The organism is Serratia sp. CY47280 (assembly GCF_052168655.1).
Taxonomy (GTDB): Bacteria; Pseudomonadota; Gammaproteobacteria; order Enterobacterales; family Enterobacteriaceae; genus Serratia; species Serratia bockelmannii.
On the sequence record NZ_JBJNMG010000002.1, the window covers coordinates 277,085 to 501,121 of the forward strand.

Consider the following 224,037-nt stretch of genomic DNA (forward strand, 5'->3'; position numbering starts at 1 on the left):
GGCGGAATTCAAGGGAAGATAAGGAAAAAACGCGGCGGGGCGCAAAGCCCGCCGCGTCATCACAGAACAAGGCCGCTGGGAATCAGTTCTTTTTCACGAACTCGGATTTCAGCTTCATCGGGCCGAAACCGTCGATTTTGCAGTCGATGTTGTGATCGCCTTCCACCAGGCGAATGTTTTTCACCTTGGTGCCGATCTTCAGCATCGAGGAGCTGCCTTTGACCTTCAGATCCTTGATCACGGTGACCGCGTCGCCGTCCGCCAGCAGGTTGCCGTTGGCGTCTTTGACGATCAGCGCGTCCTGATCTTCCGCCGGGGCGCTGTCGCTCCACTCGTGGGCGCACTCAGGGCAGATGAACAGGGCATTGTCCTGGTAGGTGTATTCGGAGTTGCACTTCGGGCAGTGTGGGAGTTGCATGTTATGTCGCCTCTTCAACAATAAAAAAATAAAAAAAGAACATCACCGGGCGCGGACGCCCGGCGGAGAAACGGTAAGGAGTAGCGCGAACGGGCGGCGATAAGGCGGCCGCCGCGGCGTCAGGGCTGGTAAATGCCGACGCCCAGCGCGTTTTCTTTGCGGGTACGGGCGATCACCGACTGCGGGGATTCATGTACGCGCAGATCCATCTGCTGTTCGGTGCGCACCACTGCGCCACGCAGGGTGTTGGTCAGCACCTCGGTAATTTCCACGTCGACAAATTGGCCGATCATGTCGGGCGTGCCTTCGAAGTTTACCACACGGTTGCACTCCGTGCGCCCGGCCAGCTCCATCACGCTTTTACGCGAGGTGCCCTCCACCAGAATGCGCTGTACGGTGCCGAGCATGCGGCGGCTGAACTGCAGCGCCTGCTGGTTGATGCGATCCTGCAGAATGTACAGCCGCTGCTTTTTCTCTTCTTCGCTGACGTCGTCGACCATGTCCGCCGCCGGCGTACCGGGGCGCGACGAATAGATGAAGCTGAAGCTGACGTCGAAGTTGACGTCGGCGATCAGGTTCATGGTCTGTTCGAAGTCGGCCTGGCTTTCGCCCGGGAAACCGACGATGAAATCGGAGCTCAGCTGGATGGCCGGCCGCGCCTTGCGCAGCTTGCGGATAATCGCCTTATACTCCAGCGCGGTGTGCGCGCGTTTCATCATGGTCAGGATGCGGTCCGAACCGCTCTGCACCGGCAGATGCAGGAAGCTGACCAGCTCCGGCGTGTCTTCGTACACCGCGATAATGTCGTCGGTGAACTCGATCGGGTGGCTGGTGGTGAAGCGAATGCGATCGATGCCGTCGATGGCCGCCACCAGGCGCAGCAGTTCGGCGAACGAGCAGATATCGCCGTCATGCGTCGCGCCGCGGTAAGCGTTGACGTTTTGGCCGAGCAGGTTGACCTCGCGCACGCCCTGCGCCGCCAGCTGGGCGATTTCGAACAGCACGTCGTCGCTCGGGCGGCTCACTTCCTCGCCGCGGGTGTAAGGCACCACGCAGAAAGTGCAGTATTTGTTGCAGCCTTCCATGATCGACACGAAGGCGGTCGGGCCTTCGGCGCGCGGCTCCGGCAGGCGGTCGAATTTTTCGATCTCCGGGAAGCTGATATCGACCACCGGGCTGCGGGTGCCCTGAACGTGATTGATCATTTCCGGCAGGCGGTGCAGGGTCTGCGGGCCGAATACCACGTCGACGCAAGGCGCGCGGCTGCGGATCAGTTCGCCTTCTTGCGAGGCCACGCAACCGCCGACACCGATGATGACAGACGGGTTCTTCTCTTTCAGCAAGCGCCAGCGCCCCAGCATGGCGAAAACTTTCTCCTGCGCTTTTTCACGGATCGAGCAGGTGTTCAGCAACAGCACGTCCGCTTCCTCGGCGTTGTCGGTCCACTCGAAGCCGTGCGTGCTGTTCAACAGGTCGGCCATTTTCGATGAATCGTACTCATTCATCTGGCAGCCCCAGGTTTTGATATGTAGTTTTTTCGTCATTGACTTGCCATTACTCAGTGCGGAGCGAAAGTTGCGTTACGCGACATGCAGGGCGCGTATTGTAATCATTTGCCGCCGTTGTGACCAGCGCGGGGGAAAATGGCACGCAACCTGAAGCCGAAGCGAAAATCCGGTACACTGCGCAAAACGCCATGTCGGGTGGGATGGCGAGCATTCACATAGAAAACATAGCCAATATGAAGACATCTCAAAATCGGTATGACGCGGTGGTGGTGGGTGGCGGCATGGTCGGCGCGGCGGCGGCCCTGGGGCTGGCGCAGGCGGGCTGGTCGGTGGCGTTGCTGGAACATCAGGCGCCGCAGGCGTTCGAGGCGCAAAGCCCGCCGGACCTGCGCATTTCCGCGATCGGCTGCACCTCGGTGGGGCTGCTGAAACAGCTCGGCACCTGGCAGGCCGTGACGGCGATGCGTACGGCGCCGTATCGCCGGCTGGAGACCTGGGAGTGGGCGTCGTCGCGCGTGGCGTTCGACGCGGTGTCCCTGGGGCTGCCCGAGCTGGGCTTTATGGTGGAAAACCGCATTCTGCAGCTGGGGCTGTGGCAACAGTTAGCGCAGTGCGCCAACCTGACGCTGCTGTGCCCCGCCAGGCTGCAATCGCTGCAGCGGGCGGACAATGCCTGGCAGCTGACGCTGGACAGCGGCGAGACGCTGCAAGCGCGGCTGGTTGTCGGTGCCGACGGGGCCAACTCGCAGGTGCGCAAGCTGGCGGCGATCGGCACCAACGGCTGGCAATATCGTCAGGCGTGCATGTTGATCACCGTCGATACCGGCGCGCCGCAGCAGGATGTGACCTGGCAGCGCTTCTTCCCGTCCGGGCCCCGCGCCTTCCTGCCGCTGTACGACAGCTGGGCGTCGCTGGTGTGGTATGACAGCCCGCAGCGCATTCGCCAACTGCAGGCGATGCCGCCGGCGCAGCTGGAGCGCGAAATCGCTACCGCTTTTCCGGCGCGACTGGGCCCGGTCAAGGTGCACGCTGCCGGATCGTTCCCGCTGACGCGGCGTCATGCGCAGCGCTACGTGCTGCCGGGGCTGGCGCTGGTGGGCGATGCGGCGCATACCATCAACCCGCTGGCCGGGCAGGGCGTCAATCTGGGGTATCGCGATGTGGATGCCTTGCTGAACGTGCTGAGCGAGGCGCGGGATCAGGGAGAGGACTGGAGCAGCGAGGCGGTACTGCTGCGTTATCAGCGTCGCCGCCGTACCGACAATCTGCTGATGCAGAGCGGCATGGATCTGTTTTATACCGCCTTCAGCAATAACCTGGCGCCGCTGAACGTCGCGCGCAATCTGGCGCTGATGGCCGCGCAGCGGGCGGGCAAGCTGAAAGAACATGCGTTGAAGTACGCGTTGGGATTGTAACCGACAGGGCTCAGCGGTGGCTGGGCCCGTTAGGATGGGCTGAACGCCAGACAGCAAAAAGCCCGCCGAAGCGGGCTTTTCTAAATATGGCTGGGGTGCCAGGATTCGAACCTGGGTATGCTGGTATCAGAAACCAGAGCCTTACCGCTTGGCGACACCCCAATTATGGTGGCTACGACGGGATTTGAACCTGTGACCCCATCATTATGAGTGATGTGCTCTAACCAGCTGAGCTACGTAGCCGATGTTACTTTTTACTTCTTTGATTTGCAAGCAGTTTGTTATGGCTGGGGTACCTGGATTCGAACCAGGGAATGCCGGTATCAAAAACCGGTGCCTTACCGCTTGGCGATACCCCACCTGCAAACAAATCTTATGTTGAAACCCCATTCCCGAAAGAATATGGCTGGGGTACCTGGATTCGAACCAGGGAATGCCGGTATCAAAAACCGGTGCCTTACCGCTTGGCGATACCCCATCAACATACTGCGCCGACGATGAAGAGAAATGGTGCGGGAGGCGAGACTTGAACTCGCACACCTTGCGGCGCCAGAACCTAAATCTGGTGCGTCTACCAATTTCGCCACTCCCGCAAATACAAAAAAGAGATGGTGGCTACGACGGGATTCGAACCTGTGACCCCATCATTATGAGTGATGTGCTCTAACCAGCTGAGCTACGTAGCCCTCTTTTTTTGCTTTGCCTTCATCGGCGTTGCGGGGCGCATTATGCGTATATGACCGATTTGCGTCAACAAGTTTTTTCCCGAAAAAGCGCCCGGAAGCGCCGTTTGTCTGGGTTGTGAACATTATGGCGATAAAATCGGCAATTCAGGCAGTTGGCGGGGGGAAAAGGCAACAAAAAGGCGGGCCAAAAGGCCCGCCCTGAGGGAAATGCCGCGCAATTATTTATAGGCGGCCTGGTGCACGCCAACGGCGCGGCCGGAAGGATCGTCCATCTTCTTGAACGATTCATCCCACTCGATGGCCTTGGCGGACGAGCAGGCGACGGACGGGCCGCCCGGTACGCATTCGGCGGCGCTCGGCAGCGGGAACAGCTCTTCGAAGATTTCGCGGTACAGGTAGCCTTCTTTCGACGTTGGCGTGTTGTACGGGAAGCGGAAACGCGCGGTTTCGAGCTGTTGATCGCTAATTTGCTGCGCAGCCACCTCTTTTAACGTGTCGATCCAGCTATAGCCGACGCCGTCGGAGAACTGCTCTTTCTGGCGCCAGGCCACGCTGGCGGGCAAATAGGACTCGAAACATTCGCGAACGATGTGTTTTTCCATTTTGCCGTTGCCGCACATTTTATCTTTCGGGTTGATGCGCATCGCCACGTCGAGGAATTTCTTGTCCAGGAACGGCACGCGGGCTTCGACGCCCCAGGCGGACATCGCCTTGTTGGCGCGCGCGCAGTCGAACATGTGCAGCGCCAGCAGTTTGCGCACGGTCTCTTCGTGGAATTCGCGGGCGTCCGGCGCCTTATGGAAGTACAGGTAGCCGCCGAACACTTCGTCCGCGCCTTCGCCGGAAAGCACCATCTTGATGCCCATCGCCTTGATTTTGCGCGACATCAGGTACATCGGCGTCGAGGCGCGAATGGTGGTGACGTCGTAGGTTTCGATGTGATAAATCACGTCGCGGATGGCGTCCAGCCCTTCCTGCACGGTGAAGTGGATCTCATGGTGCACGGTGCCCAGGTGGTTAGCCACCTCTTGCGCGGCGCGCAGATCCGGCGAGCCTTCCAGCCCGACGGCGAAGGAGTGCAGCTGCGGCCACCAGGCCTCGCTGCGTTCCTGATCCTCCACGCGGCGCGCAGCGTACTTCTTGGTGATCGCCGAGATGACCGAGGAATCCAGCCCGCCCGACAGCAGCACGCCGTAAGGCACGTCGGACATCAGGTGGCTTTTCACCGACTCTTCCAGCGCGGTGCGTAGGGCGGCGGCGTCGGTCACGTTGTCCTTGACGCTGTCGTAATCGAACCAGTCGCGGCGATAATATTCGCGGATCTCACCGTCCTGGCTCCACAGGTAGCTGCCGGCCGGGAATTCCTTGATGGTGCGGCACACCGGCACCAGCGCTTTCATTTCCGAGGCAACGTACAGGTTGCCGTGTTCGTCATGGCCCATGTATAGCGGGATGATGCCCAGGTGATCGCGGCCGATCAGGTAGGCGTCTTTTTCAGTGTCATACAGGGCAAAAGCGAACATGCCTTGCAGATCGTCGAGGAAGTCCGGTCCTTTCTCCTGATACAGCGCCAGGATTACTTCACAGTCGGAACCGGTCTGGAACGCATAGCGGTCGCTCAGCTGTTGGCGCAGCGCCTGGTGGTTGTAAATTTCGCCGTTGACCGCCAAAACGTGGGTGTGCGCAGCGTTGTACAGCGGTTGAGCGCCGTTGTTGACGTCGACGATCGACAGGCGTTCGTGGGCCAAAATGGCTTTGTCGCTGGCGTAAACGCCGGACCAATCCGGGCCGCGGTGGCGCATCAGACGTGACAGCTCCAGCGCTTTCTTACGCAGTTCAACGGGATCGGACTTCAGATCGAGCACACCGAAAATAGAACACATACAACTCTCCTAACGGGCTTTTATGACTGTGATGTTGTTTTTACTGTTATGGGCAGCATTGCCGATTTATCAGCGATAACGCGGTTTTGCTGCGCTGTGGTTATGAAAATGCGCCAAAAGCTGCGGAGGATGCAAGCGTTTTAGCCATGCGCTGAGAAATAGTTGTTTGTGTGGCTGAGATTTTTAACGGATTTTCAGTTATCGGCGTAAAAAATTGTCGATTATGCAATTTTTAGCGTGATGGCGGGATTGCCGGCCAGTTTGACCGGCAATCGATTAGCGATTAGGCGATGAGCTGCCAGAGGGTGAACGCGGCATCCGGCGTCCAGCCGGCATTGGAGGTGTGCGCCTGAATACAGGTGTATTTCTTGCCTTTATAACTCACGACGTCGCCGGCTTTGTAGCTGTGGTTGTTCTGCCATTCGGGCGCGCCCGGATCGGGCGGCGTGCCGTCGTTGGCGGTTTTGACCGCCAGCGCACTGCTCGGCAGGGAGGTATTGCCCAGGGTGTCGGTCGCGGTAACGAAGTAGCTGTACTGGGTTGCCGGCGTCAGACCGCTGTCGGCCAGCGACAGACCGGCGGTTTGGCCGATCGGGTTGCCGTTGCGGTAGACGGTGTAGCTGGCGATCGGTGAGGCGCCGGTGGCGGCGGCCCAGCTCAGTTTCAGCGAGGTGGCGCCCAGCTCGGAGACCGTCAGCGCCGTCGGCGCATTAGGCTTTCCCGGCGGCGGGGTGACGCCGCCCTGAATCAGCGGCGCATAGCGGGTTTTGAACTCCCAATTGTAGGCGACGCCGGCTTTGCTCTTGCCGTTATCCCAGTTGATTGACCAGGTCATCAGGCCCTTGATCGACAGGTTTTTGGCGTCGAGACGCGAGAAAGCGTTATACACCGCCTGTTTGTTGACCACGTAGCCGGTGGCGGCGGCATCGTTGTTGCTCGGCAGGCCGATGACGAATTTCGCCGCCGGGATCTTCGCATAGCCGCGGGTGCCGGTAACCAGGCTTTCCGTCAGGTAGTAGAGGAAGTCCTCTTTCATGGCGTCGTTATTCTGCGTGATCCAGGCATTGAGTTCATCCACCCAAATACCGTCGCCGCCCTGGTTATAATATTGCGGCGCGATAAAGTCGTAATAGCCTTCGAGGGCGTTAATATAATCCAGGTAGGTGCCGTTGGTGCGCAAATACGGGAATTCCGGCGCCATGCTGATAATAAAGTTTTTCCCCTGGGCGGCGTAATGGTCTTTTACTTTTTTCAGCGCCGCAGGCAAGACGGTTTTATTATTGGCGGCGCCGATCGCCGCCTGTTCCAGATCGATATCCAGGCCGTCGAAGCCATAGACTTCCACCAGGCGAATAATCTCGTCTTTCAGCTTGTCTTCGTCGCCGGTTTTCAGCTCGATATGCGCGTCTGCGCCGCCGAGGGAGATCAGCACCGCGCGGCCCTGGCTGTTCAGCACGCCTACCTGGCGGCGAAACTCGGCGTCGGACAGGTTGTAAGGTTTGAAGGTCGGGATGCCCTGGCCTTTCATAAAGGCGACGGCCACCACGTTGTACTCGGCGGGAATGTCGGTCAGGTTCATATTGGTGAACTGGCCTTGCTGATAGCCGTCACTGACGCCGGCGGCCCAGTTGTGCCAGAAACCCATCAGGATCTTTTTATTGGCGATAGACGGCATAATGGCCGCGTCATCGGCGGCGACGGCATTAATAATGTTATTTGTGCTCATGGTAGCCTCATTCATTAGGGGTAAGGGTTTTCCGCTCGCCGGCAATATCAGCTATTGGCGGGGCGTAAAGTTATAATGAGGATTTTTAATGCAGGCAGGCTGAAACCTTTTGCTGCCATGAACGAATTAAATTCAAACTGACGCTGAGGGAGAAGGAAATAATGGCGGCCGGGCGGCCGCCATGGCCGCATCAGAAGATAGTGATATCGGCGACGGAAGGGTAGACATAGCTCGGGCGGAACGGCATGGTTTCGATGTCGCTCAGCGTGGAGACACCGGACAGCACCAGAACGGTTTCCAGGCCGGCCTGGAAGCCCGCCAGGATGTCGGTACGCAGGTTGTCGCCGACGATCACCGTTTCTTCCGAGTGCGCCTGCATTTTGTTCAGTGCGGCGCGAATGATCCACGGGCTGGGCTTGCCGACGTAAAACGGCTTGCGGCCGGTGATCTTCTCGATGGGCGCGCACAGGGCGCCGCAGGCCGGCGAGAAGCCGTGGCCGTGGCTATCCGGATTGGTCGCGATAAAGCGCGCGCCGTTACTGACGAAGTAGGCGGCTTTGTGCATCATGTCCCAGTTGTAAGAGCGGGTTTCACCGACGATCACAAAATCCGGGTTGATGTCGGTGATGGTGAAACCGGCTTTGTACAGCTCATGGATCAGCGCACCTTCGCCGACCACATAGGCTTTTTTGCCTTCCTGCCGGCGCAGGAAGTCGGCGGTGGCCATCGCCGAGGTGTAGAACGCGCTCTCCGGCACTTCCAGCCCGGCGGCGGCGAAGCGGTTCGCCAGATCCTGCGCGGTCTGTGACGGGTAGTTGGTCAGCACCACCAGCGGCATGCCTTGTTCCTGGATGCGCGCCAGGAACAGATCGGCGCCGGGCACCGGCGTATTGTCATGCAGCAGCACGCCGTCGATATCGCATATAACGTTTTTGATTTTCATTTGTCGCTGTTTCTCATGATTACGGCAGGCAAGAGGTGACGATAACACACCTGCCAGAAGCGGCGGATCAGCTTTCCAGCAATCGCTGCAAGAGCACGCCGTTGAGCATCGCGCGTTTGGCCAGGGCGAAAGCGCCGATCGCCGAGCGATGATTGAGTTCGGAGGTCACCACCGGCAGATTTTTGCGGAAGTCCTTCAGCACCTGGGTATTGATGCAGCTCTGGATCGCCGGCAGCAGCACCTTGTCCGCTTCGGTGATCTCACCGGCGATCACCACCTTCTGCGGATTGAACAGGTTGATGGCGATGGCCACCGCCTTGCCCAGATAGCGGCCGACGTGTTCGATCACTTCGCTGGCCAGCAGATCGCCGCGGTTGGCGGCCTTGCAGATGGCGTTGATGCCGCAGTCTTCCAGCGTCAGTTTGCTCGGGTAGCCCTGGCTCAGCAACTGGCGCACGCGCTGTTCGATCGCGGCGTTGGCGGCCACGGTTTCCAGGCAGCCGAAGTTGCCGCAGTGGCAGCGTTCCCCCAGCGGATCGATCTGGATATGGCCGATCTCGCCGACGTTGCCGTTGTTGCCGAGAAAAATCTGCCCGTTGACGATGATGCCGGCGCCGGTGCCGCGGTGCAGGCGCACCAGAATCGAGTCTTTGCAGTCGCGGGTGGCGCCGAAGTAGTGCTCCGCCAGCGCCAGGCTGCGGATGTCGTGGCCGACGAAACTGGTGACGTTGAAGCGCTGCTGCAGGTTGTCCACCAGCGCCCAGTTGCTGACGCTGATGTGCGGCATATAGCGCACCACGCCCAGCGCCGGATCCACCAGGCCGGGCAGGATCACCGCGATGGCGATCAGCTCGCGCAGGCGGCGCTGGTTAGCATCGATGAATTGGGCGATGGCGGCGAACAGCGCATTCTCCAGCGTTTCCTGGGTGCGTTCCGGCAGCGGATAGTGTTCTTCGCTGAGCGATTTACCGCTCATGTCATACAGGGTGATGGTGGCGTCGTGGCGGCCGAGACGCACCGCGACGGTATGGAAATGACGGGTTTCCGACACGATGGAGATCGCGCGGCGGCCGCCGGTGGAGGCTTGCTGATCGACTTCTTTGATCAGCCCGCGCTCCAGCAACTGGCGAGTAATTTTGGTGACGCTGGCGGGAGCAAGCTGGCTGAGTTCGGCAATTTGAATGCGCGAGATCGGGCCCTGCTGGTCGATCAGGCGGTAAACTGCTGCGCCGTTAAGTTGTTTGACTAAGTCAACGTTCCCTATTTGTGCTTGTCCGCCAGTGCTCATCAATAATGTTACTCGCTGTTCATTGAATTAAACCTCGTTACCGTTAACGAGCGTTTTGGTGATCTTGAAATCACGGGTGAAGGCGGTCAGGTTAGCCACCTTGCCGGCTTCGAGGGTGCCCAGACGGTGATCGACGCCAATGGCGCGCGCCGGATACAGCGTCGCCATGCGCAGCGCTTCGTCCAGCGCGATGCCGATATGCTCGACGCTGTTTTGCACCGCTTCGATCATGGTCAGCGCGGAACCGCTCAGGGTGCCGTTCTCATCCACGCACAGCCCATCCCGATAGTATATTGTTTTACCGGCGAAAATAAATTGGTCAATATCTGCACCCGCCGGTGCGGTCGCGTCGGTGACCAAGACCAATTTATCACCTTTCAGGCGTTTGGCGTTACGGATACTCGCCCAGGCCACGTGATGGCCGTCGGCGATGATGCCGGTATAGACCTCTGGCGTATCGAATATCGCCCCCATCAGCCCCGGTTCGCGGCCGGTGATATACGGCATGGCGTTGTACAGGTGGGTGGCGAAGCTGATGCCGGCGGCGAAGCCGGTGCGCGCCTGATCGTAGGTGGCATTCGAGTGGCCGGCGGAGACCACGATGCCGGCCTCGGTCAGTTGTTTAATAACGTGCGGCTCAACCATTTCCGGTGCCAGCGTCACCTTGGTGATCACGTCGGCGTTGGCGCACAGGTAATCGATCATGTCCTGCGTTGGCTTGCGAATGAACGCCGGGTTGTGAGTGCCTTTTTTTACCGGGCTGAGGTACGGCCCCTCCAGGTGCAGGCCCAACGCCTGGTTTTGGTGCTTTTTCAGATAAGCGCGCATCACGTCGACGCTGTGCTTCATGAATTCGTCGCTGCTGGTGATCAGCGTCGGCAGATAGCTGGTGCAGCCGGATTTCTCGTTGGCGCGCTGCATGATCTCCAGCGTTTCTTCCGAGATTGCTTCCAGTGAATCGTTGAACTGGACGCCGCCGCAGCCGTTCAGCTGCACGTCAATGAGCCCGGGGGCCAGGATGGCGCCACCCAGGTCGCGCGTTTCGATGCCGGCGGGCAATTCAGCCACCGGGCAGACTCTCTCGATCAGCCCATCAGCGATAATGACTGCATGGTCATCAAGTACGTCGTGGCCGGTATAGATTCGGCCGTGGGTTAAAGCGAACATCGTAGCCCCCTGCAAAGATTAAAGACTTTTCACGCTTTCCGCTTCTAACTCGCGGAAATATTTGACGGTTTTGACTTTCAGTTCCATGGTGGCCGGTTCGTCGCACACCACCACCGCTTTGGCGTGCAGCTGCAGGCAGCTGATGGTCCACATGTGGTTGATGTTGCCTTCCACTGCGGCTTCCAGCGCCTGTGCCTTGGCATGGCCGGTCACCAGGATCATCACTTCTTCGGCATCCAGCAGCGTGCCCACGCCGACGGTCAACGCATATTTCGGCACCAGGCTGACGTCGCCGCCGAAGAAGCGCGAGTTGGCGATGCGGGTGTCTTCGGTCAGCGTTTTGATGCGGGTGCGCGAAGCCAGGGACGAAGCCGGCTCGTTGAACGCGATATGGCCGTCGATACCCACGCCGCCCATGAACAGGTTAATTTTGCCGTAAGATTTGATCTTCTCTTCGTACTGGCGGCACTCGGCGTCGACATCCGCGGCGTTGCCGTTCAGCAGGTTGATATTTTCACGAGGGATATCAACGTGGTCAAAGAAGTTGCGGTACATGAAGGTGTGGTAGCTTTCCGGGTGTTCCTGCGGCAGGCCAACGTACTCGTCCATGTTGAAAGTCACAACATGCTTAAAGCTTACTTCACCTGCTTTGTGCATCGCAATCAGATGTTTGTAGGCTTCCAGCGGCGTGCCGCCGGTAGGCAGGCCGAGGACAAACGGGCGCTCTGCGGTTGGCTTGAATGCGTTGATGCGTTGAACGATATGACGCGCGGCCCATTTGCCGACTTGTGCGGTATCTTTCAGTGGGATAAGTCTCATCTAACACCTCTTGGGATAAGTAAACTAAAGCTATACTGTACGGGCCTGCGGGAGTCCTAAGCGTAACCCAGCTTTATGATTCTCGCGTGAATCGTCCGTCCGGTTGATTTTTTGAATGATAAAATAAGTTTTGTGTGATGGCCAGCAATCTGGGAGGGAAAGACTACTTTTTGGTGATATTTATCACAAAAAAGGAGGTTTTAATTTGCGATACAAAATAAATTTTTTACACTCGGCATGAGTGATACGTGCCAAGCATTGTTTCTAAAAAGGTAGTGAGAGCTCCAAATAAACTACTAATAGGGTCCGTCCGCGGACAACATAGGGGGAAAAGGTGAACATTCTTAGTTATTTGCAAAAGGTGGGACGGGCGCTGATGGTGCCGGTCGCCACGCTGCCCGCCGCCGCCATCTTGATGGGCGTCGGGTACTGGATTGACCCTGTTGGTTGGGGCGGCGACAACGCTTTCGCTGCCTTATTGATTAAGTCTGGCTCTGCGATTATCGATCATATGGCGGTGTTGTTCGCCGTTGGTGTCGCCTACGGCATGTCCAAAGATAAGGACGGCTCTGCCGCACTGACCGGTTTCGTCGGTTTCCTGGTGCTGACGACCCTCTGTTCACCGGCCGCCGTGTCGATGATTCAGAAGATCCCGCTCGATCAGGTGCCTGCCGCGTTCGGCAAGATTGAGAACCAGTTCGTTGGTATTCTGGTGGGTATCATCTCCGCCGAAGTGTACAACCGCTTCAGCGGTGTCGAGTTGCCTAAGGCGCTGTCGTTCTTCAGCGGCCGCCGTTTGGTGCCGATCCTCATTTCCTTCCTGATGATCCTGGTCGCTTACATCCTGATGTTCGTTTGGCCGGTCGTGTTCGGCGCTCTGGTGAGCTTCGGCGAACACATCCAAAAATTGGGCTCCGTCGGCGCGGGTATCTATGCCTTCTTCAACCGCCTGCTGATCCCGGTCGGCTTGCACCACGCGCTGAACTCGGTGTTCTGGTTCGACGTGGCCGGCATCAACGATATCCCTAACTTCCTCGGCGGCCAGCAGTCGATTGACGCGGGTAAAGCGGTTGTTGGCATCACCGGCCGTTATCAGGCGGGCTTCTTCCCGATCATGATGTTCGGTCTGCCGGGCGCGGCGCTGGCCATCTATCACTGCGCGCGTCCTGAGAATAAGGCGAAGGTGCTGGGGATCATGATGGCAGGGGCATTCGCTGCCTTCTTTACCGGCATCACCGAACCGCTGGAGTTCTCCTTCATGTTCGTGGCACCGGTGCTGTACGTGATCCACGCCGTACTGACCGGTATCTCGGTGTTCATCGCCGCTAACATGCATTGGATTTCAGGCTTCGGTTTCAGCGCCGGCCTGGTGGATATGATGCTGTGGGTGCGTAACCCGCTGGCGACCCACTGGTACATGCTGATCCCGCAGGGCCTGGTGTTCTTCGTTATCTACTATGTGGTGTTCCGCTTCACCATCAACAAGTTCAACCTGATGACCCCGGGCCGCGAGCTGGCGGTTGCCGGTGACGAAACCGACGGTTATGACGTCAACGTCAACAGCAGCGCCGGTAAAGACGAGAACGAAACCACCACGCTGGCCCGTCGCTACGTCGGCGCGATCGGCGGCTCCGACAACCTGACCGGCATCGACGCCTGCATCACCCGCCTGCGTTTGAACGTGAAGGACTCTGCGCTGGTGAACGACGCATTGGCGAAACGCCTTGGTGCGTCGGGCGTTATTCGTCTGAACAAGCAGAGCGTACAAGTGATCGTCGGCACCCGTGCCGAGCTGATTGCCAGCGCAATGCGCAACGTAATTGCGGCCGGCCCGGTAGCGGCTGCGGCGGCTCCGGCGGCGGCCCCTGCCGCGGAAGTCAAACCGCAGGCGGTGCCGAACGCACCGAAAGTCGCGTTTGAAACGCTGGTGGCGCCGGTGACGGGTGAAGTCGTGGCGCTCGATCAGGTGCCGGACGAAGCTTTCGCCAGCAAGGCGGTCGGTGACGGCCTGGCGATTCGCCCGACCGACAAGATCGTGGTGGCGCCGGCGGATGGCACCGTGGTGAAAATCTTCAATACCAACCACGCGTTCTGCCTGGAAACCGACAAGGGCGCTGAGGTCGTGGTACACATGGGGATCGACACCGTCGCGCTGGAAGGCCAGGGCTTCAAACGCCTGGTGGAAGAGGGCGCGGAAGTGAAAGCCGGTCAACCGATTCTGGAACTGGATCTGGATTACCTGAACGCTAACGCGCGCTCGATGATAAGCCCGGTGGTGGTCAGCAATGCTGACGACTACGCCGGCCTGGCGGCGCTGGCCAGCGGCTCGGTGGTCGCCGGTCAGACCAAGCTGTACGAGATCCAAAAGTAAGGCCGTTTTTACCTGAGTAGTATCCGGGGCCGGTCACGCATCATGGCGGAGTTTGCCCCGACTTGGCGGGAAGAGAGCGATCTCTTCCCGCTTTTTTTATTCCGTTTCGCCCCATGGCGGTGCGCTGCGCGCCGATGGTGCAACGCGCCGCATTTTTCGTGAAACAAACGGTTGTTTCCAGACGTGGCTTGTTGGATCATAGGCGGTTATGTGTAGCGCTTTGCATTGAGGAACAGTGAAATGAGTGAGGCTGAAGCCCGCCCAACCAATTTTATCCGTCAGATCGTCGATGAAGACCTGGCGTCGGGGAAACACACGTCGGTACATACCCGCTTCCCGCCGGAGCCTAACGGCTATCTGCATATCGGCCACGCCAAGTCCATCTGCCTGAACTTCGGCATCGCCAAGGACTATCAGGGCCAGTGCAACCTGCGTTTCGATGACACCAACCCGGTGAAAGAAGACATCGAGTTCGTGGAGTCAATCAAGCACGACGTGGAGTGGCTGGGCTTTGAGTGGAGCGGCAACGTTCGTTACTCCTCAGACTATTTCGATCAGCTGCATCAGTATGCGGTTGAGCTGATCTCCAAGGGCCTGGCCTACGTCGATGAGCTGTCGCCGGAGCAGATCCGTGAATATCGCGGCACGCTGACCGCGCCGGGCAAAGACAGCCCGTACCGCTATCGCAGCGTGGAAGAGAACCTGGCGCTGTTCGAGAAGATGCGCAACGGCGAGTTTGCCGAAGGCGCCGCCTGCCTGCGCGCCAAGATCGATATGGCTTCGCCGTTTATCGTGATGCGCGACCCGGTGCTGTACCGCATCAAGTTCGCCGAACACCACCAGACCGGCAATAAATGGTGCATCTATCCGATGTACGATTTCACCCACTGCATTTCCGATGCGCTGGAAGGGATCACCCACTCGCTGTGTACTCTGGAATTCCAGGATAACCGCCGTCTGTATGACTGGGTGCTGGATAACATCACCATTCCTTGCCACCCGCGTCAGTACGAGTTTTCGCGCCTCAACCTCGAATACGCCATCATGTCGAAGCGCAAGCTGCACCAGTTGGTGGCCGAGAAGATCGTTGAGGGCTGGGACGATCCGCGTATGCCGACCGTTTCCGGTCTGCGCCGTCGCGGTTATACCGCCGCCTCTATCCGCGAGTTTTGCCTGCGCATCGGCGTGACCAAGCAAGACAACAACGTCGAGATGGTGGCGCTGGAATCCTGCATCCGTGACGATCTGAACGAGAACGCCCCGCGCGCCATGGCGGTGCTGGATCCGGTGAAAATCGTCATCGAGAACATGGGCGATGCGGTGGAAATGGTCACCATGCCTAACCACCCGAACAAACCGGAAATGGGCAGCCGCGATGTGCCGTTCAGCCGCGAAATCTATATCGATCGCGCCGACTTCCGCGAGGAAGCCAACAAGCAGTACAAGCGTCTGGTGCTGGGCAAAGAAGTGCGTCTGCGCAATGCGTACGTGATCAAGGCCGAGCGCGTCGAGAAGGACGAAGCGGGCGAGATCACCACCATCTTCTGCAGCTACGATGCGGAAACGCTGAGCAAAGATCCTGCCGACGGCCGCAAGGTGAAGGGCGTGATCCACTGGGTGTCTGCGGCGCACGCGCTGCCGGCGGAAATTCGCCTGTACGATCGCCTGTTCAGCGTGCCTAACCCGGGCGCGGCGGAGGACTTCCTCTCCACCATCAACCCGGAATCGCTGGTGATCAAGCACGGCTTCGTTGAGCCGAGCCTGGCGGCCGCACAGCCGGAGAAAGCCTACCAGTTCGAGCGTGAAGGCTACTTCTGCGCCGACAACCGTTACTCGTCGGCCGAGCATCTGGTGTTTAACCGCACCGTCGGCCTGCGTGACACCTGGGCGAAAATCGAAGGCTAATCTTATTCGCCTCGAAAATTAATGAATCGGCGCGGCTTAGGTCGCGCTTTTTTATACCTGCGATTTAGCGAATAATCTATTCCTCTCACATTTATCTGGGCTGCGTTTAATTAATCGCAGCGCGTGAGGCCATAAGTTTTCTGATATTGGCCTTACTAATCTTAATTTTCACTTATATATTCGTGATGCGAATTAATTTCATTTAGAGAGCGCTCTCAATTTTTATCGTCTGCCTGACGAATTTAGTCAGGCTGAAACCATTAATCGTCTCTGGTTGACCTTGTATCTCAATTTATTCTGATTTAATTGAATTTTTTATTCGACACCTTCCATGATCGCCGGCGTAACAAAATATCACTGATATGTGCTCCTTGTCATACTTTGACAAATCTTCCGCATTTTTCATTTGATAATTCGCGTCGCGAAAAATAGTCTGTCTGTAGCAATTAGTGCTGTGGGAATAACATCTCGTCGGCAATATTTTTTACCCGTTCGGGTTTTTTATTGGCAGTCGTGCAGGGCAGTGGTGAACACAGGCGGCTGCAACTTTTAAGTTAAGTCAAAGAGGAATTTCACTATGGGTACGCACGGTGCTCAGCGTAAAACGCTGGCGCTCGCAGTCGCGGGCGCGCTGTTGGGAACAGGGTTTGCCATGGCGCCTGAGGCGAAAGCCGCAGGGTTTATCGATGATTCCACGCTGACCGGCGGTATTTATTACTGGCAACGTGAGCGCGACCGTAAAGATCTCAATCCGGACAGCAAGGATTACAACCAATACACCACCAACCTGTCGCACTCCACCGCCAACCTGAGCCTGGATTTCGCGTCGGGCTACGCCTGGGACATGTTCGGTCTGGACGTCGGCGCCTTTACCGCCATCGAGCTGGCGGAATCCAGCGCCAGCGGCCACCCGAACGAGATCGCGTTCTCCTCTAAAAACCGTACCTACGACGAAGACTATTCCGGTGACAAAGGCGGCGTGAGCCTGTACAAAGCCGCCGCCAAATTCAAATACGGCCCGGTCTGGGCGCGCGCAGGCTATATTCAGCCGAGCGGCCAAACCCTGCTGGCGCCGCACTGGAGCTTTATGCCGGGCACCTATCAGGGGGCTGAAGCCGGCGCCAAGTTCGATTACGGCGATGCCGGCGCGTTGAGCTTCTCCTACATGTGGGCCGACAAATACAAGGCGCCGTGGCATATCGAGGTGGATGACTTCCGCCAGAACGATAAGAAAACCCGTGTCTCCTACCTGCACTCGCTGGGCGCCAAGTACGATTTCAAAAACGATTTGGTGCTGGAAGCTGCCTTCGGCCAGGCACAGGGGTATGTGAATCAATACTTCACCAAGGCGTCTTACAAATTCGATCTGCTGGGCAACCCGCTGACCACCAGTTACCAGTTCTACGGTGCGGAAGACCGCATCAGCGACAAGAACGATCCGAACAGCATCTACGACGGTCTGGCCTGGCTGCAGGCGCTGACCTTCGGTTACACCACCGGGCAGTTCAACTGGCGTCTGGAAGGCACCATGGTCAAGGCGGAAGGCAACCAGGGCTTCTTCCTGCAGCGCATGACCCCGACCTACGCTTCGTCCAACGGTCGTTTGGACGTGTGGTGGGATAACCGCTCCGACTTTAACGCCAACGGCGAGAAAGCGGTGTACGCCGGCGTGATGTATGACCTCAGCAACTGGAACCTGCCGGGCATGGCGGTCGGCGGCTCCTACGTTTACGCCTGGGACGCCAAGCCGAGCACCAACCCGATCTACGATCAGAGCCAGCGCCTGAAAGAGAGCGCCTGGAGCCTGGACGCGATGTATACCATCCAGGAAGGGCGCGCCAAGGGCACCCTGATCAAACTGCACTACACCCAGTATGACAACCACACCAACATCCCGAGCTGGGGCGGCGGTTACGGCAACATCTTCCAGGACGAGAAAGACGTCAAGTTCATGGTCATCGCGCCATTCACCATCTTCTGATGCGTTCCCCGGCCTCGCCGCCGGGGCAGTTAAGGGAATTCAACGATGAAAAAAATCATGCTGATGTTGGCGGCCGCTGCGGCCCTGAGCGCCTGCGCGCAACCCACCGCGCCGCCGGAAGACGCCAAGTTGAAGCAGGCTTACAGCGCCTGCATCAACACTGCCGAAGGCTCGCCGGAGCGTCTGCAGCCCTGTAAGGCGGTGCTGAACGTGCTGAAACAAGAGAAGCAGCACCAGCAGTTCGCCGCGCAGGAAACGGTGCGGGTGATGGATTATCAGAACTGCATTATGGCGGTGCACAGCGGTAACGGTCAGGCTTACGACGCCAAGTGCGGCAAGCTGTGGCAAGAAATTCGCGATAACAATAATTAAGAAGGATAAGAAGATGAACGCATTCAAACTGAGCGCGCTTGCCGCCTTGACGGCAACGATGGGATTCCTGGGCGGCATGGGGAGCGCCATGGCCGATCAACAGCTGGTGGATCAGCTTAGCCAGCTGAAGCTGAACGTGAAAATGCTGGATAACCGCGCCGGCGAAAACGGCGTGGATTGCGCGGCGCTGGGCGCTGACTGGGCCTCTTGCAACCGGGTGTTGTTCACCCTCAGCAACGACGGCCAGGCGATCGACGGCAAAGACTGGGTCATCTATTTCCACAGCCCGCGCCAGACCCTGCGGGTAGACAACGACCAGTTCAAGATCGCTCACCTCACCGGCGATCTGTACAAGCTGGAGCCGACTGCCAAATTCAGCGGCTTCCCGGCCGGTAAGGCGGTGGAAATCCCGGTGGTCGCCGAATATTGGCAGCTGTTCAGAAACGACTTCCTGCCGCGCTGGTATGCCACCTCCGGCGACGCTAAGCCGAAAATGCTGGCGAATACCGACACCGAAAACCTGGATCAGTTTGTGGCGCCGTTCACCGGCGATCAGTGGAAGCGCACCAAGGACGACAAAAACATTCTGATGACGCCGACCTCGCGTTTTGTCAGCAACGCCGATCTGCAGACGCTGCCTGCCGGCGCGCTGCGCGGCCAGATCGTGCCGACGCCGATGCAGGTGAAGGTTCACGCGCAGGACGTCGATCTGCGCAAAGGGGTATCGCCGGATCTGAGCACGCTGGTTAAGCCGGCGGCGGACGTCGTCAACCAGCGCTTCGCGCTGCTGGGCGTGCCGGTTCAGGCCAACGGTTACCCGATCAAAACCGACATCCAGCCGGGCAAATTTAAAGGCGCGATGGCGGTGCCGGGTGCCTATGAGCTGAACATTGGCAAGAAAGAGGCGCGGGTGATCGGCTTCGATCAGGCCGGGGTGTTCTACGGGCTGCAGTCGATCCTGTCGTTAGTGCCGAGCGACGGCAGCGGCAAGATCGCCACGCTGGACGCCAGCGACGCGCCGCGCTTCCAGTATCGCGGCATTTTCCTCGACGTGGCGCGCAACTTCCATAAGAAGGACGCGGTGCTGCGCCTGCTGGATCAGATGGCGGCCTACAAGCTCAACAAATTCCACTTCCACCTGAGCGATGACGAAGGCTGGCGCATCGAGATCCCCGGTTTGCCGGAGCTGACGGAAGTCGGCGGCCAGCGCTGCCACGATCTGAGCGAAACCACCTGCCTGCTGCCGCAGTACGGCCAGGGGCCGGACGTCTACAGCGGCTTCTTCAGCCGTCAGGACTATATCGACATCATCAAATACGCTCAGGCGCGCCAGATTGAGGTGATCCCGGAGATCGACATGCCGGCACACGCCCGCGCCGCGGTGGTCTCGATGGAAGCGCGCTACAAGAAACTGCATGCCGCCGGCAAAGAGCAGGAGGCCAACGAATTCCGCCTGGTGGATCCGACCGATACCTCCAACACCACCTCCGTGCAGTTCTTTAACCGCCAGAGCTACCTGAACCCGTGCCTGGACTCTTCCCAGCGCTTTGTCGACAAGGTGATCGGCGAGATCGCCCAGATGCATAAAGAGGCCGGCCAGCCGATCAAGACCTGGCACTTCGGCGGCGACGAAGCGAAAAACATTCGCCTGGGCGCCGGCTATACCGACAAGGCGAAACCGGAGCCGGGCAAAGGCATCATCGATCAGAGCAACGAAGATAAGCCGTGGGCCAAGTCGCAGGTTTGCCAGACGATGATCAAAGAGGGCAAGGTGGCCGACATGGAGCACCTGCCGAGCTACTTTGGCCAAGAGGTCAGCAAGTTGGTGAAAGCGCACGGCATCGACAGAATGCAGGCCTGGCAAGACGGCCTGAAAGACGCCGAGAGCGCGAAGGCGTTCGCCACCTCGCGCGTGGGCGTCAACTTCTGGGACACGTTGTACTGGGGCGGTTTCGATAGCGTCAACGACTGGGCCAACAAAGGGTATGAAGTGGTGGTCTCCAACCCGGACTACGTCTATATGGACTTCCCTTACGAGGTGAACCCGGACGAGCGCGGTTACTACTGGGGTACCCGCTTCAGCGACGAACGCAAGGTGTTCAGCTTCGCGCCGGACAACATGCCGCAGAACGCGGAAACCTCGGTTGACCGAGACGGCAACCACTTCAACGCCAAGAGCGACAAGCCGTGGCCGGGCGCCTACGGGCTGTCCGCTCAGCTGTGGAGCGAAACCCAGCGCACCGACCCGCAGATGGAATACATGATCTTCCCACGCGCGCTCTCGGTGGCAGAACGTGCCTGGCACCGCGCCGGTTGGGAGCAGGACTATCGCGCCGGCCGCGAATACAAAGGCGGGGAAACCCACTTTGTCGATACCAAGACGCTGGAGAAAGACTGGCTGCGCTTTGCCAATATCCTGGGCCAGCGTGAACTGGCCAAGCTGGACAAGGGCGGCGTCGCTTACCGTCTGCCGGTACCGGGCGCACGCGTAGCGGGCGGCAAGCTGGAGGCGAATATCGCGCTGCCGGGGTTGGGCATCGAGTACTCCACCGACGGTGGCAAGCAGTGGCAGCGCTATGATGCCAAGGCCAAGCCGGCGATCTCCGGTGAAGTGCAGGTGCGTTCGGTCAGCCCGGACGGCAAACGCTACAGCCGCGCCGAGAAGGTCTAAGCCCGGTGCAACGGCCCGCAGCCCTGGCGGCGGCCGTATAACGAAGGGGGAATGCGTTCGCCCACGCGTGTCGGCGTAGGGCGGACGTTGTAGTGAGAGTAGTACGTGGAGTCGCTGTGCCGCTGCAATTGTGATATTTCATGACATGATTTTCCCCCGGCTTGTCCGGGGATTTTTTTGTCTGCTGTACGGCGGGCATAAAAAAACCGCCTCGGTGTGAGGCGGTTTTTCATAGCCGGTCAGGGCTTACTTCTTGTCGTGCAGCGTTTCGTCTTCGCGGCAGTCACCGGTTTCACAGTGGCCGTACAGGTACAGGCTGTGGTTGGTGAGCTTGATACCGTGCTGCTTGGCGATATCACGCTGGCGCACTTCGATGGATTCGTCGCTGAATTCGATCACTTTGCCGCAGTCCAGGCAAATCAGGTGATCGTGGTGATGCTGTTGGGTCAGCTCGAACACGGACTTGCCGCCTTCGAAATTGTGACGTGTCACAATGCCCGCATCGTCAAACTGGTTCAGTACGCGATAAACCGTTGCCAGCCCGATCTCTTCGCCCATATCAATCAGTTTTTTGTACAAATCTTCCGCACTGACGTGATGGCATTCCGGATTTTGCAGTACTTCCAGGATTTTGAGTCGCGGAAGCGTGACTTTTAAGCCGGCCTTCTTCAATGCGATGTTGTTGTCGGTCATGCGAATTCAGTCCTGTTACTATGCTAATCAAGTTGAGGCGTACTCGCCTGTGGCATCGGTCGGCACAAAGAGTTAATGCGTCTCATTATAGAACCGGTTGTACTAAATGGAAACCGCCGGTTGTTAACAAAGATATAATTGCACTATTGCATGTTTTGCATGCAACGCCTTGATGGATGGGATAAACCGATATCTCAGTCTACCGTGACGGGGTGGGAAGTTACAAATCTGTAGCTTCTATCGCAGCAATCCCTGTTGCCGATGACGGCCCTGTCGGCACACTATGCACTTTACAGGGCCTTTGTTCAACCTTTCGCCAGTGCCGGGGTTTAGCCGACAATATCGGCCAGGCTCAGCTCTTCGACAATCTGTTTGACCCAAGCGTCCACGCGCTCGTTGGTCAGCTCCGGCTGACGGTCTTCGTCGATCGCCAGACCGATGAAGTGATCGTCGTCCGCCAGGCCTTTGGAGGCCTCGAAGTGGTAGCCTTTGGTCGGCCAGTGGCCCACGATGGCTGCGCCGCGCGGTTCGATGATGTCGCGGATGGTGCCCATCGCGTCACAGAAGTATTCCGCGTAGTCTTCCTGGTCGCCGCAGCCGAACAGCGCCACCAGTTTGCCGTTGAAGTCGACTTCTTCCAGCGTCGGGAAGAAATCATCCCAGTCACACTGCGCTTCACCGTAGTACCAGGTCGGGATACCCAGCAGCAGGATATCGAACCCTTCCAGGTCTTCTTTGCTGCTTTTAGCGATGTCATGCACTTCAGAGACGTCGTCGCCAAACTGTTTCTGGAGAATTTTCTGGATCATTTTGGCAATGTTTTCGGTATTGCCAGTGTCGCTGCCAAAGAAAATGCCTACAGTAGCCATATCGCGTATAACCTTTAAATTCAAGTAATTGCATTACTCGATGCCAGCACTGCCGCCGCTGACGCCGATTAAAATGATGCCATGGCAAGAGCCTTTCGCCTCCGGGGCGGGCGCCGACAGGCGCAGTCTCTTACCGGTAAATGCGTATCATGCCAGAAAGTGGCGCCGGGGTTTTATCGCATTTATGCGATGCCGGAGAATGAAGAAAAGCGGGGTCGATCCGGCGTTGTCCTTAACGCCGCGCCGCGCGTGCGGCCGAAGAGATCAATGTTCCGGCTGTTCTTCCGCCAGTTGTGCCAACAGCATCTGCTCGATGAGTTCGCTGCGGCTGATGTTGCGCTGTTCCGCCAGTTTGTTCAGGGCATCCACCGCGTCCGCGTTGATTTTCAGCTCTACGCGTCGCAATCCACGCACTTTATCGCGCCGTAACTGATTGCGCTTATTGATTCTAAGCTGTTCATCGCGGGAAAGCGGGTTGGTTTTCGGGCGCCCCGGACGGCGTTCATCTGCGAACAGATCCAGCGTCGTGCGATCCGTTTGTTCTTTTGCCATAGGTAGCGGTACTGCAAGGGAGTTTGCATCAAAAAGCGCTCGCACGCTTCCGGAGGCATCGGTTAACACACTTCGGGCCAATAAACCCTAACCCAAATTCACCTCCGAACCGGCGTTCGCGAACGCGCTGGCGCGGCGGCAAAATTATAGCGCGCCATATTACCCCAGCAGATGGAGCGGCGACAATGCCTAACTGCGGGCTAAACGCGCTAAGCCGTTATCTTTAGCGCGTTTTTTCGCCAGATTAACGTATTTTTCAGGCTTCGCCGAGGAAACGGTGGATGGCGCGCAGCACCGCTTCCGGTTTTTCGGCGTGCACCCAATGGCCGGTGCCGGCGACGACGTGTGCGCGGGCCTGCGGGAACTGGCGGGCGATGTCTGCACGGTAGCTGTCCTGCACGTACGGCGACAGGCCGCCGCGAATGAACAGGGTCGGGTGTGGCCAGGCCGGGACTTCCTGCCAGCCGGTAATGTCTGCGTAGCGTTCGATCAGTACCGGTAGGTTGAAGCGCCATTCACCGTTATGGAAGGACTTCAGCAGGAACTGGATGACGCCTTCTTCCTGCAGGTAGTCGCGCATCAGTTGGGCAGCCGCCTGGCGCTGGGTAATGCCGGCGGCGCTGACGGCCTTCAGCGCGGCGAAGATCTCGTCGTGGCGGCGGGTTTGGTAATCCACGGGCGCGACGTCGATGACGATCAGCCTGGCGATGCGCTCGGGCGCGATGGCGGTCAGTGCCATCGCCGCTTTGCCGCCCATCGAATGGCCGATGACGATCGCTTTTTCCAGCTGCAGTTCGTCGAGCAGCGCCAGCAGATCCTGCGCCATGGCGGGGTAGTTCATGTCGTCGGCGCGCGGGGAGAGGCCGTGGTTGCGCAGATCGACCTTGATCACACTGTGCTGTTTATGCAGATCGCGCGCCAGCACGCCCAGGTTGTCCAGATTGCCGAACAGCCCGTGGATCAGCAGCACCGGCAGCGCGTCTGACTCGGCGGCCAGCAGTTGATAATGTAATTTCATGGCGAAGTTCATACTGAGAGAGATTCAGATTAGGGTATCATGATTGAATCGCACGATGAATCATGCGGAATTTTCGCGGCGCGGGCTTGGCAGTGCCGGCTATAGGTATTAGTCTGCATTTGCCGTCCGGAGGCACATTGTTGTGTTCGCCCCAGCGCTTTTAACCTTATAATCCCATGGCTTGAATGCAGGATCTGGCTTCAGGTTCTAAGTAGAAAAAACAGTATTGGATAAAGATGAAAACTATTGAAGTCGACGAAGAGCTTTACCGTTATATTGCCAGCCACACGCAACACATCGGTGAAAGCGCGTCCGATATTTTACGCCGCATGTTGAAATTCACCGCCGGGCAACCGGTGCGCGCGTTGCCTGCCGCCAGTGCGTCACAGTCCGTCGAGCTGGAAAAAGCGGTGCCGGCTCAGCGTCCGCGCGATCGCGTACGCGCCGTGCGTGAACTGCTGCTGTCGGATGAATACGCCGAGCAGAACAAAGCGGTCAACCGTTTCATGCTGGTGCTGTCCACGCTGTACACCCTCGATGCCGCCGGTTTCGCCGCCGCTACCGAGGCGTTGACCGGCCGTACCCGCACCTATTTCGCCGGCGATCAGCAGACTCTGCTGGCCAACGGCACGCACACCAAGCCGAAGCATGTACCGGGCACCCCTTACTGGGTGATCACCAATACCAATACCGGCCGCAAGCGCAGCATGATCGAACACATCATGCAGGCGATGCAGTTCCCGGCGGAACTGATCGAGAAAGTTTGCGGTACCGTCTAATTTAGCGAACAGCCCGTCATGATGGCCGTGCGCGACGTATTTGCCCGGTCACCGACAGGGATGAGGGAGATATGTCGATGGCGAATAATCCACGTGCCGGGCAGCCCGCCCGCCAAAGCGATCTGATCAACGTAGCCCAGCTGACGTCGCAGTACTATGTGCTGCAACCGGAAGCCGGCAATGCCGCACATGCGGTGAAGTTTGGTACCTCCGGCCACCGCGGCAGCGCGCAGCGCCACAGCTTCAACGAAGCGCACATCCTCGCCATCGCTCAGGCGATCGCCGAAGTTCGTCATCAGCAAGGCACTACCGGCCCGTGCTACGTGGGCAAAGACACCCATGCACTGTCCGAGCCGGCCTTCATTTCCGTGCTGGAAGTGCTGACCGCCAACGGCGTCGATGTGATCGTGCAGGAAAACAACGGCTTCACGCCAACGCCGGCGGTATCGCACGCCATTCTGTGCCACAACCGCCGCGGCGGCGCTCAGGCCGACGGCATCGTCATTACGCCGTCCCATAACCCGCCGGAAGACGGCGGTATCAAATACAATCCGCCGAACGGCGGCCCGGCTGACACCAACCTGACGTCAGTGATCGAGAAGCGCGCCAACGAACTGCTGGCGCAGCAGTTGAAAGGCGTTCAGCGTCAGTCGCTGGATAAGGCCTGGAACAGCGGCCACCTGCATGCCAAAGATCTGGTGCAGCCTTATGTCGAAGGCCTGGTTGACGTGGTCGACATGCCGGCCATTCAACGCGCCGGCCTGAAGCTGGGCGTGGATCCGCTCGGCGGCTCCGGCATCGCCTATTGGCAGCGGGTGGCGGAACACTACAAGCTGGATCTGACGCTGGTGAACGACTCCATCGATCAGACCTTCCGCTTTATGCACCTGGACCATGACGGCATCATCCGCATGGACTGCTCGTCCGAGTCGGCGATGGCCGGCCTGCTGGCGCTGCGCGACAAATTCGATCTGGCGTTCGCCAACGATCCGGATTACGACCGTCACGGCATCGTCACGCCGAAGGGCCTGATGAACCCGAACCACTATCTGGCGGTAGCCATCAACTACCTGTTCCAACATCGCCCGCAGTGGGGCGCCGATGTGGCGGTAGGTAAAACGCTGGTATCCAGCGCGATGATCGACCGCGTGGTGGCTGACCTGGGGCGCAAGCTGGTGGAAGTGCCGGTCGGCTTCAAGTGGTTCGTGGACGGCCTGTTCGACGGCAGCCTGGGCTTCGGCGGCGAAGAAAGCGCTGGGGCCTCGTTCCTGCGCTTCAACGGCCAGCCGTGGTCGACCGACAAAGACGGTATCATCATGTGCCTGCTGGCGGCTGAAATCACCGCGGTAACCGGTGAGAACCCGCAGCATCATTATGACGATCTGGCCAAGCGCTTCGGCGCGCCGAGCTACAACCGCATCCAGGCGCCGGCAACCCATGCGCAGAAAGCGGCGCTGTCCAAACTGTCGCCGGAGATGGTCAAGGCCAGTACGCTGGGCGGGGATCCGATCACCGCACGTCTGACCGCGGCGCCGGGCAACGGCGCGTCGATCGGCGGCTTGAAAGTGATGACTGACAATGGTTGGTTCGCGGCCCGTCCTTCCGGTACTGAAGAGGCTTACAAGATCTACTGCGAGAGCTTCCTCGGGGCGGAACACCGCGAGAAGATTGAGCACGAAGCGGTCGAGATCGTCAGCGAAGTGCTGGCTTCCGCCAAGTAATCGCTTTTCTTGATGGATAAAAAGCGCTGTTTTTACAGCGCTTTTTTTATGCCTGTAATTTAGATATATCTTTTTTCACGGTACGTGCTTGCGCATTTAGATATATCGATCTAGATTAGCGCTATCGACGCTGTTTAGATATATCTAAACAACCTCGTATTGATGTTCACTGTTAAAGCGAGGTATCACCCTATGTTTCATCGATTAGGTTTACACCGGCATCACCACCACCATCATGAGTGCGAAGAGGGCCGCCGTCATCGCGGCGGACGCCATCACTTCGGCGGCGAAGGCGAAGCGCACGGCCGAGGTGGGCGCGGTGGCCGGGGCGGGCGTCATCGTCTGTTCGAACACGGCGATCTGCGCCTGGTGTTGCTGGCGCTGGTGGCGCGCAAGCCCAGCCACGGGTACGAATTGATCAAGGCGATCGAGGAAGCGTCATCCGGCCTGTACGTGCCGAGCCCGGGGGTGATTTACCCCACGCTGACGCTGCTGGAAGAGCAGGACTTCCTCGAACCGCTCACCACCGGCAACGGCCGCAAAAGCTACCGCATCACCGCGGCGGGCGAGGGCGAGCTGCAAAAGCATCAACAGGTGGTTGACGTCATTCTGGCGCGCCTGGCGGGCGCCGGCCGCGAGCATCATCGGCACGGCAACCTGGCGGAAGGCATCTATGACGCCATGAACCGTCTGCGCAGCCTGCTGCGCGGCAACGTGATGCGCGCCGATCTCACGCCGCAGCAGGTGGAGCGCATCAACGCCGCGTTGCTGACCGCCGTGGCGGCGATCGAAAGCGAAATGCATATTCAACCCACGCAGCAGGAGAAGAACTGATGCCCGGCCACCGTTTTAACATTACCGTTGAAGCCCTGAGCGATCGCCAGGGCAACCCCGTCGAGAAAGCACCGCTGAGTTTTGAGGTGACCAACCACGACGATATTCTCGAGATCGTCGAGCGCATTCGGGCGCGTGACGATCTGAACTTCGGCCCCGAGCAGAGCGCGGCCTTCGCCGTAGGATTGAAGCTGTTCTCCGAAGTGATGATCGAAAACCGCAAACACCCGGTGTTCGCTCCGCTGCGCGAGGCGTTTAAGGAATTTATGGTCGGATTGAAGAAGGGCCCGGCGGCGTAAAGGCGCGGCAAACCGCGCCCACCGGGGTTAAGGCATGAAGCGATAGCCGACGCCGGTTTCGGTCAGCAGGTGTTTGGGCCGGGCCGGATCGGCTTCGAGCTTCTGCCGCAGGTGGCCCATGTAGATGCGCAGATAGTGGCTGTGCTCCACGTAGTTCGGCCCCCAGACGTGGCTCAACAGCTGGCGTTGGGTGATCACTTTGCCGGCGTTGGCCAGTAGCTCCGCCAGCAGGCGAAACTCGATCGGCGTCAGATGCAGATCTTCGTCGTTGCGCAGCACCCGGCGATTCACCAGATCGACGGTGATCGCCGAAAAGCTCACCAGCGGGCTTTCCTGTTGGTTAGCTGAGTGGCGGCGCAGTGCGACCCGCACCCGCGCCAGCAGCTCGCCGATGCCGAACGGTTTGCTGAGATAGTCGTCGGCGCCGGCGTCCAGCGCGGCGATCTTGTCCTCTTCGGCGTTGCGCGCCGAGAGCACGATCACCGGAATGGCGCTCCACTGCCGCAGATCGCGGATGTAGCTCAGCCCGTCGCCGTCCGGCAAGCCCAAATCAAGAATGATCAGATCCGGTTTGCGCGTGCCGGCTTCAATCAACCCGCGCTGCAGCGTTTCACTTTCAAATACCCGCAGGCCTTCGCTCTCCAGCGCGGTGCGCACGAAGCGGCGGATCTCTTTTTCATCTTCAACAATCAGAATGTTGGTTGGCGTTATGCTCACGTTTCCTCTGCGTTGATTACAGATCGAAGGCGTCGCCGTCGATCTCGGGCGGTTTTTCCAGCGGCAGCACGAAGCGGAAGCTGGCGCCGCCGTTGGCGCCGTTTTCCGCCCAGATGCGGCCGTCATGCACTTCAATAATGGCACGACAAATCGCTAACCCCAAGCCGACGCCGGGGATCGCCGACTCTTTATTGCCGCGTGAAAACTTGTCGAAAATTAGCTGCAGCTGATCGGCGGGGATGCCGGGGCCGTTATCCCAGACCTCGACTTCCAGCCACTCGGGCAGCGTGCGGGCGCGAATGCCGATGGTGGCCTCGGCGCCGGCGTATTTATTGGCGTTTTCCAACAGGTTGGTGAACACCCGTTCCAGCAGGCTACCGTCGCAGTTGACCAGGATCTGTTCCGGCGGCAGCTCGACCTCGATCGGATGCTGGCTGAGCAGCGGCTCCAGCATGTGCAGCGAAGCGCCGACGATCTCTTCCAGCGACTGCCACTCTTTGCGCAGGCTGAAACCGCCGGACTGGAAGCGCGCCATATCCAGCAGGTTGTTCACCAGCCGGGTGGTGCTCAGCACCTGCTGGCGGATCTGGCTGGCCTGGGTGGCGTGATTGGAGCCTTCGGCCGCCAGGTCCAGCGTGAGGATTTCCGCCTGGCCGAACAGTACCGTCAGCGGCGTGCGCAGATCGTGCGACAGCGCCGCCAGCAGCGAGTTGCGCAGCTGTTCGCGTTCGGCGTCCAGCTTGGCTTCTTCGGCGCTGCGCGCCAGGTGCAGCCGTTCCAGCGCGCTGGCGATCAGCACTGCGAAGGTTTGCAGCAACCGCTGCTGTTCCGGCACCATCAGCTGGCGCAGGTTATTGGGCTCGATCGCCAACAGGCCGAAGGTCTGCTTGGGGGTATTGAGCGGTAGAAGTTGGTAAGGCACGCCGGGCAGGGTGTCGGTGCCGGCGCCGGCCGGCAAGCCTTTATCGAAACTCCAGCGCGCGATGGCTTCGTCTACCGACAGCAGCCCGCCTTCCTCGCCGACCATTTGCTGCAGCCGGCCGCCTTCCTGCGGCAGCAGCAGCACGGTTTTCGCCTGGAAGCTGCTGGAGAGGAAATGACGGCTGGTGTTGGCGATGTCGGCCACGGTCAGCGCGCGGCTCAGCCCGCGCGACATTTCGTACAGATGGCGCGCCCGCTGCTCGCGATAGCGCGCCACCCGGGCCTGATAACGCACCCCGGCGGTCAGGTTGCCGATGATGATGCCGACGGCGAGCATCACGCCGAAGGTCAGCAGATACTGCATATCGCTGACGGCGAACGACCATTCGGGCTGAACGAAGAACAGATCGAAACTGGCGACGTTGATCACCGCTGCCAGCACCGATGGCCAGCGGCCGAAGAACAGTGCGACGATCGCCACGCCGAGCAGGTAGACCATCACCAGGTTGGCCTGATCGAAGCCCGGCAGCAGCCACTGCGAGAGCAGGGTTATCAGCGCGCACAGCGCCACCGCCACCGCGCAGCCGCGCAGCTGCATGCGCCATTTCTCATTGAAGCTGCGGCCGTCGTGCTCCTTGCCTGGCGGCGGCTGTGCGGCGTCGCTCTCCAGCGCGACGATCACCAGATCGAGATCCGGGCCCAGCCGGCCGAGGCGATCGGCGAAGCTGCCGCGCAGCTTCCAGCGCTGCTCGCTGCGGCGGCCGATGATGATTTTGCCGAGGTTATGCTCGCGGGCGTAGCGCAGCACCGCACGCTCTTCGGACGGATCGGCCAGGGTAGCGGTTTCGGCACCCAGTTCCTGCGCCAGCCGCAGCGCGCGCAGAATGGCGCGGCGCTGGTTTTCCGGCAGCCGGTGCAGCTTGGGGGTTTCCACGTAGACCGCATGCCAGTGGCAGCCAAGCCGCGCCGCCAGCCGGGCGGCGATGCGCACCAGCTTTTCGTTGCCGCTGTTGTGGCCGACGCACAGCAGAATGCTGTCGCGAGTGTGCCACACTTTCTCGCGCCCCTGGGTGTCACGAAATTCGCGCATCTGGTCATCGACCCGATCGGCGGTGCGGCGCAGCGCCAGCTCGCGCAGGGCGATCAGGTTACCTTTGCGGAAGAAGTGCTCGATGGCGCGCTCGGCTTGGCCGGGAATATACACTTTGCCTTCGTGCAGCCGTCGGCGCAGATCGTCCGGCGGCAGATCGACCAGCACCACTTCGCTGGCCTCGTCAAACACGTGGTCGGGCACCGTTTCGCGCACCCGCACGCCGGTCACGCCGCCCACCACGTCGTTCAGACTTTCCAAATGTTGCACGTTGACGGTCGTCAGCACGTCGATGCCGGCGTCCAGCAGCTCTTCCACATCCTGCCAGCGTTTGGGGTGGCGCGAACCGTGGGCGTTGCTGTGCGCCAGTTCGTCCATCAGGATCAGCGCTGGGTGGCGCGCCAACGCGGCGTCGAGGTCGAATTCCTGCACCAGTCGCCCACGATGCTGGATGCGCTTTTGCGGCAGCAGCGCCAGGCCGTCGAGCAGGGCGGCGGTCTCGCTGCGGCCGTGGGTTTCCACCACGCCGACCAACACGTCCAGCCCCTGAGCGCGCAAGCGCTGGGCCTCCTGCAGCATGGCGTAGGTCTTGCCGACGCCGGCGCAGGCGCCGAAGAATACCTTCAACCGGCCGCGCGGTTTTTCATTGGCCAGCGCCAGCAGGCTGTCGGGATCGGGACGCTGCTGTTCTTCTTCGACCATGACAATTCCTTGTGTTACCAAGCAAAAAGGGGTTCGGCATGCCGAACCCTATCACTATGCTGAATACGGCGCGTTACTTCAACGCATCCAGCGCCAGGTTCAGCTTCAACACGTTCACCACCGATTCGCCCATGAAGTTGGGCGTGGCCCGATCGGTGTTGTCTTCGATCAGTTTGGCGACCTGTTCCGGCGGCAAATGACGCGCCGCCGCGACCCGCGCCAGCTGATACCGCGCCGCGGCGATCGAGATCTGCGGATCCAACCCACTGCCGGAGGCGGTCAGCAGATCGACCGGGATCGGGCCGCTCATCGCAGGATTGGCCTGGCGCAGCTGCGCTGCGCGCTCGGCGATAGCCTTATCCAGCGCCGGGTTGGTGGCCGCCAGGTTGCTGCCGGCGGAGGCCAGCGAATTATAGGCCGAATCGCCGGTGGCCGATGGGCGGCCCCAGAAATAGTCGGCGCGCGTGAAGTTCTGGCCGATCAGTGCGGAGCCGACCGCCTTGTCGCCCTGGTACAGCAGCGAACCGTTGGCCGCGCCCGAAAACAGCAGCTGCGCCAGCCCGGTGGTCAGCAGCGGATAGGCGATGCCGGTGATCAGCGTCAGCAGGATCAACATCACCAGCGCAGGTCGTAAATACGTCATGTTCATTTCCCTCAATGGTTAACCGGCGACGTGCAGCGCGACCAGGATCAGGTCGATCAGTTTGATGCCGACGAACGGCACCAGCAGGCCGCCGACCCCGTACAGCCACAGGTTGCGGCGCAGCAAGGCCGCGGCGCTCATCGGTTTGTAACTCACCCCTTTCAACGCCAGCGGGATCAGGAACACAATCACCAGGGCGTTGAAGATCACCGCCGACATGATGGCGGAGGCAGGGGAGTGCAGGTGCATCACGTTCAGCGCGTTCAGCTGCGGATAGGTGGCCGCGAACGCCGCCGGAATAATGGCGAAGTATTTGGCCACGTCGTTGGCGATGCTGAAGGTGGTCAGCGAGCCGCGCGTCATCAGCATCTGTTTGCCGATGTGTACCACTTCGATCAGCTTGGTCGGGTTGGAATCCAGATCGACCATGTTGCCCGCCTCTTTGGCGGCCTGGGTGCCGGAGTTCATCGCCACCGCCACATCGGCCTGCGCCAGCGCCGGGGCGTCGTTGGTGCCGTCGCCGGTCATCGCCACCAGACGGCCTTCCGCCTGATACTGGCGGATCAGCGCCAGCTTGGCTTCCGGCGTGGCTTCCGACAGGAAGTCGTCCACTCCGGCTTCGGCGGCGATCGCCGCCGCGGTCAGCGGGTTATCGCCGGTGATCATCACCGTTTTGATGCCCATCTTGCGCAGCTCATTGAAGCGTTCCTTGATGCCGCCCTTGACGATATCCTTCAGCGCCACCACGCCCAGCACTCGGGCGCCTTCCGCCACCACCAGCGGCGTGCCGCCGGTGCGCGCCACGCTTTCCACCAGATCGTCCACCGCCCGCGGGAAGTGCCCCTGATTGGTTTCGACGTGACGGCGAATGGCATCCACTGCGCCTTTACGGATCATGCGCTCCTGCACGTTGACGCCGCTCATGCGGGTCTGGGCGGAGAAGGGCACGAAGGTGGCGTTCAGCGCCTGCAGATCGCGTTCGCGCAGGTTGAAGCGCTGTTTGGCCAACACCACGATGCTGCGGCCTTCCGGCGTTTCGTCCGCCAGCGAGGCCAGCTGCGCGGCGTCCGCCAGCTCTTGCTCTTTCACGCCCGGCGCCGGCAGGAACTCTGAAGCCTGGCGGTTGCCCAGCGTGATGGTGCCGGTTTTATCCAGCAGAAGCACGTCCACGTCGCCGGCGGCTTCCACCGCGCGGCCGCTGGTGGCGATCACGTTGGCGCCGAGCATGCGGCTCATCCCGGCCACGCCGATGGCGGACAGCAGGCCACCGATGGTGGTGGGGATCAGGCAAACCAGCAAGGCGACCAGCACGGTGATGGTGACTACGCTGCCGCTGCCGGCTGCTTCCACGCTGTATTGCGAGAACGGGAACAGGGTGGCGGTGGCCAGGACGAACACGATGGTCAGCGCCACCAGCAGGATGGTCAGCGCGATCTCGTTCGGCGTTTTGCGGCGCTTGGCGCCTTCCACCATGGCGATCATGCGATCGAGGAAGGTTTCCCCCGGGTTGACGCTGCACTGTACCACCAGCCAGTCGGACAGCACGCGGGTGCCGCCGGTGACCGAGGAGAAGTCCCCGCCGGATTCGCGGATCACCGGGGCGGATTCGCCGGTGATGGCGCTTTCATCTACCGAGGCGCCGCCTTCCAGCACTTCGCCGTCGCACGGGACGGTATCGCCGGCTTCCACCAGTACGATATCGCCTTTGCGCAGGCTTTCGGCGGCCACTTTCTCCGTGGCGCCGTCGCGGCGCGGGCCGGCCAGCTTTTTCGCCCAGCTGGTTTTCTTGGTGCCTTTCAGGCTTTCCGCCTGGGCCTTGCTGCGGCCTTCGGCCAGCGCCTCGGCGAAGTTGGCGAACAGCACGGTGAACCACAACCACAGGGCGACGCTGCCGGTAAAGGCGGCGGCACCGTCGGTTTGGCCGGCGAGGATCGCCAGCCAGATGGCGGTGGTCAGCAGGCTGCCGATATACACCACGAACATCACCGGGTTGCGCCATTGAACGCGAGGATCCAGTTTTTTCACCGCATCGATCAGCGCGGTGCGCACCAGAGCCGGTTCAAACAGCGCGCGTTGTTTGCGAGTCATCTCTTATTCTCTCTCTGTGACGTCGGTTAGTTTGCCAACCAAAGCTGCAAATGCTCGGCCACCGGGCCTAGCGCCAGCGCCGGCACGAAGGTCAGTGCACCCACCAGCAATACGGTGCCGATCAGCAGGCCGATAAACAGCGGCCCATAGGTCGGCAGGGTGCCGTTGCCCGCCGGCTGGCGTTGTTTGGCGCTCAGCGAACCGGCGATCGCCAGCACCGGCAGGATCACCCCGAAGCGGCCGACGAACATGGCGAAGGCCAGCAGCAGGTTGTAAAACGGCGTATTGACGCTCAACCCGGCGAAGGCGCTGCCGTTGTTGTTGGCGGCGGAGGACAGGGCGTACAGCACTTCGCTGAAGCCGTGAGCGCCCGGGTTGAGGATGCCGGCGCGGCCCGCGTCGGTGCCGATGGCCAGCGCGCTGCCCAGCAACACCAGCGTCGGCGTGACCAGGATCGCCAGCGCGGTCATCTTCATGTCGTAAACGTCGATTTTCTTGCCCAGATATTCCGGGGTGCGGCCGATCATCAGGCCGGCGATAAATACCGTCAGCAGTACGAACAGCAGCATGCCGTACAGGCCGGAGCCTACGCCGCCGAACACCACTTCACCGATCTGCATCAGCCACATCGGTACCATGCCGCCCAGCGCGGTGAAGGAGTCGTGCATGGCGTTGACCGCCCCGCAGGACGCGGCGGTGGTCACCACCGAGAACAGGCTGGTGGCGAGAATGCCAAAGCGCGACTCTTTGCCTTCCATATTGATGTTGCTGTCGGCGCCCAGCGCGCTCAGGTGCGGGTTGCCCGCCAGCTCGGCGACCATCACCACCACCACCGCCACCACGAAGATCAGCGCCATCGCCCAGATCAGCGCGTGGCCCTGACGGTTTTCACCGGCCAACTGGCCGAAGGAGAAGCACAGCGCGCAGGGGATCAGGAAGATGGCCAGCATCTGCACGAAGTTGGTCAGCACGGTTGGGTTCTCGAACGGGTGCGCCGAGTTGGCGCCGAAGAAGCCGCCGCCGTTGGTGCCGAGCATCTTGATCGCTTCCTGCGAGGCCACTGGCCCCATCGGCAGCGTCTGCTGCGCACCTTCGAGCGTGGTGACGTGCAGGTAAGGCAGGAAGTTTTGCAGCGTGCCCTGGCTGACGAAGAACAGGGCGATCAGCAGCGCGATCGGCAGCAGCACATACAGCGTGATGCGGAACAGATCGGCCCAGGCGTTGCCGACGGTCTTGCCGGCGCGGCGGGTAAAGGCGCGGATCAGCGCAAAGGCCACGGCGATGCCGGTGGAGGCGGAGACGAAGTTCTGCACCGCCAGCCCGGCCATCTGGCTGAAATAGCTGAGAGCGCTTTCACCGCTGTAGGCCTGCCAGTTGGTGTTGGTGACGAAGCTGACGGCGGTGTTGAGTGCCAGATCCCAGGAGAGGCCCGGGAAGCCTTGCGGGTTGAGCGGCAGCGAGCCCTGCGTCATCAGCAGGGCGAACAGCAACGCCAGGCCGAGCAGGTTGAACGCCAGGATCGCCAGCGCGTATTGCCACCAGTTCATCTCGGTGGCGCGGATGCCGCAGGCGCGCCAGACGCCGGCTTCCACCCCGCGCAGCGCAGGCAGCGGCTCACCTTCGATCAGGCGCGCCATAAAGCCGCCCAGCGGCCGGGCCAGCAGCAGAAGCACCAGCAGGAAACTGGCGATCAGTAAAAAGGCTGAAGCCGCCATCAGAAATCCTCCGCGTTAAACAGGGCGTAGACCAGATAGGCCAACAGCAGCAGGACCAACAGCGCACCACCAATAACGCTGAAACTCACGGGACACCTCCAGAGGTGTTGTTTTTGATAGAGGCAGTGTAGGGAGCGGGGTAGAAAGAAGATGAAAAAATCGCGCGGGCGGGTGTAAAAAAAGTATAAAAATGGCTGAAATTTCAGCGGAAATTGAGCATTTCAAGCAGCAGGTTGGCGGCGAGATTGCGCCTGATGAGTGAATAAGCAAGGGCAGGGTGTGGAAGCAGGAACCGGATAATAACCACAATGTAACCCATGATTAGTTAAAAATTAACCTGACTGTAACAAAATTACGAATCGCTGCGGTGATTAGCGATTTTTTGTGCGATTTAGTGGTCGGATGAGTAGTAAACTTTCATCAAGTGCGCTAAAATTTTGCTCAGTTACCAAATTACCGATTGTTCATTTGATACGCCCACGCCGTTTTCCCTGACAAATCAACGGCAGGCGTTTTTAAGGAGGTTCGCATGTCTACGACCTATCACGCTTATTCACTGCATCGGATTCTCCTGCGCCGCAGCGCAGTGGTTATCGCGGGCATTTTGGCCCTGCCGGTGATGCTGTTCCGCAGCGATCGCGGGCGTTTTTACAGCTACCTGCACCGCGTCTGGTCAAAAACCAGCGATAAGCCGGTCTGGCTGCAGCAGGCGGAACTGGCGTCCTGCGATTTCTACTGAGTCGCTGCCGATTCACGAAAAAACCCTCGCCCTGTGGCGGGGGTTTTTTTATGCCTCTGGCCACCCCTATCAAGCGTAAGGTCGTATTTGGCAAGCCATTCTTCTACACTTTCCTCATCGGTCAACAACATGGGAGAGCGGTATGAGCGACAAGATCCCTATCGGCATCAGCGCCTGTTTACTGGGCGACGCGGTGCGTTTCGACGGTGGCCACAAGCGGCTGGCTTTTGCGGTGGAACAGTTGGCGCCCTATGTGCGCTTTGAGCCCGTTTGCCCGGAAATGGCGATCGGCCTGCCCACGCCGCGCCCGGCGCTGCGCCTGGTGAAACAGGCGCAGCCGTGGCCGGCGATGCGCTACAGCAACGACGCCGGCGTGGATCTGACCGAGGAGATGCGCAGTTTCTCCGCGCAGCGCGTGGCCGCGTTGCAGCACCTGTGCGGCTATATCGTCTGCGCCAAGTCGCCGAGCTGCGGCCTGGAACGGGTGCGGGTCTACAGCGAGAACGGCAAGGACTCGCGTAAAAACGGCGTTGGGCTGTTTACCGCTGAGCTGCTGCGTCAGATGCCGTGGCTGCCGGTGGAAGAAGATGGACGATTGCAGGATGCGGCGCTGCGGGAAAACTTTATCGAGCGAGTGTACGCGCTGTATGAGTTGAACATGCTGTGGCGTCAGGGGCTGACCCGCGGCGGGCTGATCGCGTTTCACAGCCGCTACAAGCTGTCGCTGCTGGCGCATTCGCAGCCGGCGTACCGCGAGCTGGGGCGCTTCGTCGCCGATATTCACTGTTGGGACTCGCTGGAGGCCTTCGCCGTGGAATACCGCAGCCGCCTGATGGCGCTGTTGGCGCACAAAGCGACGCGGCGCAACCACACCAACGTGTTAATGCACGTGCAGGGCTACTTCCGTCGTCAGCTTAGCGCGGCGCAGCGCCAGGAGCTGGCGCACCTGATCGATCGCTACCGGCAGGGTATGCAGCCGCTGCTGGCGCCGATCGCGCTGCTCAAGCATTACATGGCGGAATACCCCGATCGCTATCTGGCGGAACAACGCTATTTCGAACCTTACCCGGAGGCGCTGCGTTTGCGTTACGGCCATTGATTGACAAGGAGTTTTATGACCACGCATCTGGTCTGGTTGCGTAACGATCTGCGTATCACCGACAACAAAGCCCTGCACGCCGCCTGCAGCGATCCGAAAGCCCGGGTGCTGGCGGTGTTTATCGCCACACCGGAGCAGTGGCGGCAACATGAGATGGCGCCGCGGCAGGCGGCGCTGATCCACGCCAGCCTGCAGGCGGTGCAACAGGCGCTGGCGCAAAAGGGCATTGCGCTGCATTGCCATGCCTGTGCGGACTTTGCCGCGTCGATCGACTGGCTGGCGGACTATTGCGAGCGAGAGCAGGTAGATGCGCTGTTTTACAACCGCCAGTATGAACTGAATGAACGGCGCCGCGATGAGCAGTTGGAACAGCGATTGAGCGACCGGGTAACGTGCCACGGTTTTGATGACAGCCTGCTGTTGCCGCCGGGCAGCGTGCTCACCGGCGGCGGCGAGATGTACAAGGTTTATACGCCGTTTCGCAACGCCTTTATTCAGCGCCTGACCGAGTCCGACGTGAGCTGCCTGCCGGCGCCGAAGATCCGTGCCGATGGTGCGTTGCCTGCGCCTGAGGCGCCGGCGGCGTTCGATTATCCCGCGGCGGAAATTGGGGATGACTATCCCGCCGGCGAGGAGGCCGCGCTGCAGCGGCTGCGCGCCTTTTGTCGTGAGCAGGTGCAGGATTACCTTCGGCAGCGCGATCTGCCCGCCATCGCCGGCACCAGCAGCCTGTCGCCCTATCTGGCGATCGGTGCGCTGTCGCCGCGCCAGTGCTTCAACCGCCTGCGCGCCGAATGCCCGCAGCTGCTGGAAGATCGCGAGAGCGGCGCTTTCGCCTGGCTGAACGAGCTGATTTGGCGCGAGTTCTACCGTCATCTGCTGGTGGCTTATCCCGCGTTGTGCCGCTATCGGCCATTTATCGCCTGGACGGACAAGGTGCGCTGGTGCGATGACGCGGCGAAGCTGCAGGCCTGGCAGCGGGGCGAAACCGGCTATCCGATCGTCGATGCCGCCATGCGCCAACTGAATGCCACCGGCTGGATGCACAACCGGCTGCGCATGATCAGCGCCAGTTTTCTGGTGAAAGATCTGCTGATCGACTGGCGCGCCGGGGAGCGCTATTTCATGTCGCAACTGCTGGACGGGGATCTGGCGGCCAATAACGGCGGCTGGCAGTGGGCGGCGTCCACCGGCACCGACGCCGCGCCGTATTTCCGTATCTTCAATCCGACCACCCAGGGTGAACGTTTTGATCCACAAGGCACTTTTATCCGTAAATGGTTGCCGGAACTGGCGGATGTGCCCGACAATGACATCCATCATCCCCATCGCTGGGCGGAAAAGCAGCGATGCACGCTGAACTACCCGCTGCCGATCGTCGATCACAAACAAGCCCGCATGGAGACGTTGGCGGCGTTCGAGGCGGCGAAACGGGGAGAGTCTTGAGGCAACTGCAAGGAGCGACGCAATGATGAAAAAGGTGCTGGCCCTGTGCCTGAGCGGCTATTCGGCGCTGGCGATAGCCGGCTTTGACGTGGTGGCGCTGGGCGTCGACGGCGGCGTTAGCGACGGCAACCTGACCTCTTATCTGATCCGCAGCGATAATCAGCCGCAGTATGTGGCGCTGGACGCCGGCTCGCTGCTACCGGGCATCGCCAAAGGGTTGGAGAAGGGCAGTTTCCCGCAGGTGACCCCCGAGCTGGCCGCGCCTTACACGCCGCAGGGCTATGTGTTCCGGCAGTTGATCGGCAGTTACTTTATCAGCCATGGCCATCTGGACCACGTGGCGGGGCTGATCGTCGGCTCGCCCGAGGACAATAAAAAAACCGTTTACGCCCAGGCGGACACCGTGCTGACCCTGCGTAATCACTACTTCAACTGGAAGGCCTGGCCGAACTTTACCGACGCCGGCAACGGTTCGCGGCTGGGCACCTACCGGCTGCAAACGGTGCGGCCGCAGCAGCGCTTTACCCTCGGCCTGACCGGGTTGACCGGCGTGATGTACCCGCTTAGCCACGATCGCTACCCGTCGTCGATGCTGCTGATTTCCAACGGCAGCGAGTTCTTCGCCTACTTCGGTGATACCGGGCCGGATAAGGTGGAGCAATCACGCGATCTCGATACCGTCTGGCGCACGCTGGGGCCGCTTGTCGAGCAGAAAAAGCTCAAAGGTATGATTATCGAAACCTCGTACCCCAATGGGGTGGAGGATAAACATCTGTACGGCCATTTGACGCCGGCCTGGCTGCTGAAGGAGTTGAAGAACCTGACGCAGTACAGCGGCGGTGAAGGTTCGCTGAACGGTCTGCCGGTGGTGATCAGCCACATCAAGCCCAGCCTGAAGCAGGGCGAAGACACGCGCGCCGCCATTGCGCAGCAGCTGGCGCAGGGCAACGATCTGGGCGTGAAATTCATCCTGATGGCGCAGGGCGACCGGCAGACATTTTGACTATGAAGAGAGAAGAGAATGCGTAACCTCGATCTGGAACAACTGATCAATACGGAACTGAACGCCGCGGCGTTTCAGGACTACGCCCCTAACGGATTGCAGGTAGAAGGCCGCCCGCACGTGCAGCGCATCGTGACCGGCGTCACCGCCTGTCAGGCGCTGCTGGATGCCGCGGTGGCGCATCAGGCCGACGCGATTATCGTGCACCACGGCTATTTCTGGAAAAATGAGGCGCCGGCGGTGCGCGGCATGAAGCGCAATCGTCTGAAAACGCTGTTGACTCACGATATTAACCTGTACGGCTACCACCTGCCGCTGGACGCGCATCCGGTGCTGGGTAACAACGCGCAGCTGGCGCAGGCGCTGGGCATTCGGGTGATTGGCGACGTCGAGCCGCTGGTGCCACACGGCGAATTTGAACAGCCGCTGACCGGCGAGGCGCTGCAGCAGCGTATCGAAAGCCGGCTGGGGCGCGCGGTGCTGCACTGCGGCGATAACGCGCCTGAGCACATTCGCCGGGTGGCCTGGTGCACCGGCGGTGGCCAGGGCTTTATCGACAGCGCGGCGCGCTTCGGCGTCGATGCGTTCATCAGCGGTGAAGTGTCTGAGCAGACCATTCATAGCGCGCGCGAAATGGGCGTGCATTTCTTCGCCGCCGGTCACCATGCGACCGAGCGCGGTGGCGTGAAAGCGTTGGGGGACTGGCTGGCCCAGCACCACGGCTTTGATGTGACCTTTATCGATATCCCGAATCCCGCCTGATTTTTTTCTTCCCCGGATCCAGCCCGGCCTGTGTGCCGGCTGAATCCTTTTACCGCGCTATTTCCTTATTTTCCTTATGGTTGCGTTCTATTGACAGCCGGGGCCGCGTCACGCATAACTGGTGTGTTTTTCATCGCGATAATAATAAGGAGAATAAGGGTGCAACAAGCACGTTATTACCTGTTGGGTGAAAGAGCGGTAGTGCTTGAACTGTCGCCGCCGGTGACGTTACCGAGCCAGCAGCGCATCTGGGCGCTGGCGGAAAAGCTGAATCACCACCCCGACGTGCGGGAAGTGGTGCCGGGGATGAACAACCTGACGCTGTTGCTGCATACGCCGCAGGCCGACGCCGAAGCGATGCTTGCGTTGCTGCAGCAGGGCTGGGAAAGCAAAGAGCGCCTGACGCCGGAGTCGCGCCAGGTGGATATTCCGGTGGTCTACGGCGGGGAGCAAGGCCCCGATCTGGATGACGTGGCGCGCCATACCGGCATGACCCCGCGGCAGGTGGTGGAATGCCACGCGGCGGCGGCCTATGTGGTCTATTTCCTCGGTTTTCAGCCGGGCTTCTCCTATTTGGGCGGCATGCCGGAAAAATTGGCGACGCCGCGCCGCGCCGAACCGCGTCTGGCGGTGGCGGCCGGCTCCGTCGGCATCGGCGGCGGCCAGACCGGCATCTATCCGCTGGTGACACCCGGCGGCTGGCAACTGATTGGCCGCACGCCGCTGGCGTTGTTCAATCCGCATGAAATGCCGCCGACGCTGCTGCGCCCGGGCGATAGCGTGCGCTTCGTGCCGCAGAAGGAGGGCGTATGCTGATTATTCTGCGTGCCGGCATCTATACCACGGTGCAGGATTTGGGCCGCGAGGGATTCCGCCGCCTGGGCATCAGCACCGGCGGGGCGTTGGATCAACCGGCGCTGAAGATCGCCAACCTGCTGGTGGGCAACGCGCCGGAGGCCGCCGGGCTGGAGATCACGCTCGGCCAGTTCAGCGCCGAGTTTACCCACTCTGGCTGGATCGCCCTGACCGGCGCCGGCTGCGACGCGCAGCTGGACGGCAAGCCGCTGTGGACCGGCTGGCGCTACCCGGTGAAAAAGGGGCAGCGGCTGGCGCTGGGCACGCCGAAACGCGGCATGCGCAGCTACCTGGCGATCTCGGGCGGTATCGCCGTGCCGGAAATGCTGGGCTCGTGCAGCACCGACATGAAAGCCGCCTTTGGCGGCCACGAAGGCCGTAACCTGAAGGACGGCGATCGGCTGCCGCTGGGCAAATCAGCCGCTCAACCGCAACATCGCTGCGGCGTGAAACAGCTGCTGTTCACCAACCGCATCCGCGCGCTGCCGGGGCCGGAGTACGCCGAATTCAGCGAAGAGGCGCAGGATACGTTTTGGCGCACCGCCTGGCAGCTCAGCCCGCAGAGCAACCGCATGGGCTACCGCCTGCACGGCGGTACGCCGCTGGAGCGCACCACCGACCGCGAGATGCTGTCGCATGGCCTGATGCCCGGCGTGGTGCAGGTGCCGCATAACGGCCAGCCGATCGTGCTGATGGCCGATGCGCAAACCACCGGCGGTTACCCGCGTATCGCCTGCGTGATCGAAGCCGATCTCTACCACTTGGCGCAGATCCGTCTCGGCGAACCGATCCACTTCGTTCTCTGCTCACTGACGGAGGCGCAGCGCGCCAAAGCCGAGCAGGATCTCTTCCTTCGACAGATTGCCTGGGGGTTACATGATCGTTGATTTGAACGCCGATCTCGGCGAAGGCTGCGCCAACGATCAGGCGCTGTTGCAATTGGTGAGCTCGGCCAACATCGCCTGCGGCTTCCACGCCGGCGATGCGCAGACCATGCGTCAATCGGTGCGCTGGGCATTGCAGTACGGCGTGGCGATCGGCGCCCATCCGAGTTTTCCCGATCGGGAGAACTTCGGCCGCACCCGCATGCAGCTGCCGCCGGAAACGGTGTACGCGCAGGTGGTGTATCAGCTCGGGGCGCTGGCGGCGATCGCCCGCGCCGAGGGTGGGGTGATGGTACATGTTAAGCCGCACGGCATGCTGTATAACCAGGCGGCGGTTGAACCGGCGCTGGCGGAAGCGATCGCCCGGGCGGTGCAGGCGGTCGATCCGGCGCTGCGGCTGGTGGGGCTGGCCGGGAGCGAGCTGATCCGCGCCGGGGAAAAACTCGGTCTGACCACCCGGCAGGAGGTGTTCGCCGATCGCGGTTATCAGGCCGACGGCACGCTGGTGCCGCGCGGTTTGCCGGGGGCATTGATCGAGGATGACGAACAGGCGCTGGCGCAAACGCTGGAGATGGTGCGCCATCACCGGGTGCGCAGCGTGGATGGCGTCTGGGCCGCCGTTCAGGCGGAAACTGTCTGCCTGCACGGGGACGGCGAACATGCGCTGGCGTATGCGCGCAAGCTGCGGGACAGTTTTGTTCAACAGGGTATTCGCGTCAGCGCGGAGCAATAAAGCCGTAAAGCAAGACACAACATCACAAGCAAAAAACTATTAGAAAATATCGAGGGAAGACTATGGAACAGGCCGTGAATCTCTGGCCACTGATCGGCATCGCCGCCATCGTGGTCGGATTTGTATTGCGTTTCAACCCGGTGCTGGTGGTGATCGCCGCCGGCATCATCACCGGTTTGGCGGCGCTGATGCCGCTGGACGTCATTCTGGAAAAGCTCGGCGAGGGCTTTCTCAACACCCGCAACCTGCCGCTGATCCTGCTGCTGCCGCTGGCGGTGATCGGCCTGCTGGAGCGCCACGGGCTGAAAGAGCGGGCGCAGGCGTGGATCGCCAAGATCAAAAGCGCCACCGCCGGCCGTTTGCTGATCGTGTACCTGTTCGTGCGCGAGATCACCGCGGCGATGGGGCTGACCAGCCTGGGCGGGCACCCGCAAATGGTGCGGCCGCTGCTGGCGCCGATGGCGGAAGGGGCAACGGAAAACCGCTATGGCGAACTGCCGGAGCGTACGCGCCACCGCCTGCGCGCCATGTCGGCCGCGACCGACAACGTCGGGCTGTTCTTCGGTGAGGATATCTTCGTGGCCTTCGGCGCGATCATCTTCATGCATAACTTTATGCTGGAGTCCGGCGGCATTCAGACCGAGCCGCTGCATATCGCGCTGTGGGGCATTCCGACCGCCATTTTCGCTTTCCTGATCCACGCGTTCCGGCTGTATCGGATGGATAAGCAGCTGAGCGCCGAGCTGGCGCAGCTGAATCAGGCGGCGCTGCAGGCGAAGGGGGAGGCACGATGAACTTCCAGCAACAATATCTCTACTGGCTGGCCGGCGCGGTGCTGCTGATTGTGGCGGTGATGTCCTTCCGCGATCGCGCCAACCCGCGCCGCATCACCACCGGGCTGTTTTGGGGGTTGTACGGCCTGGTATTCCTGGTCGGCGACTGGACTTACCGCCTGCTGGGCGACGTACTGGGCGAGGGCAGTAACGAGAAACGCATGCTGCACATCATCGTTGGCGGGGTGGTGGTGGTGATGGCCCTGATCGCCGGCTTCGGCGGTGTGCGCCTCGGCAGCTATCATCAGCGAACGCCGCAGGAGCGCGAGACCAGCGCCAAGCGTTTGGGCAACAAGCTGTTTATCCCCGCGTTGGCGATCCCGGTCGTGACGGTGATCGGCGTGCTGCTGTTCAACAACGTGCCGGCGTTGCAAAGCGCGGTGTTCGGCAGCGGTAACCACGCGACGCTGATCACGCTGTTCTCGATGACCGTCGGCTGCCTGATTGGCCTGGCGATCGCGGTGAAAATGACCCATGAGAAGGCGTTGCAGCCGGTGCAGGAAGCGCGGCGCCTGCTGGATTCGATCGGCTGGGCGTTCATTCTGCCGCAGATCCTCGCCACGCTGGGGTTGCTGTTTACCGTCGCCGGCGTCGGCACTGCGATCTCGCATTTGACCCAGGAGTATCTGGCGGTGGATAACCGTTTTATCGCCGTGGCGGTCTACGCTATCGGTATGGCGGTGCTGACCATGGTGATGGGCAACGCCTTCGCCGCTTTCCCGATCGTCACCGCAGGCATCGGCATTCCGATCCTGGTGCTGCAACACGGCGGCAACCCGGCGGTGATGGCGGCGATCGGCATGTTCTCCGGCTATTGCGGCACGCTGATGACGCCGATGGCGGCGAACTTCAACATCGTGCCGGCGGCGCTGCTGGAGCTGCCGGACAAGAATGCGGTGATCAAGGCGCAGGTGCCGACCGGCGTGCTGCTGCTGTTAGTTAACGTGTTCCTGCTGTATTTCCTGATGTTCCTGTAGGAGTAAGGATGCAAAAAGTATTGATTACCGGCTTTGAGCCGTTTGGCGGCGAGCGCCTCAACCCCTCCTGGGAAGTGGTGAAGCAGCTCAATGATATGGAGCTGGTCGGCGCGCGCATCGTGGCGCGCCAGCTGCCGTGCGTGTTCGGCGCGGCGCTGGACGCGCTCAATGCGGCGATCGACGAGGTGCAGCCGGTGATGGTGCTGGCTATCGGCCAGGCCGGCGGCCGCACCGATATCACGATTGAGCGGGTGGCGATCAACGTCGACGACGCGCGCATTCCCGACAATCAGGGGCAGCAGCCGGTGGACGAGCCGATCGTCGCCGGCGGTCCGGCGGCCTATTTCAGCACCTTGCCGATTAAAGCGATGGTCAGTTCGATGCGCGAGGCCGGCATTCCGGCCGCCGTTTCGCAGACTGCCGGCACCTACGTGTGCAACCATGTCATGTATGGCCTGCTGCACCGTTTGAGCGGCCAGCGCGAGGTCAAGGGCGGGTTTATTCATATCCCGTACCTGCCGGAACAGGCGGCGGCGCACCCCGGTGCGCCGAGCATGGCGGCTTCGACGGTGCTGTTTGCGCTGGAGCTGGCCGTTTCCATCGCTTTGCAGGTGGAACACGACCTGAAAGTGGTGGGCGGCGCGACGCATTAATCAAGAGAATCCCCGGCGCACCGGGCTGCGCCGGGCCTACGCAAGGAGTGGTCTATGCCGGAAGGACCGGAGATTCGCCGGGCGGCGGACAAACTGGCGGCGGCTGTGATCGATCAGCCGCTGACCGCCGTCGATTTCGCTTTTCCTCAGTTGAAACACTACCGTCAGCGTCTGCTCGGCGAGCGCATCGTCGCCATCGAGCCGCGCGGCAAGGCGCTGCTGACCCATTTCTCCAATGGGCTGACGATGTACAGCCACAACCAGCTGTACGGCGTGTGGAAAGTGGCGGCGGCCGGGGAGACGCCGGAGACCAAGCGCGATCTGCGGGTGCGGCTGGAAACCGCCCGCAGCGCGATATTGCTCTACAGCGCTTCCGACATTACCGTCGGGCCGCGCGAGGAAATAGAACAACACCCGTTTTTGCAACGCATCGGCCCTGACGTGTTGGACATGTCGCTGACGGTAGACGCCGTGGCGGAGCGGTTGCTGACGCCGCGTTTTCGCCGCAGGCAGCTGAGCGGCATGCTGCTCGACCAGGCATTTCTTGCCGGATTGGGCAATTATCTGCGTGCCGAAATCCTGTGGCAGGCCGAACTGGCGCCGCAGCATAAACCGCAGGATCTGACGCCAGAGGCGCTGCGCCGTCTGGCGGAGGCGTTGCTGGCAGTGCCGCGCCTTTCCTACCAGACGCGCGGGCAGGCGGATGACAACCGGCATCACGGCGCGCTGTTTCGCTTCAAGGTATTTCATCGCAGCGGTGAGCCTTGCGAACGCTGCGGCGCGATGATTGTGCGCACCGAGCTGTCATCGCGGCCGTTTTATTGGTGCCCGGGCTGCCAGAAATAACCAAAAAAAACGCCGCCCGAAGGGGCGGCGCTGTGCGGTTTCAGCCAGGAAAGCGGCTTACTTGTTTTTCAGCTGGGATTTGAAATCACGCTCGGCATAGCCGGTGTACAGCTGACGCGGACGGGCAATTTTGATGCCTTCGTCGTGCATTTCGTTCCAGTGGGCGATCCAGCCGATGGTGCGTGCGATGGCGAAGATCACGGTGAACATGGAAGAAGGAATGCCCATCGCCTTCAGGATGATGCCTGAGTAGAAGTCGACGTTCGGGTACAGTTTCTTCTCGATGAAGTACGGGTCGTTCAGCGCGATGTGTTCCAGCTCCATCGCGACCTGCAGCAGGTTGTCGTCCTTCTTGTTCAACTCTTTCAGCACTTCGTGACAGGTTTCGCGCATCACGGTGGCGCGCGGATCGTAGTTCTTGTACACGCGGTGGCCGAAGCCCATCAGGCGGAAGGAGTCGTTCTTGTCCTTGGCGCGCTTGATGAACTCTGGAATGTGCTCGACGGTCTTGATCTCTTCCAGCATTTTCAGCGCCGCTTCGTTGGCGCCGCCGTGTGCCGGCCCCCACAGGGAGGCGATACCGGCCGCGATGCAGGCGAACGGGTTGGCGCCGGAAGAGCCGGCGGTGCGCACGGTCGAGGTAGAGGCGTTCTGCTCATGGTCGGCGTGCAGGATCAGGATGCGGTCCATGGCGCGTTCCAGCACCGGGTTCACCACGTACTCTTCGCACGGGGTGGCGAACATCATGTGCAGGAAGTTGCCGGCATAGGACAGATCGTTGCGCGGGTAAACGAACGGCTGGCCCAGGGAGTATTTGTAGCACATCGCGGCCACGGTCGGCATTTTGGACAGCAGACGGAACGCGGTGATTTCGCGGTGACGTTCGTTGTTGACGTCCAGCGCATCGTGGTAGAACGCCGCCAGCGCACCGGTCACGCCGCACAGCACTGCCATCGGGTGCGAGTCGCGACGGAAGCCACGGAACAGATGGGTGATCTGGTCGTGGATCATGGTGTGACGGGTTACGGTCGTCTTGAAGGTTTCGAACTCTTCCGGCGTTGGGGTCTCGCCGTACAGCAGGATGTAGCACACTTCCAGGTAGGAAGATTCTTTCGCCAGCTGCTCGATAGGGAAGCCGCGGTGCAGCAGCACGCCTTTGTCGCCGTCGATGAAGGTAATCTTGGATTCGCAAGAAGCGGTGGAGGTAAAGCCGGGATCAAATGTGAAATAACCTTTGGAACCCAGAGCGCGGACATCGAGGACATCAGGGCCCAGTGTCGGTGTCAATACGCCCAGTTCGATCGGAGCTTCGCTGTCGTTAATGGTTAGCGTCGCTTTCTTATCAGTCATTTACTGTCTCCTTAGCGCCTTATTTTAAAAAACCACTAACAACTGAAATACCTTAAATCTCTGCAGGTTGCCCGCAAAAAATGGTGCGGACGCTAACTCTGTGAGCGACTGCGCAACTGTGCGCGGGTAGGGTACAGAGTGCTGACCAGGCGAACGAGACGGGTGACCAGTTGTTAACGATTCAGAGTAATTCGTTATAGTCTGTTAATCTTACCTATGAGCTGTTCGAAGAGATGTGAACCTATCCCAATAATCTGTTTTTATGTGCTTTATTTGCTTTTGACGCCGGCAAACTCGAGCGGGAAACAACGTCTATTGGGATAGGTTCGCCAAATACACTGTTGCATAACTCGAACCCGGGAGGAAGTGTATCTGCTGACCCATAGCGCATCATAGGACCGTTTGTGCCCCTATATGTAATGGAAATGTTGATCTCTTGTCAAATCAGATAATTAATTTTGCACTAATTGTGAAATCCGTGATCTGAATCACTGTTCGGGGGAAATGTTATCAAAGCGGTTGTATGAGAATTGTAATCAGAATGTGATCCTCCTATACTGCCGCCAGGTCTCCGGATTACCCTGAAGTAGGAGCACCCAGCGTTATAAATGCGCGCCGTTTGAGCACAGAGGATGTTGATGTTTGAGCGCGTGACGTGTAAGGGTTTTAGGCTCTTAACGCTGTCTGATCCCCGCCCAGGCCCGGAGGAAGGAAAATAATAAGAGCTGTGTGGGCAAATACGTGAAAAAACAACGACCTGTCAACTTGGATCTGCAAACGATCCGGTTCCCCGTAACTGCGATAGCGTCTATCTTACACCGAGTCTCTGGCGTAATTACCTTCGTTGCCGTGGGTATCCTCCTCTGGCTGCTGGGCCTGTCACTCTCTTCCCAAGAGGGGTTCCTGCAGGCGGCCGCCATCATGAATAGCTTCATCGTCAAATTCATATTCTGGGGCATCCTCACGGCGCTGGCCTATCACATTTGCGGTGGCATCCGTCACTTGTTAATGGATTTTGGCTACATCGAAGAGAGTTTGGCCGCCGGTACCCGTTCCGCCCAGGTGGCGATCGGTCTGACCGTCGTGCTGTCAGTTCTGGCTGGAGTCCTCGTATGGTAAACAACGTTTCTGCATTAGGGCGCAACGGCGTGCACGATTGGCTGCTGCTGCGTGCTTCCGCGATCATCATCACCCTGTACGTCCTGTATATCCTGGGCTTTTTCGTCACGGCTCCGGAACTCACTTATGACATTTGGCGCGGTTTCTTCGCCACTTCCATTACGAAAGTGTTCACTCTGCTGACCTTGCTGTCGATTCTGGTGCACGCCTGGATCGGGCTGTGGCAGGTGCTGACGGACTACGTCAAGCCGCTGGCGGTTCGCCTGGTGTTGCAGCTGGCTGTCGTGGTCGCGTTGCTGGTCTATTTACTGTACGGAACAATCGTAGTGTGGGGTGCTTAAATGAAACTGCCAGTCAGAGAGTTTGATGCCGTCGTAATCGGCGCCGGCGGTGCGGGCATGCGTGCCGCGCTGCAAATTTCCCAAGCGGGCTCGACCTGTGCCCTGCTGTCCAAAGTTTTCCCGACCCGTTCCCATACCGTGTCTGCACAGGGCGGCATTACCGTCGCGCTGGGCAACAGCCACGAGGACAACTGGGAATGGCATATGTACGACACGGTGAAAGGGTCCGACTATATCGGTGACCAGGACGCCATCGAATATATGTGTAAAACCGGCCCGGAAGCAATTTTGGAACTGGAACACATGGGCCTGCCGTTCTCTCGTCTGGACGACGGCCGCATTTATCAGCGCCCGTTCGGCGGTCAGTCGCTGAACTTCGGCGGCGAGCAGGCGGCGCGTACCGCAGCCGCAGCCGACCGTACCGGTCACGCGCTGTTGCACACCCTGTACCAACAGAACCTGAAAAACCACACCACCATCTTCTCCGAGTGGTATGCGCTCGATCTGGTGAAAAACCAGGATGGCGCGGTGGTCGGCACCACGGCTATCTGCATCGAAACCGGTGAAGTGGTTTACTTCAAAGCCAAGGCCACCGTGCTGGCGACCGGCGGCGCAGGCCGTATTTACCAGTCCACCACCAACGCCCACATCAACACCGGCGACGGTGTCGGCATGGCGCTGCGCGCTGGCGTGCCGGTGCAGGACATGGAAATGTGGCAGTTCCACCCGACCGGCATCGCTGGCGCGGGCGTACTGGTGACTGAAGGCTGCCGCGGCGAAGGCGGTTACCTGCTGAACAAACACGGCGAGCGCTTCATGGAGCGTTATGCGCCGAATGCCAAAGATCTGGCGGGCCGCGACGTGGTTGCCCGTTCGATCATGATCGAAATCCGCGAAGGCCGCGGTTGCGACGGTCCTTGGGGCCCGCACGCCAAGCTGAAGCTGGATCACCTGGGCAAAGAGGTACTGGAATCCCGTCTGCCGGGCATTCTGGAGCTGTCCCGCACCTTCGCGCACGTCGATCCGGTGAAAGAGCCGATCCCGGTTATCCCAACCTGTCACTATATGATGGGCGGGATTCCGACCAAGGTGACCGGCCAGGCGCTGACCGTGAACGAGAAGGGCGAAGACGTGGTGATCCCGGGGCTGTTCGCCGTGGGCGAAATCGCCTGCGTATCGGTGCACGGCGCCAACCGCCTGGGCGGCAACTCGCTGCTCGACCTGGTGGTGTTCGGCCGTTCCGCCGGCATGCACCTGCAGGAATCGCTGGAAGAGCAGGGCGTGAGCCGTGACGCCAGCGACTCCGACGTGGAAGCCTCGTTGGACCGTCTGAACCGTTGGAACAACACCCGTTCCGGTGAAGACCCGGTCGAAATTCGCAAAGCGCTGCAGTCTTGCATGCAGCACAACTTCTCGGTATTCCGCGAAGGCGATGCGATGGCCAAGGGCCTGGAAGAACTGAAAGTGATCCGTGAACGTCTGAAGAACGCACGCCTGGACGATACCTCCAGCGAGTTCAACACCCAGCGCATCGAGTGCCTGGAGTTGGATAACCTGATGGAGACCGCGTATTCCACCGCTGTGTCGGCCAACTTCCGTACCGAGAGCCGTGGCGCACACAGCCGCTTCGACTACCCGGAACGCGATGACGCCAACTGGCTGTGCCATTCGCTGTATCTGCCGCAATCGGAAAGCATGACGCGTCGTGAAGTGAACATGCAACCGAAGCTGCGCCCGGCATTCCCGCCGAAAGTGCGTTCTTACTAATTGCGGAGATCGACAGATGAAACTCGAATTTTCCATTTATCGCTACAACCCGGATGTCGATGACGCGCCGCACATGCAGGATTACACCCTGGAAGCGGAAGAAGGTCGCGACATGATGCTGCTGGATGCGTTGATCCAGTTGAAAGAAAAAGACCCGACCCTGTCGTTCCGTCGCTCATGCCGTGAAGGCGTATGCGGTTCCGATGGCCTGAACATGAACGGTAAAAACGGCCTGGCGTGCATCACCCCGATTTCGTCGCTGCGCAAAGGCAACGGCAAGATCGTGATCCGTCCGCTGCCGGGCCTGCCGGTGGTGCGCGATCTGGTGGTGGATATGGGCCAGTTCTATACCCAGTATGAAAAGATCAAGCCATACCTGCTGAACGACGGCAAGAACCCGCCGGCGCGCGAGCACCTGCAGTCGCCGGACCAACGCGCCAAGCTGGACGGTCTGTACGAGTGCATCCTGTGCGCCTGCTGCTCGACCTCTTGCCCATCGTTCTGGTGGAACCCGGACAAGTTCATTGGCCCAGCCGGTCTGTTGGCGGCGTATCGCTTCCTGATCGACAGCCGTGACACGGAAACGCAAGAACGTTTAGATGATCTGGACGACGCTTTTAGTGTTTTCCGCTGCCATAGCATTATGAATTGTGTCAGTGTATGTCCTAAAGGCTTGAACCCGACGCGTGCGATCGGGCATATCAAGTCCATGCTGCTGCAACGCGGCGCATAAACGGAATGAGATGCTGCGCCGGGCTCTTTTCCGGCGCACATCCCATAGGGGAGGGAACCTCTAAAAACTGACCCGCGGCTGCGGCGCTATGCAGCCTGGTTCTTCCGCCGGTTTTTAGAGGTTCCTTGTAAGGGACCGCAAGGTCCATAACAGAACGTATCGGGCCGTCATGGCCGCAAGTACGTCGAGTGAACCGTTTTACGGCAAACCGTATTCATCACGGTAATTATGTTAACCACGGCGAAAACTAAAGCTTCAAAGCTTAAGGGATCATGATGCAGAACGGCGCAATGAAGGCCTGGCTGGATTCCTCCTATCTGGCGGGCGCGAACCAGTCTTACATAGAACAGCTCTATGAAGACTTCTTAACCGATCCGGGTTCCGTTGAAGATAGCTGGCGTTCCATTTTTCAACAGCTACCAACCGCGGGTGTCAAACCCGATCAGCTTCACTCTCAAACGCGCGACTACTTCCGCCGCCTGGCGAAAGACTCCGCGCGCTACAATACCACCATCACCGATCCGGAAACCGACGCCAAACAGGTCAAGGTACTGCAGCTGATCAACGCCTTCCGCTTCCGCGGGCATCAGCATGCCAACCTCGATCCGCTCGGCCTGTGGCAGCGCGAGCAAGTTCCTGACCTTGATCCCGCTTACCACAACCTGACCGAAGCCGATTTCCAGGAAACCTTCAACGTGGGCTCTTTCGCCATCGGCAAAGAAACCATGAAGCTGGGCGATCTGTACGCCGCGCTGAAGCAGACCTATTGCGGGTCGATCGGTGCTGAGTACATGCATATCACCAACACCGAAGAGAAACGCTGGATCCAGCAGCGCATCGAATCGGTGGTGGGGCGCGCCAGCTTTACCGCCGACGAAAAACGCCGTTTCCTGAACGAGCTGACTGCGGCGGAAGGCCTGGAACGCTACCTGGGCGCCAAATTCCCGGGCGCCAAACGCTTCTCGCTGGAAGGCGGCGACGCGTTGGTGCCGATGCTGAAAGAGATGGTGCGCCACGCCGGTAAGAACGGCACGCGCGAAGTGGTGTTGGGCATGGCCCACCGCGGCCGTCTGAACGTGCTGATCAACGTGCTGGGCAAAAAGCCGGCCGATCTGTTCGACGAATTCGCCGGTAAGCATAAAGAACACCTCGGCACCGGTGACGTGAAATATCACCAGGGCTTCTCTTCCGACGTGGAAACCGAAGGCGGCATGGTTCACCTGGCGCTGGCGTTCAACCCGTCGCACCTGGAGATCGTCAGCCCGGTGGTCATGGGCTCGGTACGTGCCCGTCGCGATCGTCTGGACGAAGCGCGCAGCAACATGGTGCTGCCGATCACCATCCACGGCGACGCCGCCATCACCGGCCAGGGCGTGGTTCAGGAAACCCTGAACATGTCTCAGGCTCGCGGTTACGAAGTGGGCGGCACCGTGCGTATCGTCATCAACAACCAGGTTGGCTTCACCACCTCCAACCCGCTGGATGCGCGCTCTACCGAATACTGCACCGACATCGCCAAAATGGTTCAGTCGCCGATCTTCCACGTTAACGCGGACGATCCGGAGGCCGTGGCCTTCGTCACCCGCCTGGCGTTGGATTTCCGTAACACCTTTAAGCGTGACGTGATGATCGATCTGGTCTGCTACCGTCGCCATGGGCACAACGAGGCCGACGAGCCGAGCGCTACCCAGCCGGTGATGTATCAGAAGATCAAGAAACACCCTACGCCGCGCAAAATCTACGCTGACGTGCTGACCGAGCAGAAAGTGGCCAGTCTGGAAGATGCCACGGAAATGGTCAACCTGTACCGCGACGCGCTCGACCGCGGCGATTGCGTGGTTGAAGAGTGGCGTCCGATGAACCTGCACTCCTTCACCTGGTCACCGTATCTGAACCATGAGTGGGACGAGGAGTACCCGAGCAAGGTTGAGATGAAGCGCCTGCAAGAGCTGGCACGTCGCATCAGCACCGTGCCGGAAGCGATTGAAATGCAGTCGCGCGTGGCGAAAATCTACGCTGACCGCGCCGAGATGGCGTCGGGCAACAAGCCGTTCGACTGGGGCGCTGCCGAAACGCTGGCTTACGCGACTATGGCGGATGAAGGCATCCCGATCCGCATCTCCGGTGAAGACGCCGGCCGCGGCACCTTCTTCCACCGTCACGCGGTGGTGCACAACCAGAAAAACGGTTCCGTCTATGTTCCGCTGGCGAATATTCACAGCGGCCAGGGCGAATTCAAGGTCTGGGACTCCGTGCTGTCTGAAGAGGCGGTGCTGGCGTTCGAATACGGCTACGCCACGGCGGAACCGCGCACGCTGACCATCTGGGAAGCGCAGTTCGGTGACTTCGCCAACGGCGCACAGGTCGTTATCGACCAGTTCATCAGCTCCGGCGAGCAAAAATGGGGCCGTATGTGCGGCCTGGTGATGCTGCTGCCGCACGGCTATGAAGGCCAGGGCCCTGAGCACTCTTCCGCGCGTCTGGAACGCTATCTGCAGCTGTGCGCAGAGCAGAACATGCAGGTGTGCGTCCCGTCTACGCCGGCGCAGGTTTACCATATGCTGCGTCGTCAGGCGCTGCGCGGTATGCGCCGTCCGCTGGTGGTGATGTCGCCGAAGTCGCTGCTGCGTCACCCGCTGGCGATTTCTTCGCTGGACGAGCTGGCCAACGGCACCTTCCTGCCGGCGATCGGCGAGATCGACGACTTGGATCCGAAAGCGGTCAAGCGCGTCGTGCTGTGCTCCGGCAAGGTCTACTACGACCTGCTGGAACAGCGTCGCAAGAACGAGCAGAAAGACGTGGCCATCGTGCGTATCGAGCAGCTGTATCCGTTCCCGCATCAGGCCGTGCAGGCCGTGCTGGAACAATACTCGCACGTGCATGATTTCGTCTGGTGTCAGGAAGAGCCGCTGAACCAGGGCGCCTGGTACTGCAGCCAACACAACTTCCGTGAAGTGGTGCCGTTCGGGGCTTCTTTACGTTACGCAGGACGTCCGGCCTCCGCCTCTCCGGCGGTGGGCTATATGTCCGTACACCAGAAGCAGCAGCAGGCTCTGGTGAACGACGCGCTGAATATTGACTAATGTTCGCTCGCTTGCTGGCCGAGGGCCGGCAAGCAGATGATAAAAAACTTAAGGGAAAGCTAAATGAGTAGCGTAGATATTCTGGTTCCTGACCTTCCTGAATCGGTTGCCGATGCGACCGTAGCCACCTGGCACAAAAAACCGGGCGACAGCGTGCAGCGTGATGAAGTCCTGGTTGAAATCGAAACCGACAAAGTGGTGTTGGAAGTGCCGGCCAGTGAAGCGGGTATTCTCGATGCTATCGTGGAAGAAGAGGGCGCGACCGTGCTGTCTCGCCAGCTGCTCGGCCGCATCCGTCCGGGCGACAGCTCCGGCAAGCCGACCGCTGAGAAGAGCCAAGAGAAAGAAGCCACGCCTGCACAGCGCGCTACCGCGAGCCTGGAAGAAGAAAGCAATGACGCGCTCAGCCCGGCGATTCGCCGCCTGATTGCTGAACACGATCTCGATGCTGGCGCCATCAAAGGCACCGGTGTGGGTGGCCGCATCACGCGTGAAGACGTGGAAGCGCACCTGGCCAAAGGCGGCGCCGCTGCCAAACCGGCCGCCGCCGCTGAAGCCGCACCGCAGCCTGTTCTGGCCGGCCGCAGCGAAAAACGCGTGCCGATGACCCGCCTGCGCAAACGCGTTGCCGAGCGTCTGCTGGAGGCGAAGAACAGCACCGCGATGCTGACCACCTTCAACGAAATCAACATGCAGCCGATCATGGACCTGCGCAAGCAGTACGGCGAAGCCTTCGAGAAGCGCCACGGCGTGCGTCTGGGCTTCATGTCCTTCTACATCAAGGCCGTGGTTGAAGCGCTGAAGCGCTTCCCGGAAGTGAACGCGTCGATCGACGGTTCCGACGTGGTTTACCACAACTACTTCGACATCAGCATCGCGGTTTCTACCCCGCGCGGCCTGGTGACGCCGGTACTGCGCGATGTAGACGCCATGAGCATGGCTGACATCGAGAAGAAAATCAAAGAGCTGGCCGTTAAGGGCCGCGACGGCAAACTGACCGTTGAAGAGCTGACCGGCGGTAACTTCACCATTACCAACGGCGGCGTATTCGGCTCCCTGATGTCTACCCCGATCATCAACCCGCCGCAGAGCGCCATCCTGGGCATGCACGCCATCAAAGATCGCCCAATGGCGGTCAATGGTCAGGTGGTGATCCAGCCGATGATGTATCTGGCGCTGTCTTATGACCACCGCCTGATCGACGGTAAAGAATCCGTCGGCTATCTGGTGACGGTCAAAGAGATGCTGGAAGATCCGGCTCGTCTGCTGCTGGACGTCTAGTAACCCTTGCCGGGCGCGGCGTGCCGCGCCCGCACTCTGTGCTATGTGGCCGGAAAACCATGCGGTTTACCGCGTAATAATGGTCCGGCTAAAAACCTTCAGAACTGAATGGATAGAACATCATGAATTTACACGAATATCAGGCAAAACAGCTGTTTGCTCGGTATGGCATGCCGGCACCAACCGGTTACGCCTGTACCACTCCGCGTGAAGCAGAAGAAGCCGCATCCAAAATCGGCTCCGGCCCGTGGGTGGTGAAATGTCAGGTTCATGCTGGCGGCCGTGGTAAAGCGGGCGGCGTTAAAGTCGTCAACAGCAAAGAAGATATCCGTGCTTTCGCGGAAGCCTGGTTGGGCAAGCGTCTGGTGACTTACCAGACTGACGCGCTGGGCCAGCCGGTTCACCAGATCCTGGTAGAAGCGGCGACCGACATCGATAAAGAGCTGTACCTGGGCGCGGTAGTGGATCGTTCTACCCGTCGCGTGGTGTTCATGGCGTCTACCGAAGGCGGCGTGGAAATCGAGAAGGTGGCGGAAGAAACCCCAGAACTGATCCACAAAATGACCATCGATCCGCTGGCGGGTCCACAGCCTTATCAGGGCCGTGAGCTGGCCTTCAAACTGGGTCTGACCGGTAAGCAAGTCAGCCAGTTCGCCAAGATCTTCATGGGCCTGGCGACGCTGTTCCTGGAGCGCGATCTGGCGATGGTTGAGATCAACCCGCTGGTGATCACCAAGCAGGGCGATCTGGTGTGCCTGGACGGCAAACTGGGCGCCGACGGTAACGCCCTGTTCCGCCAGCCGGAACTGCGTGAAATGCGTGACCCTTCGCAGGAAGACGAGCGCGAATCCCGTGCTGCTCAGTGGGAGCTGAACTACGTTGCCCTCGACGGCAACATCGGCTGCATGGTTAACGGCGCCGGTCTGGCGATGGGCACTATGGACATCGTTAAACTGCACGGCGGCGAACCGGCCAACTTCCTGGACGTTGGCGGCGGCGCGACCAAAGAGCGCGTGACCGAAGCGTTCAAAATCATCCTGTCCGATGACAAGGTGAAAGCGGTTCTGGTTAACATCTTCGGTGGTATCGTACGTTGCGATCTGATCGCCGACGGCATCATCGGCGCAGTGGCCGAAGTGGGCGTTAACGTCCCGGTCGTGGTGCGCCTGGAAGGGAACAATGCCGAACTGGGCGCCAAGAAACTGGCGGACAGCGGCCTGAATATCATTGCTGCGACCAGCCTGACTGATGCGGCTCAGCAAGTTGTTGCAGCAGTGGAGGGTAAATAATGTCCATCTTAATCGATAAAAACACCAAAGTAATTTGCCAGGGCTTCACCGGTAGCCAGGGGACTTTCCACTCCGAACAAGCTATCGCTTACGGCACCAAAATGGTTGGCGGCGTCACCCCGGGCAAAGGTGGCACTCAGCATCTGGGTCTGCCGGTGTTCAACACCGTGCGCGAAGCGGTTGAAGCGACCGGCGCGACTGCCTCGGTCATCTACGTTCCAGCGCCGTTCTGCAAAGACTCCATCCTGGAAGCGATCGATGCCGGCATCAAACTGATCATCACCATCACCGAAGGCATCCCGACCCTGGATATGCTGACCGTGAAAGTGAAGCTGGACGAAGCCGGTGTGCGCATGATCGGGCCGAACTGCCCTGGCGTGATCACCCCGGGCGAGTGCAAAATCGGCATCATGCCTGGCCACATCCACCTGCCGGGCAAAGTGGGCATCGTTTCCCGCTCCGGTACCCTGACCTATGAAGCGGTGAAACAAACCACCGATGCCGGTCTGGGCCAGTCCACCTGCGTGGGTATCGGCGGCGACCCGATCCCGGGCTCCAACTTCATCGATATCCTGAAGATGTTCCAACAGGATCCGCAGACCGAAGCGATCGTGATGATCGGTGAGATCGGCGGCAGCGCTGAAGAAGAAGCGGCAGCTTACATCAAAGAACACGTCACCAAACCGGTTGTCGGCTACATCGCCGGCGTAACCGCGCCGAAAGGCAAGCGTATGGGCCACGCGGGCGCCATCATCGCAGGCGGCAAGGGCACAGCGGACGAGAAGTTTGCTGCGCTGGAAGCGGCGGGCGTGAAAACCGTTCGCAGCCTGGCGGACATCGGCGACGCGGTAAAAGCGGTGCTGAAGCGCTAAGATCTTAGTACGAAATAATAATATCTCGACATGTTTGGCCACCCATTGGGTGGCCTTTTTTATGGGCGAAGATCAGAAATCGTTGAGTGCTTTGATCAGCGCGATCCGATCCTGCAGGCGGCGCTGTTGTACCGGATCCGCGGTAGTTTGCCGCTGTTTTTCCAGCGAGGTGAGGGCGGTGCGGTAATCGTCGGCGTTGCGGAACAGCGCGTCTTTGACGTTGATCGAGGCGACGTTGGTGTAGCGGCCATCGTCGGTGGTCGGCACTTGGATAACGCCTTCATTGAGCAACCGTTTGACGATCGCCCGCTGCGGTTCGTACCCCTCCAGGCCGACCAGCTTCCAGCGCTGCGGCGTCACGCCCTGATACTGGCCGTGTTTCACTTCCGTCAGGTAGCGCAGAGCCAGGTGGCGAATAGTGCCTTCTTCTTCACCGTATTGCGCTTTGCTGTCAAACAGCACCGGGAAGGATTGCCCCTCCAGCGCGCCGCCCTTTTGCGTCAGGTGGCCCATGCGGTAACTGTTCATGCCCAGGCGGATCGGCATGTCGTCGGTGACCGGCGTCCCGTCCGCCAGACGCAGATCGACGATGCGCGAGCCGGCGGGCTGGCGCAGATCGATGGTGTAAGTGACGCCGTCGAAGAAATCGTTGGTGGAATATTTGGACGATCGCCGCGCCGGGTTAAAGCTGTAGGTGACGTCGCCCGGCTGCAGCTGATTGAAATAGTCGGCGGACCACTCCATGTAGCGTTTAAGCGCTTTGCCGTTGAGCTGATACACGGTGATCTCGCCACCGGCGTATTGGTAGTTAAAAGCGATGTCCTTAGCTTTGATGTCGCCGACGTCCAATTTGGCGCGATCGTTGTCGATCTGCAGGGCAATCACCTGCGCCAGCGGCGCATAGTGGCGGGCGGCCTGCTGGAACAGCGCGCTGATGCCGGTATCCTGCACGTGTACCTGAGGAATGCCGCGAAACTCGTCGGCGGGCACCAGATCGCTGCCGCTCAGCTTCGCCACGACCCGGTTGGCGTTGGCGCGCAAAATGTCATGGTACGGCTGGTAGAGCGCTTGCATGGCGCTGTCCGGCGCCAGCCCTTTGATCGGGTAGGTGTAGCTGTTTTTGTCGATCAGCGTGAATTTGCCGTCGCGGCGTTCAAACTGCAGGTCGATGCGCGACAGCGCGCGGCCGTATTTATCCGGCTCGGTGATGATGACGCCGTTAACCACCGCTTTGTCGATCTTCACATGCATGTGGCCGGCGACGATCGCCGCCAGCTCCGGGTTGGCGTTGGCGATGTCGGCCACGCCGGTGCCGGGGCGCTGGTTCTCGTTGTCGATGCCCATATGCGCCACCAGCACGATCGCGTCGACCTGGCTGTCGATTTGCCTGATGACCTGTTTCACTGCTTGCACCGGATCGGTGAAGTTCAGCCCTTTGATGCGATCGGTGCCCTTGGCGAATTCCGCGGTCATCGGCGTATCCATACCGATAATGCCAATTTTCACGCCCTGGCGTTCGACGATGGTGTAGGCCGGCAGGTAAGGCTTGCCGTTGTCCCAGACGATATTGCCCGCCAGCGCCGCGCCTTTGAACTGCTTGAGCGGCGTAGCCAGTACCGGCAGGCCGAAGTCGAACTCGTGGTTACCCATCACCCAGACATCATAATTGAGCGCGTTGAGGCCCAGCATCATCGGGCTGACGGCCTCATGCTTGAAGGTTTCGACGAAATTGCCCTGAATGGTGTCGCCGGCGTCCACCAGGATCAGGTTGGGCTGCTCGGCCCGCACCTGTTTGACCTGAGTGGCTATCTGGCTCAGGCTGCCCGCCAGATTTTCCGTGTCGCTGGCGTAGTCCCAGGGCACGAAAGTGCCGTGCAGATCGGAAGTACCCAGTAAGGTGATATTTACCGTTTCGGCGGCCATGACGTTTCCCGAGAGTCCCAATACAGAGGCAAAGATGATTTTTTTCATAAGTTATTGTCACTCAATGTAATTTTAACATTAGTGGTCATTTTGCTACAAAATCGCAACCTTTACGATCCCATCGCGAGAAATAGACTAATATTGGAGAGAGATTTGTTGTTTTGTGACTGCTATCACTGTCACGGCTTATTGGAAATAAAAGGTTAATTATGTCGCATAATAAGCGCGTAATAATACAATGGCGGCTCTTTTAAATTACATTTATTTAACACAAAAATATCATTAAAAAACAATTAAACCATTGCGCAACATGACCCTAAGAAAATTACGCGAAATGTGCTGATGAATATGGAAATAAGATGCGGATAGGCTTAAATTGTCTCAGATCAAATTAGCCCGAAGTACCTCTTTCGGCTAAGATTTGACCTGTAACCAAAAGTCTAACCCACGTCACGTAAAAACCTATTTATTGTGTGGGATTGGGCGAGTATCATCCATGTTGTGATTATGGATGGTTGATCTTGTTGCATTTGTTACCCGTTGTCGGTTTTCAGTGGCGTGCTTGTCGAGGGCCCGAGGGGCTATTGGCCGAGTGTGCGGTTGAAAGCGGAGAAGCTGGATCAAATTTGTTGTGTTTAAGGGCATTCACTGCGGGGCGTTACTGGCAGCTTTGAAAGAAGCGTGCCGATAACCGCGTGTCGGAGTCTTCCTGCGAGGAGCAAGGAGTCAAGATGTTTGATATTGTCGAACTGTCGCGCTTACAGTTTGCTTTAACGGCGATGTACCATTTCTTATTTGTCCCATTAACGCTCGGTATGGCGTTCTTGCTGGCAATTATGGAAACGGTATATGTCCTGTCTGGCAAACAAATTTATAAAGACATGACCAAATTCTGGGGAAAGTTATTTGCGATTAACTTTGCTCTGGGTGTGGCCACCGGTTTGACCATGGAGTTCCAGTTCGGGACTAACTGGTCGTATTTCTCTCACTACGTCGGCGATATCTTCGGGGCCCCTCTGGCTATCGAAGGTCTGATGGCGTTCTTCCTTGAATCGACGCTGGTCGGCCTGTTCTTCTTCGGCTGGGATCGTCTGAGCAAGGTGCAGCACATGGCGGTAACCTGGTTCGTGGCTCTCGGCTCCAACCTGTCCGCGCTGTGGATCCTGGTCGCCAACGGCTGGATGCAGAACCCGATCGCTTCGGATTTCAACTTCGAAACCATGCGCATGGAGATGGTCAGCTTCTCCGAACTGGTGCTTAACCCGGTTGCGCAGGTGAAATTCGTTCACACCGTGGCTTCCGGCTACACCTGCGGCGCGATGTTCGTGCTGGGTATCAGTTCCTACTATCTGCTGAAAGGCCGCGACATCGCCTTTGCCAAGCGCTCCTTCGCCATCGCTGCCAGCTTTGGTATGGCTGCCATTCTGTCCGTTATCGTTCTGGGTGATGAATCCGGCTACGAAATGGGCGACGTGCAGAAAACCAAACTGGCCGCTATCGAAGCGGAATGGGACACTCAGCCGGCGCCGGCCTCCTTCACCCTGTTCGGCATTCCCGATCAGGACAAGATGGAAAACTCCTTCTCTATTCAGATCCCGTATGCGCTTGGCCTGATCGCCACCCGCTCCACGGACACTCAGGTCACCGGCCTGAAAGATCTGATGGCGCAGCATGAAGTGCGTATCCGCAACGGGATGAAAGCCTACCAGCTGCTGGAAGAGCTGCGCGGCGGCAATACCGATCCTGCGGTGCGTGCCGAATTCAACAAAACCAAGCAAGACCTGGGCTACGGCATGCTGCTGAAGCGCTATACCCCGAACGTCACCGACGCGACGGAAGCGCAAATCCAGCTGGCGACCAAGGACTCCATTCCGCGCGTGGCGCCGCTGTACTTCGCCTTCCGCATCATGGTGGCCTGTGGCGTGATCATGCTGTTGATCATCGGCCTGTCGTTCTGGAACGTGATCCGCGGCCGCATCGGCCAGAAAAAATGGCTGCACCGCGCGGCGCTGTACGGTTTGCCGCTGCCTTGGATCGCGATCGAGTCGGGTTGGTTCGTGGCGGAATACGGCCGTCAACCGTGGGCGATTGGTGAGGTGCTGCCGACGGCGGTCGCCAACTCTTCGCTGACCGCGGGCGACATTCTGTTCTCAATGGGGCTGATCTGCGGCTTGTACACCCTGTTCCTGGTGGCTGAATTGTACCTGATGTTTAAGTTTGCGCGTCTGGGTCCAAGCAGCCTGAAAACCGGCCGCTATCACTTTGAACAACCGACTGCCGCCGTGCAGGAAGCGCGCTAAACAGGAGTCCACGTATGTTTGACTATGAAGTACTGCGATTTATTTGGTGGGTCCTGGTTGGCGTACTGCTGATCGGCTTCGCCGTCACCGACGGTTTCGACATGGGCGTCGGCATTCTGGTGCGCATCATCGGGAAAACCGATACCGAGCGCCGGGTGATGATCAACTCCATCGCCCCGCACTGGGACGGTAACCAGGTGTGGCTGATCACCGCCGGCGGCGCGCTGTTCGCCGCCTGGCCGATGGTCTACGCAGCGGCCTTCTCCGGCTTCTACGTCGCCATGATCCTGGTGCTGGCCGCCTTGTTCTTCCGCCCGGTCGGTTTCGACTACCGCTCCAAGCTGGAGAGCAGCCGCTGGCGCAACATGTGGGACTGGGGCATCTTCATCGGCTCCTTCGTGCCTGCAGTGGTATTCGGCGTGGCGTTCGGTAACCTGCTGCAGGGCGTGCCGTTCCACATGGACGAGTACATGCGCCTGTTCTACACCGGCAACTTCTTCCAACTGCTGAACCCGTTCGGTCTGTTGGCGGGCGTGGTCAGCCTGACCATGCTGGTCACTCAGGGCGCGACCTACCTGCAAATGCGCACCACCGGCGAGATCCACCTGCGTTCACGCGCTGCGGCACAGATCGCGACGCTGATCATGGCGGTATGTTTCCTGCTGGCGGGCGTATGGCTGGTGAAAGGCATCGACGGCTTCGTTGTGACGTCGGCGTTGGACACCCTGGCGGAATCCAACCCGATGCGTAAAGAAGTGGCGCATCAGGCCGGTGCTTGGCTGATCAACTTCAACAAGTATCCGCTGCTGTGGGCCTTGCCTGCACTGGGCGTAGTGCTGCCGTTGTTCACCATCCTGTTCTCGCGTCTGGAGAAGGGCGCGCTGGCGTTCGTCACCTCGTCGTTGACCATCGCCTGCGTCATCCTCACCGCCGGGGTCACCATGTTCCCGTTCGTGATGCCGTCGAGCACTGTGCCTAACGTCAGCCTGACCATGTGGGATGCGACCTCGAGCCTGTTGACGCTGAAAGTGATGACCGTCGTGGCTGCGATCTTCGTGCCTATCGTTTTGGCGTACACCAGCTGGTCGTACTACAAAATGTTCGGTCGCCTCGACAAGAACTACATCGAAAACAACAAGCATTCGCTGTACTAAGGATAAGGAGCTAAACCATGTGGTATTTTGCCTGGATTCTCGGAACGCTTCTTGCCTGCGCCTTCGGCATTATCACGGCGCTGGCGCTTGAGCAGAGCGAAGCGACCAAAGCTCAGCAAGACGGTAAGTGATGAGCTCGTCCGTGATTGACAAGCTGTACGCTGTCACCGACAAGGGCCCGATCCGGGCCCTTTCCCTGGTGCTGGCGTTGATTTTGGCGGGGTGCGTGTTCTGGGATCCGACGCGTTTCGCCGCCAAAACCAGCTCGCTGGAGATTTGGGAAGGGCTGTTGCTGATTTGGGCGGTGTGCGCCGGGGTGATCCACGGTTTCGGATTCCGCCCGCAGCGCAGCGTCTGGCGCGCTTTTTTCGCGCCGCTTCCCGCCATTGTGATCTTGTTCGCAGGATTACTTTACGTTTCTTTATAATCTCCCCGATGTCCCCTTGTTATGGGCCCTCACGGCCCATAATTATTTTCATTCCCATCTTGTAACCCATTCCCAACCCGATCCGTCTTGCGTATAGTAGCAGCGTTAAATTGCATTGCTGGGAAGTAGAGTGAGTAATACGTTGTTTCGATGGCCGGTTCGCGTTTACTACGAGGATACCGATGCCAGTGGTGTGGTCTATCACGCCCGCTACGTCGCCTTTTTTGAAAGAGCGCGCACAGAGATGCTGCGTCAGCACAACTTTCATCAACAGCAGCTGCTCAGTGAACAAGTCGCTTTTGTCGTCCGGCGCATGACGGTGGATTATCTGGCTCCGGCTCGTCTCGACGAGCAACTGGAAGTCCAGAGTGAAATCACCTGTCTGCGCGGGGCTTCTCTCACGTTTGCTCAACGCATTGTCAATTCTGACGGGGCCCTACTGAGCCAGGCAGATGTCCTGATTGCCTGTATTGATCCACACCAAATGAAGCCAAGAGCGCTTCCTAAGTCTATTGTCGCGGAGTTTAAGCAGTGACTGACATGAACATCCTAGATTTATTCTTGAAGGCGAGCCTGCTGGTTAAGCTTATCATGTTGATTTTGATATGCTTCTCGGTAGCTTCTTGGGCGATCATCATTCAGCGCACCCGCATCCTCAATGCGGCGACGCGTGACGCCGAAGCCTTTGAAGACAAATTCTGGTCCGGTATCGAGCTTTCCCGTCTGTACCAGGAAAGTCAGGCGCGTCGCGATAGCCTGACCGGTTCCGAGCAGATCTTCCATTCCGGCTTCAAAGAGTTCGCCCGCCTGCACCGCGCCAACAACCATGCGCCGGAGTCGGTGATCGAAGGGGCGTCGCGCGCGATGCGCATTTCGATGAACCGCGAGCTGGAAACGCTGGAAACCCATATTCCATTCCTCGGCACCGTCGGTTCGATCAGCCCGTACATCGGCCTGTTCGGCACCGTGTGGGGGATCATGCATGCATTTATCGCGCTGGGCGCGGTGAAGCAAGCCACGCTGCAGATGGTGGCGCCGGGTATCGCCGAAGCGCTGATCGCCACCGCGATCGGTCTGTTCGCCGCTATCCCGGCGGTAATGGCCTACAACCGCCTCAACCAGCGCGTCAACAAGCTTGAGCAGAATTACGACAACTTTATGGAAGAGTTCACCGCTATTCTGCATCGTCAGGCCTTCTCCAGCGACAGCAAATAAGTAGGAGGTAGCATGGCGAGAGTACGTGGACGTAGTCGGCGCGAGCTGAAGTCCGAAATTAACATCGTTCCGCTGCTCGACGTGTTGCTGGTGCTGCTGCTGATCTTTATGGCAACCGCGCCAATCATCACGCAGAGCGTGGAGGTTGACCTGCCGGACGCCACCGATTCCAAAACGGTGTCCAGCGATGACAATCCGCCGGTGATCCTTGAGGTTTCCGGCGTAGGTCAATACACCCTGGTGGTGGATCACAACCGTATGGAGCTGCTGCCGCCTGAGCAAGTCGCGGCCGAAGCCAAGTCGCGTTTGGCGGCTAACCCGAAAACGGTCTTTTTGATCGGCGGTGCGAAGGAAGTCCCTTACGATGAGATTATCAAGGCATTGAATATTCTCCATCAGGCGGGCGTAGCTTCCGTGGGGCTGATGACCCAGCCGATCTGACCGTAAGGCGAACGGCAACCCGGTTCCTGCGCTGTGGCCCAGGAACCCCGTATAAGCAACACCAGTTTTTGGGAATCTATTTTGGTAAAGGCAACTGAGCAAAACGATAAGCTGAACCGCGCCGTTATTGTTTCGGTCGTTCTGCACTTCATATTGATTGCCCTGCTGATTTGGGGATCGCTGCAGGAAAAGGTCGACATGGGCGCCGGCGGTGGCGGTGATGGCACCGTGGTGGGCGCAGTGATGGTCGATCCTGGCGCGGTGGTGGAGCAATACAACCGCCAGCAGCAGCAGAGCAACGATGCGCAGCGTGCCGAGAAGCAGCGCCAGAAAAAGGCGGAGCAACAGGCCGAAGAGCTTCAGCAGAAGCAGGCGGAGCAGCAGCAGCGCCTGAAGGAGCTGGAGAAAGAGCGTTTGGCGGCGCAGGAGAAAGCTGCGCAGGACGCCAAGGCGCAGGCTGAGCAACAGCAGAAGGCAGCGGAGCAGCAGAAACAGGCCGCCGAGCAGCAAAAAGCGGCGGAAGCCGCCGCAGCCAAGGCCAAAGAGCAACAGAAGGTCGCCGAAGCCGCCGCCGCCAAGGCGAAGGCCGAAGCGGAAAAGGTCGCCAAGGCACAGGCGGACGCGCAGAAGAAAGCCGAAGCGGAAGCCAAGAAAGAAGCGGCCGCCGCTGCCGCCGCCAAGAAACAGGCGGAAGAGGCGAAGAAAGCCGCAGCTGCCGCCGCAGAGCAAAAAGCCGCAGAGGCCGCGGAGAAGAAAGCGGCCGCTGAAGCCGAGAAAAAAGCCGCAGCGGAAGCCGAGAAGAAGGCTGCCGCTGAGGCAGAGAAGAAAGCGGCCGCCGCTGAGAAAGCTGCGGCAGCCAAGAAAGCCGCTGCGGACGCCAAGAAGAAGGCCGCCGCTGAGGCTGCGAAACAATCGGATGAAGTTAGCGATCTGTTTGGCGGCCTGGCGGACGGCAAGAACGCGCCGAAGGGCGGCGGTGCCAAATCGAAAGGTGACGGTAAACCGGCCGGGCAGGGCAATGCCAAGGCGGCAGGCGCCAGCGGGGCGGATATCAATGGTTATATTGGGCAGGTTAAAAACGCGATTGAAAGCAAGTTCTATGACGCCAGTTCGTTCGCCGGAAAAACCTGTGACCTGCGTATCAAGCTGGCGCCGGACGGCCTGCTGATAAGTGTACAACCGGCGGGAGGCGATCCGGCATTGTGCCAGGCCGCGGTGTCTGCCGCCAAGTTGGCGCATATACCGAAGCCGCCGAGCGATGCCGTTTATCAGCATGTTAAGAATGCTACCCTTGAATTCAAACCTTAATAATGGTTGTTTGAGCTGAGTAAGATCACAGGGATGTACTAAGGTAACCAACAGGGATTATGTAGTTTTACGTAAGTTGGTTTGTTAAAATTCTGCTAATTTATCGCAGGCATCCCGCCTGGATAAGGGAGATGAGATGAAGCAGGCATTTCGAGTAGCGCTAGGTTTTTTAATTCTGTGGGCGTCCGTGTTGCACGCGGAAGTTCGCATTGAAATCACCCAAGGGGTCGACTCCGCTCGCCCGATTGGCGTGGTGCCGTTTAAGTGGGCGGGCCCAGGCACGCCGCCGGAAGATATCGGCAAGATTGTCGGCGCGGATCTGCGCAACAGCGGCAAATTCAACCCGATCGACGTGGCGCGCATGCCGCAGCAACCGACCTCCGCGTCTGAAGTGACGCCGGCGGCCTGGACTGCATTGGGCATCGACGCCGTGGTTGTCGGCCAGGTTCAGCCTGGCGCCGACGGCAGCTACCTGATCTCCTACCAGCTGGTGGACACCTCGGGTTCGCCGGGCACCGTATTGGCGCAGAACCAGTATAAAGTGACCAAACAGTGGTTGCGTTATTCTGCCCATACCGCCAGCGACGAAGTGTTCGAGAAGCTGACCGGCATCAAGGGCGCGTTCCGTACCCGTATCGCCTACGTCGTGCAGACCAACGGGGGGAAATTCCCGTATGAGCTGCGCGTAGCGGATTACGACGGTTACAACCAGTTCACGGTGCACCGTTCGCCTGAGCCGCTGATGTCGCCGGCCTGGTCGCCGGACGGCAGCAAACTGGCTTACGTGACCTTCGAGAGCGGCCGTTCCGCGCTGGTGGTACAGACCCTGGCTAACGGCGCTATCCGCCAGATCGCCTCGTTCCCGCGCCACAACGGTGCGCCGGCGTTCTCTCCGGACGGCAGCAGGCTGGCGTTCGCGCTGTCCAAGAGCGGCAGCCTGAACCTGTACGTGATGAACCTCGGCTCCGGCCAAATCACGCAGCTGACCGATGGTCGCAACAACAACACCGAACCGACCTGGTTCCCGGATGGCCAGTCGCTGGCGTTTACCTCCGACCAGGGCGGGCGTCCGCAGATTTATAAAATCAGCGCCAGCGGCGGTGCCGCACAGCGTCTGACGTGGGAAGGCTCTCAGAACCAGGATTCTGAAGTTAGCTCCGACGGTAAATTCCTGGTGATGGTGAGCACCAACAGTGGTGCACAACACATCGCCAAACAAGATCTTGGATCGGGCGCCGTTCAGGTTTTGACCGGCACCTTCCTGGATGAAACGCCTAGTATTGCGCCAAACGGCACCATGGTGATCTATAGCTCCACGCAAGGTATGGGCTCCGTGCTGCAGTTGGTGTCAACTGATGGGCGTTTCAAAGCGCGTCTTCCGGCAACTGATGGACAGGTCAAATTCCCTGCCTGGTCGCCGTATCTGTGATGCATGTGTAAATATGTATGGCAAACTATAAAAGGATCAAAGAAATGCAACTGAACAAAGTGCTGAAAGGGCTTCTGCTGGCACTGCCAGTTCTGGCTGTAGCAGCTTGTAGTTCTAACAAAAGCGCGAACAACGACCAATCTGGTATGGGCGCTGGCACTGGTATGGAAAACGGCAGCAGCAACCTGTCTTCCGAAGAACAAGCTCGTCTGCAGATGCAAGAACTGCAGAAGAACAACATCGTTTACTTCGGCCTGGACAAGTATGACGTTAGCTCCGAATTCGCTCAGATGCTGGACGCGCACGCTGCATTCCTGCGTAACAACCCGTCTTACAAAGTGACCGTTGAAGGCCATGCTGACGAACGCGGCACGCCGGAATACAACATCGCTCTGGGTGAGCGCCGTGCTAACGCCGTTAAAATGTACCTGCAGGGTAAAGGCGTTTCCGCTGACCAGATCTCTATCGTTTCTTACGGTAAAGAAAAACCAGCAGTACTGGGCCACGACGAAGCGGCTTATGCTAAAAACCGTCGTGCCGTTCTGGTTTACTAAGAGAATCGCATGAACAGTAACTTCAGACGTCACCTGTTGAGTCTGTCGTTACTGGTTGGCGTAGCGGCCCCCTGGGCCGCTACTGCCCAAGCGCCAATCAGTAATGTCGGCTCCGGCTCGGTCGAAGACCGCGTCACCTCGCTTGAGCGCATCAGCAATGCTCAAGGCCAGCTTTTAAACCAACTCCAGCAACAACTCTCTGATAACCAACGCGACATTGATTCTCTCCGTGGGCAAATCCAGGAAAGTCAGTATCAGTTGAATCAGGTGGTTGAACGCCAGAAGCAAATCTATCAGCAGATGGATAGCCTCAGCCAGGGCGGCGCTCAGAGCGCCTCTGCGGCCGCGGGCACTGCCGGTGGGGCAGCCGCAGGCGCATCTTCCGATGCGGGCAGCAGCGCGCCTGCAGCCGCGTCTGCAACGCCGAGCGGCGGTGATGAGAACAGCGACTACAACGCCGCTGTTTCTCTGGCGCTGGAAAAAAAACAGTATGACCAGGCGATTTCTGCCTTTCAGTCCTTCGTAAAACAGTACCCGAAGTCTACCTATCAGCCCAACGCCAATTATTGGCTGGGTCAGTTGTTCTACAACAAGGGTAAAAAAGACGACGCGGCCTACTATTTTGCGGTGGTGGTGAAGAATTACGCTAAATCACCGAAGGCGCCGGACGCCATGTACAAGGTGGGTATCATCATGCAGGAGAAAGGGCAGGCCGATAAAGCCAAAGCCGTGTTCCAACAGGTGATTAAACAATACCCAACCAGTGCGGCGGCCAAACAGGCGAAAAGTCGCGTAGGCGGTTAACAGTCAGAAAAATGAGCCCAGAAGTTAGTCGATTTGACCGATTTCTGGGCTCATTCGCGTGAAGAACAAGCAGTTGAACGCATCGGTAAAAAATTTAGGTTGCGCTGCCAAGATAAATTAGTAATATATGCCGCCGTTGCCAAGACATCTTGCAAGATGTTAAAGCGGCAGGGAAATTGGGTCGTTAGCTCAGTTGGTAGAGCAGTTGACTTTTAATCAATTGGTCGCAGGTTCGAATCCTGCACGACCCACCAATTTTGAAGCAAGAAATGAAGTGGAATCGGGAAGGATAACATCACGAAGTGATGGCCCGTCAGGGCGAGGCTAAAGGCCGAGTCATCCTGCACGACCCACCAATTTCTGAAGTAGCAGTAACCACAACAGTGGGTGATTAGCTCAGTTGGTAGAGCATCTCCTTTACACGGAGGGGGTCGGCGGTTCGAGCCCGTCATCACCCACCACTGTTATGGGTCGTTAGCTCAGTTGGTAGAGCAGTTGACTTTTAATCAATTGGTCGCAGGTTCGAATCCTGCACGACCCACCATTCTTCGCGAATGGCTGCGATAGAGAATCGTAAAGGATGAGAACCGTAAAGGTTCGAGTCTCGCGCAGCGAGACAACATCACTCCGGTGATGGCCCGCAAGGGCGAGTTATCCTGCACGACCCACCATTCTTTAAGAATGGCAGCTTCAGAATCGGTTTGATGTGGCAAGTAAAGGTCCGAGTCGAGTACCCGTCGAGTTGTCCTGAACATCCCCATCCTTGTTTTCCGCGAGTCGGTTCCAATAACCTATTCGCCATCAGCAGTAAACCACATCAGTGGGTCGTTAGCTCAGTTGGTAGAGCAGTTGACTTTTAATCAATTGGTCGCAGGTTCGAATCCTGCACGACCCACCACTTTTTGAGAGTGAAAATAGCAGTACCACAGCAGTGGGTGATTAGCTCAGTTGGTAGAGCATCTCCTTTACACGGAGGGGGTCGGCGGTTCGAGCCCGTCATCACCCACCACACTGCGGGTCGTTAGCTCAGTTGGTAGAGCAGTTGACTTTTAATCAATTGGTCGCAGGTTCGAATCCTGCACGACCCACCAATTCAGAAAAAAGCGCCTTTTGGCGCTTTTTTCGCATCTGCGCCACCTGACTCTACCTTTATCTTCTTGCTGACATAGCCTTCTGAGTCGTGCGGGTGAGATCCTGCGTTCAGGTTCGAGCATCGCGCAGCGATACGACAACGCGCAGCGTTGCCCGTAGGGTGAGGTCACAGGCCGAATCAATCCTGCACGACCCACCAATTCAGAAAAAAGCGCCTTTTGGCGCTTTTTTCGCATCTGCGCCCACCTGACTCTACCTTTATCTTCTTGCTGATATAGCCCACTGAGTCGTGCGGGTGAGATCCTGCGTTCAGGTTCGAGCATCGCGCAGCGATACGACAACGCGCAGCGTTGCCCGTAGGGTGAGGTCACAGGCCGAATCAATCCTGCACGACCCACCCATTCAGAAAAAAGCGCCTTTGGGCGCTTTTTTCGTTTCTGTAACATCCAAACCTGACCTCGTCTTCTTGCCAACATAGCCCACTGAGTCGTGCGGGTGAGATCCTGCGTTCAGGTTCGAGCATCGCGCAGCGATACGACAACGCGCAGCGTTGCCCGCAGGGTGAGGCCAAAGGCCGAATCAATCCTGCACGACCCACCCATTCAGAAAAAAAGCGCCTTTGGGCGCTTTTTTCGTATCCGCATCACCGCAATCTGAATCCGCTGCTTTCTCGTTTCAACACGACACCGACTATCATCCCGCTCTTTTCTGAACGGCTATACGTTCTCCTCAGGCTGTTAATCCGCTGTGAACTGCGCGGCTAATGCCTATGTTTTTAATCTATTAAACATTGAGTGCGCAAAATTGAAAATATCAGCGGACTTTTCGCGCGATTTTAGGTATTTTGTTTAGTATATAAAACTAAGGGCGTTGCGGTAGGCGATATTCACGCGGCAGGCGCCCAGCCTAGCATGAGATTGCAGCGATGAGTGAAATGTTTGATGTCAATGCGGCGGTGTATCCCTTCCCGCCTAAACCGGTACCGCTGGACGTAGCCGAAAAAGCCTTTTATCGCGAGAAGATCAAAACCCTGCTCAAGCAGCGCAATGCGGTGATGGTCGCCCACTATTATACCGATCCGGAAATCCAGGCGCTGGCGGAAGAAACCGGCGGCTGCGTGGCGGATTCGCTGGAAATGGCGCGCTTCGGCAGCGCGCATCCTGCTTCCACGCTATTGGTGGCCGGCGTGCGTTTCATGGGGGAAACCGCCAAAATCCTCAGCCCGGAAAAGCAGGTGCTGATGCCGACGCTGTTTGCCGAATGTTCGCTGGATCTGGGCTGCCCGGAAGAGGAGTTTCATGCGTTTTGCGACAGCCATCCCGATCGCACCGTGGTGGTCTATGCGAACACTTCGGCGGCGGTCAAAGCGCGCGCTGACTGGGTGGTGACCTCCAGCATCGCCGTCGAATTGATCGAGCATCTGGATAGCCTGGGCGAGAAGATCATCTGGGCGCCGGATCGTCATCTCGGCAGCTACGTGCAGAAGCAGACCGGCGCTGACGTGTTGTGTTGGCAAGGCGCCTGCATTGTCCATGACGAGTTCAAGACCCAGGCGCTGCGGCGCATGAAGGCGCTTTATCCGCAGGCGGCGATCCTGGTGCATCCCGAATCGCCTCAGGCGGTGGTCGAGCTGGCGGATGCGGTGGGCTCTACCAGCCAACTGATCCAGGCGGCGAAAACATTGCCGCATCAACAGCTGATTGTCGCCACCGATCGCGGTATCTTTTACAAGATGCAGCAGGCCTGCCCGGACAAAGAGTTATTCGAAGCACCGACCGCCGGAGAAGGCGCGACCTGCCGCAGCTGCGCGCATTGCCCGTGGATGGCGATGAATGGCCTGAAGGCAATTGCCGAAGGGCTGGAGCAGGGGGGCGCGCAGCATGAGATCCACGTGGACGCCGCGCTGCGTGAGAAGGCGCTGGTGCCGCTGAATCGCATGCTGGATTTCGCCGCTCAGCTTAAGATGCAGGTTAAAGGCAACGCTTAACCGTTTAAAAGGATGACCTCATGAGCTTTTTCAGTACCAGCAATATTCTGGTGCACATTCCGCTTGGTGCAGGCGGTTACGATCTGTCGTGGATCGAAGCTATCGGCACATTGTTCGGGTTGCTGTGCATCTGGTACGCCAGCAAGGAAAAAATCATCAACTACCTGTTCGGCCTGATCAACGTCACGCTGTTCGCGGTGATTTTCTTCCAGATCCAGCTGTACGCCAGCCTGCTGCTGCAGCTGTTTTTCTTCGGCGCCAATATTTACGGTTGGTATGCCTGGAGCCGCCAGACCCAGGATAATCAGGCCGAGCTGCAGATCCGCTGGCTGCCGCTGCCGAAAGCGTTGGCCTGGGTGGCGGTCTGCGTCATCGGCATCGGCCTGATGACCTTTAACATCGACCGCGTGTTCGCCTGGCTGACGCAGGTTGCGGTGGCGGTGATGCAAGGGCTGGGGCTGAACGTGCAGATGCCTGAGCTGCAGCCGGACGCGTTCCCGTTTTGGGATTCGGCGATGATGGTGCTCTCCATCGTGGCGATGATCCTGATGACGCGCAAGTACGTGGAAAACTGGCTGCTGTGGGTGGTTATTGATGTCATCAGCGTGGCGATCTTCGCCTACCAAGGGGTGTACGCGATGGCGCTGGAGTACGTCATTCTGACGCTGATCGCCCTGAACGGCTCCTGGCTGTGGATCAAGAGCGCCGGGCGCAACCATTCCAATCCGTTATCTTCCGCTCCGTAACAACGCAGAGGGCGCCGTGGTGGCGCCCTCTTGGCTTAGTGGCGATGTCCCAGATGGGAATGCGCTTCGGCATGTGAGTGTTCACTCGGCTCCGGCGCCCGGTTGATACCGCAGTCCGGCGTCTCGCAGTGCTGGTACTCCATCTGAATGGTCACGTGGCCAATTTTGTAGTGTTCCAACAGATAAGCCTGAATGCGTTGCAACAGCCCATCGTGGTCATGCGGCGGGATCACCTGCGCATGCAGCGTCATCAGCTTCTGGTCGCCAATCTGCCAGACGTGTACGTGGTGGATGTTGCGCACTTCCGGGATATTCAGGCACAGGTCTTTTTGCAGCTTGGCGATGTCGATCTCCTGCGGCGTGCCTTCCAACAGTTCGTGGAAACTCTCCTTCAGCAGTCGCCAGGCGCTGCGCAGCACCAGACAGGAGACCAGCACCGACAGGATCGGGTCAATCGGCGTCCAGCCGGTGGCAAGAATGACGATGGCGGCGACGATGGCGCCCACCGAGCCGAGCAGGTCGCCCAACACATGCAGCGCGGCCGCCCTCACGTTGATATTTTTCTCTTCGCTGCCGCGATGCAGCAGCCAGAAGGCGAACAGGTTCGCCAGCAGCCCCGCTATGGCGATGATCAGCATCGGAGTACCCATCACCGGCTGTGGTTCGAAGAAACGCCGTATCGCCTCCCACAGGATGAATACCACGATCACCAGCAGCGCCGCGGCGTTGAGGAAAGCCGCCAGGGTAGTGAGGCGCAGATAGCCGAAGGTATGGCGCGCGTTGGGCTTGCGCTGGGAAAAGTGCACCGCCATCAGCGCCACCAGCAGCGCGGCGGCATCGGTCAGCATGTGGCCGGCATCGGCTAACAGCGCCAGCGAGCCGGACAACAGGCCGCCGACCACCTCGGCCACCATAAAGACCGCGGTGACTAAAAAAGCGGTCAGTAGGCGTTTACTATTACTGTCTTTCGGCAGGTGTACGTGTGGAGTGTCCGACATTATTCATCCTTATGCATAGCGAAAGAGGGGGCGGCGGCGAGCAGAGCGTCCAGCTCCGGTTCTATCTGCGCCACTAACGCCTTTAATTTAGTATAAGCGGCGGCGGCAAGCTCGCCCCGACGTGCGGTATCCACCAACTGCTGGCACAGCTGCGCGGCTTCCGGCAGCTGCAGCATCAGCAGGCTGCCCTTGATGCGGTGCGCCGCCTGCTCCAGGCGCGGCCAGTCGTGCGCGTCGACGGCGTCTGCGAGCCGCTGCCGGTCTTGCCGCAGCGTATCGCCGAGCGTCTGCGCCAGCCGCTGCAGCATGGCGCGATCGCCACCCGCCATTTCGGCCAGCGTTTGCCGCAGGTCAGTAAGGACTGACTTTTCTTCCTGAGCCTGCGGCTGTTGAGCCAATACCTGGCCGATCGCCGCCAGTGAAATCGGTTTGGTCAGGAAGTGGTCGATCGCCACCAGCCCCGGCGGGATGCGGGTAAACTCCTGCACGTCTGCCGAGCAGAGCACGATGCGGCAAGGCGGGCGCTGCAGCCGCTGTTCGTCGCGTCGGATCAGTCTGGCCAGCGTCAGGCCGTCCGGGCGCGGCATGTTATAGTCGATAAACAGCAGATCGAACGGCTGTCGGCGCTGGGCCTTCAGCAGCGCATAGCCTTGTTCGAAGCGGGCCGGCTGTAATCCGAAGTGGCGCAGTTGGCGTTCCATCAGCAACAGATTGGTGGGATGATCGTCGATCAGCGCGGTACGTAAGGCGGAAGACGGCAGAGCAAAGGTGCGCTCTGCCGGGGCGACAGCCGGCAGCGCGCCGCTCAGCTCGACCGGTATCGCGACCTTGACACGGGTACCGACGCCCGGCTGCGAGTGCAGTTCGATGCGGCCGCCCATCTGTTCGACGATTTCTTTGCAGATCGACAGCCCCAAACCGGTGCCCTGCACCGAGATGCGTTGCGCGCCGCGTGCACGGTAAAACGGTTGGAACAGCTTGCCTATCTCATCGGCGGCGATGCCGCAGCCGCTGTCGTTCACCGTCAGATGCAATTCCCCCTGCCGCTCATCCTGCGCGTGCCAGCCGACCTCGACCTGAATGGTGCCGCGCGGCGTGAACTTTATCGCGTTGTTTATCAAGTTATTAGCCACCTGAAGTAAACGCTCACCATCAATAATCACCGCCTCCGGCAGCGCCGGATCCGCCACTACGCTCAGCGTCAACGGCCGTTCGCCGATCAGCGGCCGGTAGAGGGCGTCGATGCGCGCGACCCAGGGGCGCAGCGCCACCGGTTTCGGCGCCAGCGTCAGCGAACCGGTTTCCAGCCGAGCGTGATCCTGCAGGTCGTTGAGCAGGTTGAGCAGCGAAGAGGCCGAGCTGTATATCACCGGCAGGCCTTCCTGCGCGGGTTGGCGTTTGAGCTCCAGTTCCAGCAGGCCGAGGATGGCGTGCATCGGCGTGCGCAACTCGTGGCTGACGGTGGCGAGGAATTTGCTCTTCATGCGGTTTTCCGCTTCGGCGCGGCGGCGCGCCTGCTCGAGCTCTTCGCGTTCGCGTTTTTCACGGCGCTGCAGCATGAAACGGCGCAGCGTCAGCGCCAACAGCAGCACGGTGGCGGCGGCCAGCAGCGCCAGCAGCCAGGTAGTCTGCGGTGGCATGCGGTTATCGTTCACCGCATCGATCAGGTTGCTGCGATCGACGATCCACTCGTCGCGCAGCGATTGCAGGGTGTCCGCCGGGATCTGCATCAGGTTCTTATCGAGGATTGCCAGTAGCAGCGTCTGATCGCGACGCACGCCGAAGGCCACCGGATAGGGGATATTGTTGGCGGCGAAGGCCAGTTTGATGGCGCCGGAATAGCGCGACAGCGCCAAAAAGTTGGCGGAAATGACGTTATCCACCAGCGCATCCAACTGGCCGTTGGCCAGCGCGTCGTACATCGACTTGCTGTCGGCGAAGCTGACGGTCTGCTCCTGTTCCGGTACCAGCCCCTGCGCCAAATCGCCCTGCAGCACGCCGATGCGCTTACCGGCCAAATCGCTCCAGGTTGAGATGCCGTTGGCGTATTGGCCGATGTAAACGCCCCACAGCGAACGGTGGATCGGCATGCTGGCGCCGTAGCGCGCCTTGACGCCGCGCGCCAGCGGCAGGGCGGCGCGGAAGCTGGCCTGGCCGGACTGCACCAGCTCATCGGCCTGCTCGGCGTTGCGCGCCCACAGCGGCGCGAAACGCAGTCCGGTGTTTTGCGCGATGATGTTGAGAATGTCGATGGCGTAGCCACGCGGCTGGCCGTCGGAGCCGCGGTAGGCGAACGGGAAGTTGTTCTCGATGGCGGCGTAGTAAACCACGCGGTGGCTCGCCACCCAGTTTTTCTCCATCGCCGTCAGATCGGCATTGCCGGTGTCGAGGTAGCTGGGGATCTTTTTGCTCCAGCGGCTCTGCAGGGCATTCATCAGCTCCATCGGCGCGTCGGCGATGGCGGTGTCCAGCGTGTCTATCAGGCGCGGATCGGCGGCGGCGAACACGAAGGAGAGGTTGCCCAGGTTCTCGTTGCTTTCAATCTGATAGAGCTGGCCGAGCTGCAGCTGGTCGATGATAAAGCTGGCGCTGGCCTCGTCGGCGATAAAGTAGTCGCTGCTGCCGTTGAGCAGCGAATAGACCGCCTGCAGGTTGTTGTCGTAGCGCTGGATCTGCGATGCCACCGCCTGCAGGGCGCCGCCGGACTGCATGTCGGTCAGCGCGCCGATCGCGACGCGGGCGTTGGCGGAATTGAGCATCACCGGCCGATCGTTGCTGCGATCGCGCAATACGCGCAGATTGCTGACGTAGTAGGGCTGAGAGATCTCCAGCCCGTGCAGCGCTTCACTCTGCGGGATGCCGTACAGCAGATCGACCTTGCCGTCGTGCAGCGCCTGCTCCAGCTGCGTCAGGTCGGCGAAGCCGTAAATGGCGAAGCGGATGCCGGTCACCTGCTGAATATAGCCGAGGTAGTCGGCGTTCAGCCCATACAGATCGTCGTCCACGATGATGTTGTATGGGCTGGTGTTCTCACTGATGATGCCGACGCGCAGCGTGCGATCGCGCCAGGGATTTTTCTCGCCGACGATCAGCATGTTCTCGGGGGTATTCAGGTTGCTGACCAACTGATAGCGCACCGGCTCCGCCGCCTGCGCCAGGCCGCACCACAGGATCAGCAGCAGCAGGGCGCGGCGCATCATGGCGCCAGCTCTTTAAACACCGCCACCAGCTCCAGCAGGTTGCCGGCGCCGGTTTTACGCTGGATGTTTTTTTTGTGCGTGCTGACGGTCTTGTTGCTGATGTGCAGCCGGTCGGCGATCTGCAGGTTGGACAGCCCCTGGCTCAGCAAGCCCAGCACCTCGAGCTCCTTGGGGGTGAGCTGCCCGCCGTCCGCCGTCGGCGGCTCTTCGGCCAGCGCGGCGGCGGGGAAGCGGGTTTCACCGTCCAGCACCTGCTCGATCGCCTGCACCAACTCCGCCAGCGAGCTGCCTTTATTGACGAAACCGTCGGCGCCGGCGGCATGCGCCATGCGCGCATAGACATCGGCTTCCTGCGCGGTATAGATCAGGATTTTTTGTTGCGGATAGCGGCGGCGGATTTTTTTCAACAGCTGCAGCCCGTCGGCCTGCGGCAGGCCGATATCCAGGATCACCAGGCCAAAAGCGGCCTCGGCCAGCAGGGCCAGCGCCTGTACGTCATCCTGTGCCGCCTGCAGGTGGTAGGGACGGGATGATTTCATTAGCGCCGCTTCCAGTGCGACATGAACCACCGGGTGGTCATCAACTAATAGCAGAGAGGGCATGTTCAACTCGGGTCACTTTATATTCTGATCGCTAGCATAGCGAAAAAGGAGGCTCTGCGCTCGCCAGATGAAACAGCACAATCTGCTGTTAATTTGGCGGTTCCAGCGGTGGGGGGCAAAGGTGATTTACAGCGCCATTCTCACAGGCTAGATTGTTGGGATCTACACCGTTACGCACTGCGAAATACCCCACGATACCGAATGGAAAAGCTATGAATTACCAAAACGACGATTTACGCATTAATGATATTAAGGAACTCCTGCCGCCGGTGGCTTTGCTGGAGAAATTCCCGGCCACTGAACGCGCGGCAAAGACGGTGTCCCAGGCCCGCAGCGCAATTCACAATATCCTCCGCGGCAGCGACGATCGCCTGCTGGTGGTGATTGGCCCTTGCTCCATCCATGATACCCAAGCCGCCAAAGAGTACGCGGGGCGCCTGCTGGCGCTGCGTGAAGAACTGAGCGGCGAGCTGGAAGTGGTGATGCGCGTGTACTTCGAAAAACCGCGCACCACCGTGGGCTGGAAAGGCCTGATCAACGATCCGCAAATGGACAACAGCTTCAACATCAACGACGGCCTGCGCCTGGCGCGCAAGCTGCTGGTGGAGATCAACGACAGCGGGCTGCCGGCCGCCGGCGAATTCCTCGACATGATCACGCCGCAGTACCTGGCGGATCTGATGAGCTGGGGTGCCATCGGCGCGCGCACCACGGAATCGCAGGTGCACCGTGAACTGGCTTCCGGCCTCTCTTGCCCGGTTGGCTTCAAGAACGGCACCGACGGCACCATCAAGGTGGCGATCGACGCTATCAACGCCGCCGGCGCGCCGCACTGCTTCCTCTCGGTGACTAAATGGGGCCACTCGGCGATTGTTAACACCAGCGGCAACGGCGACTGCCACATTATCCTGCGCGGCGGCAAAGAGCCGAACTACAGCGCGGCGCACGTGAAGGACGTCAAAGCCGGTCTGAGCAAAGCCGGGCTGCCGGCGCAGGTGATGATCGACTTCAGCCATGCCAACAGCAGCAAACAGTTCAAAAAGCAGATGGACGTGAGCGCCGATGTTTGCGGGCAAATTGGCGGCGGTGAAAAAGCGATTATCGGCGTGATGATCGAAAGCCATCTGGTGGAAGGCAACCAGAGCCTCGAAAGCGGCGAACCGCTGGTTTACGGCAAGAGCGTCACCGACGGCTGCATCGGCTGGCAGGATACCGAAACCGTGCTGCGCGATCTGGCGGCGGCGGTGAAAGCGCGCCGCGGTTAATCGCGTAAAGAAGGGCTCGCCAGCGGGCCCTTTTCTATTTATCTTAAATTTTTATATCTCCTGTCAATTTAAGGCCTACAGTTAATAGGCTTATTAAATCATTAAGCGACCGTCTTCGCATTATTCCTATTTAATAAAAGAATAATTGTCACCGCTCTCGGCATTGTGCTTATATAAGACGCTTTTTTATTCCACAAACTCCGCATGACGAATAAGCGGGGAGTGGTATGACCTATTCCTTTCAGGACGAAAGAATTATGACAAGTAATACCTCGCAGCCGCTGGGGCTGCACCGGATTAAATTCCATGGGAAAGGTGGTGAGTACTTCGCTATTTGGTTAGTCAACGCGTTATTGACGGCTCTGACCCTGGGCATCTATTCCGCCTGGGCGACGGTGCGTCGTCGTCGCTATTTTTACGGCAACACGGAATTGGACGGCGATCGTTTCGATTATCATGCACAACCGCTGCAAATTCTGAAAGGGCGGCTGTTGGTGATCGGCGGCATCATCGTGTTTTATATCTTGCTGGCGATAACGCCTCTGCTGGGGCTGCTGGCTTTGCTGGTGTTGCTTGCCCTGTTGCCGTGGATCGTTATCCGCAGCTGGCGTTACAATGCGATTATGTCGAGCTATCGCGGCGTGCGTTTTAATTATGTCTGCCGCACCGGGCGCGCCTATTGGGCTTTACTGTTCTGCCCGTTATTGCTGATTATCGGGCTGTATGTCGGTCTGATCGTCTTGCTCGGCATTGGCAGCGGTCTTGGCAGCATCAACGCCATTGCTTTTATGCTGGTGCTGACGCTGATTTTGGCCGTGCCGGCATTTGCGGCGGTAAACGGCATTATTAGCGCACTGCAGCATGACTTGTACGTTAATAACCTGTTTTTCGGGAAGACACCGTTTATTGCCGAACTGAAGAAATCGGCCTTTATCAAATTTGCCTTGGTTGGCCTGCTCATATTCCTGCCGTTCATGTTGGTCGCGCTGGTGTGCATCGGTTCGTTCTTCTTTACCCTCTATCAGATGGTGTTGATGGGCATGTTGACCAATGAAGCCATTGATGTGCTGGTGCTGGACAATATCAGCAGCCTGCTGCTGATGATGGTGGTGCTGCTGATCGGCGCCCTGGTGGCCAGCAGTTACCAGGTTGTCGCCCAACGCAACTACCTGTTTAACCAGGCAAGGCTGAACGGCGACATCAAGCTGCATTCCTCAATGAAAACGATGCCGTACATGGGATTGTTGATCACCAATACCCTGATTACCCTGTTCTCGCTCGGTTTGGCGGCGCCGGTGGCGGAAGTGCGCCATGCCCGTTATCTGGCGGCTTGCACGGCGGTTGAAGGCGATTTGGCGCTGCTGAACATTACTGCGCATCAGGAAACTGCCAACAGCGCGGTGGCCGAAGAAGCGGTGCAGGCGCTGGATCTGGGCGGCAGCTTCTGAGGCGCCGATGATCCTTGAAGGCGCTTATCAATTGCCGGGGCGGGCCGCACGTGAGGCGGCCCGTTTACTGGTGAACGAAAGCGGCGAAGGCGTGACGCTGCAGCGGCAGGATGAACAGCGTTACATCCCGCTGGCGGACATCACCGTTTCTGCCGCGCTGGGCAATATTCCGCTGACGCTCACCTTTAGCGACGGTGCGCGCTTTGTGCCGGATGACGATGCGGCCTTTCGCCGCTGGTTCTATCAGCGCCGTTCGCCGGGGTGGGTACATCGCCTGGAACGCCATAAACGCGGCGTTGCCTTAGCGCTGCTGATGACGCTGCTGGCGGTAGTGGCTTACGTTTACGTGGTGCTGCCGTGGGCGAGCAGCGAGATCGCTATGCGCATCCCCACCTCGGTGGAACAGACGCTGGGCGAGCATACACAGACGTTTTTGGACCAGAGCGGCTTCGCGCCCTCCGCACTCCCGGTCGAGAGGCAGCAGGCGTTGCAACAGCTGTTCCGGCAGGTGACGCCGCCTGAGATGCGCCAGGAGCGCACGCCGCTGTCGCTGAAGTTGATGGCGGCGCCCGGTGCGCCGAACGCCTTTATGTTGCCAGACGGCACGCTGGTGCTCAGCGATGAGCTGGTCACTTTGTCGAAAAACGACGATGGCTTGGCGGCGGTGATGCTGCACGAAATGGGGCATCACGCTTATCGTCATCCGATGCGCATGCTGGTGCGTTCGTCACTGGTGGCGTTGACGCTGATGTGGATGACGGGTGACGTCAGCGGCATCGGCGACACGTTGCTGCAGTCCGCGTCCTTCGTGAATGAGATGCAGTTTTCTCGCGGGATGGAGCGTGAGGCCGATGCGTTTGCGATAGCGGAAATGCAGCGCCAGGGGCGTTCGCTGGCGGAAATGGCGGCGATCTATCGCGCGTTGGCGCAGGCGCCTGAACGAGAAAAGACCGATGACTGGGTGCTGCCTGCCTGGCTCAGCACCCATCCGGCGATGCAGGAACGGCTGGACGCGGTGAACGAGGCGATGGCGCAGCAGCCGCGACAGTAATAAAAAAGCCCCCGGTGAAAACCGGGGGCTTTTTCGTTAACGGGCGAAATTACTTCGCTTTACCCTGGTTCGCCACGGCGGCCGCTTTTGCAGCGATTTCGTCGGCGTTACCCAGGTAGTAACGTTTGGTTGGCTTGAAGTTCTCATCGAACTCATACACCAACGGCACGCCGGTTGGGATGTTCAGTTCGAGGATTTCGTCTTCGCTCAGGTTATCCAGGTATTTCACCAGCGCGCGCAGCGAGTTGCCGTGCGCCGCAACGATCACGCGTTCGCCGCTCTTGATGCGTGGCAGGATCTCTTCGTCCCAGTAAGGGATAACGCGATCGATGGTCAGCGCCAGGCTCTCGGTCAGCGGCAGCTCTTGCTCGCTCAGCGAGGCGTAGCGCGGATCGTGGCCAGGGTAACGTTCGTCTTCTTTGGTCAGCTCAGGTGGGGTCACCGCGAAGCCGCGACGCCATTGTTTTACCTGCTCGTCGCCGTATTTTTCAGCGGTTTCGGCTTTGTTCAGACCCTGCAGCGCACCGTAGTGACGTTCGTTCAGCTTCCAGGATTTTTCGGTTGGCAACCAGGCCTGATCCAGCTCGTCGAGGATGTTCCACAGGGTGTGGATCGCGCGCTTCAGTACGGAGGTGTAAGCGAAGTCGAAAGTGAAACCTTCTTCTTTCAACAGCTTGCCTGCTGCTTTCGCTTCGGTGCGGCCCTTGTCGGACAGATCAACATCATACCAACCGGTGAAGCGGTTTTCTTGGTTCCACTGGCTTTCGCCGTGACGCACCAGAACCAGCTTAGTTACAGCCATAGCTTAACTCCTTAATAATCTGACATTTCAATGATAACGAAAATCATTATATTGCCGCGGGCCGGGGCTCGGCAATCGATAGTGTCTAACCATAGCCAATTTCTTGCCGCAAAGTAAGGGCTGGCGAAAGGAAAAAGCTGAATCGTTCAGGCTGGCGCTGTGAGGGGGAAACGGCGCGCCGAAATCGCTCCGGGCGCGCCGTGGCGTGGGGGAAATCAGGCCGATTTTTTCAGGCAGTTGCTCATGAAGGTTTTACGCGCGTCGCCCTTCAGATCCTTGGTCTTGGCGTCGGCGTTGCAGCTTTTCATTTTCTGCTGCTGCGGCGTCAGGGTTTTGCCCGCCGCGGCGGAGCCTTCGGATTTCAGACAGGTGCTCATGAAGGTGGAGCGATCGGCGCCTTTCAGCGATTTGGTGGATGCCTGCTGGTTGCAATCGGTCATGCGTTTCTGTTGGGCGGCCTGCGCCGGAGAAGGCGTTTTCGTCGCCGTCGTCGCGTCGGCCGCCATCAGATTGGTGCTCAGCATTAAGCCCGCCAGCAATGGAAGTGCAGTAATCAGACGCATAGGTGTTCCTTCAGCTATTGATTGGCCGCCATCGGCCGAAAATGGTGACGTTGCACAAGGCGTTGTGCTTATCACGGTAGCCTGAGTGTAGTGCGCGCTTTGGAATAAGGGAAGGTGGGCGCCGGTAGGGGGATAGCGCTAAAAGGTAAGCATTTATAACAAATTGCCCCCGGCCGCACGGCGAGGGGCGTAGCGGGTCAGATAGGATAAAACTGATAATGCGTGGCGCTGCGGTAGCGACTCCCCGGTTGCAGCCAGCAGTCCGGCTGCGGCCACTCGGGATGGTGCGGGCTGTCCGGCAAAAACTCGCTCTCCAGCGCAACGCCGGCATGGTTGGCGTAGCTGCCGCCATCGCGCGCCGGCGTGCCGGCCAGAAAATTGCCGCTGTAGAGTTGCAGTGCAGGCGCGTCGGTGAACACGCTCATTTGCACCTGGCCGTCGGCGGACCACAAATGGGCTGCCGGGCTCTCCAGCGCGCCGCAGGTGCGGTGCAGCAAGAATGCGTGATCGTAGCCTTTTACCCGCTGCTGGTCGCGATCGCGCAGGAAATCCTGCAGCAGCGTTTTCGGCTGACGAAAATCCATGCCGCTGTCGTCCACCGGCGTCAGATCGGCGCAGGGAATGCCCTCGGCGTCGACGGGCAGATAGCGATCGGCGAACAGCTGCAGCCGTTGGGCGCGGGCGTCGGTGCCGGCGCCGTCCAGATTGAAATAGGCGTGGTTGGTCAGGTTGACCGGGCAGGGGCGATCGACCTGTGCCAGATAGCTGATTTCCAAACGATTATCCGGGGTCAGACGGTAGCAGACCTGCACGTCGAGATTGCCGGGGAAACCCTGATCGCCCTCCGCCGAGTGCAGCGCATAGCAGACCTGTTGCGCATCCTGCTGGACCCGGCGCCAGCGGCGGGCATGAAAACCGTCGGGGCCGCCGTGCAGCTGGTGGACGCCCTGATTGGCGGCCAGCGCATGGGGAGTCCCATCGATGGGCAGGCTGGCGTTGGCGATGCGGTTGGCGTAACGGCCGACGGTGGCGCCCAGATAGGCGCCCTGGCGCGGGTAGTCTGCCGGGCTGCGGCAGCCGAGCAGCAGTTCGCGTTTTTCACCGGATTTGAGCGGCAAGACGGCGGACAGCCAGGTGGCGCCCCAGTCCATCAGCGTCACCGTCATGCCGGCGGCGTTTTGCAGCTGCGTCAGCTGATAAGGCTCCCCATCGGGCGCCGCTGCCGTGCTCATCGTCAGCATGTACCGGCCCCCTGTGAAGCCTGGCAGACATAGAACGTTTCCTGTAATCCGCCGGTTTGCCGCGGATACTCGTGCGCCACGGCGGCACGCACCGTCTCCACGAGATCCTGTGGCATCAGCGCGACGATGCAACCGCCAAAGCCGCCGCCGGTCATGCGCACGCCACCGCGCGAGCCGATCGTCGCTTTGACAATCTCGACCAACCGATCGATTGGCGCCACGGTGATTTCGAAGTCGTCACGCATCGAGGCGTGGGACTCCGCCATCAGCCGGCCCATGCGTTGCAGATCGCCGGCCGCCAGCGCATCGGCCGCCGCCAGCGTGCGGGCATTCTCGCTGATGACATGGCGCGCGCGTTTGGCCACCAACGGATCCAACTGATGTTGACGTGCTTCAAACTGTTCCGGGCTGACGTCACGCAGCGCCTTGACGCCGAAGAACCGAGCCGCTTCTTCACACTGTTTGCGGCGGGTGTTGTACTCGCTGTCCACCAGCCCGCGCTGCACATTGGAGTTGATGATCACCACCGCGACGCTGTCCGGCATCGGCACCGCACGGGTCTCCAGCGAGCGGCAGTCGATCAGCAGAGCGCTGTCGCGCCGGCCGAGCGCGGAGATCAGCTGGTCCATGATGCCGCAGTTGCAGCCGACGAACTGGTTTTCCGCCTCCTGGCCGTTCAGCGCCAGCGCCACGCCGTCCAGCGGCAGCTGATAGAGCGCCTGCAGCGCCTGGCCTACCGCCACTTCCAGCGCGGCGGAGGAGCTGAGCCCCGCGCCCTGCGGCACATTGCCGGCGATCACCAGATCCGCGCCGCCGAAATCGGGGTTGCGTCGCTGAAGATGTTTCACCACGCCGCGCACATAGTCGGACCAGCGCTGATCGGGGTGGTTGACGATCGGCTCGTCGAGCGAGAATTGATCCTGCTGATTCTGATAATCGGCGGCCAGTACGCGGATCTGGCGGTCGTCGCGCTTGGCGCAGGCGATGACGGTTTGGTAATCGATGGCGCAGGGCAACACGAAGCCGTCGTTGTAATCGGTATGCTCGCCGATCAAATTCACCCGCCCCGGCGCCTGGATGGTCAACGCCGGCGCGTAGCCGAAGTGTTCGGTAAACAGGGAATGGGTAAGCGGTTTCAGGCTCATGCTTGGGCTCCGGCTTCACGGTAATGAATATCGCTGACGGCGCGCAGACGCTCTGCGGCCTGTTCGGCGGTCAGATCGCGCTGGGTTTCCGCCAGCATCTCGTAACCGACCATAAATTTGCGCACGCTGGCTGAACGCAGCAGCGGCGGATAGAAATGGGCGTGCAGCTGCCAGTGTCGGTTGTCGGCGCCGTTGAACGGCGCGCCGTGCCATCCCATCGAATAGGGGAAAGAACACTGGAACAGGTTGTCGTAGCGGCTGGTCAGCTTCTTCAGCGCCAGCGCCAGATCTTGGCTTTGTGCCGCGCTGAGATCGGTGATGCGCTGCACCGCCGTTTTCGGCAGCAGCAGCGTTTCAAACGGCCAGGCGGCCCAGTAGGGCACCACCGCCAGCCAGTGTTCGGTGTTCACCACGATGCGTTCGCCTGCGGCCAGCTCGCGCTGCGCATAATCCAGCAGCAGCGGGGAGGCATGTTCCCGGAAATAGTCGTGTTGCAGGCGATCTTCGCGCTCGGCCTCGTTCGGCAGAAAACTGTTGGCCCAGACCTGCCCGTGCGGGTGCGGGTTGGAGCAGCCCATCGCCGCGCCTTTGTTTTCGAACAATTGCACCCAGGGGTAGTGCTTGCCCAGCTCCTCGGTTTGCGCCTGCCAGGTGGTGACCACCTGCTCCAGCGCCGGCAGCGTCAGTTCGGGCAGAGTCTTGCTGTGATCGGGAGAGAAGCAGATCACCCGGCTGACGCCGCGCGCGCTCTGGCTGCGCATCAGCGGATCGTGGCTGTCGGGCGCCGGCGGCGTATCGCTCATCAGCGCGGCGAAATCGTTGGTAAAGACATAGGTGCCGCGATATTCCGGATTGCGATCGCCGGTGACGCGCGCGTTGCCCGGGCACAGGAAACAGTCGGGATCGTGCGCCGGCAGCATTTCCGTGGGGACAGTCTCCTGCTGGCCCTGCCAGGGGCGCTTGGCGCGGTGCGGTGAGACCAGCACCCACTGGCCGCTCAGCGGGTTAAAGCGGCGGTGCGGATGGTCGATAGGGTTAAATTCCGTCATACGGTTCCTTCTTGGCGTCGACAAGGGTGTAATCGCTTCCAATTACCGTTTTAATACGCCCGTTGCTGAACAGGGAGAAGTCATTGCGCAAAAAGATAGCACGCTCGCGACGGTAAAAAGGTGATCTAACGCGAAAAATGGAATCGTTTACACTTCATTGAAAAGCACTGGACGGGCGGAGAAAAGCAGGGGGCGGCATGATTGAGGTCATACGGTGAGGTGCTAGTGATAGCGTTTTCACCCGACCAGCCGGCAGAAAGGGGCTCTCTGCCGGCGTCAGCCGTTAAGAATGCTGATACAGCGGGTAGGTGAAGAACAGCAGATGGGTCAGATTAAGCCCGAAATGGAACAGAATCGGCACCCACAGACGGCCGCTCCACATCCACGCCAGGCCGTAGATCACCCCGGCCAGCGTCGCGAAGATCACCATCAGCGTACCGCCGGCCAAATGTGCGGCGCCGAACACCAGGGAGGCGACGATCAGCGCCGGCCAGGCGCCCAGCCACTGGCTGAGGCGCTGTTGCAGGTAGCCACGAAACAGCGCTTCCTCGGCCATGCAGACGAAGAACAGGTTCGCCATCACGAAAGGCAGGATCCAGGCGGGCGCATGCAACTCGATTTTTAAGCCGCCCAGCGCTACGGCCAGCAGCAACAGCGCCGGCACGGCCAGCAGCAGCGCAATCCAGCCCGCTCTGCCGGCGTTGCCGTCGCGTTCGGCGGAAAACAGCGTGGGCAAGCAGGCGAACAGCAGGAAGGGCACCATCGCCTTATCGAAGTTGTAATACATGGTGAACGGCGCGCTGAGCGGGCCGGCTTTTTCGCCGTCGATCATCAGCTGGTTGTGGATGCCCGGCACCAGATGCAAGAACAGCGCCACGCAGCCGGCGACCACCAATCCTTCGAGCGCGATCGCCATATTGCGCTGCGCGCGAAAATGGTGACGCAACCCCGCTAGCGCTACGATCGCCAGCAGATAACTCAGGCTGAGCGGCGTCAGTACCCCATGATAAAGCCCCATACCCGCTGAGGCGGCCAGGATCACCCAGGCTATCAGCCGGTTAAACGGCAAGAAAAATAACGAAGCAGCCAGTACGCCCCACATAATATGTCCCTTTAAAATATGTACACGGCGCTCAGCGCCTTTGCGGCGTGCGATGATGGCGAAATTGAGCGCTAGAGCGGATAGTAGCACACCAGGATGACGCTAAAGGTCGGGGCAGTGATGCATTCGTGCATGATGCCGGCCCACACGATCGGCGGCGATGCGGGTCAGCCTTTCATCCATGCCTGCGAACGGGTGATTTCGGCCAGGTTTTGCAGGGTATCCAGACTCTGCTGGTGGATCTCCTGCGTAGGGGCTGCGCACAGATCGTGCAGTACGGTCACCTGAAAGCCGGCGTCGTGCGCCTGACGCGCGGTGCTCTCGATGGCGAGCGGTGTACTGATACCCGCCAGCAGCAAATGGTGGCACCGATGTTGCCGCAGCCAGGCTAACAAATTGTTACCGGAGAAGGCGCTAACCGCCGTTTTTTCAAACTGCAGATCGGTCTCTTCCTGATGCAGTTCGGGCACCCAGCGGCAGCCCGGGCCATTTAGCCGCAGCGCACCGATCTGCTTGAGATGGTTGAACAACGGCGAGTGGGGCGGGATATCATGATAATCGTCGGCGAATCCCACCCGCACCCAGATCACCGGAATTTTTCGCACCCGGGCATAGGCCGTGGCGGCATTGACGTTAGCGAGCAGGTGGGTTGCCACCACCTGTTCACGGCAGTGGTTGGCGCGCCCTTTGGGCCCGATCAGATCCTCGATCAGGTCGATGATAATCAACGCAGCGGACATGGCGTCTCCAGAAAATGGCCTTCTTTCTTTCTATGATAAAAGGCCAAATGTGATGTGCTGCGGTGAAGTGTTGCCGGATATGTTTACGCCGCGTTTCAGGCGGAGGCCGCCTCCAGCCGCTGGTGTTGATAGCCGTAGCCGCCCTCGCCGTCGGGCACGAAGCTGAGGCGGTGAGTGATGCACTGCGGCGCGTCTTCGGCATGGTGCGAAACGAACAGCAACTGGGTGGCGCCCTGGCCGATCAGCACGTCGATGAAGCGGCGCACCAGCTGGCGATTGAGCGGATCCAGCCCTTGCAGCGGTTCGTCGAGGATCAGCAGCGCCGGGTGTTTCACCAGCGCACGGGCGATCAGCGCCAGCCGCTGTTGGCCCCAGGAAAGGCTATGGAACGGGGCATCACCGCGCGCGCCGTCGAGCCCGAGCAGCGCCAGCCATTGCTCGGTCAGCTGCCGCTGACGATCCGAGACCGCCTGATAAATGCCGATCGAATCGAAGAACCCCGACAGCACCACGTTGCGCACGCTGGTGTTGACGCGATAATCCAGATGCAGACTGCTGCTGACGTAGCCGATATGGCGCTTGATCTCCCAGATGGTTTCCCCGCTGCCGCGACGGCGGCCGAACAGCGTCAGATCGTTGCTGTAGCCCTGTGGATGATCGCCGGTGATCAAGCTGAGCAGCGTGGATTTTCCGGCGCCGTTCGGGCCGATGATTTGCCAGTGCTCGCCGGGGTTAACCTGCCAGTTGAGGTGATTGAGGATCGGCCGATCGTTATAGCTGACCACGCCGTCGCGCAGGACGATCAGCGGCCGGTCCGTCGGCAGGGCTACTTTTTGCGTAGGATCCTCGGTTTCCGGCAGCGCCAGCCCGCTGAGGTTTTCGCTGTGCGCCAGCTGCGCCACCAGCGCGTCCGCCATCACCTGGCTGCGCGGCCCGCGGCTGGTTAGGGTGCAGTCCGCCAGCACGCCCACCTGCCGGACAAAATCCGGTATTTCGTCGAACCGGTTGAGCACCAGCACCACGGTCTGGCCCTGGGAGGAAAGCTCGCTCAGCAACGCGGCGAGCTGTGCGCGCGAGTGCACGTCCAGCCCGTCGAAGGGTTCGTCGAGGATCAGCAGGTCAGGCTCGGGCATCAGCGCCCGGCACAGCAGGGTCTTGCGCGTTTCGCCGGTGGAGAGGTATTTAAAGCGGCGGGTCAGCAGGGCGGTGATGCCGAACTGCGCGGCTAGCCGCTCACAGCGCGCGGCGTCTTTCACCTCTTCCTGAATGATCTCCGCCGCGGTGCGGCCGGTATCGTCCTCGTCCGCGCTGAGCAGGTCGGTGTTGTTGCGTTGCCACTCGTCGCTGACCATTTTTTGCAGCTGTTCGAAGGAGATGCGCACCGCATGCTGAAAGTCGCTGCGGCGTTCACCGCTCAGCAGAACCAGTTCGTCGGCCAGCGCGCGCGCCAGGGCGGATTTGCCGCTGCCGTTGGCGCCGACGAAGGCCCAGCTGTCGCCGGCCTGGATCGCCAGTGCATCCAGCGTCAGGGTACGGGTATCGCTTAAGCGGAATGAACCTTGCGAAATGTGCAACGACGACATCACCTGTTCCTTTTTTTGCAATTATTTGCCTTAGAAATAGGCGCATTGCACGGTGATGTCAATCAGCAAAAACGCAACGTTACGTTGCGCTTAACACAACGTGGCGACAATCACGTGGTCGGCGTTGAACAGGGCGTGTACGGCGGTACCGACGCTCAGCTGCAGGCGCTGTAACTCCGCCGTCGTCAGGGTGGCGCACAGGGTTTCGCCCCCGGCCAGCGTCACCAGCACCTCGCTGTGTTCGGCCCCCGGCTGAATGCCGGCTACCACGCCCGCCAGCGCGTTATCCGCACCGGTATGCTCCCCCGTCTCGATGCTTAACCGCACCCAGGGCGCTTTGATCAGCGCCAGCACCTCTTTGCCGGGCACCAGCTGCAGCCGGTCGGCGCTTTGCTGGGTGATGGCCGCCGTCAGGCGAGTGGTGCCGTCGTTCAACAAAATCGCCAGGTGCTGCTGCACCTGCTGATGATCGCGTTCGATCACGGTGCCGAAGAACTGATTGCGCGCGCTGGTTTGCAGCGAGAAGCGCGAGATGGCCGCCAGCAGGCTGTCGAGCGGCAGATCGTCCTGCTGCAACACGTCGAAGGCCTTTTGCTGCACCTGGCCCAGCAGGTCATACAGCTGGATCAACCGTTGGCCGTAGTGCGTCAGCTGCGCGCCGCCGCCGCCTTTGCCGCCGGTGGCGCGGTCCACCACCGTGTGTTCCGCCAGTTGGTTCATCTCATTGATGGCGTCCCAGGCGCTTTTGTAGCTGATGCCCGCCAGTTTGGCGCCCTGGCTGATGGAGCCGGTGTGCTGCACCTGTTTCAGCAGCGCGATGCGGCGCGGATCGGCGAACAGCTTTTGCTGGAGTTTGAGAGTCAGAAGAATTTCGGCCTGCATAGCGCATCCTGTCGACGGCAAAAACCGTATTGTCGCCGATTTGGCGGCAAAGCGCCAAACGCCGTGCGTGGGAGAGTGGGGCAATAAAGACTGGTATTGTAATATTGTTATAATATAACATAACAGAAAAACGATAAGGCTTTACGCCGGCTGCGGCCGGTTTTTATTTCACCACAGGGATGCTCCACATGAGTACGACACGCCGGCGTCTTGGCACGCCCAAAAAATCTTTATGTCTTGCCGCCGCATGGATCGGCGGCGCACTGACAGCGCCGCTGGCTTTCGCCGCCGACTGCGATAAAGCCCGCAATGCCACGGGGTGTGAAGAACAGCTCACCGTGGAGGCGGCGGCCCCCGCCGGGCGTTACGATGCGTTGAACGCCGTGAGCCGCAGCGCTTCGCAGATCGGGCTGACCGCTCGGGAGACGCCGCGCAGCGTCGATATTATCAGCGCGCGGGCGATCCAACAGCGGGGCGATCGTTCGCTGGCCGCCGCCGTCGAGCACGCTACCGGTCTGTCCGGCGTCGCTTCGCCAACGTTGTCCAACAACTTTTCCGCACGCGGTTTTCGGCCGATCGCCTGGCTGTATAACGGCGTAGAGATGCCCGGCAGTACGCTGCAACTGGGCGATCCGGCGCATTACGACAGCATCGAGGTGCTGCGTGGGCCGGGGTCGGCCTTGAACGGGCTGAGCGCCGCAGGCGGCAGCGTCAACCTGATCTCGCGGCGGCCGACCTTCAAACGGCAGCCGTTCGAGCTCGATTATGGCCTCGGCAGCTACCGCAGCCAGCGTTTGCATCTGGGTGCCGGCGGCGCGCTGATGGACGATGTGATGGCGTACCGGTTGGACGTCAGCGGCAACGACAGCGGCAGCAACGTGCAGTATGAACGCGATCGGCAGAAGCGGGTATCCGGCTCGCTGCTGTTTAAATTGACGGACGATGCGCTGCTGACGCTGAGCCTGGACCGCATGCTCAACCGCACCAACAACCCTTACTACGGCACGCCGCTGCTGGACGGGCGCATTGCCGGCGAGCTGCGTGACATCAATTACAACAACCTGACCGACAGCCGCATCCAGAGCAACGCCACCGCATTTCAGGCCAGTCTGGACTGGTTTATGACGCCCGAAGTGGAGTGGCATAACCAATTCTATTACTACAGCGGCTTTCGCGAATGGCGCAACGTCGAGCGTTTCCGCGTCGCGGCGGCGGCCCGGCCCGGCGACGTCAACCGCGACTCCTTTGGCGCCCTGGCGCACGACGACGATCTGATCGGCAACCGCAGTTCGCTGGTGTTCGATCGGGCGATCGCCGGTTTCGATAACCGGTTGCTGTTCGGCTTCGATCTGAGTAAGCGGCATTTTCAGTACTACTCGAACGGTTTCCCTGGCTCCGAAGACGTACCGCTCGGCGCGCCGCCCAGAGAGCCGTTCGCTCAGGGCACCGCCAGCCAGCGTGCGCCGGTGCGCCACGTCACCCAGAATCAGTACGCCGCCTTTCTTGAAGACCGCTTCAGCCTGACCGAGCGTTTAGCGCTGCTGGGCCAGCTGCGCTATAACCATATGAACATGGACTGGCGCTTCCAGGGGCCGCAGGAAGAGAGCCGCGCCCACACTTATGTTTTCAGCACCTGGAGCCTGGGCCCCAGCTATGCATTGACCGATAACCTCACGCTCTACGCCAACTACACCACCGGTCAGGAGCCGGGCAACGATCTGTTCTTCCTCAGCCCAACGCAGACCGATCTGCCGCTGACGCGAGCGCGCCAGTGGGAGGCCGGCGCCAAAGGGCAGTTCTGGGGGAACAAGGGCGAGGCGACGCTGGCGCTGTACGAACTGCGCAAGGACAACCTGTTTGTGCCCGACGCGCAGCGGCCGGATGCGTTGAACGCGGTAGGCAGGCAGACGTCGCGTGGCATCGAGCTTGGCGTGGTGCTGCGTCCCGACGATCGTTGGGAGCTGGCCGGCAATGCCGCCTACACGCACGCCCGCTACGACGACTATCGCGGCGGTAGCCCGCTGCGCAGCTACAACGGCAATCGCCCGGCCTATATCCCGGACTGGACCGCCAACCTCAGCGTGCATTATCAGGCGACGGCGCGCCTGGGGCTGGCTTCTTCGCTGCGCTACGTCGGCAGCAGTTATAACGACGACGCCAACCAGCGCAAGATGCGCGCGTATACCACGCTCGATCTGGCGGCGGACTATCAGCTGACGCCGATCGTCGATGTCGGTTTTCGCATTCGCAACGCCACCAACCAGCTGTACGCCTATCAGCGCACCTACCCGGATCAGGCGCTGATCGCGCCGCCGCGCAGCTATGAAACCTTCGTGTCGGTCAGGTTCTGACGGCGTGAAACGATCGCTTTATCCGTTGTTGTGCGCCCTGGGATTGGGCGGGGGCGTGCCGTGGCACGCTGAGGCCGTCGGCCTGCAAAATTGCGGGGTAACGCGCGATTATCCGCAGCCACCGCAGCGGGTGCTGGTTTACGCCAACCCGGCGTTGGAAAACCTGCTGGCGCTGGGGCTGGCTGGCCGTGCGATCGGCGTGGTCGGGTATGACCGCGCGCGCGATCCCGCGCCGACGGCGCCGGCCGATGCGCTGCGGGCGCCCGCCAGCCCGGCGCCGCCCACTGCGGAAGCGTTGCTGCTGATGCGGCCGGATTTTGTCTATTCGGCCAGCTATTACTGGCTGCACAGCCCGGAAACGCCCGATCGGGCGCGGCTGGAGGAATGGGGCATCGGCACTTACCTCTCCCCCGGCGCCTGCAGCGGCCAGCAAAGCGCGATCGCCGCCGCGCTGACGTTTGAAGACATCTTCTCCGAGCTGCGGGAGCTGGCGCGCATTTTCAACGTCAGCCGCGGCGGTGAAGCGCTGATCGCGCGGCTACGTGGGCAACTCCAGGCGTTTGAGGCGCAGCGCGCGCCGCTGCCGCATTTACGTCTGCTGTGGTGGTATGCCGGCACGCAGACGCCCTACGTGGCGGGCTGCTGCGGCGCACCAGGTTTGCTGAGCCGAAGCGTCGGCAGCGAGAACCTGTTCGGCGATCTGCCCGAGCTGTGGCCGACGGTATCCTGGGAGGTTATCGCCGCCCGCGATCCGGATGCGATCGTGCTTGGCGATCTGCCGCGCGGCGGCTTCGGCGACAGCGCGGCCGACAAGATCGCCTTTCTGGAGCATCACCCGCTGACCGCTACGCTGCGCGCCGTGCGTCAGCGGCGCTACGTGATCCTCCCCGGTTACGACATGGACCCTTCCGCCCGCACCGTGGCGGCGCTGGGCCGTTTGATTCGAGGCCTGGCGGCCTTGCCGCCGCAGGCTGCGACTTTTTCCAACAAGGAACCTTGATATGACTGCCGTTTCATTATCTTCGCTGCTGGACTCCTGGGATCGCCAGCAGGCGGCCTACATCGCCGAGCGGGAAGCGCGTTTTAACGCCCAGCTGGAGGTGCTGGCGCTGGCCGCCGGCCAGGATTTTCACGTGGTGGATCTAGCCTGTGGCCCGGGATCGCTGAGCCTGCGCATTTTGCAGCGCTTTCCGCAGGCCAGGGTAACCGCCATCGATCTCGATCCGTTGCTGCTGGCGGTGGCGCGCGGCGCACTGGCGGAGTATGGCGATCGGATCCGCATTCTGCAGGCCGATCTGGCGGATCCTGCCTGTTTTTCCGCGCTGTCCGGCCCCGCGCCGCAGGCGGCGGTGTCCAGCACGGCGCTGCACTGGCTGATGCCGGAGCAGCAACTGGCGCTGTACCGCAACGTCGCCGGGCTGTTGGCCGACGGCGGTGTATTCCTCAATGCCGATCATCAGCGCTATGACCACCGTCAGCCACGGCTGAAGGCGTTGGCCGAGCGGCACGATGAGCAGACCCAGCAACGCGCCTGGTACAACGGCGTCGAGGATTGGGATCGCTGGTTCGCCGGCGCGCTGCAATTACCGGCGTTGGCCGCTTATCAGGCCGAGCGTGAGGCGCTGTTCGCCGGCCGCCCGGTGCCGCCGCCGACGCCGGTGGATTTCCAGCTCGCGGCCCTTAGGCAGGCCGGTTTCAGCGAGGCGGGGACGGTGTGGCAGCTGTTGGACGACTATGTGATCGCAGGCTGGAAATAGCATGAGCCGGCGGTTACTGCCCGGCCGTGAGGCCGGCTGGCTGCTGTTGCTGGCGGCGGCGCTGCCGATGGCCCTGCTGAGCGCCACCTTGTCGGGGCCTGCGCCGATCGCGTGGCACGACGCCTGGCGCATCGTGCTCGGCGTTAGCGGCGGTGCGCAGACCGATGCCGAGGTGTATCAGCGCATCATCTGGTCGCTGCGGATGCCGCGCGCGCTGCTGGCGGCGCTGGCCGGCGCCGGGCTGGCGCTGGCGGGCACCGTGCTGCAGTCGCTGACCCGCAACCCGCTGGCCGATCCCTGGGTGCTGGGGATCTCCTCCGGCGCGGGCGTGGGGGCGGTGACGGTGCTGGTATTGGGGCTGGGGGGCGGCCTGCTGTCGGTGTCCGGCGGGGCGTTTAGCGGCGCGCTGGGGGCGTTTGCGCTGGTGATGTTGCTGGCCGGGCGTTCGCTGCAGGGGGAGTCCACGCTGTTTATTCTGGCCGGGGTGGCGGTGACGCAACTGCTCTCCGCACTGACTTCGCTGATCACCCTCTGGCAGGCAGACGCCAACGCCACGCGCGGCGTGATGTTCTGGCTGCTGGGATCGTTCAGCGACGCGCGCTGGCCACAGGTCGGGCTGTGCGGGCTGGCGCTGGCGGCGACGCTGCTGCTTTGCTGGCTGCGGGCGGGTGAGCTGGACGCGCTGGCGTTCGGCGGCGTGACCGCCGCTTCGCTGGGGGTGGCGGTGGCCCCGCTGAAGCTGCTGCTGTATGTGGCGACCACCGCGCTAACGGCGACGATCGTCGCGTTCAGCGGCGCGGTGGGGTTTATCGGGTTGACGGTGCCGCACGTCGCCCGGCGGCTGGTCGGCTCGCGGCATCGTCAGCTGTTGCCGGCCAGCGCGCTGTGCGGCGCTTTGTTCGCCGTGGCGGCGGACACGCTGGCCAGAACGCTGTTTGCCCCGCGTGAACTGCCGGTCGGCGTGTTGACGGCGCTATTGGGAGTGCCGGTATTCCTGCTGTTGCTGTATCGGAAGGTCAATGCATGACGGTTGAAAAAACGCAATCCGGTCTGTGCGCCGAGGGGGTAAGTTGGCGAGTGGGCGCGCGCACGGTGCTGGAAAACCTCAGTTTCTGCGCCTTGCCCGGTGAGATCACCGGCGTGCTCGGCGTCAACGGCAGCGGTAAATCCACGCTGCTCAAGCTGTTGGCCGGGCTGCAGCCCGCCGCCGGCGGCCGCGTTTGGCTGGAAGGGCGCGAGATCGCCGCGTTTACCGGGCGGGAACGCGCCAGGCGCATCGCTTTTCTCGAGCAATCCGCCCCCGGCACCTTCGCGCTGCCGGTGAAGGAGGCGGTATTGTTGGGGCGTCTGGCCCATATCGGCCGCTGGCGCGGTTTTGGTACCGAGGATCGCCGCCTCGCCGGGCAGGCGATGGAGCAGGTGGGCATCAGCCACCTGGCCGATCGCGATTGGCAGCGGCTGTCCGGCGGTGAACAGCAGCGGGTGCACCTGGCGCGCGCGCTGGCGCAGCAAACGCCGTGGCTGCTGCTGGACGAACCCGCCAACCACCTGGATATCGCTCATCAGCAGCAGTTTATGGCATTGCTGCGGCGGCTGAAGCTCAGCGTGGTGGTGACGCTGCACGATCTGAATCTGGCGGCCTGTTATTGCGATCGGGTCGCGCTGCTGCAGCGGGGCGGGATCTGTGCGGCGGGCACGCCGCAGCAGGCGCTGACGCCGGAGCACATTCGCGCGGTATACGGGGTGGAGGCCCGGCTGGCGGCGCCCGACGGCTATGCGCCGCCGCTGATCTATTACCCCGCGGCAGGATGAGATCGGTCAAAAGGGCACGTTTGGCCGATCACAATTTCGCCTCGCTGGCTAAAATAACTCCGGTTTTAGCGATTTTTTTGGGTTAGAATAACCCGATATGCGGTGAAAGGCATTTGCCGCTCAATGGGCAGTTAAGCGAGGCTATCATGTTGGAATTATTGAAAAGTCTGTTATTCGCCGTGGTGATGGTGCCGGTGGTCATGGCGCTCATTCTCGGTCTGATCTACGGTTTTGGCGAAGTGTTCAACGTCTTCTCCAAAGTGGGCCGTTCGAAAGAAAACCGCACCCAGCACTGACCGTTCCCTATCCCGATACCCGTCGGCATCGCCCGGCGGGCATTCCTCAAGTTATCTCACGCTTTGCCGATAAACCGCATGACAAGCTTTCGCGCCACGTTATATTATTTTTTATATAACGAAGAGTGATAATGCACGTTAACTTGCGGAGAAAAACAATGAAACAGCAATGGACCCAATGGGTTGGCGGGATCGTGTTGGCATCGGGCCTGGTGGCTCAGGCCTCGGCGGCGGAAAAGATCACCGTGTTCGCCGCCGCGTCGCTGACCAACGCGCTGCAGGACATCGCCACCCAATATCAAAAAGGCAAGGACGTGCAGGTGGTTTCCTCCTTCGCGTCGTCTTCTACGCTGGCGCGCCAAATTGAGCAGGGCGCCCCGGCCGATCTGTTCATCTCCGCCGATCAGCAGTGGATGGATTACGCCATCGACAAGCAGCAGATGGTGAAAGACACCCGTTACACGCTGCTGGGCAACGAGCTGGTGCTGATCGCCGCCAAGAGCGATAAACAAGACAAGATCGCCATCGACAAGCAGACCGACTGGGCCAAGTTGCTCAGCGGCGGCCGCCTGGCGGTAGGCGATCCGGATCACGTGCCGGCCGGCATCTACGCCAAAGAGGCGCTGGAGCATCTGGGCGCCTGGAGCGTGCTGGAGCCGAAACTGGCGCGCGCCAACAACGTGCGCAGCGCGATGGCGCTGGTGGAGCGCGGTGAAGCGCCGCTCGGCATCGTCTACGGCTCCGACGCGGTCGCCAGCGACAAGGTGAAAGTGGTAGGCGTGTTCCCGGAAGACAGCCACAAACCGGTTGAATATCCGATGGCGATGGTGAAAGATCGTCAAAATCCGACGGTCAGCGCTTTCTATACCTATCTGAAGGGCCCGGAAGCGGCCGCTATTTTTGAACATTATGGATTCACCCCGCGTAAATGATCCTGAGTGAGTACGAGTGGCAGGCGGTTGAGCTGAGCCTGAAAGTCTCCGGTTTGGCGGTGGTCTGCAGCCTGCCGTTCGGCATTCTGATGGCCTGGGTGCTGGTGCGTTGCCGCTTTCCCGGCAAGGCGCTGCTGGACGGCGTCATTCACCTGCCCCTGGTGCTGCCGCCGGTGGTGGTCGGCTATTTGCTGCTGATCGCCATGGGGCGGCGCGGCGTCATCGGCGAGTGGCTGTACGACTGGTTCGGCTTCAGCTTCAGCTTTAGCTGGCGCGGCGCCGCGCTGGCGTCGGCGGTGGTGGCGTTTCCGCTGATGGTGCGCGCCATCCGGCTGGCGCTGGAGGCGGTGGATACCCGGCTGGAGCAGGCGGCGCGCACGCTGGGCGCCAACCCGTGGCGGGTGTTTTTCACCATCACGCTGCCGCTGTCGCTGCCCGGCGTCATTGTCGGCGTGGTGCTGGCCTTTGCCCGTTCGCTGGGGGAGTTCGGCGCCACCATCACCTTTGTCTCCAACATTCCCGGTGAAACCCGCACCATTCCGCTGGCGATGTATACGCTGATCGAAACGCCGGGGGCGGAAGCCGCCGCCGCGCGTCTGTGCGTGATCGCCATCGTGCTGTCGCTGGCTTCCCTGATGGTGTCCGAATGGCTGGCCCGCTGGGGCCGCAAACGGATGGGGGTGTAAATGCTGGAGCTGGATTTCTCGCAGCAGCTGGGCGACCTTAATCTCAACGTCCGCGCCGATTTGCCGGCGCAGGGCATCACCGCGATTTTCGGCCTGTCCGGCGCGGGCAAAACTTCCCTGATCAACGCCATCGGCGGCCTGACCCGTTTGCAACAGGGGCGCATCGCGCTCAATGGCCGCACGCTGGTGGATACCGCCACCGGTCTCTGCCTGCCGCCGGAAAAGCGCCGTATCGGCTATGTATTTCAGGATGCGCGCCTGTTCCCGCATTATCGGGTGCGCGGCAACCTGCAGTACGGCATGGCGGCCGGCATGCGCGCGCAGTTCAATACCATTGTCGAGCTGTTGGGCATCGGGCCGCTGCTCAATCGGCTGCCGCTGACGCTCTCCGGCGGTGAAAAACAGCGGGTGGCGATCGGCCGCGCGCTGCTGACCGCGCCGGAACTGCTGCTGATGGACGAACCGCTGGCCTCGCTCGATCTGCCGCGCAAACGCGAGCTGCTGCCGTATCTGGAGCGGCTGGCGCAGGACGTCAACATCCCTATCCTCTACGTCAGCCACAGCCTGGACGAGATCCTGCGTCTGGCCGAGCAGGTGATGGTGCTGGATCGCGGCGAGGTGCGCGCGTTCGGCGGGCTGGAAGCCGTCTGGGCCAGCAGCGCGCTGCGGCCGTGGCTGCAGCGTGAAGATCAGAGCAGCGTGCTGCGCGTCAGCGTGATTGAGCATCATCAACGCTATGCCATGACCGCGCTGGCGCTCGGCGATCAGCGGCTGTGGGTCAGCGGCATCGACGCCGAACTGGGCACTCAGCTGCGCATTCGCATCAATGCCGCCGACGTCTCGCTGGTGCTGCAACCGCCGGTCAACAGCAGCATTCGCAACGTGTTGCCGGCCAAGGTCAGCGAGTGTCTGGATGTGGGCGGGCAGGTGGAAGTGAAGCTGGCGGTCGGGGAACACGTGCTGTGGGCGCGCATCACGCCGTGGGCGCGAGACGAACTGGCGATCCGCCCCGGGCAGTGGCTGTACGCGCAGGTGAAGAGCGTGTCGATCAGCCGCGAGAGCCGCTAAGACAGGCCCTCCCGGCGGGAGGGCGAAAAGACTAGAGTACGCGGGTGCGGATCACCTCGGCGATGCCCGGCTGCAGGTTATCGGCGATCACCAGATCGGCGCGTTCCTTGATCGCGTCATCGGCGTTGCCCATCGCCACGCCCAAACCGACCGCTTCCAGCATGCTGATATCATTGTAGTTGTCGCCGAACGCCACCACCTGATCCATGCTCAGTCCCTGCGATTCCACCCATTGGCGCAGGCGCTTGCCTTTGCTGTTGCCGCCTTTGGCGATATCCACCTGATCGTGCCAGGACCATTCGCACGCTAGCCCCAGCTCTTTCTCCACCGTGTCGGCAAACTCGCGCAGCGCCGGAATATCGGCGTGCGAGGTGGCGAATTTCCAGATCGCCTGCGCGTCGTCGGCCGCCTGCGCCAGGCTGCCGACCTGCAGCAGCGTTGGGCGCTGTGCCGCCGGCAGGGTTTCGGCCCAGGCCAGCGAGCGGGTCACGTGGCCGCTCGGTTCCTGATACAGCATGGCGTCGTCAACGTACATCAGCCCGTGAATGTCGGTCTGTTTGAGCATCTGCAGCACCTGCTTGGCCTGATCTTTCGCCAGCGGATCGGCGGCCAGCACCTTTTTCTGCTGAAAATCATACAGGTAGGTGCCGTTGCAGCAGATGGCCGGCGTGTCTATCTGCAGCGCCTGGTAGAACGGATGGATGGCGACGTGATGGCGGCCGGTGACCACCACCACCTGGACGCCGGCGGCGCGCGCCTGCGCAAGCGCTTCCAGCGACTGCGGTAAGATGCGTTTTTGATTGTCCAGCAGGGTGCCGTCAAGATCGAGGGCGATGACGCGGTAGCTCATAGGGTTCTCGTTATCGTTAGCCATAAAATTAATCCGATGGTACACCGGATAGCCAACGGAGAAAACCGCGTGAACATCCGGTGCTAAGCAGGGTTGCCATGCGACGGATGTGCGGTAAGCTAGGAGCAATCGAACGGCCTGAAACCGGTTCCTCTTTTACCCTTTGCAAGGAGAACACATGAAGCAAATCGTTTATGTCGCCAGCCCGGAGAGCCAGCAGATCCACGTCTGGCAGTTGGACGACGCCGGCGCGCTGGCGCTGCTGCAAACCGTTGACGTGCCGGGCCAGGTGCAGCCGATGACCCTTCATCCGGACAAGACCCACCTGTACGTCGGCGTGCGTCCGGCGTTCGGCATCGTCAGCTACCGCATCGAGGCGGACGGCACGCTGCAGCAGGCGGGCATGGCGCCGTTGCCGGGCAGCCCGACCCATATCTCCACCGATCTGCAGGGGCGTTACCTGTTCTCCGCCTCCTACAGCGGCAACTGCGCCAGCATCAGCCCGATCGGCCACGACGGCGTGGTGACGGCGCCTATTCAGCAGATTGACGGCCTGAACGCGCCGCACTCGGCGAACATCGACCCGACCAACCAACTGGTGCTGGTGCCGTGTCTGAAAGAGGACCGCATCCGCCTGTTCAACCTGAGCCTGGCGGGCCAGCTGACGCCGCACGTGCAGGAGGCGGTGGATATCGCCGCCGGCGCCGGTCCGCGCCATATGGCATTCCACCACAACGACAAGTTCGCCTACTGTGTCAATGAGCTGAACGGCACGGTGGACGTGCTGGCCATTTCGGAAAACGGCGGCAAATACACCGTGACGCAGACGCTGGATATCATGCCGGCCGACTTCGACGGCACCCGCTGGGCGGCGGACATTCATATCACGCCGAACGGCCGTTTCCTGTACACCAGCGATCGCACCGCCAGCATTCTGACCCTCTTCAGCGTTTCCGAAGACGGCGGCACGCTGAGCGTGGTCGGCTATTATCCGACCGAAACGCAGCCGCGCGGTTTCAATATCGATCACAGCGGCCGCTTCGTGATTTCGTCCGGCCAGAAGTCCGATCACATCGCGGTGCATGAAATTGACCAGGCCAGCGGCGAGCTGACCACGCTGGCACGTTATCCGGTGGGCAAAGGCCCGATGTGGGTCAGCGTGCTGGCGAAGTAATTCGGCGGTCAGACGAGTATGGAAAAAGCGCGGTTCGGTTGAGCCGCGCTTTTTTATGGGTGGGAGATCAGTTGAACATCACTGTCAGCGTAGCACTGCCGAGGCTGTGGAAATGCACGTTAAAGCCCACCAGCGCGCCGCTGGAACCTTCATCCACCTCAATGCTTTCTACGTCCAGCGCATGCACGGTGAACTGATAGCGGTGGCTTTCGCCATTCGGCGGCGCTGCGCCGCCGTAACCGGTCGAGCCGAAGTCGGTACGGGTTTGCAGCGCGGCGCTCGGCAGCGGCGCTTTACCGGAGCCTGCGCCCTGCGGCAGCTCACGCACGTCGGCCGGAATATTGGCCACCACCCAGTGCCACCAGCCAGAGCCGGTCGGGGCATCGGGATCGTACAGGGTGACGACGAAGCTCTTGGTGCCGGCGGGCACGCCGTCCCAGGCCAGGTGCGGCGACAGGTTATCGCCGTGGTAGCCCATGCCGTTGAAGACCTGCGTCTGCGGCATTGTGCCGCCGTCCTGCAGATCGTTGCTGTACAAACGAAAAGCCATAATGACTCCCAGTTGTCGATAAACGCGGACCCTTAAGCTAGATCTTTTCGGTGGAACAATACAACCCCTTGCGCCAACGGCGGACGGTTGATCTCGACAGTGACATGCACCAGTTCGGGATGCGTGGCCAACAGTTGGCGCACCCGATCGGCGGTGAGGGCGCGATCGGCGCTGCTCAGGGCGAGGACGCAATGATATTTTCCTTTGCCGATGCGGCCTACATGCAGATCGGTCAGCGTGAGCGCGTGGCCGGAAGCGGCCAGGGCCTGGCGGATGTCTTGCGCCACGGGGGCGTCCATTTCGGCATCCAGCAAAATCTTTCCGCTATCGCGCATCAGGCTATAGGCCCAGGCGGCCACCATCACCGCGCCGACGATGCCCATCAGCGGATCGAGCCAGGCGGCGCCCCAAAGCTTACCGCCGAACAGCGCGATGAGCGCCAGTACCGAGGTGGCGGCGTCGGCGAGCACGTGAACATAGGCGGAACGCAGGTTGAGGTCATGATGAGTGTCGTCGTGGTCATCCCCGTGATGATGATGATGGCCGCCACCGCGCAACAGCCAGGCGCAGAGCAGGTTGACGGCCAGCCCGATCGCGCCGATGGCGATGGCTTCGTTGTAATGAATCGGGCTGGGATTCAGCAGCCGCTGCCCAGACTGAAACAGCATCAGCGCCGCCACCAGCACCAACAACACCGCGCTGGTGTAACCGGCCAGCACTTCGATCTTCCAGGTGCCGAGGCTAAAGCGGCGATCCTTGGCCAGCCGGCGTGCGGCGCCGTAAGCCAGCACTGACAGGCCCAGCGCCAGCGCGTGTGAACTCATGTGCCAGCCGTCGGCCAGCAGCGCCATCGAGTTAAACAGCCAGCCGCCGGCGATCTCGATAGCCATCATACTGGCGGTGAGTATCACCGCCCATCTGGTGTTTCTTTCGGCCAATGGGTTACCATCGTCAAAAACGTGGCTGTGTTCGCGGTGCAAAACGGGCGCGTGAGACGTCATGGTGAAGTTCCTCAGCAAAAGATAGTGTGCTGAAATATACTATACCCCAGTATAGTAAATAACAATCAGGCGGAAATGATGAGCCATACCCACAGAGATCAAAAGAAGCTGTTGGCGCGGGTGCGCCGCATTAAAGGGCAGGCCGAAGCGCTGGAACGTGCGCTGGAGAGCGGCGGCGAATGTTCGGCTGTTCTGCAGCAGATCGCGGCGGTGCGCGGCGCGGTCAACGGTTTGATGGCGCAGGTGCTGGAAGGGCATGTGCGCGAACATCTGGCTGCCGCGGACGCTACGCCGCAGCAGCGCGAGCAGGACATCGAGCAATTGATGACCGTTTTACGTTCTTATATGAAGTAATCATGATTTCACTGAAAAAACGCACGCCGTGGTTCGGCTGGCTGCGCCGTTGGGCCAAAGGCATCAAGCGCGATATTTACGCGCTGTGGCTGGCCGCCCGTGATAAGCGCACCCCGTGGTACGCCAAGCTGATCGCGCTGCTGGTGGCCGGCTATGCGATCTCGCCGATCGATCTGATCCCGGATTTTATTCCGGTGTTGGGCTATCTGGACGATGTGATCATCGTGCCGTTGGGCATCATGCTGGCGGTTCGCCTGATCCCCAAGCCGCTGATGGCCGAGCTGCGCGAGAAGGCGCAAAAACGCGTCGACAACCCCACCGGCCGCATGGCGGCGGCGATGATCATTTTACTCTGGCTGCTGTGCCTGGGGTTGCTGGCCCGTTATCTGGACCAGCATTGGTAAGGCATTAACGCGCGGCGGCGGCCACGGCGGCGGTCAGGCGGCTGAGCTGTTCCGCTTCGATGATGTAAGGCGGCATCAGGTAAATCAGCTTGCCGAACGGCCGGATCCATACCCCGCGCTCGACGAACCCGCGCTGTAGCTCGGCGACATTCACCGGTTCGCGCATCTCCACCACGCCAATCGCCCCCAGCACCCGCACGTCCGCCACCTTCGGCAGCGCCGCCAACGGCAGCAGTTCCTGTTTCAGCTGGGCTTCGATGGCGCTCACCTGCGCCTGCCAGCGATTTTCCGCCAGCAGCGCCATGCTGGCGTCCGCCACCGCGCAGGCCAACGGATTGCCCATAAAGGTCGGGCCGTGCATAAAACAGCCGGCCGCGCCGTTGCTGATGGTCTCCGCCACATGGCGGGTGGTCAGGGTGGCGGACAGGGTCATGTAACCGCCGGTCAGCGCCTTGCCCAGGCAGAGAATGTCCGGCACCACCTGCGCGTGCTCGCAGGCGAACAGCTTGCCGGTGCGGCCGAAGCCGGTGGCGATCTCGTCGGCGATCAGCAGCACTCGATGGCGATCGCACAGCTCGCGCACCCGCTTGAGGTAGGTTGGGTGGTAGATGCGCATGCCGCCGGCGCCTTGCACCACCGGTTCCAGGATCACCGCCGCCACTTCACCGGCGTGCTGCTCCAGCAGCGCGGCGAACGGTGCAATATCTTCTTCACGCCATTCTTCGTCGAAGCGGCACTGCGGCGCGGTCGCGAACAGGTGCGGCGCCAGATAGCCCTGATAGAGGCTGTGCATCGAGTTGTCCGGATCGCAGACCGACATCGCGCCGAAGGTATCGCCGTGATAGCCGTGGCGCAGCGTCAGGATGCGCTGCCGGCGCTCGCCGCGCGCCTGCCAGTACTGCAGCGCCATCTTCAACGACACTTCCACCGCCACCGAACCGGAGTCTGCCAGGAACACGCACTGCAGCGCCTCTGGCGTCATTTCCACCAGCCGACGGCACAACGAGATGGCGGACGGATGGGTAATACCGCCGAACATCACGTGTGACATCTTCTCCAACTGCTGGCTGGCGGCCTGATTCAGGCGCGGATGGTTGTAACCGTGGATCGCCGCCCACCAGGAGGACATGCCGTCCACCAGACGCCGGCCGTCCGCCAGCTGCAGTTCGACGCCGCTGGCCGATTCGATCGGGTAACAGGGTAACGGGCGGCTCATGGAGGTGTAGGGGTGCCAGATATGGCGTTGGTCAAACGCCAGGTCGGAAGCGGTCACAGACATACTTGTAAACCAAATTGAATTAAGATTGGTTGACAGTATATCCACAATATTTAAACTGGCGACACTTTTTCGTTTTGGAGACGCCATGATGGCTGACCGCATTCACTGGACAGTAGGGCAAGCCCAGGCCCTGTTTGATAAACCGCTGCTGGAACTGCTGTTCGAAGCGCAAACCGTACACCGCCAGCACTTCGACCCGCGTCAGGTGCAGGTCAGCACGCTGCTGTCGATCAAGACCGGCGCTTGCCCGGAAGACTGTAAATACTGCCCGCAGAGCTCACGCTACAAGACCGGCCTGGAGTCGGAGCGGTTGATGCAGGTCGAGCAGGTGCTGGAATCGGCACGCAAGGCCAAAGCGAACGGCTCGACCCGTTTTTGCATGGGCGCGGCGTGGAAGAACCCGCACGAGCGCGATATGCCTTATCTGCAGCAGATGGTGCAGGGCGTGAAAGCGATGGGCATGGAAACCTGCATGACGCTGGGCACGCTTGACGGCACTCAGGCTGAACGGCTGGCGGAGGCCGGGCTGGATTACTACAACCATAACCTCGACACCTCGCCGGAGTTCTACGGCAGCATCATCACTACCCGCAGCTACCAGGAACGCCTGGATACGCTCGACAAGGTGCGCGACGCCGGCATCAAAGTGTGCTCCGGCGGCATCGTCGGGCTGGGGGAAACGGTGCGCGATCGCGCCGGGCTGCTGGTGCAGCTGGCTAACCTGCCGAAACCGCCGGAGAGCGTGCCGATCAACATGTTGGTGAAGGTAAAAGGCACGCCGCTGGCGGATAACGACGACGTCGATCCGTTCGATTTCATCCGCACCATCGCGGTAGCGCGCATCATGATGCCGTCCTCTTATGTCCGCCTTTCCGCCGGCCGTGAACAGATGAACGAACAGACGCAGGCGATGTGCTTTATGGCCGGCGCCAACTCGATCTTCTACGGTTGCAAGCTGCTGACCACGCCGAACCCGGAAGAAGACAAGGATCTGCAGCTGTTCCGCAAGCTGGGGCTGAACCCGCAGCAGACCGCCACCGAACATGGCGACAACCAGCAACAGCAGGTGCTGGCTAAGCAGCTGCTGAACGCCGATACCGCCGAGTTTTACAACGCGGCGCTGTGATGAGCTGGCAACAACGTATCGAACAGGCGCTGGCAGAACGGCGTCTCAACGCCGCCTACCGTCGGCGACAGACCACCGAGGGCGGCAACGGCCGCCAGATCCGGCTCGGCGATCGTCTCTATCTGAACTTCTCGGGCAACGACTACCTGGGGCTGAGCCAGGATGCGCGGGTGATCGCCGCCTGGCAGCAGGGCGCGCAGCGTTACGGCGTCGGCAGCGGCGGGTCGGGCCACGTCACCGGCTTTAGCGTGGCGCATCAGGCGCTGGAAGAGCAACTGGCGGCGTGGCTCGGCTATCCGCGCGCGCTGCTGTTCATCTCCGGCTATGCCGCCAATCAGGCGGTGCTGGCGGCGTTGATGCAGAAGGGCGATCGCATTTTGGCCGATCGCCTCAGCCACGCCTCGCTGCTGGAGGCGGCGGCGCAGTCGCCGGCCGAGCTGCGCCGGTTCCAGCACAATCAGCCGCAGGCCTTGGCGGATCTGCTGGCCAAACCCTGCGACGGGCAGCGGCTGGCGGTGACCGAAGGGGTGTTCAGCATGGACGGCGACGGCGCACCGTTGGCGGAGCTGCATCGCTTAACCCGTGCGGCGGGCGCCTGGCTGATGGTGGACGATGCCCACGGCGTCGGCGTGCGCGGTGAGCAAGGCCGCGGCAGCTGCTGGCAGCAGGGCGTGCGCCCTGAACTGCTGGTGGCGACCTTCGGCAAGGCGTTCGGCGTCAGCGGCGCGGCAGTGCTGTGCGATGAGGCGACCGCCGAGTATCTGCTGCAGTTCGCCCGCCATCTAATCTACAGCACCGCAATGCCGCCGGCGCAAGCCTGCGCGCTGCAGGCGGCGCTGGCCTGCATTCGCGAGGGCGATGAACTGCGTGCCCGGCTGCAGGACAACATTCGGCGTTTCCGTCAGGGCGCGGCGCCGCTGGCGCTGACCCTGACGGATTCCGACACCGCCATCCAGCCGCTGCTGGTGGGGGATAATCAGCGCGCGCTCGATCTGGCGACCCGCCTGCGCGAGTGCGGACTGTGGGTGAGCGCCATTCGCCCGCCGACGGTGCCACCGGGCGGCGCGCGGCTACGCATTACCCTGACGGCGGCGCATCAGCCGCAGGATATCGATCGCCTGCTGGAGGTGCTGAATGACGTCAGCCAATGACACGGTGAACAAACAGGCGGTCGCCTCGGCCTTCAGCCGCGCGGCCGGCAGCTACGACGCCGCCGCCGCGCTGCAGCGTGATGTTGGCGAGCGCTTACTGGGGATGGGGAGTCCCCATCCGGGCGAGCAGCTGCTGGATGCCGGCTGCGGCACCGGCTATTTCAGCCGCCTGTGGCGCGAGCGCGGCAAGCAGGTGACCGCGCTCGATTTGGCGCCGGGCATGCTGGAGGTCGCCCGCCAACGGCAGGCGGCGCACCATTATCTGCTGGGCGATATCGAACAGGTACCGCTGCCCGATGCGGCGATGGACATCTGTTTCAGCAGCCTGGTGGTGCAGTGGTGCAGCGATCTGCCCGCCGCGCTGGCGGAGCTGTATCGCGTGACCCGCCCCGGCGGCGTGATCCTGTTTTCCACGTTGGCGGCGGGATCGCTGCAGGAATTGGGGGACGCCTGGCAACAGGTGGACGGCGAGCGCCACGTGAACGCCTTCCTGCCGCTGGCGCAGATCCACGCCGCCTGTGCTGAATACCGGCACGAGCTGGTCACGGAGTTACGCACCCTGAACTACCCGGACGTGATGACGCTGATGCGTTCGCTCAAGGGCATCGGGGCGACGCATCTGCATCAGGGGCGCGAGGGCGGCCTGATGTCGCGAGGCCGTCTCGCCGCGTTGCAGGCGGCTTACCCGTGCCGGCAGGGGCAGTTCCCCCTCAGCTATCATCTGGCTTATGGAGTGATTTATCGTGATTAAACGTTGGTTCGTGACCGGCACCGACACCGAGGTGGGGAAGACCGTTGCCAGCAGCGCCTTGTTGCAGGCCGCCAACCGGGCGGGCTACCGCAGCGCCGGCTATAAGCCGGTGGCCTCCGGCAGCGAGATGACCGCCGAGGGGCTGCGCAACGGCGACGCGCTGGCGCTGCAGGCCAACAGCGGCGTGGCGCTCCGTTACGACGAAGTGAACCCTTACGTTTTTGCCGAACCGACCTCGCCGCATATCGTCAGCGCCGATGAAGGTCGGCCGATCGACGCGGCGCGGCTGTCCGACGGCCTGCGCCGGCTGGAGCAGCGCGCCGACTGGGTGCTGGTCGAAGGCGCCGGCGGGTGGTTTACCCCGCTGTCGGCGGAGTACACCTTCGCCGACTGGGTGCAGCAGGAACAATTGCCGGTGATCCTGGTGGTGGGCATTAAACTGGGCTGCATCAACCACGCAGTGCTGACGGCGCAGGCGGTGCAACAGGCGGGGTTGACGCTGGCCGGTTGGATCGCCAACGACGTGGCGCCCCCGGGGCGGCGGCATCAGGAATACCTGGCCACGCTGCGCCGCATGCTGCCCGCGCCGCTGCTGGGCGAAATACCGCACCTGCCGCAGGCCGAACGGGCGCCGCTGGGGGAGTATCTGGATATCAGCCTGCTATAAACGCTCAATGAAGGGGGGGGTCTCTCCCTCATCCTTCTTCTTGCCCTGCCAGCCCGGCGCCGATCAGCGCCTCATCCAGCTGCGCCAGCGCGCCGTGCGCCACGGTGCGACCGCTATCGAGCAGACAAAAACGATCCGCCACCCGGCGCACGAACGGCAGCTGATGCTCTACCAGCAAAATGGTCATGCCCAACTCATAGTTGAGCCTGCGGATCACGTTGCCGATGTCGGCGGCGATTGAAGGGGGCACACCCGTCGTCGGTTCGTCGAGGATCAGCAGCGCCGGCTCCTGCGCCAGCGCACGACCGATCGCCAACTGGCGTTGAGCGCCTTCGCACAGATCGCCGGCGCGGCGGGTACGCATCTGGCGCAAATTGGGAAACAGGCTGTAGATCAGCGGCGGAATGCGGCGAGGGGCACCGCGCCCGGCCATCTGCGCCACCTGCAGATTCTCCTCCACGCTCAGCTGCGAGAAGAGTTGCCGCCCTTGCGGGACGTGGCTGATGCCGAGTGCGGCGCGGCGCTCCATCGGTTGCAGCAGCAGATTTTGCGGCGGCTGATCCGCGGGCTGCCAGGTCATGCTGCCGCTCACCACCGGCACATGCCCCATGATGCAATTGACCAGCGTGGTCTTGCCCACGCCGTTGCGCCCAAGCAGCACGGTACACTGGCCGCGCGGCAGCTCCAGGTTGATGTCCCACAGGGTATGATTTTGCCCGTAAAATTGATTGACCGATCTCAGGCTCAGCATTTGGCATTCTCCTCATAGACACAGGCGCCCATCCACTCGTTGGTGGGGTGCAACAAAGGCCGCATTGGCGGTTGATTTCCCGAGTGTGGCAATGTCTGGAACAAAATGCCGTCCATCCGATTCACCTGAGCAATGTCTGCGGTGGACGGAAAGACAGTCAGTATGTCGTGAAAAACGACGTTTATGACGACTTGGTGTCGTTCTCGCGCTTTTACGAGGGGTAGCCAGGCGGCGGTTGCACGCCGCATTCGGCAGCGCATTATGCTGTCGCGCCTCGTTCGCACGCTGAAAGATAAAGCAACTCCCAGGCCAGTTTTGCTACTGGCCGAAAAGGGGGGATGTTATCGCTTTGTTAACCTTCTGCCAGGCCTGACGCGCTCTGCCGCGGTGGCCTGAAAATACGCCGAGAAGTTAACCCGGACGTTTTTTGCACTCTTGTGGTGCCCTTTGGTGAGGACATGGTGCAAGGCATTGTGCCGCCGTCAAGAGCGATCCGCGAGAAAGGGGCCGATGCGATTTTGGCAATGGGGATTTTTAGTATTAATCGGCATAAACAAAGCGATATTTTTATGAAAAAATAACTAAAAAAGCCATTTTAGCGGGTGTAAAGGGCGAAAAGCTTTCTTTCCGTAACTCCCGCCCCGGGCGGGACGGTGAGAGTTATCCACTATTCCTGTGGATAACCTTGTGTATTAGATTTAGAAAAACGCTGTAAAGCGAGAGCGGACGCGGGTTCTGTTCGCTTTGCCCGCATTCTCGTCTTTTTATTAAAACTTTTATATATCAATATATTAACTAAAATCAAGACGCAGGGGTATTGATCAGGTCTCTATGTATGATTTTTCGACGCGGTGCTATCAATAAGTTAATTCGCGGCAAGTTCTGGGGATAAATCTGTTATTGACAATAAAAATGTCACCCGGCTGTAACGTCACGGTGCAACGACATTGCCGCAGTGCCGGGTGCAGCGACGAATCCGCTTGAAGCTGGTTTTATATCCAGTATCATGGGCACTGGCGCAAATCGCCGACACTTTCCATAATTAGGGGCCATATCCGGCGCAGAGCCGGCTGGCCGCCTGAGCGCGCGCATCTCCACAGGGTAGCCGAGCAATGAGTAAACTTTTCAAACTGCATTCCGAGTTCAAACCGGCCGGCGATCAGCCGGAAGCCATCCGCAAGCTGGAAGAGGGGCTGGAAGACGGCCTGGCGCACCAGACGCTGCTGGGGGTTACCGGTTCGGGCAAGACGTTCACTATCGCCAACGTGATAGCCGATCTGAATCGGCCGACCATGGTACTGGCGCCGAACAAGACGCTGGCGGCGCAGCTGTACGGTGAAATGAAAGCGTTTTTCCCGGAGAATGCGGTGGAGTACTTCGTCTCCTACTACGACTACTACCAGCCGGAAGCCTACGTGCCCAGCTCTGACACCTTCATTGAAAAAGATGCTTCGGTGAACGAGCACATCGAGCAGATGCGTCTTTCCGCCACCAAGGCGCTGCTGGAGCGGCGCGACGTGGTGGTGGTGGCGTCGGTGTCGGCGATCTACGGCCTGGGCGATCCGGATCTTTACCTGAAGATGATGCTGCACCTGACTCAGGGCATGATCATCGATCAGCGATCCATTTTGCGCCGCCTGGCGGAGCTGCAGTATTCCCGCAACGATCAGGCTTTCCAGCGCGCCACCTTCCGCGTGCGCGGCGAGGTGATCGATATCTTCCCGGCGGAATCAGACGAGCTGGCGCTGCGCGTCGAACTGTTCGATGAAGAAGTGGAACGGCTGTCGCTGTTCGATCCGCTGACCGGGCAGATTGAGCAGGTGGTGCCGCGTTTTACCATCTACCCGAAATCGCACTACGTGACGCCGCGTGAGCGGATCATGCAGGCGATGGAAGAGATCAAGGTTGATCTGGCGGACCGCCGCAAGGTGCTGCTGGCCAACAGCAAGCTGCTGGAAGAGCAGCGCCTGACGCAGCGCACCCAGTTCGATCTGGAGATGATGAACGAGCTGGGTTACTGCTCGGGCATCGAAAACTACTCGCGCTATCTGTCCGGGCGCGCCGAGGGCGAGCCGCCGCCGACGCTGTTCGACTACCTGCCGGCGGACGGCCTGCTGGTGGTCGACGAATCCCACGTCACCATTCCGCAGATCGGCGCGATGTTCAAGGGTGACCGCGCGCGCAAGGAAACGCTGGTGGAGTACGGCTTCCGTTTGCCGTCGGCGCTGGACAACCGCCCGCTGCGCTTCGAGGAGTTCGAGGCGCTGGCGCCGCAGACCATCTATGTTTCCGCGACGCCGGGCAAATATGAGCTGGAGAAATCCGGCGGCGATCTGATCGATCAGGTGGTGCGGCCGACCGGGTTGCTGGATCCGATCGTGGAAGTGCGGCCGGTCGCCACCCAGGTGGACGATCTGCTCTCCGAGATCCGCAAGCGCGCGACGATCAACGAGCGCGTGCTGGTGACCACCCTGACTAAACGCATGGCGGAAGACCTGACCGAATACCTGGAAGAGCATGGCGAGCGCGTGCGCTACCTGCACTCGGACATCGATACCGTGGAACGGGTCGAAATCATCCGTGACCTGCGTCTGGGCGAGTTCGACGTGCTGGTGGGCATCAACCTGTTGCGTGAGGGGCTCGACATGCCTGAGGTGTCGCTGGTGGCGATTCTGGACGCCGACAAGGAAGGCTTCCTGCGTTCCGAGCGTTCGCTGATCCAGACCATCGGCCGCGCGGCGCGTAACCTGAACGGCAAGGCGATCCTGTATGGCGATCGCATCACCGATTCGATGGCCAAGGCGATCGGTGAAACCGAGCGGCGCCGCGCCAAGCAGCAGGCCTACAACGAAGCCAACGGCATCGTGCCGCAGGGGCTGAACAAGAAGATCGGCGACATTCTGCAGATCGGCCAACCGGTCAACCGCACCAAGAGCAAAGGCAAGGGCAAGGCGGTGGAGGGCGGCGCTCAGCTGCAGAACCTCACGCCGAAAGCGCTGGATCAGAAAATTCGCGATCTGGAAGCGCAGATGTACACCCACGCGCAAAACCTGGAGTTCGAGCAGGCGGCTGCGCTGCGCGACGAAATCCACCAGCTGCGCGAGCAGTTCATCGCGATTTCCTGACCGTTGGACGGCGCCCGCGCCGTGGGCGTCAAAATTCCTTGTCGGCCGCGCCAAAGCTGTTATGGTGTGCGGCCCGATTTGACCACGAAGAGTACCGAACATGAGCCAACACCAGTCTAAAGACCCGCTGCACGGCGTAACGCTGGAGCAACTGCTGAATAAACTGGTGGATCACTACGGTTGGTCCGAACTGGGCGCGCGCATTCGCATCAACTGCTTCCGCAGCGATCCGAGCATCAAGTCCAGCCTGAAGTTTTTGCGTCGCACGCCCTGGGCGCGCAAAGAGGTGGAAGATCTGTATATCGATATGGTCAGCCATCCCGCCCCAGCCAGCGATAATCCCTGGCTGCGCGGGCGAGACGGTTAAATTCGGTCAGCGGCGCGCGGCCAGCTCCACCAGCGCGTGATCCAGCGCCTGGCGCAGCAGCTGGCGATCGTGGCGGTAGGGGATGTCGCTCGCTTCCAGCGGTTGCTGAATCACCACCCGATCCTGCACTTCACTGGCATCCACCGCCGGGCCGACGATCAGCGCATCGATCATCCGGCGGCCGATCTTCTCTTCCATCAGCGTCAGCTTATCCTTTAACGACAGCGCCGCGGCGGCCACGCTCAGCTCGCGGCCGAGGTTGCCGATATAGATCATGCTGGCGCTGCTGCGGCGCAGCGCCTGGGTGAGATCGTCCAGCAGCAGCAGTGGCATCAGGCTGGTGAGGAAGCTGCCCGGCCCGATCAGGATCACGTCGGCCTGTGCGATGGCGTCCAGCGCTTCGCGCGTGGCGTTGACCGGGGGCGACAGCATCAGCTCCTGCGGCATGTGGGCCAGTTGATCGACATTCACTTCACCGTAAACGTGATTGCCTTCGTGATCGTGCGCCATCAAATCCACCGGCTGCTCCGACATCGGGATCAGCGCCGCGTCCACCTTCAGCAAGCTGCGCACCAGATTGATCGCTTCCAGCGGGCGCACGCTCAGGTGATCCAGCGCTTTCAGCATCAGGTTGCCCAGGTTATGGCCGGCCAGTTCGCCGTTGCCGCTGAAACGGTATTCGAACATCGCCGAGGCGACGCTCGGTTCGGTGATCAGCTGGTTGAGACAGTTGCGGGTATCGCCCCAGGCAATGCCGCCTTCCGAACGGCGGATGCGGCCGGTGGAACCGCCGTTGTCGGTGGTGGTGACGATGCCGGTCAGGCGGGAGCCTAAGGACGACAGGGCCGACATCACACGGCCCAGGCCGTGTCCGCCGCCCAACGCCACCACGCGGTCGAGATCGGCCAGGGTACGATTACGCATAAATTTCCTTACAAAGGGTCTGAACTGCCCGCATAAGGTAGCGGATCCGGCATAAAAACGCGATAAAGAGTGTCATTTGCGTGATTCTGGTCAATTCGTCCACGCAAGCGATGTTTATCATGGTTTACCCGAATAGGCGGCGTCTAAAAACGCTGTATAGACAATTATATAGCGAATTAACGCGTTGGCTATCGTTGCCGATTAGCGCTAGAATTCTGCTGAAAACCACGGTTTCATTCCGGCTACTCAAGGTAGCGGGAAGAGAAATCAAACTCCTAGCCCCTGCGCCTACGTTGTTCATCCGGAACGATATGGCGCCTGGGCCGTGGCGAAGTTAGCCACCAGGGTGCAGAGGGGAAACGCTCGCATCTCCCGACTTTGGAAAGGTGTTATGGTACCGCAACTCATTGATGCTTATGAGCGCAAGTTCTATTACCTGCGTTTGTCGATCACCGACGTGTGCAACTTTCGTTGCACCTATTGTCTGCCCGACGGCTACAAGCCGAGCGGCAGCCCGAAAAGCTTCCTGTCGCTGGATGAAATCCGCCGCGTCAGCCGCGCGTTTGCCGAACTGGGCACCGAAAAGGTGCGCCTGACCGGCGGCGAGCCTTCGCTGCGCCGCGATTTTACCGAGATCATCGCCGCCGTGCGGGAAAACCCGGCCATCCGTACCCTGGCGGTCACCACTAACGGCTACCGTCTGGCGCGCGACGTCGCCGCCTGGCGTGACGCCGGTCTGACGGCGATCAACGTCAGCGTCGACAGCCTGGATCCCCGCCAGTTTCACGCCATCACCGGCCAGGACAAGTTCCGCCAGGTGATGGACGGCATCGACGCCGCCTTCAGCGCCGGTTTCAGCAAGGTCAAGGTCAACGCGGTGCTGATGCGCGACGTCAACCACCAGCAACTTGGCGCCTTTCTCGCCTGGATCAAGGATCGGCCGATCCAGCTGCGCTTTATCGAACTGATGGAAACCGGCGAGGGCGGCGAGCTGTTTCGCAAACACCACGTTTCCGGCGAAGTGATTCGCCGGCAGTTGGAGCAGCAGGGCTGGCAGCGCCAGGCGCGCGGCCGCAGCGACGGCCCGGCGCAGGTGTTCAGCCACCCGGACTACCAGGGTGAGGTGGGTCTTATCATGCCGTATGAAAAAGATTTCTGCGCCAGCTGCAACCGGCTGCGCGTTTCTTCCATCGGCAATCTGCACCTGTGTCTGTTCGGCGAGCAGGGGGTGCCTCTGCGCGATCTGCTGGCGGACGACGGCCAGCTCGATGCGCTGAAGGCGCGCATCCAGAGTGGGCTGCTGAGCAAGAAGCAGACCCATTTCCTGCATCAGGGCAACAGCGGGATCACCCAGAACCTGTCGTTTATCGGCGGCTGACAGCCAATAGGAGCTTATTGAACCATGAGCCATGCGAGCAGCGAGTTTATTCCGGCGCATATCGCCATCCTGACCGTGTCCGACAGCCGCGGCGCGGCGGAAGACACCTCCGGCCAATATCTGCAGGACGCGGCGCAGGAAGCCGGCCATCAGGTGGTGGATCGCGCCATCGTCAAAGATGACATTTACCAGATCCGCGCACGGGTTTCCGCGTGGATCGCCGATGACAACGTGCAGGCGGTGCTGATCACCGGCGGCACTGGTTTTACCGCGCGCGACAACACGCCGGAAGCGCTGTTGCCGCTGTTCGACAGAGAGGTGGAAGGGTTCGGTGAACTGTTCCGCATGGTGTCGTACGAAGAGATCGGCACCGCGACGATCCAGTCGCGCGCGCTGGCCGGCCTGGCGAACCGCACGGTGATTTTCGCCATGCCGGGCTCCACCCGCGCCTGCCGCACCGCCTGGGAGCGGATTATCGAAGAGCAGTTGGACGCGCGCCATCGCCCGTGCAACTTCCAGCCCCATTTGAAGAAGCCCTGAGTCATGACACAGCTAACCCACATTAACGCCGCCGGCGAAGCCCATATGGTCGACGTATCCGCCAAGGCCGAAACGGTGCGCGAGGCGCGCGCCGAAGCCTTCGTCGAGATGTTGCCCGCCACGCTGGCGATGATCGTCGACGGCAGCCATCACAAGGGCGACGTGTTCGCCACGGCGCGCATCGCCGGCATTCAGGCGGCCAAACGCACCTGGGAACTGATCCCGCTGTGCCACCCGCTGATGTTGAGCAAAGTCGAAGTGCAGCTAGAGGCGCAAACGGAGCACAGCCGGGTACGCATCGAAACCTGCTGCCGGCTGACCGGCAAAACCGGCGTCGAGATGGAAGCGCTGACCGCCGCCTCGGTGGCGGCATTGACCATCTATGACATGTGCAAAGCGGTACAGAAAGACATGGTGATCGGCCCGGTGCGCCTGCTGGCGAAAAGCGGCGGCAAATCCGGTGATTTTAAGGTGAACGCATGATCGATATTCTTTTCTTCGCGCAGGTGCGCGAACTGGTGGGCACCGGCGCGCTGTCGATGCCGGCGGATTACCCGACCGTCGAGGCGCTGCGCCAGGCGCTGTGCGCGCGCGGCGATCGCTGGGCGCTGGCGCTGGAATCCGGCAAGCTGTTGGCGGCGGTCAATCAGTCGCTGGTGGCGGCGGATCACCCGCTGCGTGCCGGCGATGAAGTGGCCTTCTTCCCGCCGGTTACCGGGGGGTAAGCATGGAAAATACCCGCATTCGCGTGGGCGAAGCGCCGTTCAACGTCGGCGATGAGTACCAGTGGCTGGCGCAGTGCGACGCCGATGGCGCGGTGGTGACCTTCACCGGCAAGGTGCGCAACCATAACCTTGGGGACGACGTCAGCGCGCTGACGCTGGAACACTACCCCGGCATGACCGAGAAGGCGCTGGCGGAGATCGTGGCCGAGGCGCGCAGCCGTTGGCCGCTGCAGCGCGTGACGGTGATCCACCGCGTCGGTGCGCTGTATCCCGGCGACGAGATCGTGTTCGTCGGCGTGACCGGCGCACACCGCAGCATGGCGTTCGCCGCCAGCGAATTCATCATGGACTATCTGAAGACCCGCGCCCCGTTCTGGAAGCGCGAAGCCACGGGCCAGGGCGATCGTTGGGTGGACGCTCGCGACAGCGATCGCGAGGCCGCGCAACGCTGGCACGACGCGGCTAAATAACGCGTCAACAGCGGAAACAAATCAAGACCTTTGCCGCTTTCGCGCGGCCTATTCTGTGGTACGCTTATAGCAGGCGAAGCCCCGTTCGCGGGGCTTCGGAATCTTGTTTATAACGCAAAAGGTAACCGTCATGGACCGATATCCACGCTCTAATGGTTCAATCGTCGAACGTGCCAACAGCGGCATTCAGGCCTACATGGCGCAGGTTTACGGCTGGATGACCTGCGGTCTGCTGCTGACGGCGTTCGTTTCCTGGTATGCGGCCAACACGCCCGCGATCCTCAACTTCATCTTCTCCAGCCAGATCACCTTCTTCGGTCTGATCATCGCCCAATTGGCGCTGGTGTTCGTGATTTCCGGCATGGTCAACCGCCTGAGCGGCGCGGTGGCCACCTCGCTGTTCATGCTTTACTCGGCGCTGACCGGGCTGACGCTGTCGAGCATTTTCATCGCCTACACCTACAGCTCGATCGCTAGCACCTTTGTGGTCACCGCCGGCATGTTCGGTGCCATGAGCCTGTACGGCTACACCACCAAGCGCGATCTGAGCGGCTTCGGCAGCATGCTGTTCATGGCGCTGATCGGCATCGTGCTGGCCTCGCTGGTGAACATCTGGCTGAAAAGCACCGCGCTGATGTGGGCGATTACCTACATCGGGGTGGTGGTGTTCGTCGGTCTGACCGCCTACGACACGCAAAAACTCAAGGCGATGGGTGAGCAGCTGAACGCCGATGATAAAGACAGCTTCCGCAAGTACGCCATCGTCGGCGCGCTGACGCTGTATCTCGACTTCATCAACCTGTTCCTGATGTTGCTGCGTATTTTCGGCAACCGCCGCTAAATCCCTTGTCTTTCAAGCCTTAGGGTATCTGGCGATCAAAAAGCTCTGCATGTGACATGCAGAGCTTTTTTTATGCGATCTTGCGGCGGAACAGCGCGTAGGCGGCGCTGCCGGTGGTGGCGGTGATCACCAGCAGCGGCCACAGGCTGCGCCAGATAATGCTGAAGCTGGCGTCCTTCAGGTAGATCTGCTTGGTGATGTCGGTGAAGTGGCGTATCGGGTTCACCCAGGTCAGATCCTGCAGCCACACCGGCATATTCTCCACCGGCGAGACATACCCCGAGAGCAGGATCGCCGGCATCATGAACACGAACACGCCGATAAACGCCTGCTGCTGAGTGGCGCACAGCGACGAGATCAGCAGGCCGAAACCGACCAGCGACAGCCCGTAGATCAACATGGTGGCGTAGAACAGCAGCAGCGATCCAGCGAACGGGATCTGATACAGGAAGATGCCGATCAACAGCACGATGCTGGCCTGGAAGCTGGCGACGATCAGCGCCGGCACCGCCTTGCCGATAAAGATCTGCCAGGTGGTGAGCGGCGAGACCAGCAGCTGTTCCAACGTGCCCTGTTCGCGTTCGCGCGCCACCGACAGCGAGGTGACGATCAGCACGCCGATGGTGGTGATCATGGCGATCAGCGACGGCACCACGAACCATTTGTAGTCCAGATTCGGGTTATACCAGTTGCGCACCACCAGCTCGCTGTTGTTGGGTTTGGCGCGGTTGCCGAGCAGCTCCTTCTGATATTCCTGCACGATCTGCTGCACGTAGTTGGCGGCGATCTGCGCGCTGTTGGAGTTGCGCCCGTCGAGCAGCAGCTGCAGCGGCGCGGTGTTGCCGGCGGCGATATCGCGCGAGAACTGCGCCGGGAAGCGGATCAGCAGCAGCGCCCGCTGGTTATCGATGGTGGTCTTTATCTCCTGCGGGCTGCGCAGCAGCAGCACGTGTTGAAAGGCCTTGGCCTTGGCGAAGCGCTGGGTCAGCTCCACCGAGGCCTGGCCGCTGTCCTCGCTGTAGACCGCGATGGTGGCGTTGGTGACTTCCAGCGTCGCGGCGAACGGGAACAGCAGCACCTGCAGGATCACCGGCATGATTAAAATGGCGCGGGTTTGCGGATCGCGCAGCAGCGCCTGCATTTCCTTGATGATGAGCGTCAACAGACGATGAAACATCGCTCTTTCTCCTCAATCCAGCCGGCGCTGGGTTTTCCAGGCCGTCAGGCCGATGAACACCACGGCGGAAGCGATCAGGAACAGCAGATTGATCACCAGCACGGTGCCGACGTTACCCGCCAGGAACAGCGTTTGCAGCGTGCTGACGAAGTAGCGCGCCGGAATGATGTAGGTCACCGCGCGCACGATGGCCGGCATGCTGTCGATCTGGAAGATGAAGCCGGACAGCATGATCGACGGCAGGAAGGCGGCGTTCAGCGCCACCATCGCCGCATTGAACTGGTTGCGGGTGAGGGTGGAGATCAGCAGGCCCATGCCGAGGGTGCTGGCGAGGAACAGGCTGCTGATCAGCAGCAGGATCGGCAGCGAACCGCGATAGGGCACGCCGAGCACCCACACCGCCACCGCCATGCACAGCGCCATGGCGATCATGCCGAGGAAGTAATATGGGATCAGCTTGGAGAGCAGCAGCTCGCTGCGCGTCACCTGGGTGGACAGCAGGGCTTCCATGGTGCCGCGCTCCCATTCGCGGGCGATCACCAGCGAGGTGAGAATGGCGCCGATCACCGTCATGATGATGGTGATGGCGCCGGGGATGATGTAGTGCCGGCTGATGGCCGCCGGGTTGAACCAGTAGCGCATCTGCACGTCAATCAGCGGCTTGTCGCTGCTCCCTCGATCGGCGGCGCGCTGCTGCTGCCAAACTTGCCATACGCCCTGGGCATAGCCCTGCACGAAGTTGGCGGTGTTCGGCTCGCTGCCGTCGGTGATCACCTGGACAGGGGCGCTGTCGTGCGGGCGCGCCATGCGCTGGTCGAAATCCACCGGGATCACCACCAGGCCGCGGATCGTGCCGGCCTGCATCTGCTGGATCAGCTGTTGGCGGTTGTCGCTGATGGTCGGTTCGATATAGGGCGAGCCGGCAAACGCCTGGGCCAGATCGCGCGCGTCTTCGCTCTGTTGCTCCATCAGAATGCCCAGATGCAGCTTGCTGGAGTCCAGGTTGATGCCGTAGCCGAAGATGAACAGCAGCATCAGCGGGATAACGAAGGCGATCAGGCCGCTGCTGGGATCGCGCAGTATCTGCCGCGTTTCCTTCAGGCACAGCGCGCGCAGTCGGCGCCAGGAGAAGCCGCCGTCGTCGATGGGGGTACGGTTATCGCTCACCGTGATTCCTCCTCGTCGTAGCCCTGAACCAGCTCGATAAACGCCTGCTCCATCGAGGGGTTGGGATTGTCGTCGCGCGCCACCTGCTGTTTGAGATCGTCCGGCGTGCCGGCGGCGATGATCTTGCCGCGATACACCAGGCCGATGCGGTCGCAGTACTCCGCTTCGTCCATAAAGTGGGTGGTCACCATCACCGTGACGCCCTTGTCGACCATGCCGTTGATGTGCAACCAGAACTCGCGCCGCGTCAGCGGATCGACGCCGGAAGTCGGTTCGTCGAGGAACAGAATATCCGGTTCGTGCATCAGCGCGCAGGCCAGCGCCAGGCGCTGCTTGAAGCCGAGCGGCAGCGCGTCCGGCGTTTGATCGAGGATCGGCGCGAAGTTGAAGGCGTGGGACATCTCGTCGATTTTTTTGCGCTGCGCCTTGCCGCTCAGGCCGTAGACGCCGGAGAAGAACTTCAGGTTCTGCGCCACCGTCAGGTTGCCGTACAGCGAGAACTTTTGCGCCATGTAACCGAGGCGTTGGCGCGCTTTGCCGGAACTGGTTTTCAGATCCATGCCCAACACCAGCGCCTTGCCGCCGGATGGCACCAGCAGACCGCACATCATTTTGAAGGTGGTGGACTTGCCGGCGCCGTTCGGGCCGAGCAGCCCGAAGATTTCGCCGCGCCGCACCTGAAAATCGACGTGATCGGTGGCGGCGAAATCGCCGAATTTCTTGGTCAGCTGCACCGCTTCGATCACCGTTTCACCGCTTTCTCCGTCAACGGTCGGCATGATCTCCGCCAGCGCCGAGCGATGGTTGGGGCCGCCGCCGAGCAGATCGATAAACGCATCCTCGAAGCGCGGATCCGCTTCGTCCAGTTCGGCGTCCGGCAGATCCAGCACCTGCAGCAGCTGCCGATGATCTTCGCCTTCTTTCAGGATCAGGCGCAGGTACTTGCCCTGGATCACGCCGTCGGTGACCGCCGGCAGGCAGATCGCCCGCTGCAGCAACGATCGATGGCTGCCGGGGGGCGCGGCGATCAACACCGTGCGCCCGGCCATACGGCGGGTCAGCGCCTGCGGCGCGCCGCTGAACAGCAGCTCGCCCTCGTTGAGCAGCAGCACTTCGCGGCACTGCTCGGCCTCATCGAGGTAAGAGGTGCTCCACAAGATCAACATGCCGTCGTTGGCCAGCTCGTGCACCATGCGCCACAGCTCGCGGCGCGAGATCGGATCGACGCCGACGCCCGGTTCATCCAGCAACAGCACCTGAGGTTCGCCCACCAGCGTGCAGGCCAGGCCGAGTTTCTGCTTCATGCCGCCGGACAGCTTGCCCGCCAGGCGCTCGGTGAAGCGGGTCAGATCGGTGAATTTCAGCAGCCGTTCGAAGGTCTGGCGGCGAAGATCGCCGGTGACGCCGCGCAGATCGGCGTACAGAGTCAGGTTCTCCATCACCGTCAGATCCTCATACAGCCCGAACTTCTGCGGCATGTAGCCGAGGATCGCGTGCAGTTGACGATCCTGGGCGATCGGATCCAGCCCGGCGACCCGCAGCTTGCCGTTGCTGGGCTGCAGCAGCCCAGCCAGCATGCGCAGCAGGGTGGTTTTGCCGGCGCCGTCCGGGCCGACCAGCCCGATGACCGCACCGCTGCGCAGGGTGGTGGTCAGGCTGGCGACCGCCGGTTTCTCAAGCGACGGGAAGCGCTTTTCCAGCCCTTCCAGCTCAATGGTGTGCGCCTGTTCCATGGCCGGCCTCAGGGTTTGGCGAAGCGCAGGGTGACCGGCATGCCCTGACGCAGCGCATCGTCGGCGTCGGTGACGATCACCCGCAGGCGGTATACCAGATCGGTGCGCAGATCCGGCGTTTCAACGCTTTTCGGCGTGAATTCCGCGGTCGGCGAGACGAAACCGATCTTGCCGTGGTAAGGCTTGCCGGGGCGGCCGTCGGTGTAGATCTCCAGTTCGGTGCCGGGTACCGCTTGGTTCAGGCTGGTCTCGTTGACGTAGGCGCGCACCCACACCGGCCGGGTCAGCGACAGGGTGAATACCGTGCCGCCGGCGCCGAGCATGGTGCCCGGCTCCACCGCGCGGGTCAGCACCGTGCCGGCGGAAGGGGAGACCAGCGTGGCGTCTTGCAGGTTCAACTGCGCCTGCGCCAGCGCCGCTTCGCTTTGCGCCACGTCGGCCTTGGCCTGTTCAATCTCTTGCGGGCGGTTGCCACTGCGGTATTGCGACAGCTTGTCCTTCGCCGCCTGCAGGTTGGCCTGCGCCTGATTGCGGGCGGTGCGTGCATCCTCCAGTGCGTCGGCTGAGGTGGCGTTTTTCGCCCACAGCCCCTGCTGGCGTTTCAGGAAGCTGTCGGCATAGGTGAAGGCGGACTGGCGCTGCGCCATTTCTGACTGCACCTGGGCTATCTCTTCGCTGCGGTAGCCGGCCTGCAGCAGCGACAGTTTGGCGCGCGCGCTGCCGACGTTGGCTTCGGCCTGCTGCAGCGCGTTGCGGTAGGGGGCATCGTCCAGATTGCCAAGCAGCTGGCCTGGCTGAACGGTATCGCCTTCATCCACCGTCAGCGACGCCAGGCGCCCGTCGACGCGAAAGCCGAGGTTGACCGTGCGAATATCGACGTTGCCGTACAGCGTCAGCGGCCGATCCTGCTGCTGTTGGTAATGCCAAACCCCGTATGCGACGGCCGCGATCAGCAGAATTAACAACACGATCAAGGCACTGCGTTTTTTGTTCATAACACTCCCTGCCTGAATTTACGCGCCATGACGTTGGCGCAGCCCAGTAACCAGAATCTCAATATGTTCGCTCAGTACCGCCGCGATTTGCGCCGCTTCGCCCTCGCCAATGTCTTGCCAACCTGCCTGACGGCGGATAGTTTCGCGCGCCACGCGGAACGACAGCACCTCGCCGATCAGCGCATGGGTATGCAATACGAGGCGGGGGGCGTGTTCGTCGATGCCGGTGGCGGCCGACAGCAGGCGGCACAGCCGCTCGTGCATCGGCGCGATCACCTGGCTGTGGATCAGCGGATAGGCCTCGGTCGGGGCGAGCTGTTCGCGCGACATGATTTTGCTCAGGTTCAGCGTGTGCGGTTGGGTCATCAGCTCGCTGAAGGCCAGCAGGCCACGTTGCAACAAGCGCAGCGCCGCGTCAGGTGACCGTTGTGCGGCTGGTTCTTGCCGGAAGCGATCGACTTCCGCGACCAGCGGGGCGAACGCCTGCTGAATGAAATCGGCGAGCGACTGCGCCACGGCCAGGTACAGCCCCTCTTTGGAGCTGAAGTAGTAGGTGATGGCGGCGATGTTCTGGCCGGCGCGCTGGGCGATATCGCGCGTGGTGGCGCCTTGCAGGCCATATTCACCGAACAGTTCGGTCGCCGCGGCGAGCAGTTGCCGGCGCGTTTGCTCGCCGCGCGCCCGGCCGGCGGCCTGATGAGGGACGGAAGCTGGCATAGGTCACGCTCGAAGTTAATCAATCATATGATTAACTTTATGCCAGATTGTCTAAAACGCAACCGCTAACCACAATGAGTTATGTGATCGGCTTCAGACAATGCTGAATTTACGGCAGATTGTGCTCTAGGTGCGTAAAAGTGCTTTTTATTGCGCGACTTCTGTTACAATCGGCGCCTGGTGCACTGCAGTTTGTGCCAATCCCTCGTGGTCATGCTTAATGCCCCGTCTGATCATCCTCCCAGGAAACTGCACCGAACACCGTTAGGTTAGGGGGGATCTGGAGTTTTTCTCTTTATGTCATTTGAAACCCTCGGCTTAAGTGCTGAAATTGTGCGCGCTGTTGAAGAACAGGGCTATCGCGAACCGACGCCAATTCAGCGTCAGGCTATCCCTGTCGTGCTGGAAGGTCGTGACCTGATGGCCAGCGCCCAGACCGGCACCGGTAAAACCGCCGGTTTTACCCTGCCGCTGTTGCAGCTGCTGAGCAAGCATGACCATCCGGTCAAAGGCCGTCGCCCGGTGCGCGCGCTGATCCTGACGCCAACCCGTGAGCTGGCGGCGCAGATCGGCGAAAACGTCGAGGCCTACAGCAAACACCTGCGCCTGCGTTCGCTGGTGGTGTTTGGCGGCGTGAGCATCAACCCGCAGATGATGAAGCTGCGCGGCGGCGTCGATATCCTGGTGGCGACGCCGGGCCGTCTGCTGGATCTGGAACATCAGAACGCGGTTGACCTGTCCAAAATCGAAATTCTGGTGCTGGACGAAGCGGACCGCATGCTGGACATGGGCTTTATCCACGACATCCGTCGCGTGCTGGCCAAGCTGCCGGCCAAGCGCCAGAACCTGCTGTTCTCCGCAACCTTCTCCGACGACATCAAGGCGCTGGCCAACAAACTGCTGCATAACCCGGCCTCGGTGGAAGTGGCGCGCCGCAATACCGCGTCCGAGCAGATCGAGCAGAGCGTGCACTTCGTCGACAAGAAGCGTAAGCGGGAACTGCTGTCGCAGATGATCGGCGAAGGCGACTGGAAACAGGTGCTGGTCTTTACCCGCACCAAGCACGGCGCCAACCACCTGGCGGAACAGCTGAACAAAGACGGCATCACCGCTGCGGCGATCCACGGCAACAAGAGCCAGGGCGCCCGTACCCGTGCGCTGGCCGATTTCAAAGATGGCCGCATCCGCGTGCTGGTGGCAACCGATATCGCGGCGCGCGGTCTGGATATCGACCAGCTGCCGCACGTGGTGAACTATGAGCTGCCTAACGTGCCGGAAGACTATGTGCACCGTATCGGCCGTACCGGCCGCGCGGAACGCACCGGTGAAGCTATCTCGCTGGTGTGCGTGGATGAACACAAGCTGCTGCGCGACATCGAGCGTCTGCTGAAGCGTGAAATTCCGCGCATTGCGCTGCCGGGCTACGAGCCGGATCCGACCATCAAGGCCGAGCCGATCATCAACGGCCGCCAGGGCGGCGGACGCGGCGCGCCGCGCGGCAACGGCGGTGGCCAGCGTTCCGGTAACGGCGGCGGTCAGCGCAGCGGTAACGCGAACGGCGGCCAGCGTGAAAACCGTGGCAACGGTAACGGTAACGCTCGCCCGCAGGGGGACGGTCAACGCCGTTCCGGCGCGCCGGCCTCGCGTCGTCCACGTAGTCGCAAGCCGGCCGAATAAGCCTGATTGCTCAAAGAGTAAGCCGCCGATACGGGCGGCTTTTTTTTTGCCTGGCGGAACGGCATTTTCGTACTAGGCTGGACGGTGGCTAACCCTACATTCCAGGAGACGGAGATGAAATTGAAGTGCGCAATTCTCGATGATTACCAGCAGGTGGCGCTCAAGATGGCGGACTGGTCGGCGCTGGCCGATCGGGTGGAGGTGTCCGCCATCAGCGCGCACTTTACCGATGAGACGGAGCTGGCGGTGCATCTGCAGGAGTGCGACATTCTGGTCATCATGCGCGAACGCACGCCGATGACTGCCTCGCTGCTGGCGCGGCTACCGAAGCTGAAGCTGCTGATCACCTCCGGCATGCGCAACGCGTCTATCGATTTGGCCGCCGCCGCCGAGCGCGGCGTGGTGGTATGCGGCACCAGCAGCGGATCGGCGGCGCCGATGGAGCTGACCTGGGCGCTGCTGCTCGGGTTGGCGAAGCATATCGTGCCGGAAAGCGTCGGGCTGCAAAACAACGGTCCGTGGCAACGGGATCTCGGCGTCACCCTGCAGGGCAAGACGCTGGGGCTGCTGGGGTTGGGCAAGATCGGCGGCCAAATGGCCAAGGTGGCACAGGCGTTCGGCATGCGGGTGCTGGCCTGGAGCCAGAACCTGACGGCGGAACGGGCGGCGCAGGAGGGCGCTTTGCTGGCGCCGTCCAAGCGGGCGCTGTTTGAGCAGAGCGATTTTGTCTCCATTCACCTGGTGCTGAGCGATCGCAGCCGCGGGTTGGTGGGGCGCGACGAATTGATGGCGATGAAGCCCACTGCTTACCTGATCAACACCTCGCGCGCGGGGATCGTCGATCGGGTGGCGCTGGTGGACGTGCTGCAACAGCGGAAGATTGCCGGCGCCGGGCTGGACGTGTTCGAGACGGAACCGCTGCCGGCCGACGATGCATTCCGTCAATTGCCCAACGTGCTGGCGACGCCGCATGTGGGTTACGTGGCGGACGACAACTATCGCGCCTACTTCACCGAGGCGGTCGAGGACATAGCGGCGTTCCTCGCGGGTCAACCGATTCGCCGGCTAGGCTGACGGCATTTTTAATGCCCGCAGAGGCTTGTCTGGCGCGGGCATTCACCCGTATCATTGCGGGTCTTTTTTTAGCTGGGATTGGTCATGCGCGTATTATTGGCTCCGATGGAGGGCGTTCTCGACTCTTTGGTGCGTGAGTTGCTCACCGAAGTGAACGACTACGATCTGTGCATCACCGAATTTTTGCGCGTGGTCGATCAGCTGCTGCCGGCCAAGTCGTTCTACCGGCTGTGCCCGGAGCTGCGTCACGCCAGCCGCACGCCGTCGGGCACGCAGGTGCGGGTACAGCTGCTGGGGCAGTACCCACAGTGGCTGGCGGAGAACGCCGCGCGTGCGGTAGAGCTGGGCTCTTACGGCGTCGATCTCAACTGCGGCTGCCCGTCCAAGCTGGTGAACGGCAGCGGCGGCGGGGCGACGCTGCTCAAAGATCCGGAATTGATCTACCAGGGCGCCAAGGCGATGCGCGCGGCGGTGCCGGCCCATCTGCCGGTCACGGTGAAGGTGCGTCTGGGCTGGGATTCCTCCAGCCGCAGCTTTGAAATCGCCGATGCGGTGCAGCAGGCGGGCGCCAGCGAACTGACGGTGCACGGCCGCACCAAAGAGGACGGTTACAAGGCGGATCGCATCAACTGGGCGGCGATCGGTGAGATCCGTCAGCGGCTGAGCATCCCGGTTGTCGCCAACGGCGAGATCTGGGATTACCAGAGCGCGCAGGATTGCCTGCAGGCGACCGGCTGCGACGCCATCATGCTGGGGCGCGGCGCGCTCAACGTGCCGAACCTGAGCCGGGTGGTGAAGTATAACGAACCGCGTATGCCCTGGCCGCAGGTGGTTGAGCTGCTGCAAAAATACGTCCATCTGGAAAAGCAGGGCGACACCGGTCTGTATCACGTGGCGCGCATCAAACAGTGGCTGGGCTATTTGCGTAAAGAATATGACGAAGCTACCGAACTGTTCAGCGAAATACGCGCGCTGACGACGTCAGGGGATATTGCGCGTGTCATCTGCCGCAGCTAAAAATAAACCCGCGCTCGGCGGGTTTATTTAAATATGTATTATCAGGCGGCTTTATCAAGACGATTTAATTCTATCTCGATATCCTGAATGGTTTTTTCCAGCCCTTCCAGGCAGGCGCCCTGTTTATTCAACAGGTCGTTAATGGCTTCGGCGAACGCCTTATTTTTGCATTCCCCCTGATCGAAGGCCAGCCAGTGTGCGGAGAGCGTCTCGGTATTCGCCTGCGCATAGTGGCGCATTTCCTTCAGCTGAGAAGCGACGTTGCGTAAATTATCCAGCTGCGCCTGTGCGTTTGCATTGTTGCTCATGAATTTCTCCTTGAGTTGGCCGTTAAATAATTTCGACTGCGGGATTAAGCTTACCCTATCCAAATAAAAATATCACCCTCGGTGGCCTTATTGGTTATTTTTTAATGAATGCGAATTTATTTATTTCTCGGCTGAACAAGGAGTTGGGCGGAATTGTAAAAATAGATAAATACGGTTTTTTTTGGCAATTATTTCCGGTCATTCCATACGGAATGACCGTTATTCTAACGCTTAAGGGTGATGCTTATTATGCCGCGTCCGCCAGCATAAACATGCCGTAGGGATGAATTTCCAGATAATAGTGCTCGCCGACGTTCGGCTGCAGGCGGGTGGCGTTAACCTGCAGCAAAATCTGCTGCCCGTGCCATGCCACCGTCACCTCATACTGCGGCCCCATGTAGGCGACATGTTGGATCACGCAGCGCTGGCTTTCATCGCCATGCTCACTCAACGTGATCGCCTCCGGTCGCACGCCCACCGTGCCGGTGCCCTGGGCGGCAAAATGCGCAGGACGTGGCAGGCGATAGCCGCTGATATCGACATGATCGGCGCTGAAGTTGGCCGGGAACAGGTTAGCGTCCCCCATAAAGCTCGCCATAAAGCGCGACGCCGGCTGCCGATAGAGATCCTGCGGCGAGCCCATCTGCATGATATGGCCCTTGTTCATCACCAGCACGGTGTCGGAGACCGCGAAAGCCTCGCTCTGATCGTGGGTAACGTACAGCGAAGTGATATCAAACTGCTTTTGCAGCTCGCGGATCTTTTCGCGCATGCTGCGGCGCAGGTTGGCGTCGAGATTGCTCAACGGCTCGTCGAACAGCAGCACTTTCGGCTTGAGGATCAGCGCGCGCGCCAGCGCCACGCGCTGCTGTTGACCGCCGGAGATCTGATCGACATAGCGATCGTCGAACCCCGCCAGATCCACCATCGCCAGCGCTTCCTGCACGCGCGCTTTCACTTCGGCGCGCGGAATGCCGAGCATCTTCAGCCCATAGCCGACGTTCTCCCCCAGCGACATATGCGGGAACAGGGCATAAGACTGAAACACCATGCAGATGTCACGCTGCTGGATGGAACGATGGGTAACGTCTTCACCATCAATGAATATCTGCCCGTCGCTCGGTTTCTCCAGCCCGGCCACCAGGCGCAAAATGGTGGTCTTGCCGCAGCCGGAAGGGCCGAGCAGCGTCACCATTTGCCCCCGTGGGATGGTGAGCGTGATGTTATCGATTACCGTGTTGCTGCCGAACCGTTTGGAGACGTTACGCAGTTCAACGAAATTTTTCTGGCTCATCATGGGCTCCATTACGCCTGGTTTTTGGCTTTTGAACGGGAGATGCGTGCCTCGCCGATCAGCCAGTCAAAGAGGAAAATAATCGCCAGCATCACCACGATCAGAATTGAACCGTAGGCGATCGCCACGCCGTATTCGCCGTCTTCCACGCGGTTGAGGATGTAGGCGGTGGCCACGCGGGTATCGGGGGTGACCAGGAAGACGATGGCGCTGACGGTAGTGATGGCGCGCACGAAGCTGTAGATCAGCGCCGACAGGATCGCCGGGCGCAGCAGCGGCAGCAGGATGTGCGTGATGGTGCGCAGCGAGCCGGCGCGCAGGCTGAGCGAGGCTTCGTCCAGCGATTTGTCTATCTGGCCCAGCCCGGCGATCCCGGCGCGAATGCCTACCGGCACGTTGCGCATCACCATCGAGATAATCACGATGGCGGCCGTCCCGGTGAGGTACACCGGCGCGCTGTTGAAGGCGAGAATGTAAGAGACGCCCGCCACGGTGCCCGGCACCGCAAAGCACAGCATGGTGGTGAACTCGATGGTCTTTTTGCCCTTGAACTGCTGGCGCACCACGATCCAGGCGATCAGCAGACCGAACGCGGCGGTGATCGGCGCGGCGATCCCGGCGTATAGCAGCGTGTCGAGCAGCGAAGGCCACGCGCCGTCGCTCATGCCCTGGCCGAACAGCTTGATGAAGTTATCCAGCGTCAGCGTGTAGTCCACTCCCCAGTTGACGGTGAAGCTGCCGTAGAAAATGCTGCCGTAAAGCAGGGCATTAAAGGCTACCCACACCGCCAGCAACGCGATCACGCCCCACACCAGCGTGACCGGCAGCGGCTGTACGTCGCCGCGGTAGGATTTGCCGGACACGGTGACGTAGGAACGCTTGCCGATCCACAGGTACTGGATGCAGAACACCAGCAGCGAGAACAGCAGCAGGAAGGCGCCGAGGGTGCTGGCGGCCTGATAGTCGAGCTGCGAGCCGGTGATGTAGAAATAAATTTGCGTCGCCAGCACGTCGAAGTTGCCGCCGAGCACCAGCGGGTTGCTGAAGTCGGCCAGCGATTGCACCACCACGATCAGAAACGCGTTGGCCAGCGCCGGTTTCAGCAGCGGTACGAACACGCCGTTAAAGGTTTGCCAACGGCTGGCGCGCAGGGTGTAGGAGGCCTCTTCCAGCGAAGGATGAATGGTCTTGATCGCGCCGTCGAGGATCATGAACGCCATCGGCGTGAATGCCAGCACCTGCGCCAGCCAGATGCCGGTAAAACCGTACAGCCAGTTGGTGTTGGTCAGGCCGAACCAGGCCACCATCCACTCGGTGACGTAGCCGGAACGCCCCATCATCAGCGTGACGCCCAGGCCGACGACGAACGGCGGCGTGACGATGGGCAGGATGGAGAAGATGCGGCCGATAATGGCGCTGCGCTTGGCGATGCGGGTGGTGTAAATCGCCAGCACCAGGCCGAAGAAGGTGCAGCCGGCGCCCACCGCGATCGACAGGACGATGGAGTTGAGGATCACCTGAACGATATGCGCCTGCGACAGCACGTTCATAAACGCCAGCGGCGCGAATGCACCCGTCTGGTCGGTGAACATCGGAATGAAAATCGCGATGCTCGGCCAGACGATGAAGACGCCGATCAGCGCTACGATGGTGACCAGCGCACCGATAACGAAACGGTCGCCGCCCAGCCAGTCGAGGCGGGTCAGCGCTAGCGTCATGATGGCGCCCAGCGCGGTCAATTGCACCAGGGTGGCGTAGCCTAAGCCGCGTCCCGCCACCGTGGCGCTGACGACGATAAAGGCCATGCACAGCAGCGCCCAGCCGGCATCGAACGCGTGGCGGCGCCGCTGCTCACGGCCCGCCGCAGCGTAAGGACGCAGCAGCAGCAGGCTCGGTAGCAGGCACCAAAGCCAGCTGATATTGCGGTGTGACCAGCCGTAGGCCGCGAGGATTTCATCGCTGGTGGATTCCAGCAGGCCGTAATCCAGGCTCCAGCTCGGCAGCAGGGCGAACGCCAGCCAGCCAAGCAAAACCCAAAGGAATATCGCATCTCGTTTTTTCACGAGATGGAGTGCATGTGTATGTGACATAAGTTTCCCGGATGTTCAGGCCGGGTAAGGCGTGAAGCTTACCCGGCAACAGGCGCAGAATGTGGGTTTATTTACCCATCTTGACTTCGCTGACCCATTTATTGATCAGCGCCTTGCGGACCTCGGTCGAGCCGTACTTGTCCATGTCGTAGTTGATCAGTTTCAGATCGTCGAGCTTCAGCGAGTTCGGCGAGGTATCGGCGGTGGTGTTGGTCAGGATCTGATAGGATTTGCCTTTCTTCCACGCCAGCTCCTGCGCCTCTTTCGACAGCACCCAGTCCACGAACAGTTTGGCGTTATCGAGGTTGCGCGCGCCTTTGAGGATGCTGACGCCGCCGATTTCGTAGCCGGTGCCTTCACACGGCGAGATCAGCTCAAGCGGCGCGCCCTGTTCTTTTTCGAGCGAGTAGTCATGCAGGAAACCGATGCCGATCGCCGTTTCACCGCGGGCGGCGTTGCGCGCCGGGGCAATGCCGGACTTGGTGTACTGCGAAACGTTGGCGTTCAGCTGCTTGAGGTAATCGAACGCCTGATCGTCTCCCCACAGTTGGGCAAAGGTCGCCAGCGCGGTGTAGGCGGTGCCGGAACTTTGCGGATCGGCGATTTGAATCTCGCCTTTGTATTCCGGTTTGGTCAGGTCTTTCCAGCACTTGGGCACCGGCAGGTTTTTCTCTTTCAGGCGCTGGGTATTGACGCCAAAGCCGAGAATGCCGACGTAGACCGCCGAGGAGTAGTTGCCTTTCAGCTTGGCTGGATCGCGGAATTGCGTCATGACTTGTTCGAGATTGGGCGATTTGTACGGTTGCAGCAGCCCCATTTCACCGGCCTGGGATTGCGGATCGAGCGTGCCGCCGTACCAGACGTCCGCCTGCGGGTTCTTCTTCTCGGCGTCCACTTTTGCCAGCGTGCTGCCGGAACCGTTGCGGATAAACGCGGTTTTCACGTCATATTTCTCGCCGAAGGCTTTGGTTTCCGCTTCGCACATTTCATTGGTGGCGCTGCAGTAAACCACCAGGCGGCCCTTGGCGTGCGCGGCGCCGCTCAGCGTGGCCAGTGCGATGCCGGATGCTATCAGGGTAGTGACCCACGTTTTTTTCATTGTTTTATCCTTCTCTCGGTAGAGGTGGTAACGCTCGCCATCAGCAGCGGCATCAGCAATAAACCCATAAGAACGGCAGCGATCGACAGCCAACTGAACATGCCTGACCAGCCATAGCCTTCGATAACCCGCGACAGCGGCCAGCCCGCCAGCGCCGCCCCCAGATAGGCGAACAGGCCGAGAAAGCCGGTGATGGAGCCCGCGGCGCCTTTGTGCCCGCATTCCACGGCGGCGAGGCCAATCAGCATCTGTGGGCCGAAGACAAAGAAGCCCACCGCGAAAAAACAGCCCGCCAGCAGCGCGTAGTGATGCACCGGCGCCAGCCACAGCGCGGCGACGGAAACCATCAGCCCGAGCGTGAACAGCAAAATCATCGGCGCGCGCTGCCCGCCGAACAGCACATCCGAACCCCAGCCGGCGAACAGCGCACCGAGCAGGCCGCCTATCTCGAACAGCATCACCGTCGCATTGGCGCTGAGCAGGTTGACGCCGTGGCTTTCCGTCAGCCACAGGTTGCCCCAGTCGTTCAACGCGATGCGGATCAGGTAGACCAGCACGTAAGAGACGCCGAGCAGCCAGATCATCGGGTTCTTCAGCATCGTGGTGCGCAACATCTGCCACAGCCCCATCGGCGGGCTTTGCTGTTCCTGGCGCAGCTCCAGCGGATCGTGGCGCCACTGGCCGACCGACGGCAGGCCTTCTTCCTGCGGCGTGCCTGTCAGCTGCCGCGTGAGCCAGATGCCCAGCACCATGCTGACGGCCCCCGGGATCAACATCGCCGCCTGCCAGCCCCAGCGCTGGGCGGCGAAGGCGCTGATCAACGGCACGATCGCGCCGCCGAGGTTGATCGACATATTCCAGCAGCCCCACCAGAAGCCACGCTCATTGCGCGAATACCAGTGGGTCAGCAGCCGCGCGCAGGGCGGCCAGCCCCAGCCCTGAAAGAAGCCGTTCAGCGCCCAGACCGCCAGCAGCAGCGTCAGCGATTCGCCGAAGGCGAACGCCACGTTCAGCAAACCGGTGGCGAACAGGCCGATCCCCATAAACCCGCGCTGCCCATGGCCGTCGTGCCACAACCCGGCGGCGAATTTCGACAGGCCGTAGCTCAGATAAAACAGCGAGCCGAGCAGGCCAATGTCCCCTTTATCCAGCCCCAAATCCGTTTGCAGCGCCGGCAGCACGTAATTCACGCTTTTGCGCGTCAGGTAAAAGGCGGCGTACCCGATGACCATATACAGCAGCAGTCGCGGGCGCAGCGCGCGGTAACGATGATCGATTTCAGATGCCGAGCGTGCTTGCATAGCCGCCTCCCTGGTGCTGACTATAAGAAGGTGAAAGGGAAAGGGGATGAGAGAAAGTCCGGAGTGGCTAAGACTTTTTCCTAGTTAGTCGGCGGTTTGTTGCAAATTTGTGGGCAGGTTAACAATTACCCGGGTGCCGCGCTGCGTTTCCAGCGTCAGTTCGCCGCCGAGTGCGCTGACCCGTTCGCGCATCCCCTGAATGCCGAAGCCAGGCTCCTTGTCCGCACGGATGCCGATGCCGTTGTCCCGCACCTCGAGGTGCAAAAGCTCACCCTGTTGATACAAGACGATGGCGACTTCGCTGGCTTCGGCGTGTTTGCACACGTTGTTGAGCAGCTCTTGCAGCAGCCGGTAGAGGGTGAAGCGCACCGTCTCGCCGGCGGGCGTGTCGATGAGTCGGTAGTCGAAATGGCAACGGATGCCCCGTTCGCTAAAGGCGAATTCATTCAGCAGGTGGTGAAGCGCGTCTTTGAACGCCAGCTCGTCCAGCGCGGGCGGGCGAAGCTGGCGCAGCAGCTGGCGCGTGGAGTGATGAATGCGCCGGGCGAGATCGGCTATCTGGTTCGCGGCGGCCTGGGTTTGCGCCGGATCGCGCGCCCGCTTGACCAGCTGCGACTGGATTTGAATCGCGGTGATGTTCTGGCCGATTTCATCGTGCAGCTCGCGCGCCAGGTTTTTTCGCGTGTCTTCTTCGGTGTGGATCAGTTTTTCGGTCAGCGCCCGCCGCGCCGCCAGCTCTTCTTCCAGGCGTCGGCGATAATGGTGCAGGTTTTGCGCCAGGTGTTGCTGGCGGCTGATGGCGATGCCCAGGCCGATGCCGAGCAGCGCCTGCGTCGCCAGAAAGATTTCCAGCTCGACCAGATTGCCGAACCCTACGCCGACCTGCCGGGCGAGGGTGATCATCATGCTGCCGAGCAGGCCGGACAACACGCCGCCCTGCCAACCGAACTTCCACGCCATCACCACGTTCGGCAAAAACACCACGATCAGCAGCAGGCGCTCGATTTCCGGCGATAGCACCATCTGCGTACCGATGCCGATAACGAAAAACAGGCTGCACCAGATGATTAAGGAGGCGCGCAGCGGCGGATTGGTGGTGTCCAGCCCCAGCAGGTGGTAACGGTGCTGTTGGCGCAGAAATTCAAAGATCAGGTAGACGAACGGGGTCAGCAAAACGCCGCCGGTAAACGACGCCAGGCCGAGCAACATCGCCGGGCTGTGCGCGAAAGGCGACAGCAGGGCGGTATTGAGCAGCGAGGCGGCGGTCACGGTAGCCAGCAGCAGCGTCAGCCGCTGCCAGTAGAGCGGAAAACGGCGCCAGAATCGCTGCGCGAGCGCGGCCGGGAGCAGGGTGATGAACGGCGCGGCCAGCAGGCCGTAGCCGCTCAGCAGGCGTTCGCCGTGCAGCCAGAACAGCAGCAGCACCGGCGGTATTATCAGAGCGGGCCAATAGCGGCGCGCCAGCAAGATCAGCAGCGCGAGATAGACGCCGTGAGACAGAAACAGCGCTGCCTGATTGCCGTTGTGGGTCAGATAGAAGCCGAGCGTCCACAGCATCAGCCAGCCACTGCCCCAGGCCAACAGGATAAACAGCGAGATAACCCAGCGCCGTGAGCGGAGTGACATCAATGCCCCGCCAGCAGCTGATGTTCGAGGGCGAAATGCACCAGCTCAATGGTGCTGTTGCACTGCAGCTTGCCCAGGACGTTGGCGCGATGTACGTGTACCGTTTTATGGCTGAGATCGAGCTTGAAAGCGATCTCCTTTACGCTGTCACCTCTGACCAGCAGATCGAATATTTCACGCTCGCGCGGGGTCAGCACTTCCAGCGCCGTGGCCGGCTGCTCGCCGCCGCGCAGCGCCCGCAGCGCGTCGGCGCACAGGTAATGGCCGCCCATCTCGACGGAGCGCACCGCCTGCACCAGTTCTTCCGGCCCGCAGCGTTTGGTCAGATAGCCGCTGGCGCCGGCGTCCAGCGCACTCTGCACGAAGGTGGGGGAGTCATAGATGCTGAGGATGATTGCGCGGAACTGCGGCTTCTGCGCCCGCAGGCGTTTCAACAGGCTCAGGCCGTTTTCATCCGGCATGGCGATGTCCATCACCGCGACGCTGACGTCGTCGCGCAGCAATGCCGGCCAGGCCGCCGCCGCGCTGCTGTATTGCCCCACCACGTCGATATCGTCCTCGAGGCTGAGCAATTGCGCAAAGCCGGAGCGCACCACCACATGGTCATCCACCAGTATCACACGGATCATTTTCGCACTCTGTTGCCGAATCATGACCCTATGATGCCTGCCGCCGCGGTGCTGGCAATCAGCCAAGCGCGGTTATGCAATCGATGTAACAGAATCGTAATAAAAGGGCGCCACCGGCGTCGTCAACGATCCAAATCGATGGCGAAATGCTGCCACAGCGCGGCGCGGCGTTCCTCTTCCGAATGCAGCGTCGTTTCGTGGCGCTGGTGATCTTCGGTCACGATCAGCTTCATGTCGCTGAGGGTCACCCGGCCGTGCTCCGTCGGCCGTGAGCACACCAGGCGTTGGGTGAAATGCGACTGCGGCGAAGTGCTGTGGAAGTGGCACATCTCGTCGAACTCAGGCAATTCACGCGGCTGAACGGTAAAGCGATACAGGGTTTTGGCATGCGAGCGTTGGTCGCCGTTGCGGCGCTCCAGCAGGTAATACTCGCCTTCCCGCTCCAGGTGGAAAGTGCCGCTGGCCTGCGGTTGCGGCTCGGCAACGACGATTTTGAGCGGCGTCAGGAAGGAATCGCCGAAACCGACGTCCACCAGCCAGGCCTGACCCGCCAGATCCACCCGCAGCGCCAGATGGTCGTAGGGCGGGCCGAAATGGCCGTCGCGCGCGCGGATCTCGCCGGAGATGAAGCTCACCTTGAAACCGATCTCCCGCAGCAGCAGGGCAAACAGCGTGTTCAGCTCATAACAGAAACCGCCGCGGTTACGCTCGACCACCTTGCTGAACAGCGCCTCCGGCGTCAGCTGAATACCCTGATGATAAATAATGCTCAGGTTCTCGAACGGGACGCTCAGCATGTGGCGATGGTGCAGCTGTTGCAACGTGGGGAGGTCAGGGCGGGCGGTGCCGGTAAAGCCGATATGCTGCAGGTAGCGTTGGGTATCCACAGGGAGTCTCGCATGAGAAAAAGTAGGCATAAAATAGCGGGCTTTGCGGCATTTGTGAGCGCATTACGTGCTGCGCTGTCGCTGCTGCCGCAAACTGTCACTTGCCGGCGCTAGCCTGTTCCCCTGAGTTCAACGTTGCAGGAGAACGGCTATGCAAGATTTCAAACATCGGGTGGCGCTGGTGACCGGCGCGTCCACCGGCATTGGCGAAGCGATCGCCGGCGAGCTGTTTCGGCGCGGCGCCACGGTGGTGATGACCGGCCGCCACGCAGCGCCTCTCACCGCCGCCGCCGCGCGGCTCGATCCCGACGGCCGGCGGGTGATGACGTTGCGGATGGACGTGCGCGATGCGCAGTCGGTGCAGCAGGGTATGGAAGAGACCGTGCGGCGCTGCGGCGCGCTGCATCTACTGGTCAACAACGCCGGGATCACCGGCCCGCACGAGGTGGATATCGATCGGTACGCGGTCGAAGATTGGCACGAGGTGATCGCCACCTGCCTGAGCGGCACGTTTTTCGGCATGAAGTACGGCCTGCCGGCGATCGTCGCCGGCGGCGGCGGGGCGGTGGTGAACCTCTCTTCCGCCAACGGCGTGGTGGGCATCGCCGGGATCGCACCTTATACCGCCGCCAAGCATGGCGTGCTGGGCCTGACGCGCTCGGCGGCGCTGGAATTCGCCACGCACGGCGTGCGCGTTAATGCCGTCGGGCCGGGCTATGTGGATACGCCAGCGATGGGGAAACTGCCAGCGTCGGCGCGGGCGCAGATGGCCGCTTCGCACCCGATGGGGAGGATGGCGACGCGGGAAGAGGTGGCGAAAACGGTGGCTTTTCTGCTTTCGGACGACAGCAGTTTCACCACCGGCGCGTTTTACAGCATCGACGGCGGTTATACCGCGCGTTAATGGCAAACAGGCCCCTGACGGGGCCCGTTCGGTTACCAGGATTTACGCGGGTTGCGGGAGACGATGTCGATCTTTTGACACAACAGTTGGGTGATGTCCACCGAGGTGGGCTGAGCGGCGCTGCCGACAAAGTTTTTCAGCACGATGGCGATGCGGGCATAATTGACATAGCCCTCAGGCAACGGCAAATATTCCGACGAGTTAAGCGCAGTGATGCGATCCGAGGTCATCGTTGCCGAAGCGGCCGGCGTTACCGTGCCGGTGCGCCCCCACTGGCAAGCTTTTTCAAGTAGGGTAGTGACGCCGGCATCGCCATTCAGGACATACTTGCCTTGGTAAGTGCCGATGGTGACATCAAGGCTGCTCTGGCCTTTCAGGTTTGCCAGCGTGGCGCGCCACAGTACCAGATCGTTTTTCGCGATTGGGAAGTAGATCTCGACGCGTTTGTCCGTTGTCGTCGCCGTTTTGGTGGTGGCGGTCAGCACGCCGTTTTGCAGCGTCACCGCCAGATCGGCGGTCTCCGTTTGCGAGAGGCGTGCGCCGCCGAAGGCATAGACGTTATTCAATGCCAGCGCGCCGCTCTCTTTCCAGCTCGGCTCCGGCAGATGGTTGACGCCATCGCCCAGATAGAGCAGGCGCCACATGTTGATGTAGCCGGGCGCGACGATCTTTTTCATCTCAATATGGTTGTTGGACCAGCCTTTTTTAATGTCGGCGTTCACCAGATCGAAACCGTCGATATAACATTTTCCGCTCAGATCGCTGGACTTATCGAAGAAGAAATACTCGACGTATTGGTAGGGCACGTTGCTGCCGGCATCGGTGTTGTTGGTCATCACGCTGTGCCATTGGCTGTCTTTGATTTTTACCGTACCGCCGTTGTTGCTGGTAAAGACCGGCCGGTAGTTGCGGCAATTGGCGTTGCCCCATTCGAAGTGGCAATTTTTGAAGTCCAGCGTGCCGCCCTTAAGATCGAACAAACCATAGTCGGTATTGGCCAACTGTTCGGTTTCATTGCTAAAGCCGCTGTAGTCGAATGAACAATCGCGGAAGGCCAAGGCATGCACCCCCTGATAATAGTTTCTGCTGTCGCCGAACAGGCATTTGTAGAAGACGATTTTTTCGCCGGCGTTAGCGGTGGTTTCAGACCAGATCGGCCAGAAGCAGCCGCGCACCATGATGCTATGCCAGCTCTGAATATAGGCGTTATTGCCAAAGACGATGCCTTTATACAGGTTGGTCAGCCAGACGTTTTGCACCAGCAGTTGGCAGGCCGGCAGGCCGTGCATGTTTGAGGCATCGCTGTAGACGCACAGGCCGCGCAGGTTGGCCGCCGCGCCAGGGGCACCCACGATGCGCAGGTTATAAATCGCCGGCGCTCCCAGCGAATATTGCACGCGTACGCACTCGATGTTGGTGGCGCCGCTGAAGTCCAGAATGGTGCCCTTAAAATCGACGGCGTTTTTCCACAGCTTCAGGTTCGCGGTGGTTTTACAAGAGCGAACGCCGCCGGGGCCAACCAGAGTAATCCCCGCCGGGGTCGTTGGGATAGGCAACTGCCACCACTCTTCGCCTTTGACCTGCAAGAAGTTGCACGCGCGGGTAATGGTCAGCGAGTAATCCAGTTCATCGCCCGGCAGGTGCCACCAATCGATGCTGTAATCGCCGTCATTGATGATGCGCTTCCAGCGGCGGTTTTGCGCGTCGACGAGCAGGGTGACGCCGTTGTCCTGGCTGGTGGTATCCGTATCGTCTCGGGTAAATACGCCGTGATGGTAGCGGTTTTCGAGCATCACCGCGGTTTCGCTACCGGCATAGCTGCGCAGGTTGGCGTAATCATTTAATGAAATCATGGAATAGCCCTCGTTTTGGACAATAAGAGGCCGATGCAATATGGCGATTGCAGGGGCGGCGGCATAGGGAAATGACATTGTGGCCGAAGGGCGAATCGGTTCGCGATCCCGGTCGGCAGAGATAAATTAACAGGCTGAGGTGAGAGGCTTAAGCGTTCAGGGTTGTGCCTGACGCCAGCAAACATCGCCGCCGGGGTTCAGGTTTGGTCTGTAGATACGAGGGTTTGCAACCAGGCCAGAAACGCCGCTGCGCCGGGTTTTTCCAGCGTGCGCGGCGGGTAAACTACGTAGTAGGGTTTGCTGAGCCGCAGCGCCGGTTCGGCCAGGGTGACCAGCTGGCCTTCCGCCAGTTCACGGGCGATCAGCCGCCGCTGGCCGAGCAGCACCCCGCGCCCTTGCACGGCGGCGTCGATGGCCAGCGAGGTCAGGTTATAGGTTAGCCCGCGCCGCGGCGGCGGCGGCCGATCGGCGGCGGTGAACCACTCGTGCCAGCCCGGCAAAAACTGGCTCTCCTTGCCCCAGTCGACGTGGATCAGCGGCAGCTGCGTCCAGTCGCCGCACTCGCGCAGCGCCGGGCTGCACACCGGCTGCACCCAATCCTGAAACAGCTGCACCTTTTCCAGCAGCGGGTAATCCTGAGCGCCGAAGCACAGGGCGAAATCCGCCGCCGAATGGGCGAAATCGACCGCCGCATGGGTGGCGTGCAGCCGCAAATCGCCGTCGGGGCACTGCGCCAGCCAGTCGCCCAGCGCCGGATTCAGCCATTTAGACGCCAGCGCCGGCAGGGCGAACACCGTCAGCGCCTGTTTGCCGCGCTGGCGTTCGACGTGCTGCTGCGCCACGCGCAGCGTTTCGAACGCCTCCTGCACGTAGGCCAGGTAGTCCGCGCCCTGTTCGGTCAGCGTGACGCCGCTTTTGGCGCGAATGAACAGCGTGATGCCCAGATGCTGTTCGAGCTGGCGGATTTGCTGGCTGACGGCGGCGGCGGTCAGCGCCAGCACATCCGCCGCACGGGCCAGGCTGCCGGTGCGAGCGGCGGTTTCGAACGCCAGAATGGCGCTCAGCTTGGGCAGGCGAGCACGGGACGGTGGCGGCATGGGCAGGACTATCGCTAAGAATTCGTTAGCTTATCCATAACGTATTTTTGTTATGGCGGCAATGCGCCATTCGCTACAGTGAGAAGCATCCGGCTATCGCACACGAGGGGAACGTCATGCCGCAACTTGCCGATATTATCGATCTGTCCGCCCATCCCATCGACGACGCCGCATTCCGCGCCCGTTGCAGGCAAACGCTGGCGCGCGCCGGCGCGCTGGTGCTGCCGGGATTTCTGCGCCCCGCCGCGCTGGCGACGGTAAGGCTGGAAGGTGCCGAACAGCACCACGCGGCGTTTTACGCCAGCAGCAAACACAACGTGTATCTACGGCCGCAGGACGACGCGCTGCCGGCCGACCATGCGCGCAACCGGCTGGTGGTGTCATCCAAGGGCTGCATTACCGACGAGGATATCCCATCGCAGTCGCCGCTGCGTGCGCTGTACGATGCTCCGGCGTTTCGCGAGTTTCTCTGCGCGGTGTTGGATGAGGCGCAGCTGTATCCCTACGCCGATCGGCTGTCGTCGATCAACCTGCATTACGCCCACACCGGTCAGGAACTGGGCTGGCATTTTGACAACTCCTCATTCGCCATCACGCTGCTGATCCAGAAACCGCAGGGGGGCGGCCGTTTCGAATACGTGGAGAACCTGCGCGACGCCGACCGCGGCGAGATGAACTATGCCGGGGTCACGCAGGTGCTGGACGGTGAGCGGGCGGTCAAACAGCTGGCGATGGAGGAGGGGGATTTAGTGCTGTTTCGCGGGCGCAACGCCATGCACCGGGTGACGCCGACCGAAGGCGACACCACGCGCATGCTGGTGGTGCTGGCCTACAATGCGCAGCCGGATGTCATGCTGTCGGAAAGCGCCAGAATGACGTTTTACGGCCGGTTATAGCGGATAAAAAAACCGCCCCGGAGGGCGGTTTGTCGATTCAGTGCGGGTTCTGCTCTTCGTGAGCCTGCTGCTCCCGCTTCACTTCCTGCGCGCGCTTGCGCAGGCCGAACCAGCCCAGCATCAGCAGCACCGCCAGCACCGGAATGGTGGCGATGGTCCAGGTGCCGTTCGGATAATCGAACGCCATCATCACCACGACGACCAGCAGGAACGCCAGCGTCAGCCAGGAGGTGAACGGCGCGCCCGGCATTCTGAACGATACCGGCTGCGCACGGCCTTCGCGCACGGCTTTGCGCAGGCGCATCTGGCAAACGATGATAAACGCCCAGGAGGCGATGATGCCCAGCGAAGCGATATTTAGCACGATCTCGAAAACCCGCGACGGCACCAGGTAGTTGAGCACCACGCCGATCACGTAGATGCCGCAGGTAACCAGGATGCCGGCGTAAGGCACCTGCTGGCTGCTCATTTTAGCCATCAGCTTCGGCGCGGAGCCGCCCATCGCCAGTGAACGTAGGATGCGGCCGGTGGAATAGAGGCCGGAGTTGAGGCTGGACAGCGCGGCGGTCAACACCACGATGTTCATGATGGTGCCGATGTAAGGCACGCCCAGCTTGCTGAAGAAGGTCACGAACGGGCTTTGGCCGGCCTGATAGGCGTTCCACGGCAGCAGCAGCACCAGCAGCACCACGGAGCCGACGTAGAACAGACCGATACGCCAGATCACGCTGTTGATCGCTTTGGGCATCATTTTAGCCGGATCTTTACACTCGCCGGCGGCGGTGCCGATAAGCTCGATGCCGGCGAAGGCGAAGATCACCCCTTGCACCAGCACCAGCGCCGGCAGCAGGCCGTGCGGGAACATGCCGCCGTTTTCGGTGATCAGGTGCATGCCGGTGGTGTGGCCGGCGACCGGGGTGCCGGTGCCGAGGAAGACGACGCCGACAATCAGGAACAGCGCGATAGCGACGACCTTGATCAGCGCGAACCAGAACTCCATCTCGGCGAACCACTTCACGCCGATCATGTTCATGGTGGCGACGATGCCGAGCGCGCCGAGGGCAAACAGCCACTGCGGCACGTCGGCAAAGGTGCCCCAGTAGTGCATATATAGCGCCACCGCGGTGATGTCGACGATGCCGGTCATCGCCCAGTTGAGGAAATACATCCAGCCGGCGACGTAAGAGGCTTTCTCACCGAGAAACTCGCGGGCGTAAGAAACGAAGCTGCCGCTGGAAGGGCGATGCAGCACCAGTTCGCCCAGCGCGCGCAGGATGAAGAAAGAGAAAATCCCGCACACCAGGTAGACCAGCGCCAGCGCCGGCCCGGCCAACTCGAGACGGCCGCCGGTACCGAGGAACAAGCCGGTACCGATGGAGCCACCGATGGCGATCATTTGGATTTGCCGGTTGCCCATGCTTTTGTGATAACCGGATTCATGAGAGTCTAGCCAGCGTCTTCTGGCGGCGTGTTTGTCATCCGCCGACTTTTTTTGTGAGTGCATTATCCGTCCTGTTTACCTGTCTATGATGAACTCCGCTCTGAGCTGCAGAGCAAACGATTGCCATTAACAATCGTAATGAGAATGAGGTCGTGGCATCATTCCGCTGTTTATTGTGTATACAGCCGCCATTAAATAACGGCGTGGCATGCTACCGTTTCCCGATAAATGTGGCAAAAAAACCTGCGTACAAAGTGTGAACAATGGTGTGTATTTTTTAAACTGAAAACAAAAGCGCATATTATTCAGTAAGATGAGTCTCATTATCAACACGGAAATATCGAACGATAAAAGTGATTGAAATCACAGAATAATAATTACCGTGCAAATTAAAGGGATTTGGAGGTTATTTCGCGTGAGGGGGGAAAGCGGGCGGAAAATAAAACGATGGCGCCTGCGCGGCAATGAGCGTGCGCAGGCGAATCGGACGAGGGGGAGGCTTAGGCGGATTCACCGGCCGGCAGAGCCGAAGCCGGCAGGCCGAACAGCTTGTCGAACGCCCAGTTAAACAGGAAGGTGTAGCAAGGAATGATGACGATCAGCGCCATATCCAGCAGCAGCGCCTGCCACAGCGTGATGCCCATCCACCAGGCGATCAGCGGGATCAGATACACCACCAGCGTCAGCTGAAAGCCGACGGCGTGCAAAATGCGGCGTTTGAGCGTGCGGGTGCGCGACACCTGGCGGCTTTCCCACCACTCGAATAAATAGTTGTAAATAAAGTTCCAGCTTACCGCGATGGTGGTGATCACCACCGCCAGCGGCCCGGTGCTGCTTGGCGCATGGCCCGACAGCAGCGCCAGCCCCAGCGCCGAGATCGCCATGCCGATGATTTCATAAGCGGTGACATACACCAGTTTGCGTTTGACGCCTTGCATCGTTTTCTCCCGATCTGTTTTTAGTTGCCTCTGTGGCGACGGCGGCTAAGATAACGTCAATCACATTGATAGAAAAAGTCAGGAGCTGTCAGTTTTTCTGACAGGTTGAGCGATGAATTTTTCCAGCGACAACATCGAACTGTTTTTGGCGGTGCTCGACCGCGGCTCATTTTCCGCCGCCGCCCGCGCGTTGCGGCGCGTACCGTCTGCGGTCAGCATGGGCATCGCCAACATGGAGGCGGAGCTCGGTTTCGCCTTGTTCGACCGTTCTCACCGCGAACCGACGCCGACCGCGCTGGCGCTGGCCCTGGCGCCGCACGCCCGCCTGATCGCCGGGCAGCTCAAGCAGCTGCAGGTGCACGCCATCGAGCTATCCCAGGGGCTGGAGAGCCGGCTTTCGATCGGCGTGGCGTCGGATATTAACGGCGCCGGCCTGCTGGCGGCGGTGAAAACGCTGTCGCAGCGTTATCCGCTGCTGAACATTGAAGTGCTCAGCGCGCCGCAGGACGACGTGCTGCACATGCTGCATCAGGAGCGCATCGGCGTTTGTCTGGCGTTCGGCGGGCTGAACGTCAACAGCGCGGAACAGTTTCACTTCGTCGGCGCGGAATCGCTGGTGGCGATGCTGTCGCCGCAGCATCCGGCGCTGGACGGCGCGGCGGGTGAGCTGTTTCTCGAAGATCTGGTCAACGTGCGGCAGATCATGGTGGCCAGCCGCGATCTGCCGATCGGCGATCTGCGCCCGCAGGTGGCGGAGGCGTATTGGCGCACCGACAGCCTACCGATGGCGCTGAACATGGTGGAGGCGGGGCTGGGGTGGGGCAATTTCCCGCTGTCGCTGGCCGAGCCGCTGCTGGCGCAGGGGCGGCTGGTGCGGCTGAAATTCAAAAATACCAAGAACGAGCTGCGCTTGCCGATGCATTTGATCTGGCTGAAGAACCGCCCGCTGGACAAGGCGGCGCGCGAGCTGGTCGAGCTGATGCGCGCGGCGCCGCAGGGATCTTGATGCATCGCCATTGCTTTTGTTTTCACCTCTGCGCTAGTTTGAATAAAAAATGACAACGGGAGAGTGGGCATGTTGAGCGAGACGGTGCTGTCGATAATAAGCATTACCGGCGCGATTGCGCTGGGGGCGATGAGCCCGGGGCAAAGCTTTATTCTGGTGGCGCGTACGGCGGTGGCTTCCTCACGGGGCGACGGCATGGCGGTCGCGCTGGGAATGGGCGTCGGATGCTTTGTCTTTGCACTGTTGGCCCTGCTTGGGCTGCAGTCGCTGTTGCTGGCGCTGCCGTGGCTTTACGGGACGTTGAAGCTATTGGGCGGCGCCTATCTTATCTATCTGGCGTTCAACATGCTGCGCGGCGCGAACCGGCCGCTAAACGTGGATGGAGTTGGCGGGCAGCCACTGGGATGGCGTAAAGCCTTCACCACCGGTCTGCTGACTCAATTGGGCAACCCGAATACGGCCATCGTTTTTGCCAGCGTGTTCGCCGCGTTGCTCAGCCACGCGATCGCGCCGTGGATGTATGTGGCACTACCCTTGATCGCGCTGGCGGTCGATGTGGCGTGGTACGCCTTTGTCGCCTTCGTGCTCTCTTCGCCGCGCCCGCGCCGGATTTATCTGCACTTCAAGGCATGGTTCGATCGCCTGAGCGGCGGCGTGCTGGCGCTGTTGGGCATCAAGCTGATGCTTAGCCGCTGAGCTTCATTACTCCGGGTGGCGTTTACGCCACCAGAAACGCACCAGCAGGATGGCGGCGATCGCCAGCGCGACAAACAGCAGGCCGGAGAGTTTTTTGTCGAAGCCGGTAACGAAGCGTTCGATCGCCTGGCCACCAAAATAACCGAGCATGACGAAGATCGTCGCCCATAAAATAGCGCCGAGGATATTGAGCGGTACGAAGCGCGACGGCGGCAGGCGGCTGGCGCCGATCAGCACCGGGCCGATGATGCGGAAACCGTACATAAAGCGCACCCCGATAACGAACAGCATCGGGTGGCGAGCGATCAGCCTTCTGGCGCGCGCGATGCGCTTTTCCTGTCCCTTGAGCCGCGAGATGACGCGGCCTTCAAACCGGCGGCCGGCGAAGTACAGCAACTGGTCTCCCATCATGCCGCCCAGCGCCACCACCGCGATCACCCACGGCCAGTGCAGCAGCCCTTCGTGGGCGGCGATGCCGCCCAGCAGCGTGATGGTCTCCCCTTCCGCCAGGCAGCCGATAAACAACGCCCAGTAACCGTAGTCCGTAATGTAGTGGGCCAAATCGGTCATTCCTTACTCCTTATGTGGCTGACGCATAAGGGCAAGTATACGCCCGATCGCTAGCCTTGGGCGATTTGGGCCACCAACGCTCTGCGCCGCGCCAGGCTTTCCGCCATTTGTGCCTGTACCTTGGCGTAAATGTGCGGCGGGGCCAGTTCCGGCGTGCCGCCCTCGAACGGCGGGGCCGGGGCGTATTCCAGATAAAGTTGGATCGTCTGAGCGGTGTCTTCGCCGTGCAGTTCGGCGATCAGCGCCAGCGCGAAATCGATGCCGGCGGTGACGCCGCCGCCGCTGATTACGTTGCCGTCGCGTTCTACGCGAGCAGCGCTGGGTATGGCGCCGAACAGCTTCAGGCTATCGCGCATAGACCAGTGGCAGGCGGCGCGTTTACCCAGCAATAGCCCGGCGGCGGCTAGGATCAGCGAACCGGTACACACCGAGGTCAGGTAGCGAGCATCGGCGCCCAGCCGACGGATTTGCCGCATGAATGCTTCATCCTGTAATGCCTGGGTGCAGCCGCTGCCGCCCGGCACGCACAGCACGTCGCAGCGCGCGATCTCCGGCAGCGGGCGCAGCTGAGTGAAGTGCAAGCCTTCCGATTCGACATCCGCGCCGTCTACCGAAGCGACGATGATTTCCGCGCCCGGCATGCGGCGCAGAAACTGCAGCGGGCCGGTGAAGTCGAGTTGGGTGACGCCTTGATAGATGGGAAATACAATCACGAGTGGTTCAGACATGACATTCGCCTCATTTTTATCGTTGGACCTGGGCCATAATAGCCGCCCTGTTTTTGGCTGATATGACAGATAACCCTCAAAAAGCGCCATCATGAAAACGATCGGTTTTGTGGTCTTTCCCGGTTTCAACCTGCTGGACTTTGCCGGCCCGCTGGCGGCGTTCGATAATGTCAACCAGTTCGCCGATCCGCCGGCCTACCGCTGCGTGGCGATTTCGCCGCAGGGTGGCATGGTCGCCAGCTCGGCCGGGGTGGAGATCGCCACGCAGCCATGCGGCGACGAGCGTTTCGATACGCTGGTGGTGGCTGGCGGCAGCGGCAACGTGATGGCGGCGCAGTCACCGGCGCTGACGGGGTTCCTGACAACCCACAGCCGGCGTGCGCGCCGCATCGCCAGCGTGTGCACCGGCGCGTTTATTCTGGCGGCCTGCGGCTTGCTGGACGGCAAGCGCGCCACCACCCACTGGTATCACGCGGCGCGATTGCAGCAGAGTTATCCGCGTATCCGTGTCGACAGCAACCGCATTTTCATTCGCGATGGCGATATCTGGACCTCGGCCGGCATCAGTGCCGGCATCGATCTGGCGTTGGCGCTGATCGAAGACGATCTGGGCGCCACCCTGGCGGCGGCCGTGGCGCGGCAGCTGGTGGTCTACCACCGGCGCCCCGGCGGGCAGTCGCAGTACTCGCTGCTGCTGGCGCTGAATCCGTCGTCGGATCGCATGCGTGCAGCGCTGTCGTTCGCGCGCGAACATTTGCACCTGCCGCTGTCGGTAGCGGATCTGGCTGACGCCGCCTGCCTGAGCGAGCGTCAGTTCGGCCGGCTGTTCCGCGCCGAAACCGGGCAGACGCCGGCCAAAGTGATCGAGCAGCTGCGGGTAGAGGCGGCCAGGGTACGCGTCGAAGAGAGCGCCGAACCGCTGGAGGCGATCGCCCGTTCGGTGGGGTTCAGCGATCCAGAACGCATGAGACGGGCGTTTATCCGCGTCTTTGGCCTGTCGCCGCAGGCGATCCGCCGGCTCGGCCGCGCGGGATAATTTTTTGCCACGCCTGGCGGCGGGGCACATCAGAGGAGCAACGGATGTATCAGGACTTTGAGAGCGAATTGAGCTGGGCGACGCGTCATATGCCGCGCACCCGGGCGGCGATGGCGGCGTTGCCGGACCTGCACGGGGTGCGGCTGGCGTGCAACATGCACCTGGATTTGAAAATGGCGCCGCTGGTGGCCGGCCTGCTGGACAAGGGCGCGGCGATCTTCCTGACCACCTGCAATCCCACCACGGTGCAGGACGATGTGGTGGCCTGGCTGGAACGGCGGGGCGCGCAGGCCTATGCCTGGCGTGACATGAGCGCCGGCGAATGGTCGGAATCTTTCGACCGCGCGCTGGCCTGGCGGCCGACCCACCTGTGCGAAATGGGGGCGGATCTGACCACCCGTCTGCACCAGTCGCCGGGTGGCCCGCAGATCGTCGCCGGGCTGGAGGCCACCGGCTCGGGCATCAGCCGGTTGAACGGCGTGGCGCCGCGCTATCCGATCTTCAACTGGGACGATCTGCCGGTGAAAGAAGGGCTGCACAATCGGCATATGGTTGGGCTGACCGCCTGGCATACCTTCTTCCAGACCACCCATTTGACGCTGCACGAGAAGCGCGTGCTGGTGATCGGTTACGGCCTGGTCGGGCAGGGGACGGCAGCGGCGGCCAGGGCCTACGGTGGCCAGGTGATGGTGGCGGAAATCGATCCGGCGCGCGCGCTGCAGGCGCGTTATGACGGCTGGCAGGTGGTGGATCTGGCGAGCGCGGTCGCGCAGGCGGACGTGATCGCCACCGCGACCGGCGCGAAAAACGTGCTCTCGGCGCAGCATCTGCAACAGGCGCAGGACGGCGTGTTTATCCTCAACGTCGGCCACGTGGCGGAAGAGATCGACGTCGGCTTCCTCAAGGGCTTGCCGCACCACGAGCCGATGCCTTATGTGAACGCTTACCAACTGAATGAAAAGACGGTCTATTTGCTGGCCAATGGCTCGATGTTCAACCTGACCGCCGGCTATGGCGACAGCCTCAACGCCTTCGACGTGACGCTGGCGGTGATGGCGGCCGGCATCGGCCATATCGTCGGCGCCGGGGCGCGGCAAACGCCGGGGCTGTACCTGCTGCCTCAGTCGGCCTGGCAGCCGGCGCTGTAACTTTTTCTACGCGGGCGTTCATCCCAGAGCGCCCGCGGGCTGCGTCGTTTTTCGGCCGACAGAATTTGTCACAAATCCGCCATACAATCCCAGTGCCAAGCGCTGAACCCTCACATATAATTCGCTGAGTTCAAGCCCCCATTTCAGAGTAATGCCTGTGAAAATACGTGTTTTGGTTCTGACCCTGCTCGCTTTGCAGGCGGGCGCAGGCTTTGCGCCGCGCGCGCTGGCCAGCGACAACGCCGCCGCCGTACACGCCACCCAGCCGGAGCTGGCCTCCGGCAGCGCGATGGTTGTCGATATGCAAACCCATAAGGTGATGTACGCGCGCAACCCGGATGAAGTGGTGCCGATCGCCTCGATCACCAAGCTGATGACCGCCATGGTCACGCTGGACGCGCACCTGCCGCTCGACGAGATGCTGTCAGTGGACATCCACCAGACGCCGGAGATGAAAGGGGTGTATTCGCGGGTACGGCTGAACAGCGAAATCAGCCGCAAGGACATGCTGCTGCTCGCGCTGATGTCGTCGGAAAACCGCGCGGCCGCCAGCCTGGCGCACCACTATCCGGGGGGCTACAACGCCTTCATCAAAGCGATGAACGCCAAGGCCAGGGCGCTCGGCATGACCAATACCCATTATGTGGAACCGACCGGGCTCTCTATTCATAACGTGTCGACGGCGCGCGATCTGACCAAGCTGCTGATCGCCACCAAACAATACCCGTTGATCGGCCAGCTCAGTACCACCACCGAACGCATGGCCAGCTTCAAGGATCCCAACTACACGCTGCCGTTCCGCAACACCAACCACCTGGTGTACAACCCGAAATGGAACATTCAGCTGACCAAGACCGGCTTCACCAACCAGGCGGGGCACTGCCTGGCGATGCGCACCATGATCGGTAACCGCTCGGTGTCGCTGGTGGTGCTGGACGCCTTCGGCAAATATACCCACTTCGCCGACGCCAACCGTCTGCGCAGCTGGATCGAAACCGGCAAGGTGACGCCGATCCCGGCCGCCGCCCGCGACTATCGTCGCCAAAAAGACGCCAGCCTGGCGAAAAACGCCACCGAATGACCCGCCTGGCGGCCTGCTCATTTGCAGCAGGCCGCTATCGGCCCTCGGGCCGCCTGATGACAAATCCCCGCTCGCGATCGCCGTCGAAACCTGCTTTGAGATAAAGCTGGTGCGCGCCGGTGCGTTGCTGCCCCGACAGCAGCATCACCTTGTAACAGCCCTTGCGCCAGGCCAGCTGCAGCGCGTATTCGATCATCGCGAGCGCCACGCCGTGGCCGCGATAGGGCTCCGCCGTCACCACATGCTCAATAACACCGAACGGCTGCGCCTGGTGTGCCAGCCCCGGGATCAGCGCCAGCATGCAGGTGGCGATCGGTTGTTCCTCGTCCGCTGCCACCACCAGACGGATCGCCGGATCGTCCAGCAGACGTTGCAGGGTTCGGCGCGCATCGTCGGCGCGCAGCGGCGCGTCCTGCGGGCGCAGCTCGCGATACAAGGCTAACAGGCCGTTGAGATCGTCCGGCTGCGCCAGGCGATGAATGATGCTCATGGTTGCTCCTTTCCGCCGCTTCAACGGTAATCCGCTATCCTCCATTAATACCACAACGTTTGCCGGAGGGGATGTTATGAGTCAGGTTTCGACCTTTGTCATGTTCCAGGGAGAGGCGCAGCGGGCGATCGATCTCTACAGCCAGGTGTTCGAGCGTTTTCGGCTCATGCAGGTACAGCATTACGACCCGACGCCGGACGGCCGGCGATTGATCAAGCATGCTGCCATCGATTTCGATCGGCAGAACCTGGTGTTTATCGACAGCCCGATCAGCCATGACTTTAGCTTTACCCCGGCGGTGTCGCTGTTCATCAACCTGCCTAACGAAGAAGCGTTGGAGCGGGCGTTCCACCGGCTGGCGGAGGGCGGCAAGGTGCTGATGCCGCTCGATGACTACGGCTTCAGCGCCCGTTTCGGCTGGCTCAACGATCGTTTCGGCCTTTCCTGGCAGCTCAATGTGCCGGCGGGCGATCTGCCCTGACGCTAAGGGAGAATGTGCAAAAGAATGGTAATTACTGCTGTTATTTCATATTGTTATAACCATTTTGGCGAGGAGCTTTGCCGTAGGAAATACCGACAATATTCATGGAAAGGTGCGCTTTGATTGATTTTGACCGCTATGTTGAGCAAGCGAAGTCTTACGGTGAGTGGCCGGGCGGGCATGTGGACATGTCGTCCGGTCGTATAGATGGGTTGAGCTATCGTCTGTATCGGCACACTGCCGAGAGTGAAGACGTGATCCTGGTCTATCACGGCGGCGGGGTTAACAGCGCCGCCGGGTATGACGTCCTTGCGCGCCAGTTGGCGGCCGAGCCAACGCTCGCGGTGTGCCTGGTCGATATTCGCGGACATGGCGATTCCACGGGAGAGCGGGGAACGGTTGAGCGGCCTGAGCGTATTTGGCGCGATGTCGATGTCATCCTGGCGGAAATGCGCCTGCGTTTTCCGTTGGCGCGCAGGCACCTGCTTGGCCATTCCAGCGGCGCCGGGATGTTGCTCAACTACTTGACCCGTTATCCTTGCGAGCTGCAGGCGGACAGCCTGATCATGCTGGCGCCCGAACTGGGGCCATTTTCCGGCATAGCCCGCGATCTGACGGCGGCGGCCCGTTTTGCTCAGGTGCGCCAATGGCCCTTTGTGGCCAATGCGCTCAGCGGTGGGCGATGGTTCGGGCAATCTCGGGCGGTCAGCCTGAATTTTCCCCCAGCCGTGCTGGCCGCCGCCCCCGATTTTGTCTGTCAATACAGCGTCAATATGGCTAACGCGTTGACGCCTCGCGCCCCGGCCAAGCAACTGGCGGCGCTGCGATTACCGACTTTGCTGCTGGCGGCCGCGCAGGATGAGCTGTTCAGCGCGCAATCCTTGCAGCGTTTCGTCGAACAGCATGGCAGTGCGCATGTTGCCTTTGGCTTGCTTGAGGGCAGTACGCATTTATCGTGCGTTTTTGAGGCCCACGGTCATGTCCTGCGCTATCTCTCGGGCGTATTCGCTATCGCATCCGATTGAGACGTATGCGCGTAGCTGTTTGTTTATTAATCACTTCTTCTCCACCGCTAACTGGACGGAGGAGTGGTGATTAAGATCACGAAATTAGTTAATAAATCTTTATGAATTTGATTGCATAATGTTAACATCCTGCCGCTTTCATTAGGCTTGCTAATGATATTCTTATTGTCAAGGAATGCTCAGGATGGATTACCAAAACGTCTTTCAATTGACGGATCAGGAAAGAAACGAGTTATTTTCGGCATTAGATAAAATTGCTTACGATCCCGCCGGCGGTGATGCGTATATTCACGCTATACGTTCGGCCATGATCACCCACTTACCCCACAGATTAAGTGCCGCATTAAGCCAGCAAAAGGCGTCAATCAAACCACGGCCTTATCTTATTTTAAAAAATGTGCCGGTGGATAAAGAAGTGTTCTTTTCCCCTTGTCCGAACCAATATACGCCTTCGGCCAAATCAGGGAATATCAGTGAAAACCTGTTGGTCGGCATCTCTTCGCTAATTGGTGAACCCTATTCGATGTATTTCGAAGGGAAAGAACTGATTAATAATCTGATCCCCAAACGCGAAGCCAAAAAAGAATATACCGGTCTGGGGTTCGATGTTGAATTGGATTTCCATATTGAAAATGCGGCCCTGAAACACCTGGAACAGTTCAACGTTTCGCCAATGGGATTGCTGTTGGCCGGCGTGCGCCGCGATCCGCACAGCCCGATGACGCGCATCTCCGATTCGCGTTTGGCTATCGCTCAACTGAGCCGCGAGGACGTCGAAACGCTGGCCAGCCCACTGTACAGCATCAAGCTGCCATACCGTTGGCGCCAGTCCACGCAGGCCGGGCGCGAAGAAACCGCTCTGGTACCGCTGATTTCGCAAAACCATGTTCTGCCGGATGTGAGCGCCGTTTTCTATCCCGGCATGATTGCGGCCAGCACGCCGCGAGCGGAAGCCGCGCTCGAGCGTTTCTACGGGCTGGTGAAAGAAAATGCCATCGGCATCGATATTTGCCCGGGCGATTTGGTGTATATCGATAACCGTTTTGCGCTGCATTCACGCGATAAATTCACGCCATCTTTCGATGAAAGAGATACGCCGTTGCGCTGGGTGCAACGCGTCTTCATTTCGGCAAGCTTGTGGAATCACCGCAACCTCAATCAGGTTGAAGAGCGTATTTTTTCGATTTAAGGTTATTATTCATGCTGAACGTTTTTCTTTCTATATTGCCGATTTTTTTGTTAATCGTGCTGGGCTATTTGTCAAAACTCTATGTTAAAGACGTTGCCGTATTTTGGGGCTTCTCAGACAAATTCGTTTATTACCTGTTTTTTCCGGCGCTGTTGATATTGGATATCAGCGAGGCGGATTTTAGCGGCGCGGACAGCTTTTATCCCGTTGTGGCGACCATAGTTTCCACGCTGGCCATCGCGTTGATTATTTTCGTTGGCAAACTATTTTTCAATACGTCGGCCGATCTGTTTACCTCTATTTTTCAGGGCGGAGTCAGATACAACTCTTATGTATTCATCGCGCTGTCGCAATCGCTGTTCGGCAGCGAGGGGGTGGCGCTGTCCGGTTTCTTCGTGGCCTATATGATCATTCTGACCAACATCATGAGCGTGTTGGTGATGAACCATTACGGCACCGGCAGCAAGAAAAGCCTGAGCGGCGCGCTGCTGGCGCTGACGAAAAACCCGCTGATCATCGGCGCGTTGTTCGGGGTGCTGATGAACCTGTGCAACCTGCACATCACCGGCGCGCTTAAACAGCTGTTCGTTTATCTCTCCAACGCCGCCACGCCGCTGAGCCTGATGTCGGTCGGCGCAGGGTTGATCGTCAGCATGCATATTCGCAAGCTGGTTTCCATCTCTTATGCGACCGTGCTGAAACTGGTGGCCATGCCGCTGATTACCATTGCGCTGGTGCACTATTTCGGCGCCACCGGCGTGCCGGCCAGCATCGCCATTCTCTACTCCGCCGTGCCTTGCGCCGGCAACGCCTATATCCTGGCGCGGCAAATGGGGGGCGATCATGAAGCGATGGCCTCCATCATCACCTGGACGACGCTGCTGTCGGTGATTACCGTCACCTTCATCCTGGGCAGCGTAGCGCTTTAACGTCGGCGCCGGGCGGCAATCGCCCGCCCGGCATTTTCCGAGATCCTCCCATATCCTTTCATGATGCTTTACCGCTATGCTAAACATAGAATGGCCCGTGAATATGAAAAGGATGAATTATTTTGGCAGGAAGTAGCTTACTTACCCTCATCGACGACATTGCCTCGTTGCTGGACGATGTCTCGTTAATGAGCAAGATGGCGGCGAAAAAAACCGCCGGGGTGCTGGGGGACGATCTGGCGCTCAACGCGCAGCAGGTCACCGGCGTTAAAGCCGACCGCGAGCTGCCGGTGGTGTGGAGCGTCGCCAAAGGCTCGCTGATCAACAAGACGATCCTGGTGCCGCTGGCGCTGCTGATCAGCGCCTTCGCGCCCTGGGCGATTACGCCGCTGCTGATGGTGGGCGGCGCCTATCTGTGTTACGAAGGGTTCGAAAAGGTGTTTCACAGCCTGAGCCACGGCAAGGCGGCGCAGGAGGAAAAATCGGACGGGCCCGGCGCCAATGAGGACGCCGCGGCTTATGAGAAGCGCAAGGTGAAGGGGGCAATACGCACCGACTTCGTGCTGTCCGCCGAGATTATCGCCATTACCTTGGGCACCGTCGCCGGCGCCACCTTTAGCCAGCAGGTGATCGTCTTGTGCGGCATCGCCGTTGTGATGACGCTCGGCGTGTACGGCATCGTCGCCGGCATCGTTCGGCTGGACGATCTGGGGCTATATCTGAGCCGCAAACGCAGCGCAGTGGCGCGCTCCCTCGGCGGCGGCATCGTGCGCGCCGCGCCTTATCTGATGAAAACGCTGTCGATCGTCGGCACTGTCGCCATGTTTATGGTCGGCGGCGGCATCCTGACCCACGGCCTGCCGCCGGTGCATCACCTGTTCGAAGACTGGGCCTCGTACACCACCGTGGTGCCGACGTTTGGCCATCTTTTGCAGGGTGTGGTTCCGGCACTGCTGAACGTGGCGTTCGGGCTGGTGGCCGGCGGCGTGGTGCTGGCGGTGGTGTCGGCGCTGGGCGCGGTACGCGCGCGTTTCAAGGCATGATGAAAAGTCTCGCCCCGGAAGGGGCGGGACGTATGAGACGGATTAAAAGATCAGTTTGAGAACGCCGGTAATCGTCAACAAACCCACGATGAAGATGATGGCGACAATCCACAGAATAATTTTCATTCACTTCTCCCTTACCGGTTAGATGGCGTGCGCGATTGGCGCTAACTCAATGAAATCCCTCTTCACTATAGACGCTAACTTCCTATCGTGCGTCGCCATGCATTCAAGGATGCCGATTGTCGCCGTCACCCAGCGCGCGCTGCATAATCTGCGTGTCACGCCATTCCCCCAGTTTGAACCCCACGGCCTTTAACGTTCCGGCGCTGGTAAAGCCGAGCGACTGGTGTAGCGCCAGCGAGCCGTGGTTGGCGGCGGAATCGCCGACGATCGCCAGCATCTGGCGCCAGGGGCCTTGCTCGCAGCGGGCGATCAGCGCGCTCAGCAGCGCCTTGCCGACGCCTTTCCCCTGTTGCCCTTCGGCGATATACACCGAGTCTTCTACGGTAAAGCGATAGGCCGGCCGGGGGCGATATGGCGTGGCATAGCAGTAGCCCATAACACGGCCTTCGCTTTTCGCCACCAGCCAGGGCAACCCGGCTTCCCGCACCTTGCCTAGCCGCAGCTGCATTTCCGCCAAGGTCGGCGGCTGTTCTTCAAACGAGGCGGCACCGTACAGCACGTGGTGAGTGTAAATTTGCAGCACGGCGGCCATATCGTCCGGCGTGGCATCGAGGAGGCTGAGTACGGGAGCGGAGAGCGTCATGGTAATGCCTGTTTACCTTGGAAATCAGCGGATAAACGCCATTATGCGCGCCGCTCGCCGCCGGGATAAATCGGGTTTTCTTATGGTGAGATAAGAAAATCCTATGAGCTATTCAGCCGCGCATCAGCCGGGCCACGGCCTGGCGCAGATAGGCCAGCAACGGCGGAGTCAGCCAGGTGCCCTCGGTCAGCGAGGGTTCCCGTTCCATCGCTTCACGGATCTTCATCTGCGTCGCCGGGTTGGTGCCGGCATAGGATTGGAACAGCGCCAGCCAATCGGCCGCCAATCGCACCGCCTCCGGCGAATCGGCAGGTATGCCGTCGTTCATTGCTTGATGGAATTGAGCGATCAGAGCCGGCCACTCCTGCAGGCGGGTGAAATAGTGTTGACGCACGTAGGCGTACTCTTCCACCGACAGGTATTTTTGATAGACAGCCAGCTTGGTTTCGGCAAAGGCGCGGGTGATGTAGTCCGTCATCGTCGGTGTAATGCCGGTCTGTTCGCGCATCGACGGTTCGTCGGCGTGCATGGCGTTAAGCCGGGTGAGAAAGGCCGGGTTGCCGGCGGTGTCGCGTTCCAGCATCAGCATCCAGCGGCGTGCCATCGCCTGAGCCTGTGGCGCCTGAGGTTCGATGCCTTCCGCCATCAGTTGTCCCACGCTGCTCACCAATGCAGCCCATTCCTGATTGCGGGTGGGATCAGCTTGGTAGAATGGTAGTTGCATCAGCTCATCGGCGGTAAAGTATTTATCGTACATGGTCATTAACTCCAACGTAGTCAGCCAGTCGTTCAGTTCCGGTTCGTGCCCGGCGGAAAGTTGGGCATGCATGTGCTGCAGCCGGCCGCGCAATGCGGCGATCTGTGCCAACTGCTGCTCCAACATGGCGATCTGCTGCTCAATCACCGCCGGAAGCGCTGGCCCTGAACGCGCGAGAATTGCCCCGACTTTCGCCAGCGAAACGCCCATCCGGCGCAGCGCTTGGATGTGATGCAAGCGGGTGATGTCAGCCCGGTTGTATAAACGATAACCAGCGTCGGAACGCGCAGAAGGGACCAGCAAACCAATGCTGTCATAGTGATGCAGTGTGCGAACGGTAATGCCGGAACGGCGCGCCAGTTCGCCGACTTTCAATAACATATGTAGCTCCTCCCTTGTGCGTGCCGGGATACTAAAGCCTGACGCCACGTAAGGGTCAAGAGCGGGAAGAAAAGATGACGTTTTAAAAATCGGTAGGCGCCAGAGAGGCAAAAGCCCAGCTGGATGGCTGGGCTTCGCAGGTCCCTGAAAGGGAGGGTATAGCATAAGGGCCTTTATCGGCTACGGCGACAATTTCACCTGATTTGTCTATTTTGTCAACAACAGCGTACTGGTCAGAACAGCATATTTTTGGCATTGATCGACTTAATGACGGCGCGTTGTATGTCAGCAACAAGCTCGCGCGACAGACACTGGGTAAGAAAGCCTCTCTCTTTACGGGCTCTGTTCAGCCGTTGGCGGCTGACTTGCTGCACCAGATCGCCCTTTGCCCAGCGCGTTTGCGGATGAAAGAATCTCATATCTTCGATGAGTTCACGCGTAATTTCGATGTGCAATCCCCGTTCGATCTTGTTCGAATCTCTGGTGGTCGACAGCGGTACGATAATGCAGGCGTTGCCGTTAATTTTGCCGTTTAACACAACAACTAAACGGTTCTTCACCATTTCTGGTGGAATGTGGCCACCATAAAAGCCGGCTTCATGCGGTTGGCAGACTGATAGGGGATAGTTGCCATAGTTGCACTCGAGAATTTCCCCGACCTTGGGGGCAAATTTGATCGGCATCGATACACTCCTTTGTTGTGAACAATCCGTGTTATGGAGGAATGAGCATGCGGGCGTTTTGCTTTTAGAGAAAGGTGTGGCGTAAGGAAACGGGGAATGAAAGTGAAATATTGCGGATTCGTGCGCAGAATCCGCCTTGATGGTGGCCGAATTTACCAGCCTTTCACCGCGCCGCCGTTGAAGATTTTCTCGGCGGCTTTGGCGACTTCGTCCGACTCATAGGCCTTGATGAAGTTCTGTACGTTTGGCGCGTCCTTGTTGTCTTCGCGGGTGACGATGATGTTGGTGTACGGCGAGTCCTTATCCTCGATGAAGATGCCGTTTTTGGTCGGCGACAGGCCGGTCTGGTTGATGTAGGTGGTGCTGATGACGGCGACGGTGACTTTCGGATCGTCTAACACGTGCGGCAGCTGCGCACCTTCCAGCTCCATGATCTGGTAATGATGCGGGTTGGCGCTGATATCCAGCGCGGTGGGCAGCAACCCTTTGCCAGGCTTCAGGCTAATCAGCCCGGTTTTTTCCAGCAGCAGCAGGGCGCGCCCCAGGTTGGTCGGATCGAGCGGGATGGCGATCACCGCGCCGTCCGGCAGCTCTTTCAGCGATTTTATCTTTTTGGAGTAGCCGGCCATCGGGAACACGAAGGTATTGCCGACCGCCACCAGCTTATAGCCGTGATCTTTGTTTTGCTGTTCGAGGAACGGGCGGTGCTGAAACACGTTGGCGTCCAGTTCGCCTTTGTCGGTGGCGTCGTTCGGCAGCAGCGAACCGCTGAAGCCGACCAGCTCGACGTCCAGCCCGTATTTCTCTTTCGCCACCTGCCTGGCGACTTCCGCCACGTCCTGTTCCGCGCCGTTGATGACGCCGACTTTGATATGGTTTTGGTCGGTTTTTTGATCGCAGCCCTGAAGCGCCAATACGGCGGCGAAGGCCGCCGCCAGAGGGGTGATACGCCAGCGTAAGGTCATCGAAGTCTCCCTGAAAAAAACAATAAAATCAGTTGGTTTTTGTCCTTACAGCTAAGCCTGAACCGCCGGTGAAGTCAAACGCTCGTTCAGCATAAACGGCTATAGCTTATAGCCGTTATGCGGCGGTGATTATCGGCTGAGCGAACGCAGCACCACGATGCCCGGCGTAGCCATCACGTAATCCATAAAGGGTGAGTCGACGACCTGCATGTTGGCCTTGCGCGAGGAGGCGTTGCGCAGCACCGGGCCATGGTCGGTCATCACGAAGATGCCGGTGTGGGTCACGTCCAGCCCGGCGAGGTTGGTGTAAATACCGATGTAGTCGCCGGTGCGCAGCTGGGCCAGCACCTTGTCGTCGACGTTGTCGCTGGGAATGTAGGTGACGCTGCGCTGCACGTTGGGCAAGCCGGGCAGGTAGCTGCTGCCGTCCGCCTTTTGATTGAGGTTTTTCACGAGGGTGACGGCGTGCGGGCTGAGCTGGGCGGTGATGTCTTCGGCCACTTTTTTCGGCCGCTGCGCCCAGTCGGTGAAGAAGTGTTTGCGCTGCGGGAAGGCGATGTTGCCGTCGACGTAGCGAATGTCTACCAGGCGCTGAACGAACTCGGCTTCGCTGCGGGCGGTGCTGAGCGCTTCCACATAATCGATGTAGGTGAAGCAATCCAGTCCGCGGAAGTCGATCACCAACTGCTCGGGCGTGTTCTGCGAACCGATCAGACGGTTGGCGAGATACGGCGTGCCGAGAAACTCGCGCGAAATCAAATCGACGGTGCGACCATGCGGCTGCGCGGCGGGCCAACCGGCGCGCAGCGCGAGGATCTCACGCAGCTTGCTGCGGGTGCTGGCGTCCATCTCCGGCTGCACGCCCGGCGGCGAAACGGTGACGTCGGTCGGCGGCGTCGCGGGGGAGACGGCGGTGGAGCGTTCGGCGCATCCGCTCATAGCGATAGCTAACATCAGTAAAACAGCCTTGTTCTTGTTCATACGGCCCTCCCTGGGTGTCGCTGGCTTATCAGAGTAAGTGATAACAGTTCTCATCCGATGGTAGGGGTTAAAAAGTAAACATCACCTCAATGGCAATCGATAAATCAGTAACCGATTTCGCTATTGAACGGCAAATACCAGAACAGCGCGATTTCGTGATCGGCGATCTCCGGTTCGGCGCGGTACAGCAAACGGTCGATGCCGCCGAGGATAAACCCGTAATGCTGGTAACAGCGGCAGGCCGCCAGATTGTTGTTCTGCGTTTCGAGCATCATACCTGAGGTTTCCTGCTGCCGCGCCCACCGTTTGGCGCAGTCCAGCAGTGCCCCGGCGATGCCCTGACGGCGCGCATGAGCGCTGACGGCGATCTCGTCGATCAGGGTGTAACCGTTCCAGTTTTTGCTCAGCGTGATATGGCCAACGGCGTCGTTCTGACGATACGCCAGGAAGGTAGTACTGTCTTCGTTGGCGAACGGCGCCAGCGGATACCGTTTGCGAAATGGCGCCACCGGGCGGGTTGGCCAGCTGTCGACCGGGCTGTCGAACTGCGGCAGAGCGTAACAGGCGATGGTGAAGCTGAAATCGCCGCGGGCCAGATAATCGTCGGGCAGCGCCTCAATGGCCGCGATGCGGATGGCCGGGTTCATTACGGCAGCTCCCGCAGCAGACGCGCCGGGTTGCCGGCGTAGATCCCCTTGCGGGTGATGTCGCGGGTCACCACCGCCCCGGCGCCGATCACCGCGTCGTTGCAGATCTCTACCGCCAGGATCGTGGCGCCGGAGCCGATGGACACCCGATCGCCGATGCGCGTGCGCCCCCAACTGGCCGGATCGGCGTTGGGCGCGCCCTCTTTGAACAGATCGTTGGCGAAGGTGACGCCGTGGCCGACAAAGCACGCTTCGCCGAGGGTGACGTATTCGCAGATAAAGCTGTGCGACTGAATTTTACTGCGTGCGCCGATGCTGACGTGGCGCTGGATCTCGACGAACGGGCCGACGAAGACATCGTCGCCGAGCCGGCAGCCGTAAAGATTGCAGGGCTCGACAACGGTAACGTTGCGCCCGGCGTCGACGTCGACGATCCCCGCCTGACGGGTGGTGATTACGGATGACATGACCTTCCTCGCAGCCTGGTTTTTATGGTGGGAGTATAAGACAAAGCGCTGCGGCGTTGCGCTTTCCGCACGTTTTTTCGCCGAAAGACTATAATTAGTACAGGGGAGAGAGCCCCGTGGCCGCAATCCTCGCACGGGTAGCAGTCCGTCGGAGGTGTGAAATTCGTTCGCCGATCGCGGCCTACGGCGAGATAGGAGGTGTCTCATGGTCAGTCATGTTTGGGGACTTCTGGCGCATCCCAGCGCCGAGTTCGAACAGATCAAAAGCGAGAATGAAAGCGTCTCGCACCTATACACCCATCACGTGTTGCTCTTGGCAGCCATCCCGGTGGTCTGCGCCTTTATCGGCACCACCCAGTTGGGCTGGCTCTCCGGCGAGGGACATGCCATCAGGCTCGACATGTTTACCGCGTTTTATACCGCCGTGGCGTTCTACCTGCTGATGCTGGCGGGCGTAGCGGCCATGGGGAAAGTCATTCACTGGATGGCGCGGCGTTATGAATCGCGCCCCAGCCTGCACCGCTGCATGGTGTTCGCCGGCTACGTGGCGACCCCGATGTTCCTCAGCGGGGTAGTGGCGCTCTATCCGGTCGTCTGGCTGTGTCTGTTTGTCGGCATTATCGGCCTGTGCTATTCGGGCTATCTGCTGAATCTGGGGATCCCGCACTTCCTGAATATCGACAGTAAGGAAGGGTTCATCTTCTCCAGCTCGACCTTCGCCATCGGCATTCTGTTGCTCGAGCTGCTGCTTGGGGTGACGGTGCTGCTGTGGGGGTACGGTTCCTGGTTGTTCTGAGTTAACGGCTGTTGTTGCCCCCGCGCCGGTGGAACGGCGCGGGGACTTTTGCTTTTATGCGCGGCGGAAAACCAGCATCACGCCGAGCACGATGCCCGCCATGCCCAGCAGGCTCAGCGCGGCTAGCGCGTGGCCGAGCAGCAGGTAATCCAGCAGGGCGGTCACCGCCGGGATCAGGTAGAACAGGCTGGTCACCTGCACCAGATTGCCGCGCTGGATAAGGCGATACAGCAAGAACGTCGCCAGCACCGAGATCACCACCGCCATCCACAGCAGCGGCAGCACGAACGCCGGCCGCCATTCGACCCGCAGCGGCTCAAACGGCAGTGCCAGCGTACACATCAATAATCCGACGGCATACTGCAGCGGCAAGACCGCCAGCGGCGGCTGCGTCATGCCTTTTTGCAGCAGGGTGCCGGCGGTCATGCAGCCCAGCGCGATAAAGGCGAACAGCATGCCGCTCAGCGAGAAGTGGGCCACCATCAGGCTTTGGTACACCACCAGCGTCAGCCCGACCATCGCCAGCGCCAGGCCGAGTGCCCGCAGCCCGGTGCAACGCCGCTCGGTGATGAACTGGGTGAGGATCGGCTGTACGCCGAGCAGCGTCGCCAGCACGCCGGGCGTAATACCTTGTTCCAGCGCCAGCAGATAGCAGATTTGATAGCTGCCGATCATCAGCACGCCGATCAGCACGACGCGCCAGCGGGTGCCGGGGGCGGGGAGACACTGGCGCTGCCACAGGCCGATGACCAACAGCACCGCCAGCGCGATGGCGCAGCGGAAGAACAGAAAAGCGAAGGCGGAGGCGTGCTCCAACCCCCAACGGGAGAAGATCGCGCCGCTGCTCCAAAGCAGGACGAACAGCGTAGCCAGGCCGGCATTGGCCCAGAGAGAAGGTAATCGCATATCAATTTCACCTGTCGTGAAAATTACAGGCTCCGGCGCGCGCGGCGGTCTACGCCTGAACGCAACAGATCAATAAGCCGGAGGTAAAAGTCGGTGTGGCTTAGCGCACAACCACAATGCGTGGCGGGTAAGCGGCAACCGCTGAAACGACAGAGGAAACGGCGGGTGGGGCAGAGGAAGCACACAGCAAAACGACGGCCGGAGCGGTCGTAAGAGTCGGATCTGTGCTGTGCGCCAACGGAGTCATAGGGGTTCCTGCAAACCGGAAATAAAACTAATCGCTTCAAACATAACCAAGTTCAGCGGTGCGTGCAATCGGAAATCACAATGATTCAAATGATAATGAAAATCATTATCATTAATTAAAAGGTGTGCTATGTTGCTTTTGCCGCGCAGTGTTGACGCAGGGGCGCGGCTTGCTCCCAGTCTCGCGGCACGCAGCGCGTGCGGCAAAAGAGGTTGCGATTCGCTTTTGCAGAAGGCGCGGAATCGTGGTAAAAATATTGATATGTTATAATATAACAATTGACGCATAATGAATTCAGTTCACGACATCCTCCGCGTTGATGGCGTTAGCCTGACCGGCCACGGCGGGGCATTGATACTCGACAACATCCATTTCGCGCTCCGTTCCAGTGAAAAGCTGGCGGTGATCGGCCCTAACGGCAGCGGCAAGTCCAGCCTGTTGCGTGCCCTGATCGGCGAAACGCGGCCGGACAGCGGCGGCATTTACTGGCGAGGGCGCGCCTTGTCCGAGTGGCCGGCGGCGGAACGCGCCAGAAGCATCGCCTTTCTGGCACAAAACGATCTGCCGGATTTGCGGCTGTCGGTTGAGGACTACGTGGCGTTGGGCCGTTTACCGCATGGCGAACGCTCTGCGACGGGAAAGCGCATTGTTGACGAGGCCATCGGGGAAACCGGGCTGGCGCCGCTCAGGCACCGCCCGTTGGGGCGGCTCTCGGGCGGTCAGCGTCAGCGTGCTGCACTGGCCCGGGCGTTGGCGCAGTCTCCCGATCTGTTGTTGCTGGATGAACCGACCAATCACCTCGATCCGCCCGGGCGCTCGGCGCTGCTGTCGTTAGTGAAAAATAAAGACATTGCCGTGATTGCAGTGCTGCACGATTTGCCCGTGGCAGAGGCGTTTGCCGATCGGATCCTGGTGCTCAACGAAAGCCGCCAGGTAGCCTGTGGTACGCCCGAGGCGGTGTTGCAGACCCCGGTGATTTTGCCGGTGTTCGGCATGAACAGTTTCAAGGTGGCGCACCCCGTCAGCGGGAAAACGCTGCGTATTTTTGACGTTCCCCATTGCGCTTGATAAACCAGAGAGAAACATGAACACACGCGTATTCCCCCTGCTCCTGCTGCTGGCCGGCGGGGCGGCGGCGGCCGAAAAATTTCCCGTCACCGTAGAAAGCTGCGGTACGCCGGTCACCTTCAACCAGGCGCCGCAACGCGCCGTCATCAACGACATCAATATGGCCGAGATGGCCTTTGCGCTCCATTTGCAGGATCGCATTGTCGGGCTGACCGGCATCACCGGCTGGTACAAACTGACGCCCGACTTCAAGGCCGCGATGGGCGCCATTCCCGAACTGGCGCCGAAATATCCTGCTCTGGAAACGCTGCTGGCAGCGCAGCCGGATTTCTTCTTCGCCGGCTGGAATTACGGCATGAAGATCGGCGGTGACGTCACACCGGAGACGCTCGCCCCGTTCGGCATCAAAACGCTGGTGCTGAGCGAGAGCTGCGTACAGGCCGGCGGGCGGCCGCAAAAGGCCGATATGAACCTGCTGTATGACGATGAGCTGAAGCTCGGCAAGATTTTCGGCAAGCAGCAAGAGGCCACCGCGCTGGTTGCGGGCTGGCAGCGCCGGTTGGCTGCGCTTCCCGCCAGGCCGGCGGGCCAGCCGCCGCTTAAAGTGTTCGTCTATGACTCGGGGGAGGAGAAGCCTTTCACCAGCGGCAGATACGCTATGCCGACGGCGATCGTCGAAGCGGCGGGCGGCCGCAACGTGATGGACGATTTGCCGGCGAGCTGGACGACGGCGTCCTGGGAAGCGGTGGCGGCGGCCGAGCCCGACTTCATTATTCTGCTGGATTACCAGACCGGGTCGGGCGCCGATACGCTGCGGCGCTTCCTCGAGTCTCACCCGTTGATGAAATTGACCCCCGCCGTACGGCACCACCGTTATCTGAAACTGCAGTATGCGGAGCTGACGCCGGGGCCGGCCAACATCGGCGCGGTGGAAAAGCTGGCGCGGGCGCTGTACGCGCCGGAGGCTGAATGAATTCGCCGACCCGGCGGTTTATGCTGCTCGCACCGCTGGCGCTGTCAGTGTTGTGCGGGCTAATGATCTGGAGCCTGCAGCTGGGCAGCGTCGCGTTGTCATGGCGACAGGCGTTTGCGGCGTTAGGGCTCGGTTCGGCGCCGCTTTCCGGCATGCTGGACACCATCGTCGTGCAACTGCGGGTGCCCAGGGCCTTGTTAGCGGCGTTAACCGGCGCCGGGCTGGCGATGACCGGCGCGCTGCTGCAGACCACCACCCGCAATGAGCTGGCCGATCCTTTTTTGTTTGGGCTCTCCTCCGGCGCCTCCGCCGGCGCGGTGCTGGTCATCACGCGCTTTGGCGATGCGCTGGGCGCGCTGACGTTGCCGCTGTCCGCTTTCGTGGGCGGCATTCTGTCCGCGATGGCGGTGATGATCCTGTTTCGCGTCAGCCGGGTCAGGCGCGCCGAGCAGCTGATCGTCTGCGGGCTGGCGGTCTCGTTTTTGTTCAGCGCGCTCACCAGCTACCTGGTGTTTTCCGGCGATCAGCGGGCGGCCGGTTCGGTGCTGTTCTGGTCGCTGGGCGGGCTGGGGTTGGCGCGTTGGGATAATCTGTTCATTCCGCTGGCGAGTTTTGTGCTGCTGGCCGGGTTTACGGCGCTGCGTTGGCGGGCGCTGGATGCGCTGCTGGCGGGCGAGCAAACCGCCCATTCGATGGGGGTCAATGTGGCGCGCCTGCGCACCGAGACCTTTCTGTGTTGCGCACTGTCCACGGCGTTTCTCGTTTCGTTGACGGGCGTGATTGGGTTTGTCGGGCTGATGGTGCCTTATCTGGCTCGGCGCCTGGTGGGCGTGCGCCATCGCTTGTCCGTACCGATGTGCGGCCTGCTGGGGGCGATGCTGCTGACCGGCGGCGACATGCTCAGCCGCAGCCTGATCCCCCATCAGGAGCTGCCCATCGGCATCATTACGGCGGGGCTGGGGGGCGCGTTCATCGTCTCCTTGCTGCTGCGCGCGGAGCGGTGAACACCGCCCTGTCTCAATAGAGTTCCAGGTGCAGGCGCTGCTGCTCGATCAGCGTCTGCCACAGGTTTTCCGCCCCGCAGGCTTGCTCCAGCGCCGTCGCCACGGCATGTTCCAGATACTGACGATTGCCGCACAGGTAGACATGCGCGCCCCGCTGCAGCAGGCCGCTGACGACATCGGCGCGATCGTCGATGGCGTGTTGCACGTAATACTTGTCGGCGGCGTCGCGCGAGAATGCCGTGATGAGCCGTGTGAGTACGCCCGTCGCGTTCAGCGTGACCAACTCCTCGCCATACAGGAAGTCTTCATCGCGCCTTTTCTCACCGAAGATCAGGACGGTTTCACGCCGTTCGCCCTGGGCGGCCATTTCGCGCAGTAATCCAATCAACGGTGCGATGCCGGTACCGGTACCGATAAGCAGCACCGGCAAGGCGGTGTCGCGCGGCAGGTAAAAGCCGGGGTTGGCGCGGCAGAAAAGACGGAAAGGACCGGGATGCTTGAGCAGCCAGCCGGTTGCCGTGCCGCGCCGCGTGCGGCCGCCGCGTTCATAACGCACGTCGCGAACGCACAGATCGAGGCTCTCTTCCCGTGTTGCCGAAGCGATGGAGTAGGCGCGCGGTAGGCAAACGGGCAGCAGCGCCAACAGGTTCTCCAGCGTGATCGCGTGCGGCGGGCAAAAATCGTGCAGCACGTCCAGCAGATCGGCGCCGTACAGATAACTCTCCAGGGCTTTGCGCTGACGGATCTTCAGCAGGCCTTTGAGCTCTTCGCTGTCGGCCAACTGCGCCAGTTCGCGCAGCGTCGTTTTGCTGAGCTGGCGCAGCTCCCGGCGCCGCAGCGCGTCGACGGCCTCCGGCCTGCCGAGCCAGTCTGCCAGCCGGGACAATAATCCTTCGTCGTTCTCCGGCAACAGATAGACGGTATCTCCCGCCCGGTAAACGATGCCGCTTCCGGCGATATTCAGCCGCAGATGCCAGGCTTGCGGCGTGCGAGCGCTGAGCGGCCGTCGTTCGAGGAGGGCGGCGCTGAACGCATGGTCTTCACCGTAGGCGGTCACGCGCAGATGCAAGTCGCGACCCGCCTGGGCATCGCCGGCCAGCACCTTACCCAGCGTCGTCAGCCAGGTGGTGAAGAACGGTTCGAAGTTAACGTCGGCGTCGACGCGATTGACGATGGCGCGGGCGCCGTATTGCGTCAGGCGCGCATCCAGCGCCTGCGTGAAGCCGCAGAAATGCGGGTACGCGGTGTCGCCGAGACCAAAGATGGCGTAGCGCAACCGGGGGGGATCCGGCCATTGCGCCAGCGCGTCGGAAAAACGCTCGGCGTTGGCGGGCGGTTCGCCGTCGCCAAATGAGCTCGAGACGATCAACAGGATGTCACGCTCGCCCACATCAGCGGGCTGGATGGCGTTGAGTTCTTTAACCATGGGGCGGTAGGGTTGCAGGCTGCTTTGCTCGCCCAGGCGCATCGCCAGCGCCCGGGCGTTGCCCGACTCCGAACCGTAACCAATCAGGATGCGTTCGATGATGTCGGCCATAGCGGTTACTTGTCGTAGTGGTTGTCGAACTGTTCTTTGGCGAATTCCACCGATTCGAAGTCGGTCATCAGATCGTTGATCACGCGGCGGATGCTGATATAGGCCTCGATATTGCCCTGGGCGTCATACAGCGGCTGCACCGTGGTGTCGACCACGTACAGCACGCCGCCCTTGCCGACGTTCGGAATGATGCCGGTCCAGATACCGCCCGCCTTGATGGTGTCCCACATCGCTTTGTAAACGGCTTTCGGCACGGAAGGGTGGCGCACGATGCTGTGGGGCTGGCCCACCAGCTCTTCCCGGGAAAAACCGGTCAGCTGACAGAACAGGTCATTGACGTAGGTGATGGTGCCCTGCAGATCGGTGGTGGAGATCACCATCACTTTATCGAGCGCGGCCAGCAGCTGGGCGGAATCGAGGGTTTGACTCATGGTAGGTTCCTTCTCATTAACTTCGCGGTGAATGCCACGGCGGATGTCATGTATCCGTCATGACAGCTTTGTAATTAATTCTCATTTGCGATGATGGGGTGAATGGTAATCGGGAATTTTATAAGTTGCAATAAAAATGCATCTTTAAAGGCGCAGAAAGATCGCGATGAGGCAGGTAGGGCAGAGGAGGCCCGCGCCGGGTGCGGCGGCGGGCCGATCGTGAGGCGTTTAGCGGGGGTCTTCGGCCCAGCCTTTGCGTTTGCTGGTTTTGCCGATGCCAGGGTTGAAGCTGTTGGTTGGATCGGCGGTGCGGTAGAACGTTTGCAGATCCGGTTTGGCGTGGTACAGGTGGCCAACGTTATGCTCCGCCGGGTACTCGGCGCCGCGCCGGTTGAGGATCTCGAGCATCTTTTCTTTCAGCGCATGGCTGTCCACGCCTTTTTTCACCACGTAGTCCTGATGGAAGACATGGCACATAAAGTGGCCGTAATACAGCTTATGCACCAGCTGGCTGTCGATTTCCGGCGGCAGCGTTTCAAACCAGTCGGTGTCGTTGCGGCGCAGGGCGATATCCAGCGCCAGAATATCCTCCACCTTGTCGGCGTGCACCGCGTGGTAGCGCACGGCGGCACCGGCGGCGGCGAAGCGGTGCAGGAAGGCCTTTTTGCCTTCGTCAGGCGTGCAGGCGAAGAAGGCGCCTTCGGCCTGGGCGAAATAGTCGGTCAGATAGCGCTGTGCTTCGTCTACGCCGGGGCCGGCCATCTTCAGCAGCAGGTGGTGTTCGAAACGTTCGCGGTATTCCTTCATGCGCTTCGGCAGGTGGCTCGGTGCCAGATGGCTCAGGCCCTGCATCAGCCGATCGGTCAGGTTGTGCGGCAGCAGCGGCAGCTTGTTGAGGCTGGCATCCATGCGGCCTTTCAGGGTGAAGAAGCGCGGCATCTGATCGGTGCCGAGCTTGTCGATCATCATGAAGGTGTCTTTGCCGTACACCTCGGCGATGTCGAAGATATCGCGGTGCATGTATTCACCGGCCACCGGCAGGTTTTCGAATTTGCTCAGCATGTGGCGGCGCAGTTCGGTCAGCACCGCGGTGTGGTTGGTGCCGATATAGAACACCTGCTCTTTGCCTTCTTTCTCGAAGGTGTCGAGCCGCACCGCGAACACCGCCAGCTTGCCGGCGCAGCCGGAAGCTTCGTACAGGCGGCGTTTGTCGGCGTTGAAGCGGGAAGGGGTGTCGGCATCGACGTCGCGCACCCGGCTGGCGTATTCGTTATCCGAGGCGCGCAACTCGCCGTACTCGACGTCTGTCGGGCGATAGTCGCCTTTTTCTAACCGGGTGAGGATCTCTTCCGGCGTGTCGCCAAGCCGGATGCCCAGATGGTTCACCAGGCGCAGCTGGCCGTCTTCCCCTAACTGGGCGTACAGCGCCATTTCGGTATAGGCCGGGCCGCGTTTCACCAGCGAGCCGCCGGAGTTGTTGCATACGCCGCCGATCACCGAGGCGCCGATGCAGGAGGAGCCGATCACCGAATGCGGTTCGCGGCCGTAGGGTTTGAGCAATTTCTCGAGGTGGTGCAGGGTGCTGCCGGGGAAGCCGACCACCTGCTTGCCGTTGTCCAGCACCTGAATATGATCGAGGCGCAGAGTGCTGACGATGACGATGTCGCGGTCATAGTCGTTGCCGCTGGGGGTTGACCCTTCGGTCAGGCCGGTATTGGCGGCCTGCATAATGACGATTTTGTCAGCAGCCACGCAGGCCTGCAAAATGCGCCACAGCTGCAGCAGGCTAGTGGGAAACACCACCGCCAGCGCCTGGCCTTCGCCGGAGCGGAACCCCTTGCGATACCGCTCGGTGTTGCGATCGCCGGTCAACAGTTGCGGGCCGCCGACGATGTCTTTGAGCTGATTGATAAACGTCTGATTGCCTGACTGCATACTGCCTGTCTCCCTGTCATCTCCGTCGCTTTAACCGCGGCGCCGGAGTGCCGCACATAAGCTAAGAGGTTATCAAGTGAATAACTTATTAAGCTATCAGCTTGTTAAGCTAATGGCTTGCGTATTTAGTAGCGTTCGGCGTAGCTGGCGCGGCGCTCTTCGTCGCGCAGCGTCAGAATCTCCACGCCGTCGGCGGTGACCGCCACGGTATGTTCCCACTGCGCCGACAGTTTTTTGTCGCGCGTCACCACGGTCCAGCCGTCCTTCTTCTGCTTGATGCGGCGGTCGCCCTGGTTGATCATCGGCTCGATGGTGAACACCATGCCCTCTTGCAGCACCAGACCGCTGCCGGGTTGACCGTAGTGCAATACCGCCGGCTCTTCGTGCATGTCGCGGCCGATGCCGTGGCCGCAATACTCCCGCACGATGCTGTAGCCGGCCTGCTCGGCATGCCGCTGGATGGCGTGGCCGATATCACCCAGGGTGGCGCCCGGTTTCACCGCGCGAATGCCCTGCCACATCGATTCATAGACGTTGTTCACCAGCCGTTTGGCCAGCGGCGTCGCCTGGCCGATGCAGTACATCTTGCTGGAGTCGGCGATATAGCCGCCGTTTTCTAGCGTGATGTCCACGTTGACAATCATACCGGAACGCAGGATTTTGCTGGCCGACGGCACCCCGTGGCACACCACATCGTCGATTGAGGTGTTGAGCACATAGGGGAAATCATACTGCCCCTTGCTGGCCGGGCGCGATTTCAGTTCTTCGACGATAAACGCCTCGGCGCGGTCGTTGATCTCCATGGTGGAGATGCCTTCGACGATGACCTCATCGAGCATAGCAAACACTTTGGCCAGCAGAGCGCCGGAATGGCGCATTTTGGCAATCTCTTCCGGCGTTTTAATCACAATCTCTTTCACCCGACAATCTCCTTCAGCGTCAGCGCGTTATCTTTCATCATTTTTTTTACCAGTTGCGGGTAAGTCAGTTCCGGATGGAACTCCGCCAGCATGCCAATCTTGATCCAGTACTCAGCCTGCGCGTTGATCGAACGCGTCATGGTCAGGCTGGCGAGGCGCAGATCGTCATGCAGCGCGTCCGAAATTTTTACGATGCCCATCGGCGTCTCCATAAGTAAGCAATATATGAAGTGTATACGTTTAGGATGGTCGCGATGTGGCATTCCGTGGCGTAAGAAGATTCTGGCAACAACGATTGCCGCCGCCAGGCAATGCGTTTATTGTGATGAACGACTTTTTTGCCATGATTTTTTCAGAAGGATTTAAGGCGTGACTAAACTACGTGTTGGGGTGATTTTTGGCGGTAAATCGGCGGAGCATGAGGTGTCGCTGCAGTCGGCCAAAAACATTGTGGATGCAATCGACAAAGAGAAGTTTGACGTCACGCTGCTGGGGATCGACAAACAGGGGCAGTGGCACATCAACGACGCCTCCAACTACCTGCTCAACGCCGAGAACCCGGCGCTGATCGCGCTGAACCGCTCGAACAAGAACGTGGCGCTGATCCCGGGCCAGGAAAAACAGCAGCTGATCGAAGCGGGCAGCGCCGGTGCGCTGGGCCAGCTCGACGTCATTTTCCCGATCGTACACGGCACGCTGGGGGAAGACGGCTCGCTGCAGGGGCTGCTGCGCATGGCCAATATGCCGTTCGTCGGCGCCGGCGTGCTCGGCTCGGCGGTCAGCATGGATAAAGACGTGACCAAGCGCCTGCTGCGCGACGCCGGGCTGGCGGTGGCGCCTTTCGTCACCCTGACCCGCGCCAACCGCGCCGGGTTCACGTTTGAGCAACTGAGCGAGCGCCTAGGCCTGCCGCTGTTCGTCAAGCCGGCCAACCAGGGCTCGTCGGTCGGGGTCAGCAAGGTGGAAAACCGCGCCGAGTTTGACGCGGCGGTGGCACTGGCCTTCAGCTTCGATCACAAAGTGCTGGTGGAGTCGGCGATCGTCGGCCGCGAGATCGAGTGCGCGGTGCTGGGGAACGACGATCCGCAGGCCAGCGTGTGTGGCGAGATCGTGCTGAGCGACGCTTTCTACTCCTACGACACCAAATACATCAATGAGCAGGGTGCTCAGGTGGTGGTGCCGGCGGCGATCGCGCCGGAAGTGAGCGACCACATCCGTGAGGTGGCGCTGAAGGCGTTCCGCGCGCTGGAGTGCTTCGGGCTGGCGCGGGTGGATGTGTTCCTGACGCCGGATAACCAGGTGGTGATCAACGAGATCAACACGCTGCCGGGCTTCACCAACATCAGCATGTATCCCAAGCTGTGGGCCGCGAGTGGCGTCAGCTACCAGGCGCTGATCACGCGCCTGATCGAATTGGCGCTGGAGCGCCACCAGCAGGATCGCGCGCTGAACAGTTCGGTGTTCGATCGCTAAACGCGGCAGGGGGCGGCGGTGCCGCCCCCGTCCATCACTTCACCGTCACGTCGATATCGCCGAAATACTTCTTCGACAGCGCCGTCACCGTGCCTTGCTGTTTCACTTTGGCGATGGCGGCATCCAGTTTCTTCTTCAGCGCCTCATCCCCTTTACGCAGGCCGAAGGCAATGCCTTCACCGAGGATCTTGTCGTCGCGCACCGCCTCGCCGACGAAGGCGAAGCCCTTGCCGTCCGGCTGCGACAGGAAGCCGCTTTGCCCCGACGGTGCCATCACCAGCGTGGCGTCGAGCCGACCGGCCGCCAGGTCAAGGTAAACCTGATTCTGATCCTGATAAGACACCACGTCCACGCCCGCCGGCGCCCAATGGGTTTTGGCGTAAATCTCCTGAATCGAGCCTTGCAGCACGCCCACGTGTTTGCCCGCCAGCGCTTTGGCGTCCGGCTGCAGGCCGCTGTCGGCCTTGGCGATCAGGCGGTTCGGCACCTGATAGATGGCGTCGGTAAAGGCGATCGCCTGGCGCCGCTGTTCGGTCACGTTCATCGCCGAGTTGATGGCGTCGAACTTGCGCGCCTGCAGCGCCGGGATCAGGCTGTCGAACGAGGTTTCCACCCAGCTGCATTGCAACTGCGCGGCGGCGCACACCGCGTCGCCCAGCTCGATGTCGAACCCTTCCAGTTTGCCGCTGGCGGATTTGGATTCGAACGGCGGATACAGCGCTTCCAGGCCGAAACGCAGGCTGTTTTCCGCCGCCAGAGAAGAGCCGGCGGCCAGCAGGCATCCGGCGGCGAACAGCGTTTTCAAAGCTTTCATAGGCAGTGCCCCTTTCCCATGGTCGGACAAAAAATTACACCTGGCTCAGGCGGCGCGCGCCTTCCAGCAGGGTCTCGTTATCTTTGGAAAAACTCAGCCGAATAAGGCCGGTATCGGTGCCGTCGCTGTAGAACGCCGACAGCGGGATCGTCGCTACCTTCGCTTCGCGGATCAAGCGCACGGCGAAATCATTGTCGCTTTCGTGGCTGAAGCCGCTAAAGCGGGCCAGCATGAAGAAGCTGCCGCGGCTGGGCAGCAGCTCAAAGCGCGAATCCTGCAGGGCGCTGGCCAGCAGATCGCGCTTTTGTTGGTAAAACGCCGCCAGCCCCAGGTAGCTCTGCGGATTGGCGAGCGCGGCGGCGAAGGCGTACTGCATCGGCGTATCGGCGGAGAACACCATGAACTGGTGCACCTTGCGGATCTCGTCCATCAACGCCGCCGGCGCCAGGCAATAGCCAACGCGCCAGCCGGTGACGTGGTAGGTTTTGCCGAACGACGAGACGATCACGCTGCGTTCCGCCAGCTGCGGATAGCGCGCCATGCTGTGGTGAATATCGCCGTCGAACACCACATGCTCGTAGACCTCGTCGGACAAGATCACGATATCGGTGTCGCGGGTCAGGGCGGTCAGGCGGTCGATATCCTGCGCGTCGAACACCGCGCCGGTCGGGTTGTGCGGCGTGTTGACGATGATCATGCGCGTTTTGCCGTTGATGGCGGCGGCCACTTCGTCCCAGTCGACGCGAAAGTCCTGCAGCGACAGTTTGATCGCCACCGGCGTGGCGCCCTGCAGGCGCACGATCGGCGCATAGCTGTCGAACGCCGGTTCGAAATAGATCACCTCGTCGCCGGGATGCACCAGCGCGCTGATCGCCGAGTACAGCCCTTCGCTGGCGCTGGCGATCACCGTGATTTCTTCGTCGGCGTCATAGCGCGCGCCATACAATCGTTCAGCTTTTTCCGCCAGAGCAGCACGTAATGCCGCCACGCCGCTCATCGGCGCGTATTGGTTATGACCTGCGCGCATGGCTTGTGCCGTTGCCTCGATCAGCTGCGGGTCTCCGGCGAAATTGGGCGCGCCCTGCGACAGGTTGAGGGCCTGATGTTCGGCGCTGAGTTGGCCAATGACGGTGAAGATGGTGGTGCCGACGTCCGGCAGCTTCGAGCGGGGTGAGCAGGCGCTCTGCATGATGGGCTCCAGGCAAACAGGGAAGTGTTGAACGATTAAGCATCAGCCGGCGTAGGCGGACAAGGGAAAGTTTGTCATACTTGCCATGCACTACGATCATACCTAATCGAGGCACGCTATGCCGATATCCCTGCCGTCGCTCGACGTGTTGAAAACCTTTGTGGTGGTGGCGCAACGCCTCAACTTTACCCATGCCGCCCGGCAGCTGCACCTGACGCAGGGGGCGGTCAGCCGGCAAATTCTCGGGCTGGAACAGCGTCTGGGCTATCCGCTGTTCAGCCGTCAGGCGCGCGGTTTGGCGCTGACGCCGCAGGGCGCGCAGCTGCTGGCGCCGGTGCAGCAAGCGCTGGGGCAGTTGGATGAAGCCCTGACGCGGGCCGCCGCCCCGCCAGGGGCGCTGCGCATCAAATGCCCGACCTGCGCCATGCGTTGGGTGCTGCCGCGCATTATTCGCCTGCAAAATGAACGGCCGGACATGCATATCGAGCTGACCGCTTCGGTGTCGCACGGCCTGGATTTCAGTACCGAGCAGTTTGACGCCGCGGTGGTATTCGGCCGGCCGCCGGGTAAAAAGCTGACCGCGCACCTGCTGTTCGATGAAATCCTCACGCCGGTCTGCACGCCGACATTTCTGCCGCCGACGCCTCGGCTGACGGACTTGACGGACAAAACCCTGCTGCACCCGACGCGCGATCGGCGCGACTGGCTGCGCTGGCTGAAGGCAGCGGGCGCCGATGCGTTGCCGTCCGGCAAGGCCCAGCATTTTGATACCCTCGATCTGGCGATGAGCGCCGCGCTGCAGGGGTTTGGCATCGCCATCGGCGATCTGTGCCTGCTGGAGGAGGATATTCAGGCGCAGCGTATCGTGACGCCGTTCCCGCTCTGCGTCAGCAGCGGCGCGGCCTATTATTTGGTCTATCCTGAACGCACGGTGGCGCCGCCGACGTTAACCGCGCTGGTCGATTTTCTGGCGGCGGAGGCCGCCGACAGCCGCGCCCGGCTACAGAATTACCTGCCGATGACCTGTAATGCTTTGTAAACATTAGCGATGCGAATTCCCTTGGCGATGAAACAGAGTGTGGCAAACTGTTTCTTCACTCCGATTAAACCCCGCGGCTTTAGCGGCGGAAACACGCCTGAGATAAAACAAGATGAAATGGCTTTGTGTGGTGAGTATGTTGTCCGGTCTGGCCCTCAGTCCGGCTTTTGCGCAGGAAACGCCGATAAGGCAGGGCATTCACGCCCAGCAGCGCGACGCCTTCGTGTCCAATTTGATGAAGCAGATGACGCTGGAAGAGAAGATCGGCCAGCTGCGGCTGATCAGCGTCGGGCCGGATAACCCGAAAGAAGCGATCCGCGAGGGGATCCGCAAAGGGCAGATCGGCGCCATCTTCAATACCGTCACCCGGCCGGATATCCGGGTGATGCAAGATCAGGCGATGCAGCTCAGCCGCCTGAAAATCCCATTGTTCTTCGCCTATGACGTGGTGCACGGTCAGCGCACCGTGTTCCCGATCAGCCTGGGGCTGGCGGCCAGCTTCGATCTGGAAGCCATCGCGCTCAGCGCCAGGGTCGCGGCACAAGAGGCCAGCGACGACGGCCTGAACATGACTTTCGCGCCGATGGTCGATATCACCCGCGATCCGCGCTGGGGCCGGGTCTCCGAAGGCTTCGGCGAAGACACCTGGCTGGTCTCGAAAATCGCCAAGGTGATGGTCGACGGTTTCCAGAACGGCGATCCGGCCAAACCCGGTTCGGTGATGGCCAGCGTCAAGCACTTTGCATTGTACGGCGCCGTCGAAGGCGGCCGCGATTACAACACCGTCGACATGAGCCCGCTGCGCATGCATCAGGACTATCTGCCGCCTTACAAAGCGGCGGTGGACGCCGGCAGCGGCGGGGTGATGGTGTCGCTCAACTCGGTGAACGGCGTGCCGGCCACCGCCAACCCGTGGCTGCTGAAAGATCTGCTGCGCGAGCAGTGGGGCTTTAAAGGCATCACCATCAGCGACCACGGCGCGATTAAGGAACTGATTAAGCACGGCGTGGCCGCCGACGCGCGCGACGCGGTACGCCTGGCGATCACCTCCGGCGTCGACATGAGCATGAGCGACGAGTTCTACGACAAATACCTGCCGGGCTTGGTGAAAGACGGACTGGTGTCTGAAAGCGATATCGACCGCGCCTGCCGCGACGTGCTGAACACCAAATACGACATGGGGCTGTTCACCAATCCTTACGTGCATCTGGGCCCGGCGGGTTCCGATCCGCAGGACACCAACGCCGAAAGCCGCCTGCACCGCGCCGAAGCTCGGGTGGTGGCGCGCAAGACGATGGTGCTGCTGAAGAACGATAAGCAGACGCTGCCGCTGAGCAAGCAGGCGACCATCGCGCTGGTCGGGCCGATGGCCGACAGCCAGCGTGACGTGATGGGCAGTTGGTCGGCCGCCGGGGTGGTCAAGCAGTCGGTCACCCTGCGTGAGGGGTTGGAGCGGGCGGTGGGCGACAAGGCGCGCATTCTGTACGCCAAGGGCGCCAACGTCACGCAGGATAAAGGCATCATCGACTATTTGAACGAGTATGAGCCGGCGGTGGCGTTCGATACCCGTTCGCCGCAGCAAATGATCGACGAAGCGGTACAGGCGGCGAACAAGGCCGACGTGGTGGTGGCGGTGGTGGGGGAATCGCAGGGTATGGCGCACGAGGCCTCCAGCCGCGCCGACATCACGATCCCGCAGAGCCAGCGCGATCTGATTGCCGCGCTGAAAGCCACCGGCAAGCCGCTGGTGCTGGTGCTGATGAACGGCCGGCCGCTGGCGCTGAGCTGGGAGAGCGAGCAGGCGGACGCGATGCTGGAAACCTGGTACAGCGGCACCGAGGGCGGCAACGCGGTGGCGGACGTGCTGTTCGGCGATTACAACCCGTCGGGCAAGCTGCCGATGACCTTCCCGCGCTCGGTCGGCCAGATCCCAATGTACTACAACCACCTGAACACCGGCCGGCCGTTCGGCAAGGAGAATCCGGGCAAGTACACCTCGCGCTACTTCGATTCGCCGAACGGCCCGCTGTATCCGTTCGGCTACGGCCTGAGCTACACCACCTTCAGCCTGTCGGACCTGAAATTGTCCAGCCCGACGATGGCGCGCAACGGCAAGTTAACCGCCAGCGTCACGCTGAAGAATACCGGCAAGTACGACGGCGCCACGGTGGTGCAGCTGTATCTGCAGGACGTGACCGCCTCGGTCAGCCGCCCGGTGAAAGAGCTGCGCAACTTCAAGAAAGTGACGCTGAAGGCCGGTCAGTCGCAGCAGGTTGAGCTGCCGATTAGCGAAGACGATCTGAAGTTCTACAACGCCAGCCTGAAATGGGGGGCGGAGCCGGGCAAATTCAACGTGTTCGTCGGCCTGGATTCCGACAACGTGCAGGCGCAAAGTTTTACGCTGAAGTAACCTTTTCCCCCTCTTTCACTGCGGTGGGAGAGGGGGCATCCATCCCTTTCCGCTAACGTCACCGGAGCTTGCCTCATGAAACGCTATCTGGACTGCAGCGCCAGCGATCTGGCCGATATCGGCAAAGCCGATCTGCTCTATGCCATCCGCGCCAGCGAAGGGCGCATCTTGGTCAGCGAAACCATCGCGGTCACTCAGCCGCTGCTCAATAACGTCACCAACGCCGAACTGGCGGCCAGCCAGGGCGCCGACCTGCTGCTGTTGAACCTGTTCGACGTCGATCGTCCGCATATCGCGGGCCTGCCCGCCGACGTGCCGCCGCAGGAGGCGCTGCGCACGCTGCAGCGCCTGACCGGGCGGGTGATCGGGGTGAACCTGGAGGCCGTCGATCCGGCTTTCGCCACCGAACATAACGACTTCTGGCAGATGACGGCGGGCCGCGCCGCCACCGCCGAGAATGCCCGCAAGCTGTATCAGCTCGGCGCGCGCATGCTGGTGCTGACCGGCAACCCGAACAACGGCGTCAGCAATCAGGCGATCGCCGCCGCGCTGAAAGCGATTCGCGATGAAGTGGGCGACGAGATGGTGCTGGTGACCGGCAAGATGCACGGCGCCGGCATTGTGCGCGAAAGCGGCAGCCAGCTGATCGGCGAGCAGGACATCGCGCTGTTTGTGGAAAACGGTGCCGACATCGTGCTGTTGCCGGCGCCGGGCACCATTCCCGGCATGTCGCAGGAAAAAGTGGCGGCGCTGATCGCCTATGCCCAGCGGCAGGGAGCGCTGGCGATGACGGCGATCGGCACCTCGCAAGAGGGGGCCGACGTGCAGACCGTGCGGCAGATTGCGCTGATGAGCAAAATGGCCGGCGCGGACCTGCACCATATCGGCGATACCGGCTATCTGGGGCTGGCGCTGCCGGAAAACATCTTCGCCTACAGCGTGGCGATTCGCGGCGTGCGCCATACCTACAGCCGCATGGCGCGTTCGGTGAACCGCTAAGCCTGGGTTTTTTGCGCCGTCACGATGCTGTAGTAGCCGAGCGACGGCAGTAATTGAGCAGGCCCGACGCCGACGTCGAGCAGTTGGTCGGCGATATCCAGCGCCGAGCGAGGGGGGGCAGCGCGGCCAAACGCTGGCCGATCCCACGCTCAGGCTGGGTATGGCGTGGGTAAAACGCCGCATTCTGTCGGCGTCGAGCGTATGCGCTTCGAACAGCTCCTGCTCGTCGTAGATCGGCGAGGTATTTTTTCTGATGGCGTTTTCCAGGTTTTTCAGCGAGAAAATTTCGCTGTTTTCAATCATCAAATCCCAAAAATAACCGAAGTAATGCGGGTTGTTTTTTAACAAAAAGGTTTCCGCTTCCGGCTAGAGAGAGAATGTATCGCCGTCTCTGGCGATCAATTTCAATGCCAATAGCGCCATGGCCAACGTTTCCGCTGGGCGTCTTTCCAGATTGGCCTGAGTGCATATATTGGCCAGGCTGCGGGGGGCTGAGCAATAAACTCAAAGATGCCCAAGCGGTGCGCAATAAGCACCGCCGGATAAAGATATAAATTCATCGTGATATCGAGAAGGGTTTTATCGTCGCATTGCGGCGGCCGGACGGAAGGGTTCAAGCGAATCCCCTTCCACTATGGCATGGCGCGTCTTAACAGGCTATGCCACGCCGGGGCGGGTTGGCAAAGTGCGGAACGTGATTGACCGCGGGCCAACGATTTCGTTACGAATAATTCCATGATGAGACTATTTTAAATTTGAATTGAGCGCGGTCAATGTCGAACGTAAAAAACTGACGCCGGGAGGAGGCAATAACCCCACCATGCGTTTTTATTTTATTAGGCGCTAACTTAACCACAGTTATTAACGCGTTAGTGTTGTGTTAATCTAGGCCGCCGTTATATCGTAGCGGTATTCACATTTTTTTGTGAATAATTAAAAATTAACTACTTCATTATTAAAACGAGATAACAATGAAAAAGAGCATTCTGACCGGCATGATTGCCGCGACTCTGGGCCTGTTTAACACCGCCAATGCCGAAGGGATGGATCCTGCCGCGTTGAAGAACGTCTATGACATCACGCGTAATACCGCCGGGCTGATGTCCTACTGCGTCGATAAAGGTTTCCTGAAAGCGGAGAGCATCGACAATGCCAAGAAAATGGTGGCCTACGTGGCGGCTATTCCGGGCGGCGTTGATACCCGCGACGGCGACAAGCGTGAAGCGATGGGGCGTGAAGGCAATGTGCTGAACGACGACGGCAAAGTGGTCGCGTTGGAGAAGGAAGCACCGCAGGGGCTGCAGGCGTGGTGCCAGCAGGCTGACGAAGGGACCCGCCAGGGCCTGACGTCTATCGGCCAATAAGCGCTTTTCACGCGCTCGTTCTGGTGCTCAGGATCTGCCGGCGTTCCGGCGGATCCGTTTCTTTCCCATCGTTATCTCCTCGTTTTTCTTCCTGCATACATGGCATAGGGTTTGATCTCGCTGATTGTTTCGCCATGCTCATCGCTATATTATTAGATATATAACGATAATCAACCGGTCACTGCCATGTTTAACTTTCTCCCGCGCCTGATGCTGGCGCTCGTGTTGTTCTCTACCGCCGCCCTGGCGGATCGCCAGGTCACCGATCAGCTCAACCGTCAGGTCACGCTGCCCGATCACATTACCCGTGCCGTGGTGCTGCAACACCAGACGCTGAACCTATTGGTGCAGCTTGATGCGATGCCGCAGGTGGTCGGCGTGCTTAGCAGTTGGAAAAAGCAGCTGGGGCCAAACTACCTGCGGCTGGCACCGACGCTGGCAACCCTGCCGATGCCGGGCGATCTGACTTCGGTGAATATTGAAAGCCTGCTCGGCCTGCATCCACAGGTGGTGTTTGTGGCCAACTATGCGCCGCCGGAAATGATTGCACAGATCGAACGGGTGGGCATTCCGGTGGTGGCTATCTCGCTGCGCCGCGAGGCGGCCGATCAGGCGGGCAAAATGAATCCTCAACTGAGCGATGAAGATCGGGCCTATACGCTGGGGCTGCAGGACGGTATTCGGCTGATTGGCGAGGTGATGGAGCGTCAGCCTCAGGCCGAAGCGCTGATTAAGGACGTCACTCAGCAGCGTGCCCTGGTCGCCGAACGGCTGGGCACGCTGCCGGACGATCGGCGGGTGCGGGTGTATATGGCCAACCCCGATCTCACCACCTACGGTGCCGGCAAATATACCGGGTTGATGATGCGGCACGCGGGTGCGCTCAACGTGGCGGCGAAAGAGATCCAGGGGTTTAAACAGGTCTCTATCGAGGATGTCCTGAAGTGGGATCCGGCGGTGATTTTCGTGCAAGAACGCTACCCGGACGTGGTGAAACAGATCCTGACGTCACCGCAGTGGCAGCCGATTGACGCGGTGAAGAATAAGCGGGTCTACCTGATGCCGGAGTACGCCAAGGCCTGGGGATATCCGATGCCGGAGGCGATGGCGTTGGGTGAGTTGTGGATGGCGAAAAAACTTTACCCGCAGCGTTTTGCCGATATCCATCTGCAGCAGCGGGTCGATACTTACTATCAACGCTATTACCGCGCCACCTGTTGCCAGAGCGGGCAATGAAGCTGGGTTGGTTGGCGCTGCTGACGCTGTGCTGCGCGCTGTTTTCGCTCGGTGTTGGCCGCTTTCAGGTGCCGATTACGCACAGCCTGATGATTTTGCTGGAGCCGTTCACCGGGCAGCATTATGCAGGCATCGATGCTGTCCAACGCCAGGTGATCCTGGGGGTGCGCGTGCCGCGGGTGCTGTTGGCGATGGGCGCCGGCGCGGCGCTGGCCCTGTGTGGCGCGGCTTTGCAAGGCGTCTTTCGCAACCCGCTAGTCGATCCGCATATTATCGGCGTGTCTTCCGGCGCGGCCTTTGGCGGTACGCTGGCTATCCTGCTCAGCCTGCCGTTGGCGGCGCTGCTGCTGTCGGCTTTTGTTTTCGGCATGGCGGCGCTGCTGTTGATTTTCACCCTCACCAGCGCCATTGCACGGCGCAATATTCTCTCGTTGGTACTGGCGGGGGTGATCCTCAGCGGTTTTTTCTCCGCCTGCGTCAGCCTGATGCAATATCTGGCGGATACCGAAGAGAAGCTGCCGAGCATTGTATTTTGGCTGCTCGGCAGCTTTGCCACCGCCGATCGGCAAAAGCTGCTGATGCTGTTTTTGCCTTTGCTGTTGGCCGGCGGCTTGCTGCTGGCGCTGCGCTGGCGCATCAATCTGCTGTCGTTAGGCGATGAAGATGCCGGTGCGCTCGGCGTCAACGTTGAGCGCACCCGCTGGCTGATATTGACGCTGTGCGCCGCCATCGTGGCCGCCCAGGTGGCGGTCAGCGGCAGCATCGGGTGGGTCGGCTTGGTGATCCCGCACGTCGCAAGACGGCTGGTGGGGCCGGATCACCGGCGCCTGTTGCCGGCTTCGCTTTGCCTGGGCGCCCTGTACATGCTGTTGATCGACGATTTGGCGCGTACGTTGAGCAGCAGCGAAATCCCGCTGGGCATTTTGACTGCGCTGATTGGCGCGCCATTGTTCGCACTGCTGCTGCGCCGCGCGCAAGTGAGAGGCTGGCATGACTGACACGTTATTGGCCGCCAGGGGCGTGAGTTTTGCCTGGCCTGGCGGGCCCCCGCTGTTCCAACACCTGGAGATTCAGCTGCGGCGCGGCGAAGTGCTGGCGGTATTGGGCCCGAATGGGCGCGGTAAAAGCACGCTGCTGCAACTGCTGTTAGGCAGCCTGACGCCGCAATCCGGCGAGATTGAGCGCTGCGGCGAGATGGGCTTTGTCCCGCAGCACTTTTCGCCGCCGTTTGCCTACCGGGTGCTGGATATCGTGTTGATGGGGCGGGCACGCCATGTCGGCCTGTTCCGTTCACCGTCAGCCAAGGATCATCGGCTGGCCAGAGAAGCGTTGCAGTCGTTGGATTTGCAGCACCTGGCAGAGCGCGAGTTTGGCAGCCTGTCCGGCGGCCAACGCCAGTTGGTGATGATCGCCCGCGCATTGGCGATGCGCTGCGAGGTGTTGATTCTGGATGAACCGACTTCGGCGCTGGATCTGCACTACCAGGATCGGGTATTGAGTCTGATGGCGCGCCTGGCGCGGGAACAGCAGTTGGCGGTGGTGTTCTCCACGCATCAGCCCAACCATGCACATGCGGTGGCGGATCGGGCTTTGCTGCTGGGCAAGGAAGGGCGCAGCCAGCTCGGTGCCTGCCGCGAGGTGTTAACGGCACATTCCCTGTCACCCTTGTTCGGCCTGGCGATCGAACGGATGCCGCTGACGGTGGCGGGCCGCCGCTACGCGACGCTGGTGCCGCTGTATCGCAGCCAATTGGAGCGACATGATGAGTGATATCCTGCTGTTTGCCGCCGGCAGCCTGCGGCTGGCGTTTACGCCGCTGCTGTCGGCATTTCAGCGCGACACCGGGCAAAAGGTTTCGGCGGAATTCGGCCCGGCGGGGTTGTTGCGCCAACGGATAGAGTACGGCGAGCGGCCACAGCTGTTCGCCTCGGCCAACGTGGCGCACCCGCAAAGGTTGGCGGATCTCGGGATGGCGGGGGCGATACAGGTTTTTGCGCGCAATCGGCTATGCGCCACGGTACGCAACGTGCCGGCATTAACCGAGCGTCCGCTTCCTGAGGTATTGTGCGATCCGCGCTGGCGGCTGGCCACTTCGACACCGGGAGCGGATCCTTCCGGCGATTATGCGCTGCAGCTTTTTGAACGCTGCGAGCAATACTGGCCGGGGCAGGGGGAAGCGCTACGCCGGCGGGCGTTACCGTTAGTCGGCGGGATAGATTCTGCCCCGGTGCCTGCAGGCCGACTGGCGGCGGAATATCTGATAGCCGGCGGGCAGGCAGATATTTTTCTCGGCTATGCCAGCTATGCTCCGGCGTTGGCGGCCTACCCGGCGTTGGCGGTGCGGCCGCTGGCGCCACCGTTGGATATCGAGGCGGATTATGGTTTATGCCTGTTGGATGACGGTGCGCAGCGGTTGGCCGCATTTATCTTGAGCGAACAAGGGCAGGGCATACTGAGCCGACACGGATTTATGCGGCGTACGGAATGACTCGCCGGGCCTGGCGGCCCGGAGAATCTTACCAGAACAGCGGCGTGGTGTTTTCAGCCAGAAATGCCAGCAGCGTTTCGTTGACCGCCGCCGGGTTTTCCTTGTTGCTGATATGCCCGGCGTTGGGGATCAGCACATGTTGGCAGCCGAGAAGATCCGCCATGCGCTGGCCCTCTGCCGGTGGGCGCGGCTTATCCTGTGCGCCGGTAATGACGATGCTGGCGGCGGTGATGTGTTCCAGCAGCGCCAGCTTGTCGGGGCGGCCAAAGATCATCCGGCCCAGCGGTACGATGCTCTCGCGCAGGCGATCGGCAGGCAGGCTCTGGAGCTGACACAACAGCGATTGCAATAAGGCATCGGGGACATCATCGGAATAAAACAGCGACGCGACATGTTCCAGCAGGGGCGACGTGATGGCGCCGGCCTGCTCCACGGCGGCCAACATGCCCATATAGCGCTGCCGCGCTTCTGGGGTTTCGTCGCCCAGGTAGCTGTCCAGCAGCGCCAGCACTTTCACCCGCTCCGGCGCCAGCGCCGCCAGTTCGGCGCCCCACATGCCGCCGACGGACAGGCCGACGATGCCGAACTCTTCGATATCCAAACGATCCATCAGCGCCAAATGGTCGGCGGCGATATCCGACAGGCTGTTTCGCCCGGGCGGCAGCGCCGGTGAATCGCCGTGGCCCCAGAGATCCGGCACGATCAGGCGGTAGCGTTTAGCCAGCGCTTCAAACTGCGGCGCCCACATATTCAGATCGAACAGATAGCTGTGGCCCAGCAGCAACGGAAAGCCCGACCCTACGTCGAGGTAATGGAGGGATTTGCCCATCGTTGGCATCTTATCGGTTCCTTATATAAAGAGAGTCCCGGCTGCTTATATCACACTCATATTCAACCTGCGGTATTAATTTACCTTAAATTACTCAGGTGGAGGCTTATTTTTAATTATCCATTGCTAACAAGACGTCAATGAAAGGTGACATTAAGGATAATATTCTGGTCGATGCCAGAGCCTTGGTTTATGCTGGCGCTCCTTTCGGTATGGAATAGATAAACAGGGCGTCGCGATGAAAAGACTTTTCAGACTATTAATTATTTTGCTTGTCATTTTGCTGCTGGCGGCGGTGCTGTGGTGGTTCTTTGGGCGCGGCAATCCGAATGCGCTGTGGCAAATCGTCAGCCGACAGTGCGTGCCCAATCAGCAGCAAAACCACGATCCGGCGCCCTGCTTAAAGGTTGATTTAACCGAGGGTTATGTGCTGTTTAAGGACAGCAAAGGCCCCTATCACGATCTGGTGATGCCGACCGAAAAGGTCAGCGGCATCGAGAGCCCGATATTGCAAGCGGATCGGACGCCGCCTTATTTCTCCCAGGCCTGGAATAATAGGGAACATATATCCGGCGAGCTGGGTAAACCGTTAAAAGACGCATGGGTTTCTCTTGCGGTCAATTCGAAATATGGCCGCTCTCAAAATCAGCTGCATATTCACGTTGCCTGCTTGCGCCAGGATGTCTATAACGTGCTGGGGGAACAGGCGGAGCAATTAGATCAACAGTGGCGGCCGCTGGCGGTGAAATTAGTCGGCCATCACTATCTGGCCAGAAAATTGGCGGGCACCGATTTAACCCACGAAGATCCTTTCCGCTTGTTGCAAAACTACGTGGTCGAGCAGGGCGACAGCATCGGCAATTACGGCCTGGCGCTGGCGGTCAGCCCGCAGGGCGAAATGCTGCTGTTGGCAAACCGTTTGAAGTTGACCGATCTCAACCTGGGCTCGGCCGGTGAAATTCAGGACTACCGGTGCGAGGTGGCGAGGAACTGAATTTTTCTTATCGCTCCCCGTCGTGGGGGAGCGTATGCCGTGCGATACGAACTAACCAAATGTATTAACTCGTTTTTACTTTATTTTCCCTCATCTGCTTGATCCTGTTCTCATGTTCGATCTACTATTTGTTTGCACAAGCAAATAAATAATCGAGAGCAATCCGATATGCCACAACCACGTAAACTCCCTGCTGCGCTGGGCATCCATCTGGATGTGACCAATCGCCTGTGGCGCACGGCGATGGACCAGTCGGTGAAAATGACCAATCTGACGCGCCCGCATTGGCTGGCGCTGAGTGCGATTGCCGACTTGGGGGAGGGCTGCACGTTGAAAGACGTTTCGCAGCATTTGAACGCCGAAGTCTCGACGATGTCGCGCGCGCTGCTGTTTCTGGAAAAAAATCGGCTTATCGCTCGCGATGCTCTGTCCGAAGATAAGCGCGCCAAAGGCGTGAGAATGACCGAGGCCGGGCAGGAGATGCTGGCGCAGTTGGATCATTCCAGCCAACAGGCGCGGCAAAAGCTGCTTAGCGGTATTTCGGCCGACGATCTGGAGGCTTTTTACCGCGTATTGTTTGGCATCAAACATAACGCAATAACGATGCTCGAACAGGACAATCTGTTGCCGGACGAGTTTGCCCTTCTGGCGGAGGAGCGAGCGGGGGCGATGAAGCCGGAAGGTGAAGCGTGAACGGCCGCTGGCGGAGAGCACGACAGCGGTGCGTTATCGCGTTGGGGATCTTCTCCTGCTCGGTCTTCGCCAGCCAGAATGACCAACAGGTCATCGCACGGGGAAAATATCTGGCTACCGCCGCAGATTGCGCGGCTTGTCACCGCGGCAGCGCCCAACAGGACGCCCCCTATGTCGGCGGTTATGCCATCGCTTCGCCGATGGGCGACATCATCGCCAGCAATATCACGCCCGCCAAAGGAACCGGCATTGGCGACTACAGTGAACCGGAGTTTCGCCGCGCCTTAACGCAGGGCATTCGGCGGGACGGTCAACCCTTGTATCCCGCCATGCCCTATACCGCTTATCAGGGGTTGAGCGATGACGATCTGCACGCGTTGTATCGCTATTTTATGGCCGGGGTCGCACCGGTCGATCGCGCGGTGCCTGAAACCCAACTGACGTTCCCTTTTTCCTGGCGTTATGCGATCCACGGCTGGAACTGGCTGTTTCTGAAAAAAACGCCCATCGATGAAGACGGGAAGAAGGCGCGTGGTCGCTATCTGGTGGATGTGTTGGGGCATTGCTCGGCGTGTCACAGCCCACGTAATGGGATGATGGCTGAACGCGGCGATCGCTACCTGGCGGGCGGAGAGGCAGGCGGTTGGATCGCGCCGAATATCACCTCGGATCCCGTTAGCGGCATCGGCGGCTGGAGCCGGGAAGAATTGGTGCAGTATCTGCGTACCGGGCGCAATGACAAAGCTCAGGCGGCCGGCGGCATGGCGGAGGCGGTGGAGCATAGCCTGCGTTTCCTGAGTGACGACGATCTCGGCGCCATCGCCGATTGGCTCAAACAAACTCCGCCGATCGTCACCGTGCAAGGAACGAAAGCGGCCTATCAATACCAGGGGGGCGGTAAAGGCCGCGCCGCCGGCCAGGCGCTGTATGCCGCTGCCTGCGCCAGCTGCCATCGTCTGGGCGGCGAGGGGGCTTACGACGGCCATTTCCCTTCTTTGACGCACAATTCCACCGTAGGCAGCGAGCAGGCCAATAATCTGATCATGGTGATGCTGCATGGCGTGCAGCGCCAGGGAGAGGCGCTGCAGACCTGGATGCCGGGATTTGCCGATAGCCTGGATGACCGGCAACTGGCCGAGTTGGGCAATTACGTATTACAGCAATTCGGCAATCCGGCGGTCAGGATAACGCCGGAGCAAGTGGCTCGGCAGCGGGCGGGCGGTGAAAAACCGCTGTTGATTACGTCATTGCCTTATGTGTTCTGGGGCGGCGTATTGCTGGTATTGATCGTCATTGGGGCGTGGGTGAAACGTCGGGTGAAGCATTGATCCAAGAGAGGATGGCATGAAGTTCAATCTGAACGGCCAGGCGGTCGAGTTTAACGGCGAGCCGGATACGCCGCTGCTGTGGGTGATCCGAGAACATTTTAAGTTAACCGGCACCAAGTTCGGCTGCGGTATTGGCGCCTGTGGCGCCTGTACGGTACATGTCGACGGTAAGGCAGTGCGTTCATGTTGCTATCCGCTGCAATTGGTGCGCGATCGGCAGGTGACCACCATCGAAGGGCTGTCCCTCGATCGCCGTCATCCGGTGCAGCAGGCCTGGATTGCGGAGGATGTGCCGCAGTGCGGCTACTGCCAATCAGGCATGATCATGGCGGTCAGCGCGCTGCTGGCGGAACACCCGAGGCCGGACGATCGGCAGATAGATGCGGGCCTGACCAATCTGTGCCGCTGCGCCACCTACCACCGGATCCGTGCGGCGGTGCACCGCGCCGCGGACAAGGGAGGATCTTGAGTATGGCGATCACCCGCAGAGCCTTGATAAAAGGCAGCGCGTTGGCAGTGGCCGCCATGCTGCTGCCGATATCGACGCGCAGCCTGGCGGCCGTGGTTTCACAGGACGTGGCGCCACCGGACGGTCAGCATGAATTGAACGATTGGATCTGGATCGATCGCGATGGGCGCATCGTTATTGGCGTGTCGCAATGTGAGGTCGGGCAGGGGATTTACACCGGCCTAGCCGAAGTGGTGGCGGCGGAGATGGATGCCGATTGGGCGCAGGTGACGGTGAAATTCGTCACCGGCCGTGACGCTTACCGTCAGGTTGCCGGGGGCGAGGCTTTCGCACAGTTTGTCGCCGCCTCAACCTCCATGACCAAATTTTATCAGCGTGCCCGGCTGGCCGGCGCACAGGCGAGAGATTTTTTTCTGCGGGCCGGCGCAAAACATTTCGCGCTTTCACCGGCGCAGTGCCGCACGGAGAAAGGCTGGGTGCTTGAGAAAGGCGGACAGCGCAAGGTCGCCTACGGCGATCTGGTGCGCTATGCCGCCGAGCTGCCGTTGGATCCGCAGCCTGGTTTAAAGAGTGAGGCGCAAGAGCGAGAGAGTGTCATTGGCAAGCCGCTGTTGCGGGTTGATACGCCGGAGAAAGTGGACGGCAGTGCGATTTACGGTATCGATATCGACTTGCCGGAGATGCTGATCGGCGTTCCCTGGATGGTGCCCGATCTCAGCGGAAAGCTGGTCGCCGTGCGCAATGAACGGCAGATTCGGGCCATGCCGGGCGTGGTGGATCTGGTGCTGACCCGGCAGTGGTCGATGAACAACATGGTCGGATTGGATCACGATATGTCGCTCAATACGGTGATCGTGGTGGCGGCGAGCTACTGGCAGGCCAAAAAGGCGGCGGATTTGCTGGAGGTCGACTGGCTGCCGGGCACAGGAAAAGCGCTGACCGATAGCGCGATTGCGGCGGAGAATCTGGCGATGCTGGATGGCGATACGCTGGTGCCGGCGGTCGATCGCGGCGAGGCGTCGGCGTTGATTCGTGGCGCTGAACAAGGTTCACGCTTGCATGAAGCGCGTTACAGCGCACCTTATGTGGCGCACGCCACCCTGGAGCCTTGCAATGCCACCAGCCATTACGGCGAGGGCCGTATCGAAACCTGGGGCCCTTTCCAGGGCCAGGACATGGTACGCAACGTTCTGGCGAAAATGTTCGGGCTGAAGCCGACGGATGTGGTGGTGAATACGACCTATCTGGGGGGCAGCTTTGGGCGCAAATATCTGCCGGATGCCGTGATGCATGCTACCGCCGCCTCCCGGGCGGTGGGGAAACCGGTCAAAGTGATCTATCCGCGCGAGATCGACATGCGGCATGAATACTATCGTCCGGCCTGCATCAGCCATTATCGGGCGCTGTTGGATGAAAACGGCTACCCGCAGGCGCTGTGGGCGCGCTATGCCGGGCAGTCTCTCTTCTGGCAAATGCGGCGCGAAACGGTCAACGAGGCCGGGGGATGGGATGAAAGTATGGTGGAGTGCGTTTACAGCACGCCGTATCGCATCCCACACCTGAAGGTGGAGGCCGGCATCGTCGAACAGCCGATCTCCCTGAGCTATCTGCGCGGTGTCGGCAGCGTCGCCAGTCTGTTCTTTTTGGAAAGCTTTATCAGCGAACTCAGCCATAAGGCCAACCGGGACGAATATTCGTATCGGCGGCATCTGTTGCAAGACAGCCCGGAAGCGTTGCGCGTCCTGGACGCCACCGCGGCGGCGGCCGGTTGGCAGCATGAGCCGCCGCTGGGCGTTTATCGCGGTATGGCGTGCAATATTTGGGTCGGCCGCAATAACGCTTTCACCACCTACGTCGGTTTGGTGGTTGAAATCGCCATCCAGGGGGGGCGACTACGGGTGCTGCGCGCGGTATGTGCGATTGACTGTGGCAAGGTGATAAACCCGAACCTGGTGCGTGCCAACGTAGAGGGCGGCATCGGCTTTGCGCTGACCACCTGTCTGCACAGCGAGCTGCATTTTGAACGGGGCGGCGTGGTAGAAGGGAATTTCGATCGCTATCCGCTGCTCGCGATCGCCGAAATGCCCAAGGTGGAGGTCGTGGTGCTCGATAGCGCGCGTGCACCGCAGGGATGCGGGGAAGTATCGACTGCGGTGGTCGCCCCGGCGATAGCCAGCGCGCTGCATAAGGCCACCGGCAAAACCTATCGTACTATGCCGTTCCCACGCGAGTTCTCGTCGGTGTAACGGCAGCCGCCGGTTTGGCCAGCCGGCGGGCCGTGCGGTCAGAGCTTTTTCAGCAGTTCCAGCAGTTGCGCTTCGCTTTTCTCCGCCAATCCGTCGATCGCCAGTTTGATGATGTCGGAACGGGTGATGCGCACGATGCCGTTGCGCGCCGCCTGCACGATCACTTCATCGATAGCCTCAATGTGGTTGTCCGTCAGGCTGACGGAGATCGCCTTATAGGTTCGCTTGCGGCCGGCCGGTTTGGCTTCTGGCGCGGGCGCCGCGACCGGCAGCGTGTGCGAGGTGGCGCTGTTGATGAATTCGTCTTCCGACATGCGGTGGGTGGGGGTGCGTTTTTTCACAGGATCACCTCTTTCACCAGGCATTCAATTTCGCTCTGCGCCTTTTCGTTGTTCGCCTCGTGCACGGTGATGGCTTCACCCCAGGCGTCACGGTAAATCTTGCGGTCGCACAGGCGGTTGCTCACCAGGGTGAACTCCGGGTATTCGCTCAGCACCTGCGCCGCTTCGTTGGCTTCATTAATGAAGATATTGGTCGGGCACATGTTCAACACGATGTAGCCTTTGACCTTCTCGTTGTATTCCTGCGCGGTGGAGAACATCTCCGACAGATAGCCAATGGTGTCGAGATCCATCTGCGAAGGGCGCAGCGGCGAGAGGAACAGATCGGCGGCCAGCAGGCCGGAGCGCAGTTCGGCGCTGTCGCGGCCGGCGGTGTCGACGATCACGTAGTCGTAATGGCGATCGAGCTCCAGCAGCGTTTCCTTGATTTTACCCGACGCGGCCACCACCGGAATGTGCGGCAGCCCCTCGACGTTCTGACGGTCGTTGTACCAGGTCATGATCGACTTCTGGTCGTCGGCATCGACGATGATCGCCGTCTTGCCTTGCTTAAGAATCAGATACCCGGCGATGTTCACCGCTTTCGTCGACTTGCCGACGCCGCCTTTTTGCGAGCCAATCAGGACAATCATGCTGCCATCTCTCAAGTTATTAAGCTGATAACTTATTAAGTTAATATGCTTATTAGGTTGATAATCAAACAGGTTAACAAGAACAACTCGCGAACAATATGCACCAACTGCGGCGGCTTGCCAAGCCAGTATGTTGTTAACTGCGCAGCTTATTTTGCGGTGAATCGGCCGGGTGGGTAAGTAGGAATTCTCTGGGAAGTGGCGGAACGGAAGAGAGTTTTTGTTAATTTAACAGCTTAATAAGTTAGTGGCTCATTAAGCTGTCGATGGCGTTACTTCTTCATCATCGCCTTCAGGTTGGCGAACGGGTTGTGGGTGGCGACGCCGATATCTTTCTGAGCGTCTTCACCGGCCACCACCGTTGAACCGTATTGATCGGCCTCGGTGTATTTCGAGTGCTCGTGGTCGTGACAATACAGGCACAGCATTTCCCAGTTGCTACCGTCTTCGGGGTTGTTGCTGTGATCGTGATCGATATGGTGCACCGTCAGTTCGCGCAGGTTGGAATAGACGAATTCGCGTGAGCAGCGCCCGCACACCCAGGGGAACAGTTTCAGCGCTTTTTCGCGGTAGCCGGTTTCCAGCTTCGCATAGTTTTTGGGGATATAGGCCATGGTGGTTGTCCGTCGTGAATCACTATGCGGCAAATAATACCACACTGCGTGCGGCTACAACGTGCGGCTCATCTTGCCGTTGTCAAACGTCTCCACCGCCCAGTCGATAAACGCCCGCAGCTTGCCGCTGAGGTGGCGATTGGACGGGTAGACCACGTACATTTGCTCCGGCGGCGGCTGCCAATCGTGCAGCAGACTGACCAGCTCGCCGCTGTCGAGGTGCGGCTGCGCCATAAACCGATAGATCTGGATGATGCCCAATCCGGCCAGGCTCGCCGCCAGCAGCGCGTTGCCTTCATTGATGCTGACCGGGGAGCGCTGTTGAATGGCGATCTCTTTGCCGTGTTCGGCATAGCGCTGCGGGTGGATGCGGTCGTTAAGCGGGTGGCGATAGTGCACCATCGGAAAACCCTGTTCCAGATCGCACGGGTGGCGCGGCGTACCGTGAAGCGCCAGGTAGGCTGGGGTGGCGCAGCTGACCCAGTCCAAATCGAACAGGCGCCGGGCGATCAGGCTGGAGTCGGCCAACGGACCGCTGCGGATCACGCAGTCGGTGCTGTCGCTGATCAGATCGATCACGCGGTCGCCGACGCTCAGATCGATCTGTATCTGCGGATAGCGTGCCAGAAAGTCGGGCAGTGCCGGCAGCAGTAAGCGACGTGCGGTGCCACCGCCGGTGTCGATACGCAGCACGCCCTGCGGAGAGCTTTGCGATTCGGTCAGGCAGCCTTCCATCTGCTCCAAATCCGCCAGCCATTTCACCGTATTCTGGTAATAGCATTCACCTTCGCGGGTGACCGACACGCTGCGGGTGGTGCGCTGGAACAGCTTGGTCTGCAGGTGATCCTCCAGATTCTGGATCAGCTTGGTGACCGTCGCTTTCGGCATGCCCAGCGACTCGGCGGCGCGGGTAAAGCCGCCGGTTTCCACCACGCGGTTAAATACCCGGATAGCGAGCAAATGATGGTCCATAGGTTCTCAACGCCATGCCCCGGCGACGGCCGGGGCATGTTTCTGCAGATAGATAATGATTAACACTGTTTAGCGCCAATCGCGCCGGAGCGCAAGCTGAGGCCGAATACCAGCGTGGCGGAAAGGATCAGCGCGCCGCCGAACAGCATGGCGCTGCTGACGCCCTGCCAGTCCACCACCTCGCCGCCCAGCAGGGCGCCGGAAGCCAGCGCGATCTGGATGACGCACACCAATAGCGCCTGACCGGCTTCCGGCGCCTGCGGCACGGCGGCGAACATCCAGTTGGTGGCGCAGACCGGCACGGCGCCAAAGGCCAGCCCCCATACCAGCACCATCAGCGTGGCGCCGGCGAGGCCGCTGAGCAGCGGCGAAACGATCAAAATGCCCGCCAGCATGGCGGCGATCAGTATGAAGGTGGCGCGCAGGCTGTATTCCCCCAGACGCTCGCCGAGGAAGGTGCCCAGCAGGCCGATGGCGCCATAGGCCAACAGCTGCAGTGAGATAGCCGATGGGCTGAGGACGAACACCTGCTGCAGCAGGGGCCGCAGGTAGGTGTAGGCGGCGAAGTGGCCGATGAACAACAGCACGATGGCGATCAGGCCGATGCGCGCCATCGGCAGGCGCAGCGGCAGTACCAGATCGCGCGGTGTGACCGGCCGGGACGGTGGTACCGAGGTCAGCAAACGCAGCTGCGCCAACAGCACGCCGACCGCCAATGCCGCACCGCCGAAGAAGGCGGCGCGCCAGCCGAACAGATCGCCGATCAGCGCCCCGGCCGGCACGCCGCACACCGCGCCGACCGAGATGCCGCTGAGGATCAGCGCGGTGGCGCGGCCCTGGCTGGCTTCCGGCACCAGATGGCGGCCGTAGTTGGCGGCGAACGACCAGAAACCGCCGACGCAGATGCCCAGCAGCACGCGGCCCAGCAGCATCATCGGGAAGTTGACGGCCAGCGCCGCCACCAGGTTGGACACCATCAGCAGCAGCGACAACCCCAGCATCAGTAAACGCCGATCCAGACGGCCGGAAATCAGGCTCAATGCGGGAGCGGCCACCGCTGCCACGATGCCGGGCATGGTCACCATCAGCCCGGCGGTGCCGGTGCTGACGCCGAGCGAAGGGGCGATGTTGGTCAGCAGGCCGATCGGCAAGAACTCGGTGGTGACCATGACAAAACAGGCGACCGTCAGCGAGAAGATCGCCGGCCACGGGGATGATGCAGAGTTATCTTTATTATTCAGCATAATGCCGCTCGTCTCAGGTGAATGCGCAGGCCGCTCTCGGGGCGCGGCGTGATCAAAGTCACAATCTACGGCAGGCCGAAGGCGCAGATAAATCCATCTGCGGTGGTTACACTGTTTCTGAAGGGAAACAATCGCGGCGGCGAGTGAAAACGCGGCTCGCGCCGCGCCTAAGAGAAAGGAATAAAACGGCATAAGGTTATGACCGAATGCCGCGTGGCGCTTATAGCCCCGGCGCTTTCCACAGCGAGGTGGTCAGGCCGTTGTCCACCAGCGTCAACTGATCGGCGTAGACCCGCCGCCAGGTTTCTTTCTGTTCCTGATACAGCGTGTGGTGGGTCATGTCCGGCTGATGCTCGCGCTCCCAGCGCACCAATCGCTCGCCGGTTTCGGCCAGCGACTCGTATAACCCGGCGCCGACGCCGGCGGCGATCGCGCAGCCCAGCGCGGTGGCCTCTTTCACCACCGGTACCCGCACCGTCAGCCCGGTGACGTCGCTGAGGATCTGACTCCACAGTTTGCCCTTGGCACCGCCGCCGGCGAACACCAGCGAGCGCGCCTGCACGCCGGAGAAGGCGGCGATCTGCTCCAGATTGCAGGCGGAGACGATGGCGGCATTTTCCTCCAGCGCGCGGAACAGCGTCTGTTTGTTGCAGCGCTCCGGATCGATAGACATGTTGATGAACGACGGCGCCGCGTGATACCAGGTTTTGAAATGCATGGCGTCGGAAAAGATGGGCATCACGCCGTAGGCGCCCGGCGGCACTCTGGCCGCCATCTCTTCCAGCAGGCTATAGGCATCGACGCCCAGCCGCTCCGCCAGCAGTTTCTCTTCGGCGCAGAACGCGTCGCGGAACCAGCGCATGGTCAGGCCGGTAAAGAAGCTGATGGATTCTGCCTGCGCCATGCCGGGAATGACGTGAGGGTTGATGCGGATGTTCATCTCCGGATCGATGGCCGGCTCCGGCAGGTTGACGATTTGCTGCCAGAAGGTGCCGCCGAGCACCGCCGTCTGCCCGGCGCGCACGATGCCAAGCCCCAGGCTGCCGAGCTGCACGTCGCCGCCGCCCATCACCACCGGGGTGCCGCGCAGCAGCCCGCTTTCCTGCGCCGCCTGTTCGGTGACGCACCCCAGCACGCTGCCGGTCTCTTTCACCGGCGACAGAATATCGGCGCGCAGCCCGGCCATATCGAGCAGCGCCGGCCGCCAGTCACGGCTGCTCAGATCCAGCATGCCGGTGGTGCCGGCGTTGGAAGGATCGACCGCCAGCTCGCCGCTCAGCATGTTGGCCAGCCAGTCGCTGATCATGGTCAGCGTCGCCGCCTGGCGATAGATGTCCGGGCGGTGGTGCGCCAGCCATAGCAGGCGCGGCATGGCGCTCAGCGCCAGCGTCTGGCCGGAGTATTGATACACCTCGCGTTCGAAGCCGTGGTTGTGCAGCTCTTTCAGTTCACTGACCTCATGGCTGGCGCGCGCATCGACGTTGGCACAGGCCCAGATCGGCACGCCGTTGCGATCGTACAGAACGATGCCTTCGCGCATCGAGCAGCAGGCCACCGCGCGGATCGCCTGAGCGCTCAATCCAGCGCGTTGCATTGCCTGGCGGATGCACTGGCAGGCCAGCTGCCAGTTGCGGTTGAGGTCAAACTCCATTGAGCCGGGTACGCCCGGCACCGCCAGGTGTTGCCACTCCGCCTGGCCGTGCGCGATCTGGTTACCCGCCAAATCGAAGATCACGGCGCGAATGCTGCCTGTTCCTGCATCCAGCGCCATCAAGTAGTTATCCATAGCCTATGCTCTCAGGGGGAGGAGTGTTAACTATAGATGCCGCCGTCTTCCCTCGCCGGGGGTGGGGTGGGCATCGCCGGTGCGATTTGTGAGCCAGGCGGCAAAATTGCCGTTGCGGCAGGGCAATCGACGGGAATGAACCTATGGTTGGAAAGCGCCATGCTACGGCGCGCCGTTCAAACAAGGAGCTGTCATGCACGTCACATTGGTAGAGATCAACGTTAAACAGGGCAAAATCGACGAATTTATCGACGTTTTCCGCGCCAATCATCTGGGGGCGATCGAAGAGCCGGGCAACCTGCGCTTCGACGTGCTGCAGGATGAGCATATTCCGACGCGGTTTTACATCTACGAAGCCTATCGCGACGAGCAGGCGGTGGCGGCGCATAAGCAGACCCCGCATTACCTGCAGTGCGTGGAGAAGCTGGAAGCGCTGATGACCGGCCCGCGCAAGAAAACCACCTTTATCGGCCTGATGCCGGAATAAGCGCCGGCGTTTGCCGGTGTCCATGTCCCCGGTTTGGTTGTAATCTGCAAGGTAAAGCGAATTTTCAATGGGATAAGCGGGGCGAGGATGACATTGCGCGATCGGCTGTTGGCGCTGTTGGTGGTGGTGATCTGGGGTGTGAATTTCGTCGTCATCAAGTTCGGTTTACAGGGCATGCCCCCGTTTCTGCTGGCTGGGATGCGCTTTTTGCTGGTGGCGTTGCCGGCGATCTTCTTTATTCCGCGCCCGACGATCCCGTGGAAATGGCTGTTGCTGTACGGCATGACCATGAGCTTCGCGCAGTTCGCGTTTTTGTTCGTCGCCATCAAGATGGGCATGCCGGCGGGGCTGGCCTCACTGGTGCTGCAGGCGCAGGTGTTTTTCACCCTGCTGTTGGGTGTCGTGCTGATGGGCGAAAAGCTGCGCGTCAACCATTTCGTCGGCATTGCTATCGCCAGCGGCGGCATGCTGGTGCTGGCGCAGGCCAGCCTGCATAAGCCGGGCAGCGGCGCGGTCCCCCTGGCGGGCCTGCTGCTGACCCTGGCGGCGGCGTTTTCCTGGGCGCTGGGCAACCTGACCAACAAGAAGATCCTGGCCGGTTTCCCGCAGCGCAACATTTTGTCGCTGGTGGTGTGGAGCGCGCCGATCCCGGTCGTGCCGTTCCTGGTCTGCAGCTGGCTGTTCGACGGCCCGCAGGTGGTGCTCGCCAGCCTGAGCCATGTGCAGGTCGGCACCTGGCTGGCGATTGCCTATCTGGCGTTCGCCGCCACGCTGTTCGGTTATTCTGTGTGGGGCAGCCTGCTGGGGCGCTACGAAACCTGGCGCGTCGCGCCGTTGACGCTGCTGGTACCGTTGGTCGGGCTGTTCGCCGCCTGGCTGCTGCTGGACGAAGCGCTGTCGCCGGCGCAGTTCGGCGGCGCATTGCTGGTGCTGGCCGGCATGGCGGTCAACACCTTTGGGCTGCCGCGCCGCCGGGCCGTCGCCGTGCGCTAAATCGAACAGGGCAATTCTGTTCAATACGTTGTCGGCGCGGCCCGGCACTCTGGCACCTGTGAATATTTTCTCAGGTGCCCATCATGAATATCTACCTTTCCATGGCCGCGTTCGCGCTGGCGGCCTCCATCACCCCCGGCCCGGTCAACATCGTCGCATTGAGCGCCGGGGCGCAATTCGGCTTTGGCGCGACCCAGCGTCACGTATTCGGCGCCACGCTGGGGTTTACCCTGTTGCTGTTACTGCTGGGATTGGGCATGCACCAGCTGCTGATCCTGTGGCCGGCGTTGACGCGCTTGATCCAGTGGGCCGGCGTGGCCTTCCTGCTGTTTATGGCCTACCGGCTGGCGTTTGACGACGGCAGGCTGGGCAACGGCGCGGCGCAGGCGCCTTCCTGTTGGTACGGCGCGCTGATGCAATGGCTGAATCCCAAGGCATGGTTGGCGTCGGTGGCCAGCCTCGGCGCTTTTGTCGGCGACGGCGACATCCGGCTGCTGTGGCAATTCGCCGGGCTCTACTTCGTGATTTGCTATGCCTCGGTGGCCTGCTGGGCCTATGTTGGTGCGATGCTGCGCGGCCTGCTCAGGCAGGCGCGCAACGTACAGCGTTTCAACCGCGTGATGGCGGCGTTGCTGGCGGCCAGCGCCTGCTATCTGTTGGCGGAGGGTTTTTGATACTGGCCGGGCGTGGCGGCCAGCAGCTGTTTGAAGGTGCGCTGAAAGTGCGCCTGATCGGCAAAGCCGCTTTCGCTGGCGGCCGCGGCGATCGGCAGGCCGCTTTTCAATAGCCGATGGCCGTGCTGCACGCGGCGATTGACCAGATAAGCGTGCGGCGTCATGCCGTAACGCTGGCGGAAGGCGCGGATCAGGTAAGAGGGCGAGAGCGCGGCGGCGCGGCAAATATCGTCCAGCGTCAGCGGCCGGGTGCAGTGCGCGTCGATAAACGCCGCCGCCGCTTCCAGCCGGGCATGCGGCGGTGTCTCCGGCTGGCGGCCGCTGCCCAGCCCGAGCTGCAGGGCGCTGAAATACTCCACCATGGCGATCTGTTTTTCCAGCGCGCTGCACAGCGGATCCGTCAGCAGCGCATAAAGCCGATTCAGGCCGTGGAACAGCGCCGGATCGCGGCTGAGCGGCCGGCTGAAGGGAACAAAACGCTCGCCTTCGCCCCCGAGCAGCTCCTGCTGCAGCGCGCCGATCCAGGCGAGATCGAGATAGAACATGATGTATGACCAACGGCGGTCGGCGATCGGATTACAGGCATGCGCCTGCTGCGGGTTGATGACAACCAGATCGCCGGCGCTAACCTGCATGCGCCGCTCGCCGTTGACATAGGTGCTGACGCCGCCGGTGATGGCACCGATGGAAAAGAATTCGTGGCTGTGCAGGCTGTAACACGCCTGGCGGCCATCCGCGATGGCGCGGGCTTCGACGAACGGCAACTGCGGATCGCGCCAGAACTGCGGCGTTTTTTCACTCATACGCTTTCCTTTTCACTGCGGTGGCATCACAGTGTTATAGCCTGAAAGCGACGAGAGGGGGAATGGCGGATGATGATTTTTAACGTGTTCGGCCGTCTGCTGGGCGTGAAGCGCATCGGGGATGAGTGGCGGCTGTTCCGCGTGACGCTGCCGGAGCGCAAGTATGCCCCCAGCCACGATATCGTGCTGCCGGCCGATCTGCGCGAAGAGGAGATCGCCGGCTATCTGGGGGATATTTATCACGAGGCCGCGACGCCGCAGCGGCCGGACGTGTTTCGCGTCGAATAGCGCGGCGCGTTACTCTTCCGCGTTGCGCGCCATGATGCGGCGCTGGTGTTCCTCGCTGGCGGCCTGGATCTCTTCCAGCACCGAGCCGACATCGGCGCGCTTCTGGATTTCGCTGAACCGGCCGCTGAGGATGCTGTCCGGCGTCAGCGTGCCTTCCTGATACAGCGCCCAGATCTCTTTGGCATATTGGCTGTCGCGCAGCTCCGGCGCAAATTGGCCGTAATATTCCGCCAGATTGTCGATATCGCGCTCGAACATGCTTTTGGCGTGGTTGTTGGCGGCGGCGTCCACCACCTGCGGCAGATCGATGATCACCGGCCCGTCTTTATCCATCAGCACATTGAATTCCGACAGATCGCCGTGCACCAGCCCGGCGCACAGCATGCGCACCGCGTAGTTCATCATCAGGGCGTGATCGGCCCGCGCCTGTTCCGGCGTCAGGATGACATCGCTCAGGCGCGGCGCCACCAGACCTTCTTCGTCGGTAATTAGCTCCATCAGCAGCACGCCGTCCAGGCAGATATCCGGCTGCGGCACCCGCACCCCGGCCTTGGCCAGCAGATACAGCGCGTCCACTTCGGTGTTTTGCCAGGCTTCTTCCTGCTGCTGGCGGCCGAATTTGGAGCCTTTGCTCATGGCGCGCGCGTCGCGGCTGTTGCGCACCTTGCGCCCTTCCTGATAGTGAACGGCCTGCTTGAAGTTGCGCTTCTCGGCCTCTTTGTACACTTTGGCGCAGCGGATCTCATCGCCGCAGCGCACGATAAACACGTCGGCTTCTTTGCCGCTTTTCAACCGGCGGATGACGTCGTCGATTAACCCGTCATCAACCAGCGGCTGGAGTCGTTTTGGAATTTTCATGCAGCCTTGTACCCTATTTAGGCTCCGGTGTGAATGGCTTGCGCAGTTGATAGCGTAAGTTAGACCCGAAAGGCAAACATTAGTTTTGCCGCCGCGTCATCATTGCGCGGCGGCGGGTCCTCACAGGCTGGCGGCCGGCACCCAGACGCTGACGCTGCCGGCGTTGACCGGGAAATGGGCGCTGCCCTGGTCGTCGGTGGTGATTTCCTCCTGACGGTTGCCGAGGAAATCGCGCCAGGCGGTGTGCGCCAAATCGGCGCCCAGCGCGACGGTCTTGCCGCTCTCGCCGCCGTTGGTCAGCACCACCACGCAGCCGGGGGCCTCGGCGGTGCCGGCGCGGCTGAAGGCCACGCAGTGGCTGTCATCGAAGTAGTCGGTTTGCGGGCCGTTGGCGAAACGCTGGCGGGCGGCGATCAGCTTCTCCAGCTCCGGGATCGCCGGCATGTCAATCTGGTACTCGCCGCCGTCGCGCCCCTTGTCGCGGTAGCTGGCGCCATACAGGTCGGGGTAAAACACGCAGGGCACGCCCTGTTCGCGCAGCAGGATCAGCGCGTAGGCCAGCGGTTTGAACCAGGGTTCCACCGGCGCCTCCAGCGATTGCAGCGGCTGGGTATCGTGGTTGGCGACCAGCGTCACCGCGTGGGCCGGATCGGCGGCGGTCAGGGTATCGGTGAAGATCTGCGCCATGTCGAAGCCGTCGCCCTGTTTCGACGCCTGATGAAACTTCAGGTGCAGCGCTACGTCGAACAGCATCACCTTGCCGTCCACCAACTCGATGTATTGTTGCAGCGCGCCGAGGTCGTGCGACCAGTATTCGGCAACGATAAACAGATCGCGCTGCGCGCTGTCGCGCACGTGATCCGCCCACTCTTTGAAAAACCAGGCGGGGATGTGTTTGGCGGCGTCGAGGCGGAAGCCGTCGCACGGCAGCGTGTCCAGCAGCCAGCGCGCCCAGTATTTGAGCTCCTCCGTCACGGCGGTATTGCGGAACTCCACATCGGCGCCCATCAGATAGTCATAGTTGCCTTTCTCGTCGTCGACCTGATCGTTCCAGCCGTCGTCGCCGTAGTCGTTGGCGATTTTAAACACCCCTTTGTCGTCCGGCTGCTCAACGTAATCGACGCCGCTGAAGCATTTGTAATCCCAGATAAACTCGGAATGCACGCCCTGGCGGCCGGGAAAGGTGAAGCGGGTGTAGGCCAGCGCGTCGAAGCCCTGGTCATTGATGTCGTTGCGGTTGTTGGCGTCCACCTTGAACACGTGTACCCGTTCTTTTTCGTCCGCGCCGAGCTTGTGGTTGAACACCACGTCGTAGATCACCCCCACGCCGTGTTCGCGCAGCGTAGTGGCGGCATGTTCCAGCGCCGCCTTGTCGCCGTATTTGGTGGCCACGCTGCCTTTCTGGTCAAATTCGCCCAGATCGAACAGATCGTAGGTGTCGTAGCCGACGGAGTAGCCGCCGGAAGCGCCCTTGCAGGCGGGGGGCAGCCACAGATCGGTGATGCCCAGTTCGGCCAGGTGCGGGGCGCGCTCGGCGGCCTCCTGCCACAGTTTGCCGCCGTCGGGGTAGTACCAGTGGAAGAATTGCAGCAGGGTGGTTTTTTTCGTCATGAGCCAGCGTCCCGGTTAGCCAGAAGGAAAGGAGCAGTTAAAGCATGGGCTACTTTTGGCAAAAGGGACAAGTTTGACATAGGCGGCCCGAGAAGGCCGCCCGAGAGACTGCTTAACGCTGGCTGGCGTAATGAGGCGAGCGCGGGCCATAAAGAATGGCGCCGTTCTGACCTGTTGCCGACAGGAGGCGAGTGTTGGCGATGGCGCCAATGTCGAACCCTTTGTCGCTGATGGTATCCGCGATTTGTGAAATCGCGGCGCTGATCACCATGCCCAGCAGGCCACCGGAATTGTTGTTGCCTTCGTTGCTGGATGCGGTGGCGGTACCGGCCCACAGCTGTTTGCCGTTGCGCAGGTCAACCAGGCGAGCGGCTACGGTAACGCGAGTTTCACTGCTGATCACCATGTAGCTGGTACCGTATTGCGTGACATCCAGGTACAGCACGGTGTCGGCGCCGAAAATCTGGTGCAGTTTTTTCGGACTGACGGCGCGGATGTCGTTGGCGTTGGTTAGACCGTTTTGCAGGAAGGTTTCCTCCACTACAGCGACCGGCAGCACATAGTAACCGGCCTCGGCCAGCGGTAAGGTTGCACTGGCGAGCACGCTGTGGCTAGCTTTGACATCCGGCGACTGATTAACCGGCGGCAAGACCAGGATCGACTTCGGCTTGCTCTCATGGAATGCCGCATAGTCATAAGGCGTTTGCTTGGCACAGCCGCTCAGCAACAGGGTGGCGGCAACGCTGAGGAAAGTGAGTACACGCTTCATTTAAAGCTCCCCTTATCCTTGGCCATCAGGAAATTCATAAACGGTGCCGATTCCGGGAACAGCGTTTTTTCCGTGTTGAATTCACTCATGGCTTGTCCGTCGTTGCCGGTTTTGTTGTACAGCAGTCCCAGTTGCGCATGCAGCCCCGGCGGTACGGCTTTATCCTTGGCGCGGGATTTCTCGACGATCTCTTTCAGCGTAGCGATTTGCTGCTCAGGGCTTTGCCCCTCCTGCTGGTAGTATTGATAGAGAGAAGTTTGGTAGCCATCCCAATTGTAAAGCGTTTTCGGCGCGGCGCAGCCGGCCAGCAGGGTCACTGCAAACAGCGCCCCGCCCATTTTTTTAGTTATCATCTTTCTGCTTCTAGTCCGTTAGTTAGCAGGGCGCCATGCGCCGTTTTCGATACCGGTAACCAGGTTATTGACGGCTTCACGCACGGCCAGATCCAGTACCTTGCCGTTAAGGGTGGAGTCGTAGCTGGCGGTGCCCCCGAAACCGATAATTTCGCGATTGGACAGTTCGTATTCACCGGCGCCCTGAGAGGAATAGACGACTTCTGAGGTCTGTACGTTCACCACGTTCAGATTGACTTTGGCGTAAGCGACCTGTGATTTACCACGGCCCAAAATGCCCCACAGCTGATGATCGCCGACTTCTTTGCGGCCGAATTCGGTGACATCGCCGGTAATCACATAGTTGGCGCCTTTCAGCGTTTGTGCTTTCCCTTTAATGCCGGCTTCAGTTTTCAGCTCTTCCATGTTGGCGCGATCCAGCACGTTGAAACGGCCAGTCTGCTGCAAATGCGTGATCAGGATAGTCTTGGACTGATTGCCCAGCCGATCGACCCCATCGGAGAAGATGCCATTCATGTAGCTGGAGCGGTTGTCGAATTTACCGACGGCGATAGGGCTGCGTGGGCCCTGATAAGTGGTGTTGTAGGAAGCCACTTTCGGCACTTCCAAAGAGCGGGAGGATTCGGTCGCGCAGCCTGCCAGCAAAGTGACGGAAAGGGCGACGGAACAGACGGCGAGTGATTTTTTCATTGGTGTGCAATCTCTCCATGAGCATAAAACAGCGCGGGAGCAACCCGCGCCCGACGTTGATATAACGAGCGCTGTCGCCGTTATAGAAACGCCGCGATCCTGCCATGAATATGTAACAAATTACAACAAGATATCGGCATTAATGTCGCTATTAACATTGTTGTAACCTATTGTAATACAATGGATTGATATCGATTTTCTCTTTTACCCTCAGATTTTTTCACGATTGTATGTTTTTTAACTGGTTTATTATTTTATAAACATTAAATTAATGAATTTTTATTCTAATTTTTTTGAATTAATTAGTTTACTGTTTTGGGTGATGTAACGTTTTGCATCAGCTCCTCTGTTATACCGGGGTTCATGGCGGCTTGATGATCCGTTAAGGTAGTGAGAATTAGGTAACACTATCAACTAAATCTCATTTTTTATCGGTAGCTAATTGGGGATATCAATTGTGAACATCAGGGATTTCAGGGCATTGGCGCGCAGTTTGGTCAGAGAATTCGGCATGTTGAACAAGCAGAGCAACGGCTCGCGCTTTTCGCCGCTGCAGATCCATCTGATGATCGAAGTCAGCGAGCAGCCGCTGGGCGTCACCGAGCTGGCGGCCCGGCTTTGCATCGACAAGGCCAGCGCCAGCCGGGCGCTGCGCAGCCTGGTGGCCGCCGGCGTGATAGAAACGGTGGATCATCCGGATGACAAGCGGCACAACCTGCATCGGCTGAGTAAAAAGGGCGGTAAGGCGCTGGCCGGCATCGAGAGCGACGCCGACGGTTTTATGCAGGCGGCGCTGGCGCAGTTGGACGACGATGAGCTGGCGAGTACCACTGCGGCGATGAAAAAGATGACCGCGGCGCTGCGCAGCGCGCGCAAACAGCGCGACGCCAACCTGCGGGTGCGGCCGATCGCCGCGCGCGACGATGCGGCGATGGCGGCGATCATTCGCGACGTGTTTCGCGAGTATGGCATGGACAAGATGGAAGGGGTCAGCCTGCACGATCCGGATCTCGATCGGCTGACCGGCCTGTATCGGGACAACGGTGGCCGCTACTGGGTGCTGGAGCGGGACGGGCAGGTGGTGGGGGGCGTCGGCATGGCGCCGCTGGCGGGCGAAGAGCCCGGCTATTGCGAGCTGCAGAAGCTATTTTTCAAGCCCGGCGCGCGCGGGCTGGGCATGGCGCGCTATATGGTGGTGCAGGCGATGAAGGCGGCGCGGGCGGCAGGGTATCGCTATTGCTATCTGGAAACCACCGAACAGTTGAAAGAGGCGATTGGGCTGTATTACGCGCTGGGTTTCACGCTGTTGACGGAACGGCGCGGCAATACCGGCCACCACGGCTGCAATGTGTGCATGCTGAAAAATCTGCAGAACGACGATATGTGAGCGGTTTCAAGGTTAACGCCTGCGCCTTGTGTCACCCTGTTAACCGTTTGATAACAATCACAACGTTTTATCAGGGAGGAAACTATGTTGGGGGATCCGATGGCGCTGTCCGCGCTGGTCACGCTGGTGGTCATCGCGCTATGGGCCAGCGCCCGCTTGCCGGAGTATTTGGTCGCGCTGCTGTTCTTTGCGGCGGTGATGGTATTGCAGCTGGCGCCCGCCGCGGTGACCTTTTCCGGTTTCGCGTCCTCCGCATTCTGGCTGGTGCTCAGCGGTTTCGTGTTGGGCAGCGCCATCCGCAGCACCGGCTTGGCGGATCGTCTGGCCAACCGGCTCTTGCCGCATCTGGCCGGTTCCTGGCCGCGCCTGGTGGGCGGCGTGGTGGCAATAAGCTACGCGTTGGCGTTTGTCATGCCCTCGAACATGGGGCGGATTACGCTGCTGATGCCGATCGTCATGGCGTTGGCCGAGCGCGCCGGCCTGGCGGAAGGCTCGCGCGGCCGCATCGGTTTGGCGCTGGCGGTGGGGTTCGGCACCTTCCAGCTCTCCGCCAGCATTTTGCCGGCCAACGTGCCCAACCTGGTGATGAGCGGTGCGGCGGAAAGCGCCTACGGCAGCCACTTCGCTTATCTCTCTTATCTGCTGTTGCATGCCCCGGTGCTCGGGGTGGCCAAAGGCGCATTGTTGACACTGTGCATCTGCGGCCTGTTCCGGGCGCGGCCGCAACCGGTGGTGGCCGAGGCGGGGCAAACGCCGCTCAGTGCCGCCGAGTGGCGACTGATCGCGCTGTTGGGCATTACGGTGTTGCTGTGGATGACCGACAGCTGGCACGGCATCGCCCCCGCCTGGATCGGGTTGGCGGCGGCCTGCGTCTGCCTGCTGCCGCGCCTCGGTTTTCTCAACGGCGAACAGTTCGCCGCCGGCGTTAACGTGCGCACCTGTATTTACGTGGCGGGGATCCTGGGGCTGACCGCATTGGTCAGCCACTCGGGGCTCGGCGATCGGTTGGGTGGCGCGCTGCTGGCGATGATGCCGGATCTGCACGGCAAGCCGTTTACCGCATTCGGTTCGCTGGTGGGGATCACCGCGCTGTTGAATTTCGTGGTGACCGCCAACGGCGTACCGGCGCTGTTTACCCCGCTGGCGCAGGCGCTGTCCGCGGGCAGCGGCCTGCCGCTGCTGACGGTGTTGATGACCCAGGTGATCGGTTATGCCACCCCGCTGTTGCCGTATCAGGCCTCGCCGATCGTGGTGGCGATGGGGATGGGCAAAGTGCCGGCACGCGAAGGGCTAAAGCTGTGCCTGCTGTTGGCCGCGCTTAGCTTCGCACTGCTGGTGCCGTTGGATTATCTGTGGTTCCGGCTGCTGGGGTGGATCCCGTAAACAGCCCCGCACCGCCGGCAAAACAATCTTCGTCCAGCGTCAGGGTGGCGATTTTATGCACCGGCCCGCGCATGCTGACCTGAAAATCGCCGCTGAAGGCGATCTGCAGTTCGCCGCCCGGCATCCGCACGCTAACCCGATCGCCGACTCGTCCCAACTTGCGCATCACGCTGGCGGCGGCGCAGCTGCTGCTGCCGGAGGCAAGGGTAAAGCCGGCGCCGCGCTCCCAGATGCCGATGCGCAGCGTCTGGCGATCGACCACTTCCACCAGTTGTACATTGGTGCGTTTCGGGAACAGCGGATGGCGCTCAATCTGCGGTCCCAGCCGATGCACCTGCGCCAGATCCAGTTTTTCCACCGGCACCACGCAGTGCGGGTTGCCCATCGACACCAGCGAAACGCTTAACGTCTCCTCCCTCAGGGGCAGCGGATAGTTCAGCGCCTCCGGCAGATCGATCAAGGCCGGCAGCGCCGCCGGGCTGAAATTGGCGCGCCCCATCTCCACGGTTATCTGATGCGCGTCTTCCGCCACCTGGCAACGCACGTCGCCGCCGGCGGTGTGCACCAGAAACGGCTGATGCCCTACGCGCTCGCTGTCAAACAGATAGCGCGCGTAGATACGCAGGCCGTTGCCGCTTTTCTCCGCTTCGGAGCCGTCCGGGTTGATGATGCGCAGGGTGGGATTGACGGCGTCACCGCTGTCGATCAGCAGGCCGTCGGAACCGATGCCGTAATGCGGGTGGCACAACAGGCGGATCTGTTCCTGGCTCAGACGATCGGCGACCGAACGGTGACAGACCAGGTAGTCGTTGCCCAGGCCGTGATATTTGTGAAACAGCAGGGGAGTCATGGCGTTGCTCGGCTCAGCAAGAAAAGGTGGCTACAGCTTACAACAGAACGTTGGCGTCAAAACAAACAAAAGGCGGCCTGAGCCGCCCTTTTGCACGATTGCCTATCTGGCCATTAATTGTAGATGATCGCGGTGCCGTGCAGTTTGTTGTCACCGGTGGTGGCGATGATCTGGAAGGATTTGGCGCCCGCCGCGTCGGCTTTGGCCGCCAGTTTGTTTTCCAGGCTGCTCAGGTCGGACGCACCGCTGACGGTGACGACGCCGGCTTTTTGCAGGTCGGCGGGTTGTGCGTTAACCAGATCGGCGGCGAAGCTGCCGAAGGAGACGGAAGCCAGTGCGATGGCTGCGATGGTCATTTTCAGGTTTTTCATGGTCTTATTTCCTATCTTTGTTCTTTACGATGTTTGTTTTGTAAGGTCGTTAAATTGATTAACGATCGATAATTTAATGTTAGATGCCGGTTTGACGGATTGCAAGTATTTTTTTAATGCTCGTTAATTAATTTTTTTACGCCCTGGCGTTGTGAGCAAAAGGACAGGCAATCAGTTGGCTTAATACTTTGTTATTGATAGATTTCTGCGGTGCCATGCAGCTGGTTGTTACCGCCGGCACCGATGATGCGGAAGGATTTTGCACCGGCCTGATCGGCTTTGGCGGCCAGGCTGTTTTCCAGCGAGGTCAGATCGGATGCGCCGCTGACGGTGATAACGCCCACTTTCTGCTGGTCTGCCGGTTGGTTCTGGACTAAATCGGCGGCGAAGCTGCCGAAGGAAACGCTGGCCAGAGTGAGAGCTGCTAAGGTTAATTTTAAGTTTTTCATGATGTTAATTCCTTTCCGATAACGGTCAATAGAGGGTTTTAATCTGCTTCGTTAAATTATCTTAACGATCGATAACTAAATGCTAATCGGTTCTCGACGAGCGCGCAATATTTTTTTATAATGATCGTTAAGTTATTTGTGCTAAGCCTGCCGTGGAGCGGGATAGGAGAGGAACGATGAGCATCAATGAAGCGGTCTGCGGCAAGAAAAGCCGTGGCAGACCAAAACAATTTGATCGCGACCGGGCGCTGGAAAGCGCGCTCGATCTGTTCTGGCGGCACGGTTATGAAGCCACCTCGCTGGCCGATCTGGTGGAAGTGACCGGCGCCAAGGCGCCGACGCTGTATGCGGAATTCGGCAACAAAGAGGGGATGTTCCGCGCGGCGGTGGAACGCTATCTGCAAAAATACACCACCTGCACCAACCAGCTGTTGGAACAGGATGTGCCGGTGGCCGAGATCGTCGAGGCCTACGTGCGCTCTTCCGTCGAAGTGTTTACCGACCCCGATACGCCGTCAGGCTGTTTTATGGTGTGCGCCTCCGCGGCACTGTCGTCCGCTTCCGACGACGTCGCCCAGATGCTGCGCAAAAAACATCATGCCCAGGAAGCGGCGCTGAAAGTCTGCTTCGATCGCAAGGTGCAGCAGGGCGAATTGCTGGCGAAAACCGATACTGCGCTGCTGGCGAAATACGTCATTTGCACCATTGAAGGCATGTCGGTGCAGGCGCGAGAAGGGGCAAGCCGGAGCGATCTGTTGCGGTTGCTGGAGGCGCTGATGCTGGTGTGGCCGCGGCTCAGCCAGATTGGCAATAAGGTGTAACAACAGGCCCGGTTTTCACCGGGCCGTATAACCTACTACTGGTTGACCGGGATCACCGCGCCCTGGTATTTCTCGCGGATAAAGTCCTGAATCGGCTTGGAGTGCAGCACCTTCACCAGCGCCACGATCTCCGGCTTGTTCACGTCGGCTTTGTGCACGGTGATGATGTTGGCGTACGGGTTGTTTTCGCCGCTTTCGACCGCGATCGGATCCTTGGTCGGATTCAGCCCGGCGTCGATGGCGTAGTTGGCGTTGATCACCACGGCGTCACCTTCGTTGTTGTTGTACATCTGCGGCAGCAGCGCGCCTTCAACGTTCGCCTGGAACTTCAGGTGTTTCGGGTTTTCCACCACGTCGGCGATGCGTGCATCCACCTTGCTCACCCCTGGCTTCAGCTTGATCACGCCTTGCTGTTCAAAGATTGACAGAATGCGGCCTTCTTCCGCCACCGCGTCGCGCATGATGATTTTGCCGTTTTCCGGCAGATCTTTCAGGCTCTTGTACTTCTTCGAGTAGATGCCGATAGGCTCAATATGGATCGCGCCGGCGCTGACGAAGTCGTAGCTCTTGTCGTCGGCGTGGTCTTTCAGCACCGAGTTCAGGTAAGGCACGTGCTGGAAGTAGTTGGCGTCGATGTCGTGGCTGGCCAAGGCGGTGTTCGGCAGAATGTAATCCTGGAAGCGCTTGATCTGCAGATCGATGCCTTCCTTCGCCAGTATCGGTTTGGCCTGTTCGAGGATCTCGGCGTGCGGCACGTTGGAGGCGCCGACCACCAGCTTGGTCGCCGCGGCGGCGCCGTAAGAGGCGAGGGTGGCGACAGAGGCGAAAGCCAACATCAGTAGGTGCTTTTTCATCATCGTTTTCCTTGGTTAATTAACGTTTATCGAGCGTTCTTGTCAGGGTGTCGCCAATGAACTGAATGACGAAAACGATCAGCAGAATCGTCAGCGTCGCCACCAGCGTCACGTCACTGTGGTTGCGTTGGAAGCCTTCCAGATAGGCCAAATTTCCCAGGCCGCCGGCGCCGATCACCCCGGCCATCGCGGTGTAACTCACCAGCGCGATCAGGGTGACGGTGATGCCGGAAACCAGCGCCGGCGAGCTCTCCGGCAGCAATACGCGGAAAATCAGGGTGCGGTTTTTGGCGCCCATCGAGCGCGCCGCTTCGATCACCCCTTTGTCGACCTCGCGTAGCGCGATCTCCACCAGCCGGGCGTAGAACGGCGCGGCGCCGACGATCAGCGCCGGCAGGGCGGCGTCCGCACCGAGAATGGTGCCGATCAGCGACTTGGTGAACGGGATCAGCAGCACGATCAGAATGATGAACGGAATGGAGCGGAAGACGTTGACCAGTACGGAGATCAGCGAGTAGACCGCCCGGTTCTGCAGCAACTGGCCCTTCGAGGTTAAAAACAGCAGCACGCCGAGCACGATGCCCAGCACCAGCGTGGCCAAACCGGCGATGCCGGTCATGTACAGCGTTTCCCAGGTGGCGTCCCACAGTTGGTCCAGGCGCAGGTGGGGGAACAGGGATTCAATCATGTTGGATAACCTCGACGGCGATATCTCTTTCGTGCAGCAGGCTGAGCATGTCGGCGACTTGTTGTTCGTTGCCTTCGGCGTGAATGTACAGTTCGCCGAACGAACCGTTGAGGGTGTGGCTGATCTTGCCGTGCAGAATGTTGACGGTCAGGGCGTAGCGCCGGATCACTTCGGAGATCACCGCCTGATGGGTTTGCACGCCCACGAAGGTCAGCTTGAAAATCGCCCCCGGCAGATGAGCGGTGAGCAGTGGATTGAAGCTCTCTTCCGTGTCCGCATACTGCGACACCTGTTTGACGAATTGCCGGGTGATCGGCTGTTGTGGCCGGGTGAACACGTCAAGCACCGGGCCTTCTTCGACGATGCGGCCGTTTTCCATTACCGCCACGCGGTGGCAGATTTTGCGCACCACGTGCATCTCGTGGGTGATCAGCACGATGGTCAATTTCAGCTGGCGATTGATGTCCAGCAGCAGGTCGAGAATGGCGTCGGTGGTTTGCGGATCGAGCGCCGAGGTGGCTTCGTCGCACAGCAGCACGCTCGGGTTATTGGCCAGCGCGCGGGCGATGCCGACGCGCTGTTTCTGGCCGCCGCTGAGCTGCGACGGATAGGCGTTTTCGCGCCCCTGCAGGCCGACCAGCGCGATCAGTTCCGCCACGCGCGGCGCAATCTGCGCCTTGGGCACGCCGGCGATCTGCATGGAAAAAGCGATATTCTGGCTGACGGTGCGCGACCACAGCAGGTTGAAGTGCTGGAACACCATGCTGATTTTCAGGCGTGCCTGGCGCAGATGGCTGCCTTTGGCGCGGGCAATATCGAAACCGCCCACGTCAATGCGGCCGCTGGTGGGCGTTTCCAGGCCGTTGAGCAGGCGGATCAGCGTGCTTTTGCCCGCGCCGCTGTAGCCGATGATGCCGTAAATTTGCCCGGCGTCCACCGCCAGACTGACGTCGTCTACCGCCACGACGCGGCCCTGTGCGCTGTCAAAAGTTTTGCAAACGTTCGAAAGAACGATCATAACGAAGCGGATCCTTATCGATACATCACAGCATTCCGTCCGGAGCGCGTTGCGCCGGACAGGGATCGTTCGGCTTTTCGGCGGGGCACGACCCGGCGGGAAGTGGCGGACGGAACCTCTGTTGCGGGTGAATACCGGGCAATCCTACCGAGGGTTGATAGTGACAGGAAGAATGTAAAATCTATTACTTATTCTGATTTGATATATTAAACGGCGGGCGCCATGGGGGGAGAAAACCGGCCGCTGGGCGGCCGGTGGAGGGCTAGCGTTTTTCCAGCTTCATGTGCAGCAGCGGGAACGGGTTGCCCTGGCCGTCGAGCGGCGAGCGGCCGGTGATGACAAAACCGTAGTGGCGGTAGAAGCCGCTGGCCTGCGGATTTTGCTCGTTCACGTCCAGCTGCAGCTCATCGTGCAGCGTTTCCGCGTGGGTCAGCAGCGCTTTGCCCACCCCTTTGCCGCGCTGATCGGCGTCGATAAACAGCATCTCCACCTTGTTGCCGTTCAGACCGATAAAGCCGCAGGGATGCCCCGGCCGCTCTTCGGCCACCCAAACGTTGACCGCCGGCAGGTAGTCGTTCAGCACCAGCGGGAACAGCTGTGCGATGTTGTCTTCGGTTAAAAAGTGGTGAGTGGCGCGCACCGAACGCAGCCAGATATCTGCCAATTGCGCGTTGTCTTCCGCCGCGCGTGCTCTGATGGTAATCATCGAACTCTCTGCTATCTAAGTTGAAGGAAAAGAAACTAGATAGAGGTTTTGTGGGGTTAGTGCCGAATTAACGTGGGTTAACGCCCTGCAAAGCGCCTCTGCAGTGGATCGAATAGGCCCGCCTGGTTGCAAGCGGTATAACAACTGTAATTCAGTAAGTTAATGCTTTCAACCGCCGCAGGGCGCAATGAGGCGCTCGCCGCGTGATACACTGGCCGCTGAATGAGCAAGAGGGCGGCAGGATGGAAGCGGTACGCGCAGCGATAGAAAAACAGGTGCTCAGCCTGACCGGGTTGGCGCTCGGCGGCGTCGATTTTGAGAATCCGCCCGGCGATCCGGGGCTGTTCGGCCCGCAGTCGGTCATCTGGCAGGTACACCGCGATTTCACCCCGATGCTGTGCGGCGGCGTCAGCGCCTTGCTGTTGCAAATGCTGCACCCGTTGGCGCTGGCCGGCGTATGGGATCACTCCAACTTCCGCGACGATATGATTGGCCGCCTGCGCCGCACCAGCCAGTTCGTGTCGGTCACCACCTTCGGCCCGAGCGCCGAGGCAGAGCGGCTGATCGCCAAAGTCAAAGCCATCCATCTGCGGGTGACCGGCGTCGGCAGCGACGGCACGCCTTATGCCGCCAGCGATCCGGCGCTGCTGACCTGGGTGCACGTGGCGGAGAGCAGCCGTTTTCTGGCCAGCCACCTGCGCTACCGTAACCCGCATCTTTCCCGCGATTTGCAGGATCAATACTACCGCGAAGCGGCGCGCGTGGCCGCCGCGCTGGGGGCGACCGCCATTCCTCAGTCCTGCGCGGAGGTCGAAGAGTACCTGCAGGCGATGCGGCCGCAGCTGGTCTGCGATGAACGCACGCAAGAGGTGGCGCGCATTCTGCTGAAAGCGCCGGCGCCTAGCGCATTGGCGCGCCCGCTCGGCGGGGTGGTGATGCAGGCAGGCATCGATCTGTTGCCCGATTGGGCGCAGCGGCAGTTCGGCTTTCATCCGGGCGCACTGCGGCGGCGGCTGGTGCGAACGGGGGCCGCAGGCCTCGGCAAAGTGCTGGGCGCGTCGATGCGCAACGGTTCCTATCAGCGCGCGGTGAGGCGCATTACTCGGCCGTCATGAGCCACAGCCGCTATAATTAGTCTTTGTTTATCTTCGTTTACGGCCGCTTTTGAGACTTTTACGGGTGATCCGGCCAGTAATGCGTTTTACACTTGGGGGCAAAGCCACATTCCATTTTTTGCGCGCAGCCGATTCTGCCGCGCCCTGACCCTATTGAGGTGATATGAACGAGTCATACGTACTTGCTGAAGTCAGCAATGAGAACCAGACGCTGGTCGCGGTGGTTCAGCAAGATCACCGGGCAGCCTATTTTTACATCTATCCCGCCGAAGCCTACAGCGATCGCTATCAGGTGCGCGCCTGCTGGCTGCGCAATCTGGCCGCCGCGCCGCTGCAGGAAGATCGCGCCGCGCTGGAGCAGGGGCAGCCGCCGATGCTGGCGGCGGAATTTTGCCGCAACCTGGAAGGGGAAGCGCCGCTGAACCCGGAAGGGCTGATGGTGGTGTGGAGCGAAAGCGACGACGGCGCGGCCCTGTGGTATTACGGCCAGCTGCTGGCGGTGATCCCCGGTTGGAGCCTGTATATCGACCATTCGGTGTGCTATTCGGCCAGCTGCATCAAGGAGAGCCCGTTGGCCTATCCGCTCGGCTCGGCCTCGACCAACACGCAATATGCGCAGGCGGAAAGCACCCGCCAGTTTTGGCGCAGCTGGCAGCGTGAAGAGGGCAACCCGTGGCCGAAGATGCAGCGCGATTTTCAGGCGCGCTATGAGCCGCATTTCGGCCCTTCGGTAAAATACTACGCCATCGATCAGGGCAAGTGGCCGCCGATGGCCATCACCCAGCACGAGCGCGACGGCATCTATTACTTCCTCACCATGGGCGTCAGCATTCGGCCGATGCCGTGGGTGGAGATTCTGTTCAACGACGAGGCTTCGCGCTATCGCCGCATGGAGATGGCGATCGCCATCGACAGCCAATACATGACCGAAGACAACGCGGTGCAGATGGCCAGCGCGCTGGCCGGTTTCGCGCACGCGCCTTGGGCGCGGCTGACCTGGATCGGCGAAGGGCATACGCTGGAGTCGGACGTGGCGCCGCTGGGCTACGAGGGCTATATTTTATCGTCGTCCTTCTACCCGCATAGCGCGCACCTGGCTCTGCCGCAGCAGTACGGCGATCCGGTGAACCTGTTTTGGGCCAGCCCGGTGTTTACCGCCGAGCGCCAGCTGGCGCACGCCACGCCGAACGGCGGGCACGATCTGGTGAACCGGTTGCGTGAGCAGGGCGTCGATCATATTTTCCGCCCGCGCCAGCCGGTGTGCTGACGCGGCTTAATCTTCGGGAGCCGCCATGACCACCGCGTTGTTGATTATCGATGTGCAGGAAGGATTGTTTACGCCGCCGCCGGCGGATGCCACGGGCACCGTTACGCGCATTAATCAGCTGAGCGAGCGCGCCCGCCGGGCGGGCGTGCCGGTTGTCGTCATTCAGCACCATACGCCGGACGACGAACTGCCGCACGGCAGCGCCGCCTGGCAAGTGCTTGCGGCGCTGAAGGTGGCGCCAGGCGACCATCGGGTGGATAAAACCACGCCGGACTCGTTCCTGCGCACTTCGCTTGGCGCGTTGCTGATCGCCAACGGCGTATCGCAGTTGGTGGTTTGCGGTTACTCCACGCCGTTTTGCATCGATACCACGGTGCGCAGCGCCGCGGCGCACGGCTATCCGGTGACGCTGGCGGCGGATGCCCACACCTGCCACGACAAATCCTATGCCGACGGCCTGCTGATCCGTACCCACCATAACGAGACGCTGTCGAATATCGACAGCTTCGGCGTGCCGATCCGCGCCGTGCCCGCAGCGGACATCGTGTTCTGAGAACGGAAAACGGGGGCCAGCGCCCCCGTTCGTTATTTCAGGCCCGCCCGCCGCGCCGCCACCTTGGCCAGCGCGGCCCAGTCCAGATCCGCATCCCCTTGCGCCATCGCGTCGAGGAAGTTGTCCTTCAGCACTCCGGCGAACGGCATCGGCGTATGGCTGTCGGCGCCGGCGGCCAGCGCCAGCCCGACGTCCTTCAGCCCCAGCGCCAGCCGGAATCCGGCGGGTGAATACTTCTCGGCGGCGATCAGCGCACCATAGCCCTGGTAAGCCGGGGCGGCGAAGACGGTGCTGCTCAGCATCTGCAGGTAGTCGGCGCCGGAAACGCCGTAGTTGCGCACCAGCGCGCTGCCTTCCGCCATCGCTTCAATGGCGCTGGCCAGCGTAAAGTTGGTGGCGATTTTGACCACGTTGGCCTGCGCCGGGTCGGCGCCGAAGTGCCAGGTTTTCTGGCCGAGGGCATCGAACAGCGGTTGCGCTTGCTTCAGCCGTTCGCTATCGCCGGCTGCCAGAATATTCAGCTTGCCGGCGGCGGCCACGTCGATCCGCCCCAGCACCGGTGCGGCGAGATAGCCGATGCCGTGTTCCGCATGCAGCGTCGTCAGGCGTTTGGCGAGCTCGACCGAGATGGTCGCCATATTGATATGCAGCGCGCCCGGTTTCATCCGCTGCAGCAATCCGCTGTCCACCACCACCTGTTGCGTGGCGGCATCGTCGGCCAGCATGGTGATCAGCACGTCGGCATCGGCCAACTGCTCCGGCCGTTCGGCCTGCCGCGCGCCGGCGTTTACCAGCGGCTGCGCCGCCTGCGGCGAGCGGTTCCATACCGTCAACGCGAAGCCCGCCTGCACCAGGTTAGTTGCCATGGCGCTGCCCATCCCACCCAGTCCGGCAAATCCGATCTTCATCATGCGCTCCTTTTTCAGGTTGAAGGTTTTACCCTAGCGCGCCGGGCCAGGAACGCAAATGCCGGAGTGTAACGCCTTCTTACGCGCCGGCGGCGGGCTATTGACGCATTGCCGCTGCGGGTATACCTTGATGGCATGAATATATCGATGCACTCCACCCACAATCAGTCATGGTGGCGCCTCTTCTGAGGCGGCACGAGTATTCACATCTCTTTTTAATGCCGCCGGTTTGGCGGCATTATCTTTTGTGGCGTTGATCCGGCGGTCTACAGACCTTCAGGAGCACTGTCATGAGCTACACCATTCTTACCGGCGATCGCGCTACCGGCCCACTGCATTTAGGTCACTTTGTCGGCTCGCTGCGCCAACGCGTCGAACTGCAGCACCAGCATAACCAAACGGTGATGGTGGCGGATCTGCAGGGCCTGACCGACAACGGCAACAACCCGCAAAAAATCAGCGCCAACGTGCTCAACGTCGTGGCCGACTATATGGCGGTCGGCATCGATCCGCACAAGACCACGATCTGCCTGCAGTCGGCGCTGCCGGCGTTGGCCGAGCTGACGATGTACTACCTCAATCTGGTCAGCGTGGCGCGGCTGGAACGCAACCCGACGGTGAAAAACGAAATCGCCGAGAAGGATTTCGCCCGCAGCCTGCCGGCCGGTTTTCTGATCTATCCGGTCAGCCAGGCGGCGGACATCACCGCCTTCGGCGCCACCCACGTGCCGGTCGGCGAGGATCAGCTGCCGATGCTGGAGCAAACCAACGAGATCGTGCGGCGCTTCAACCACATCGTTGGCCAACCGATATTAACGGAGTGTCAGCCGCTGTTGAGCAACGTCGGGCGTCTGCCGGGGCTGGACGGGCAGGGCAAGATGTCGAAATCGCGCGGCAACGCCATCCCGCTTGGCGCCGGCGCCGACGAGGTTCACAAGGCGGTGATGAGCATGTTCACCGATCCTGGCCATCTCAACGTCAGCGATCCCGGCCGGGTGGAGGGCAACATGGTGTTCACCTATCTGGACGCCTTCTGCGAAGACGCCGCACTGGTGGCGGAGCTGAAGGCGCACTATCGGCGCGGCGGGTTGGGGGACGTGAAAATCAAACGGCTGCTGGAGGATTGCCTGCAGAGCCTGCTCGAGCCGATCCGCACCCGCCGCGCCGAATTCATTGCCGATAAAGGCGAGCTAACGCGTATCCTGCAGCACGGCACCCGCCGCGCGCATCAGGTCAGCCAGCAGACGCTGCAGCAGGTCAAGATGGCGCTGGGGCTGGACTTCTTTAGCCTGGAATGATGCGCACGCCGGGGCGGCACGCGTCACGCCCCGGCCATAAAACGATCATCCCACTGTCATAAACTTATCCGTTAATAGGTGCCCATAATGATTAGCCACTGAAACCAGAGAAATCATATGGCTCAGGCACTGTTAAAATTGGCACAGCACGACTTTCCAGGGCAGCACGCCGCCGCATCCCGCAAAGTATTATCGGTAAAGGGACTCGGCAAGGCCTATAAAGCGCAGCAGCGCGTGCTGGATGACATCAATTTCGATCTGCACGCCGGCGAGTTCGTGGCGGTGATCGGCCGCTCCGGCGCAGGCAAGTCCACGCTGCTGCATACCCTCAACGGCACCATTCCTTCCAGCTGCGGCGAGATGCTGCACTTCGAAGACGATGGCGTGGCGCAGGATATCGCCCAGCTTGCCGGCCGCCAGATGCGCCAATGGCGCGCGCGCTGCGGCATGATCTTCCAGGACTTCTGCCTGGTGCCGCGGCTGGACGTGATGACCAACGTGCTGCTGGGGCGCCTGAGCCATACCTCCACCCTGAAATCCTTCTTCAAACTGTTCGATGACGCCGACCGCGCTCGCGCCATCGAGCTGTTGCAGTGGCTCAACATGCTGCCGCACGCGCTGCAGCGCGCCGAGCACCTCTCCGGCGGCCAGATGCAGCGCGTCGCCATCTGCCGCGCGCTGATGCAAAACCCGCAAATCCTGCTGGCCGATGAGCCGGTCGCGTCGCTCGATCCGAAAAACACCCGCCGCATCATGGACGCGCTGCAGAAAATCAGCGAAGACGGCATCGCGGTGATGGTGAACCTGCACTCGGTCGAACTGGTGAAAGAGTATTGCTCGCGGGTGATCGGTATCGCCCACGGGAAGATCGTGTTTGACGGGCATCCTTCGCAACTGAACGAACGGATCCTGCACCAGCTGTATGGCGAAGAAGCCAATCAGATCCATTGAAGCACTTTTGACCTTTACCCTTTACCTTTACACACAAGGCACACCTAATGAAAAAAGTATTGAGTCTGACCACCCTGATGGCCGGCGCGATGATGGTATTTAATGCTGCCGCAGCGGATGCGCCGAAAGAGCTGAACCTGGGCATTCTCGGCGGCCAGAACGCCACCCAGCAGATCGGCGATAACCAGTGCGTGAAGCAGTTCCTGGACAAGGAACTGAATGTCGATACCAAGCTGCGCAACTCGTCCGACTATTCCGGCGTGATCCAGGGCCTGCTGGGCGGCAAGATTGACCTGGTGCTGAGCATGTCGCCGTCATCGTTCGCTTCGGTCTACATCAAGGATCCGAAAGCGGTGGACATCGTCGGCATCGCGGTCGACGACGTCGACCAGTCGCGCGGCTACCACTCGGTGGTGGTGGTGAAGGCCGGCAGCCCGTACCAGAAACTGGAAGATCTGAAGGGCAAGGCCATCGGCTTCGCCGATCCGGATTCCACCTCCGGCTTCCTGATCCCGAATCAGGCGTTTAAAAAGCTGTTCGGCGGCACGGTCGACAACAAATACAACAACACCTTCTCCAGCGTCACCTTCTCCGGCGGCCACGAGCAGGATATCCTTGGCGTGCTGAACGGCCAGTTCGAAGGCGCGGTGACCTGGGCGTCGATGATCGGCGACTACAACACCGGCTACACCAGCGGCGCGTTCACCCGCATGATCCGCATGGATCACCCGGACCTGATGAAACAGATCCGCATCATCTGGCAGTCGCCGCTGATCCCGAACGGCCCGATCCTGGTGAGCAACTCGCTGCCGGCCGACTTCAAAGCCAAAGTGGTCACCGCCATCAAGAAGCTGGATAAAGACGATCACCAGTGCTTTATCAAAGCGATGGGCGGCAAACAGCACATCGGCGACACTACCCTGGCGGAATACCAGACCATCATCGATATGAAGCGCGAGCTGACCAAAGGCGACCGTTAATTCCCGGCTGCCTCGGCCGTCCGAATGAAGGGGTTCAGCGTGCTGAACCCCTTGTTCCATCAAGATGGAAGACCTGCTTTGAATACCGATTTCGCACACTATTACCAACGGATCCGCAGCAAGCAAAAACGCGAAGCGCTGCTGTGGTCGCTCGGGCTGGTGGTGCTGTACCTGGGCGCCGGCAACCTCGCCGAGTTCAACCTGCACACCGTCTGGGTGTCTATTCCGCACTTCTTCGACTACCTGGCCGAAACCGTGCCGACGCTGCACTGGCACCTGCTGTTCGCCGATGGGCGCACCGAAGGTTCGCTGGCCTATTGGGGTTACCGCCTGAACATCCAGCTGCCGCTGATCTGGGAGACCCTGCAGCTAGCGCTGGCGGCGACCATTTTTTCGGTGCTGGTGGCGACCGTGCTGGCGTTTCTGGCGGCCGGCAATACCTATACCCCGGGCTCGGTGCGGCTGGCAATCCGCACGCTGGTGGCGTTCTTGCGCACCATGCCGGAGCTGGCGTGGGCGGTGATGTTCGTGATGGCGTTCGGCATCGGCGCCATTCCCGGCTTCCTGGCGCTGGCGCTGCACACCATCGGCAGCCTGACCAAGCTGTTCTACGAATCGATCGAAACCGCCTCCAACAAGCCGGTGCGCGGGCTGGCGGCCTGCGGCGCCACGCCGCTGCAGCGCATGCGCTTTGGCCTGTGGCCGCAGGTGAAGCCGGTGTTTCTCTCCTACAGCTTCATGCGGCTGGAGATCAACTTTCGTCAGTCGACCATTTTGGGGCTGGTGGGCGCGGGCGGCATCGGCCAGGAGCTGATGACCAACATTAAACTCGACCGTTACGATCAGGTCAGCATGACGCTGCTGCTGATCATCGTGGTGGTTTCCGTGCTCGACTACGTGTCGGGCGAGCTGCGCAAGCGTGTGGTGGAGGGGGCAAAATGATAGCGGGCACTCCGGCATCGGCGGAAACGCTGCGCCAGTTGAAACAGCAGCATCCGGCGATCTTCGCGCAGCAGGGGCGCTACCTGCGCACCGTCGGCCTGATCGCGCTGGCGATCGTGCTGTACTATGTGTTCTTCTTCCTGGTCTTCGGCATTAGCTGGCCGCAGTTTATCAACGGCTGCCAGCAGCTGGGGCGTTATTTCCTGCGCATGTTCGTCTGGCACGACTTCGCCAACTGGCCGTTCATGTACTACTTCCAGCAGATCGGCATCACCATCGCCATTGTGTTCGCCGGCACCATCACCGCGTCGCTGATCGCGCTGCCGCTGTCGTTCTTCGCCGCGCGCAACGTGATGTCGACGCCGCTGCTGCGGCCGATCTCCGTGCTGGTGCGCCGCTTGCTGGACGTGCTGCGCGGCATCGACATGGCGATCTGGGGGCTGATCTTCGTGCGCGCCGTCGGCATGGGGCCGCTGGCCGGGGTGTTGGCTATCGTGATGCAGGACGTCGGGCTGCTGGGCAAACTGTACGCCGAAGGCCATGAGGCGGTGGACAAGTCCCCCAGCCGCGGCCTGACGGCGGTGGGCGCCAACGGGTTGCAGAAGCACCGCTACGGCATCTTCACCCAGTCGTTCCCCACCTTCCTGGCGCTCAGCCTGTACCAGATCGAGTCCAACACCCGCTCAGCGGCGGTGCTGGGCTTCGTCGGCGCCGGCGGCATCGGCCTGGTGTATGCGGAGAATATGCGGCTGTGGAACTGGGACGTGGTGATGTTCATCACCCTGATCCTGGTGGTGGTGGTGATGATCATGGACAAGGTCTCGTCGCTGCTGCGCAACAAGTACATCATCGGCGAAGACATCCCGCTGTATCAGCAAAAAAGCCAAATCGATTGAGAAACCCCTTGCCGATCCCTATACTGCCGCACATTCAAGGTGTGCGGCCATACCCGTCATACTTGGAGCTGCCTCTTTGTTGGCTGCATTTGCGCGCCCCGGTCACATAGTTAACTATGCTCCGGGGGCTTACAAATTTGCCGCCGCGATGCAACTCCAATTATTTTGGGTATGGGGCATTTTTTACAATGCGCACGTCCCCGTTAGACAAGTAAAGGCAATGCAATCCCATGATGAACAACGACGTGCTGCGCAGCGTGCGCTATATGCTGAGCATTAACAACGCCAAAATGGTCGAGATTATCAAACTGGACGATTTCGAGGTGGCGGTGTCGGCGATGGACGCTTACGTGATCAAAGAAGGCGAGCCGGGCTACGAAAAGTGCCCGGACGAAGTGATGGCGCACTTCCTCAACGGCCTGGTGTTCTTCAAGCGCGGTAAGGACGACAAGTTCCCGGCGCCGGCGGTTGAGCTGCCGATCACCAATAACCTGGTGCTGAAAAAGCTGCGCGTGGCGTTCGAGCTGAAAGACACCGACATGCACCAGATCTTCACCGCGGTGGACTTCCGCATCTCCAAGCCGGAGCTGAGTGCGCTGTTCCGCAAAGAGGGTACCAAGAACTACCGCCCGTGCGGCGATCAGATGCTGCGCTACTTCCTCAAAGGGCTGGCGCAGCGCGTTCGCGGCGAGTAACGCGCAGCGTTCAACGAACATCAGGCGCAATCGCAAGGTTGCGCCTTTTTTATTGCCGCTCTCCCGCTCGCCGTTGTTGTACTGGCCCTCAGCCACCCGTCATCGATGGAGGGCGTGCCGCCCGTCCGGTTACTTTTTCATGGTCAATTCAATCACCCAAACCATGAGGAAAGCAGGATGCCAACCATCACGAAAACCCAATCACTTTACACGTTGACCCGGCCAGTCTGGCTGGATGCGGCAGGCATGAGCAAAGGCATCGATCACGATCGCCAGCACCTGGGCGTCATTCTCGCCGCCGGGCAAGTGCTGCGAGTGCGCCAGACCAACGCGGCGTTTACCGGCAAGTTAACGCTGCGCTTGCTGAATGACGACAGCAAAACGGAGGCGGAATTCAGCGTCGGCGCGAGCTGGGTCGAGGCCCAGGTCAATGCCGTCTCGGTGCCGTTCATCGATACGCCGTATGGGCAGGGCGAGCCGGTGCTGGAGTTCGAGCACCCGGACACGGCGAAAGCGTTGCCGGTTTATCGCCGTGGCGAAAACGAAGCCGCGTTCTTTGCCCGCTGGGACGATCGGGACGCCGAGTTTGCCCTGATCGATGCGGAATACGCGGTGTTGCTGGTGCCGAAAATCAGTAAACCGGCGCTGAAGTCACTGGGCGAAGCGAAAAACATCGACGGACTGATCGCCTACTACGATCGCATTTTCACCTTCTACAATGCGCTGACCGGCGTCTCGTTCGAGGCTGAACACGAATCCGATCGCAATATTCGCAACCGCTACTTTATGAAGGCCGATAAACACGGCGCCGGCGCCGCGTATTACGGCGGCCGCTGGACGGCGGAAACCAGCAGCTCGGTCAGCAGCTTCTGGCTGACGCCGAAAGACAGCAACTGGGGCAGCCTGCATGAGATCGCGCACGGCTATCAGGGGCACTTTATGGGCGACAAATATTTCTCCACCGGTGAGATGTGGAACAATATTTATGCCGCTTGCTATCAGGACGTGATGCTGGGGGAACGTAAATACCAGGAGGGGTGGCTGTATAACTACGGCAACGCGGCCGGCGTCGAGAAGAAAATCATCGATCTGATCGCTCAGGGCACGCCACTCAACCAGTGGGATCTGCGCTCCAAGCTGTTCTTCGCGATGCTGATGGTCGACAAGGCAGGCAAGAACGCCTTCACGCACTTTAATCAGCAGTATCGCCAAAGCTGCAACACGGCGGGTTTCGTGCCGTCGGAACATGCCTTGCTGGATCTGCTGTCGGCAAGCTTCGCCGCAGCCGGCGAGCAAATCGACGTGACGCCGTTCGTCGAGCTGACCGGCGGCGTGATCACCCAAGCGCAGCGCGACCGCAACGCGTTCAGCCACGCCAAGGCGGTGTATCCGCTGTATCAACTGGTGGACGCGCAGAGTCTGCCGGTGGTGCAGGCACAGCTGAAGCTGGATTCCTCGCTGCGGCTGGTCGATTCTTGCCAGCTCAAGGCCAGCGGGCTGAAAGGCGACGTCACCCTGAGTCTGGATATCGATGACTTTGCGCAGATCTACGGTGAAGACCTGATCCTGA

At 60.6% G+C, this 224,037-nt stretch carries 217 protein-coding genes, 12 tRNA genes, 4 other RNA genes and 1 riboswitch (1 of these 234 running past the window's edge); of the genes, 131 read left to right on the forward strand and 102 right to left on the reverse strand.

The window, feature by feature from the left end:
• Positions 1-82 precede the first annotated feature (82 nt).
• Together ACJ8J4_RS10700 and miaB are read right to left on the reverse strand one after the other, a co-directional pair.
• Positions 83-418, reverse strand: a complete 336-nt coding sequence (locus ACJ8J4_RS10700; protein ID WP_004939967.1) for a zinc ribbon domain-containing protein YjdM — start codon at positions 416-418, stop codon at positions 83-85.
• Positions 419-537: 119 nt separating this feature from the next.
• Positions 538-1,962: a tRNA (N6-isopentenyl adenosine(37)-C2)-methylthiotransferase MiaB gene (miaB, locus tag ACJ8J4_RS10705; protein ID WP_025301853.1), complete on the reverse strand. Its 1,425-nt coding sequence runs from the start codon at positions 1,960-1,962 to the stop codon at positions 538-540.
• A 197-nt stretch (positions 1,963-2,159) separates the two neighbouring features.
• Here miaB and ubiF point away from each other — a divergent pair, with 197 nt between their 5' ends.
• Positions 2,160-3,341 carry a 3-demethoxyubiquinol 3-hydroxylase gene (ubiF, locus tag ACJ8J4_RS10710; protein WP_197835195.1) on the forward strand — a complete coding sequence of 394 codons (1,182 nt, stop codon included), beginning with the start codon at positions 2,160-2,162 and terminating at the stop codon, positions 3,339-3,341.
• Between the two features lie 87 nt (positions 3,342-3,428).
• On the opposite strand, the gene ACJ8J4_RS10715 is transcribed toward ubiF, so the two are convergent.
• The 12 genes from ACJ8J4_RS10715 to nagB form a co-directional block, all read right to left on the reverse strand.
• Positions 3,429-3,503: transfer RNA gene (locus ACJ8J4_RS10715), tRNA-Gln, on the reverse strand.
• Positions 3,504-3,507: 4 nt separating this feature from the next.
• A tRNA-Met gene (locus ACJ8J4_RS10720) sits at positions 3,508-3,584 on the reverse strand.
• A 41-nt stretch (positions 3,585-3,625) separates the two neighbouring features.
• Positions 3,626-3,700 (reverse strand) — tRNA-Gln (locus tag ACJ8J4_RS10725).
• 44 nt (positions 3,701-3,744) lie between these two features.
• A tRNA-Gln gene (locus tag ACJ8J4_RS10730) sits at positions 3,745-3,819 on the reverse strand.
• Positions 3,820-3,849: 30 nt separating this feature from the next.
• Positions 3,850-3,934 (reverse strand) — tRNA-Leu (locus ACJ8J4_RS10735).
• 16 nt (positions 3,935-3,950) lie between these two features.
• Positions 3,951-4,027: transfer RNA gene (locus ACJ8J4_RS10740), tRNA-Met, on the reverse strand.
• A gap of 218 nt (positions 4,028-4,245) precedes the next feature.
• Positions 4,246-5,910: an asparagine synthase B gene (gene asnB / locus ACJ8J4_RS10745; protein ID WP_004939961.1), complete on the reverse strand. Its 1,665-nt coding sequence runs from the start codon at positions 5,908-5,910 to the stop codon at positions 4,246-4,248.
• A gap of 283 nt (positions 5,911-6,193) precedes the next feature.
• Positions 6,194-7,636, reverse strand: coding sequence for a carbohydrate-binding protein (locus ACJ8J4_RS10750; RefSeq protein ID WP_060447626.1), 1,443 nt, complete (start codon positions 7,634-7,636; stop codon positions 6,194-6,196).
• 190 nt (positions 7,637-7,826) lie between these two features.
• Entirely contained in the window at positions 7,827-8,579 is a 753-nt protein-coding gene (locus ACJ8J4_RS10755; protein ID WP_004939957.1) for an HAD-IIA family hydrolase, read from the reverse strand.
• Between the two features lie 67 nt (positions 8,580-8,646).
• On the reverse strand, positions 8,647-9,867 hold the full coding sequence (gene nagC, locus ACJ8J4_RS10760) for a DNA-binding transcriptional regulator NagC (RefSeq protein ID WP_197835200.1): 1,221 nt from the start codon (positions 9,865-9,867) through the stop codon (positions 8,647-8,649).
• 27 nt (positions 9,868-9,894) lie between these two features.
• On the reverse strand, positions 9,895-11,034 hold the full coding sequence (nagA, locus tag ACJ8J4_RS10765) for an N-acetylglucosamine-6-phosphate deacetylase (RefSeq protein ID WP_025301856.1): 1,140 nt from the start codon (positions 11,032-11,034) through the stop codon (positions 9,895-9,897).
• Positions 11,035-11,052: 18 nt separating this feature from the next.
• Positions 11,053-11,853: a glucosamine-6-phosphate deaminase gene (gene nagB, locus ACJ8J4_RS10770; RefSeq protein WP_004939952.1), complete on the reverse strand. Its 801-nt coding sequence runs from the start codon at positions 11,851-11,853 to the stop codon at positions 11,053-11,055.
• A gap of 334 nt (positions 11,854-12,187) precedes the next feature.
• Here nagB and nagE point away from each other — a divergent pair, with 334 nt between their 5' ends.
• From nagE to ACJ8J4_RS10795, 5 genes are all read left to right on the forward strand, one after another.
• On the forward strand, positions 12,188-14,224 hold the full coding sequence (nagE, locus tag ACJ8J4_RS10775; protein WP_025301857.1) for an N-acetylglucosamine-specific PTS transporter subunit IIBC: 2,037 nt from the start codon (positions 12,188-12,190) through the stop codon (positions 14,222-14,224).
• A 240-nt stretch (positions 14,225-14,464) separates the two neighbouring features.
• Positions 14,465-16,129, forward strand: coding sequence for a glutamine--tRNA ligase (gene glnS / locus ACJ8J4_RS10780; RefSeq protein ID WP_197835202.1), 1,665 nt, complete (start codon positions 14,465-14,467; stop codon positions 16,127-16,129).
• 577 nt (positions 16,130-16,706) lie between these two features.
• The gene (gene chiP, locus ACJ8J4_RS10785) at positions 16,707-18,110 is read left to right on the forward strand and encodes a chitoporin ChiP (protein WP_025301859.1); all 1,404 of its coding nucleotides are present in this window, start codon (positions 16,707-16,709) and stop codon (positions 18,108-18,110) included.
• Between the two features lie 45 nt (positions 18,111-18,155).
• Entirely contained in the window at positions 18,156-18,482 is a 327-nt protein-coding gene (gene chiQ, locus ACJ8J4_RS10790) for a ChiQ/YbfN family lipoprotein (protein WP_025301860.1), read from the forward strand.
• A 13-nt stretch (positions 18,483-18,495) separates the two neighbouring features.
• Positions 18,496-21,153: a beta-N-acetylhexosaminidase gene (locus ACJ8J4_RS10795; protein ID WP_099816691.1), complete on the forward strand. Its 2,658-nt coding sequence runs from the start codon at positions 18,496-18,498 to the stop codon at positions 21,151-21,153.
• 246 nt (positions 21,154-21,399) lie between these two features.
• Here the strand turns inward: ACJ8J4_RS10795 and fur are convergent, their stop codons facing one another.
• From fur to ybfF, 4 genes are all read right to left on the reverse strand, one after another.
• Complete coding sequence (gene fur, locus ACJ8J4_RS10800) at positions 21,400-21,846, reverse strand: ferric iron uptake transcriptional regulator (RefSeq protein ID WP_019454058.1); 447 nt, start codon at positions 21,844-21,846, stop codon at positions 21,400-21,402.
• 329 nt (positions 21,847-22,175) lie between these two features.
• Entirely contained in the window at positions 22,176-22,715 is a 540-nt protein-coding gene (fldA, locus tag ACJ8J4_RS10805) for a flavodoxin FldA (protein ID WP_025301862.1), read from the reverse strand.
• Positions 22,716-22,979: 264 nt separating this feature from the next.
• A complete protein-coding gene (gene ybfE / locus ACJ8J4_RS10810; RefSeq protein ID WP_004939936.1) occupies positions 22,980-23,267 on the reverse strand; it encodes a LexA regulated protein in 288 nt (95 codons plus the stop codon).
• Between the two features lie 256 nt (positions 23,268-23,523).
• A complete protein-coding gene (gene ybfF / locus ACJ8J4_RS10815) occupies positions 23,524-24,297 on the reverse strand; it encodes an esterase (RefSeq protein ID WP_025301863.1) in 774 nt (257 codons plus the stop codon).
• Between the two features lie 224 nt (positions 24,298-24,521).
• Here ybfF and seqA point away from each other — a divergent pair, with 224 nt between their 5' ends.
• The 4 genes from seqA (at position 24,522) to ACJ8J4_RS10835 (ending at position 27,918) form a co-directional block, all read left to right on the forward strand.
• Entirely contained in the window at positions 24,522-25,064 is a 543-nt protein-coding gene (gene seqA, locus ACJ8J4_RS10820) for a replication initiation negative regulator SeqA (protein WP_025301864.1), read from the forward strand.
• A 77-nt stretch (positions 25,065-25,141) separates the two neighbouring features.
• The gene (pgm, locus tag ACJ8J4_RS10825) at positions 25,142-26,785 is read left to right on the forward strand and encodes a phosphoglucomutase (alpha-D-glucose-1,6-bisphosphate-dependent) (RefSeq protein ID WP_016928750.1); all 1,644 of its coding nucleotides are present in this window, start codon (positions 25,142-25,144) and stop codon (positions 26,783-26,785) included.
• Positions 26,786-26,977: 192 nt separating this feature from the next.
• Complete coding sequence (locus ACJ8J4_RS10830) at positions 26,978-27,619, forward strand: PadR family transcriptional regulator (protein ID WP_197835204.1); 642 nt, start codon at positions 26,978-26,980, stop codon at positions 27,617-27,619.
• Complete coding sequence (locus ACJ8J4_RS10835; RefSeq protein ID WP_004939927.1) at positions 27,619-27,918, forward strand: DUF3861 domain-containing protein; 300 nt, start codon at positions 27,619-27,621, stop codon at positions 27,916-27,918. Before ACJ8J4_RS10830 ends, ACJ8J4_RS10835 begins: the two co-directional genes overlap by 1 nt.
• Positions 27,919-27,945: 27 nt before the next feature.
• Here ACJ8J4_RS10835 and kdpE read toward each other — a convergent pair whose 3' ends face one another.
• The 6 genes from kdpE to ACJ8J4_RS10865 form a co-directional block, all read right to left on the reverse strand.
• On the reverse strand, positions 27,946-28,635 hold the full coding sequence (kdpE, locus tag ACJ8J4_RS10840; protein ID WP_016928747.1) for a two-component system response regulator KdpE: 690 nt from the start codon (positions 28,633-28,635) through the stop codon (positions 27,946-27,948).
• Positions 28,636-28,651: 16 nt separating this feature from the next.
• Positions 28,652-31,348 (reverse strand): two-component system sensor histidine kinase KdpD, encoded by a 2,697-nt coding sequence (kdpD, locus tag ACJ8J4_RS10845; RefSeq protein WP_197835206.1) that lies wholly within the window; start codon positions 31,346-31,348, stop codon positions 28,652-28,654.
• Between the two features lie 73 nt (positions 31,349-31,421).
• On the reverse strand, positions 31,422-31,991 hold the full coding sequence (gene kdpC, locus ACJ8J4_RS10850; RefSeq protein WP_025301867.1) for a potassium-transporting ATPase subunit KdpC: 570 nt from the start codon (positions 31,989-31,991) through the stop codon (positions 31,422-31,424).
• Between the two features lie 18 nt (positions 31,992-32,009).
• Positions 32,010-34,079, reverse strand: coding sequence for a potassium-transporting ATPase subunit KdpB (gene kdpB, locus ACJ8J4_RS10855; protein ID WP_025301868.1), 2,070 nt, complete (start codon positions 34,077-34,079; stop codon positions 32,010-32,012).
• Positions 34,080-34,105: 26 nt separating this feature from the next.
• On the reverse strand, positions 34,106-35,794 hold the full coding sequence (gene kdpA, locus ACJ8J4_RS10860) for a potassium-transporting ATPase subunit KdpA (RefSeq protein ID WP_043136574.1): 1,689 nt from the start codon (positions 35,792-35,794) through the stop codon (positions 34,106-34,108).
• Positions 35,794-35,883 (reverse strand): K(+)-transporting ATPase subunit F, encoded by a 90-nt coding sequence (locus tag ACJ8J4_RS10865; RefSeq protein ID WP_016928742.1) that lies wholly within the window; start codon positions 35,881-35,883, stop codon positions 35,794-35,796. The genes kdpA and ACJ8J4_RS10865 overlap by 1 nt, the downstream gene beginning before the upstream one ends.
• Before the next feature lie 440 nt (positions 35,884-36,323).
• Here ACJ8J4_RS10865 and ACJ8J4_RS10870 point away from each other — a divergent pair, with 440 nt between their 5' ends.
• From ACJ8J4_RS10870 to nei, 12 genes are all read left to right on the forward strand, one after another.
• Positions 36,324-36,533: a YbfA family protein gene (locus ACJ8J4_RS10870; protein ID WP_004939916.1), complete on the forward strand. Its 210-nt coding sequence runs from the start codon at positions 36,324-36,326 to the stop codon at positions 36,531-36,533.
• A 142-nt stretch (positions 36,534-36,675) separates the two neighbouring features.
• Positions 36,676-37,632: a YbgA family protein gene (locus ACJ8J4_RS10875; RefSeq protein WP_049208639.1), complete on the forward strand. Its 957-nt coding sequence runs from the start codon at positions 36,676-36,678 to the stop codon at positions 37,630-37,632.
• Positions 37,633-37,647: 15 nt separating this feature from the next.
• The gene (phrB, locus tag ACJ8J4_RS10880; RefSeq protein ID WP_099816696.1) at positions 37,648-39,078 is read left to right on the forward strand and encodes a deoxyribodipyrimidine photo-lyase; all 1,431 of its coding nucleotides are present in this window, start codon (positions 37,648-37,650) and stop codon (positions 39,076-39,078) included.
• Between the two features lie 22 nt (positions 39,079-39,100).
• Positions 39,101-40,081 carry an MBL fold metallo-hydrolase gene (locus ACJ8J4_RS10885; protein WP_164063593.1) on the forward strand — a complete coding sequence of 327 codons (981 nt, stop codon included), beginning with the start codon at positions 39,101-39,103 and terminating at the stop codon, positions 40,079-40,081.
• 18 nt (positions 40,082-40,099) lie between these two features.
• Positions 40,100-40,843, forward strand: coding sequence for a type 2 GTP cyclohydrolase I (locus ACJ8J4_RS10890; RefSeq protein ID WP_025301873.1), 744 nt, complete (start codon positions 40,100-40,102; stop codon positions 40,841-40,843).
• Between the two features lie 159 nt (positions 40,844-41,002).
• Positions 41,003-41,659, forward strand: coding sequence for a 5-oxoprolinase subunit PxpB (pxpB, locus tag ACJ8J4_RS10895; RefSeq protein WP_025301874.1), 657 nt, complete (start codon positions 41,003-41,005; stop codon positions 41,657-41,659).
• The gene (gene pxpC / locus ACJ8J4_RS10900) at positions 41,653-42,585 is read left to right on the forward strand and encodes a 5-oxoprolinase subunit PxpC (RefSeq protein ID WP_049208635.1); all 933 of its coding nucleotides are present in this window, start codon (positions 41,653-41,655) and stop codon (positions 42,583-42,585) included. Before pxpB ends, pxpC begins: the two co-directional genes overlap by 7 nt.
• Entirely contained in the window at positions 42,575-43,315 is a 741-nt protein-coding gene (gene pxpA, locus ACJ8J4_RS10905; RefSeq protein ID WP_025301876.1) for a 5-oxoprolinase subunit PxpA, read from the forward strand. Before pxpC ends, pxpA begins: the two co-directional genes overlap by 11 nt.
• A 62-nt stretch (positions 43,316-43,377) precedes the next feature.
• Entirely contained in the window at positions 43,378-44,109 is a 732-nt protein-coding gene (locus ACJ8J4_RS10910; RefSeq protein ID WP_016928734.1) for a DUF969 domain-containing protein, read from the forward strand.
• Positions 44,106-45,125: a DUF979 domain-containing protein gene (locus tag ACJ8J4_RS10915; protein ID WP_025301878.1), complete on the forward strand. Its 1,020-nt coding sequence runs from the start codon at positions 44,106-44,108 to the stop codon at positions 45,123-45,125. Before ACJ8J4_RS10910 ends, ACJ8J4_RS10915 begins: the two co-directional genes overlap by 4 nt.
• A gap of 8 nt (positions 45,126-45,133) precedes the next feature.
• Positions 45,134-45,778, forward strand: a complete 645-nt coding sequence (gene pcp / locus ACJ8J4_RS10920) for a pyroglutamyl-peptidase I (RefSeq protein WP_049208633.1) — start codon at positions 45,134-45,136, stop codon at positions 45,776-45,778.
• 54 nt (positions 45,779-45,832) lie between these two features.
• Entirely contained in the window at positions 45,833-46,624 is a 792-nt protein-coding gene (gene nei, locus ACJ8J4_RS10925) for an endonuclease VIII (protein WP_049208632.1), read from the forward strand.
• 57 nt (positions 46,625-46,681) lie between these two features.
• Here the strand turns inward: nei and ACJ8J4_RS10930 are convergent, their stop codons facing one another.
• The gene (locus tag ACJ8J4_RS10930) at positions 46,682-47,974 is read right to left on the reverse strand and encodes a citrate synthase (RefSeq protein ID WP_016928730.1); all 1,293 of its coding nucleotides are present in this window, start codon (positions 47,972-47,974) and stop codon (positions 46,682-46,684) included.
• 729 nt (positions 47,975-48,703) lie between these two features.
• On the opposite strand from ACJ8J4_RS10930, the gene sdhC reads away from it, so the two are divergent.
• From sdhC to sucD, 8 genes are all read left to right on the forward strand, one after another.
• Positions 48,704-49,093: a succinate dehydrogenase cytochrome b556 subunit gene (gene sdhC / locus ACJ8J4_RS10935; protein WP_004939893.1), complete on the forward strand. Its 390-nt coding sequence runs from the start codon at positions 48,704-48,706 to the stop codon at positions 49,091-49,093.
• Positions 49,087-49,434 (forward strand): succinate dehydrogenase membrane anchor subunit, encoded by a 348-nt coding sequence (gene sdhD, locus ACJ8J4_RS10940; RefSeq protein ID WP_004939891.1) that lies wholly within the window; start codon positions 49,087-49,089, stop codon positions 49,432-49,434. The genes sdhC and sdhD overlap by 7 nt, the downstream gene beginning before the upstream one ends.
• Entirely contained in the window at positions 49,435-51,201 is a 1,767-nt protein-coding gene (sdhA, locus tag ACJ8J4_RS10945) for a succinate dehydrogenase flavoprotein subunit (protein WP_015376974.1), read from the forward strand.
• Between the two features lie 16 nt (positions 51,202-51,217).
• A complete protein-coding gene (locus ACJ8J4_RS10950) occupies positions 51,218-51,934 on the forward strand; it encodes a succinate dehydrogenase iron-sulfur subunit (RefSeq protein WP_025301880.1) in 717 nt (238 codons plus the stop codon).
• Between the two features lie 275 nt (positions 51,935-52,209).
• On the forward strand, positions 52,210-55,017 hold the full coding sequence (sucA, locus tag ACJ8J4_RS10955) for a 2-oxoglutarate dehydrogenase E1 component (protein ID WP_049208652.1): 2,808 nt from the start codon (positions 52,210-52,212) through the stop codon (positions 55,015-55,017).
• Positions 55,018-55,080: 63 nt separating this feature from the next.
• Positions 55,081-56,298: a 2-oxoglutarate dehydrogenase complex dihydrolipoyllysine-residue succinyltransferase gene (gene odhB, locus ACJ8J4_RS10960; RefSeq protein WP_060447623.1), complete on the forward strand. Its 1,218-nt coding sequence runs from the start codon at positions 55,081-55,083 to the stop codon at positions 56,296-56,298.
• Positions 56,299-56,420: 122 nt separating this feature from the next.
• A complete protein-coding gene (gene sucC, locus ACJ8J4_RS10965; RefSeq protein WP_025301883.1) occupies positions 56,421-57,587 on the forward strand; it encodes an ADP-forming succinate--CoA ligase subunit beta in 1,167 nt (388 codons plus the stop codon).
• Positions 57,587-58,459, forward strand: coding sequence for a succinate--CoA ligase subunit alpha (sucD, locus tag ACJ8J4_RS10970; RefSeq protein ID WP_004939878.1), 873 nt, complete (start codon positions 57,587-57,589; stop codon positions 58,457-58,459). Before sucC ends, sucD begins: the two co-directional genes overlap by 1 nt.
• Positions 58,460-58,531: 72 nt before the next feature.
• Here the strand turns inward: sucD and ACJ8J4_RS10975 are convergent, their stop codons facing one another.
• Positions 58,532-60,430: a bifunctional metallophosphatase/5'-nucleotidase gene (locus ACJ8J4_RS10975; protein ID WP_264383870.1), complete on the reverse strand. Its 1,899-nt coding sequence runs from the start codon at positions 60,428-60,430 to the stop codon at positions 58,532-58,534.
• 683 nt (positions 60,431-61,113) lie between these two features.
• Between ACJ8J4_RS10975 and cydA the strand changes: the two genes are divergently transcribed.
• The 23 genes from cydA (at position 61,114) to pnuC (ending at position 73,839) form a co-directional block, all read left to right on the forward strand.
• A complete protein-coding gene (gene cydA, locus ACJ8J4_RS10980; RefSeq protein WP_019454034.1) occupies positions 61,114-62,682 on the forward strand; it encodes a cytochrome ubiquinol oxidase subunit I in 1,569 nt (522 codons plus the stop codon).
• Positions 62,683-62,696: 14 nt separating this feature from the next.
• Positions 62,697-63,836, forward strand: a complete 1,140-nt coding sequence (cydB, locus tag ACJ8J4_RS10985) for a cytochrome d ubiquinol oxidase subunit II (protein WP_019454033.1) — start codon at positions 62,697-62,699, stop codon at positions 63,834-63,836.
• Between the two features lie 17 nt (positions 63,837-63,853).
• The gene (gene cydX / locus ACJ8J4_RS10990; protein ID WP_004939868.1) at positions 63,854-63,967 is read left to right on the forward strand and encodes a cytochrome bd-I oxidase subunit CydX; all 114 of its coding nucleotides are present in this window, start codon (positions 63,854-63,856) and stop codon (positions 63,965-63,967) included.
• Positions 63,967-64,263 (forward strand): cyd operon protein YbgE, encoded by a 297-nt coding sequence (gene ybgE / locus ACJ8J4_RS10995; protein WP_025301885.1) that lies wholly within the window; start codon positions 63,967-63,969, stop codon positions 64,261-64,263. The genes cydX and ybgE overlap by 1 nt, the downstream gene beginning before the upstream one ends.
• A gap of 130 nt (positions 64,264-64,393) precedes the next feature.
• A complete protein-coding gene (gene ybgC / locus ACJ8J4_RS11000) occupies positions 64,394-64,798 on the forward strand; it encodes a tol-pal system-associated acyl-CoA thioesterase (RefSeq protein WP_025160034.1) in 405 nt (134 codons plus the stop codon).
• Entirely contained in the window at positions 64,795-65,478 is a 684-nt protein-coding gene (gene tolQ, locus ACJ8J4_RS11005; RefSeq protein WP_004939862.1) for a Tol-Pal system protein TolQ, read from the forward strand. Before ybgC ends, tolQ begins: the two co-directional genes overlap by 4 nt.
• Before the next feature lie 12 nt (positions 65,479-65,490).
• Complete coding sequence (gene tolR / locus ACJ8J4_RS11010) at positions 65,491-65,919, forward strand: colicin uptake protein TolR (protein WP_004939859.1); 429 nt, start codon at positions 65,491-65,493, stop codon at positions 65,917-65,919.
• 81 nt (positions 65,920-66,000) lie between these two features.
• Positions 66,001-67,227 carry a cell envelope integrity protein TolA gene (gene tolA / locus ACJ8J4_RS11015; RefSeq protein WP_025301886.1) on the forward strand — a complete coding sequence of 409 codons (1,227 nt, stop codon included), beginning with the start codon at positions 66,001-66,003 and terminating at the stop codon, positions 67,225-67,227.
• 136 nt (positions 67,228-67,363) lie between these two features.
• Positions 67,364-68,656 (forward strand): Tol-Pal system beta propeller repeat protein TolB, encoded by a 1,293-nt coding sequence (gene tolB, locus ACJ8J4_RS11020; RefSeq protein WP_025301887.1) that lies wholly within the window; start codon positions 67,364-67,366, stop codon positions 68,654-68,656.
• 44 nt (positions 68,657-68,700) lie between these two features.
• Positions 68,701-69,210, forward strand: a complete 510-nt coding sequence (pal, locus tag ACJ8J4_RS11025; protein WP_025160033.1) for a peptidoglycan-associated lipoprotein Pal — start codon at positions 68,701-68,703, stop codon at positions 69,208-69,210.
• A 9-nt stretch (positions 69,211-69,219) separates the two neighbouring features.
• Positions 69,220-70,014, forward strand: a complete 795-nt coding sequence (gene cpoB / locus ACJ8J4_RS11030; RefSeq protein WP_025301888.1) for a cell division protein CpoB — start codon at positions 69,220-69,222, stop codon at positions 70,012-70,014.
• Between the two features lie 178 nt (positions 70,015-70,192).
• Positions 70,193-70,268: transfer RNA gene (locus tag ACJ8J4_RS11035), tRNA-Lys, on the forward strand.
• Positions 70,269-70,399: 131 nt separating this feature from the next.
• Positions 70,400-70,475 (forward strand) — tRNA-Val (locus ACJ8J4_RS11040).
• 7 nt (positions 70,476-70,482) lie between these two features.
• Positions 70,483-70,558 (forward strand) — tRNA-Lys (locus ACJ8J4_RS11045).
• A 15-nt stretch (positions 70,559-70,573) separates the two neighbouring features.
• A non-coding RNA gene (locus ACJ8J4_RS11050) (RtT sRNA) lies at positions 70,574-70,685 on the forward strand.
• 151 nt (positions 70,686-70,836) lie between these two features.
• Positions 70,837-70,912, forward strand: a tRNA-Lys gene (locus ACJ8J4_RS11055).
• Between the two features lie 35 nt (positions 70,913-70,947).
• Positions 70,948-71,023: transfer RNA gene (locus ACJ8J4_RS11060), tRNA-Val, on the forward strand.
• 6 nt (positions 71,024-71,029) lie between these two features.
• A tRNA-Lys gene (locus ACJ8J4_RS11065) sits at positions 71,030-71,105 on the forward strand.
• Between the two features lie 75 nt (positions 71,106-71,180).
• Positions 71,181-71,305: non-coding RNA, RtT sRNA (locus ACJ8J4_RS11070), on the forward strand.
• 76 nt (positions 71,306-71,381) lie between these two features.
• A non-coding RNA gene (locus tag ACJ8J4_RS11075) (RtT sRNA) lies at positions 71,382-71,506 on the forward strand.
• Between the two features lie 75 nt (positions 71,507-71,581).
• A non-coding RNA gene (locus ACJ8J4_RS11080) (RtT sRNA) lies at positions 71,582-71,706 on the forward strand.
• A 325-nt stretch (positions 71,707-72,031) separates the two neighbouring features.
• The gene (nadA, locus tag ACJ8J4_RS11085) at positions 72,032-73,093 is read left to right on the forward strand and encodes a quinolinate synthase NadA (protein ID WP_015376982.1); all 1,062 of its coding nucleotides are present in this window, start codon (positions 72,032-72,034) and stop codon (positions 73,091-73,093) included.
• A gap of 20 nt (positions 73,094-73,113) precedes the next feature.
• The gene (gene pnuC / locus ACJ8J4_RS11090) at positions 73,114-73,839 is read left to right on the forward strand and encodes a nicotinamide riboside transporter PnuC (protein WP_049295176.1); all 726 of its coding nucleotides are present in this window, start codon (positions 73,114-73,116) and stop codon (positions 73,837-73,839) included.
• 35 nt (positions 73,840-73,874) lie between these two features.
• Here pnuC and zitB read toward each other — a convergent pair whose 3' ends face one another.
• Genes zitB through ACJ8J4_RS11105 form a run of 3 tightly spaced genes read right to left on the reverse strand, consistent with a single transcriptional unit; the run spans position 73,875 to position 78,639 of the window.
• Entirely contained in the window at positions 73,875-74,837 is a 963-nt protein-coding gene (gene zitB, locus ACJ8J4_RS11095; protein WP_049208985.1) for a CDF family zinc transporter ZitB, read from the reverse strand.
• Complete coding sequence (locus ACJ8J4_RS11100) at positions 74,837-78,037, reverse strand: ATP-binding protein (protein ID WP_264383871.1); 3,201 nt, start codon at positions 78,035-78,037, stop codon at positions 74,837-74,839. Before ACJ8J4_RS11100 ends, zitB begins: the two co-directional genes overlap by 1 nt.
• Positions 78,034-78,639 carry a response regulator transcription factor gene (locus ACJ8J4_RS11105; protein WP_089180635.1) on the reverse strand — a complete coding sequence of 202 codons (606 nt, stop codon included), beginning with the start codon at positions 78,637-78,639 and terminating at the stop codon, positions 78,034-78,036. The genes ACJ8J4_RS11100 and ACJ8J4_RS11105 overlap by 4 nt, the downstream gene beginning before the upstream one ends.
• 212 nt (positions 78,640-78,851) lie before the next feature.
• Here ACJ8J4_RS11105 and aroG point away from each other — a divergent pair, with 212 nt between their 5' ends.
• From aroG to ACJ8J4_RS11120, 3 genes are all read left to right on the forward strand, one after another.
• The gene (aroG, locus tag ACJ8J4_RS11110; RefSeq protein ID WP_025301893.1) at positions 78,852-79,904 is read left to right on the forward strand and encodes a 3-deoxy-7-phosphoheptulonate synthase AroG; all 1,053 of its coding nucleotides are present in this window, start codon (positions 78,852-78,854) and stop codon (positions 79,902-79,904) included.
• A gap of 257 nt (positions 79,905-80,161) precedes the next feature.
• Entirely contained in the window at positions 80,162-81,352 is a 1,191-nt protein-coding gene (locus ACJ8J4_RS11115; protein WP_049208997.1) for a YjgN family protein, read from the forward strand.
• A gap of 7 nt (positions 81,353-81,359) precedes the next feature.
• Positions 81,360-82,403, forward strand: a complete 1,044-nt coding sequence (locus ACJ8J4_RS11120; protein ID WP_197835215.1) for a M48 family metallopeptidase — start codon at positions 81,360-81,362, stop codon at positions 82,401-82,403.
• A gap of 49 nt (positions 82,404-82,452) precedes the next feature.
• On the opposite strand, the gene gpmA is transcribed toward ACJ8J4_RS11120, so the two are convergent.
• The 9 genes from gpmA to modE form a co-directional block, all read right to left on the reverse strand.
• On the reverse strand, positions 82,453-83,205 hold the full coding sequence (gpmA, locus tag ACJ8J4_RS11125) for a 2,3-diphosphoglycerate-dependent phosphoglycerate mutase (RefSeq protein WP_016928714.1): 753 nt from the start codon (positions 83,203-83,205) through the stop codon (positions 82,453-82,455).
• A gap of 215 nt (positions 83,206-83,420) precedes the next feature.
• A complete protein-coding gene (locus ACJ8J4_RS11130) occupies positions 83,421-83,768 on the reverse strand; it encodes a PsiF family protein (RefSeq protein WP_025301896.1) in 348 nt (115 codons plus the stop codon).
• Positions 83,769-83,965: 197 nt separating this feature from the next.
• Entirely contained in the window at positions 83,966-85,009 is a 1,044-nt protein-coding gene (gene galM, locus ACJ8J4_RS11135) for a galactose-1-epimerase (protein WP_025301897.1), read from the reverse strand.
• Positions 85,003-86,154: a galactokinase gene (gene galK, locus ACJ8J4_RS11140; RefSeq protein ID WP_025301898.1), complete on the reverse strand. Its 1,152-nt coding sequence runs from the start codon at positions 86,152-86,154 to the stop codon at positions 85,003-85,005. Before galK ends, galM begins: the two co-directional genes overlap by 7 nt.
• Entirely contained in the window at positions 86,151-87,203 is a 1,053-nt protein-coding gene (galT, locus tag ACJ8J4_RS11145; protein WP_197835217.1) for a galactose-1-phosphate uridylyltransferase, read from the reverse strand. Before galT ends, galK begins: the two co-directional genes overlap by 4 nt.
• Before the next feature lie 283 nt (positions 87,204-87,486).
• Positions 87,487-88,305, reverse strand: coding sequence for a CPBP family intramembrane glutamic endopeptidase (locus tag ACJ8J4_RS11150; RefSeq protein ID WP_197835219.1), 819 nt, complete (start codon positions 88,303-88,305; stop codon positions 87,487-87,489).
• 167 nt (positions 88,306-88,472) lie between these two features.
• Complete coding sequence (locus ACJ8J4_RS11155) at positions 88,473-89,045, reverse strand: cysteine hydrolase family protein (protein ID WP_049208980.1); 573 nt, start codon at positions 89,043-89,045, stop codon at positions 88,473-88,475.
• A 95-nt stretch (positions 89,046-89,140) separates the two neighbouring features.
• Entirely contained in the window at positions 89,141-90,628 is a 1,488-nt protein-coding gene (gene modF / locus ACJ8J4_RS11160; protein ID WP_043137183.1) for a molybdate ABC transporter ATP-binding protein ModF, read from the reverse strand.
• A 90-nt stretch (positions 90,629-90,718) separates the two neighbouring features.
• Positions 90,719-91,510, reverse strand: a complete 792-nt coding sequence (gene modE, locus ACJ8J4_RS11165) for a molybdenum-dependent transcriptional regulator (RefSeq protein ID WP_025301903.1) — start codon at positions 91,508-91,510, stop codon at positions 90,719-90,721.
• 188 nt (positions 91,511-91,698) lie between these two features.
• Between modE and ACJ8J4_RS11170 the strand changes: the two genes are divergently transcribed.
• The 9 genes from ACJ8J4_RS11170 to modC all read left to right on the forward strand — a co-directional run bounded on the left by ACJ8J4_RS11170 (position 91,699) and on the right by modC (position 100,412).
• Complete coding sequence (locus ACJ8J4_RS11170) at positions 91,699-93,861, forward strand: TonB-dependent siderophore receptor (RefSeq protein WP_197835222.1); 2,163 nt, start codon at positions 91,699-91,701, stop codon at positions 93,859-93,861.
• A 4-nt stretch (positions 93,862-93,865) separates the two neighbouring features.
• The gene (locus tag ACJ8J4_RS11175; RefSeq protein WP_197835223.1) at positions 93,866-94,861 is read left to right on the forward strand and encodes an ABC transporter substrate-binding protein; all 996 of its coding nucleotides are present in this window, start codon (positions 93,866-93,868) and stop codon (positions 94,859-94,861) included.
• Between the two features lies 1 nt (position 94,862).
• The gene (locus ACJ8J4_RS11180; protein WP_089180640.1) at positions 94,863-95,618 is read left to right on the forward strand and encodes a class I SAM-dependent methyltransferase; all 756 of its coding nucleotides are present in this window, start codon (positions 94,863-94,865) and stop codon (positions 95,616-95,618) included.
• A 1-nt stretch (position 95,619) separates the two neighbouring features.
• On the forward strand, positions 95,620-96,645 hold the full coding sequence (locus ACJ8J4_RS11185) for a FecCD family ABC transporter permease (RefSeq protein WP_089180641.1): 1,026 nt from the start codon (positions 95,620-95,622) through the stop codon (positions 96,643-96,645).
• Positions 96,646-96,668: 23 nt separating this feature from the next.
• Positions 96,669-97,430, forward strand: coding sequence for an ABC transporter ATP-binding protein (locus ACJ8J4_RS11190; protein WP_406894812.1), 762 nt, complete (start codon positions 96,669-96,671; stop codon positions 97,428-97,430).
• Positions 97,431-97,576: 146 nt separating this feature from the next.
• Positions 97,577-97,726: an AcrZ family multidrug efflux pump-associated protein gene (locus ACJ8J4_RS11195; RefSeq protein WP_004939813.1), complete on the forward strand. Its 150-nt coding sequence runs from the start codon at positions 97,577-97,579 to the stop codon at positions 97,724-97,726.
• A gap of 158 nt (positions 97,727-97,884) precedes the next feature.
• Positions 97,885-98,658, forward strand: a complete 774-nt coding sequence (gene modA, locus ACJ8J4_RS11200) for a molybdate ABC transporter substrate-binding protein (protein WP_197835229.1) — start codon at positions 97,885-97,887, stop codon at positions 98,656-98,658.
• Positions 98,655-99,344, forward strand: coding sequence for a molybdate ABC transporter permease subunit (gene modB, locus ACJ8J4_RS11205; RefSeq protein WP_015377003.1), 690 nt, complete (start codon positions 98,655-98,657; stop codon positions 99,342-99,344). The genes modA and modB overlap by 4 nt, the downstream gene beginning before the upstream one ends.
• Positions 99,345-100,412 (forward strand): molybdenum ABC transporter ATP-binding protein ModC, encoded by a 1,068-nt coding sequence (gene modC, locus ACJ8J4_RS11210; RefSeq protein WP_049203786.1) that lies wholly within the window; start codon positions 99,345-99,347, stop codon positions 100,410-100,412.
• 31 nt (positions 100,413-100,443) lie between these two features.
• Here the strand turns inward: modC and ACJ8J4_RS11215 are convergent, their stop codons facing one another.
• Positions 100,444-101,262 (reverse strand): pyridoxal phosphatase, encoded by an 819-nt coding sequence (locus ACJ8J4_RS11215; protein ID WP_025160025.1) that lies wholly within the window; start codon positions 101,260-101,262, stop codon positions 100,444-100,446.
• A gap of 178 nt (positions 101,263-101,440) precedes the next feature.
• Here ACJ8J4_RS11215 and pgl point away from each other — a divergent pair, with 178 nt between their 5' ends.
• Positions 101,441-102,436, forward strand: a complete 996-nt coding sequence (gene pgl / locus ACJ8J4_RS11220) for a 6-phosphogluconolactonase (RefSeq protein WP_025301912.1) — start codon at positions 101,441-101,443, stop codon at positions 102,434-102,436.
• Between the two features lie 67 nt (positions 102,437-102,503).
• On the opposite strand, the gene ACJ8J4_RS11225 is transcribed toward pgl, so the two are convergent.
• Complete coding sequence (locus tag ACJ8J4_RS11225) at positions 102,504-102,986, reverse strand: kinase inhibitor (protein ID WP_099816705.1); 483 nt, start codon at positions 102,984-102,986, stop codon at positions 102,504-102,506.
• A 32-nt stretch (positions 102,987-103,018) separates the two neighbouring features.
• On the reverse strand, positions 103,019-103,987 hold the full coding sequence (dmeF, locus tag ACJ8J4_RS11230; protein ID WP_099816706.1) for a CDF family Co(II)/Ni(II) efflux transporter DmeF: 969 nt from the start codon (positions 103,985-103,987) through the stop codon (positions 103,019-103,021).
• Positions 103,988-104,065: 78 nt separating this feature from the next.
• Between dmeF and ACJ8J4_RS11235 the strand changes: the two genes are divergently transcribed.
• Positions 104,066-104,341, forward strand: coding sequence for a metal/formaldehyde-sensitive transcriptional repressor (locus ACJ8J4_RS11235; protein WP_025301915.1), 276 nt, complete (start codon positions 104,066-104,068; stop codon positions 104,339-104,341).
• Positions 104,342-104,343: 2 nt separating this feature from the next.
• A complete protein-coding gene (locus tag ACJ8J4_RS11240) occupies positions 104,344-104,745 on the forward strand; it encodes a YkvA family protein (protein WP_025301916.1) in 402 nt (133 codons plus the stop codon).
• A gap of 4 nt (positions 104,746-104,749) precedes the next feature.
• Here ACJ8J4_RS11240 and bioA read toward each other — a convergent pair whose 3' ends face one another.
• Positions 104,750-106,024, reverse strand: coding sequence for an adenosylmethionine--8-amino-7-oxononanoate transaminase (gene bioA / locus ACJ8J4_RS11245; protein WP_025301917.1), 1,275 nt, complete (start codon positions 106,022-106,024; stop codon positions 104,750-104,752).
• A gap of 88 nt (positions 106,025-106,112) precedes the next feature.
• On the opposite strand from bioA, the gene bioB reads away from it, so the two are divergent.
• From bioB to bioD, 4 genes are read left to right on the forward strand one after another with little or no spacing between them, the layout of a single operon-like run.
• Positions 106,113-107,150 (forward strand): biotin synthase BioB, encoded by a 1,038-nt coding sequence (gene bioB, locus ACJ8J4_RS11250; RefSeq protein WP_025301918.1) that lies wholly within the window; start codon positions 106,113-106,115, stop codon positions 107,148-107,150.
• Entirely contained in the window at positions 107,150-108,301 is a 1,152-nt protein-coding gene (bioF, locus tag ACJ8J4_RS11255; protein WP_025301919.1) for an 8-amino-7-oxononanoate synthase, read from the forward strand. The genes bioB and bioF overlap by 1 nt, the downstream gene beginning before the upstream one ends.
• Positions 108,285-109,052: a malonyl-ACP O-methyltransferase BioC gene (gene bioC / locus ACJ8J4_RS11260; protein ID WP_099816707.1), complete on the forward strand. Its 768-nt coding sequence runs from the start codon at positions 108,285-108,287 to the stop codon at positions 109,050-109,052. Before bioF ends, bioC begins: the two co-directional genes overlap by 17 nt.
• A complete protein-coding gene (gene bioD, locus ACJ8J4_RS11265; RefSeq protein WP_060447611.1) occupies positions 109,045-109,719 on the forward strand; it encodes a dethiobiotin synthase in 675 nt (224 codons plus the stop codon). The genes bioC and bioD overlap by 8 nt, the downstream gene beginning before the upstream one ends.
• 28 nt (positions 109,720-109,747) lie before the next feature.
• Here the strand turns inward: bioD and ACJ8J4_RS11270 are convergent, their stop codons facing one another.
• Positions 109,748-110,470 (reverse strand): ATP-binding cassette domain-containing protein, encoded by a 723-nt coding sequence (locus ACJ8J4_RS11270; RefSeq protein WP_049203793.1) that lies wholly within the window; start codon positions 110,468-110,470, stop codon positions 109,748-109,750.
• Between the two features lie 458 nt (positions 110,471-110,928).
• On the opposite strand from ACJ8J4_RS11270, the gene ACJ8J4_RS11275 reads away from it, so the two are divergent.
• The 3 genes from ACJ8J4_RS11275 (at position 110,929) to ACJ8J4_RS11285 (ending at position 113,962) form a co-directional block, all read left to right on the forward strand.
• A complete protein-coding gene (locus ACJ8J4_RS11275) occupies positions 110,929-111,051 on the forward strand; it encodes a hypothetical protein (protein WP_256376328.1) in 123 nt (40 codons plus the stop codon).
• A 531-nt stretch (positions 111,052-111,582) separates the two neighbouring features.
• Entirely contained in the window at positions 111,583-113,595 is a 2,013-nt protein-coding gene (gene uvrB, locus ACJ8J4_RS11280) for an excinuclease ABC subunit UvrB (protein WP_025301925.1), read from the forward strand.
• Between the two features lie 100 nt (positions 113,596-113,695).
• On the forward strand, positions 113,696-113,962 hold the full coding sequence (locus ACJ8J4_RS11285) for a VF530 family DNA-binding protein (protein WP_004939783.1): 267 nt from the start codon (positions 113,696-113,698) through the stop codon (positions 113,960-113,962).
• Positions 113,963-113,968: 6 nt separating this feature from the next.
• Here ACJ8J4_RS11285 and ACJ8J4_RS11290 read toward each other — a convergent pair whose 3' ends face one another.
• Positions 113,969-114,886, reverse strand: coding sequence for a gluconeogenesis factor YvcK family protein (locus tag ACJ8J4_RS11290; RefSeq protein ID WP_025301926.1), 918 nt, complete (start codon positions 114,884-114,886; stop codon positions 113,969-113,971).
• A gap of 260 nt (positions 114,887-115,146) precedes the next feature.
• Positions 115,147-115,291: riboswitch (molybdenum cofactor riboswitch) on the forward strand.
• Between ACJ8J4_RS11290 and moaA the strand changes: the two genes are divergently transcribed.
• From moaA to ACJ8J4_RS11320, 6 genes are all read left to right on the forward strand, one after another.
• Positions 115,278-116,264 carry a GTP 3',8-cyclase MoaA gene (moaA, locus tag ACJ8J4_RS11295; protein WP_004939778.1) on the forward strand — a complete coding sequence of 329 codons (987 nt, stop codon included), beginning with the start codon at positions 115,278-115,280 and terminating at the stop codon, positions 116,262-116,264. (Overlaps the previous riboswitch by 14 nt.)
• 24 nt (positions 116,265-116,288) lie before the next feature.
• Positions 116,289-116,804 (forward strand): molybdenum cofactor biosynthesis protein B, encoded by a 516-nt coding sequence (gene moaB / locus ACJ8J4_RS11300; RefSeq protein WP_025301928.1) that lies wholly within the window; start codon positions 116,289-116,291, stop codon positions 116,802-116,804.
• A gap of 3 nt (positions 116,805-116,807) precedes the next feature.
• Complete coding sequence (moaC, locus tag ACJ8J4_RS11305; protein WP_004939770.1) at positions 116,808-117,287, forward strand: cyclic pyranopterin monophosphate synthase MoaC; 480 nt, start codon at positions 116,808-116,810, stop codon at positions 117,285-117,287.
• A complete protein-coding gene (gene moaD / locus ACJ8J4_RS11310; protein WP_004939768.1) occupies positions 117,284-117,529 on the forward strand; it encodes a molybdopterin synthase sulfur carrier subunit in 246 nt (81 codons plus the stop codon). Before moaC ends, moaD begins: the two co-directional genes overlap by 4 nt.
• Positions 117,530-117,531: 2 nt before the next feature.
• Complete coding sequence (gene moaE, locus ACJ8J4_RS11315) at positions 117,532-117,999, forward strand: molybdopterin synthase catalytic subunit MoaE (RefSeq protein ID WP_004939764.1); 468 nt, start codon at positions 117,532-117,534, stop codon at positions 117,997-117,999.
• A gap of 130 nt (positions 118,000-118,129) precedes the next feature.
• Entirely contained in the window at positions 118,130-118,840 is a 711-nt protein-coding gene (locus ACJ8J4_RS11320) for a Bax inhibitor-1/YccA family protein (protein WP_033637508.1), read from the forward strand.
• Positions 118,841-118,910: 70 nt separating this feature from the next.
• Here ACJ8J4_RS11320 and ACJ8J4_RS11325 read toward each other — a convergent pair whose 3' ends face one another.
• From ACJ8J4_RS11325 to cecR, 5 genes are read right to left on the reverse strand one after another with little or no spacing between them, the layout of a single operon-like run.
• A complete protein-coding gene (locus tag ACJ8J4_RS11325; RefSeq protein ID WP_049203799.1) occupies positions 118,911-120,017 on the reverse strand; it encodes an ABC transporter permease in 1,107 nt (368 codons plus the stop codon).
• Positions 120,018-120,029: 12 nt separating this feature from the next.
• A complete protein-coding gene (locus ACJ8J4_RS11330) occupies positions 120,030-121,184 on the reverse strand; it encodes an ABC transporter permease (RefSeq protein WP_043136708.1) in 1,155 nt (384 codons plus the stop codon).
• Positions 121,181-122,917, reverse strand: a complete 1,737-nt coding sequence (locus ACJ8J4_RS11335) for an ATP-binding cassette domain-containing protein (protein WP_197835231.1) — start codon at positions 122,915-122,917, stop codon at positions 121,181-121,183. Before ACJ8J4_RS11335 ends, ACJ8J4_RS11330 begins: the two co-directional genes overlap by 4 nt.
• 8 nt (positions 122,918-122,925) lie before the next feature.
• Positions 122,926-123,912 (reverse strand): secretion protein HlyD, encoded by a 987-nt coding sequence (gene hlyD / locus ACJ8J4_RS11340; RefSeq protein ID WP_264383872.1) that lies wholly within the window; start codon positions 123,910-123,912, stop codon positions 122,926-122,928.
• A gap of 18 nt (positions 123,913-123,930) precedes the next feature.
• A complete protein-coding gene (gene cecR, locus ACJ8J4_RS11345) occupies positions 123,931-124,629 on the reverse strand; it encodes a transcriptional regulator CecR (RefSeq protein ID WP_043136718.1) in 699 nt (232 codons plus the stop codon).
• 297 nt (positions 124,630-124,926) lie between these two features.
• Between cecR and rhlE the strand changes: the two genes are divergently transcribed.
• The 3 genes from rhlE (at position 124,927) to dusC (ending at position 128,397) form a co-directional block, all read left to right on the forward strand.
• Entirely contained in the window at positions 124,927-126,306 is a 1,380-nt protein-coding gene (gene rhlE / locus ACJ8J4_RS11350) for an ATP-dependent RNA helicase RhlE (RefSeq protein WP_025301932.1), read from the forward strand.
• 114 nt (positions 126,307-126,420) lie between these two features.
• Entirely contained in the window at positions 126,421-127,380 is a 960-nt protein-coding gene (locus ACJ8J4_RS11355; protein WP_043136722.1) for a D-2-hydroxyacid dehydrogenase family protein, read from the forward strand.
• 84 nt (positions 127,381-127,464) lie between these two features.
• The gene (gene dusC / locus ACJ8J4_RS11360) at positions 127,465-128,397 is read left to right on the forward strand and encodes a tRNA dihydrouridine(16) synthase DusC (protein WP_025301934.1); all 933 of its coding nucleotides are present in this window, start codon (positions 127,465-127,467) and stop codon (positions 128,395-128,397) included.
• Positions 128,398-128,438: 41 nt separating this feature from the next.
• Here the strand turns inward: dusC and ACJ8J4_RS11365 are convergent, their stop codons facing one another.
• From ACJ8J4_RS11365 to ACJ8J4_RS11400, 8 genes are all read right to left on the reverse strand, one after another.
• Positions 128,439-128,705, reverse strand: a complete 267-nt coding sequence (locus tag ACJ8J4_RS11365; protein WP_004939738.1) for a hypothetical protein — start codon at positions 128,703-128,705, stop codon at positions 128,439-128,441.
• 247 nt (positions 128,706-128,952) lie between these two features.
• Positions 128,953-129,999 (reverse strand): ferric ABC transporter ATP-binding protein, encoded by a 1,047-nt coding sequence (gene fbpC, locus ACJ8J4_RS11370; protein ID WP_025301935.1) that lies wholly within the window; start codon positions 129,997-129,999, stop codon positions 128,953-128,955.
• Between the two features lie 11 nt (positions 130,000-130,010).
• A complete protein-coding gene (locus tag ACJ8J4_RS11375) occupies positions 130,011-132,089 on the reverse strand; it encodes an ABC transporter permease (RefSeq protein WP_197835232.1) in 2,079 nt (692 codons plus the stop codon).
• A gap of 67 nt (positions 132,090-132,156) precedes the next feature.
• Positions 132,157-133,188, reverse strand: a complete 1,032-nt coding sequence (locus tag ACJ8J4_RS11380) for an ABC transporter substrate-binding protein (RefSeq protein ID WP_043136733.1) — start codon at positions 133,186-133,188, stop codon at positions 132,157-132,159.
• Complete coding sequence (uhpC, locus tag ACJ8J4_RS11385; protein WP_442516076.1) at positions 133,185-134,513, reverse strand: MFS transporter family glucose-6-phosphate receptor UhpC; 1,329 nt, start codon at positions 134,511-134,513, stop codon at positions 133,185-133,187. The genes ACJ8J4_RS11380 and uhpC overlap by 4 nt, the downstream gene beginning before the upstream one ends.
• A 60-nt stretch (positions 134,514-134,573) precedes the next feature.
• Entirely contained in the window at positions 134,574-136,115 is a 1,542-nt protein-coding gene (locus ACJ8J4_RS11390; protein WP_060447605.1) for an MASE1 domain-containing sensor histidine kinase, read from the reverse strand.
• Positions 136,115-136,744 (reverse strand): response regulator transcription factor, encoded by a 630-nt coding sequence (locus ACJ8J4_RS11395; RefSeq protein WP_049203928.1) that lies wholly within the window; start codon positions 136,742-136,744, stop codon positions 136,115-136,117. Before ACJ8J4_RS11395 ends, ACJ8J4_RS11390 begins: the two co-directional genes overlap by 1 nt.
• Before the next feature lie 122 nt (positions 136,745-136,866).
• The gene (locus tag ACJ8J4_RS11400; protein ID WP_025301941.1) at positions 136,867-137,631 is read right to left on the reverse strand and encodes an arylamine N-acetyltransferase family protein; all 765 of its coding nucleotides are present in this window, start codon (positions 137,629-137,631) and stop codon (positions 136,867-136,869) included.
• A gap of 151 nt (positions 137,632-137,782) precedes the next feature.
• Here ACJ8J4_RS11400 and ACJ8J4_RS11405 point away from each other — a divergent pair, with 151 nt between their 5' ends.
• A complete protein-coding gene (locus ACJ8J4_RS11405; protein WP_197758565.1) occupies positions 137,783-138,535 on the forward strand; it encodes an SDR family NAD(P)-dependent oxidoreductase in 753 nt (250 codons plus the stop codon).
• Positions 138,536-138,567: 32 nt separating this feature from the next.
• Here the strand turns inward: ACJ8J4_RS11405 and ACJ8J4_RS11410 are convergent, their stop codons facing one another.
• Complete coding sequence (locus tag ACJ8J4_RS11410; protein ID WP_049203821.1) at positions 138,568-140,388, reverse strand: hypothetical protein; 1,821 nt, start codon at positions 140,386-140,388, stop codon at positions 138,568-138,570.
• Between the two features lie 197 nt (positions 140,389-140,585).
• On the reverse strand, positions 140,586-141,485 hold the full coding sequence (locus ACJ8J4_RS11415; protein ID WP_197758569.1) for a LysR substrate-binding domain-containing protein: 900 nt from the start codon (positions 141,483-141,485) through the stop codon (positions 140,586-140,588).
• Positions 141,486-141,601: 116 nt separating this feature from the next.
• Here ACJ8J4_RS11415 and ACJ8J4_RS11420 point away from each other — a divergent pair, with 116 nt between their 5' ends.
• Complete coding sequence (locus ACJ8J4_RS11420) at positions 141,602-142,381, forward strand: HalD/BesD family halogenase (protein ID WP_025301944.1); 780 nt, start codon at positions 141,602-141,604, stop codon at positions 142,379-142,381.
• 37 nt (positions 142,382-142,418) lie between these two features.
• On the opposite strand, the gene ansP is transcribed toward ACJ8J4_RS11420, so the two are convergent.
• Both ansP and ACJ8J4_RS11430 read right to left on the reverse strand, forming a co-directional pair.
• On the reverse strand, positions 142,419-143,885 hold the full coding sequence (gene ansP, locus ACJ8J4_RS11425; RefSeq protein ID WP_264383873.1) for an L-asparagine permease: 1,467 nt from the start codon (positions 143,883-143,885) through the stop codon (positions 142,419-142,421).
• 437 nt (positions 143,886-144,322) lie between these two features.
• Positions 144,323-144,760 carry a PACE efflux transporter gene (locus ACJ8J4_RS11430; RefSeq protein WP_004939694.1) on the reverse strand — a complete coding sequence of 146 codons (438 nt, stop codon included), beginning with the start codon at positions 144,758-144,760 and terminating at the stop codon, positions 144,323-144,325.
• A 112-nt stretch (positions 144,761-144,872) separates the two neighbouring features.
• Between ACJ8J4_RS11430 and ACJ8J4_RS11435 the strand changes: the two genes are divergently transcribed.
• Together ACJ8J4_RS11435 and ACJ8J4_RS11440 are read left to right on the forward strand one after the other, a co-directional pair.
• Positions 144,873-145,766: a LysR family transcriptional regulator gene (locus ACJ8J4_RS11435; protein WP_049295202.1), complete on the forward strand. Its 894-nt coding sequence runs from the start codon at positions 144,873-144,875 to the stop codon at positions 145,764-145,766.
• A 69-nt stretch (positions 145,767-145,835) separates the two neighbouring features.
• Positions 145,836-146,462, forward strand: a complete 627-nt coding sequence (locus ACJ8J4_RS11440) for a LysE family translocator (protein WP_049295203.1) — start codon at positions 145,836-145,838, stop codon at positions 146,460-146,462.
• A 6-nt stretch (positions 146,463-146,468) separates the two neighbouring features.
• On the opposite strand, the gene ACJ8J4_RS11445 is transcribed toward ACJ8J4_RS11440, so the two are convergent.
• Both ACJ8J4_RS11445 and ACJ8J4_RS11450 read right to left on the reverse strand, forming a co-directional pair.
• A complete protein-coding gene (locus ACJ8J4_RS11445; RefSeq protein ID WP_025301947.1) occupies positions 146,469-147,032 on the reverse strand; it encodes a DedA family protein in 564 nt (187 codons plus the stop codon).
• A gap of 50 nt (positions 147,033-147,082) precedes the next feature.
• Complete coding sequence (locus ACJ8J4_RS11450) at positions 147,083-147,760, reverse strand: DJ-1/PfpI family protein (RefSeq protein ID WP_049295204.1); 678 nt, start codon at positions 147,758-147,760, stop codon at positions 147,083-147,085.
• A gap of 91 nt (positions 147,761-147,851) precedes the next feature.
• Here ACJ8J4_RS11450 and ACJ8J4_RS11455 point away from each other — a divergent pair, with 91 nt between their 5' ends.
• From ACJ8J4_RS11455 to pbpG, 3 genes are all read left to right on the forward strand, one after another.
• A complete protein-coding gene (locus ACJ8J4_RS11455) occupies positions 147,852-148,796 on the forward strand; it encodes a GlxA family transcriptional regulator (protein ID WP_262237022.1) in 945 nt (314 codons plus the stop codon).
• A gap of 44 nt (positions 148,797-148,840) precedes the next feature.
• Positions 148,841-149,944 (forward strand): adenosylhomocysteinase, encoded by a 1,104-nt coding sequence (locus ACJ8J4_RS11460; protein WP_197836982.1) that lies wholly within the window; start codon positions 148,841-148,843, stop codon positions 149,942-149,944.
• A 151-nt stretch (positions 149,945-150,095) separates the two neighbouring features.
• Positions 150,096-151,025: a D-alanyl-D-alanine endopeptidase gene (pbpG, locus tag ACJ8J4_RS11465; protein WP_025301951.1), complete on the forward strand. Its 930-nt coding sequence runs from the start codon at positions 150,096-150,098 to the stop codon at positions 151,023-151,025.
• A gap of 34 nt (positions 151,026-151,059) precedes the next feature.
• Here the strand turns inward: pbpG and ACJ8J4_RS11470 are convergent, their stop codons facing one another.
• Positions 151,060-151,515: a GNAT family N-acetyltransferase gene (locus tag ACJ8J4_RS11470; protein WP_016928647.1), complete on the reverse strand. Its 456-nt coding sequence runs from the start codon at positions 151,513-151,515 to the stop codon at positions 151,060-151,062.
• Positions 151,516-151,591: 76 nt separating this feature from the next.
• Here ACJ8J4_RS11470 and ACJ8J4_RS11475 point away from each other — a divergent pair, with 76 nt between their 5' ends.
• The 5 genes from ACJ8J4_RS11475 to ACJ8J4_RS11495 all read left to right on the forward strand — a co-directional run bounded on the left by ACJ8J4_RS11475 (position 151,592) and on the right by ACJ8J4_RS11495 (position 156,182).
• Positions 151,592-151,996 carry a VOC family protein gene (locus ACJ8J4_RS11475; RefSeq protein WP_049203833.1) on the forward strand — a complete coding sequence of 135 codons (405 nt, stop codon included), beginning with the start codon at positions 151,592-151,594 and terminating at the stop codon, positions 151,994-151,996.
• 119 nt (positions 151,997-152,115) lie between these two features.
• Positions 152,116-153,021, forward strand: coding sequence for an alpha/beta fold hydrolase (locus ACJ8J4_RS11480; RefSeq protein WP_049203834.1), 906 nt, complete (start codon positions 152,116-152,118; stop codon positions 153,019-153,021).
• 184 nt (positions 153,022-153,205) lie between these two features.
• Complete coding sequence (locus tag ACJ8J4_RS11485) at positions 153,206-154,210, forward strand: TauD/TfdA family dioxygenase (RefSeq protein ID WP_025301958.1); 1,005 nt, start codon at positions 153,206-153,208, stop codon at positions 154,208-154,210.
• A gap of 11 nt (positions 154,211-154,221) precedes the next feature.
• On the forward strand, positions 154,222-155,139 hold the full coding sequence (locus tag ACJ8J4_RS11490) for an AEC family transporter (protein WP_025301959.1): 918 nt from the start codon (positions 154,222-154,224) through the stop codon (positions 155,137-155,139).
• 122 nt (positions 155,140-155,261) lie between these two features.
• On the forward strand, positions 155,262-156,182 hold the full coding sequence (locus tag ACJ8J4_RS11495; protein ID WP_049295206.1) for a DUF808 domain-containing protein: 921 nt from the start codon (positions 155,262-155,264) through the stop codon (positions 156,180-156,182).
• A gap of 42 nt (positions 156,183-156,224) precedes the next feature.
• Here ACJ8J4_RS11495 and ACJ8J4_RS11500 read toward each other — a convergent pair whose 3' ends face one another.
• The 8 genes from ACJ8J4_RS11500 to ACJ8J4_RS11535 all read right to left on the reverse strand — a co-directional run bounded on the left by ACJ8J4_RS11500 (position 156,225) and on the right by ACJ8J4_RS11535 (position 161,832).
• The gene (locus ACJ8J4_RS11500; RefSeq protein WP_016928643.1) at positions 156,225-156,308 is read right to left on the reverse strand and encodes a membrane protein; all 84 of its coding nucleotides are present in this window, start codon (positions 156,306-156,308) and stop codon (positions 156,225-156,227) included.
• 103 nt (positions 156,309-156,411) lie between these two features.
• Positions 156,412-156,951: a GNAT family N-acetyltransferase gene (locus tag ACJ8J4_RS11505; RefSeq protein WP_025301961.1), complete on the reverse strand. Its 540-nt coding sequence runs from the start codon at positions 156,949-156,951 to the stop codon at positions 156,412-156,414.
• A 112-nt stretch (positions 156,952-157,063) separates the two neighbouring features.
• On the reverse strand, positions 157,064-158,089 hold the full coding sequence (locus ACJ8J4_RS11510; protein ID WP_264383874.1) for a MerR family transcriptional regulator: 1,026 nt from the start codon (positions 158,087-158,089) through the stop codon (positions 157,064-157,066).
• Between the two features lie 233 nt (positions 158,090-158,322).
• Positions 158,323-158,772 carry a type II toxin-antitoxin system PemK/MazF family toxin gene (locus tag ACJ8J4_RS11515; protein ID WP_164068149.1) on the reverse strand — a complete coding sequence of 150 codons (450 nt, stop codon included), beginning with the start codon at positions 158,770-158,772 and terminating at the stop codon, positions 158,323-158,325.
• Between the two features lie 152 nt (positions 158,773-158,924).
• Complete coding sequence (locus ACJ8J4_RS11520; protein ID WP_025301963.1) at positions 158,925-159,737, reverse strand: MetQ/NlpA family lipoprotein; 813 nt, start codon at positions 159,735-159,737, stop codon at positions 158,925-158,927.
• A 129-nt stretch (positions 159,738-159,866) separates the two neighbouring features.
• Positions 159,867-160,718 (reverse strand): DUF1460 domain-containing protein, encoded by an 852-nt coding sequence (locus tag ACJ8J4_RS11525; protein WP_043136781.1) that lies wholly within the window; start codon positions 160,716-160,718, stop codon positions 159,867-159,869.
• Positions 160,719-160,822: 104 nt separating this feature from the next.
• Positions 160,823-161,365, reverse strand: coding sequence for a GNAT family N-acetyltransferase (locus ACJ8J4_RS11530; protein ID WP_148123218.1), 543 nt, complete (start codon positions 161,363-161,365; stop codon positions 160,823-160,825).
• Positions 161,365-161,832, reverse strand: coding sequence for an acyltransferase (locus ACJ8J4_RS11535; protein ID WP_025301966.1), 468 nt, complete (start codon positions 161,830-161,832; stop codon positions 161,365-161,367). Before ACJ8J4_RS11535 ends, ACJ8J4_RS11530 begins: the two co-directional genes overlap by 1 nt.
• Positions 161,833-162,037: 205 nt before the next feature.
• Between ACJ8J4_RS11535 and ACJ8J4_RS11540 the strand changes: the two genes are divergently transcribed.
• The gene (locus ACJ8J4_RS11540) at positions 162,038-162,628 is read left to right on the forward strand and encodes a Yip1 family protein (protein ID WP_019453944.1); all 591 of its coding nucleotides are present in this window, start codon (positions 162,038-162,040) and stop codon (positions 162,626-162,628) included.
• Between the two features lie 54 nt (positions 162,629-162,682).
• On the opposite strand, the gene ACJ8J4_RS11545 is transcribed toward ACJ8J4_RS11540, so the two are convergent.
• Both ACJ8J4_RS11545 and ACJ8J4_RS11550 read right to left on the reverse strand, forming a co-directional pair.
• A complete protein-coding gene (locus ACJ8J4_RS11545) occupies positions 162,683-163,534 on the reverse strand; it encodes a DMT family transporter (RefSeq protein ID WP_025301968.1) in 852 nt (283 codons plus the stop codon).
• Between the two features lie 243 nt (positions 163,535-163,777).
• The gene (locus ACJ8J4_RS11550; RefSeq protein ID WP_127146440.1) at positions 163,778-164,068 is read right to left on the reverse strand and encodes a hypothetical protein; all 291 of its coding nucleotides are present in this window, start codon (positions 164,066-164,068) and stop codon (positions 163,778-163,780) included.
• Between the two features lie 64 nt (positions 164,069-164,132).
• Here ACJ8J4_RS11550 and ACJ8J4_RS11555 point away from each other — a divergent pair, with 64 nt between their 5' ends.
• The 3 genes from ACJ8J4_RS11555 to ACJ8J4_RS11565 are packed head-to-tail and all read left to right on the forward strand — an operon-like array spanning position 164,133 to position 166,826.
• Entirely contained in the window at positions 164,133-164,849 is a 717-nt protein-coding gene (locus tag ACJ8J4_RS11555; protein ID WP_049203840.1) for an ABC transporter ATP-binding protein, read from the forward strand.
• 16 nt (positions 164,850-164,865) lie between these two features.
• Positions 164,866-165,822, forward strand: coding sequence for an ABC transporter substrate-binding protein (locus tag ACJ8J4_RS11560; RefSeq protein ID WP_049295211.1), 957 nt, complete (start codon positions 164,866-164,868; stop codon positions 165,820-165,822).
• On the forward strand, positions 165,819-166,826 hold the full coding sequence (locus tag ACJ8J4_RS11565; protein WP_025301971.1) for a FecCD family ABC transporter permease: 1,008 nt from the start codon (positions 165,819-165,821) through the stop codon (positions 166,824-166,826). The genes ACJ8J4_RS11560 and ACJ8J4_RS11565 overlap by 4 nt, the downstream gene beginning before the upstream one ends.
• Positions 166,827-166,839: 13 nt before the next feature.
• On the opposite strand, the gene ACJ8J4_RS11570 is transcribed toward ACJ8J4_RS11565, so the two are convergent.
• From ACJ8J4_RS11570 to ACJ8J4_RS11590, 5 genes are all read right to left on the reverse strand, one after another.
• Positions 166,840-168,363 (reverse strand): flavodoxin domain-containing protein, encoded by a 1,524-nt coding sequence (locus ACJ8J4_RS11570; RefSeq protein WP_025301972.1) that lies wholly within the window; start codon positions 168,361-168,363, stop codon positions 166,840-166,842.
• Between the two features lie 5 nt (positions 168,364-168,368).
• On the reverse strand, positions 168,369-168,794 hold the full coding sequence (locus ACJ8J4_RS11575; RefSeq protein ID WP_023447580.1) for a PAS domain-containing protein: 426 nt from the start codon (positions 168,792-168,794) through the stop codon (positions 168,369-168,371).
• A 228-nt stretch (positions 168,795-169,022) separates the two neighbouring features.
• Entirely contained in the window at positions 169,023-170,729 is a 1,707-nt protein-coding gene (gene dld, locus ACJ8J4_RS11580; RefSeq protein ID WP_025301973.1) for a D-lactate dehydrogenase, read from the reverse strand.
• Positions 170,730-170,854: 125 nt separating this feature from the next.
• Complete coding sequence (gene map / locus ACJ8J4_RS11585; RefSeq protein WP_261424224.1) at positions 170,855-171,649, reverse strand: type I methionyl aminopeptidase; 795 nt, start codon at positions 171,647-171,649, stop codon at positions 170,855-170,857.
• Positions 171,646-171,849, reverse strand: a complete 204-nt coding sequence (locus tag ACJ8J4_RS11590) for a ParD-like family protein (protein ID WP_006324220.1) — start codon at positions 171,847-171,849, stop codon at positions 171,646-171,648. Before ACJ8J4_RS11590 ends, map begins: the two co-directional genes overlap by 4 nt.
• A 169-nt stretch (positions 171,850-172,018) precedes the next feature.
• On the opposite strand from ACJ8J4_RS11590, the gene ddlA reads away from it, so the two are divergent.
• Positions 172,019-173,122, forward strand: coding sequence for a D-alanine--D-alanine ligase (ddlA, locus tag ACJ8J4_RS11595; protein ID WP_015377061.1), 1,104 nt, complete (start codon positions 172,019-172,021; stop codon positions 173,120-173,122).
• 34 nt (positions 173,123-173,156) lie between these two features.
• Here the strand turns inward: ddlA and ACJ8J4_RS11600 are convergent, their stop codons facing one another.
• Both ACJ8J4_RS11600 and ACJ8J4_RS11605 read right to left on the reverse strand, forming a co-directional pair.
• Positions 173,157-173,936, reverse strand: coding sequence for an ABC transporter substrate-binding protein (locus ACJ8J4_RS11600; RefSeq protein ID WP_197835246.1), 780 nt, complete (start codon positions 173,934-173,936; stop codon positions 173,157-173,159).
• Between the two features lie 34 nt (positions 173,937-173,970).
• Positions 173,971-175,125: a pyridoxal phosphate-dependent aminotransferase gene (locus ACJ8J4_RS11605; protein WP_122004570.1), complete on the reverse strand. Its 1,155-nt coding sequence runs from the start codon at positions 175,123-175,125 to the stop codon at positions 173,971-173,973.
• Between the two features lie 118 nt (positions 175,126-175,243).
• Between ACJ8J4_RS11605 and ACJ8J4_RS11610 the strand changes: the two genes are divergently transcribed.
• From ACJ8J4_RS11610 to ACJ8J4_RS11645, 8 genes are all read left to right on the forward strand, one after another.
• Positions 175,244-176,164, forward strand: coding sequence for a LysR substrate-binding domain-containing protein (locus ACJ8J4_RS11610; protein WP_060432645.1), 921 nt, complete (start codon positions 175,244-175,246; stop codon positions 176,162-176,164).
• Between the two features lie 112 nt (positions 176,165-176,276).
• Complete coding sequence (gene bglX, locus ACJ8J4_RS11615) at positions 176,277-178,574, forward strand: beta-glucosidase BglX (RefSeq protein ID WP_193402678.1); 2,298 nt, start codon at positions 176,277-176,279, stop codon at positions 178,572-178,574.
• A 75-nt stretch (positions 178,575-178,649) separates the two neighbouring features.
• Entirely contained in the window at positions 178,650-179,573 is a 924-nt protein-coding gene (locus ACJ8J4_RS11620; RefSeq protein ID WP_033633822.1) for a DUF7916 family protein, read from the forward strand.
• A 971-nt stretch (positions 179,574-180,544) separates the two neighbouring features.
• Positions 180,545-180,937, forward strand: coding sequence for a hypothetical protein (locus ACJ8J4_RS11625; protein WP_197835250.1), 393 nt, complete (start codon positions 180,545-180,547; stop codon positions 180,935-180,937).
• Between the two features lie 186 nt (positions 180,938-181,123).
• The gene (locus ACJ8J4_RS11630) at positions 181,124-182,173 is read left to right on the forward strand and encodes an ABC transporter substrate-binding protein (protein WP_148123221.1); all 1,050 of its coding nucleotides are present in this window, start codon (positions 181,124-181,126) and stop codon (positions 182,171-182,173) included.
• Positions 182,170-183,171 carry a FecCD family ABC transporter permease gene (locus ACJ8J4_RS11635; RefSeq protein ID WP_099816731.1) on the forward strand — a complete coding sequence of 334 codons (1,002 nt, stop codon included), beginning with the start codon at positions 182,170-182,172 and terminating at the stop codon, positions 183,169-183,171. Before ACJ8J4_RS11630 ends, ACJ8J4_RS11635 begins: the two co-directional genes overlap by 4 nt.
• The gene (locus ACJ8J4_RS11640; RefSeq protein WP_261456143.1) at positions 183,164-183,943 is read left to right on the forward strand and encodes an ABC transporter ATP-binding protein; all 780 of its coding nucleotides are present in this window, start codon (positions 183,164-183,166) and stop codon (positions 183,941-183,943) included. The genes ACJ8J4_RS11635 and ACJ8J4_RS11640 overlap by 8 nt, the downstream gene beginning before the upstream one ends.
• Complete coding sequence (locus ACJ8J4_RS11645; protein WP_197835643.1) at positions 183,936-184,661, forward strand: substrate-binding domain-containing protein; 726 nt, start codon at positions 183,936-183,938, stop codon at positions 184,659-184,661. Before ACJ8J4_RS11640 ends, ACJ8J4_RS11645 begins: the two co-directional genes overlap by 8 nt.
• 28 nt (positions 184,662-184,689) lie before the next feature.
• On the opposite strand, the gene ACJ8J4_RS11650 is transcribed toward ACJ8J4_RS11645, so the two are convergent.
• Positions 184,690-185,490, reverse strand: coding sequence for an alpha/beta fold hydrolase (locus ACJ8J4_RS11650; RefSeq protein WP_080350744.1), 801 nt, complete (start codon positions 185,488-185,490; stop codon positions 184,690-184,692).
• A gap of 238 nt (positions 185,491-185,728) precedes the next feature.
• On the opposite strand from ACJ8J4_RS11650, the gene ACJ8J4_RS11655 reads away from it, so the two are divergent.
• The 5 genes from ACJ8J4_RS11655 (at position 185,729) to ACJ8J4_RS11675 (ending at position 191,220) form a co-directional block, all read left to right on the forward strand.
• Positions 185,729-186,484, forward strand: coding sequence for a CDP-diacylglycerol diphosphatase (locus ACJ8J4_RS11655; protein ID WP_261456144.1), 756 nt, complete (start codon positions 185,729-185,731; stop codon positions 186,482-186,484).
• A gap of 168 nt (positions 186,485-186,652) precedes the next feature.
• A complete protein-coding gene (locus tag ACJ8J4_RS11660) occupies positions 186,653-187,177 on the forward strand; it encodes a MarR family winged helix-turn-helix transcriptional regulator (protein ID WP_141997521.1) in 525 nt (174 codons plus the stop codon).
• Complete coding sequence (locus ACJ8J4_RS11665) at positions 187,174-188,505, forward strand: c-type cytochrome (RefSeq protein ID WP_142590659.1); 1,332 nt, start codon at positions 187,174-187,176, stop codon at positions 188,503-188,505. Before ACJ8J4_RS11660 ends, ACJ8J4_RS11665 begins: the two co-directional genes overlap by 4 nt.
• 16 nt (positions 188,506-188,521) lie before the next feature.
• On the forward strand, positions 188,522-188,974 hold the full coding sequence (locus ACJ8J4_RS11670; protein ID WP_043136855.1) for a (2Fe-2S)-binding protein: 453 nt from the start codon (positions 188,522-188,524) through the stop codon (positions 188,972-188,974).
• Positions 188,975-188,976: 2 nt separating this feature from the next.
• Positions 188,977-191,220 carry a xanthine dehydrogenase family protein molybdopterin-binding subunit gene (locus ACJ8J4_RS11675; protein WP_197835258.1) on the forward strand — a complete coding sequence of 748 codons (2,244 nt, stop codon included), beginning with the start codon at positions 188,977-188,979 and terminating at the stop codon, positions 191,218-191,220.
• A gap of 38 nt (positions 191,221-191,258) precedes the next feature.
• On the opposite strand, the gene ACJ8J4_RS11680 is transcribed toward ACJ8J4_RS11675, so the two are convergent.
• From ACJ8J4_RS11680 to lsrK, 6 genes are all read right to left on the reverse strand, one after another.
• Entirely contained in the window at positions 191,259-191,561 is a 303-nt protein-coding gene (locus tag ACJ8J4_RS11680; protein ID WP_025301990.1) for a hypothetical protein, read from the reverse strand.
• Entirely contained in the window at positions 191,558-192,193 is a 636-nt protein-coding gene (locus ACJ8J4_RS11685) for an AAA family ATPase (RefSeq protein WP_025301991.1), read from the reverse strand. Before ACJ8J4_RS11685 ends, ACJ8J4_RS11680 begins: the two co-directional genes overlap by 4 nt.
• A gap of 272 nt (positions 192,194-192,465) precedes the next feature.
• A complete protein-coding gene (yajD, locus tag ACJ8J4_RS11690) occupies positions 192,466-192,807 on the reverse strand; it encodes an HNH nuclease YajD (protein WP_004939576.1) in 342 nt (113 codons plus the stop codon).
• Positions 192,808-192,861: 54 nt separating this feature from the next.
• On the reverse strand, positions 192,862-193,779 hold the full coding sequence (locus tag ACJ8J4_RS11695; protein ID WP_043136865.1) for a LysR family transcriptional regulator: 918 nt from the start codon (positions 193,777-193,779) through the stop codon (positions 192,862-192,864).
• Between the two features lie 59 nt (positions 193,780-193,838).
• Positions 193,839-195,023: an MFS transporter gene (locus tag ACJ8J4_RS11700; RefSeq protein ID WP_089180663.1), complete on the reverse strand. Its 1,185-nt coding sequence runs from the start codon at positions 195,021-195,023 to the stop codon at positions 193,839-193,841.
• A gap of 220 nt (positions 195,024-195,243) precedes the next feature.
• Positions 195,244-196,809: an autoinducer-2 kinase gene (gene lsrK, locus ACJ8J4_RS11705; RefSeq protein WP_197835260.1), complete on the reverse strand. Its 1,566-nt coding sequence runs from the start codon at positions 196,807-196,809 to the stop codon at positions 195,244-195,246.
• A 193-nt stretch (positions 196,810-197,002) separates the two neighbouring features.
• On the opposite strand from lsrK, the gene lsrG reads away from it, so the two are divergent.
• The 3 genes from lsrG (at position 197,003) to ACJ8J4_RS11720 (ending at position 198,963) form a co-directional block, all read left to right on the forward strand.
• Positions 197,003-197,296 (forward strand): (4S)-4-hydroxy-5-phosphonooxypentane-2,3-dione isomerase, encoded by a 294-nt coding sequence (gene lsrG, locus ACJ8J4_RS11710; RefSeq protein ID WP_264383875.1) that lies wholly within the window; start codon positions 197,003-197,005, stop codon positions 197,294-197,296.
• 87 nt (positions 197,297-197,383) lie between these two features.
• Entirely contained in the window at positions 197,384-198,289 is a 906-nt protein-coding gene (locus ACJ8J4_RS11715) for an EamA family transporter (RefSeq protein ID WP_264383876.1), read from the forward strand.
• Positions 198,290-198,372: 83 nt separating this feature from the next.
• Positions 198,373-198,963, forward strand: a complete 591-nt coding sequence (locus tag ACJ8J4_RS11720; protein WP_043136876.1) for a LysE family translocator — start codon at positions 198,373-198,375, stop codon at positions 198,961-198,963.
• Here the strand turns inward: ACJ8J4_RS11720 and ACJ8J4_RS11725 are convergent.
• The gene (locus ACJ8J4_RS11725) at positions 198,939-199,766 is read right to left on the reverse strand and encodes an AraC family transcriptional regulator (RefSeq protein ID WP_148123225.1); all 828 of its coding nucleotides are present in this window, start codon (positions 199,764-199,766) and stop codon (positions 198,939-198,941) included. The two genes, ACJ8J4_RS11720 and ACJ8J4_RS11725, sit on opposite strands and share 25 nt — an antisense overlap.
• 69 nt (positions 199,767-199,835) lie before the next feature.
• Here ACJ8J4_RS11725 and ACJ8J4_RS11730 point away from each other — a divergent pair, with 69 nt between their 5' ends.
• On the forward strand, positions 199,836-200,054 hold the full coding sequence (locus ACJ8J4_RS11730) for a DUF7661 family protein (protein ID WP_025301999.1): 219 nt from the start codon (positions 199,836-199,838) through the stop codon (positions 200,052-200,054).
• Positions 200,055-200,063: 9 nt separating this feature from the next.
• On the opposite strand, the gene ACJ8J4_RS11735 is transcribed toward ACJ8J4_RS11730, so the two are convergent.
• The 5 genes from ACJ8J4_RS11735 to ACJ8J4_RS11755 form a co-directional block, all read right to left on the reverse strand.
• Positions 200,064-200,912: a PA4780 family RIO1-like protein kinase gene (locus tag ACJ8J4_RS11735; RefSeq protein WP_264383877.1), complete on the reverse strand. Its 849-nt coding sequence runs from the start codon at positions 200,910-200,912 to the stop codon at positions 200,064-200,066.
• 120 nt (positions 200,913-201,032) lie between these two features.
• On the reverse strand, positions 201,033-202,523 hold the full coding sequence (gene amyA / locus ACJ8J4_RS11740) for an alpha-amylase (protein ID WP_260515388.1): 1,491 nt from the start codon (positions 202,521-202,523) through the stop codon (positions 201,033-201,035).
• Positions 202,524-202,635: 112 nt separating this feature from the next.
• A complete protein-coding gene (locus ACJ8J4_RS11745) occupies positions 202,636-203,292 on the reverse strand; it encodes a DUF799 domain-containing protein (RefSeq protein ID WP_089180664.1) in 657 nt (218 codons plus the stop codon).
• Positions 203,289-203,645: a DUF4810 domain-containing protein gene (locus tag ACJ8J4_RS11750; protein WP_089180665.1), complete on the reverse strand. Its 357-nt coding sequence runs from the start codon at positions 203,643-203,645 to the stop codon at positions 203,289-203,291. Before ACJ8J4_RS11750 ends, ACJ8J4_RS11745 begins: the two co-directional genes overlap by 4 nt.
• Before the next feature lie 18 nt (positions 203,646-203,663).
• Positions 203,664-204,335: a CsgG/HfaB family protein gene (locus tag ACJ8J4_RS11755; RefSeq protein ID WP_016928605.1), complete on the reverse strand. Its 672-nt coding sequence runs from the start codon at positions 204,333-204,335 to the stop codon at positions 203,664-203,666.
• 481 nt (positions 204,336-204,816) lie between these two features.
• Between ACJ8J4_RS11755 and ACJ8J4_RS11760 the strand changes: the two genes are divergently transcribed.
• Positions 204,817-205,722 (forward strand): bifunctional helix-turn-helix transcriptional regulator/GNAT family N-acetyltransferase, encoded by a 906-nt coding sequence (locus ACJ8J4_RS11760; protein WP_151429155.1) that lies wholly within the window; start codon positions 204,817-204,819, stop codon positions 205,720-205,722.
• A gap of 84 nt (positions 205,723-205,806) precedes the next feature.
• Complete coding sequence (locus ACJ8J4_RS11765; protein ID WP_043136891.1) at positions 205,807-207,105, forward strand: SLC13 family permease; 1,299 nt, start codon at positions 205,807-205,809, stop codon at positions 207,103-207,105.
• On the opposite strand, the gene dapF is transcribed toward ACJ8J4_RS11765, so the two are convergent.
• The 3 genes from dapF to bhsA (ACJ8J4_RS11780) form a co-directional block, all read right to left on the reverse strand.
• Positions 207,041-207,955, reverse strand: a complete 915-nt coding sequence (dapF, locus tag ACJ8J4_RS11770; protein ID WP_099816740.1) for a diaminopimelate epimerase — start codon at positions 207,953-207,955, stop codon at positions 207,041-207,043. The genes ACJ8J4_RS11765 and dapF overlap by 65 nt on opposite strands.
• A 113-nt stretch (positions 207,956-208,068) precedes the next feature.
• The gene (bhsA, locus tag ACJ8J4_RS11775) at positions 208,069-208,326 is read right to left on the reverse strand and encodes a multiple stress resistance protein BhsA (protein WP_016928601.1); all 258 of its coding nucleotides are present in this window, start codon (positions 208,324-208,326) and stop codon (positions 208,069-208,071) included.
• Between the two features lie 191 nt (positions 208,327-208,517).
• Complete coding sequence (gene bhsA / locus ACJ8J4_RS11780; RefSeq protein ID WP_016928600.1) at positions 208,518-208,775, reverse strand: multiple stress resistance protein BhsA; 258 nt, start codon at positions 208,773-208,775, stop codon at positions 208,518-208,520.
• 176 nt (positions 208,776-208,951) lie between these two features.
• On the opposite strand from bhsA (ACJ8J4_RS11780), the gene ACJ8J4_RS11785 reads away from it, so the two are divergent.
• Positions 208,952-209,596 carry a TetR/AcrR family transcriptional regulator gene (locus ACJ8J4_RS11785; protein WP_025302005.1) on the forward strand — a complete coding sequence of 215 codons (645 nt, stop codon included), beginning with the start codon at positions 208,952-208,954 and terminating at the stop codon, positions 209,594-209,596.
• 35 nt (positions 209,597-209,631) lie between these two features.
• On the opposite strand, the gene ACJ8J4_RS11790 is transcribed toward ACJ8J4_RS11785, so the two are convergent.
• The 4 genes from ACJ8J4_RS11790 to ACJ8J4_RS11805 form a co-directional block, all read right to left on the reverse strand.
• The gene (locus tag ACJ8J4_RS11790) at positions 209,632-210,450 is read right to left on the reverse strand and encodes a MetQ/NlpA family ABC transporter substrate-binding protein (RefSeq protein WP_049208930.1); all 819 of its coding nucleotides are present in this window, start codon (positions 210,448-210,450) and stop codon (positions 209,632-209,634) included.
• 19 nt (positions 210,451-210,469) lie between these two features.
• Positions 210,470-211,138, reverse strand: coding sequence for a methionine ABC transporter permease (locus tag ACJ8J4_RS11795; protein WP_004939505.1), 669 nt, complete (start codon positions 211,136-211,138; stop codon positions 210,470-210,472).
• A complete protein-coding gene (locus tag ACJ8J4_RS11800; RefSeq protein WP_025302007.1) occupies positions 211,131-212,156 on the reverse strand; it encodes a methionine ABC transporter ATP-binding protein in 1,026 nt (341 codons plus the stop codon). Before ACJ8J4_RS11800 ends, ACJ8J4_RS11795 begins: the two co-directional genes overlap by 8 nt.
• Before the next feature lie 262 nt (positions 212,157-212,418).
• Positions 212,419-212,862 carry an acetyltransferase gene (locus ACJ8J4_RS11805; protein WP_016928596.1) on the reverse strand — a complete coding sequence of 148 codons (444 nt, stop codon included), beginning with the start codon at positions 212,860-212,862 and terminating at the stop codon, positions 212,419-212,421.
• A 242-nt stretch (positions 212,863-213,104) separates the two neighbouring features.
• Between ACJ8J4_RS11805 and ACJ8J4_RS11810 the strand changes: the two genes are divergently transcribed.
• The 3 genes from ACJ8J4_RS11810 to ACJ8J4_RS11820 all read left to right on the forward strand — a co-directional run bounded on the left by ACJ8J4_RS11810 (position 213,105) and on the right by ACJ8J4_RS11820 (position 215,797).
• Entirely contained in the window at positions 213,105-213,977 is an 873-nt protein-coding gene (locus tag ACJ8J4_RS11810) for an oxygenase MpaB family protein (RefSeq protein ID WP_197758607.1), read from the forward strand.
• A 163-nt stretch (positions 213,978-214,140) separates the two neighbouring features.
• Positions 214,141-215,244: a suppressor of fused domain protein gene (locus tag ACJ8J4_RS11815; RefSeq protein ID WP_060432666.1), complete on the forward strand. Its 1,104-nt coding sequence runs from the start codon at positions 214,141-214,143 to the stop codon at positions 215,242-215,244.
• A 25-nt stretch (positions 215,245-215,269) separates the two neighbouring features.
• Entirely contained in the window at positions 215,270-215,797 is a 528-nt protein-coding gene (locus ACJ8J4_RS11820) for a cysteine hydrolase family protein (RefSeq protein WP_049295228.1), read from the forward strand.
• A gap of 32 nt (positions 215,798-215,829) precedes the next feature.
• Here the strand turns inward: ACJ8J4_RS11820 and ACJ8J4_RS11825 are convergent, their stop codons facing one another.
• Positions 215,830-216,705 (reverse strand): NAD(P)-dependent oxidoreductase, encoded by an 876-nt coding sequence (locus ACJ8J4_RS11825; protein WP_025302011.1) that lies wholly within the window; start codon positions 216,703-216,705, stop codon positions 215,830-215,832.
• Positions 216,706-216,995: 290 nt separating this feature from the next.
• Between ACJ8J4_RS11825 and trpS the strand changes: the two genes are divergently transcribed.
• The 7 genes from trpS to ACJ8J4_RS11860 form a co-directional block, all read left to right on the forward strand.
• The gene (trpS, locus tag ACJ8J4_RS11830) at positions 216,996-218,003 is read left to right on the forward strand and encodes a tryptophan--tRNA ligase (protein ID WP_197835266.1); all 1,008 of its coding nucleotides are present in this window, start codon (positions 216,996-216,998) and stop codon (positions 218,001-218,003) included.
• Positions 218,004-218,120: 117 nt separating this feature from the next.
• Complete coding sequence (gene phnC, locus ACJ8J4_RS11835; protein ID WP_019454697.1) at positions 218,121-218,954, forward strand: phosphonate ABC transporter ATP-binding protein; 834 nt, start codon at positions 218,121-218,123, stop codon at positions 218,952-218,954.
• A 47-nt stretch (positions 218,955-219,001) separates the two neighbouring features.
• Positions 219,002-219,934, forward strand: a complete 933-nt coding sequence (gene phnD, locus ACJ8J4_RS11840; RefSeq protein ID WP_025302014.1) for a phosphonate ABC transporter substrate-binding protein — start codon at positions 219,002-219,004, stop codon at positions 219,932-219,934.
• Between the two features lie 78 nt (positions 219,935-220,012).
• Positions 220,013-220,876: a phosphonate ABC transporter, permease protein PhnE gene (gene phnE, locus ACJ8J4_RS11845; RefSeq protein ID WP_043136924.1), complete on the forward strand. Its 864-nt coding sequence runs from the start codon at positions 220,013-220,015 to the stop codon at positions 220,874-220,876.
• Positions 220,873-221,772, forward strand: a complete 900-nt coding sequence (gene phnE, locus ACJ8J4_RS11850) for a phosphonate ABC transporter, permease protein PhnE (RefSeq protein WP_048322480.1) — start codon at positions 220,873-220,875, stop codon at positions 221,770-221,772. Before phnE (ACJ8J4_RS11845) ends, phnE (ACJ8J4_RS11850) begins: the two co-directional genes overlap by 4 nt.
• Positions 221,773-222,002: 230 nt before the next feature.
• Positions 222,003-222,467 carry a DUF1456 family protein gene (locus tag ACJ8J4_RS11855; RefSeq protein WP_004939471.1) on the forward strand — a complete coding sequence of 155 codons (465 nt, stop codon included), beginning with the start codon at positions 222,003-222,005 and terminating at the stop codon, positions 222,465-222,467.
• 177 nt (positions 222,468-222,644) lie between these two features.
• Positions 222,645-224,037, forward strand: the 5' portion of a protein-coding gene (locus tag ACJ8J4_RS11860) for a putative mucin/carbohydrate-binding domain-containing protein (protein ID WP_197835268.1). Its footprint extends 1,175 nt past the window's final position; the window shows 1,393 of its 2,568 coding nt (coding positions 1-1,393); it begins with the start codon at positions 222,645-222,647; its stop codon lies off the right edge, out of view.

Bases quoted from the DNA above. Each gene is read 5' to 3' on its own strand.
- fur (WP_019454058.1), bottom strand. From the start codon at position 21,846: ATGACCGACAACAACATCGCATTGAAGAAGGCCGGCTTAAAAGTCACG.
- ACJ8J4_RS11610 (WP_060432645.1), top strand. From the start codon at position 175,244: ATGCCGATATCCCTGCCGTCGCTCGACGTGTTGAAAACCTTTGTGGTG.
- bhsA (WP_016928600.1), bottom strand. From the start codon at position 208,775: ATGAAAAACTTAAAATTAACCTTAGCAGCTCTCACTCTGGCCAGCGTT.
- ACJ8J4_RS11735 (WP_264383877.1), bottom strand. From the start codon at position 200,912: ATGAAAATTCCAAAACGACTCCAGCCGCTGGTTGATGACGGGTTAATC.
- ACJ8J4_RS11645 (WP_197835643.1), top strand. From the start codon at position 183,936: ATGAGTGATATCCTGCTGTTTGCCGCCGGCAGCCTGCGGCTGGCGTTT.
- kdpC (WP_025301867.1), bottom strand. From the start codon at position 31,991: ATGACGTATTTACGACCTGCGCTGGTGATGTTGATCCTGCTGACGCTG.
- cydX (WP_004939868.1), top strand. From the start codon at position 63,854: ATGTGGTATTTTGCCTGGATTCTCGGAACGCTTCTTGCCTGCGCCTTC.
- bioF (WP_025301919.1), top strand. From the start codon at position 107,150: ATGAGCTGGCAACAACGTATCGAACAGGCGCTGGCAGAACGGCGTCTC.
- modF (WP_043137183.1), bottom strand. From the start codon at position 90,628: ATGTCGTCGTTGCACATTTCGCAAGGTTCATTCCGCTTAAGCGATACC.
- ACJ8J4_RS11325 (WP_049203799.1), bottom strand. From the start codon at position 120,017: ATGTTTCATCGTCTGTTGACGCTCATCATCAAGGAAATGCAGGCGCTG.
- ACJ8J4_RS11755 (WP_016928605.1), bottom strand. From the start codon at position 204,335: ATGAAAAAATCACTCGCCGTCTGTTCCGTCGCCCTTTCCGTCACTTTG.
- ACJ8J4_RS10890 (WP_025301873.1), top strand. From the start codon at position 40,100: ATGCGTAACCTCGATCTGGAACAACTGATCAATACGGAACTGAACGCC.
- ACJ8J4_RS10755 (WP_004939957.1), bottom strand. From the start codon at position 8,579: ATGAAAATCAAAAACGTTATATGCGATATCGACGGCGTGCTGCTGCAT.
- nagA (WP_025301856.1), bottom strand. From the start codon at position 11,034: ATGTTCGCTTTAACCCACGGCCGAATCTATACCGGCCACGACGTACTT.
- galM (WP_025301897.1), bottom strand. From the start codon at position 85,009: ATGCTGACGATGAGCACGGCAGCGGCGCCCGATGGGGAGCCTTATCAG.
- cydB (WP_019454033.1), top strand. From the start codon at position 62,697: ATGTTTGACTATGAAGTACTGCGATTTATTTGGTGGGTCCTGGTTGGC.
- gpmA (WP_016928714.1), bottom strand. From the start codon at position 83,205: ATGGCTGTAACTAAGCTGGTTCTGGTGCGTCACGGCGAAAGCCAGTGG.
- ACJ8J4_RS10750 (WP_060447626.1), bottom strand. From the start codon at position 7,636: ATGAGCACAAATAACATTATTAATGCCGTCGCCGCCGATGACGCGGCC.
- ACJ8J4_RS11150 (WP_197835219.1), bottom strand. From the start codon at position 88,305: ATGTGGGGCGTACTGGCTGCTTCGTTATTTTTCTTGCCGTTTAACCGG.
- tolB (WP_025301887.1), top strand. From the start codon at position 67,364: ATGAAGCAGGCATTTCGAGTAGCGCTAGGTTTTTTAATTCTGTGGGCG.
- trpS (WP_197835266.1), top strand. From the start codon at position 216,996: ATGAGCTACACCATTCTTACCGGCGATCGCGCTACCGGCCCACTGCAT.
- ACJ8J4_RS11750 (WP_089180665.1), bottom strand. From the start codon at position 203,645: ATGATAACTAAAAAAATGGGCGGGGCGCTGTTTGCAGTGACCCTGCTG.
- ACJ8J4_RS11440 (WP_049295203.1), top strand. From the start codon at position 145,836: ATGTTGAGCGAGACGGTGCTGTCGATAATAAGCATTACCGGCGCGATT.
- modE (WP_025301903.1), bottom strand. From the start codon at position 91,510: ATGCAGGCCGAAATTCTTCTGACTCTCAAACTCCAGCAAAAGCTGTTC.
- ACJ8J4_RS11320 (WP_033637508.1), top strand. From the start codon at position 118,130: ATGGACCGATATCCACGCTCTAATGGTTCAATCGTCGAACGTGCCAAC.
- ACJ8J4_RS11375 (WP_197835232.1), bottom strand. From the start codon at position 132,089: ATGTCACATACACATGCACTCCATCTCGTGAAAAAACGAGATGCGATA.
- ACJ8J4_RS11510 (WP_264383874.1), bottom strand. From the start codon at position 158,089: ATGTTATTGAAAGTCGGCGAACTGGCGCGCCGTTCCGGCATTACCGTT.
- asnB (WP_004939961.1), bottom strand. From the start codon at position 5,910: ATGTGTTCTATTTTCGGTGTGCTCGATCTGAAGTCCGATCCCGTTGAA.
- ACJ8J4_RS11215 (WP_025160025.1), bottom strand. From the start codon at position 101,262: ATGAGCTACCGCGTCATCGCCCTCGATCTTGACGGCACCCTGCTGGAC.
- moaB (WP_025301928.1), top strand. From the start codon at position 116,289: ATGAGCCATGCGAGCAGCGAGTTTATTCCGGCGCATATCGCCATCCTG.
- ACJ8J4_RS11490 (WP_025301959.1), top strand. From the start codon at position 154,222: ATGCTGAACGTTTTTCTTTCTATATTGCCGATTTTTTTGTTAATCGTG.
- ACJ8J4_RS11100 (WP_264383871.1), bottom strand. From the start codon at position 78,037: ATGATGCGCCGCGCCCTGCTGCTGCTGATCCTGTGGTGCGGCCTGGCG.
- ACJ8J4_RS11435 (WP_049295202.1), top strand. From the start codon at position 144,873: ATGAATTTTTCCAGCGACAACATCGAACTGTTTTTGGCGGTGCTCGAC.
- ACJ8J4_RS10795 (WP_099816691.1), top strand. From the start codon at position 18,496: ATGAACGCATTCAAACTGAGCGCGCTTGCCGCCTTGACGGCAACGATG.
- zitB (WP_049208985.1), bottom strand. From the start codon at position 74,837: ATGTCGGACACTCCACACGTACACCTGCCGAAAGACAGTAATAGTAAA.
- ACJ8J4_RS11505 (WP_025301961.1), bottom strand. From the start codon at position 156,951: ATGACGCTCTCCGCTCCCGTACTCAGCCTCCTCGATGCCACGCCGGAC.
- ACJ8J4_RS11550 (WP_127146440.1), bottom strand. From the start codon at position 164,068: ATGCGTCAATTGTTATATTATAACATATCAATATTTTTACCACGATTC.
- ACJ8J4_RS11660 (WP_141997521.1), top strand. From the start codon at position 186,653: ATGCCACAACCACGTAAACTCCCTGCTGCGCTGGGCATCCATCTGGAT.
- ACJ8J4_RS11460 (WP_197836982.1), top strand. From the start codon at position 148,841: ATGTATCAGGACTTTGAGAGCGAATTGAGCTGGGCGACGCGTCATATG.
- nagB (WP_004939952.1), bottom strand. From the start codon at position 11,853: ATGAGACTTATCCCACTGAAAGATACCGCACAAGTCGGCAAATGGGCC.
- seqA (WP_025301864.1), top strand. From the start codon at position 24,522: ATGAAAACTATTGAAGTCGACGAAGAGCTTTACCGTTATATTGCCAGC.
- dusC (WP_025301934.1), top strand. From the start codon at position 127,465: ATGCGCGTATTATTGGCTCCGATGGAGGGCGTTCTCGACTCTTTGGTG.
- sdhA (WP_015376974.1), top strand. From the start codon at position 49,435: ATGAAACTGCCAGTCAGAGAGTTTGATGCCGTCGTAATCGGCGCCGGC.
- glnS (WP_197835202.1), top strand. From the start codon at position 14,465: ATGAGTGAGGCTGAAGCCCGCCCAACCAATTTTATCCGTCAGATCGTC.
- phnC (WP_019454697.1), top strand. From the start codon at position 218,121: ATGGCTCAGGCACTGTTAAAATTGGCACAGCACGACTTTCCAGGGCAG.
- tolR (WP_004939859.1), top strand. From the start codon at position 65,491: ATGGCGAGAGTACGTGGACGTAGTCGGCGCGAGCTGAAGTCCGAAATT.
- ACJ8J4_RS11530 (WP_148123218.1), bottom strand. From the start codon at position 161,365: ATGAACCCGGCCATCCGCATCGCGGCCATTGAGGCGCTGCCCGACGAT.
- ACJ8J4_RS11195 (WP_004939813.1), top strand. From the start codon at position 97,577: ATGTTGGAATTATTGAAAAGTCTGTTATTCGCCGTGGTGATGGTGCCG.
- ACJ8J4_RS11815 (WP_060432666.1), top strand. From the start codon at position 214,141: ATGAACGAGTCATACGTACTTGCTGAAGTCAGCAATGAGAACCAGACG.
- galK (WP_025301898.1), bottom strand. From the start codon at position 86,154: ATGAGCCTGAAACCGCTTACCCATTCCCTGTTTACCGAACACTTCGGC.
- bhsA (WP_016928601.1), bottom strand. From the start codon at position 208,326: ATGAAAAACCTGAAAATGACCATCGCAGCCATCGCACTGGCTTCCGTC.
- ACJ8J4_RS11630 (WP_148123221.1), top strand. From the start codon at position 181,124: ATGTTTAACTTTCTCCCGCGCCTGATGCTGGCGCTCGTGTTGTTCTCT.
- ACJ8J4_RS11810 (WP_197758607.1), top strand. From the start codon at position 213,105: ATGGAAGCGGTACGCGCAGCGATAGAAAAACAGGTGCTCAGCCTGACC.
- ACJ8J4_RS10975 (WP_264383870.1), bottom strand. From the start codon at position 60,430: ATGAAAAAAATCATCTTTGCCTCTGTATTGGGACTCTCGGGAAACGTC.
- ACJ8J4_RS11540 (WP_019453944.1), top strand. From the start codon at position 162,038: ATGGTCAGTCATGTTTGGGGACTTCTGGCGCATCCCAGCGCCGAGTTC.
- ACJ8J4_RS11240 (WP_025301916.1), top strand. From the start codon at position 104,344: ATGATTTCACTGAAAAAACGCACGCCGTGGTTCGGCTGGCTGCGCCGT.
- ACJ8J4_RS11405 (WP_197758565.1), top strand. From the start codon at position 137,783: ATGCAAGATTTCAAACATCGGGTGGCGCTGGTGACCGGCGCGTCCACC.
- ACJ8J4_RS11155 (WP_049208980.1), bottom strand. From the start codon at position 89,045: ATGTCCGCTGCGTTGATTATCATCGACCTGATCGAGGATCTGATCGGG.
- bioC (WP_099816707.1), top strand. From the start codon at position 108,285: ATGACGTCAGCCAATGACACGGTGAACAAACAGGCGGTCGCCTCGGCC.
- dapF (WP_099816740.1), bottom strand. From the start codon at position 207,955: ATGACTCCCCTGCTGTTTCACAAATATCACGGCCTGGGCAACGACTAC.
- yajD (WP_004939576.1), bottom strand. From the start codon at position 192,807: ATGGCCTATATCCCCAAAAACTATGCGAAGCTGGAAACCGGCTACCGC.
- moaE (WP_004939764.1), top strand. From the start codon at position 117,532: ATGGAAAATACCCGCATTCGCGTGGGCGAAGCGCCGTTCAACGTCGGC.
- ACJ8J4_RS11650 (WP_080350744.1), bottom strand. From the start codon at position 185,490: ATGGGCAAATCCCTCCATTACCTCGACGTAGGGTCGGGCTTTCCGTTG.
- ACJ8J4_RS11570 (WP_025301972.1), bottom strand. From the start codon at position 168,363: ATGGCCGACATCATCGAACGCATCCTGATTGGTTACGGTTCGGAGTCG.
- phnE (WP_048322480.1), top strand. From the start codon at position 220,873: ATGATAGCGGGCACTCCGGCATCGGCGGAAACGCTGCGCCAGTTGAAA.
- pnuC (WP_049295176.1), top strand. From the start codon at position 73,114: ATGAGCTTTTTCAGTACCAGCAATATTCTGGTGCACATTCCGCTTGGT.
- rhlE (WP_025301932.1), top strand. From the start codon at position 124,927: ATGTCATTTGAAACCCTCGGCTTAAGTGCTGAAATTGTGCGCGCTGTT.
- ACJ8J4_RS11185 (WP_089180641.1), top strand. From the start codon at position 95,620: ATGAGCCGGCGGTTACTGCCCGGCCGTGAGGCCGGCTGGCTGCTGTTG.
- ACJ8J4_RS11605 (WP_122004570.1), bottom strand. From the start codon at position 175,125: ATGCAGAGCGCCTGCTCACCCCGCTCGAAGCTGCCGGACGTCGGCACC.
- ACJ8J4_RS11515 (WP_164068149.1), bottom strand. From the start codon at position 158,772: ATGCCGATCAAATTTGCCCCCAAGGTCGGGGAAATTCTCGAGTGCAAC.
- dld (WP_025301973.1), bottom strand. From the start codon at position 170,729: ATGCAGTCAGGCAATCAGACGTTTATCAATCAGCTCAAAGACATCGTC.
- ACJ8J4_RS11355 (WP_043136722.1), top strand. From the start codon at position 126,421: ATGAAATTGAAGTGCGCAATTCTCGATGATTACCAGCAGGTGGCGCTC.
- ACJ8J4_RS11180 (WP_089180640.1), top strand. From the start codon at position 94,863: ATGACTGCCGTTTCATTATCTTCGCTGCTGGACTCCTGGGATCGCCAG.
- ybfE (WP_004939936.1), bottom strand. From the start codon at position 23,267: ATGGCAAAAGAACAAACGGATCGCACGACGCTGGATCTGTTCGCAGAT.
- aroG (WP_025301893.1), top strand. From the start codon at position 78,852: ATGAATTACCAAAACGACGATTTACGCATTAATGATATTAAGGAACTC.
- ACJ8J4_RS10910 (WP_016928734.1), top strand. From the start codon at position 43,378: ATGGAACAGGCCGTGAATCTCTGGCCACTGATCGGCATCGCCGCCATC.
- ACJ8J4_RS10915 (WP_025301878.1), top strand. From the start codon at position 44,106: ATGAACTTCCAGCAACAATATCTCTACTGGCTGGCCGGCGCGGTGCTG.
- galT (WP_197835217.1), bottom strand. From the start codon at position 87,203: ATGACGGAATTTAACCCTATCGACCATCCGCACCGCCGCTTTAACCCG.
- ACJ8J4_RS11535 (WP_025301966.1), bottom strand. From the start codon at position 161,832: ATGTCATCCGTAATCACCACCCGTCAGGCGGGGATCGTCGACGTCGAC.
- ACJ8J4_RS11785 (WP_025302005.1), top strand. From the start codon at position 208,952: ATGAGCATCAATGAAGCGGTCTGCGGCAAGAAAAGCCGTGGCAGACCA.
- ACJ8J4_RS11745 (WP_089180664.1), bottom strand. From the start codon at position 203,292: ATGAAGCGTGTACTCACTTTCCTCAGCGTTGCCGCCACCCTGTTGCTG.
- ACJ8J4_RS11720 (WP_043136876.1), top strand. From the start codon at position 198,373: ATGAATATCTACCTTTCCATGGCCGCGTTCGCGCTGGCGGCCTCCATC.
- nei (WP_049208632.1), top strand. From the start codon at position 45,833: ATGCCGGAAGGACCGGAGATTCGCCGGGCGGCGGACAAACTGGCGGCG.
- odhB (WP_060447623.1), top strand. From the start codon at position 55,081: ATGAGTAGCGTAGATATTCTGGTTCCTGACCTTCCTGAATCGGTTGCC.
- hlyD (WP_264383872.1), bottom strand. From the start codon at position 123,912: ATGAACAAAAAACGCAGTGCCTTGATCGTGTTGTTAATTCTGCTGATC.
- nadA (WP_015376982.1), top strand. From the start codon at position 72,032: ATGAGTGAAATGTTTGATGTCAATGCGGCGGTGTATCCCTTCCCGCCT.
- modA (WP_197835229.1), top strand. From the start codon at position 97,885: ATGAAACAGCAATGGACCCAATGGGTTGGCGGGATCGTGTTGGCATCG.
- ACJ8J4_RS11445 (WP_025301947.1), bottom strand. From the start codon at position 147,032: ATGACCGATTTGGCCCACTACATTACGGACTACGGTTACTGGGCGTTG.
- ACJ8J4_RS11120 (WP_197835215.1), top strand. From the start codon at position 81,360: ATGATCCTTGAAGGCGCTTATCAATTGCCGGGGCGGGCCGCACGTGAG.
- sucD (WP_004939878.1), top strand. From the start codon at position 57,587: ATGTCCATCTTAATCGATAAAAACACCAAAGTAATTTGCCAGGGCTTC.
- ACJ8J4_RS11765 (WP_043136891.1), top strand. From the start codon at position 205,807: ATGTTGGGGGATCCGATGGCGCTGTCCGCGCTGGTCACGCTGGTGGTC.
- pxpA (WP_025301876.1), top strand. From the start codon at position 42,575: ATGATCGTTGATTTGAACGCCGATCTCGGCGAAGGCTGCGCCAACGAT.
- ACJ8J4_RS10835 (WP_004939927.1), top strand. From the start codon at position 27,619: ATGCCCGGCCACCGTTTTAACATTACCGTTGAAGCCCTGAGCGATCGC.
- ACJ8J4_RS11675 (WP_197835258.1), top strand. From the start codon at position 188,977: ATGGCGATCACCCGCAGAGCCTTGATAAAAGGCAGCGCGTTGGCAGTG.
- dmeF (WP_099816706.1), bottom strand. From the start codon at position 103,987: ATGACGTCTCACGCGCCCGTTTTGCACCGCGAACACAGCCACGTTTTT.
- chiQ (WP_025301860.1), top strand. From the start codon at position 18,156: ATGAAAAAAATCATGCTGATGTTGGCGGCCGCTGCGGCCCTGAGCGCC.
- ACJ8J4_RS11225 (WP_099816705.1), bottom strand. From the start codon at position 102,986: ATGGCTTTTCGTTTGTACAGCAACGATCTGCAGGACGGCGGCACAATG.
- ACJ8J4_RS11565 (WP_025301971.1), top strand. From the start codon at position 165,819: ATGAATTCGCCGACCCGGCGGTTTATGCTGCTCGCACCGCTGGCGCTG.
- ACJ8J4_RS11855 (WP_004939471.1), top strand. From the start codon at position 222,003: ATGATGAACAACGACGTGCTGCGCAGCGTGCGCTATATGCTGAGCATT.
- pgm (WP_016928750.1), top strand. From the start codon at position 25,142: ATGGCGAATAATCCACGTGCCGGGCAGCCCGCCCGCCAAAGCGATCTG.
- ACJ8J4_RS11700 (WP_089180663.1), bottom strand. From the start codon at position 195,023: ATGCTGAATAATAAAGATAACTCTGCATCATCCCCGTGGCCGGCGATC.
- bioA (WP_025301917.1), bottom strand. From the start codon at position 106,024: ATGTCTGTGACCGCTTCCGACCTGGCGTTTGACCAACGCCATATCTGG.
- ACJ8J4_RS11275 (WP_256376328.1), top strand. From the start codon at position 110,929: ATGGTGCAAGGCATTGTGCCGCCGTCAAGAGCGATCCGCGAGAAAGGG.
- ACJ8J4_RS11685 (WP_025301991.1), bottom strand. From the start codon at position 192,193: ATGATTGTCCTGATTGGCTCGCAAAAAGGCGGCGTCGGCAAGTCGACG.
- lsrK (WP_197835260.1), bottom strand. From the start codon at position 196,809: ATGGATAACTACTTGATGGCGCTGGATGCAGGAACAGGCAGCATTCGC.
- ACJ8J4_RS11575 (WP_023447580.1), bottom strand. From the start codon at position 168,794: ATGAGTCAAACCCTCGATTCCGCCCAGCTGCTGGCCGCGCTCGATAAA.
- ACJ8J4_RS11390 (WP_060447605.1), bottom strand. From the start codon at position 136,115: ATGTCACTCCGCTCACGGCGCTGGGTTATCTCGCTGTTTATCCTGTTG.
- ACJ8J4_RS11430 (WP_004939694.1), bottom strand. From the start codon at position 144,760: ATGCAAGGCGTCAAACGCAAACTGGTGTATGTCACCGCTTATGAAATC.
- ACJ8J4_RS11525 (WP_043136781.1), bottom strand. From the start codon at position 160,718: ATGAACAAGAACAAGGCTGTTTTACTGATGTTAGCTATCGCTATGAGC.
- bglX (WP_193402678.1), top strand. From the start codon at position 176,277: ATGAAATGGCTTTGTGTGGTGAGTATGTTGTCCGGTCTGGCCCTCAGT.
- ACJ8J4_RS11115 (WP_049208997.1), top strand. From the start codon at position 80,162: ATGACAAGTAATACCTCGCAGCCGCTGGGGCTGCACCGGATTAAATTC.
- ACJ8J4_RS11395 (WP_049203928.1), bottom strand. From the start codon at position 136,744: ATGATCCGTGTGATACTGGTGGATGACCATGTGGTGGTGCGCTCCGGC.
- sucA (WP_049208652.1), top strand. From the start codon at position 52,210: ATGCAGAACGGCGCAATGAAGGCCTGGCTGGATTCCTCCTATCTGGCG.
- kdpD (WP_197835206.1), bottom strand. From the start codon at position 31,348: ATGGTCGAAGAAGAACAGCAGCGTCCCGATCCCGACAGCCTGCTGGCG.
- ACJ8J4_RS11730 (WP_025301999.1), top strand. From the start codon at position 199,836: ATGATGATTTTTAACGTGTTCGGCCGTCTGCTGGGCGTGAAGCGCATC.
- fbpC (WP_025301935.1), bottom strand. From the start codon at position 129,999: ATGAGCCAGAAAAATTTCGTTGAACTGCGTAACGTCTCCAAACGGTTC.
- ACJ8J4_RS11520 (WP_025301963.1), bottom strand. From the start codon at position 159,737: ATGACCTTACGCTGGCGTATCACCCCTCTGGCGGCGGCCTTCGCCGCC.
- ACJ8J4_RS10700 (WP_004939967.1), bottom strand. From the start codon at position 418: ATGCAACTCCCACACTGCCCGAAGTGCAACTCCGAATACACCTACCAG.
- ACJ8J4_RS11475 (WP_049203833.1), top strand. From the start codon at position 151,592: ATGAGTCAGGTTTCGACCTTTGTCATGTTCCAGGGAGAGGCGCAGCGG.
- ACJ8J4_RS10875 (WP_049208639.1), top strand. From the start codon at position 36,676: ATGAGCGACAAGATCCCTATCGGCATCAGCGCCTGTTTACTGGGCGAC.
- ACJ8J4_RS11625 (WP_197835250.1), top strand. From the start codon at position 180,545: ATGAAAAAGAGCATTCTGACCGGCATGATTGCCGCGACTCTGGGCCTG.
- ACJ8J4_RS11655 (WP_261456144.1), top strand. From the start codon at position 185,729: ATGAAAAGACTTTTCAGACTATTAATTATTTTGCTTGTCATTTTGCTG.
- ACJ8J4_RS11420 (WP_025301944.1), top strand. From the start codon at position 141,602: ATGCCGCAACTTGCCGATATTATCGATCTGTCCGCCCATCCCATCGAC.
- ACJ8J4_RS11410 (WP_049203821.1), bottom strand. From the start codon at position 140,388: ATGATTTCATTAAATGATTACGCCAACCTGCGCAGCTATGCCGGTAGC.
- ACJ8J4_RS11290 (WP_025301926.1), bottom strand. From the start codon at position 114,886: ATGCGTAATCGTACCCTGGCCGATCTCGACCGCGTGGTGGCGTTGGGC.
- chiP (WP_025301859.1), top strand. From the start codon at position 16,707: ATGGGTACGCACGGTGCTCAGCGTAAAACGCTGGCGCTCGCAGTCGCG.
- moaA (WP_004939778.1), top strand. From the start codon at position 115,278: ATGGTACCGCAACTCATTGATGCTTATGAGCGCAAGTTCTATTACCTG.
- sdhD (WP_004939891.1), top strand. From the start codon at position 49,087: ATGGTAAACAACGTTTCTGCATTAGGGCGCAACGGCGTGCACGATTGG.
- ACJ8J4_RS11545 (WP_025301968.1), bottom strand. From the start codon at position 163,534: ATGCGATTACCTTCTCTCTGGGCCAATGCCGGCCTGGCTACGCTGTTC.
- ACJ8J4_RS11670 (WP_043136855.1), top strand. From the start codon at position 188,522: ATGAAGTTCAATCTGAACGGCCAGGCGGTCGAGTTTAACGGCGAGCCG.
- modB (WP_015377003.1), top strand. From the start codon at position 98,655: ATGATCCTGAGTGAGTACGAGTGGCAGGCGGTTGAGCTGAGCCTGAAA.
- ybfF (WP_025301863.1), bottom strand. From the start codon at position 24,297: ATGAACTTCGCCATGAAATTACATTATCAACTGCTGGCCGCCGAGTCA.
- ACJ8J4_RS11600 (WP_197835246.1), bottom strand. From the start codon at position 173,936: ATGAAAGCTTTGAAAACGCTGTTCGCCGCCGGATGCCTGCTGGCCGCC.
- ACJ8J4_RS11560 (WP_049295211.1), top strand. From the start codon at position 164,866: ATGAACACACGCGTATTCCCCCTGCTCCTGCTGCTGGCCGGCGGGGCG.
- ACJ8J4_RS11470 (WP_016928647.1), bottom strand. From the start codon at position 151,515: ATGAGCATCATTCATCGCCTGGCGCAGCCGGACGATCTCAACGGCCTG.
- ACJ8J4_RS11270 (WP_049203793.1), bottom strand. From the start codon at position 110,470: ATGCTGAGCCTGAGATCGGTCAATCAATTTTACGGGCAAAATCATACC.
- ACJ8J4_RS11415 (WP_197758569.1), bottom strand. From the start codon at position 141,485: ATGCCGCCACCGTCCCGTGCTCGCCTGCCCAAGCTGAGCGCCATTCTG.
- ACJ8J4_RS11365 (WP_004939738.1), bottom strand. From the start codon at position 128,705: ATGAGCAACAATGCAAACGCACAGGCGCAGCTGGATAATTTACGCAAC.
- ACJ8J4_RS11620 (WP_033633822.1), top strand. From the start codon at position 178,650: ATGAAACGCTATCTGGACTGCAGCGCCAGCGATCTGGCCGATATCGGC.
- nagC (WP_197835200.1), bottom strand. From the start codon at position 9,867: ATGAGCACTGGCGGACAAGCACAAATAGGGAACGTTGACTTAGTCAAA.
- lsrG (WP_264383875.1), top strand. From the start codon at position 197,003: ATGCACGTCACATTGGTAGAGATCAACGTTAAACAGGGCAAAATCGAC.
- ACJ8J4_RS11170 (WP_197835222.1), top strand. From the start codon at position 91,699: ATGAGTACGACACGCCGGCGTCTTGGCACGCCCAAAAAATCTTTATGT.
- kdpA (WP_043136574.1), bottom strand. From the start codon at position 35,794: ATGGCGGCTTCAGCCTTTTTACTGATCGCCAGTTTCCTGCTGGTGCTT.
- ACJ8J4_RS11235 (WP_025301915.1), top strand. From the start codon at position 104,066: ATGAGCCATACCCACAGAGATCAAAAGAAGCTGTTGGCGCGGGTGCGC.
- ACJ8J4_RS11635 (WP_099816731.1), top strand. From the start codon at position 182,170: ATGAAGCTGGGTTGGTTGGCGCTGCTGACGCTGTGCTGCGCGCTGTTT.
- ACJ8J4_RS11640 (WP_261456143.1), top strand. From the start codon at position 183,164: ATGACTGACACGTTATTGGCCGCCAGGGGCGTGAGTTTTGCCTGGCCT.
- modC (WP_049203786.1), top strand. From the start codon at position 99,345: ATGCTGGAGCTGGATTTCTCGCAGCAGCTGGGCGACCTTAATCTCAAC.
- cecR (WP_043136718.1), bottom strand. From the start codon at position 124,629: ATGCCAGCTTCCGTCCCTCATCAGGCCGCCGGCCGGGCGCGCGGCGAG.
- ACJ8J4_RS11800 (WP_025302007.1), bottom strand. From the start codon at position 212,156: ATGATCGTTCTTTCGAACGTTTGCAAAACTTTTGACAGCGCACAGGGC.
- pbpG (WP_025301951.1), top strand. From the start codon at position 150,096: ATGCCTGTGAAAATACGTGTTTTGGTTCTGACCCTGCTCGCTTTGCAG.
- ybgE (WP_025301885.1), top strand. From the start codon at position 63,967: ATGAGCTCGTCCGTGATTGACAAGCTGTACGCTGTCACCGACAAGGGC.
- ansP (WP_264383873.1), bottom strand. From the start codon at position 143,885: ATGCACTCACAAAAAAAGTCGGCGGATGACAAACACGCCGCCAGAAGA.
- ACJ8J4_RS10930 (WP_016928730.1), bottom strand. From the start codon at position 47,974: ATGACTGATAAGAAAGCGACGCTAACCATTAACGACAGCGAAGCTCCG.
- phnD (WP_025302014.1), top strand. From the start codon at position 219,002: ATGAAAAAAGTATTGAGTCTGACCACCCTGATGGCCGGCGCGATGATG.
- ACJ8J4_RS10870 (WP_004939916.1), top strand. From the start codon at position 36,324: ATGTCTACGACCTATCACGCTTATTCACTGCATCGGATTCTCCTGCGC.
- ACJ8J4_RS11285 (WP_004939783.1), top strand. From the start codon at position 113,696: ATGAGCCAACACCAGTCTAAAGACCCGCTGCACGGCGTAACGCTGGAG.
- ACJ8J4_RS11380 (WP_043136733.1), bottom strand. From the start codon at position 133,188: ATGAAAAAAACGTGGGTCACTACCCTGATAGCATCCGGCATCGCACTG.
- ACJ8J4_RS11805 (WP_016928596.1), bottom strand. From the start codon at position 212,862: ATGATTACCATCAGAGCACGCGCGGCGGAAGACAACGCGCAATTGGCA.
- fldA (WP_025301862.1), bottom strand. From the start codon at position 22,715: ATGGCTACTGTAGGCATTTTCTTTGGCAGCGACACTGGCAATACCGAA.
- pxpC (WP_049208635.1), top strand. From the start codon at position 41,653: ATGCTGATTATTCTGCGTGCCGGCATCTATACCACGGTGCAGGATTTG.
- miaB (WP_025301853.1), bottom strand. From the start codon at position 1,962: ATGACGAAAAAACTACATATCAAAACCTGGGGCTGCCAGATGAATGAG.
- pgl (WP_025301912.1), top strand. From the start codon at position 101,441: ATGAAGCAAATCGTTTATGTCGCCAGCCCGGAGAGCCAGCAGATCCAC.
- ACJ8J4_RS11335 (WP_197835231.1), bottom strand. From the start codon at position 122,917: ATGGAACAGGCGCACACCATTGAGCTGGAAGGGCTGGAAAAGCGCTTC.
- moaD (WP_004939768.1), top strand. From the start codon at position 117,284: ATGATCGATATTCTTTTCTTCGCGCAGGTGCGCGAACTGGTGGGCACC.
- cpoB (WP_025301888.1), top strand. From the start codon at position 69,220: ATGAACAGTAACTTCAGACGTCACCTGTTGAGTCTGTCGTTACTGGTT.
- ACJ8J4_RS11455 (WP_262237022.1), top strand. From the start codon at position 147,852: ATGAAAACGATCGGTTTTGTGGTCTTTCCCGGTTTCAACCTGCTGGAC.
- bioB (WP_025301918.1), top strand. From the start codon at position 106,113: ATGGCTGACCGCATTCACTGGACAGTAGGGCAAGCCCAGGCCCTGTTT.
- pcp (WP_049208633.1), top strand. From the start codon at position 45,134: ATGCAAAAAGTATTGATTACCGGCTTTGAGCCGTTTGGCGGCGAGCGC.
- ubiF (WP_197835195.1), top strand. From the start codon at position 2,160: ATGAAGACATCTCAAAATCGGTATGACGCGGTGGTGGTGGGTGGCGGC.
- ACJ8J4_RS11485 (WP_025301958.1), top strand. From the start codon at position 153,206: ATGGATTACCAAAACGTCTTTCAATTGACGGATCAGGAAAGAAACGAG.
- ACJ8J4_RS11450 (WP_049295204.1), bottom strand. From the start codon at position 147,760: ATGTCTGAACCACTCGTGATTGTATTTCCCATCTATCAAGGCGTCACC.
- ACJ8J4_RS10830 (WP_197835204.1), top strand. From the start codon at position 26,978: ATGTTTCATCGATTAGGTTTACACCGGCATCACCACCACCATCATGAG.
- ACJ8J4_RS11820 (WP_049295228.1), top strand. From the start codon at position 215,270: ATGACCACCGCGTTGTTGATTATCGATGTGCAGGAAGGATTGTTTACG.
- ACJ8J4_RS11695 (WP_043136865.1), bottom strand. From the start codon at position 193,779: ATGGACCATCATTTGCTCGCTATCCGGGTATTTAACCGCGTGGTGGAA.
- ACJ8J4_RS10885 (WP_164063593.1), top strand. From the start codon at position 39,101: ATGATGAAAAAGGTGCTGGCCCTGTGCCTGAGCGGCTATTCGGCGCTG.
- sucC (WP_025301883.1), top strand. From the start codon at position 56,421: ATGAATTTACACGAATATCAGGCAAAACAGCTGTTTGCTCGGTATGGC.
- kdpB (WP_025301868.1), bottom strand. From the start codon at position 34,079: ATGACTCGCAAACAACGCGCGCTGTTTGAACCGGCTCTGGTGCGCACC.
- phrB (WP_099816696.1), top strand. From the start codon at position 37,648: ATGACCACGCATCTGGTCTGGTTGCGTAACGATCTGCGTATCACCGAC.
- ACJ8J4_RS11500 (WP_016928643.1), bottom strand. From the start codon at position 156,308: ATGAAAATTATTCTGTGGATTGTCGCCATCATCTTCATCGTGGGTTTG.
- cydA (WP_019454034.1), top strand. From the start codon at position 61,114: ATGTTTGATATTGTCGAACTGTCGCGCTTACAGTTTGCTTTAACGGCG.
- ACJ8J4_RS11590 (WP_006324220.1), bottom strand. From the start codon at position 171,849: ATGGGCATCGTAAAAATTTCGGACGCGCTGCATGACGATCTGCGCCTC.
- ACJ8J4_RS11105 (WP_089180635.1), bottom strand. From the start codon at position 78,639: ATGCCCTCTCTGCTATTAGTTGATGACCACCCGGTGGTTCATGTCGCA.
- uvrB (WP_025301925.1), top strand. From the start codon at position 111,583: ATGAGTAAACTTTTCAAACTGCATTCCGAGTTCAAACCGGCCGGCGAT.
- amyA (WP_260515388.1), bottom strand. From the start codon at position 202,523: ATGACGAAAAAAACCACCCTGCTGCAATTCTTCCACTGGTACTACCCC.
- ACJ8J4_RS11825 (WP_025302011.1), bottom strand. From the start codon at position 216,705: ATGAAGATCGGATTTGCCGGACTGGGTGGGATGGGCAGCGCCATGGCA.
- pal (WP_025160033.1), top strand. From the start codon at position 68,701: ATGCAACTGAACAAAGTGCTGAAAGGGCTTCTGCTGGCACTGCCAGTT.
- ACJ8J4_RS10950 (WP_025301880.1), top strand. From the start codon at position 51,218: ATGAAACTCGAATTTTCCATTTATCGCTACAACCCGGATGTCGATGAC.
- ACJ8J4_RS11130 (WP_025301896.1), bottom strand. From the start codon at position 83,768: ATGCGTCTGATTACTGCACTTCCATTGCTGGCGGGCTTAATGCTGAGC.
- ACJ8J4_RS11725 (WP_148123225.1), bottom strand. From the start codon at position 199,766: ATGAGTGAAAAAACGCCGCAGTTCTGGCGCGATCCGCAGTTGCCGTTC.
- ACJ8J4_RS11715 (WP_264383876.1), top strand. From the start codon at position 197,384: ATGACATTGCGCGATCGGCTGTTGGCGCTGTTGGTGGTGGTGATCTGG.
- ACJ8J4_RS11795 (WP_004939505.1), bottom strand. From the start codon at position 211,138: ATGATTGAATCCCTGTTCCCCCACCTGCGCCTGGACCAACTGTGGGAC.
- moaC (WP_004939770.1), top strand. From the start codon at position 116,808: ATGACACAGCTAACCCACATTAACGCCGCCGGCGAAGCCCATATGGTC.
- ACJ8J4_RS11790 (WP_049208930.1), bottom strand. From the start codon at position 210,450: ATGAAAAAGCACCTACTGATGTTGGCTTTCGCCTCTGTCGCCACCCTC.